This is a genomic window from Pseudoalteromonas caenipelagi, assembly GCF_013140855.1.
Taxonomy (GTDB): domain Bacteria; phylum Pseudomonadota; class Gammaproteobacteria; order Enterobacterales; family Alteromonadaceae; genus Pseudoalteromonas; species Pseudoalteromonas caenipelagi.
On sequence record NZ_JABBPG010000005.1, the window covers coordinates 1 to 230,686 of the forward strand.

Here is a 230,686-nt window from a genome sequence, read left to right on the forward strand (position 1 = left end):
ACCTGTGAACTCTCGGTGAAAACGGATCACCAGCGGGATGTTATAGGCCGCATTCGGATTCCCCTGGTGCAATAACCATAACCTGTACTGCTCGGCAGAAAGCACCAGCGGGTACTGGATTGCTTGCCGCACAGATCTTTCGTCGGAGTCTGCAGGCAGCGCGCCATATTCAATAGCCTTGGCAAGCTCGGAGAGCATGGTATGTCTTTGGAAAATCTCACTACTCAGCTGGCAATTAAGCTTTTGCTCAAGTGCATTCTGCACCTTAAGTAAGGCAAGGGAATTGCCGCCAAGCCGATAAAAATGCGCATTGGGGCCGCAATCACCGCACTGCAAAACATTTTGCCAAACCGTGGCAATTTGTTTTTCCATTGGCGATAAGGGCACACTTGTACTTTGACGCTGGTTGAGCTCATCGCGATAAAGCTGCTGCAAAGCTGTCCTGTCGACCTTGCCATTTTTAGTTAAAGGAAATTCAATCACTTCAATCAAAGTAGCCGGGATCATATAGCTGGGCAATTTAGCGTCTACACGCGCCAAAAGTTTGGCTTCATCAAAGAGACAAGCCGTATCCAGTTTGATAAAGCCCACCAGTTGCTGACTGCTTCCGCTCGCTACCGCAATAGTTTCAGCACGCACCACTTCGACTTCTTCATTAAAACAGCGACTAATGGCCTCCAGCTCGACCCGGAAACCGTTGATCTTAACTTGCTGATCCTGACGACCTATAAACCGCAGTTCGCTTTGCGCATCAAAATAACCAAAATCACCGGTGCGGTAGGCCCGGGTGGTTTCGCCATTAATATCCAGCGTGATGAAACGGTTTACATCTTGTTCCTGATTCAAATAACCTTGTGCCAAGCCAAGGCCGGTAGCAATAATTTCGCCGATACAACCCTGAGGTAACAATTGCCCATTATTATCGACAATATAAGCTTGGGTCCCCTGGATAACTTTACCTACAGGCAGGGCTTCATCTGCTGGCCAGTTTTTTGGGATCGGGAAGCAACAGGTAAAAGTGGTATTTTCTGTCGGACCATAGCCATTAATGATCTGCAAATCCGCATGGGCATCATAAACTCGGCGGATATGGCTGGGGGAAACAACGTCCCCGCCGACTAACAACTGCTTTAAACCGTCAAAGACAGTACAGTCAAGATCAACCAAAGTATGAAATAAAGCAGCAGTCAGCCAAGCCGTGTTGACATTATGCTGCTGTATGATGCTCCTTAAGTGGGCCACATCCAGCAGTTTGTCATCAATGAAGCAAACTTGTCCGCCATTGAGCAATGCCCCCCAAAACTCTAAAGTAAAAGCATCAAAAGTCGCTGGGGCAGCCGACAACATCCGGGTTTGTGCATTAAGCGACATAAAATTCGGATTCTCCACCAAGCGGATCACCCCTTGATGAAGGCACTTAATACCTTTGGGCTCTCCTGTGGTGCCAGAGGAGAAATTAATATAAATCGGGCTATCTGCAGAAATCTCCGGGAGAGGACATTCTTGCAGCGGTTGAGTCAACATCTGCTGGATATCCAGCCAAGGCACGCCGGCTATCGCTTGCTCTGCAGTGGAGATAACACAGGCGAGCTCTGCCTGGTGAGCGATCTGGGATAATCGTGTTGCCGATTCGTCTTTTGCATAAGGCACGTAAACAGCGCCAGTCAGTACTATACCAACAAGAGCTGCCGCCAGTTCAGGGCCCTGCGGCAAACATACTCCAACACAGTCCCCAGCGGCTACACCTGCACCTTGTAATGCCAGCGCCATACTTGAGGCTTGTAACCACAGCTGTCGGTATGATAATTCCCGGTCTCCCTGAGTCACGGCTACTGCCTCAGGAGACTTGTTAACTTGCGCCGCCAAACGTGAGGCAACATTGCCTTTTAGCGGTGGAAAAGCGCTTGTTGCCACTGCTGGGGGCAAATACTGCCCCTGCTGACGTATTAAGGCAAAAAATGCCTGCTGCAGTGTCAGTACCGTTTGAGATGAGATTAATTTCGGGTCAAACTCCCACTTCAGCTGGTAACCTTCGTCATTGACATACATAGACAGCATAAGAGGAAACTTAGCGCTTTTCAGGCTTGTCTCCATACGCTGCACCGTCGTCTGGCTAAAGCTGTCCAGCTCGGTCAATCCATCCTGCCAGGCAAAGACTACCTGCTGCAGGGGATGACGACCTTCATGTGTCTGCAGGCCCAGTTCGGGCAGCAAGGCATTAAAATCAGTATTGGCAACAGCCATATCCTGGTGCATGTTTTGCTGGACTTGTTTTGACGACATCCCCCTGCGGTAACGGACAGGCACCATCGAAACCATGTAACCGACAATCTCATGAAGCCACCCCTGATCCCTGCTCGCATAAGGGGTGCTGATGACAATATCATCCAGTCCGACATAACGTCCGATCATTTCAGCAAATAAGGTAAATGCCGCGCTGAAAGTCGAGACTTGGGCGTCATGGGCTAAGGTATCTAGTTGCTTGCTTTCCTGCCGAGATAATTGCCCATATATCACATGTGCTTCATCTGCCTGACAAGGCGTCAGACTATGCAACTGCATGGCTTCATAACCCTGCAAGCGGTTACGCCAATAGGCTTGTCCGTTATCAGCAGGCAATTGTGCCAAGTAATCCAGATAATCAGCACTGGACGCCAATACCTGCTTGCCACCGTCATAAAACGCTATCACGCGTCGCCAAAGCTGACTGATAGACCAGCCGTCAATAATAATATGCGGAAAATTCAACACCAAAACCGAGTGCTCACTCGTTATCCGCACCAGACGGGCAATAAACAGACAGTCTTGTTTTAAATTAAACTGACGCTGCTGCTCTTGAGCGTATATGTCCTGAGCCAACGACTCATCACCGTCTACGACCTCCAGTTGCCATGCGCCGTCGTAATTTGGCTTAAGTAAAACCTGATCGCCAACTTCAACAAACACACTATGCAAGGCGTCATACGCTCGATAGGCCTGAGAGAGGCTGTCCGCTAACCGTTCTATATCCAGCTTGCCGCGGATAACAAAACTCATTGGAATGTTATAGTTCTCGGACTGCTTCATCTTATACAGCGGCCACAGCGACATTTGCTTTGCAGAAATGGCAACACCGGCATTTTTTTCCTGCTCAGACAGCAATGCGACCGCTGCTTTTGCTTGACTGGCCTGGTTTAAAAACGCCAGTAATTCTTCTTTATACTTTCTTATCTTCGCAACGGCCTCGGCAGGGATCGGGGACACGCTAGATTTAATGTTTAATTTATCGCCATTGGCCTTAACGATAATCCCTTGCTGCTTTAACTCAGCAAGCAGTACATTCACATTCATATGGTCAATTCCTCGGAAAATTCTCCTTCTTCCTCAATTTCCGCCATTGAATCTATAAATGATGCAATAGTTTGTATCGTGCCAAGTTCGATCAAATCAGTCACTTTAATCGTGGTCAACAAACGCTGTTCGATACTTAACGCCAGTTTCATCACCATCAATGAATTACCGCCCAATTTATAAATATGCGTTTGCACATCAACCTGGGTTAACCCCAAGTGCTGGCAAAAGATATCCGCCAATACAATTTCAGTCTCTGTTTGCGCTTCCAGGCGAACGGTATTTTCCAGTTCGATCTCAGGTAAAGCTTTCTTATCGATTTTGCGGTTTGGCGTCAGCGGCAAAGAATCGAGATAGATAATTTGTTGCGGAACCATAAAGTGCGGTAATTTCTGACGGCAATGCTGGCTGATCACAGCTTCCTGACATGAGGCATTCACAAAAGCAACCAGCTGTTCAGCTCCAGCAACCTCTCGCACTACCACGGCGATTTGACTGACCGCTTCAACTTGCTTGATGACTTGTTCAATTTCCTCCAGCTCAATACGATATCCGGAGACTTTCACCTGATGGTCCGCCCGGCCGTGGAAGTTGATCTCTCCCTTATGGTTTATCGACGCTAAATCCCCAGTTTGATATATACGCTGTCCTAGGGTCGGGTGCATGATAAATCTGTCCCGAGTCAAGGCTTCATTGTGCAGGTAACCGTCAGATAAACTTGCGCCACCAATCCAAAGCTGACCAACTGCCCCGACAGGCACAGGCTTGAGGGCTTCATCCAGCAAATAAAACTCTGTATTGTTTATCGGCTGACCCAGAGAAACCTCAGGATGTAACGGTGAAATCTGCTTTAATGAAGACCACACGCTCGTTTCCGTAGGGCCGTACATGTTATAGCATAAGTTGTTGTTTTCACTTAGCATCCTAGCGAGCTGGGCATCCATTGCTTCACCGCCGCACAAGATCACTTGTGACTGGAAAGGCTGCCATCCAGTAGCGATTAACGTACGCCAGGTGCTGGGGGTAGCTTGGCAATGGGTGACCTGCTTGTGCCGTAGGTAAGCCGTCAACTTAGCGGCATCACGGCTCTCCTCCTGACTGGCAAGCAAGACCTTAGCGCCAGAGGTTAGCGGCAAGTAAAGTTCCAGTGTTGAAATATCGAAAGAAAAAGAGGTGATTGCCAACCAGGTATCGCCCGCTTGCAAGGCAAACTCCTGCGCCATGGCACAGATAAAGTTATTAAACGCAGCATAGCTGATCACAACACCTTTAGGTAACCCGGTGGAACCTGACGTGTAAATACAATACATGGGCGATGCCAGATCGACCGGCACCGGCTGCCAGGGTACGTCACTTTGCGCATCCGGCATTATCCGCGTTACCGCATAGCTATCCTGCTCGGCAATCACATAGTTAATTTGACTGTGTTCGATAATGTAGTTAATGCGATCTTCCGGATAACTTGGGTCCAGAGGTACATAACCGATACCGCAGGCCTGGCAGGCCAGCATCCAAGCGACACAGTCGCTATTTCGGGGTAAGCAGATACCGACAAATTGTCCCTGAGTCAGATTCAGAGTACTCAGGTAAGCCGCTTTTTTATCAATCAGGTTCAACAAATCAGCATACTTGTACACCTGCTCTTCATGTTCAAGCGCGATATCTTGCGGCAAAGCTAAAGCATGCCTGCGGAATCTCTGATATACGGTTTCATTGAGGCTGTCGACGACGGGGCCTGAGATCTGAGGTGCAGCAGTCGCAATATTTCCTATGGACTCCTCTGATTGCTCAAGCACCACCTGCAATAACTGCAAGTAGTCCTGAATCATATTTTCTATCAGCCACTGCGGGTATTTCGCGGTTTTGAATTCCCACAACAAATGTACAGGGTTATCTTCCCCTATTTGTCCTTCACGGGGAATCACGACAACAGAGAGATCAAATTTTGCCGCCCGGCTGTCAATGGCTTCAAACACCCGGCTATCTGTAATGCCGGGCAAGTCAATCTCAGGCATAGGTGAATCATGGAAACCAAAAAACACCTGAAACAGGGGGTTGACTCCGGGGACGCGATCTGGGTTGACGGCTTTCACCAGGTATTCGAACGGCAGTGATTGATATTGCTGCGCCTCCTGCACCACTTTGGCGCTATGGGCCAACAACTCATCAATGCTCATTGCGTCATTTAATTGCCCGCGCAACACCACAGTATTGATCATCATGCCAACAATGGAGTCAGCATTGATCCATTGCCGGTTGGCAAACGCTGACCCTACGCAAATATCTTGATCGCCGGAAAATCTGGCCAACATCAAATAGTACAGCGACAGCATAATACTGAAAGCGGTTTCGCCTCTTTGTTCCGCCAACCTTTCAACGGCCTGCCATTGCGCTCTGGGTAGAGGGATGCGCAGTGTTTGCCCTTTACGGATATCATCGGTTTCCGTTTGGTGATTGGGCAGGTTTAACACCGCTGGCGACGCTGCAAGTTGATCGCGCCAATAGCTGAGCTGCTTTTCGACTTCGCCTGTCTCAAGCCATTGCGCCTGAGTAAGACAAAAATCGGCATATTGTGCCGGCTCAGGCAACTCAGTTAAGGCCTGGTTGACATGGGCACGGTAATAATGAATAAAGTCATTGAGAAACAGGTTATAAGACCAGCCATCATGCACTAGGTGATGTTCAATATGTAACAAAGCACTTTGACTGTCGGACAGCTTGACTAACGCCCACCTGACCAGAGGCAGCTGAGACAAGATAAAGGGCTGGTTCAGCTCTTCTTGCACCAGTTCCGCTAGGCTTTTTTTACTTTCACTCGCATCAAGGTGGGAGAAATCGAACTCCTGTAAGGTAACATCATAATGCCTGTAGACTCTTTGCATCCCTTCACCGTCGCCAGGTAAAAAGGCAGTACGGAAAATACTATGACGGTCAACCACTTTTTGCACCGCATAGGCAACGGCTTTGGCATCTACCTGCCCAGTCAGCATAAGCTGCGACTTAGCATGATAAGCCCGGTCCTGATTGTCCATATTGGCAAAAAACCAGATCGAACGCTGGGACGAAGAAAGGGGGACGTCTATATAATCTTGTTCATCGTCAAGGTGCGACTTGATCTCAGTAATCGCAAAGGTTTGGCTATTGATCTCTTGCCACAAACGCTCCGGGGTGCCCTGCTTTTCAAACAATTCAAAAGGCAATCCCAATGCAAAACGTTTATGGACATTGGCAGCAATGGAAATAGCGGCGATGGAATTCCCCCCTTGCTGAAAAAAGTTATCCTGCCAGCCGATAGACACGCCCATATGGTCTCTGAAGATATTGAGGAATGCCTGCTTATCTTCAGTCAGATGACAGTCTGCTTCCTGTGAAGCAGCATCCGATAACTGGGGAAAAGGCAGGGCAGCTTCATCTAACTTATGGTTGGCAGTCAAAGGAAAGGCGCTTAATACTAAAATATGGTTGGGCACCATATATTCAGGCAGACTCGCGGCTAATGACTGCTTAACGGCATCTAGGTCAACCTCTGTCTGTGATACCACATAAGCTACCAGCATATCCTGCTGGCCAATGCGGTGCACCATGATATGAGCCTGGGTAACCTGTTCAAGCTGCAACAAGTGATGGATCACTTCTTCGCTTTCTATCCTAAAGCCGTTAACTTTAAGCTGCTTGTCTATGCGGTTGATGTATTCCAGTATGCCGTCTTGATTAAAGCGACAGATATCCCCGGTTCGATAAGCTCTATGCTGTTCACCGTTTTTCGCGGTAAAAGTGATGAACTTCTGCCTGGTCAGCTCGGCAAGATTATGATAGCCGCGACTGACACCAGCTCCCGCCACCAAAAGCTCACCATCTTCTTCGCAGGCAACTTCTTGCAACTGTTCATCAACAACAAAACAACGGACCCCTGGCAGGGCGCGACCGATTGCCGGCAGCCCATGACCTTCAGCGGCAACGACATGAGAGCTTGCTATAACTGTGGTTTCGGTGGGCCCGTATGCATTTTCAACGCGTACAGTCCAGTGACTAGGAGGACGTTTGGTTAAGCGCTGACCTGCTGTTTGCAAGACTTCTAGGCTCGCAGGTAAAACAAGCTGCTCATCCGCCATCAATATTTCAGCCAAAGGCGTAGGGAGCCAGCTGAAGGTAATTTGGTGTTGTTGATAAAAATTGACTAACTCATAAGGATTGAGCAGTACCTCGTTTTCGACGACATATAAGGATGCCCCGGTGAACAAGGCTGGCAACCATTCCATCATCGCGGCATCAAAGGCGATATTGGCGGAAAACGTCATCCGGCTGGTCCGGGAAAGGTGATAATAATCACAAAAGGACTCAACCATAGGCAGCAGGCTTTCAATGCCTACCACACAACCTTTGGGTTTACCTGTTGTCCCTGAGGTATAAATGATATAGGCGATTCCCGTTTGCTTAACTTCTGTTTGGGGGTAGTCCACCGCTTGAGGCAGGTCCCAGTCAAAACAGATTTCTTGTATATCACCAAAGGAGGCCTTGCCGCTCAGGTTGATCAGCCATTGCGCATCAAGATCCTGCAGGATATGCTGCAATCGGGTGTCAGGTGTCCCTGTTGCGACTGGCACAACGCCAATGCCAAGCTTCCAACAAGCCAGAACTGCGGTAATGTATTCAAGCGAACGTTCCGCAACAATAGGCAGTGCATCTGGCCAGCTTTCGACGTCACGCCCTAAACATTGATACAGGTGGCTGGCCCACAAATCAGAGTTATGATTTAGCTGAGCAAAAGTCCATTTTTCTTGGTTTGTGGCAACAAAGGCCTCTCCTGCATTACACTGGATTCTAGATAATAGTTGTTTCATCAATTTACCGACGCATTTGAAATTATAATTTTTTAGGAATTTTGATTTGTAAAGCTTGTCCCAGTAGCACACCGATACCAGTTACTTTAAAACTGACCTCAACAGTACTCGAACGAACATCAACTTCAGGAACAAGATAGTCAAAAGCGAGTTGTAACTGGCTGTTCTCCTCCGCCACACCGGCTTGCTGTAAGTCCAGAGTTCTATATAAATGGTGCGGAACATGTACTAGGACATAAAGAGCACGGGGATCAAAGACAGTGACCAAGGTATCGCCCGCCTGGACGACCTCAAAGGTTTTCACATCTCGCTGTAACACAACCCCGGGGTATGGGGCGTTGATTGTTTTCTTATCTAAAATATGCGTTAAGCGCACAATTTCTTGTTCAATCAGGTTCAACTCATGACGTGAGTTAAGCAAATCAATATGCTTTTGTGCCCTTTGCTCCCCAGATACGGAATTGCTTTGCAGCAAACTTTCATAACCATCAATAATCTGTTGATGTTCGGCAATTTTTGCCTTGATGTTTTGCTGCTGGATGCTTAACTGCACCAGTTGCTTCTGCTCATAGCTGTTATCAATCCGTGCGATGGCATCGCCTTTTTGAAAGGTCTCTCCGACATCGAGAATAAAGTTCAGTTGCCCGCTCTGCTCTGCAGAGAGTTGAAGCTTGGTTTTTGAGTAAACCGTACCCGGCAGCAATGCCTCCTCGGCATTCGCCCATGAAGCATATTGCAGGACAAGAAGAGAAGTGAGAATACGAAATATGTTAACCATTACGCTACCTTGCTAAGATTATGGGATGGCTCAGCCTGGACAGAGCCGTTTTTCACTGTAGATAAACCGAATAAATGAGCCGAAGCCGGAATCACAAACAAAACGGTAAGTAAATTAATCGTGATTCCGCCAACGATAATCGCCGCTATTCCCTGATAGATTTGTGAAGCGTCGGAAGGAAACAATAACAGGGGTAACATGCCAAGAATTGTCGTTAACGAGCTAATGACAACAGCACGCACCCGCTCCTGCGTACCGGCAACAATTGCAGCAAGGAGATCATGGTGCGCGGCAAAACCTTGCTGCATGGCATCAACAAGCAGAATTGAGTTATTCGCAACTATCCCCAGCATGATGGCAAAACCCAACATAGTCAGTACATTAAAATCAACCGGGGTAAACAGGCCTAATGCTTGATAAGCCAAAATGCTGCCGCATAAAGCCGGCATCAGGGAAACCAGTACATAGACACTGAGCTTCACCGATTTAAACAGCCCAGCAACGATGACAAAAAAGGCCACCACAACAAATAACAACATAACTGCCAAAAATAGTTTGGTCTTGGTTAAACTTGCCGCACTTCCTTCAACACTGATAAAGCCTTTGTCTGCAACTAAGCTCTTTAACTGAGGAACCAGATCACTTTCGAGTTTATCCATCACATCTGAAACCGTTAACTGCTTGTCGGTAATTCTCAAACTTAAGGTCACCGTCTTAGTGCCATTGAGCCGGATCAGTGACGGCAGCTCACGGGACTCCTCAATACTCATGAGCTCTCCGACAAAAGAGCGTACGCCATTGCTGGCAACATAAGGGATATTCTCAATTTTACTGTTGGTTTCTTTGAGGGTTATATAGCCGTTAAGTACTTCGTCGCTATCATTCCATTTGCCGATAAAGTCCGCTTGCCCAATAGCTTTGACCAGGTTTTTAAGCTCTTCATTACCCACATTCAGGTGACGGAGCTGTGCAAGGTTTGGAGTTAGCTCATATTCGCTCACAGCCTTATCTATACCTGGCGTGACGCGTAAAGATACACCAGGTAAGGTCTCTGTGACCATTTCACGAATTTGCTCGATATGAGTGCCAAGCCAGTGCTTATCATTGACAAAAAGGTTCACTTCGATATTGTTGCTGCTTTCTGCCCCGCCAAGTAACTCTCCCTGTAACACAATGACGCGTTGTTGGGGTAACTCTTCCTTCAAGGTGTCTTTTAAATATGTTAATAATTCGGGAAGTTGATCAGTGTTTTCCAGGCGCACTGCAGCCGTGGCAAAAAATGGCCAGCCGATGACATAATTGTTTTTTAATTCAATATGTCCAGGTATGGTTTGTAGCACTTGATTGAGGGGCTCGATTATGTCACGGTCTACAGCTTCGATGCGATTCGACCCCGAGACAGGAATATAGACATCAACCGCATCTCGCTTTACCGAAGGCAAATAGCTTATAGAAGGAAATAACCCGATCAAGCCAACAAAGCTAAACAGGATCAGGGCAGTCAGCACAGTGGCGCTTCTTTTCTTTGTTACCAGCATGGTTTTGATTACTTTGACAACCCAGATAAATGCTAGCTCCCCCGCCGCTTCCCTATGTGGGAGGTAACGCAGGGCAAAGAAAGGGGTGATCAATATTGTAAACAAGAGCGCAAAGATCAGCCCCGAGGTGATTGCCAAACTTAAGCCTCTAAACAGCTGACCTTCGGCGCCATCGCTAAAGATCACCGGCACAAACACTATCACTGTCGTTAATGACGAGGCAAAAAGTGCTGGCACCAATTTGTTCAATGCTTGGTTTATTTTTTCCAGCGTAGACTTTTGTTCTTTTTTCAAGCGGTCTAAATACTCGACAAAAATCAATACCCCATCAACAAACATACCGGTTGCAAAGGTAATGCCCGCAAGAGAAATCACATTAATAGAGGTGTTAGTGAGGCTGAGTACGATAAAAACCCCACATGTTGACAGCAAGGTGATCAAACCGCCCAATAATGTCGGCTGGATTCGCTTAAAGAAAACATAGGAAACAAGTAAAGTGAGTAAAAAACCTGTCGCGAGTGAACCAAGTATCCATACAATTGCTCTTTCAATAAATAGTCCAGTATCAAACGACAAATTGTAGCTCAGACCGCTGCTACGAATAACGTTTGCCTCTTGCACCAAAACGCTGTCGACCAAATGCTGTACTTCAATCAGGTTTGCTTCTGCATCCCGTAAAATTCGCATAGCAATGGCTTGCTGGCCATTATACCTTGCTGTCGCAGTCTGAATGATCGGTTCAACCGATACTTCAGCAATATCCTGCAATAAAATAGCAACCCCGTTCACATACGACACCGGGGTTTGCCGTATATCGTCAAGTGAGCTCGTTTGCTTAAATTTAGCGGTAATAACACTGTCACCTTCATACAAACGGGTAACAGGTTGAGTCAACATATTACTGACAATACTGCGAACTTTTTCAAAGCTTAAGTGCAACTGATACAGCTTTTCCATATCAAGGCGCACTTGCAGTTGGTTTTCTAATAGGGGATTGAGTTCAACTTCTTCGACCCCGCGAAGCAACTTAAATTTATGCGAAGCTAAATTATTGATCAAGCGAAGCTGTTCCTGTGAAAACTCTCCCAGCTCTGAAGTAATAAAATAGCTGCCGACAACCCGGTTGGAGACATTGCTACCGCCATGGCGAAAAAGTAAGGCTTTGATATTCAAAGGTAAAGGTCTAGCCCGGGACAGGAGTGACGCTAGCTCTTTTTCAGCTTCATCCAGATCAGTGCCAAAAGCAAAGGTAACTTCAAACGACGCACTTTCCGCTTTAGTGGTAACCTTTAGAGCTTCAAAATGGTCCAGTTTTCCCAGAATGGAGTCTTCGTATGGTTTAACGACATCCGAAATTAAAAACTCTTCTGTAGCTCCAGGCCAAGCCACGGAAAAAGATATTTTGGGAGGTTCAATATCAGGTAATAATTGTACTTTATTTTTTAGTATACAAAAGCCACCAAAAATAAAAATAATTGTACAAATACTTATTACAAAGTATTGGCGCATAACTACAAGAATCCTTCTTAACACCATTAAAAAAACTAATTTCCCTCCTTCAAGCCAACAATATTTGACTCAGAACAAGAAAACGTTAAATAAAATACACGCTTTATAAAGTATGTCAATAAACATATGAATAAATAGGAGAATTTAGGAGAATTTCAATTTTTTAATTTGGTAACACCACTTAGCTCCATGTTAGAACGCTCGTTGTTTTTAGTCCATAAGAACTGAGTTATTCTATCTTTAAGCTCGCCAACATCACGATAATATAATGGCTAATTCCATTATATTTTGCGGCTAAATTAAAGATAATTTTTCTAGCAAGAGTCAGCTTTATTTAGCTTTTTTATTATGATTCTGCACTTTTGTCAGACCAATAGTTTTTTGGTTATTGATGATGTTTTAGCAGTTCCTTTTATCCAAAGTATTCTTCCTTCATATTAATCGCTAAGACTAGTTAAAGCTTTGTTGAGAGTTGGTCTACTAATAATCCGTACCAACACTTTTGGACACCTTGCTAAGTGGGTGCAATCGCTTAACGAGGTGAAAAATGTCAACAAAGAAAGTCCGCAAAACACATACCGCTGAATTTAAAGCTGAAGCTCTGAAATTGGCCGATAAGATCGGCGTAGCTGCCGCAGTTAGATAATTAAAACTTTATGAATCTCAATTGTATAACTGGCGCTCTGCTGCCGAGAAAAAGTCTAATACCAGTGAATATGAATCCTAGCTTGCTGCTGAAGTGGCACGCTTAAAGCGCCAGTTAGCTGAGCAGGCAGAAGATTTATCCATCTTAAAAAAGGCGGCCACCTACTTCGCGAAGAACCAAAAATAGCGCGGTTTGAGTTTATTATGGAGCATTAGCACCTGTTCTCGTTAATCAGAGTGGTTGTGGTGCTTTCAGGTGTCGCGTAGTGGGTATTATGCCTGGCGTAAAAGTGGCCTGATGCCAAGCCCGAGAGCGGAGAAGCGTGCCGAGCGAGATGTATTGATACAGGAAGCCTTTGACAATTCCAAAGCCCGTAATGGTGCTAGTCGAATTCAGGAAGATCTTGCTGAGCATGACGTAAAAACCATACGAAACAGCATGGTGCGTCAAGGTTTGGTGGCCAAAGCAGCCCGCAAGTTTAAGGTTACAACAGATAGCAATCATACGCTCCCTGTTGCGCCTAATTTGCTTGAACAAGACTTTAACGCAACGGGCCCGAACCAGAAATGGGTCGGTGATATTACGTACTTGATAACAAGCGAAGGCTGGCTGTATTTGGCTGTGATTATCTATCTCTACTCACGAACCGTGATTGGATGGTCGATGAGTAACCGCATGACGGCAAACTAGGCGTGTGATGCGCTTAAAATGGCCTTATTCCGTCGTGGACGTCCAAAAAAAGTGATCGTTCAATGCAGCTTCTGAATTATCACACAAGGTAACTTAGCAATCTTCACTAAGCGTGTTTTCTAGCACCACTCGGTTTAGGGGATCGCTATCAACAACAAGAACATGTGCACCGCTTACCATCTAATCACCTTCGTACTGCCTCAATATATACTCACGAACTTGAGTTAAACGCATGATTAAGTGTGCAACTAAGTGACTCTTTTGTAGCTGATTCGTCTCTTTTAAGTGTTGCTCTAGTTGCATAGCAGCGTCTGAAAGTGCAATAAAGCCCACTCCCCCCGCTGCACCTTTAATATTGTGCGCCATCATTTGTAGCTTGTCTGTATCACTTTGCATACTCACCTTTTGTAAATATTCTGTACACATCTTTGAAAACTTATCAAGCATTTTGTTCAATAGTTCAGCATCTCCCATCATTTGTTGTAACGCTAACTCACCATCAAAAAAAGTCGCTTCGCTTGCTATATACTGCTGTAATGTTTGGTGTAGCATGGTCTGTGAGACAGGCTTAGTTAGATAGCCGTCCATACCTACTGCTTTAGCACGTTTTCGTTCAGTTACTTGGGCATTCGCGGTTAATGCCACTATCGGACTGGTAAATTTTGGTAGTGATTGCCTAAGTGCCTGAGTGGCTTGAAACCCATCCGTACCTGGCATATGAATATCCATTAATATAATATCGGGTTGTAAAACAGCGACAATGTCAACTAGGTTAGCCGCCGAGCTCAATACGACTACATTAACCTTCATTGTTCGCAACATATTCGCCGTGATATCTTGATTTACCTCATTGTCGTCAACCACAAGACACAAACAACCAGACACTTCTTGCCGGGTTTTAGGCAGTTCAGGGGCATGCTGCTCATGTAACAAAAAACAAAAGGCACTTTGTAAAAACATGGCCTCAGGCATTATTTTTACAATTGTTGAACTTGCTACTGGTAAAGAGCAAACAGGTTGCTTACTGATCACATACTTGAGATTTTGCATGTGTTCTGACATGTTCTTTGCAAGCGCACTCACTTCGTTTTGCTCACAAACAACCAAACTTTTATAATTTCCATGAGCCAGCTCTGCTACAGCTTCGTTAGCACTGTGTACCATACAGATATTGCTCTGCCTAAGGAACTCAGTAATTCTATCGTTTGCGCATAGCCACAGCACCGGCGCACTTTTAGCTGGTATCACACACTCAGCTTTGTCTATTTTTAATGTAAAGTAAAACTCACTCCCTTTAGCAAGCTCACTGCTCAAAGAAATCGTGCCACCAAGTAATGATACTTCGTGCTTCACAATAGCCAGCCCTAAGCCTATCCCTTCATGTTGACGTGAAAAAGATTCATCACCTTGAGTAAATGCATCAAATAATCGCTGTTGATCTTCTCTTTTGATACCAATACCTGTGTCTGCAACACAAAAGCGAATACTCTGTTGCTCTTTGCTATTTGTAACAACAGACATGCTCAAGGTAATGCCACCCGTTTGAGTATACTTAACCGCATTGTTGAGCAAGTTCAGTAGCACCTGCTTTATTTTATTTACATCGCTTTGTAAAACAGGCCAGATACGGTCATCGACTTTAATAGTGAGTGTTAATTTCTTTTGTTCACTTAAAGGTGCTATCAACTCTTGGCAATCTTGCACCAACGTAGCAATACAAAAAGGTTCGATGCAAACGGCCAGCTTTTGTCGCTCAACTTTGGCAAACGTTAAAATGCTATCAAGCATACTGAGCAGCTGTATCGAAGCATGTTCCACTTTAGCTAGCATAGCTAAATGCGGCTCATTGAGTTGTTGCTTTTTCATTATTCCCACTACGCCCTGAATAACATTCAAAGGCGTGCGGATCTCATGACTGATATTGGCGATAAAACGACTTTTAGCCAACGTCGCTCTTTCGGCATCTAACCTAGCCTGCGTTAAGCTAGTAACATCTTGTAAGTGCAACACATAATATTTAGCGACTTTACTTTTGTCCCACACTAAAGACGCGCTCAATTGCAACCAGCTGTATGGCTCACCTTGCGAAATACTCAACTCAAGCACATTCTTTGAGTTCTTCAACAACATGCTCAGTATATGAGAGATTGCCAAATAACTATCGGAAGAAAATAATGACGATAAATGTATGTTAGGACCAAACTCGGCACAGTCTAAGTATTTTCTCGCCGCTTTGTTCATCGCTAACACACCTTTATCAAGGGAAACTAAAATCACCCCATTTGGCGCATACTCCATAGCAGCTTTGAAGTTTTCTTCAGAGGTTTGTAGTGCCTTTATTGCTTGCTGCTGAGAGGTAATATCACGTGCCACTCCCAAACTACCCAATAGACCTCTTTGCGAGTCTAAAAACGGGCTCAAGGTTAACATGTAACTTTTGTCATCTAGCATGACCGTTTGGGTAATGGCCTGCTTCTCATCGCGCATCTGCTGCTCAAGCGTCAACAACTCAGGGTATAAGCCGGTGATATCACCTTGCTCACGCCCAACTAACTGCGACTTATCAATACCCAAAAATTGTTCAAAAGCACGGTTACAACCGATAAATGATCCGTCGATGTTTTTGAAATAAATCAAGTCAGGCACGCTATCTAGCACGGTATTAAGCAGTGCAGCTTGGCGCTCTTTGGCTTCAAGGGAACGTGACAACGCTTTTTTTTGTGACTGAACTTGCTCATCCAAAACATCGTTATTGCGTTGCAGCTGTTCAAGCAAACTTTGTTTTTGTGTGATGACTTGTTTGACAGCACTAAACCAAGGCTGCCAATCAACGGGGATGACATAATCAAAGGTACTTTTAGGCGTTTGTTCCTGATGCGTCAGATAGTTTAAAAAGTAACTAACCGGGCGAATAAAGATACTATTTCCCAACCAACTGAGGAGCAGGTATACCGCAACCATAAAGGTTAATAAAAAACAAAATTCAAGCATCACCTCAAATAATATCGGCTTAATAAATTGCATCTCATCTTGTTCATAAACAACATCCATAGGCTCATCAACTCTGAGCGTATACAACTGCACCCCACCTTGCCAAGGTATAGCGCGATTCATACTGTTGTTGGGTCTAAGCGTAACCTCTTCATCACTCAGCAAATTACGCTTATCTTTATTCAGTAACGAGACTTTACCATGTGCCGCTGTCACATCATTTAACCAAATAGCAACATCGTTACTATCATACACCAGCATGACATATTCACCTTTGGCATTACCACTGTGCTTAGCAATACTAAAGTAATGTTTGCCTTGGACCTTTACTCGCTGACTGCTACTGAAATTGTAGTTAGAAAAGTCTGGTGATAGTGCGCCATCTAGCATCGTACTGAGCAAGTGACTGGTATCAGTATTTCTACGGCGCACAAACGCGAACTGCCCTTCTTTGACATAAGCGATGGCGTCCAATGCAGGAATTAATGACAAAGCAGTATTAAATGCAGGCCCTAAAGCGAGTATTTGTTGCCAATTATCAGGTACAGCAAAATCATTTTCAACGGCTTTGCGAACGACTATTTCGCCACCATTGGCATCAAGTTTGTGATAATAATTGTTCGTTTTGGCAAGTGTTTGAAGTATTGATTCATCAAATTGATAACTAAGAGGTAGTTCAATACTGGTGAAGATATTATCAATGACATTACTGGCCTCTGCCACTTTTTGCATGATTTGCGTGTCGATGGCTTCATAGTAGGCTTGATGTTCAGAAAATGCGCGATTGAGTTTGATATGATACAAGTGAAGACATAAAAAACCAGCCACAAATATCGACATAAATAACCCTGTCAACGCAGCAGTTCGATATTTTTTGAGTGGGATAAAATCTTGGTTCTTGTCCATTACAGCCAAACTGTTAATTTATTATTAAGCAAGAACATTACCAGTAATGCTAGGATTGTCTATTAAAAGTGTTTAAAAGCAGGCCACGACACGGTGGCCTGTAGGTGTTGATTTACTATAGGTTTTCTTCTGCAAAAGAAGCCAAACGACTACGCACAACCCCATTTAAATTAATGGTTGCACTGCCTTCGAAGTGTTTGAAACGTTCTACAAGATAAGTGAGACCCGAAGTCACCGGCGTTAAATAGTTACTGTCAATTTGGGCCAAGTTACCTGTACAGATAAGCTTCGTACCTTCACCGCAGCGCGTAATGATAGTTTTCAGTTGCGAGGCTGTTAGGTTTTGACTTTCATCCAAAATAACAACGGCGTTTTGAATACTACGACCACGCATAAAGTTTACCGATTTAAACTGAATATTAGCTTTTTCCATAATGTAGTTACGGCTAGATATCGGACTTTCATCGTTCTTGTGTAACACTTCTAAAGTATCAGTGATAGCCGCCAGCCATGGTGCCATTTTTTCTTCTTCGGTCCCCGGTAAAAAACCTATGCTTTCTGCAATTTCAGGTGTATTACGGGTAACAATGACTTTATCGTAAACCCCCTTCTCAATGATCATCTCAAGCGCACTTGCCAATGCCAGTAAGGTTTTACCACACCCAGCTGGGCCTGTTAAAATAACTAACTCTATATCTGGGTCTAATAATGCATCTAGGGCCATACCTTGGTAGATATTTTTTGGTTTGACACCCCAAGCCATTTGGTGCATTAGTCGCTCTCGGCTTAGGTCTTTTAAGGTAATATGTCCATCATCATAGCTATCCACACGAGCGGCAAAGTGTTCACTATCATCAATCAGATATTCATTGCAAAACACATCCGGAAGGAGTGCCTTAGGCACGTGATGCAATGTATACCTGCCTTGCTGCTCTGAATTACATTCACCAACATTTTGCCAAAAGTCACCACTGATCTTTAAAAAGCCAGTACTGAGCAACTTAATATCATCAATTAACTGATCGGTTCGATAATCCTCTACAAACTTAAGCCCTGCTCCTTTGGCTTTGAGTCGCATATTTATATCTTTAGTGACAAGAACGACCTTCTTCTCACTGTATTGTTTTTGTAAGCGTACCGCACAGTTGATAATGCGATGGTCATTCTCATTACCTGGTAATCCTGAAATGCTATCAGGGAATAAGTGATCGTTCACAATAATCAACTTGCCACGAGCAAGTGGGCCATGCTCTTTATCTGATTGAATACTCGGTAATCTTACTCCTTCTAACATCTGTTCAGGGGAAGCATCTTTAAGTACATCGTCTAGGCTACGAATAGCCACTCTGGCGTCACGACTTACATCGCGCTTTCTGTCTTTAATGTGATCTAGCTCTTCAAGTACAGTCATGGGGATAACCACATCGTGTTCTTGAAAGGAAAGATAAGCGAGGGGTTCATGAAGTAGTACGTTGGTGTCAAGCACGTACACTTTTCTGTCTAGGTCTTGATCTTTTCCCATAGCGCATTCCTGTCGTTTGCAATGATATATGCTATACCCAATACATTTGTAGGTAATACCAACAATTTGCATGGCTATAAACCAAGTTTAGTCTATTTGTCATAAAAGTCCGTTTCATGACAACTGTTTGCTTATTAAATAGACAACCAGCTAAGCAAGATAGCTTTCTAGTTAATAGTTTTTAATAGGCACATTCAGTATCAATAAACAAGATTGAACAACGCCATGCGAACGGTTAACATAGCCGCCTTTTTTCTGCTAAGACGAGACAAACATGAATTTTTCCTTAGGTCAGCGCTGGATCAGTGACACTGAGTCAGATTTAGGATTAGGTACCATAGTGGCTTTAGAGGGCCGCCAAGTCACCATATTGTTCCCCGCCAGTGGAGAAAGCCGCGTATATTCAATGCAAGAAGCGCCAGTTACACGAGTTGTTTTTAATCCAGGTGACATCATTCGTCATGTAGAAGAGTGGGAATTGCAAGTTGAAACGCTTGAGCAACAAGGTGATCTACTTTGCTATCATGGTACTCGTCTCGATACGCAAGAAAAAACCTCTTTCAAAGAAACCTTTCTTGATCACTTTATAAAATTTAATAAACCGCAAGACCGATTATTTGCAGGACAAGTTGACCGTTTTGACCGCTATACTTTACGCTACCAAACTTGGCAGCACCAATTTAACCGCCAGCAATCACATTTAAAAGGCGTTGTTGGACAACGAGCGAGTCTAATCCCACACCAGCTATATATCGCCGATGAAGTGGGGAAGCGCTTTGCACCGCGCGTACTATTGTCAGACGAAGTGGGGCTAGGTAAAACCATTGAAGCGGGTATGATTTTGCATCAGCAAATTCTCACCGGCCGTGCCAATCGCGTATTAATTGTGGTACCAGAGAACTTACAGCATCAATGGCTTGTTGAGATGCTGCGTCGCTTCAACTTGCGCTTCTCTATTTTTGATGAGGAGCGTTGTGATGAAGCTTTTGCCGACTCACCAAACGTGTTTGATACCGAGCAACTGGTGCTCGTTAGTCTTGAATTTATTACCAAAAAGCGTCGTTGGTTTGAACAGGCAACATTGGCAGACTGGGATCTGTTGGTGATTGATGAAGCTCACCATCTAACGGTGACAAAAGACAAACCAAGTACTGAGTACCAGCGTATCGCTGAGCTTAGCCAAGATATTCCGGGGCTTATTTTGCTCACTGCAACGCCAGATCAGCTAGGCCACTACAGCCACTTTGCCCGCTTGCAATTACTTGACCCTGATAGGTTTTACGATTACGACAAGTTTGTAGAAGAAGAAAGCAACTACAAAGAAGTAGCAGATGCTGCCAATCAACTGTTACAAGATGGACAACTGGATGAAAAAGGCCAGGCAACCATTATTGAGTTATTAAAAGAAACGGATATATCCAGCTTACTGGCTGATGCACAAAATGGTGATGAATCAGCAAAGCAAGAAATTCTCTCGATGCTGTTAGACCGCCATGGCACAGGCCGTATTTTGTTTAGAAATAGCCGTAGTGGCATTGAGGGTTACCCAAGTCGTAAATTACATAGCTACCCCGTTGAGCTACCTAAACAGTACAAAACAGCCATGTCAGTTTTGGGCAGCATGGGGGGGATTCAAAGTGCCGAAAAGTCTGCGCTAAGAGCCCTTTTTCCAGAAAAGATTTTTCAAGAGTTTGAAGGCGCGGGTAGCGGTTGGGCGGCTTTTGACCCACGTGTTGATTGGTTAATTGAAACACTAAAACAGCTCAAACACGAAAAAGTATTACTGATCTGTGCCGAAGCACAAACAGCCATTAGCTTAGAGCAAACACTTCGTGAACGCGAAGCCATTAAAGCGGCTGTTTTCCACGAAGGCATGTCGATAGTTGAGCGAGACCGAGCTGCGGCATTTTTTGCCGACGAATACGACAGCGCACAAGTGCTGCTATGTTCTGAAATTGGTTCTGAAGGTCGTAACTTCCAGTTTTCGCACCATTTAGTTCTGTTTGATTTACCACTAAACCCAGACTTACTAGAGCAACGTATCGGCCGTCTTGACCGCATTGGGCAAAAGTTTGATGTGAACATTCATGTGCCGTATTTTGAAAACACCGCACAAGAGGTGTTACTTCGTTGGTATCAAGAGGGGTTAGATGCGTTTGAAAGCACAAGCTCCACAGGCCAATTACTTTACAAAGAGTTTTCAGAAGAGTTGTTAGAGCTCATTGCTGAGCATAACTGTGATGAAGAAAGTTTAGATCCATTACTTGAACAAGTTGCGAATCAAAACCGCGTATTGCGCAGCCAAATGGAGCAAGGTCGTGACCGCTTGCTAGAACTTCATTCCAGTGGTCAAGGTAAAGCACAGAAGCTGGTTGCTGAAATCGAACAACTCGATGATGACGTTGTGTTGCCAGCATTCATGATCAATGTTTTTGATATTTTTGGCGTTTCGCAAGAAGACAAAGGTGAAAACACCATCATCTTGAAGCCAACTGAGCACATGCTTAACCCATCATTCCCGTGTTTAAAAGACGATGGTATTACCGTGACATTTGACCGTACAACGGCTTTATCACAAGAAGATGCTCACTTTATCAGCTGGGATCACCCTATGGTCCAAGGGACCATGGATATGATCTGTGATGATGATTTTGGTAGTGCATCAGTTGCTCTTTTGAAGAACAAAAAACTGCCTGCAGGAACATTCTTCGTCGAGCTGATTTTCATTGCTGAAGCGTCAGCACCAAAAGCCTTACAACTAGGTCGCTTTTTACCGCCAACTCCTATTCGTATTTTGTTGGATAAAGCGGGTAACAACCTAGCTGCAAACGTTGCATTCGATGCTTTTAACAACCAGTTATCTGCCGTTGGACGCCAAACAGCAAGTAAATTAGCTAACGCATTGCAAAGCGCCATTCATCCATTGATCACCAAAGCCAATGAATTAGCATCAAGTGAACTTGATGATATTCAAGCACAAGCACAGCAAAAAATGTTAGCCGTGATGGACGATGAGCAAAGCCGTTTAACGGCTCTAAAAGCCATCAACCCGAACATTCGTGACGAAGAGATCAAAGTCTTTGATAAGCAACGTACCGAATTAACCAACCATATCGCCAAAGCGCAACTGAAGCTTGATGCTATCCGTTTAATTGTCGTAACACACGAATAAGCTCTCTAAGATGGCTGTAGGTGACTCATCATTTACAGCCATTTATTTATCACTACTTTGCTAATAAACAAAACGCCGTTAAAATGGCGCGCTGAACGACTTAAAGGGCTTCATTGTGCTGTTAAATTATGCGCCACCGCGCGACCCCTACCTCGACATTTTGTATCAAGATGACTTTATGCTGGTCATCAACAAACCCAGTGGCCTGTTAACCGTACCGGGTAAAGATCCAAAACATGCCGACTGTGCAATCAGCAGGGTGAATACCGTATTTCCAACTGCTCGTATCGTACATCGCTTAGATATGGCAACTTCTGGGGTGCTCTGTCTTGCCATGAGTAAAGAATCGCACCGATTTTTAAGCATTCAGTTTCAAGATCGATTAACCAACAAGCATTACATTGCCCGTGTGCACGGCAAACTTGAACAGCAACGTGGTTCGGTCGATTTACCCCTGATTTGTGATTGGCCAAATCGACCAAAGCAAATGGTTTGCCATGACACAGGCAAACCTTCTTTGACACATTTTGAAGTGCTCAGTTATGAACAGCATGCAACCCGAGTCAAGCTCATACCAATCACCGGTCGCTCGCACCAACTTCGTGTTCATATGTTGTCGCTGGGCCATGTGATATTGGGCGATCGCCTTTATGCAAAAGATGAAGCATTAGCAGCGGCAGCCCGATTACAACTTCATGCCGAGATGCTACAAATATGCCACCCTCAAACCAACCAGTTAATGACATTTGAAGCACCAGTTCCTTTTTAAAAATGTTCCCTGTTGCTTTGGCTTCGAAGTTGGCTGCAAAGGACACTCTTGGCAGCCAGTCAACGCTTGAAAAACACTTAGCTAGACTAACGCTATTGCTTAACTTGGTTAAACAAGTCTAAGGCGCTTGCGGTCATTGCTCTTACCCCTGTATGAATCGTTTTTGCGTAATCTGGGGCAAATTTACTAGAGTGCAGCGATGGTAAAGTTTCACCGTTACTTCGCGCTTTTTCAAATAACGTAGGTTCAACGCCACCAAGCCAAAAAATCGTAATCGGCACATCTTCATCCGTTAAGCCATAAAGACCAAAGTCTTCTCCTGCCATCACCGGTTCTGACTTCCATACATTGTCTTCACCCAACTCTTTTTTAATGGCTTGCGTTACACGCTCAGCAAGCGCAGGATCATTGTAAGTTGAAGGAATGGTTTCTTCTTCATGAACATACACGACTGGTGCCATATCTTCAGGTAAGCCAGCACTGAGCGCAATTCCCTTTGTTAAGCGCTTAAGCGTAGAAATTTGCTGCTCTCGCACGTGTGGGTCATATGAGCGAAGCGTTAATTGCAGCGTCACTTCATTGGAGATGATATTGTGTTTAGAGCCACCATGAATCGAGCCGACGGTGATAACAGAAGGCTGTAATGGTGATATTTCACGGCTGGTGATAGTTTGCAATGCAAGGACGATACGTGAAGCCAAAACAACAGGGTCTACCGTTGTATGAGGGTATGCACCATGCCCCCCTTTGCCTTTAACTGTGATATCTACAGAGTCCACATTTGCCAACGCGTAGCCTGGCGCGATTGCCACTTTTCCCGCTGGTACTGACGCGCTAACGTGCAGCCCTAACACATGATCTGGCTTTGCAAACTGACTGAACAGTCCTTCTTTTAACATCGCCTTTGCCCCTGCACCAACTTCTTCTGCAGGTTGCGCAACCATCATTAACGTGCCACGCCATTGCGACTTTAACGCGATAAGTTGTTTAGCAGCACCAATAAAACTGGTCATATGAATATCATGGCCACAACCATGCATCACACCCACTTCGTTGTTATTTTTATCCAGCGTCTTCACTTTAGATGCGTACGGCTTTCCCGTCTGCTCCACAATCGGCAGTCCATCAGTGTCGGCACGGATCATCACTGTAGGTCCTTCACCATTTTTAAATAACCCCACGACACCGTGTCCACCAATATGCTCTGCAACATCAAAACCCAGTTGTTTTAGCTCTTTTGCTAAATGTGCTGCGGTATTTTTTTCATGGTACGACAGCTCTGGGTTCTGATGTAGGTGTAAATAAAGAGACTCTAGCTGAGCCATATCATCGTTTACACTGCTAGCCAAAGGCGTCGCGTTTACATAGCTGGCTAAAAGTACTGGCAGACTTAATAGCAGTTTATTCATTGTTCTTCTTCTTATCTCCAATCAGTGAACTGTCAAACTATCAACTTCTAAGCAGTCGCACAACCTAAGGAGTGCTGTTGCAAATAAGCCAATATAAGCATACCTAAAAGCAGCAGACCAACCGAGCCATTTGTACCAATTTCATGAATTATCACGGTATAACCTGATGAACTTCTAGATGGTTAAATATCATAAATAAGCATAAAAATAACACTTCTTATCATTAATTGGGAATATATACCCAACATAAATAGAAAGAAAACTCATTTATGCACCCATGAGGGGAAATATAAACTTTTTCACCATTTCAACTTTGACAACTGTTAATTTAAAGCTAAGTTTGTAACAACCTTTAAATAAAGGTTAACAATCTAATAATTATAAATAGGAACAACATGATGAAAAAATCTCTTCTTACTTTGTCTATCGCCTTTGCAATCAGCAGCACTGCAACACTGGCTCAAGAGCCAAGCTTCCAAGGCGCTGCAGCGGATATAGAAATTGCGAATACCTGTATCGTGCGATTCAATGATGGTATTTCAAAGTTTGATGTTGAAGGAAAAGCGCGCGGCATGCTTGCAAAAGCCAATGCTCAAGCAAAGCATATTTACAAAAACAGTATCAAAGGAATGGCTGTAAATATGAGCTGTGATAAAGCCAAAACTGCATTTGCAGGCAATGCTAACATCATGCGTTTTACGCCAGATGGTGTGGTACATGCTAGCCCTGCGAGCATTCAAGGTAAACCAGAAGTGGGTACAAGCGCTGCACAACAAACACCTTGGAGTGTAACGCGTGTTGGTGGTCCTGTTGATGGTAGCCAGTACACAGCTTGGGTTATCGATACAGGTATTGATGTTGATCACGCTGACTTGAATGTTGATCAGAGCAAAGGCTTTTCAGCATTTACAAAAGGTAGAAATGCAGGCGTAGATGACGCTAACGGTCACGGTACTCACGTTGCTGGTACAATCGCGGCGTTAGATAATGGTATTGATGTAGTTGGTGTTGCTGCTGGCGCAACCGTTGTGCCTGTAAAAGTATTAGATGCCCGTGGTTCAGGCAGCTGGTCTGGCGTATTAGCGGGTATTGACCACGTTGCAGCAAATGCAAGCGCTGGAGATTGTGCAAACATGAGCTTAGGCGGTGGCTTTAACCAAGAACTGAACGATGCCGTTGAAAATGCTGCGCAGCAATCTGGTGCATTCTTTGTTGTTGCCGCTGGTAACGAAAGTCAACACGCTAGCAATGTGTCACCAGCAAGTGCTTCACATAACCGTGTTTACACTATTTCTGCAACTGACTCTAACGATAACTTTGCAAGTTTCTCAAACTATGGGAACCCACCTGTAGATTACGCAGCACCAGGTGTTAGCATTTTATCAACACGTAAAGGTGGCGGTACAACAACTATGTCAGGTACTTCAATGGCGTCTCCTGCGGCATGTGCTGTTATCATGTTAAGCAACGGTAACCCAAGTACAGATGGTAAAGCCAGTGGTGATCCTGATGGCAATGCAGACAGCATTGTGCACCTATAAGCTTACAGCTTTGATCCCCAGTTATGGTGTGCTTTTATAGCACACCATTTTTTACGCAAGATCTTTGCCTATCCACACAACCTTGCCAATGATTTCTAGTTGCTCTAGTTCATGTGGCTGGACGTGCTGATCGACATATTCTTTATTATCACTGATTAAACGCACTGAGCCATCCAAGTATTGCTGTAAGCGTTTGGCATACAACTCTTCACCAAGACGAACTACATAGATAAGCCCTTCGCTGAGCTTTTTATCAGATAAATCAACCAAGATTGTGTTGTTGTTATGAATGGTCGGCTCCATAGAGTCGCCTTTGGCAAACACCACAGCCAGCTGGCTTTTATCTAAGCCTTTATAGTCAACCCACTTTTTTCTAAATGCTAAATGCCGCTCAATACGGGCTGTACCATTAAATGCCCCATGCCCTGTACTTACCGAGATATGGTAGCCAGGCACTAAAATAAACTCTTCTTCAAACTCATCAACACTCACTACCCGTTGACTCAACAGTGGTGATTCATCGTTGGCTCCTGACGCTTCTCCAACGCCTTTTACCAACCACATAAAGTCAACACCCGCTTGTTCAGCAATGCGCTCTATTACACTGAGTTTTGGATCTTCACCTTTCAATATTCTACGCAGCGTCCCCTCTGAAACACCAATTTTTGACGCAAATGTACGAATACTGTCTGGTTTAATGGCTTGCTCAACACGCGTAGAGAATGACGCACTGCTCGCATCATTACTTATATTATTACCGCTATAGATTTCAGACATATCAAAGTTTCCCTTATTTTTAAGAGTAAAAAATTTCGCGTTTCGTGACACTGATCAAATAAAAAGTGATGTAAAAAACTAAAATAACATTTGAAATGCGTAATTTTTAGATCTAAAATTCAAAAAAATACGCAACACCAGCATCGAACATTTCCTTTATGTTCCGATTGATGCGTATTTAGCGTTGGATTATACATCAAGTTATAACGCTTTTCACTGAGAAATAGCATTATTGCGTAATAAATGAAGGAAAATATAAATTATGCTCTCACAGATTAATACCCAAACAACCAGAACACCTAAAGGAGCAGATATTTTAAAGTTTGCTCGAAAGTGCCGAGGCTTTACTCAAGCAGAGTCAGCGGCAAGTTATGGCATTGAAGAACGCACATTGAGGCGTTGGGAGAACAACGAATATAACCCTCGCTGGAATGACGTGATAGGATTACTCGAAGATGTATACTTAATGGATGTCGCTAAGGTGATCCTAGGAATGACACATACGCATGAACCGTGAATCATTTAGCAAATAACTCTATCATCTAAGCACACACAAGCGAAATTAGACACTATGACAGATATTCCAAAATTGATCCCGAGAAGCTCAGGGAGATTATCGCGCTTATTTGGCGCTCTGGTATTGAAACTGCTGGGATGGCGCATCGTAGGCGCCTTTCCTAATCACAGTAAGTTTGTTGCAGCAGTCGCGCCGCATACGTCCAATTGGGATTTTTTTATCGCCATTTCAGTCAAGCTTAGTTTAGGCGTAAAAATAAGGTTTCTTGGCAAGCACAGCATTTTTATCGGTCCATTTGGCTGGTTATTAAAAAAACTTGGCGGGATCCCCGTTGAGCGCAGTCATGCTAATGGCATGGTTAAACAAGTAAGTGATATATTTTACCAATCCGATTCTTTAATTTTAGGCATTGCCCCTGAAGGCACACGTAAAAAAACCCCACAATGGAAAAGCGGCTTTTTACATATCGCGAAATCGGCCAATGTCCCCATTGTGCCAATGGCACTGGATTACAGAACAAAAACATTTGTGATTATGCCAGCGTATTATATCAGCGAAGACATTCCCGAAGCGCTAAAAAACATAATCGCGCTATTTGATAAGAACATGGCTAAGTATCCAAACCAAGTTTCTGGCAGTGAGCCTTAACGGAATAAAAGTTGTTTTGGTCGCAAGCAACTCGCAGCATCCAATAGAATGACTAATAATCAACTAACCAATAATAAAAATGATCACGCCAATGACAAACCACTTATTAACATCACTGACCGCCCTATTACTGACTTCGAGCTATGCATACGGACAAACAACGGTACTCAATGCACAAGCCTACATTGATGTAGAGTCGGGCCAAAGGGTAACTAAACCGAGCCTTTTAATAAAAGACAACCGCATTATAAAAATTGCCAAGCAAGGGGAACTAAAAGTACCTAAAGATGCCACTGTTATTAACCTCAATAATAAAACATTACTGCCCGGGCTAATGGATATGCACGTGCATTTAACCAGCGACCCATCAGACAATTTTTTAGCGGCGCAAAACTTCTCAATTCCACGAAAAACGGTAAAAGCGGTAAAAAATGCCCATACAACTTTAATGGCTGGCTTTACCACTGTACGTAATTTGGGTGCCCCTGGTTATAGCGTCATTGCGACTCGTGATGCCATCAATGCAGGTGAAGTAATAGGACCAAGAATTTATAGTGCAGGCTATTCAATTTCAATAACGGGTGGTCATTGTGATGATAACTTCAGCGCACCAGAGAAAAAATCAGTCTCAGGTGGTGTAGCTGATGGCCCGTGGGCTGTGCGTGCAAAAGTACGTGAAAACATTAAATATGGCGCCAACACCATAAAAATTTGCGCAACAGGCGGAGTGTTCTCTAAAGGGACCAAGGTTGGTATCCAACAATTTAGCGAACAAGAGCTACAAGCGGCGGCCGAAGAAGCACATTTACGAGGCTTAATCATCGCAGCCCATGCCCATGGCACCAATGGTATAAAAGCTGCGATCCGAGCTGGCATTGATAGTATTGAACATTGCAGCTTTATGGATGACGAAGCTATTGAGCTGGCTAAAAAGCATGGCACTTATTTATCTTGTGATATATATAATACCGAATATACCTTGGCATTTGGTGAAGCCAATGGGGTGCCAGAAGAAAATATAAATAAAGAAAAGCAAGTTTCAAAAGCGCAGAGAGAGAGCTTTAGGCGGGCAGTAAAAGCTGGCTTAAATATGGTATTTGGCTCTGATGCAGCTATTTATCCACACGGTGATAATGGCAAACAGTTTTCTCGTATGGTGCAATTTGGCATGACTCCTTTACAGGCAATACAAGCCGCAACTATCCATAGTGCTGCACTACTTAAAAATCAAGAAATAGGCAAGATATCTGAAGGCTACTTAGCTGATATCATCGCAGTAAATGATGACCCACTAAGCAAAATTGAAACCCTAGAAAATGTCAGTTTTGTTATGAAAGACGGTAAAGTTTACAAACAAGACTAAACCATAGGCTAAGCCTAGGTACCCATAAAAAAGCCCGATTTAATCGGGCTTTTTTATATATTTTAATTAGTGACAAGCACCTAAATCAGTCCATACTTTCCAGCTGTTACCTACATTAGAGTTTTGCTCCGGATTTTTATTTATATTCCACCAGTTGTTACGGTATTTTTTACCTTGGTATGAAACTAGCGTACCTCGTGATGAATAAACTTGTGTTGCTGACCAAGGAGCTATGCCTTGGCAATCGCCACCGGTGCTATCATCAAGAACAGTGATAGTTTTCGCTGTGCTTGCGGTTGCTGATAGGTTATCAGTCACAGTTAAGGATACCTGATAGCTGCCAGCGTGCGAAAATACATGGGCAGCAACAGCGCCTAAGTATGCCTGACCATCAACTCGCCACTCATAAGCTGTTATTTGGCCATCAGGGTCAACACTTGTGCCTGCGTCAAATTGACAATTTAAAGCCTCACACGATACTGAAAAAGCCGCTTGTGGAAGCTGGTTTTTGTTGTCACCACCACAGCCATTGGCAGTTAAATAATCAGATGCAGCTTTAGCTTGTACTAAGCCATAGCCAAACTTGTGGTCGCGTCCTGCATCACCTAAATCGATTGCAGTTGCTGTTAATGCTTGGCGGATCTCAACATTACTACACTGAGTATGATTGCTCCATACCAGCGCTGCAACACCTGCAACATGTGGGCTTGCCATTGATGTGCCAGACTTTTTATCATAGTCCGAAATAGCTTCAAGCTGTAGATTAACTTGCTGACCTAGAAGTCCTTTTAATGTCGCGCCCGCCTCTCCTGACATACCTAATACAGGAATAGTCACACCATGGTTTGCATCGCCTAAAGTACCTGAAAAGCTCGTTGCAACATTATTATAAATTACCGCAGCAACCCCGCCGCCCGCTTGACAATTTTTTGCTTTGTCAGCAAATGACGCTCCGCCACGCTCAATTAAGCAAATACTTGCCGGAGCCGTACATTGTGCTAATCCCTGCTCGCAATCCACCAGCGATGCCGTTACATTTCCTTCAACTGAGTGAGTCATTCCTGAGGCCTCAAAAGCCTGACCTAACCCAGTTATACTCGCAACGATACCCGTACCTCTTGGCACAGTAGATAATACTTCAGTACCAGGGCCTGCAATTTCCACTTGCGCATTGTATTGAGACGAATCGTTTTTCTGGCGTTGCTCATTAATGTTCGCAACAGACATTACACTGTCATAACTTGCCGGATAGCTTAGAGAGCTATCTCCCCCATTACCAGCTGCCGCTATCAATAGTACACCTTTATCGTAGGCCGCGTTTAAACGCTCCTCTAAATACTGGCTTTTACCCGCACCACCCAAGCTCATGTTGATCACACTCGCACCATTTTCAACGCAGTTATCAACGGCACGGCCAATACGCGAGTTATAACCTTTTTTGCCATTGTCATCGAATACGCGCACCGCGTGGATAGCAATTTTATCGCTAGGTAACACCCCGACTACGCCTTCACTATTATTAACCGCAGCGATAGTACCGGCTACATGCGTGCCATGGCCTGACCCATCACGATACCAAACACCTACTTCAGCATCTGCAAACCCGGTTGCGTTTTGTGGTAAATCTGGATGGCCTAGATCATAGCCAGAGTCAATGATACATACTTTTAATAAATCGGCGTTTGCATCAGAGACTAAATTTGCCTGAACCTGTGCAATACCATAAGGACTAACCTGAGTATTTGAAAACATCTCATACTCGAAATCCTCTTCGATATAGTCAAACTGACCTGAGCGCTTAAGGACTTCTACTTGCTGCTGGTTAAGCATCACTGTTGAAACTTCAGCCAAAGGCGTTTTAGATAACGTACTTAGCTTATTAGCTTGCAATACCCTTTGCACATGATCTGCGCTAGCTAAGGTTAACTGTGCAGTGGCTTTGAGGTTATTGCGCTTTACAATATATGTTTTAGAATCACTCGCTGTTGCAGACAGACTGCTGCTTGCAAGTAATGACATTGCTAGTGCACTTAAGGCAAATTTCTGGTTCATTATTATTATCCTATGTTGACCTTTACTGTTGTTATTTATCGCAATGCGAAACGCAAAAAAGCGCCTGAGCAAATTTGCGGATACAAAGGGGATTACACATAACAATCCCTATTGAAGGTACAAATTAAACAAACAAAAACTGAATTGCAATATAAAATTAACTTGATTTACATAGGGAGTAACTTGATTACAGTTAGGGCAAAAACTCAAACTTGCTTGCTGTTTTGAGATCGACTAAACCTTAAGAACAGCTATTCATCTTTGAGCAATGATGAGCAACACAGCACTAGTAGAACCATTTTCATATTCCCTAGATATATTTCATCATCTGGGTTACATGATGGTTATTGCACAAGGACAAGGCTCTAAAAGTGAAATAACAAATATGTATCAAACAATTGAGAAAACAGCAAAAATTGCAAAAGTTAACAAACTCATGCTGAACGTGACCGAGCTGACCTTAAACTATAGCGGCAGCGACGTTGTAAAAGTACTTAAACTCATTTCTCGACTTTTCAATCATTTTTATATTGCTCGCATTGTCACCCCCGCCGATTTTAAAAGTGACTTAATTGAAGTATTCGCCCAAAAGCATGCGCTAAACATTAAAAGTTTTTTTTGTGAAAATGAGGCATATGACTGGCTTATAGAGCAGTACTAGCAGCCTTTTAGTTTACAATTATTTTACAAAACAAATTTTCAACTCTATGCTAGTAACAATGGATGCCATCTGTCTTGGCCTAAAGGATTTCTAGCGAGATTAACAGTATGACCTTTTCAACACGCTCAGCCCCCCTTTCAAGGGTGTCTTCCATCGATATTTTAAGAGGGCTGATTATTATTTTAATGGCACTTGATCATACCCGAGCATACTGGGGGGTCACATCATTTTCACCCACAGACATTGAATATACACATTGGACATGGTTCTTCACACGCTGGATAACTCACTTTTGTGCGCCGCTTTTCGTATTTCTAACCGGGGTCAGCGCTTTTTTATATGAACAAAAAGTGCAAGATAAAACTAAACTGAGAAACTTTCTTTTTACCCGAGGGGTTTGGCTGGTGTTACTTGAAATATTAGTGATCACACCCAGTTGGCAAGGCAACTATGATACCGTTGTATGGCAAGTGATTTGGATTCTTGGCTGGTCCATGATCATGCTATCTGTGCTTATTTATCTTAAGCCTAAGTGGATACTTTCTCTTTGCATACCTGTTCTGTTTTTACATAACGCCTTAAATGATGCCGACATTATCGAGAAGTTGTCGCAATTTAGTTGGTTGTGGCACATACTACACAGCCAAGGCGCTATTCATTTCAACAATTCAGACTACAGCATCTACGTAGCGTATCCTTTAATACCTTGGTTTGGAGTGATGGCACTGGGATATGTTGTTGGACAAGTCTACATATGGTCACCACCAAAGCGCATTACCTACCTGACAAATTTAGGCCTTGGTTTTATTGTGATGTTTGTGTTGCTACGAGCGACTGGGAGTTATGGCGATCCAAGTGCTTTTGATGCTCAGTACCATGGAATAAACGCGGTAATGTCATTTTTAAATACGCATAAGTATCCGCCTTCATTACAGTATTTGCTGATGACGTTAGGCCCAGGCTTGGTCCTTTTGGCGCAACTTGAAAAAATCACCGACACACACTCATTGTTCTCTCGGATAGCTTGGCTCAAAACTTTCGGTGCTGTTCCTTTATTTTTTTATGTGATTCACGTGCCTATCATTAATGGCTTGGCACTTGCTTATACTTGGCTAAAATATGGTCAACCCATTAACATGCTAGTTGAACCCTCTAAGCTTCCCCCCAGTTATGAGCCTAGTCTGATTTTAACGTTGTGTGTTTGGGTACTTTTACTCGCCGTTTTATATCTGCCGTGTAAGCAATACGCCGCACTCAAGCGTCGATCAAATAATATGATACTCAGTTACCTATAGCGCCCTTAAATAGGAATAGCCAAGGTAAATACACTTATGGGTACAATTGTACTTTTAAGGTGATAAAAGTAATTAAAAAGAGATTTTAGTAAAAAAATTGTAATAAAAACTATTTTATATTAGTGTCCCTCTCGAGCAAATACTCGGATTGTATTTGCAAAAAAAGAAATAACTAACACGGGAGTACACATGAAAAAACTATCTTTTTGCTTAGCAATCGCTATTACTGCATCAACAAATAGCCTTGCGTTTACTCAACTTGGTGGCAGCGGCATTATGCCGATGGGCCATGAATGGCTGACTAGAACTTCAGCGCTCGAGCTACTTGATGCAGAGCATATTATCGCCCCAGATCCCAATGATCCACGACCAACTTGGCGATATGGTCTCGCAAAAAACACCAATCTCAACGCAGCCTATAGCGAAATATCTAAATTTACCGCCAATATAAATAACAACAAAAGTTATCAACCCCGTTTTGATAATGTATATGCGGCAATTGTAGGTGAGCGCTGGGTTGATATTGCAGGGTTCAATGTCACCAATGCCAGTACCGACTTGAGCGGTCCTAATTGTTTTAGCGCGGTGTCGCAAGAACCCGCAGACTTACAACAAGATCATTTTATGCGACGTTTCGATGACATTGGCGGTCAAGGTGGTGTTGAAGCAGCACGCCGCGCACAACAAAGATTCATTCAGCACTTTGTAGATGCCGCCATGGCACAAAACAAGCGTATAAAGGTTTGGGATGGCGGCGGCTATTCAGCACTTACCGAGGTAGACCATAACTACTTTTTGTTTGGCCGAGCCGTTCATTTATTCCAAGACTCATTTTCTCCCGAGCACACAGTAAGGTTGCCAGCAGACAACTATGAAAAAGTATGGCAGGTTAAAGCTTACCTGTGCTCAGAGGGCGCAGAGCAACATAGCCATGACACCAAAGACGTACTCAACTTCTCAAGCGGCGATGTGATCTGGAAGGCAAACACACGTCTAGAATCAGGCTGGGATAGTTACAAAGTCAGTAGCATGAAGCCTGTCGCTTTGGTTGCTTTAGAAGCAAGCAAAGACTTATGGGCAGGATTTATCCGTACCATGGCAACTCACCGAGAAGAACGAGCCGCAGTAGCCAGAGCTGAAGCACAACGCTTAGTGGATAACTGGCTATCGTTTGACGAACAAGCCATGTTGAACTGGTATGACAATCAACAACATCGTGATCACACCTATGTGCTGGCGCCAAATGAAAGCGGCGTTGGCAAAACACTCATTGAATGTATGCTAGAACTTAATGTAGGCACCGACAACCAAGCCCAACGAGTTGCAGAGCTTGAAGCGCAACGCAGGCAGTGTTTATATAATATTGAAGCAGAGCCGGGCTATGAAGATTTATACGATCCGCACATGAATATGCCATATAACTGGCGCTGGAAATCTCTAACTTGGCAAACACCACCTAGCGACTGGCAAGCATCACAGCAACTCGCCGATAAAGGCCAAACGGTCACGTTCAAATCTTCTTTAAATGCTCAACCAGTCCAATCAGATGGCCCCTTACAAGATGGGGCTAAGCTAATTACTGCACCGGGCGAGGCTCTAGAGTTTATAAAGGTGCCAACCCAAGACGACGCTTTCTATCTAAGAAGTAAGCACCAGCCAGAGTTATTCTTTAGCTACAGCGCAAGCTCTTCTGGCTATGCCAAATTAGTCAACTCGCCACGCCAAGCAGCTTACCGGCTGATTTATCAAGGGGGTGTGTGGAATATTAAAAACACCCACTGGCAACAGTATTTTTTCCTTGATGAAGGCAGTATCTATTTAAATCGCCATGGCAACCCACAAAACACATCCGCTAAATGGATTGTTGAGTAACCTTATCCATAAGAGTCAGGGGCTATGCCACTGGCTCTTGCTCACGGTTCAAACCTTTTTACATATCACAACTTTCGCGCTTGCTATATTCCTTCAAGTTATCGCTAACACGCCTAAGCAATATGCCTGATTTGCACCTAGCAAACAGTCAAAATTACTCACTCAGTCCTACCTAGCTCTTCCCACAGAATCAAAAATTAACCTAAAATTAACCTAAAAAATAACCATTGCATTAACCGAAATTAAAAAACATAATAAATAAACATAAAATCCAATAAAAACAACAATATAAATAAAAGCAAAATAAAAACCAATCCCGAATTTTGCAAACAAAAAGTTAATGGTGTAACTTAATTTATGAGAGCCATCTCTTCTCAAAGGAAACTAATATGATAAAAATAACTAGACGGATTGCTTTGCTCGTAAGCCTATGTGCGTTTACACACCATGCGCTTGCTATTGAGGCTTCTGCCAAAAATACTAACAACAATGAAAATCTGGACGATAAACTCGCCCAACTAATAGCACAACATGAACTTACCGGAGACCTCACAACAGGAGCGAATATCCCTTCTGTAGATGACCCTGAAGTAAAACTGGGCAAATTACTCTTTTTTACTAAAGCGCTCAGTGGTAACAAAGATGTAGCATGTGCTAGCTGTCATCACCCGTATTTAGGCGGTGGTGATGGGCTTGCTTTGCCTGTCGGTACACTGGCAAAAGATGCCAATGTCATCGGCCCTGGTAGAGAAACCATCACGGGGCAGTTTTATGTACCACGCAACTCCCCCACAATTTTTAATGCGTGGACCGAAAAACGTAGCTTGTTTCGAGATGCCAGAGTGGAGTTTTTGGACTGGCTAGCGCCGGAGAAAGGGATCAGTACCCCTGACGTGCCCTATGGCGAAGCCGACCCAAATGCAGGCACCAGTCTATTAGCCGCTCAGTCTCGCTTTCCGGTGATCACCCAAGGCGAAATGCGGGGTTTTGACTTTATGCCAGAGCAATCAAACGAGGCCGTTCGAGCACACCTTGCAGCACGTATTGGTGATTATGGCAGCGCACAAGGTGAATTATTTAAAAATAACTGGCGCCCACTTTTTGAAGACGTATACGGCAATAATGACGCTGAAGAAGTTGTTACTTACAGCAATATTATGAAAGCTATTGCCGCTTACCAAAAGTCAATGAACTTTACCAATAACCCATGGTTTAAATATGTCAGAGGTGATAAATCAGCAATTACTGAGTCGCAAAAACGCGGTGCGTATTTGTATTTATTTTTACCCCCCCCACCTTCAGATGGTGGCACGCCACCAGACTTTATCCCCACTCAATGTGTAGGTTGCCATAACACCGATAGCTTTACGCAAACTAAGGTATCTAACTATCACCGTCTGGCCTTTCCACAAATAGGTCCAGGTACTGGGGCTGGCGACACTAAAACCAATGACCTTGGCCGCATGCACCGTAACGACAGTGAAGCGGATATTTTTAGCTTCCGTTCGGGTACGCTGTTGAACATAGAGGTAACCGCCCCTTATGGACACGCAGGTAATTACGACACCCTTGAACAAGTGATGGATCACTACAATGATTATCGTGCAACCTTGCGTGATTACTTTGATAACAAACGCTGGTGCGAACAGGCGCAATTTAAAGAAAGAGCAGATTGCCAAGCATTATTTAGTGACGCGGAAATTAACACCGAAGAATCGGCAAAAATAATAGATGATGAAATTGCCGACGGTGCCCCTGTACTGGTTCCTTTAGAACTTGATCAACAATCGCTTGCAGATTTGGTTAATTTTATGAAGGCACTTACCGACCCTTGCGTAAAAGACGCCACGTGTTTGCAAGCTTGGTTACCACAACCTGAAGAAGGTGACCCTGATGGGCTGCAATTAAGAGCAATCAACGATCTTGGCGTACCACTGTACTTACCCGCTAATTGTAAAGAGGGTGATACTGCAAGCTCTGGCGATAAACTCAAACTCGATCAAGGCGCTTGCATCAGTGGAAGAATGCAGCACTTCAAGGTGCGAGTAGAAAAAGACAATAGCATTTTGTATTTCAGTACGCGTGATGCACAAGCCACTACCCGATTACTTTATAACAGAGATCATTGGGCCGACCCCATCAATGCAACAGTACGCTCAAGAACCGTGAAAAATGAGCAAGTTCTTAGTGTTACGGTTAACAAAGGCACACACTATGTCAGCGTGGTTGACGTTAAACCCTATCAGGGGATGATGGTTGCAGCGAGTTTTGAAAGTGCGCAACGAGAAGGCACCGAGCAGCCCAAACCTATCGCTAACCAGTGTTTGTACGCCCCAAGTGTACAATATGGTCAGTTATTTGATGAACAGCCTGTATGTGTTGGCTCTGGTGAGGCTAACTTTTATATCAAAATCAGTGAGCCCAATAGCCAAATTGAGATCCGTACCCAGCACGGCATTGGCAATAGTGACGTATTCACAGGCCAGTTTTGGCCTACGCGGCACTTTCATGAATTTGCTTCACAACAAGATGGCAACAACGAATATCTTCGCTTAGATGGTCTAGCGCCGGGTTGGTACTTTATCAGTGTACTAGGTGATGGCAGTAATCAAGGCACAACCATAGAGGTGGATATTAAATAATCGCTAAAAGTGGTTATAACTTAGCACCTTAAAAACTAGGTTATCAATTCTCTGCATGGCGAGCCTAGGCTATCATGCAGAGCATATTTATAACCTAGCGTTTGCTATACGCTTTTTGAGGATAATTTTATGACTATTACGCGCCAACACACTAATCAACGGATGAGCCGCATTGTCACGCACAACAATACGGTATATCTGTGCGGGCAAGTATGCAGTGATGCTACACAAGGGATCACTGAACAAACTCAAACTATGCTTGCTAAAGTAGACGACTTGCTTGCTCAGGCAAATAGCGACAAATACCATTTACTTAGCGCCACAGTGTATATTAGCGACATGCAATATTTTGCACAAATGAACGAAGTTTGGGATGTGTGGGTACCGCAAGGCCATGCCCCAGCTCGCGCTTGTGTGCAAGCTGCTATGGCACGCCCAGAGTTACTCGTTGAAGTGTCAGTGATTGCAGCAGTAAAGAGCAGCTAATATACAAGTGCTGAAACGGTCACCTTTCAAGGTGGCCTCTCCGTGGTGGCCTCTCCGTGGTGGCCTCTCCATGGTGGCCCACCCTATTTCCTCTTTGCACAAATCACACTTATCGCAAATATTGGCCAGTCCCCTTTTGATTGGTTAAATGTAATAAGCAGATTAACCAGCTCAGAGTACCTATCACATGATCATCAGAGCCGCTTCTTTAGAAGACCTGCCAAATATATCGCAATTGCATGCAGAGAGTTGGCAAGAAAATTACCAAGATGCCCTATCAAGCGAGTATTTAGCCAACCAAGTGTTTGTAGAAAGAGCCGCTCTTTGGCAAGGTCGGCTTAATTCGCCCTTAGCCAACCAACTGGTGTTAGTGGCTGAAATAGAAGGAACGTTTTGTGGTTTTATTTGCGTATTTGGGGCGCACCATGACAACTACGGCACCCTCATCGATAACTTACATGTAAAATCTGCGGCAAAAGGACAAGGCATTGGTTCCAAACTATTAGCCGCGGCATTTAATTGGGCGCACCAACACTACCCACAACACAATATTTACTTAGAAGTGCTAGCCTGTAATCCAAAAGCAATCGCGTTTTATCAGTTCAAAGGCGGTCAAAATATTGCCTCAGGCTATTGGCATACCCCTTGTGGCAACCAAGTAGAAGAGTATGTGTATAGCTGGCCCATTGAGAGCATCACTGCTTAGTTAATTCAAGACCTGGACCCTTTACTTGCTTAAACCTTAGCCGTTTATTATGTTTAAACACGTGATATTTTTAAAAATAGAAGCTTAACAGGTCGTTTTTTTATTCCCGACACCCCATTCTAATAAAGTACGTAAGTTTATTTTAAGTTTAATAAAGTACAGTGCTAGCTAACATGGCGATTAAAAATAACTCATTTTATGTTTTAGATCATTACCACAAAGATAATTGTCCACTAGGCTGATTAAGCAGATTGATTACACATAATGTGAGCATTCATCTGAATACGTTTCTTAACAAAAGAGGCATTATGAATTTTAAAAACACATCAACTCATTACAATACGATCTCTATTGCCTTGCACTGGCTTATGTTTATTTTAATTGTCGCTGTTTTCGGCAGTATTGAGCTAAGAGAATTATTTGATAAAGGTACAGACACCCGTGAAGCCTTTAAAATGTGGCATTTTATGCTGGGTTTATCTGTTTTAGCTTTAGTAAGTGTGAGGTTAGTTGCGCGTGTTGTAGGTGGCTCGATACCTGCGATACAGCCTGAACCTGCAAAATGGCAAAATACATTAGCTAAACTTGTCCAGCTTGCACTGTATGTTTTTATGTTTGCTATGCCAATAGCTGGTTGGCTGATATTGAGTATGGCAGGTAAACCAGTGCCATTTTTTGGCTTGGAGCTTCCTCCATTGACAAGTGAAAATAAAGAGCTTGCTAAAACCATTGAGGAAATACATGAAACAGCGGGTGAAGTTGGTTATTACTTAATTGGATTACACGCTGCGGCTGCCTTATTTCACCATTACATATTGGCTGATAACACCTTTAAACGTATGTTGTTTTCTAAAAAGTAACCATATTACAAAGGTCTAAGTAGCGTATTTTGACGTCACATATGACGATGCATCAAGGTCCACTTATATACAAGATGTTGGATGGCGCTACTTAGCATCTTATTCAATCAACTCGAATACAAAAGCAGATAGGGTAGGGAAAGCTCTGCTCAAGAGACACACATACCACTATTCGGTCCACTCAATACCTCAAAATACACGCTTACAGTTCTAGTTAAAAACTTATTCATTTATAAGTAGCCACTTTACAGTCGCTACCTTCTTGCTTCTCGCTCTAGCCGCTCGGTTTCTTCTTCTATCATATGAAACATTTGCGCCTTAATGTGCGCTTCTTGTCCTTTGAGCTCTCCCAGCTGTTTTTCTAGCGCGTCTATTTGCTCTTGCTCGCTATTACTTTGATATTCACGCGCCCCGATATGCTGATTTGTCTGAGTGTTGGTATCGATTGTGTCGACTGAGCTTTGAGAATCGATCCGTAACACCCGTTGCAAAGGAGCGCTTTTCAGCTTATTGATTTGCTCTCTTAGTTGCTCAATTCGCTCTTTAAGCAACGCCAATGCTTCTTCAAAATTTTCATACTGCTCTTTAAACTGTGGGTTACCCTCTTTATAGCCCTGGGCAATATCATCGAAGTGTTCACTAAGCATTACGTTTTTTGTTTGCTCTGACTCGCTCACATCAATATTATTTTTAAGTGCTGAGGGGTCGTTTTGCTGAGCTTTATTGGCAGCTTTAGCGACAACAGCTGAGTGCGTGACTATCTTCATATTCTATCCTTAGAAGCCTATATTTGCTGATTAATTAACGGCCAAATGAACGCTAACTTTAATAATATTGCGCCGTAAATTAATCGCTCTGCGCACAAACCGCCTATACTCAAAGTTATCTTTGTTATCACTGAATTGAGCATATTGAAACGATTGTATTACTTGGCATTAGCTTGGTTATCGTTGCTGTTTATAAATATTCCGCAAGCATACAGTCAAAATGTACCGCTTACGCCCATTACGTTATCAACGACGAACGACCCAAGAACCCCCTTGTATCAACAAGCAACGCAAGTATTGAATGTTGCTTTAGCTGAACTGGGCTATGAGCTTACTGTGGTAACGCTCCCCAATAAGCGCAGTTTAAGTTGGGCAAATCTCGGCAAAGTAGACGGCGAGTTATTTCGCGTGAGCGATCTTGATTTAGCGTCTCGACCAAACTTAGAGCAAGTTGAACAGGCAATTGCTGTGGTTGACCAATCCGTAGTAGGAAAAGATCATATTGTGGTGGATGGCTGGCCTAGCATGAAAGACTATACCATTGCTTATGAACGTGGTACTGCATTTTTAGACAAAAATCAGGCACGATTTAAAGGCGTTATTTTGGTCAATGATTTTCATCAAGCTATTGAACTTATTAGTATGGGGCGTGCCGATATAACAATTACCAGTCGTGCTACCGCAGCACGATTACTCAGTGTCTCACCGATTATGTTTGCCGATGTAAAAATACACACGCCACCGCTGGTTGAAATCAAACTACATACTTATATCAACAAACAGCTCCATCCTAACCTTGCCAAGCGGCTCTCTCATTTACTATTTAAAATGAAACAAAACGGCCGCTTTGAGCAATTAAGTCAAATCGAATGAATTAGGTATTGTTTGCAACGCGATTTTTCACTTTCGTCACAATGCCGTTCACGCGTAGCAACCAATACAGCATGATCAATAAAATAATGACATCAGCATACTCAACCAGCACAAAGCTTCCTATGGCATCGGGCGCACTTTTTAAACCTTGCCCAACAAACGACCCCACAGCAATAAACAGTGCAAAACACATACGCCAAACATGGCGTGTTAAGCGCACTGTAGAAGTTAACGTTTGAACAAGCATATAACGAATATCTAACAGCGCGCTGATGATAGGCAGTACCCCAAACATAATATAAGGCTCTAGCGTAACGCCTTGGTAAAAACCACTTTGTGATTGAGCTGCCCAATAGCCGCACAACAAACTATAAAGCCCTATCATAAAAGCGCTTATACAAAGGCCTAAATTTAGGTAACTTCGCCTTCTATCAGAGAATTTAAATACCCCCACACCTGAGACCACTAAGTAGATGGTAAAAAACCCAGCAATCGCCGTGATTATCATGGGCATCTTGTAAGCAATAACAATACCCGGTATCGCCATCAACACCATGGTAATAACAAACCAATTTCCAGCTTGAATATGACGAGCTTTCCCTTTGGATGTAAATAACGCAATATACCCTGCAATAACGGCAATAGCGCCAAACAAGATATGAGAATATAAAATGGCCGACTGCACCATAGCTGCTCCTAAATAGCTAAAAGTTCAATTTAGAACCATACTAGGCTTGTAGCGAGTAAAATTCGTCCTAGCCACATAGCGAGGACAAAAAATCATAAAAAAAATAAATAAAAGCATTAATTACAAAAAGTTAAAAAATGACATTCAAAGAACCACATGTTTTAGAGATACTTTTTTCTAGCCTATCAATTGGGGTAGGCAGCTTTGCTATGCACTTAATTTTAGACAAGGTTCGACAGCAAGCATTTTACTTACCGCTATTATTGCTCATGCTGGGGCTCACCATCATCAGTGCCTCTGGGTTTGTTTTTTTTGCTTTTGAGCAGGGGGTAATTAACTATATTGCCGTTTTAGCACCTTGCTTTTTACTGTTGGCACCAAGCCTTTGGTTTTACACAAATGGACTAGTTGCTGTCGAGCCTTGGCGATTTAAAAATACAGATATCAAACATTATGTGCCTGCATTACTCAGCTTAGTGTTAAGTTTTACGCTGTTGGTGGCACCAAGCTCAACATTGCAGCAGATGTTCTTTGCTGATGAAGTCGAAAATACGGTGCTCACAATAACCATCAGTATCTCCATCATGTTCGTGCTAGCAGTTTGGTTTATACAAACCACCTATTACCTGTTCAAACTTATGAACTTAACTAAACGCTACCACCAACAGCTGAAAGACGTTTTTTGTGACTTAACCGACAAGAAATATAAGTGGTTAATTTATATTACTGTCGCTATGCTTGCTAACTGGATATGGGGCATTGCATCAATTACATTAGACGAGCAAAATATTGCTATCGTTGAACCACTCTGGGGGCAGGCTTTGTGTCTTATCACTATTTGGGGCTTTGGCTATTATGGCTTAAAGCAGCAACCAGGGTTCGCCAACACCTATCAGCAAACTGAAAAACGCATTACAAACACAACTAAAACAACAGAGTCTGCGCCCTATCAGCGCTCGGCCCTCACCCAAGAAAATGCCATTAAAATTGCTGAAAAAATTCACTATGCGCTACAGCACGAACGTATTTACCTAGACGCTAACCTCAACCTATTTAAACTGGCAAAGCACTTAAATGAACCAAGCCAATATGTTTCTCAAACACTTAGCCAAGTAATGCAGACGTCATTTTTTGAATGTATAAATAATGCCCGAGTTGAAGCGGCAAAAGCAATGCTACTGGCAGGCCAAGGCAACGTGCTAGAGATTGCCATGTCGGTGGGCTTTAACGCTCGGTCTTCTTTTTATAAAGCGTTTAAAAGGGCCACTGGACACACTCCGAGCCAGTTTCAAAAAGCCCATCACTCGTAGTTCATCACGTAACTTAGATTAGCGCTATACTTAGCGAGTAAGGCGATAAAAATAGGGATGAAGTCATGCGATTAAACAGTGCTGTAGGGCAAGTGCTAAGCTTGATAATGCTCGCGCACACGCCTTTGTTGCAGGCCAGTAACAACGTTGACTTGTTTTCTCTTGATTTGAGTGAGTTACTTAATGTGACCGTTGAAGCAAGAAAGGTCGAAGAAAACCTACAAAATACCCCTATTTCAGTCTCAGTGATGTCAGGCGAATTCTTGGCGCAAAGAGCACTAGATAACTTAGTCGACGCTGCTTACTTTGTTCCCAATATCGACATAACGACCGTTGGGGAAAACTCAGGCTGTACACACTGCGGGGGCATCACCATTCGCGGTGTTGGCCAGGTCGACCCTATCCCTACCACAGATCCGAGCGTTGGCTTGTACATTGATGGTGTTTATCACGCTCGCGCCGCAGGCTCCATCACCAACTTTTTGGACATCGACAGGATTGAAGTATTACGGGGGCCACAAGGTACTTTGTATGGCAAAAACTCGATTGGCGGTGCCATCAATATATTAACCAACAAAGTAAGTGATAACTACCATGCTAGTGCCAATATCACTGTGGGTGAATACCATAAACTCAACACCTCTTTACTGGTTAATTTGCCGTTAAACGAGCAATGGGCAACACGCATCTCAATCGCCAAATTAAATGAAGATGGGTTTGTAAAGCGCTTAAATGGGCAACGTGAAGGTGGCCAAGATGAGCTAAGCCTTTTAGCCAAATTAAGATATAAGCATTCTGATGCCCTGCGTGTTGAATTTAGTTTAGACAGACAGTTACAAAATAACGGCACGGCGCCTTCAGTACTGGCTAAAAAGAATGATCAAGCCAGTTTAATCAGCTTATTCAATGATGTTGCTAACGACTCACCAGCCATAGATAAAATTCCGCCATTACAAACATTTAGTGACCCTTTCTTAAGTGCTGCAACCGCCGAAAATGAAAACAGACTGGACCAAATTGGCTACCGCACTACCATCGATTGGGGTATCAGTGATAAAACCAACCTTAAGAGCATTATTAGCTATCGCTCTTTAGATGCGTTATACGGTCGAGACTTTGACAATAACCCAGTTAATATTGGCTTTACACATGACGAGCAGACACAACGCCAACGTTCAATCGAATTTAACTTATCAAGTCGACAAACCGAACAGTTCAAGTGGTTACTCGGGCTTTACGCTATAGACGAACATATTGATTACGACTTTCGCTTTGTATTTCTAGAAGGGCTTTATCTTGGCCTTGAAACACTACCAAACCCGCTCGACGGCTCCCCACTATCTAACCCAACGAGCGTTGGTGGAGCGGGAAATCCATTAAATATTGGGCTTGATTTAGATAATACTTTTAACAACGAAAAAGACAACCAAAGCATGGCGTTATTTGCCCATAGCAGCTATCAGTTTGCACCCAAATGGACCCTAACCGCAGGTGGGCGCTTAACGTGGGAAGATAAAAAACAACAAGTGGTAACCCGCTTAAATGTCGCCGATATCATTATCATCAACCGCACTGATCAAAGCCCCGAGGGAGCCATTGAAAAAAGCTGGCGGGTATTTTCTCCGTTAGTTGGCATTCAATACACGCACTCTGCTGATGCAATGGTGTTTTTCAATGCTTCTAGGGGATTTAAATCAGGTGGTTTTAATGGTGTCGCAAATACACCTGTTTCAGCTCGTCCGTTCGAACCTGAATATTTAACCTCTTTTGAGCTTGGTATGCGCTCGCAATGGTTTAATAACAAGTTACGCATTAACAGCACTGCATTTTTACTGCAGCACAAAGATATGCAATTACGTGGGGGTGAATCAAATGAAGACTCCGGCGTAGAAATTTTCATCGACAACGTTGGCAACACGCGGACTGAAGGCGTTGAGTTAGAAATAGAAGCCGTTGTTACTCACGCTATCAATATCAGCGCCAGTTTATCTTACACAGATGCTAAATTTACCGATGTCGGCACAGCGACTGAAGTCACCACTGACAGCGAGCTTATCAAAACTCCTCGTTGGACAGGTGCGTTAAGCATCAAAAAAGACTGGCAAGTAGGCAATGACAAAACGCTGACGACTCGCCTCAGCTGGGCATATCGCAGTGGCGTGTATAACGATGTGTTTAACAGCGAACACGCCAAACAAAAGTCGTTCTCATTGCTCAATTTATATGTTCAATACCCTATTAGCGAGCGCCTTAGCGCGAGCGCATTTGCAACCAACTTAACGGATGAATATCACGTTATCGGGGCGAACGACTTTACCAGTGCCTTTGGTGTCTCTGAGTATTATTTGGCACCACCAAGACAAGTTGGCCTATCTTTTAATTACCAATTTTAGACAGCCCATGCACAGCAATATCATAGCAATTGCTTGCGCCTCGCTATATCATCATACCCATTAAAACCTAAATTAAGGCAACTACTTATATGACTCGTCTGATACAGCTATTTCCATTATGGGCCGTTTTACTCAGTACCATAGCCTATCTATTTCCCGAGTTATTTGTTGGTTTTAAAGAGGCAATTATTCCCTTACTGATGATCATTATGCTCGCTATGGGTCTCACCTTAACAACCCAAGACTTTGCCAACGTAATGCATAGTAAATTGGCGATATCACTGGGAGTTATGTTGCAATTTACGGTAATGCCTTTACTCGCCTTTGCTATTTCACACTTGTTCAGTTTTAACACCGAATTACTCATTGGGATGGTATTAGTAGGTGCCGTTGCAGGTGGCACGGCGAGCAACGTGATGTGCTATTTGGCAAAAGGAAATGTCGCTCTGTCTATTTCGATGACAGCCATCAGTACCCTGCTAGGCGTTATCTTAACGCCTCTAATAACCAGTGTTTTAATTGGTGAAGTAGTTGATATTCCCGTTCAAGCCATGCTGTTCAGCCTGCTAAAAATTGTTCTACTACCGGTCACTATTGGCGTGCTCGTTAACACTTTTTGTAGCAAAGCACTGTCAAAAGCAACGCCCTTTTTACCGTTAGTTTCTATGGCTGCTATCATCTTCATTATCGCAATCATCGTTGCGCTTAACCAAGGCAAATTACAAAGTATTGGCTTTTTTATATTTATCGCCGTCGTGCTTCATAACAGCGCAGGACTGTTGCTAGGTTACTGGCTACCTAAAATGTTTGGACAAAATGAACAAGTATGCAGAACCATCGCCTTTGAGGTGGGTATGCAAAACTCTGGTTTAGCTGTCGCATTAGCAATGAAGTTTTTTACCCCCGCATCAGCGCTAGCAGGTACACTGTTTTCAATTTGGCACAATGTGAGTGGTTCAATGCTGGCTGGGATTTTTAGTAAAACAGCAACTAAAACTAAAGCAAACAGATAAATATAGTGCGCTCTGTGTACACAACACAGAGCGTCTTTTAATTACTGAACTCTAACGTTAACAAGCCCCCACACAGGCTTTTGGTAACGCTCTGATGAGTAAACACTTTTTTCAGGTTTATTACTTATAAACTTCCTATATGCATTTAATTCGGTTGGCGCACCTTCATAGCCATACAGATAAATTCTAAAAGACTCTAATGACACATCTCCCACTGGCTCAGGATAAACGTCACCAAATGACAAATCTGGGATTTCGTCTTTTAACGCGGTATAAATACGCCATGAGTTCAAATTACCATCGTTATCTCTGAATTCAAAACGCCATCCAGTCATCGCAAAACGCGGGTCTATACCCGTAAAGTCATAAGCCATTCTTTGCGGACTAGATTGCCCTACAAACGATTGAAACAGTGACATATCTAAATTTGGAACTGGGTTATTGGCAACATTGCCATTTTCGTCAATAACAGCGGCTGAGATTGCACTCAGCGAAACGGTGGTGTTGGCTATAGACTCAGAAGAATAATGACTACGTTGTACAATGTTTGTCTTTAACATGGTTGGGAAAATGTAAGCATCGTCTCCCCAATTGGCAAATACCATTCTTTGCGATTCATCAGCAGCGTAACTGTATTGCCAATAATGACCAGGCTCCAGCTCAGGGGACGCAACTTTCACGCCTACATGAGAAAAATCTGACGAGTTAACGGATACTTTATCAACCCCTAGCGGTACATCAATTTTTGCCGCGAGTGCTTGTTGAGTTGAGTAATTACGCGCTAAGAAATAGATCTCACTCTCGCTAGGACACACTTCAACCGTAGCTGATTTTGTTGTGTATGGAAAATCGAGTGAATTCATGTTTTCATCAAGTACATCAAAGTAGTCCACAGCCCAAGCAGCGTCAGAAAAATCAACTTCAACATCTCTACACACGCAAGCTTCTGTATTATCTGCAAGATACAGACGGCTTAAGTTTGTTCCAGGCGTAACATCAAGGTAAGTAAAAATTTGCGCTGGGTTTTGTGCAACTAAAGATACATGCTTAGCACCATCCGGTAACGGCCCATAAAATGCACCCTGTACATTGGTTTTGGTCGACTTTACAGGTTTTCCGTCAGAGCCATGAAATACAATATCTAAATCACTATATGGTCGCTCGGTACAGCTATTATATTTAATTGCTGAAAGCGAAATATAGTGCTCGTTATTAGCGTCCGTTCCACCATTAACTTTTCCATTGCCTCCTGAACTGGATGAGCCCCCGCAAGCGACAAGACTAGAAACTAAACATAATGCCAATACATTACGCGCAAAATTTACCATGATTGATCCCTAAAACTAAAAGCGCGAAGTATACAAAATAGCCTTATTGGGTACAAATAAATTAATTATTTTGTCTCGATTTATAAATCAATCGTGAGTAGTTTAGGTCGTATAACCTAATATAGGTCCAATGTGGTATAGTGGCGTTTTTATATGGATATTGCCAATGAAGTATATTCCTATTGCAGCAGCGCTACTGCTTGGTGCTTGTAACACCGTACCAAATAACTTTAATCATGATGGTTCTATTACCAATACAATGGCCCTCATTGCTCAAACTGAAGCGCATGCGCCAAACTCCGTACCTGGTGAATTTGAGTTTTTAATAAAAGCTGCGGACGAAATACGCGGGCACGTTTATTTAAATACCGAGCTAGATTATAGAGATAGACGCTCAATCAGTATCACTATGTCGCCAAGCGCTGTCAGAGATTTCGTAGCGAAATATAATCAAAGCCCCAAAACTGCGCTGGTTAATAAGCAAATCCGAGTCACTGGTGAAGCACAACGGGTGACAATCGACTTTTACTCTCAGGGTAGGCGCACAGATAAGTACTATTTCCAGACCCATATTGATGTGACTGAGCTATCACAGCTAACGGTTTTAAATTAATGGCTTGATAAACAAGTAAAACAAAAAAGCCGCCCTTTGGGCGGCTTTAACGGATCATCAACATGTAAAGGAAGCTAACGCTATTTATTTGCTTTCAAGCAACTTGCCTGAGCCAATTTCTATTTTGCGAGGCTTCAACGCTTCTGGGATTTCACGCTCTAAGTCAATTATTAACAGGCCATTTTCAAGCTCTGCACCCAAAACCTTAACATGATCACCTAATTGAAATTTGCGCTCAAAGTTTCGCTGTGCAATACCTTGGTGAATAAATTTTCGGTCTTGGTTTGGTTCTTTGTCCTGTTTCTCACCTTTAACCAGTAGTGCATTACCTTCTGATTCAAGCGACAATTCTTGTTCAGTAAAGCCTGCAACCGCCATGGTAATTTGGTATTTGTCGCTGCCCAACGCCTCAATGTTATACGGAGGGAAGCTTGGCTGTTTTTCATTTCTTGCAGCAGCATCCATTAGCGATGCTAAGTGGTCAAAACCAATGAATGAACGGTAAAGTGGAGATAGATCGACTGTTTGCATAATTTGTATCCTCATAAAGCAATAACTAACACTGTTTACTCTTTAAAATAAACCAATAAACAGCAATATAAACAAAATGTTACATAGTTTGGGACCCTGTCGGCGTCCTCACTAATCTATCTATGGTCCGCCCCAAAAGTTTTCAAGCAAATTTTTTAAAAAAATTACAAGAACTTGATTTTTAAAAATTTATTTTCTTCTTTTTTATGCTTTAAGTTGCAACGCCCTATACGGGCGCCAGTAACGTGTTTATACCGTTCAGCTTAACTAAGTGCTCTATTTTGGGGCAATAAACCTTGTCGATAGCTAGGCAAAAATTTTGCTATTAGTTGTTCTAAATAAAAATTTTAAACAAAGATAACGAAAGGCTTAATCCCTAAACATGATTAAGTGTTATTGCAGATTGCTATTATTGATGTTCCTTAAGTGTTTTTAGCGCTAATTCAATGTCATTTAAGTGCCGCTCACCTTCTGATATCTCACGAAGATGCAGTAACGCATTGCTATAAGCGATATCAAGCGCTTGCTCTGAAGCGACTTTAAGGTGAGGAATGACGCCAGTGCCTTCCCAATTACTTTTAGTAACGGGGTTAACTGCCATCGATGTTGGCATCGCAACACGAATGTCCGGTGTGAGATTGATAAAACGCCAGGGGTTTGCCCCACCTTTAGTCGGCTCACCGATGATAGTCGCACGCCCTAGGTGCTTAAAATTATATGCAAACTCTTCCGCAGCCGAAAACGTTTTGTTGCTGGTTAAGATGTAAAGAGGCACATTGGGACGCTGCTTGCCAGTAACTGGAACGGTCCAAAACTCGCTCGTTAAACCCGTATCCCGTGAGTAAAAGCTGTTCAAATGTGTTGGTTTGTCTAAAAAATAGCTGCTAATCAACTGCACCATAGTGGCATCTCCGCCACCATTATTTCGTAAATCAATAATGATGCTGTCAGCATCCTCTAGGAGCATCATGGCAGAGTGTACTTTTTGTTTACTGCGAGGTGTCACATTAGCAAACCCCCAAAATGAAAGTAATCCAACATTTGCGGGAAGGATTTCCACTTTTTCAAAGCCAAAATTCTTACGTGCTAATTTATCAAACCAAGACTCATATTGTTGCTTCGTGTTCTTAGCGTGAGTATCACCTTGAGGTACTATAGAAAGATCTAAATGTTCGTCAAACTTTTTAAGTTCTTGGTTCAGTATCAAAAGTAATGCTTGATTATCAGCTGCAGCTGTAAACTCAGTCGTTTTTGAAAGTGCTTGCAATGCGGATACGATTTGGGGAATTTTCTGCTGTTGCACATAGTTCTGCTCAATACTGTGTGTGAGCGCTTGTACTATGGTTTCTTTTTGTTGTTCTTGCGCGCCAGATACACTTGGGACAAGCATCCCAACCCCCAGCAACGCCACTGATAAATATCGTTTCATAATTGACTCTTTTTATTGTTCGCTAGTCATTTATGACTCTATATCAAACACTTGGTTCAGTAATTAATCTAAATAAGCAGCTGAAATAAACGCTTTACAAGGTCCATTTATAGATGAAGCAATAAAGAGGTTTGCAGCTTTTTTGGCATTTTCTTAACGACGAGTAAATAGGAGTTATCAATCATTCGCTCAATTTCACCTTGTGGAATTGAACCATCAAGCAACACTGTATTCCACAAACGTTTATTCATATGATAACCAGGTAAAACCGAAGGGAATATATCCCTAAGCGCCTGCGCTTCGTCTGGGTCACACTTGAGGTTTATTCGCCAAATATCGCTGCGCTCCCCCCCCATATCTTTGCCTTGAGCCAAGGTGGCAAACATTTTGTCTTTGACTTTATAAACATCCACACCTTCACCAAATGGCTGGCTTACCGTAGCCTCTGGTTTGCTTAACAAATATTGATGAACTTGATGATGATCCATAACCACTCCTTTGATGTTGCGCCATGAACACAGGCCTAGCTGTTTACTGCACTGCATGCTCGCATCGATTTTTGCCACTGATAATAATTAACTGCCGCAAGTACCGTGTAAAAGCAAAACAGCACCACTGTTGGGAAGTAACCTTTGCACACATAAAGATAAATAGACAAAGCATCAATAACAACCCAATATAGCCAATTTTCCAATATCTTTTGTGTTAATAAATAAGTAGCAACAATACCAAAACATGTTGTTAATGCATCAAGGTAGGCAAAGTCGGCATAGGTATAGTTGTCCATTATAAAACCAACACCTAATGAAACGGCCGTAGTGATACTGATCAGTGTGATATTTTGAGGCAGTGACCAAGAGGAGACTGGCAGTACATACTCTTGTGTAGAGTTAGATTCTGCACCGAGCATTTGCCCCCGCCGCCATTGCATCCAACCGTAAACCGCCATCGCTAAATAAAAGAAGTTCAACAATGACTCCATGAGCAAGGCCCCATTGAAAAATAAGATGGTGTAGATCAGGGTACTTAATCCACCAGCTACCCAGCACCAAGCACTTTGCCTCATCGCAAGCAGCATGTAGGCAACCGATAATGATACTGCCAAATATTCCCAAGCAGACATGGCTTGAAAACCACCTAAAACATGCTGCAAAACGGCCACTAACTCATTCATTTTTTACTTCTCGATTTGAATAGATAATCAAAACATCAAACACTAAATAACAAGTTCAATAACAGGTTCAACTCCTATTGCTTGACCTTGTATTAGATACAGTGAGATTGCGTCCCCAACTCCTTTTTTGGTTATTAACCACAACCTTAAAATAAAAAATCGCTCAAAATGAGCGATTTCAATAAATTCCAAATGGGATCATACCTTATAAAATAAGGTTTTGGTCTTTTTCAAAGCTAATCTTAAAATTACCTCTATAAATGACTAAGGCTGTCCCAGCGCAACTTAGGCTATCGAATTACATTTATTTTGGAAATCTCACTAGGGCCACGTGACTTTAACGAGATCACTATCTGCAAGTAAAGAATGAGAAACCAAAATCTTATCGCCACTTGGATGGAGGCTAAACTCTGTATCCCAACTATTTTCAAATAACAGCTTTTGCTCAAATTTACCGGTATCTAAGGCATATCGATTCAGATAAACATTTAGTTTTACAGCCTCAGTCCAGTACACATAGTTGCCTTGCACACGCCAGTTTAAAAAATCAAACTGCTCGAATTGAAGTAGCTCTTTTCTATTGCCATCTTTTGTTTCTAACCATAGTCGGTAGTCACTGTCTGTCACAAAGCTCATGCCATTGGCTAGTTCTTTTCGCTCAGTCAGGCCGCTCTCAATTCTCACCTTTTTACCGGTAGCCAGATCATAGCGATATAGCACATCTTCTACCCCTTCAAGCCTTGCATAATAAATACTTTGCCCCGTTTGGCTCCAATGAGGAATCCCAACTTGCTCCTCCGCAAGGCTTATTCGAGTAAATTGCTTAGACGCAATATCGAGCACAAAAATACGCTCCTCTATTTTACCGATTAACTTAGTTCCCTCGGGGTTCAATGACATACGAGTTACAATGTGGCGAGCATTAAACGTATGCAATATTTGCTCTTGGCCATTTTTGTCTAACGACTTGATATAAGCGTGCTCAGTATTCTTACTGGTAAAATAGATGCGCTCCCCTTGATGGCCGTAAATAGGGTTGAAGTCAGCATTAGGGTCTGGGAAATGCGCCAACGAGGTGATATCAGCGCTACTGAAAGGGTTTTTGATTTCCAAGTTATCTTTATAGTTCATATGGTGCTGGCGCATAAATAAACACTTTTTCCCACACGAATAAAACGCATCATTCAACCCAGGCGAACTATGTGCTTGCTCTGTCAACTGCTCTGTTTTGGTATCAAAATAGTACACATCACCTTTAAAACTTGTAATAACAAGGTGTTGAGAAGATTTTTTAAGCCATACCAAATTAGATGCAAAAAAGCTGAGGTTCACTTCAGTAATAATATTTTGCTGGTTTAGATCATGTATTAACAAGTGATAGCGACGCTCCGACATATTCCGAAGAACAGCTAAATAACGCCCATCAGGGGATAACTTTGCGGCATAATCGCCTCTGCCTTTAACAAACGGAAAGGTCACTTGCTGAAACTGGTTTTGACTGATCGAATAGCTATAAATGGCATTTTGTTTCAAGCTGTTATGGCCAGACGAAGGCGCGCTTACGTATAAGGTGTCATTATCTTCACCAAATGACAGAGGGTATGCATATGCAAGGTTAAAGTTCAATAATTTAGCGTCATGTAACCCCACCTCATCATATTTAGCAACAAAGCTTTGCATCCCACTTGGAGTGTCTTTACTGTACGCAACATATTCTCCATCATCGGAAAAAAACGCTAAGAAATAGCTGTTACTGTCAAATGATAAGCGATGCACACTCCCTGTCGTCAGATTCTTGCGATACAAGGCAAATGGACTGTCATTATTTTCTCGATAGATAAACAAAATAGTATTGTGCTTGGGATGATAACTACCATTTATCTCAGAACCAGACATCTGTGTTAGCAACTCTATGCGCGGCTTCGTGTCCTGGACCATCAACCTGTCAGCGCGTTGGCTCTGCAAGGTATACAGATAAGCGCCACAAGCGAACAGTATTAAAAGCCCCAATTGGAGCAATAAAAAGTGCTGCCATTTGAGTCTATGCGCAACGAAACTAAGCGGGTTTGAGCGCCCTTTATTTTTGCGCTCGCCAACCACTTGAACTGGCGCAATCAACACATAACCTTGCATTGGAATGGTCTTTATGTATGTAGGTTCTTTAGCATCATCTCCCAACGCAACACGTATTTTTTTAACAACCCGCCGAATTGCGTCATCGCTAACTTGCCTATTACCCCATACATTTTCCAGCAATGCCTGTCGCGATACAACTTCTCCTGCATGTTGTATTAAGAAGTACAGAAAAGCCAAAGGTAAAGGCTCCAATTTGATGGATTGTTCGCCAAACGACACCTCTCCCGATTGAAAGCACACTTTCTTATCGGCCACCATGTAGTTAGGTGCACTTGTGAAGCCTGATTTTAATTCTTCCATAATTCAATAAGTTACCAGTATGACTTTTTGTGACCAATTCAGTCTACCGCTAAGTTCATAAACGGTCCATGGTTAATCACAAAGAAAAGTAGATGATGAGTAAAACACAACAATGACCTTGGAAGATTGTATGACTCATTCGCTTTTAAATATGCTTATCGCATTATTGCTGTCATTACTTAGTACACTGATACCTACATATTGCCATGCCAGCTCCGAACCTTTGGTTAAAGTAAAGCCAGTTCAAGATTGGTCAAGTGGTTTGGAACATCGCTTAAATTGCTTGGTTTCATTACCTTATCCAATAAATATTTCCAGTGATGTAGATGCAAAAATATCCTTTGTATTGCCCTCTGGCAGTTTTGCAAAGCAAGGGGAGTTGATAGCGTCACAAGATGGCACCTACCTTGATTTTGAGCTGGCTCAGCTACAAAAAAAACAGCAAATAGAAAAGTTAAATATGACTCACGCGCAACAAGAGTTTGCGCGTTTATCAAAGCTAAGCAAACAGCATGTATCTGATTTGGAGCTTAATCAACTCGCATTACAAAGGGACACCGCGAAGCTCAATTATCTGAATCTCGATTCTCAAATTCAGGAATTGAGCAAGCGACTAAGTAACCTTGCGCATTATGCACCCAGCGACGGTTATGTGCTTCGCACATTGGTATCACCTGGGATGTTCATCACTAATGGTGCAGCAATCGTAGAATTTGCCACACAGCAAGCAAAAGAGCTTACTTGTGAGTTACCACATGCATTGCTCGAACAATACACCGCCAATACCCAGAGTGAATTTATTCTAGACTCCGGTGAGCGACTCACCTTAGAGCGCAGTGCCGCCAATGTAGATAAAACGAGCCAAATGTTAAACCTTTACTTTTCGAGCCAGCAACAGTCTTTTGCCAATTTAAAAATTGCGCAAAGACTACAAGTCACCATGCGCACTGCGGCAAATAACCTGAGCATCATTCCTTCTGAAAGCGTGATCCTTGCACATGGTCAAAACTATGTCTGGCAAATTGATAAGCAACTAAAAGCAATCAAAATTCCTATAAAAATCATCAAAAATCTAGGAGACGCTTTTGTCGTTCAAGCAGCTCTGACAAGCGCAAGTAGAGTCGTAAGTCTTGGACAAAATGGCTTAAAAGAGCAGGTAAGCGTGAGAATTCTGAACGATCAGGCTAATACACATGATGCGGGGGTGAACTAATGTTAAACCAGCGATCTATAGCGCAAAGCAAATATACATCTGTGGTCATTGCCATTGCTGTGCTTATCTGTATCTTGGGCGCCTTTGCAGGCAGTAAGCTTCCCAACGCTTTGCTACCACCTATCGACCGTCCAGAAATATTGGTGTTTACAGACTGGCCAGGTAAAAGTGCCCAAGAAATAGAGCAAACATTAATCGCTCCGTTAGAAAACACTCTGTCAGGCCTTGCTAATAACACCTTAATTGAAAGTAATATATCCAACGGTACTGCATCGACACGGTTAGAGTTTAAAACCAATACCGATATGGACGAAGCTTATATGCAGACCCTCAGTAGTATTTCCCAAGTGCCTAATTGGCCTGCCAATGTGGCATCTCCTTATGTATTAAATCAGGCCGATGGTACGGGCGCAACACTGGCCACGGCAATGCTTTACTCTGAACAGCCAACGTCTAAGCAAGCGTATATCGAGGCATTTAGACATATTGTGTACCCAGCACTGATAAAAGTTGAAGGTGTTTCAGGTATCGCAACAGCCAGCAATCCAATAGGTCAACGCATTGATATTGAAGTAGATATGGATAAACTTGCACAGCTGCAAATCCCTCTGTCAGCACTTAGAGCGCCTTTGAGCCTATTAGCAGACCGTTCCGGTAGTACACTCAAATTGGGTGAACGCGAATATGAGCTGCATTTTGCAGGACAGCTAAGCACAGATGCACTCAATAACCTCGCAGTGTATAGCACAGACTCTCATATTGTTCGCTTACAAGATATTGCGACCGTTCGTAAGCGCATGGAGCAAGAGTGGGGGTTTTCATCTATGTTTGGCAATAGAGCATTTTACTTTCGCTTAGACCCAAGTAAAGATGTAAACGCACTAGCCACAGTGTCGGCCGTAAAAAACATTATTAACGATTTAAATCAAGGCCCACTTAAAGCACAAGGTATGACCCTCGCCTTGAGCCGAGACGATTCAAAAAGCATTCACAGCGCCATTAAACAAGTTTACATTGCCCTGCTCATTGGTGTTTTGTTGTCAACGGCGGTGTTGTTTTACTTTTTGTGCAATATCAAAACCGTTAGCTTGGTATTTGTGAGCATTCCAGTGTGCTTAGCCTGCGTATTACTTGCCATGCTCGCGCTAAATTATAGTCTTAACGTTATTTCGTTGGCAGGTATGGCGCTGTCGATCGGATTATTGCTAGACGCTGCTATTGTGGTAGTAGAGAGTATTGAACACAATATAGAACAATCGCCAGATACGCCCTATCTCAATAACATCGCCGCTGCGGTCAACGAGGTAAAAGGCGCGATTTTATCCTCTACCTTTTCCAGTATTGTGATCTTTATTCCCATCTTGATGATTTCAGGCCCTGAGGCGCAATTGTTTGAAGATTTGGCATTCACTATTTCAAGTGCGTTACTTGCCTCTCTGCTAGTGGCTTTGGTACTTATTCCGATATTGGCGCGTTACTTTGTCATCAGACCTGCAAAAAAGTTGGTAAAACAGTCTGTGCGTAGCACGAAATTACTTACATTAAGTGCCACTAACGCACCGCTAAAAGCATTGACCTTGTTACTGGGAGTCCCCTTGGCATTGCTTTGTATTTATTTTACCAGCCCCCCATTAGACGTGTTACCAGCACCAAAAAGCCGAAGCGCACAAGCATTTATTATTTATTCAGATCCCTTATCTCCCAGTGCAGTTGAACAACATATCGCAACCCCAGTGCTAGATAGGATCAAAGCCCAAAAAGCTAACCCAGATGCACCAGATTATGAAGTAACCGGCATGTTTTGCTTTCAAGGTGGATGCTTGCTGTATTTTTATCCACCCGAAGAGTGGGATTACGAGGTGTTTAAAAACTGGATATCAACAACACTGACGCATGATATTGCTGGCACCAGGGTGTTTATCAGCCAAGGTAATTTGCTCAGTTTTGCATTACCTAACAGTCGCCAAACTCAACTTGATTTACAAGGCGCATCACTAGAAACGCTGCAAATTCAGGGGAAATCTTTACTCGAGAAGCTACAAACCCAGTTCCCAGATGCCAATATAGAGGCTCAAAGTGAACTAGATAACCAAAGTGCCCGCATCGCCTTTACTCCCAAGTATGAACAACTGGTGCGCTATGGTATCGACAATCGCTTTTTAACTCAGCACTTACAATTGCTTAGCCAAGGTGTGTATTTAGGACAGTTTGCAAGTGACGGGGAAAACCAACCGTTTTATTTAAAATCACAACAAAACCAAGATTTAGAACAGATGTTAGCCACACAAATCGTGATCCCTAACTTCGGTCTGGTGCCTTTGTCTGAATTAGTTGATGCAACGTTTACCCTTGCCCCATCGAGCCTACTTAGAGTGGATCAACAAACCAGCGTATCGCTTAATCTGTCTCCGAGCGAAGGCGAGACCGTGGGGGCCTTTTACGCAAAAGTAAGTGAGTATGTACATACACTACAGCAAAGTAGTGAATTCAAAGGGCTATCAATAAAAGTGAGAGGCAGCGCCGATAAACTCTCAAACTTTATCAATGAGTTTTTAAATATGTTTAGTTTGTCGATGGTGATCTTACTGTTTTTGCTATGGCTTGCGCTCAACTCATGGAAATTAACCTTTGCAGTCATTGCGAGTATGCCTTTAGCCATGGCGGGAGGCATGTTATGCCTAAATCTACTTAATCTATTTAGCGCGCAAAACCTCGATATGATCACCTTAATTGGCTTTATTATTTTAATGGGTTTGGTTATCAATAATGCCATCTTGCTTGCTAACAAGTTCCAAGAGTGTGTAGCCCAAGGCCAACAACAGCATGAGGCTATTTTTAACGCCATTCAAGCACGAAAACGCGCCATTTATATGAGCGCTGGTACGAGTATATTTGGCATGTTGCCACTGATGCTTAACCCCGGTGAAGGGTCTGAAATATATCGTGGTTTAGCAGCGGTGATTATTGGTGGTATGACTTTTAGTGCGTTGTTTAGTTTAAGCTTTATGGCAGCGGTGTTGTCACTGCCAATGTTTAAACCTAAGACAACCTCTGTACAACTGGTGGCTGCAGCATAAGTGGGTTATAACAATTAATTGTTAAAGCAAAAAGCCTTATCTTAAAGCGCGCCTATGCTGCCTTAAGGTAAGGCTCTTGGCCTTTATGTTTTGCATTACGTTTAAAACTCCCTTTACCCTTTTTCGCCTTTTCTACTTTTGCTTTAAATAATGTGCTGGTCACCAACGCTTTTAATGCGTTGTCTTTTATATCGCCACGATGATGATCGTGAGCATGTGTTTTTTTGCTCATGGTAAACTCCAAAATTGTTTAATATAACGCCAGTGGCGCGGTGCGATTATTAGGTGTTCGTTGTTAATATGCAAGTGTTTTTGACTTTAAAATTAAAATATTTTTTCTCTTTAAAAACAAGCGGTTTAATTTGGCATTCAAGAAGAAAACCAAGGTGATTAAGCGCAATGTAACTCGCTTAAGAGATCCTGACCTTCGTCAGGAGGACGGCAGCGGTATGTTTACCCAAAGCTGCCTTCTTAACTGGTCACGTCATTGTAAATTCACTTCGCCATTGTGAACTTATTTCAAAATCCACTTTGTCATTCTGAACTTGTTTCAGAAACTTATCACCTAAAGGAGCGACGCTTAGCTCATTCGCATCGCTTTTTTATGCTGTTATAAAACTTACATACCTGCTTGGCTATACTAACCTCTACCAACAGAAAATAATGACACCAAAGAGTCTGAATATGCCCAGCATTGTAACCTGCCACGGTATTACGCTGAATTATCAAGATGAAGGCCCCCTCGATGCTCCTCCAATTATTTTGATTATGGGGCTGGGCGCGCAAATGACCGTATGGCCAGATTCTTTTTATTATGGGCTGGTGGAAAACGGTTTCCGTGTTATTCGCTTTGACAATAGAGATACTGGCCTATCATCACAGCTTGAGCACTGCGGTCGCCCCAGCTTAATAAAAGCGTGGCTCAGTCGGCGGCTGAAAATATCAAGCAAAGCCCCCTATACCCTTGAAGACATGTGCCAAGACGTTTTAGAACTGATGAAAGCACTAAAAATCAAAAAGGCCCACTTGGTAGGCGCTTCAATGGGCGGCATGATAGCGCAATTACTCGCTGCCAAGCACAAAAAGAAAGTCCTCAGTTTAACCTCTATTATGTCATCTAGCTCTGCGCCTGCACTGTCACGTTCAAACTTAGGGTTGTTATTGAAGCTTGTGCGCTTAAAGCCAACAGCACAAAATCAAGAGAGTGCTGTTGAATACCTTGTAAAGCTCAATCAGTTAATAGGCAGCCCTGATTATCCGCAAGATGAGCACATTCTTAAGCAGCAAGCACGACTTAGTGTATCTCGTGCACACACCCCTGATGGTTTTAAACGTCAATTAGTTGCGCTCACTCACAGTGAATCAAAAGATCATTTACTAAAAAAAATAAAGGCGCCAACTTTGGTGATTCACGGCTTAGCCGATCCCATTATTCCGCTCTCTGCAGGACAAAAAACCGCGCAACAAATACATAAGGCAAAATTTAAAGTAGTGCCCGGAATGGGGCATAACTTCCCTCCTGAGCTAATGAAAAAACTAACAAAATGGGTGAGCAAGCACGTTAGTAAAGCAGAGCGAAAACTGCTTGAGAAAAAGTCAAGAAATAGACCGATTGGTGCTTAGCTTTTCTTAGCCTCAAAAACGGTTAGTAAATATTATCACTACTGATACAATCGGGTACAAACGATCAATATGAAAACCCATCATCATATGACTGGGGAAAATATACACCACGGAAGATTAATGGAACAAAGCATTGAACCTAAAAACGAAGAAGTGCAAGACGCAGCGAATAATATGGAGTTTTACGTTGTATCCCAAAGAAAGTTCCTTATATTGTTTATAGGTACTTTTGGTATGTATGCCTTTTACTGGTTCTTTAGGCATTGGCAACTGTATAAAAATAGCACTAACGAAGATATGTGGCCGATTATGAGAGCGCTATTTTCGATATTTTTTGCTCATTCTTTATTTGCATTATTCGAAGCAAAATACCAAATTAAAAACGGTGAAGCCCCAAAAAGTATCAATCACCTCGCAACCATTTATGTGGTATTTTCGATTGGTTGTCATATATGTGGCAGGCTGTCTGACAATGGCTATGGTGTGCCCTTTACCACTATCTTGAGCTTATTGGTATTACCCGTTTCTTGTTGGGCATTGCTCAAGGCGCAATCACTTGCAAACTATGCTGGTGAGGATGTACTTGGCGAATCAAACAATCAGCTTTCTGGTCTCAATTATTTTTGGTTAGCGCTAGGGGCACTTTTTTGGGGGTTAGTTTTATTAGGGCTATTCGCAATTATGATGGGTGTATAGCTCTTTTAAGAGGATAATGATGCGCGCTATTGTGGCCCGATAGGCCACAACATAGACAGCCCCGACTATATTGCAAGTGAGCTTTAATTATCTACCTTAAACGCTTTGTTAATATTTTTAATGATGACTGAGCCATATTGACCGAAGCTCAATCCTGTAAGAGGCGAGAGACCCCCGCTATTTCCGTAACGCTGCTCACATTACCTCTTTCTATGATTTTTAAAATAACCGTCTGAATGCTTTCATCATTGCACACCCCAAGCTTCGACGAGAAAGTTTGAGACTGAGGCTCTGCACCCTCTTCTAAGATAAACTGCACGACAACCTTTGTTGCCAGCTCTGGCTTTTCACCAAAATATTCAATAGTAACTAATGGGTAGCCTTTAAAACCTTTGCCAACTTGTTTAGCTATTCGCTTTTTTGCTTTGTCTACGTTCATTTTTAACCCTTATACGGTAACGAACTTCAAAAAATATAACGCTTTGCACAGCGGCATTTAAATAGCTGGCTAAAATTAGCGAGGAACAAGCAAAAGCCAGCTGTTTTTCCGTCTAAGCAACTAGTTAGTGATGTTATTTAACTTTGTTGTAGTATTCTCTTACGTGGCTATTGCCATCACCATCCGAGGTTCCCATATATTCCCAATAAGTATTATCTTTTTCGAAATGTAATTGCGTTAACTGAGCCTTTCCATACCTTTCATATTTCAAAACGATACTTTGATGTGTACATCCAAGAATATCGAATTTTATGTGCTCTTCTTTTGCGGGGAGTTTCATTTTCTTCTCGCCCATCTTGACTTCAATTTCAGGAGTAGAAATATGCATTTTATTTGCGTTATTGAATTCAATAACTTCATATCCTTGAGTTTGAATCATAAATGACCAAGCTTTATCGCCTACATTTGCCCATTTTTTGTTAAAAAGCTCAAATTTCTGTATAGAAGATTGCCATGTACCCTCTAACGATGGGCAACAAAATCCAATGCTTGGAATCATTAAAGAAAAACAGATCACTAATTTTTTCATACTCTAAACTCAAACTCCTTATTCAAAAGTAATGCAAAGTAGCAAGCGCGCATAAGTAGTGAGCAATGCTTATACCTTAAATACTAAGTACTTAAAAAAGACAGATTCAGCCTGAGTGACTATATACGTCCTTTATGATTTTCCAAAACTCCTCCGATATGAATAATTGACTTTGCTAAAAATTCGAGTGCCTGTCCTTCATGATTTGATTTTCCTTCATGATTTTCAGGCATTCCCATCTTCAGATTCATCTTCTGAAATAAGCCGCTCTTGATGGAGCCACGAATCAAACATGAGTTCAAATGGCTCTCTGATATATCTCAGGGGCCCGGGGCCAATTCTCATTTCACTTAATGCATCCGCAATGATTCCTCGGGTTTCTTCGGGTAGCTCCATAAATGCATCCCACTCTAGCGACATACTATGAAAGAAATCCGAAGACGCTCGCATTTCATAAAATGTCCGATCCTCTTTAATTAGAAACATTCTAGCTCTGGGACCAGGTGTCCTTCGATGATAGCGTAGCTCGTCCGGTAATTGCTCGGCATCAACAATTTCGACAATCCCTGCGTAATTCAAAAGGTCTTCCCAGCTATGCTGGCCATGCAAGACAAAATTCATGTCTCGCAAACTTAGACCTCGAATAAAGTCCATTAAACGCCTAAAACGTACTACACCGCGAGCTACTTCTTTCTCATTTGATGTACCAATGGACGTAAGTATCGCTGTTTTTAGATCTTCAAATTGATTTGTCAGGTTATCTATTCGTCGAACTTCGATAGCTCTATTTCTTTGCTCTTGAAGTAACTTTTGAAATAATGACGACCATTGCTTCCTTAGTATTTCTTCTATGTCCTGCAATTTCGCAAAGGAGAAGACACTATTCCCTCTCGCCCTATGCCTGAGAAAATTAATAAATTCAAAAATAAAACTAGCGGTTTCAGGTTTTTGGATAGATGGAAATTCAATATCACTTATTATTGCTTTATCTTTGTTCTTTTCATAGGTTGCATGATCATGCCATACGCCATTATCAATAAAGGTGAATACCGGTATCCCAGACTCAACTGCTTTTAATATCTCGAGTTGAGTAACAGATAGATTTTCTTTGGCTTTCAAAGATTCTGTACTTTTACTTTCTTTAAAAAGAGAATCAAAATCAATTTTACTTAAAGCCTGAGGTACGCTTTTCCCTCCAAATCGTGACCCAACAATTAAGACGACAATATCGCACGCGGCAACTTCATCTACACAGCTTGAATGAGTGTGAACCCTTGGATCGTATAAAATGTCGTTATAATCACTCATTATGGGCTCATGCCCTAGATTTTGAATGAAGATCCTTAGTTGAGATCTGACCACAGATAGGTCATAGCAAGTGGATGAAACAAATATTTTTAGTCCTGCCATAATTATTGTTATCCTTTGAAACGATACCGGTTTTGCCTGACAACTTATTCTCTCCCAAAATGCCGGAATAAATGCCGACAAAACGGGCTATATTATATGTCTCAATATTTGCACGTAAAAACGCCTCTGTAAACAAGCCGCTAAAAGCACTCACAAACAGTCGCCGTCAAAATTGGACAAAACGACGAGTAATCATGTTATTGGACAAACCCAAATAAACTGTATATAAAAACAGTATCAAGTTAGCAAAATCAAGACGCTATTTAGCTGTAAGCGACTAAACTATTAAAATTAGCCTTAAATGGCTAAATTTGATTTTTTAGCTATTTAAAGCTAATTTTAATAGACTCTAAAAACCGTCAAATCGACTGTACTGCTATAAAGGATTTAAAGTGACCGTAATAGATACCCCTATCGCAGTGATCAGCGGTGATGTTGTTCACTCTACCAAATTGGCTTCTGAGCAGTTTGAACAACTCCTGCTTAGAATTAAGCAAATTCAAGGGTGGATCAGTTTAGAACATAGCAGCAATACACATAGTATAGAGCGAGGCGATGAGTTTCAAAGTCTAGTATTCGACATTAAAAATGTGCTCAGATACGCCATTCTTTATCGGGTTGGTATTAAGGCCTTAGGTAAAGCCTTTGACTGCCGCGTTAGCTTTGCTATTGCCTCACATGCCTGTTTACGTGACTCAATATCAGAATCTACAGGCGCTGCATTTACACTCTCAGGTCGAGGGCTTAAACACTTAAAGCATGATCGCTTGTTGTTTAACTCAGACTGCGACGAACTCACGGCCCATTTCGATTTACTTTTTAAGTATCTTGATAAACAGCTCACAGAATTGACTGCCCGCCAGTGTGAAGTTTTGCTGCCAATGTTACAAAGTAATAGGGCACTATCTGTAAGTGATTTAGCGCTACAGCTTGATATTGCTGCAGCCACAGCAAGCAAGTCTCTTAAAGCATCAGGCTGGCCGCTAATCAATGAGCTTAATTTACGCTTTATAACACAAGTAATGAGGCGTCATCATGGATGATTTTTTAACCGTATTTATTCCTTTTTTGTTAATACACATGATGGCCGATTTCTATCTTCAGCCTAACCAATGGATTGCAGCAAAAAAGCAACATACCTATCGAAGTGCCGCGCTATATTACCACTCGCTACTGCATGGTGTTTTGCTGACCATTCCCGCATTGATCTTAGAGCTAGATTGGCGCTCAACCATTTGCTTGGTTACGATTGTTGCAATCAGCCACTTTGTTATCGACCTGTGGAAGGTAACAAGGGCAAATGGTGATGATTTTAGCTACTTTGTTATCGATCAAACTTTGCACATATGTGTGCTTATAGCGATTGCCTTTCATATGACCGATGGGCTAACCATAAGTAACATGCTAGCGCATAAAAAGTTCTCGGCCGTGATTTTAATCGGCTTTGCTTATTTATTAGTGCTTAAACCCACATCAATTATCATCAGTGCCGTATTAAAAAACTACCCAATACCAGAGAATAACCCTTGTGCCGAGGGCATTGTCTCGGGTGGCAAATTAATCGGGTATTTAGAGCGTATGTTGATACTTACTTTTACCCTAGTTGGCAGTTATGCCGCCGTAGGTTTTGTATTAGCAGCTAAATCAATTTTTAGATTTGGTGAGTTAAATAAGCAAGAAGGTCGCAGCATGACAGAATATGTACTAATTGGCTCTTTAGTTTCAGTGGTATTTACAACGCTATTAGGTACTTTGGTATCACTGGCGTTGGGTATAAAAATAAAATGACTTACATACAATCATGCTGCAACGGTTAATTACTGGGTTTATCAGCTCAAGCTTTGCTTAAACTCGTCTTTATATCGCCTTGATAGGTTGAGTTTTTTTCCTGATTTAAGGGTAATTTCACCATCGCCACTAGGTTGGTAGCTGATGCTATCAACCGCGTTGTGGTTAACCCCGTAACTGCGGTGGACTCGGCTAAACCCTTTTGCACTGAGGCGCTGACATAACTCGCCAAGCGTTGCGCGCAGTGGATAAATACGCCCTTGACTATATAAGTTTACGTAGTTACCCGCTGACTCTAAGTATTCAATATCAGCCACTTTAACTAAAAATTCTTTATCGAGCTTTTTCACCAAAAAGTGCTCTGGTACTGCGCGTTTGGAGTCTTGCGCTTCTTGCTCACTGCTGGCTACCACACTTGCCTCGCCTTTTAGTCGAGCATATACCAGCTGTGTGATGTTATACAGCATCATCCAAATAACATACCCCCACGCATCTTTACGGTATTCGTACCAAAATTCACGTGCGATTGGTCCAAAGTTGTAGTCACTTGTGTTTAACACATATACCATTTCACGCAGTGCCACCATCAATAAAATATGCAAGCTAGCAAACACAACACTACCGAAAAGATGCACGAGCAGTTGCTTTTTGGGCTGCGCAAAATGCAGAGGAAAGCGGCTAAAAAAACGAAACATCAATGGCAAAATAACCAACACACTTAAGGCACTGGTGTATTCCCAAACAAATGGCTCCCAAAGTGCAATGCTTGGCTCGCCATGGCGCGAGTGCTCACTCCACACCGACAACGCATTAATGGTGTTGTTGATAAAAAGATAAAGCGCGGCGGCAAAATAACCGAGCAGTACCCTATTGTTGTCTATTCGCTGCCAATTCAATTGTATTTATCCCTGTATTCCACCGTTTATCACTAAAAGCTTACCTGTCAATTAGTTAGTAGTTTTTTAGTCACTATTACTTTGCCAAACTTTGTTTCCCAATAACAGCAAAAGGTGAGCAAAACAATGAACCCAAGACGCCATGACATTGATGCTCTACGAGTACTTGCGTTGGCAGTGCTTATTTTATATCACATTGGTATGTATTACGTTGCCAATTGGGGGTGGCATATTAAAAGTGCCATCACCTATGAGTGGCTACAAGATGTGATGATCCTCACTAATCCGTGGCGCATGTCGCTGCTCTTTTTTATTTCGGGCGTTGCTATAGCCAATGCTTTGGCGAATGCTCTAGCCTGCAATAAATATAGCGCCGCAAAACTTGTTGCCTTGAAAAGTCAGCGGTTATTTATACCATTGCTATTTGGTATGTTTGTGATTGTTAGCCCTCAAGTTTATTTTGAAGCACTGAGTCAAAATCTCATTGAACCAGACTTTTGGCAGTTTTGGCTAGCTTATATAAACCCCACCACAACTTTACTTAGCGAACATCACTCAACTATAGGTTTATTGACTTGGAATCATCTATGGTTTTTGCCCTACTTATGGGTGTACAGCATCATAGTGATCCTATTTAGGCAACCCATCACTTCACTTGCCAATGCTCGCTGGCTAAAACAAGTACCTTTAGGGTTGATGCTCTTATTTTGTATGAGCGCATTAATAGCTATCTGGTGGGCACTGAGTGCCAGCTATCCAAGTACCCATAGCTTAATTGACGACTGGTACAATCATGGGAAGTACTTTTTTGTTTTTTTAATCGGCTTGGTGTTTGCAATGCAGCAAAACTGGTGGCAAAGCATCACTAACTATCGGCTTGTTATACTGGCTATTGCGCTGTGTTGTTACGCATTTATTATTGCCGACCGCCATGGTGTTTGGGCAACACTTGCAGATCTTTATCAAACGAACCTGTCGGTTAAATTATTTTATGCTGTGATACATAGCGCTAATCATTGGTTGTGGATTTTCGCGGTGGTTGGCTTTGCAGGCTACTATCTCAATCAAAAAAGTACATTTATCAGTTATGCCAATCGCGCTGTTTTGCCCTATTACATGCTGCATCAAACGCTCATTATCGTATTTGCTTGGTGGTTAAAAAGCTTAGCGATTCACCCCATTATAGAATCTCTTATTTTGTTAGTGCTTACAGTTACAGGGTGCTACTTAGGTTATGAACTGATAAAACGAAGTATGGTGTTAAGTATGCTGTTTGGCACAACCAAAAAAACGCCTAAACCCGCTATACAACGAGCGCCTCAGTTAGCAAGCCCCAATTAGGGGCTTGGCTGTGCACCTGCCAATTATTCACCTCTATAAGGCCATATCAAAGTTGCATCAACACCTAATGAAAGCACAGCTTTTACTGTATTACTGTGAATTCGCCGCACAAAAAGCACAGCTCAACTTACTTAATTTTTAGCAATTATTGAAAAAGTAACCTTTTATCAATTAGCTACCTTACTCTTATTTAAACTTATTTTTCTCGGTTATTACCGTTTATATGAATAATACACCTTGTTATATCGTTTCGTTATTTGTGGATATATTGTATACAATATATCTTTATCGATGAGAGGTTAAAGCCAAACATAATAATTACAAGCTCTAATGGAGATAAACCATGTCTAACAATACGTTTAACTTAAGTCGCCTTACTCTTTGTATGGGGGCTATCGCAGGCTTTGCGATCAGTGCCCCCACTTTGGCACAAACTGATTCAATTGAGGAAGAAGCTGAAGTTATTACCATCACAGGCTCTCGCATCAAACGCCAAGAGCTCACCACCAGCTCACCGGTCACGGTATTAGATAAAGTTGCTATTGAGCGCTCAGGCGTCAGCACTGTGGGTGAATTGCTGCTGCGCTTACCATCGGTTGTGGGTAGCCCAGCAAGCCCGCGCTCTGGCGGTAACAATAATGGCGCAGCCACCGTACGTTTAAGAGGTTTATCTTCTAACAACACCCTTGTGCTTATCAATGGTCGTCGTGTAAGTACCCGTGGCGTTAGCTCGTCAGTAGATTTAGAAACCATCCCTTTTGATGCCGTTGAACGTGTTGAAGTACTTAAAGATGGCGCTTCAGCTGTATATGGCTCCGATGCCATTGCTGGCGTTGTAAACTTGATCATGCGCTCTGACTACGATGGCCTGAAAATCAACCTTGAAGCGGGTGAAAGCCGCCATGGTGATGCGGGACAAAAGCGCGTGTCATTCACCTTTGGTGGTAATACCGATAAAGCCAACTGGTTAGTCAGTGCCAGTCACTTTAATGATGACGGCTGGATGCGCCGCGACCGAGACATCAGTAGCGAAGCCGATTTACGCCGTTTTGGTGAAGCTGGCACCAATTTACGCTCAAGTAAAAGCCCGCGCTCGTGGATTTTTTCAACCGATTATGAACGTTTAGGGGTGACGGCTGCAGATGGCGCAACGTGGAACCCAACCACAGGCTATGATGTTAATGACTTTAGAGCATTTAATGGTTATTGGTCAGATGCCCCAACAGATGCAGCCCACTGTGGTGCTAGCGCCCTGTGCGACAGCTTTAATTATCATGACTATGAAACAGGCTCTAACGAATATCAATCCACTACGGTGTGGGTATCTGGTGAATACGAAATAGCGCCAGACACGTCATTATTTATGGAATATAACTCGGCAGATGTAAACAGCATTAACTATTTTGCCCCTGGAGCGCTGGAATTTGGCGACAACATCATCGTGTCTAAAAATAACCAATACAACCCATTTGATGAAGATGTGATTGTGCAGCGCCGGATCACCGAAAATGGCATTTTGCGCCCAAGAGATGCCGACTCAGACGTTGACCGTTTTACCTTTGGTTTAAAAGGTAGCATTGAAGATTGGGATTATGACTTTGTATACAGTCACCAGCGCAGCAAAGTTGTCGAAACCCGTGGTAAACAAATGTCGTTGACACGCTTGCGTGCAGCAGCAGGTGACTCACAGGCGTGTCTTGATCGCGACGACGGCTGCGTACCATTAGATTTAATTGGTCCGTATGGCTCGGTAAACGAAGAAATGATGAGCTATATTTTCTCTCACAAGCCCACCAGCATCTACGACAACACATTGCGCTTTTTAAATGCCAATATCACAGGTGCCCCCTTTGAGTTACCTGCGGGTCCTGTCTATATCGCAACCGGTGCAGAAGTGCGCTGGGAGGATGCCTCAGTTACGCATGATGTGGGTTTAAACACCGGCGATGTCGCTTTTATTGAGCAGGTTTCTGACACCACCGCCCCAACTCGAAAAATCGAAGAAGCTTATATAGAAGCTGTTCTACCTCTGTTGAGCGATATGCCACTGGTCGAGTCATTAGAACTTGAACTTGCTGTAAGATATTCTCGCTATAGCGACTTTGGTAACACAACAAACCCTAAAGTTGGCTTGAAATGGCAAGTAAACCCAGATTTATTAGTGCGTTACAGTTATAGTGAAGGCTTTAGAGCACCCACCTTTGGAGAACTTTATACGCCCAGTCAAAAAGGCTTTGTAAACGATACTGACCCTTGTACAACAGATAACTGGTCAAACTTAGCCGGGTGTAGTGTCAGAGCGCCGGGTGACTTAGGGTACACCGCAGTAACAGGGGGAAACCAAGACCTAGAGGCCGAGGAAGCAGAGTCATTCACAACAGGCTTTGTTTGGACGCCCGAATCACTGGTTGATGGCCTATCTATCACCTTTGATTATTGGAGCATTGAACAAACCAATGTAGTTGCCACTTACGGTGCAACTCGTAAGGTATCTGAAAATGCAGCAAACCCAGCGCTTTGGTCAAACACGGTGATCCGTAACCCAAGCTCAGGTGCTATTGTTGAAGTCAGAGATATTTATGAAAACGTTGACCGTCGCGAGCTATCAGGTTGGGAGCTAGAGGGACGTTACGATATCAAAAATACTCAATCAGGTGACTATAGTGTTCAGTTAGGTGTTTCAAAACTCAAAGAGTGGGTTGATATTGAAATTCGTAGCGGTGAAGAAAACCGCAGTGATGCGACTGGACTGGTTACAGGTGGTGCATCTTACCCAGAGCTAAAAGTCAGTGGCGCATTAAACTGGACGCTAGATAACTGGAGTGCTAGTTGGAATATGAGCTATATCGACAGCTTAGTTGATGATGACAACGATGTGATTGAGCGCCCAAAAGTGGATGATTACATAAAACACGATTTACAAGTTAGTTATCAACTACCTGACTTTTGGGAAAGTAAGCTCACCTTTGGCATAGACAACGTATTTGACCAAGATCCGCCCATTTTGGCATCAACCGTAGATGGCGGACATGATCCTTCAACATACAGTGCTAGAGGTCGTTACTTCTACGGTCGCGTCAGCTTTAGCTTTTGATTGTTAGATGGCGACTTTAGCTTATCCAACCTACGGTTATCTTGAGTAGGTTGGATAAGTGACGAAGCCGCGCCACCTGACTCACTATTTCTCTGGCAATGAGATTCTGAAACAAGTTCAGAATGACGGCCATTAACGCTTCATGACAACAGGTATTCAGATAAACTGCTTGTTGTCATCCTGACGAAGGTCAGGATCTCTTAACAACACTACACATTAGCAACACTGTGGCTTCAGCTATTTTTATTCATTACTTTTTATTGGATTTAATCCACCGTTTCACGGGCTCCACCCATACTTTTAGTGGGCGGTAAAATGCCCCATGCGACAGCCCTGTATTGATCTCGATTTCATTAAATGAACGTGTTTGAGTGCTTTTTTTGTCAAGCGCAGCACAACTTTGGGCCTTATCTGAGCTTTCGTATACCGACAGCACATGACCATACACTTTAATGTCGGTGTGTTTTTTCCAAACCAAACGTCCACAGCCCGCCAATATCACCGTGTTAACGCCTAAGTCTGACAATTTATCCGATGCTAACCCGGTAATAAAAGCACCACGGGAAAAACCAACTAAAGTGATATACTCAGGCTTTACGCCCTTTTTAACCAAAGTACGTACTTGCTTATTTAGCTCATACGCATACTCAAACGGGTCGGTATTTTTAGCTCTATGATGGGCAACTAGCGTGTAACTATCGTCGGCTAACGCTTTTTTTATTGCAGGAAAGTCGTACTCTCCCCAGCCATTTTTTGTTTCCACAGGCTTAGGGTTGTCTCCTTCAACAATGTAGCCATGGGAATAAAAAACAAATTTGTCCTCAGGTGACACCTGCAGGAGAATGGAGTCAAAAACGCTATCAGCAAAACAATTTACAGAGGTTAAAGCGCTCAACAGAGAAAAAATTAGTGATTCAAGTTTCATATAACTACTGCTTTTAAATATCTATTAGGTGTTGTTTTTGTATATCCAATATAAGCCTTGGATAGCTGTGGTCGGAAAAGCCGTTTCATGATTGGCTTCAGGGATCACCATCAATTTTGTTTGCAGGGTAGGAATGAGTTTGGCCTCTAGCATATTAGCAAAAGATTTGGCATCTCCCACCATCTCATGTGCCATATAAACTTTAGTTTCCAACGCCCCAACCCCAACAAATAGCTTGGTCTGTGCAACAATCTGCTTTTTATCAAGCAACTCAATTTGCTTAAAAATCGCTTTGTCATGATACCAAAATGAGGGGCTCCCCAACACATAGCTGCTAAATAGTGCAGGTTTAGTAGCAAGTATATAGGCACCAAACAACCCGCCTAAAGAGTTACCAACAAAAGTACGCTGCGAAAGAATCGTTCTAAAATGTTTATCTATGTAAGTAATAACTTGCGCTTCAATAAAGCGTAAGTGCTGCTTAGCCTGCCCCGTTTCCATCTTCCAGTTACTTGCTTTAAAAGGCGTGTAATCTCGTACACGGCTTGCACTACCTTTTGAGCCTTTTGAATACGAAATGCCAACAATAATGGCTTCGGCCATTTTGCCGGTATTCATCGGAAATCGTGTGGCACCAGATACAATTTGAAAACTATACCCAGCGTCGGTTATATAAATAACCGGATAACGTTTGTCAGGATTTGCTTGGTAACTGCGAGGCAGCTTAATAAAAAGTGGGTACACATGCTGCGTTTGAGTATCTTGCAACTCAACGATATGGCTTCTTGGAATTTTAAAAGCCGAATTATCAATGCGCTTATTGTTTGCCTGTACACATGAGCAAAACAAACTTAACAGTGACAATAAAAGAAGGTAAATCCGCCTATTCATTTATTTCCCTATATGGTGTAGCTCTTTTTAATTCAGGTTAGCGTATACCAAAGCTAGCCAGAATCAAAGCACAAAGATAAAATGTAAACAGCTAAATTTATTAAGATTATTATAGAAATTGCGCTAACACTTTATCGAGCATCTTGTTAAGGTCCTTTTTACATAGCTCATACATATTGCAGTTAAATAGCATCGTAATGGCAGTTTTTGATTTTGGAAAATAGTAGTCACGCGTCGCATACCCAAGCTCATCACCGCCATGATAATAAACCGTTTGATTTGCTGTTTTTTCAACGATAACGCCCATTCCATAGCGTTTGTTTGGTTGTTGCATAGCCACAAGGTTAACTTTGCCAATAAGGTGTTCACGAACTTGCTCACTGACGCCATCGCCTTCCACAATCATGCGTAGCAATTCAGCCATATCTTTGGCACTGCCAGCGACAGGCGCATCTGCAACACCAATGTATTGGTAATATGAGCGAGTGTTAACAAGCTCCCCATCCATTAAGAAGTAGCCCGACGCAAACTCTGCGGTAGATTGTTCCCGTCCAATATAACTCATTGAAGTTAAGCCCAACGGATCGAGCACATAATCACGCGTCGCTTTTGAATGGTGCTCCCCCAAAACGGAATCTAATATTAACCCCGTTAAAATGTAACCCGTATTCGAGTATTTCCAGCCTTCACCCGGCTTAAAGTGGGCAGGCTTATCGAGCGCATACTGCAATGCAAAGCTGTCTGTTATCAATGTATTGGGGGTTTGTAGCACACCTGCGTAAAAGTCACCGTCATTATCGGACAAATAACCAGCTACACCACTGGTATGAGCCAACAACTGCCTCGTTGTCATTTGCTCACTGTGTTTAATACGTGATAACAGCTCATCTGGTAAGTAGTCTGAAATTGGTGCATCTAAGTCTAAGCGCCCTTCCTCATGTAACATCACCGCAAGCATCGCCGTAAGCTTTTTTCCTGCACTGCCATTAGGAAGCACAGCATCAATTTGCATTGGGGTGTTTGTTTCTTTATCAGCAATACCTGCCGCACCGTAAAAGTTAACCGTTGGAGAGCTGATATAAAGTACTACGCCTGGTACTTCTGAGTTAACGGTTTCATTTAATAACGCTTGATAGTCAAATTGGTTGGGCTGCGCTTTTACAGCGTCCGTAACAGGCTCTTTATTGGTAACTTTAGTATCACTGCCACCGCAGCCTGATAGGGTAGCAGAACAAGCCATAGTGGCAGCTGCCAGCATTTTAATGGTTGTTTTCATTATGTTTCCTCGTTTATGTATTGTTTTGAATGAAAACTCTATCTTCACGAGTAAAATGTTTCTGTAACACCTGCCACCAAACTGTATCAGCCTGTATCAACCTTTTGCATCACCCCCTTTTAATCCGTTTATTCCGCTGGTTTTTTTTGTGGTACGATACAATTTGATACAAGTTGCAAATTCTCGGTACAGTATCCTGAACCAGAACTTTCTAAGCTGTTAGCAAATAAACCAATAACTAGAATTGCTATGAAAAATAAATCTGTACTTTTATATATTTGCACTTCGTTAGGTGCTGTCTTTGTTCATGCTGATGACACTACAAATAATGAGTTTGATTATTTTGCCAAACGCCAAGGTGGCGGTTATCTAGCGGCTGAATTTTCGATTACCAAGGGAGCCAGCCTTTATAAAAAATATAACACCCTTTCACTATCGCTAAATGGTGCATACTATTTTGAAAATGGCTTATTCGTGGAGGCCCCTGGAAAATTAAACGAGTTTGATTCGAATTTTGCTCTTGGATACAACCTATTCAATACTCCTGATTGGGAGTTCGATTTGTTGTGGTCGACAGCCCATGGTGCACTAGGCTGGAAAAAAAGCACGCGTTATCTTGGCTTAAGAGCGTCTGGTGAAATTGCGGGTTTAAACGTACAAGCTATTATTGCGCCCAACGCAGATACTGATACATATAAAAATGGCCAGTATGCATCTTTATGGCTCTCTAAAGATTGGCAATACAAAAACTGGAACTTTTATGGCTCATTCGGTGCTCAATACCGTAACGCCAACATGCTGGATTATTATTACGGGGTACCTGAGGGCTCATCCTATTTTGCCCCCTATGAAGCAAGCGGTGGCACCAACCTGACCTATAAAATGGGCTTTAGAAAGCCGTTTGCTGAAAATTGGCTGTTCGAGGGCAGTATTTCATATACCCAATACGCCCAATCAATTTTGGATAGCTCTAAAACCAAAACCATCCTAAAAAATCACAGCAATTTAAATAACTATGCTGCCAGTTCTAGCTTATCCATTAGCTATGTATTTTAAGGAGTAAGCTATGAAATTAATTCAATCACTTACTCTACAAAGTACTTTTGTAACCGCTCTACTACTTGGTGCAAACGGTGCACAAGCCAACAACATACAAAACTCGCAGGTGTTGCTACATGTTTCTCCGAAACAATGTACCACGTTAGAAAAGGGCCAAGACTGTTATGTCAATCTCAAAGTATCTTGGCAAACCCCGACTAAAGGTGACTTTTGTCTCGCCATGGCACAACAACCGTTACACTGCTGGCATGACCAAAACCAAGGTCAATTTGAGCAAGAGTTGATAATCAACACCCCTGTATCTATTAATTTGCTAGTTGGTGACAAGATACTGCAAAGCGCCTCTATCAAATACGCTTGGTTATATAAAAATCGGATCAGTAAAACGGTTCGATGGCGAATGTTTTAAGGACTAGCAATGACAAAGTTGGCGCTCGTTGAAGATGATTTAGAGCTTGCTCAGTGGATCTGTGATTACCTTAGTGCAAAGCAATACAAGGTTGATGTTTATCATGATGGGCAACAAGCCTTGGACGCTTTGAAAACAAGCGATGTCGAGTTAGTGGTGCTTGATGGCATGTTGCCTTCATTGGATGGACTTGAGGTCTGTAAGCAGCTACGCCAGCATTCCAATGTGCCTATTTTAATGCTTACCGCACGAGACGAAGAAATTGACGAAATTTTGGGCCTTGAAATGGGCGCCGATGATTATCTAACTAAACCGGTAAGAGGTCGGTTGTTAGAAACGCGCATAAAAGCCTTACTAAGGCGCAATCAAGTAATAGATAGACAGTCCAACTCGTCATTAATTGAGTTAGGTAGTTTAGTGCTTAACAAAGCAACCCGTGAGGTTTGCTTGGCCGATGAACCTATCAACCTCTCCAGCAACGAGTTTGATGCATTGTGGTTACTGGCGTGCAAATCAGGCCAAGTGGTTGGTCGCGAAGAACTCACACAAGCATTGTGCGGTTTTGAATATGATGGCTTTGACCGCTCTATTGATTTACGTATTTCACGGCTACGTAAAAAGCTCGGCGATAATGGTTCAATGCCTTTTAAAATAAAAACCATTTGGGGTAAAGGTTACTTGCTCGTAAGTGAGGTGTGGTGATGTGGCGCTTTGTTGTTGCGTTACTTATTTTCACACTGATTGGCAGTATTGGTCTTGGCAAACTATTTGATGCCTTAAATGAGCACTCACAGCAAAACCAAGAAATTGGCCAACAGCAATCTCTTGCTTCACAGGCCCAATTAACACAAATCGCTTTGCAACAATTGAGCGCCCAACAGCAGCTTAGTTTTTTAAATCAAGCCCAACAGCAGCTACCAAACTTTGAGTTTGCGATCCACGCATTGACCGATTATCCATTACCACAAGCACTGCTGTCAGAATTAAAAGTGAAACCTACCTTGGTACTTGAAACACAACAACACTTGCAGGCTTACGCATTACTTTCAAACAATCAAGTTCTAATAATAAACACGCTAAAGGAGCAATTTGACGAGTCGACAAATTTATTAATGACAATGAGTTTTTATGCTGCACTCATGACACTGATTTTGTTATTTTTAGCTCCATTCATATTGAGGTTACGCCGCTTAAGCGTTGCAACAGCAGCGCTGGGTAAAGGCGATTTATCTCAGCGCGTACCCGTTGGCTCTGTCTGGTATCTCAAAGCCCTTGAAACCGACTTTAATGCTATGGCGACACGCATCGAAGCGTTAATGAACGATATAAAACTGCTCGCTAGTGGCTTATCTCACGAACTGCGCACACCACTGGCACGCGTTAGAATGGGCCTAGACACACTCGTTGAAAGCGATGATGAAACACTGAGCGCTGACTATGAGCAGCGCATTAATGCCAATTTAGATACCATGGAAGATTTGGTAAACCAACTGCTGTCATTCGCTCGCTTGCAATACACGCTAGAAGACACCCCTAAAGCTGCCATTGACTTAAACCTCGTGGTACAAGCCATTGAGCACAAACTTGCCAGCCCAATTCTGAGTGTACATTACAGCGCTTCACCGGCAATAATTTGGGCTGATAAACACTACCTCACCATGTGCATAAACAACCTTCTTGCCAATGCCTTAAACTATTGCCAGCAGCGTGTAACTATTCACATTGAATGCTCTGAGCAAGCTATTCGTGTATCTATCGCCGATGATGGCGCTGGAATACCACCCGCTGAGCGAGACAACATTTTTAAGCCATTTGTTAGATTAAACAAGCAAAGCCAGCAAGGCTACGGTGTAGGCTTAGCATTTGTTGAGCGCATTGTAAGTTGGCTTAATGGAAAAATTACTGTCACAGAGTGCCCTATACTCAAAGGCGCACAATTTACATTGCAGTTTAATACTTCAAAGTAAAAAACATGCGCTTGTAGTAGCATGTGTTTAACTTAATAACCTCAAAAACGAGTTCATTTTTTATGTTCGTCAAACCTTCATCTGTTTTACTTTGCGCAGTGCTTTGTTTACCAGGTTGTTTTGATACACAAACACACTATAAAGCCAAATTTACGCAAACAACCCACCCCAATGTTCAAAGCGGAAATTTGCAAAACACCAGTAAAGAGTTGCTGTTGTCATCTGCTGCTCTTAACTATGATTACACCCTGTCACTAAAAGGTGATGAGCAAGGGTTTAATGAATTGACACTCACTTATGGCCCTCACCAAGTCAACTTGCTCGGTAATGACACACAACTCACCCGTATTTGTCAGCTCAAAGGAACGCCTCAGCTCGCCTTTGAAGGTTTTACCTATGATCCAGGTGCAGGGCTGCCCACCAGCGAACTTTATGTCACATCAAATTATGGAATCGAAGCTTATCCACTCGCCATAAGTGACCTACATAAACCAAGTGGCTATACCTTACAGTGTAAAAAGAACGATATGACAAGTTGGCCCAGCGATGCTCAACATTCCATCTCATTTTGTCAATGTGATGTCAGTACACTGCAAAAAGGGTTTGCACTTGAGGAAGCGCTCACACAATACCTGCCCGACACAGATTTAAATTTAAACCAAAATATTGACGTTTCAACGGACCTAGTACATCCACTAACGCTTGAGACACTTACGATTACCAGCGCAAAAGAGCGATTAGAGTTTGAATACTTACTCGAACAACTGGCTAAACAGTTTGAAAGCATTGAAATTAACACCTCACACTATCGCTTCGTGCAAATTATCAGTATCAATCGCCCGCTATACGCCAAATTTGCCTATTCGTTTGTAAAACTTGAGCAACAGTGGCACCTTGTCTACATTGCGCAGCAATCATCGAAAGGCTTTTTCCCTTTAGCGGGTATCAGCGAAGCAAGTGAGACACAGCTAGCAATCGAAGAATATTGTTATAACAACTGCGATTGGTGGGGAAAAACAGCCGCAGCAGAATTAAACTTTGCCGAAAAAACGATATCCATAATAATGGATGAGTAAGCATCTTAAGTGCGCTCAACATATTAGTATGGGTGATAAGCCAGCAAACAGGACAAAGGAAAGCATATGCAAAATAGGCAATTGATAATAAAAACCATGAGCAAAGCCGATTTAGAGGTGGCTGTTGAATGGGCCGCGCAAGAAGGCTGGAACCCAGGGCTCAGTGACGCCGACTGTTACTATGCTGCGGACCCGAGCGGTTTTTTAATGGGCTATTTAGATGATGAGCCTATCGCCTCCATTTCAGTGGTTAAATACAATAATGAGTTTGGTTTTTTAGGATTTTATATCGTCAAGCCAGCGTATCGTGGCCAAGGCTATGGTTGGCAACTATGGCAAGCCGGTCTTGAATATCTAAAGGGCTGTAATGTTGGCCTAGATGGCGTACTTGCCCAACAAGACAACTATAAAAAATCCGGGTTTAAATTGGCTTATAGCAATATTCGTTATGAAGGCAAGGGCGGTGCAAACTCCCCCACTGACACAAACATTGTGCCACTGTCTGCTTTACCGTTTGAGCAAGTCTGTCAATATGAGGCTGACTTTTTCCCCGTCGAACGCCGATGCTTTTTACAGCAATGGATAACGCAAAGTAACAGCCACGCTTTGGGTATTTTGCACCAAGGTAAACTAGCAGGTTACGGCGTTATTCGCCCATGTAGAACGGGCTTTAAAATTGGGCCTTTGTTTGCTGACAGTAATGAACTGGCCGAGTCTTTATTTTTAGCATTAAGCGCTAAGGTGACGGCGAGCGACGCGATTTTCCTTGATGTGCCGGAAGTAAATGCAGGTGCGCTCGCTTTAGCAAAACGCTACGATATGCAACCATCCTTTGAAACCGCCAGAATGTATACGCCAGAGCACCCAGCGCTTCCATTAAACCGCATTTTTGGTGTTACCTCTTTTGAAATTGGCTGACAAAAACTTAAATTAAGCGCGCCATACAAAAAGGCCTTAAGCACGGCTTAAGGCCTTGGCAGATTTATATTACTCAGCAGGATTATTCAGAAAGAGAAGGTGATTGCACCTCACCTTTTTCGGCACCTGAGGTCAGCGTATCTAACTGCACATTGGCTAAAGTATCATAACTTGCTTTTGACACTTCGAACCAATAGGGCATATCACCACGCTTAACAAAATGCTTGTCATTTTGCTCCGCAAAGGCAAACTGGTATTGTTTGTCATTGTTGCCTAACACACTGAGCTGCTCGCTTTGTTCAAGCTGGGCTTGTGATATCGCTATAACCCTAAGCCCTGAGATGGTATTGGCAACGTTTTGAACTTTTTGCGAGTCAATTTCCTGTTCTCTATTTTGCGGTGTAATTGTCGTCGCTAACTGCCATTTTTCCTCTTGTTTTTCTAACACTAAGGTATTGTGTTCAATGCGCGTTATGTCGCTCACGGCAAGCAATGATTTATCCAGCCAAGTATTTTCATCAGCGCTCACTTGATAAGCACTAAACTCAACACTGTACACGTTATCTTGCTCACTATTACGTACATACAGCTTTTTAAAACTCGGTGATTTACCTAGTAGTAGCGTATGCTTGGTTCCATCACTTAGGGTGTAGGTTACTTGCTTGGCAAAGTTATCATCAGCCACATTAAAGCGTGTATGACTCGCCTTAGAGTCGGCGACAGGCCACACTGCTTTTAGTGCACTAAGTTGATTGATCACACTGTCCACGTTCGATGCATTTAGCGCTAATTGCGGGTAATCACTTAAATGCCACTCACCTTCTTGTTTACTTAACACAAGCTGCTTATCACCTTCGCTAATTTCAACCTCTGTAATGCGCTGCGAATCAACAGCCAGAATTGGCGTCGTGACAAATTCACCTTGCTGAGCATCTTTGAAATATAACCACCCCGCTACCGTCAGTTGCAGTGCCAGTAGCGCAAATAAACTATTTAAGTATTTACTCATAACTTACTCTCCTATTGTGCTATCCAAGCAAGGTACTGCTGTTGTTTGCGCTTGCGCTGTGCTTGTGCCCACAAAGCCATTGCCAATAGCATCAACAGTGCAAAAGCATAGTTGCCATACTCCCATACTTGCTGCTCACTTTGATCCAATGGTGCCAAAGTACGATTAAAGTTCCCGCGTGAGCGAATACTCATTAAAGCCGTATCTTCAAGTGCCCAATCCACCGCATTCACCATCAGTTGTAAGCCATTTAAATAGTCACTTTGTGATACGCCGCCGGTGAGCTGCAACACTTGATCTTGTAAAAAGTCATTGGAGCTAAACAAAATAATGCGAGCACTGTCACTGGAGTGTTTGATTACACTAGAGACATCAAGTGTTTGCGCTTCTTGCGTTTGTGACTCTGATACCGATTCAGCCTCTTGATCAGCACTTTGCTGTGTGTGTTGTTTTACCAACAGCGGGTTTTCCTTGTTTACAAAGTAAGAGCTGAACTTGCCTTGTGCTACTACGCCAAGTAGATGTTTGCTGGTATCACCTTCTGATAAATAGCTCGCTTCACCTTGTGCATTGAGCTTTGGCATGATATCGAGAGACGATGACGTCCATGCACTTTCGGAGCTTTCAATCAACGGTGTGTAGGCGATATCAGCGCGTTCTTTATCCAGAGAAATAGGTGACGCCCAAGCCATAGTAAGCTGTGGTAGCTGTGACGTGATCAGGTTATCCTTGTTAAGGCCTTCTCTGACATCCACAAAGTATGGATAATCTAGCATGCGCATTTCTTGTAATTGGAACCCGCCCACATTACGTGTTACCGGAATTGGGAATGCCGCGTTGCTTGGGTCCATGACTAAGCGGTCTTCAATTGTCAAACCATGATGTGCTAACCAGTCATTTAGGCCACTTTGATGATTTTGCATTGCCAAGCTGCCACGACTTAAATCCACACTGTACGGCGAAGTTGCAGCCACTACAGTACCGCCTTTCATTAAAAACTGATCTACTGCAAACAGTTGTTTATCATCTAATGATTCGGGCGCCATCAGCATCAAGATGTCAGCCTCACCGGAGACTTGCCCATCCGTTAGATCTTCTTTGTGTACATTAAGCTCAGCACCTAACATCTGTTCGAGGTTTCTAAACTGCGCTTGTGGCATACCATAAGCTCCCGGTTTACTGGGGGTAACCAAAGCCACATTTTTTGTAAAGCCTTTAGCAAAGCGTTTAATAGCCGCATTAAGATTACGCTCAAAACTTGATGCTTCCATATCTTCAAGAGGTATTTGTACTACTTGCTCACCACCAGAAAGCGTTAAATAAAAATAAAACGATTCATTTGCGAACAAGCTCGTACTCATTGGCTCAAAGCCATACTCTTGTGCAATTCGCTGTGCCACCAATGCGCCATTGGCTTCAGGCTCAACCATATTAATTGAAAACTTTCCATTTGCTTTCGCTTGCACCTGTTGCAGTTGTTCGTTAAGCGCCTGTTTAAAGGTAAGCAATTGCTCTGGGAGCTTTTCATCACTAGAGATATAACCCGTAAAGGTAAGCGGTTGCTGCACGGTATCAAATAGATTACCGGCGCTTTGGTAATCTTGCAGTACGGCTTTAATTGCCTGAGTGATATCATGCTCTGGATTGCGCAATAACACGTCAACGTCAGATTCGGCCCGTGCGTTCACTTCAATCAAGTCTCTAAAACCGAGCACTTGGTGTTCATCACCATACTGCACCACCACATTAAAGTATGAACTAACCACGGATGCTTGATATCTATCAGCCACTTGGAACGATACAGGTTTTATTCCAAATTGTTGATTAGCTTGCGCTTCAAGGTCAGGGTGTTGTTGCGGGTCGATGATTTCAACTCGCACTCGTCCATCTGCTACGACTTGATACTCTTCAAGTAAATCAGTTAATTGTGGTACCAAAGGAGCAAGTAATGGATGAGTTTTATCACTGAAATAACCGCGGATCAGCAAAGGCTCCTGCAATTGCGCTAAGTACATCTGTGTGGCATCTGAAATGGAATACTGCTTACCTTGTGTAGTATCTAGTCGTAACTTAGGTAACTGTCCCAACCATAAATTGGCTGCCAATACATTGATTGCCAATAATACGCTCAGTGCTTGCCAGCGTTTATGATGCACGGTGCGCTTATTTAGAACCCAACGCTCTTGTTCAAGAAAATAGGTGTTCAGCACCAAAAAGGCCACACACAGGGAGATGTAATAATAAAGGTCTCTTACGTCAATTACCCCTCGCGTTATATCTTCAAAACGTGACCCAGTACCAAGCTGACGCAAAAGCTCTGCATTACTGTGAGAGAAAAAGTCGGTAATGGCTGTTGTGCCAATAAAATAGAAACCACCGCATACAGCACAAGCAACTAACAAGCTCACAATTTGATTATCACTACGTGCAGAAACCGCAAGCCCGATAGCCATATAAGCGCTACCCAGTAAAAGTACTGCAAGGTAACCTGACAATACAGGTCCCCAATCAAGCTCCCCCAAGAGACTTACAGTGATAGGCAGTGGTAATGTGATGAGTAAAGACACTGATAAAAGTGCAAAGCACCCTAAAAACTTACCCACCACAAAGTGCCACAAAGGTACACTCAATGTATGTACGTACTCTATGGTGCCAGTGCGACGCTCTTCGCTCCATAAGCGCATAGTAATGGTGGAACATAAGAAAATAAGTAGTACCGGCATCCACTCAAACATGGGGCGAATATCGGCGATATTGCGGGCGAAAAAGGCCTCAGCCCAAAAAAAGATAAACAGGGTGACGGCGGCAAACACACCTATAAATAAATATGCGATGGGTGAGGAAAAAAACCAAGAAAGTTCTTTTTTTGCCACCGTAAAAATAGCTGATGACGTGTTATCAGGCTGCATGAGCACCTCCTTTCGTACTCGATAACCCATTGTTGTTAATATCATTAAACAAGGTTTCTAAATCGCGTTTTTCATTATGTAATGCATAAAGCGCATAGTTATTTTTTATTAGGGTTTGGCTTATGCTGCTGGCCACCGTTTTTATATCAATTGCGTGTTCAAGGTAAACTTGCCAACGATGCTTCGCGATTTGATTGGCTGTTTTAACCCCGTCAAGACGCAAAAACAACGAGGCATCATCACAATTACTTTCAACCAATAGATGCTCGGTATTATTTAAAGCCTCTAGCTTTTCATCAAGCACCAGTTTTCCTGATTTTAAGATAAGCACTCGGTCACAAATCGCATTAACTTCTTGCATGATATGGGTAGATAAAATGACTGTGGCATGCTTTGCAATGTCTTTTATAAGCTTACGCATGTGCTGCGTTTGTTCAGGATCAAGCCCATTGGTTGGCTCGTCTAAAATCAGTAACTTAGGTTTGCCTAAAATAGCTTGTGCAACCCCAACGCGCTGTTTATAACCTCGTGATAAAGTATGGATTGGTGCCAGCAACTTTGCGCTAATATCGGTTGCCTTAATTGCCCGTTTTACTTCACTGCGCTTTTCGTTACCTTCAAGACCTTTGAGCTTGGCGGCGTAATCTAAATACTCAGCAACACTCATATCAGGGTAGACTGGTAAGCTCTCAGGCAAATAGCCTAGTTGGCGCTGTAGCTGTTTGGCATCATCTTGTAATGAAACCCCATCCAAAGACACATTACCTGAATCCAACTCAAGGTAACCACTGAGCATTTTCATAATGGTGGTTTTACCCGCACCGTTGTGCCCCAAAAGGCCAATAATTTCACCTTGTTTTATTGTAAAACTCACATCATCTACCGCAGTAAAACTGCCATAGCTGCGAGTTAAGTGATTCACACTAAGCATGGTAGTAGTACTCCATTGATATTAATCAGAATGAGGTTTGTTCAGCTGTTTTTGGATTCTTTTCTTGGTCGAAAATTGGAAGGTATTCGAAATATACATTGCTCTTATCTCCATTGTTTACGGGACCATCCCCTGCAATAAAGTATGTAACGAAATCCTTTCTTTGATATGGTCTGCTGGCAAAAGTTCAAGTTAAATATTTGAATTTTTTTACCGAAAATATATAAATAAAAGCAATACCTTATGTGTAAATAAAGTTCGAAATTAAAAACTAAAAACAGCGGCGACGCTAAAAAAAGCTGATTAAACAGATAAAATTAATAGCCCATGATGGAAACAAAAACAGACATTAATATTGGTGCACTGGCAAAACTCAAGCTGATCATTTTAGATGATGGCAATATACCAAAAATGGTAGCACGCGTTGCCAAACAACTTGTATATAAATATCGCTGCGAAGTGAGCATAGGCAGCCTGCTTTCAAGCTCACATATTGCGGTTAACCTCGGTGTTGCACACAGTTAAACTCCTTTATCTGAGTTTTTCATTTTATAAAAGAGCCATTAAAGTCGGTATTTTTAGTCAATTAGTTAGCCACCTGTAAATTATCGCAGTTACGTTATTTTAAACCTTTTGCCACTGTGGCGCGTCTTAATGAATAAAACAAACAAGGAAAACTTAATGCGCCCTCTAATTAGCGGCTTACGCTTAATATTTGCAAGCATCGTCATGCTTATCTTTGCCACTAACGCTGCGGCATCTGGCGCTTCTGTAAAACCATTTCAGCATCACCTCTCTGTTGCTCAGGCTTTGGAAGATATTGACCAATGGTTTAACTGGTTACATCAAACCCATCCAGATTTGTCTCATAGTGTCAAAAATGTCGATGAATTTTATGACACTGTTGCACAAATCAAAGCGTCCATAAATGCTCCCCTAAACGCAATGCAGTTATGGCAAAAAATGGCACCACTCAATTCAATGCTCGCCGACGGCCACCTAAAAGTAGGACATGGTTCCTCCTCTCAATGGCGTCAGTGGATAAGTGAAGGCGTCGCATTTTTTCCCTTTGAAGTAAAAATATTAGACGGTCACATGATTGTTAACTGTGATTTGGCAGAGCAAAACAGTCAGTACAAGGGAGCTAAGATAGTCTCAGTGAATGGTAAAAGTGCCACCGTTATTTTAAACAAACTTCTCACCAACACCCATGGTGATACTTTAGCGTTTCGTGAAAACGTTTTACAGAGCCAGTTTAATCGACTGTTTTATATGACCTTTGGTTCTCAAGAAACATTTTCTATAGAACTAGAACACAATAATAAAATTCATAACATAACCGTTAAAGCAAAATCCGCCATTCCTAGCAGTCTTGCTCAACAATCATTTGCAGATGCTTTTAACATTAGCTACAGCAATACAACGGCTTTACTTACTGTAAATACATTCGCGTGGGATGATTTCAAACAGTTTCTTACTTATATGGATAACACCTTTAGCGCAATCAAAGATAACAAAGTGAATCATTTAATCATCGACATTCGTAATAATGGTGGTGGTAATGATGACATGTGGATGGCCGGTATTTTGCGCTACATTGCTGATAAACCTTACAGACATTTTTCAACTTATCGTTCAAAAATACTGTTGAAATATCGAGATCCAGGGCAAATAGTTGGCGATATAGAACAAGGTGAAAATACTCGTTTAATTCAACCAGAGCCCGAACTGTCTAATTTTTACCACGGTAAAACCTCATTGCTAATTGGAACGGGCACTTATTCATCAGCTATCGTATTTGCCAACACCGTCCAAGGTTATGATTTTGCGAAACTTATCGGATCACCAACAGGTGGGCGCAGCACCCAAAGTGGTGGCATTCAGTTTATGACATTGAACCATAGTCAGTTGCAAATGATTTCACCTCGCTTTTTGCTCACTCGCCCCAGTGGCATTGCGCAAATGACGCCTGTACAACCAGAATTAACCTTATCACACGCGGGTATTCCTGCGTCACTCAAAAACAACCTGTAGTTGCGTCTTCGGCAGCAGATGCACAGCGTTTATGCTTTGTATCTGCTGCTTTGTCATAAAAAACGGTAACTTAACATCAAGTTTTCCGATGAAAGCAATCGCTTTTATTCGCTAACAATAATTAAACACTCTCCTATACTCTTTCCAACTGCTTAACATGGACGAGCAAGCACGAGCTCGTCTGAACCATTGCACTGTGAATTATTACTATTCAGGGTGCCCTAATTTTATTTCTCTCCAACCATGCGCTGGAGAAGATGCCTGAAAAAGGAAACGACGATGACAAAGCGACTATTCGGTAAGCGTACTTTAGCAAGTACCATTAGCCTATTACTTATCTCTAGTTCTGCATTTGCACATAACCACGAACACGCTCAGATCAGTAAACCCAAAGGGGCTATCGGTAGTGGAAAGGCTCATTTTGGGGATGCCAAACCCAATAGCTTCTGGTGGCCGGAGCAACTAAACTTAGCCCCTCTTAGAGATCATGACTCGCGCTCCAACCCTTATGGTGCAGAATTTAATTACGCCAAGGCGTTCAATACGCTTAATTTAGATAAAGTAAAACAAGATATCGATGCATTACTGACCCAATCGCAAGATTGGTGGCCTGCTGACTACGGCAACTATGGCCCTTTTTTCATTCGTATGACTTGGCACAGTGCTGGCACCTATCGAACCCTTGATGGTCGCGGTGGTGCAGACGGTGGACAGCAACGTTTTGACCCACTCAATAGCTGGCCTGATAACGGTAATTTAGACAAAGCGCGTCGTTTACTTTGGCCTGTAAAGAAAAAATATGGCGAAGCATTGTCATGGGCAGATTTAATGGTACTAGCGGGTAATGTTGCATTAGAAAACATGGGCTTTAAGACTTATGGCTTTGCAGGTGGTCGTGCCGACGATTGGGAACCTGATATGGTCTACTGGGGACCCGAAGTTGAAATGCTAGCAAGCGATCGAGAAGATAAAAATGGTAAACTGCAACGCCCATTAGGTGCCACTCATATGGGCCTTATATATGTAAACCCAGAAGGTCCCAAAGGAAAACCTGACCCGTTAGGCTCAGCTAAAAACATTCGTGTCGCTTTTTCGCGTATGGCCATGAATGATGAAGAAACACTCGCCTTAATAGCAGGTGGCCACACCTTTGGTAAAATGCATGGCGCGCACAAACCATCCGACTGTGTTGGCAAAGAGCCAGGCGCAGCGCCGGTTGAAGAACAAGGCTTTGGCTGGAAAAATAAATGTGGTAAAGGTCACTCTGAAGATACCGTCACGAGTGGTTTAGAAGGCGCTTGGACACAAGCTCCCACCCAATGGACCTCTTTATATTTAAGTAACCTACTAAACTTTGAATGGCAACAAACAAGAAGCCCTGCAGGTGCTATTCAATGGATCCCCACCGATGAATCACTCAAAAATGCCGTACCTGATGCCCATGTTGACGGTAAGTTCCATGCTCCTGTGATGACGACAGCTGATCTGGCACTCAAATACGACCCTGAATATCGCAAAATTGCCGAACGTTTTTTAGCTAACCCTGAAGAGTATCGCTTAGCATTTGCCAAAGCATGGTACAAATTGACCCACAGAGATATGGGTCCTGCGCGCAACTTTTTAGGCAAAGAAGTCCCCGCTGAAACGCTAATATGGCAAGACCCTATCGACGAGAAAACAGCTTCTAAAGTCGATAGCGACGATATCAACACCCTCAAAAAACGAATTTTAAACTCTGATCTAACGGTGTCAGAATTAGTTCGCGTAGCTTGGGGAGCCGCAGCAAGTTATCGTGGCTCAGATATGCGTGGAGGCGTAAATGGTGCGCGTATTGCGCTCGCTCCACAAAAAGATTGGGCCATCAATAACCCTGAAGAAACCGCTAAAGTACTCAGCACTTTGAGCAAAATTCAGCAAGACTTCAATAGCGGCTTTTTTAACAACAGTCATATTTCTTTAGCCGACTTGATTGTTTTAAGTGCCAGTGCAGCAATCGAAAAAGCGGCGGCGGATGCTGGCTACTCGGTGTCGGTACCATTTGTACCGGGGCGCGGTGATGCTACGCAGCAGCAAACTGATGTCAACGCGTTTAGTCTACTTGAGCTTCATGCCGATGCATTTAGAAACTACTTTGATGTTCAAAACAGCTATAAGTCACCTGCCGAGATGTTGGTAGATAAAGCTGACTTACTTGATTTGAGTGTACCAGAAATGACAGTACTGATTGGCGGTATGCGTGTACTCGATGCCAATTATAAAGGAGTAAAGCATGGTGTGTTCACTGACAACCCTGGCACACTCAACAATGACTTTTTTGTAAACTTGCTTGATATGTCAACATTTTGGAGAAAGTCGTCAGAAGACGGTGTATACCAAGGTTTTGACCGCAAAACGGGTGAACCAAAATGGACGGCAACCTCTGTAGATTTAATTTTTGGTTCGAACTCAGAGCTGCGTGCAGTTGCACAAGTGTATGCTTTTGATACATCAAAACAAAAGTTTGTTGATGATTTTGTAAAAGCATGGACTAAAGTGATGAACTTAGACAGATAAACCTTAGTCTTTGGAGCGTATGGGACAAAGGTCCAATACGCTCCTTTTAGCTGTATTTCACTCAATTTTTTTTAATTGTTCTTTTCATACTCCACATTTCTTGCAATTTTCACCTTTATGTTAGCGCCATAAAAATTTGCGGTACCCAACAATCAAAAAATGATTTTAAGGATCAAACAATGGCGTTTAAATTAAACTCTCTATGTCTTGCCCTGTCACTTGGCGCATCTAATTATGTTATGGCATCGTGTGGCGGTATTGGCGATGGCGCATCGGCCTATATCAGTGGCACCACATTACTCATCAAAGGCTCAAGTGCCAGTGAAACGTTCACATTAACAAGTTCTGGTGATGATTTAACGGTTACCCGAAAACAAGGAAACAGTTCAAGCTGCGATTTATTTCAGCTTAGCCAACTTAGCAATATCAAAGCCACTTTAGGTAACGGCAATGATAACTATGACGGTAGCCAAGTGTCATTAACGCAACAGATCTATGGTGATGCAGGTAATGACAACATTAACTCTGGAAGCAAAAACGACCTATTGTATGGTGGGGCGGGTGATGACACCCTGTCAGGTCAAGGCGGTAATGACCAGCTACATGGCGAAAGTGGCAAAGATATACTCAGCGGTGGCAATGGGGATGACATTCTCAAAGGCGGCGATGATCACGATAAACTCTTTGGCGATGGTAACAATGACACGCTATTCGGTGAAAACGGTGGCGATCTCCTGATGGGTGGCCAAGGCACCGACATACTCTTTGGTGGTAATGACAACGATTATTTGGGCGGTGGGTGTCGTTTATCTAATGCGGGTAACAGTTACATTTACCAGCTAAGCAGTTGCAACAGCAACAATGATGGGGGCGATACTTTATATGGTGGTAATGGCCACGATGTACTCAGCGGCGGCGAAGGGAATGACAAACTATACGGCGAAGACGGCAATGATTACCTTACCGGCAACGGTGGCCGAGAGGACAGGCTTTATGGGGGTGACGGTGATGATGCGCTACTAGAAGCAGGTGACGCCAGCGTAAATAGCATCAAGTGGCACAAAGCTTGGGGCAATGGTGGTGACGATCTCATGTTTGTTTATGGCGAAGATTCTGATCAAGAAGGCGGCAGCGGTAACGATGTTATCATTACCTCCTCCACTCAATATGATGCCAAAATAGATGGTGGTAAAAACGGCGACTATATCTGGAGCGCCGACTCAGCGCCACAAGGCACCTGCGGTAAAGGGGACGACAAAGGCATGGTGTTTTTAAACAGTTGTGAAAATGTTACATGGGTTAAAGATTACCAAGGTTTGCTTTCAAAAGTAGATAAAAAAAGCAACTACGATAACCCCTATTATGATGCCGCAAATAGTGTTGTTGAGCTTTCAAGCCCACATAATGGCTATGATAAAGGCTGGCGTAGTTTTGGCTCTCGTCCATATGCGTTGTTTGACATCGTATCAAGCGTCGTTTTTAACCGCTGGTTAGACGATCAGACAACAACGCCATATTCATATCATGAGTGGAAAGTGACCATCCACATTGGCTCTGGAATTTATGGCACTTACACTAACTGTATGGAAGATAACTTTTCCTATAAATGTAAGTACCTTATTCAGCAAAACCAGATTTGCTACGATAAATCAGGTGATACTGTTGACTGTGGCTAGATTCTAAGCTGTGGATAAAAGATAGAATAACGAACAACTTTAAAAAGAAGCATTCATTTTTGCTTCATCTAGCCTACCAATTTTAAGAACAACAAGGCGGGTTTATGCACCCATAGCGAGCTATGATTGCGTAAATTCGCCTTTGTTGTGAATCAAGCAAAGTCATCGCTAAGGTCGAGGTTTAAGTTGTTGATTTAGCCACAACGCTAGCATGATGATTAAACCGCCAATACTAAGTCGAAAAATATCTGCATCGCGGTTCCAAATAACCACATTCACGACAATACCAGCAGGAATGAGCATATTATTCATCACCGCCAAAGAGCCCACATCAACGTAAGTTGCGCCTTTATTCCATGCAAAATAGCCAAATCCTGAAGCAATAATACCTAAGTACACTAATATCCCCCACTGTGTCCCCGTTGTAGGCAAACGTTCAGTGTTGCCAAACAGTACAAAGCAAATTAGCGCAACAACCAAAGCACCAATGAAAAACCAACCAAATACGCTATGTTGATTAAGTAAGTTATCTCGCATCAAGCGCTTATAGGCCACCTGCCCTGTCGCAAAACATAAGTTAGCGCCTTGTACTAGCAACATGCCGAAAATGAATTGACCATCAACGCCTTCATAACGAATTGTAATAGCACCTACTACCGCCACAAGTGCAGCGGCAAAAAATTTACCGTTAACATGCCTATTCAGCAAATCGTTTAGTAAAGTGATATACAACGGCGTCATTACTGTAAACAGCAAAACCTCTGGCACACTCAAATATAAAAATGAGTGATAATAAAAGCCATACATTGCCCCCAACTGAATGGCACCAATGAGCATAAGTTTACCTACTAATCGCGTATTATTATCAGGTATTTTAAGAAAGGGTAAAAATACACATACGGCTAAAGCAATACGTGTGAGCACACTAAACCAAGGATCAACTTGGCCTGCCAAGTAAACACCTATTAAACTAAATGAAAATGCCCACACAAGGGTAGTGATACAAAGATAAAACATACACAGCTGAATCAAGTAACAAAAGCGCTATGCTACACAATCAATACAGAGGGAGCTAGCGCAGCGTTATGGTTTATCTAATGTTAGTGTCAATCAGGGGTTTTTAAGTAAATGATATAAGGTGTCCAAACGCTTGTTTACTCGATGGCTTTCATAGTAAGTGCCAAACGCCACCAAAAATATCAAAAACAATAATAAGTAAGAAATTGGCTGAGCTAAGATCTGTGGAAAAAGAGTAATGATCCCTAACAATATGAATATGCCAAAAATCGCACGAAAAAACTGCGCTGTACCACTGGGTCTTAACTTTTCAAATTCATGCTCTAAGCGCTGAATTTTACTACTTTGCATAAGTGCAATATGCTTGTCTATATCATCCGTGTTCATTCTCTTTCCTTCTGCTATTAACATCACTGTTCCTAGAGCCCAAGCTCACAGAGACGCGAATTATACACGTTCCTATTTGTGGTTCTAGTGTAATTACATTAACTTTTTATGTTCAAAAATTTATCCTTACAATGTCACTTTACGTACTGAGCGATTCAACTAATGCGAGTTGTTGGGTGATAGGATTAATATCAAAGCTCAAACGAAACCGACTTTGTCCAATTGAGAAACACTCAGACTCACTGTGATCAGCCTCAATACGAACATGACATATCTGCGATTGTTCCCCTGTGACTGAGTAAAATATAGCTGACTATTTCTTGCCTGCCAGCGATGTGGACTAGCTTATTGTAGTTTTGCGATAACTTGCTGTTTGATCCACCCTAGCTGCTCATCATAAGCGAATAGCCAAGCTCGCATGTTAGTATTGACGGGCTTAGGTCTAACGACACATACGCCACTGCCAAGCCATTTAGACTATATACCCCTAGCTCTTATGCACCTTCTCGTTGGTAATATTACCCAAAATAAACACCTGACAATCATTTGTTTTATTTTTCGCAATTATTTGTTAGAGTTTTGTTGTCGGCTAAATTCGACGCTATGGGCAAACCATTCGAAAGGATGGGGCGCAAAGTCACCGGTCTAAGGGGCATAAAGCCCTATGATAGCGGGATTGCTAGCGCAGCCAAGCTATTGTGCTGCCTATCTTTCCGTTCCAAATGACCAAGTTGTTTATATTTGGAGCAAAATACATGAAGTTATTAACAAAAGGCAAACTAGCCATCTTGTATGGTTGTATTAGTTTTGCTTTCAGTTCTGCGGCTCACGCCGCACCTAATGTTGCAACAAAGGCAGCACTGCCAACTCAAGCAATTGAATACTTACCAGAGAGTAAACTCAAAACAAGTCTTAAGAACCTTCCTCCACATGCACAACAAAAAGTACTCGTGCAACTACAAACGTTGGGGATCCCTGCCCTTGATATGTTACTGATGGAGGCGGATAACAGTGGTGAACTGTTTTACATAGAAGAAGGCCTCACAGAGCAAGCCGTTATCAGTGATGAGCAATACACTTTACCTGTGGTTGACGTATTCAAATTACACAGTAATCCAAGCGCAGCTAATACCGTATTCTTAGATTTTGATGGTGGACAAATCAGCGGTAAAGCATGGAGCGGCGGCGCAAGCTACAGCGCGATTCCTTATGATTTAGATGGCGACCCAACTACTTTTAATGATACCGAGCGAGCACGGATCCATGAAATTTGGAATCGTATGGCAGATGACTTTGCCGCGTTTGATATCGATGTGACCACTGAAGCCCCTAGTGAATTCAACGAACACACTGGCTGGGTTTTATTTACCAAAGATGTAGACACCTCTGGTGGGGCTATGCCGCATCAAGGAGCTGGAGGTGTCGCATATGTAAACGTTTGGGGCCGCAGCAACTACACGTACTATCAACCTGCATTTGTGTACTACAACCGACTAGGCAACGGTTTTGCACCGTATATGGCAGAGGCGGGATCTCACGAACTTGGTCACAACCTTGGCTTAAGCCATGATGGCACTTCAACACAAAGTTATTACACAGGTCTAGGCAGTGATAGCGAACCAAGTAGCTGGGCACCTATTATGGGAGTTGGTTACTACAAAAATGTCACTCAGTGGAGCAAAGGCGAATATCCAGATGCTAGCCAGACTCAAGATGATATTGCCATTATCAACGATAAGCTTGGCGGTTCAGCGGATACACATGGACAAGCGACAACTCCTGTCGCGCTATACGTGGATAGCACTGGACACTTTTCAACAACCAATCGAGAAATTGACCCTGACAGTATCATTGGAGAAAACAAAGGTAGCATTCAAGTCGGTGATAGCGACTGGTTTCAATTTAGCGCAGGCGCTGGTCCCGCAGAGTTTTACGCCACACCAGCCTGGGATGCTTTCACACGCAGCACCAGACGAGGCGCCAATTTAGACATTGGCATGAGGTTATATGACAGCACAGGCGCGCTTATTGCCACCAGCAATAGTAACAATGAAACCAGTGCTAGCATTTTAATCGACCTTGCAGAGGGAGTTCACACCATTGAAGTATTTGGCGCAGCAGGGCCTTATGCCAGTGACTATGCAAGCCAAGGGCACTTTTACTTGCAAGGTAATATTGTTCCCTCAACACCCGATACAACACCACCAGATCCTAGCCCTATGGGCTTTGCTCAAGTACCAACTGCATTGAATGATACTGAAATTACAATGCAATCCGTTGTGGCAACAGATGACAGTGGCACCATGGTTAGCTACTTATTCAGTTGTACTCAAAACTCAACTCAATGTGCGAGCAGCGGATGGCAAAACGATGTTAATTACACAGCTGGCGGTCTAGCGCCTCAAACTGAATATTGCTTTAGCGTTCAAGCTAAAGACACCAGCAGTAATACTACGCTTGCTTCTCAAAGTGTCTGTGCAACAACTCTCGCTACTCAGCCAAAAGCTGAGCCACCTGCCACACCAAGTAACTTAATCGCTGTTGACGGACAAAACGGTACAGCCTTGTTAAGCTGGCAAGATAACAGCACCAATGAGCTGACATTTGAAGTACAAAGAGAGTCTCAACATAAAAATGGCCGTTGGCAGGCAAGTCAAACTGTTGCGCTATTGGGTGTTGATAGTATTGACTACATTGACAACAGTGGTACTGGTGCTTTCCGCTATCGAGTACGCACAAACAATGAAGTTGCCAGCTCCGAATGGACAAGTTGGGTCACTGTAAGTGTTACCGACACCAATAGCGGCGGCCCAGATAAACCTTGCAAAGGTAAAAAATGTAACAATTGATCTGACATATCTCCCTTAGATATAACCAAAACAAAAGCAGCCAATGGCTGCTTTTTTTAGCAATAGCAACTTAAGCAAGAACACTTAAAAGCTGTTGAGTAACTAGGTATAAGGCAATTAAAATCAAACAGCCTCCCATCATGACATTAAAGAACTTTAGTCGTTGTGGGTCATTTAAAAAGCAGCTGAGCTTATCGCCAAATACCGCCCAAGCGGCGATAGACAGGTAACAAACAACAAAATAGATAGATACAAACTGTAACAGCTGTTGATGAGACTGTGACAAATTAAATGCAGAGATCCCAGCGATACAAGCTCCCCAAGCTTTAGGGTTCAACCATTGCAATAAAAATCCCTGTGTAAAACGAGGCTGCAACCCGTTCACTATTTTTAACTGGGAACGACTCATCATTAATTGATAACCCATATAAAAAATAAATGCGCTACCAAATACCCCTAAAACGTTTAACAAAGTACTATATTGAGCTATCAGCTGGTAGAAACTCAAGCCCAGTAAATACAGCAGCAAAGTAAACCCTATGGTCGCCCCTGACACAAATGGCATCGCCTTTTTGGTGCCTTGATTGGCTCCCGCAGCGAGCGCTATTAAGTTCACTGGACCCGGCGAAATAGACATAGATAAGGCAAACAAGCCCATAGCAAATATAACTGACACACCATACTCCTATCACTAACATTAGATATAGTATGCTGCTGGACTTTAATTAAACTAGATAGCACAATTAGAAATCACTATTCTAAAAACCTTAACTATTAAGCTATGGCTATGATAGATGAATTGAGAGCACTGGCTATTTTTGCCGAAACCGTCAAGCAAGGCTCATTTCGAGCAGCGGCTCAGTCGCTGCAGCTCTCTCCTTCTGTGGTCAGCTATCAAGTAAGTGGCATAGAAAAACGCTTAGGTGTGGCACTTTTGTATCGCTCAACCAGAAGGCTGTCTCTCACTCACGAAGGCGAAAAGCTCTATCAGCATGCACAAGCTATGTTAGCTGCGGCACAAACTGGTTTGAGCGAAATTAATCAAAATCACCAACAGCTTAAAGGTAAGCTGACCATTAGCTTGCCAACTGCATTAATAAAGGCGCCCATCACACGGTATTTGGCGCAATTTAGTAAGCAGTTTCCCAAAGTGACGCTTAATGTTCAGTACAAAGATGAACGCAGTGATCTTATTTGTGAAGGGATAGACTTAGCCGTGCGCGCGGGCGATATGCCTAGTAGCAACCTAAAGTCACGACGCTTGGGCGAGATAAAACGCCTTATGGTATGTTCAAGCGCTTACTTTGAGGCAAAAGCCGCTCCAAAACATATTCACGATCTTGCAGATTGGAATTGGATAAGCCTCGCCATGCTGCCTCATAGCCGCAATGTATTTAACGAACGAGGTGAAACTCTCCAGATTAGGTACCAAAGCAATATTACCGTCAATAGCATCGAGGCCATGACAGAGCTATGTATGCTAGGGCTTGGTGTGGCAACACCACCGGATTACCTAGTAAAAGGCTATATTGAACAGCAAAAAATGGTGCAGCTATTTCCAAAGTGGCAAGTAGAAGATATTCCGTTATATGCCGTATGGCCAAATAATGTGCCACAACGGGGGTTGGTTAAGAGCCTGCTTCAGTTCCTATCTCCGCTTCCCTAAAAAGCGACACCACTTATCGATATCCGTCTGCGCAGTCTAAAATAGCTTTAACAACCCCTCTGGCCCGTTTATAGTTACTTAAAGTGTTGTAGTTTTTAATCAGTTAGAAAAATAACACTTATGTTTAGTTATTCTTAAATGAAAAGAGTACAAAGGAAAAATATGAAAAATCTCTTCTTATCTGTCGCGGTTATCAGCAGTTTACCCACATTCGCTCTCGCATTGGATAACAATTGTAAAATTAAACAACGTTATGCAGTTGCAGGCTATGATCTAGCCGAAGGTGATGTATTAGAACTAAAAGTAGGTGATAGAACACTGACTAGAACGATAAATGCCACAACCAAAGGAAAAGATGTATGGCCAAACTATATGGGCTGGCAATTTAACAATAACATTCACGCTGAAGTCGGTGGGTTTGGAACGCTGGACGATTTAGCTAAGTCTGGACGTTACATCGCAAGAGCTGGCGAAAACATTATTGATATTTTTAAGACCGACACACCTGTGTCTTTATATGTTAACGGTGTCGATCAAAGTAGCCAACTTATTCTTCAAGCACTACCAGATGGCAACTATTCGGGCGAGTTAGACATTCCTCATTTTTATGCTGGTACAGAAAGACATACTATATTCTTTGTGAGTAACCACTCTGATGTCGATGTGAATGTCACCATGGAGTTGTTTGATAGTAATGGTAATAAGTTCGCGGGCGCTCACGTACCTCGGTTAAAATTTAATGGGACAAACGATCCTGTCAAAGGCACTGCACTGTTACCTGCGAATTCTCAAGGCGATGTTTATTTACCTACAGCAGGTACTCAAATTCCTGGATTTGGCAAGATAAAGTGGACGTCTAACACATGTGTTGATAAACCACTTTCTTTAACTACGCAATATACTTGGACTACTAGTAAAGCGATGTCTCACGTAGATTTAGGTAAGTTTTAATTAACCTCTATAAAACCAAAATGGGGGAATCTCTTCCCCCATCATTAATACTTATTGTGCTACAAAATTAACGATAGAATACTTCTACAGTTCCTTTTGTTTTCAATAATAATGGCTGGCCGCGACGGTCCAAAGCTTTTGGCGACGCTACTTTTATCCAACCTTCACTAATGCAGTACTCTTCTACATCGTTGCGCTCTTTACCATTAATGCGCACGCCAATCTCGTGTTGCAACACTTCTTCGTTGTAATAGCGGCTACGAGGATTAATAGAAAGCTGATCTGGAATATCTGGTCTTGAAGTAGTATCTGTCATTGTCTTTGTTCTTCAAAAAATAAATTTGCGCTATTGTAGGCAATACTTGCAACTGGCTCAACACAAAATGTGTTCAAGGCTAGAGGTGCAATGAGAAGTATCTATTTTCACTTTGAAAACGGTACCATTAGTTAGTTTGAACTTCATTTGTCAATTACTTCTGGATTAAAAGGCAGAAGGTTGTATGCGTAACCAAAGTTGTCAGTAACAACGGATGGTAGAATTTCGTTCAAATATAACCTAGCACCTTTCTTCCTAAATAATGCTATTTAACCTCAGCTGCGGATAAGAGTTTTGATGGCTCACAATGGAGACGTTGTAACCTTTTCAATATCCAATGATGATATTTCGCTCAATATCAAGGCATTTTCGCGAAGTAATAGCGTGCTATTACAAGTGAAAATAACGAGGAGAGTGTGCGAAATAGCTTTATTGGGCAAATTCGCTTACGTGCAGCTGAGGTTATTTACTTTAGCCATTGATTAATGTGCTTTTTTAACGCCCTTTTGCACCATATCTTTACCATTATCGAACACTTCTTGAGTTACCCAGCGTCCCAATAACAGCTGATGTTTATCATCAAGCACCGCAACGAAAGGACGACCATCGCTATTATTGGTGGCCAATGCAACACCTGCTGCATTTTCCAATCCAAGTCCGCCGTTTTCAACTGCACGTAAAAAAGACTCAAGCCCCTCTAGCGTATCGATTACATCGTTATCGTTGATCATAGTTGCATTACTCTTTCAATTCTAAAAACACTAAGGATACCAGTGTTCGTATTATGGTTAAAACCCTTGTTAAGTACTTAAGCGAACGACCGGCGCAACTTTGACTGCACTGCCACATTTAAAATACACCTCCAACCTACAAGTAAACTTCACTCTTCAGCTGCAATACCACCCAAAGGCTTAATTTATAAATTTCAATTAGTTAAAAGTTATATTTATACAAATCACAATTGCGTTAATTATTTAAAATTAAAAGCCATCAACATTCATAAGCTCTTATGGGAGCTATACTCACATTAATAAGAAAACTAGCGGTTAGTATTCGCTGAGTTTTAATAGAATTTAACCTTTTTAAATTAAATAGTTGCAGAGCCTCTTCTTTAGAGATTTTCTAATACCATAGGAATATCTAACACGCCTTGTCGATTTCTAACCCCTTCAAGACGCTTAAAACCAAAACGAAGATACACATCTTCCGCATTAATTGCCGAATTAACCGTAAAACGTCCTGTATTACCATTATTGAGTGCCTGTTGTTTAACGCACTCCCACAACCTGCGTGACAAACCGAGTCCTTGATAATCATCACTCACAAACAGATGGTATAAATGACAATTGTCTTTTATACCTGCGACCCCCACTATTTCATTGTTCTCAGTTGTGGCAACCATATATAAATAATTGCTGGATAAATACGATGTAACACGTTGCACTGACATAGAGCTACGTAAGATATCACCTGCTGAATCCTCACAAGTTGGGCACACATATTTTTCAGTAAGCGTGGTGATCAACTGGCTAATTGCTGCAGCATCACTCACTGCTGCCTTTCTTATACCTATTGTCATTTCCCTTTATTAGCTCTCCTTAATCAGACTCAAAAAAGTGTAACCTAAACAACTAATATTGTAATAGCACAATGTCACTTTCGTAATTATTGATACGATTAAAAATGACTTTTGAGCCATCAAAACTTGCTACAACTTGCAGCTCAGAAACACCTGAATAAAGATGCAAACCAATGGGTTGGATGAGCTGAATGTTATCTTCTTTGCTTAAGTGGCGATACAAAAGCAATTGATGGCATTTTTGCAGTACCAAGTAAATGCCGTCTCGATAGACTGCTGGTTGATATAACGATAACGATACCCGCGAATCGTCAACCTTTGGCAACTTGCTTGCCACCGCGCAATATCAAAATAATAATGAAATAAAGTAACAGACAACACTGTTAAGATCTGAACGCCATTAGGCAATGAGCGTTTAACTATATAAACAAGCCGACTATAGAAATACCAAGCACACAAAATCTCAACTTAGAAACCATCATAGCTAAAGAAGCGCAGTGTGCTGTCAATTCAGCTAAAATTATCCTGTAAAGTGAGGCTTGCTCCTACAATATGGCCAATATTTCATAAACCACACAAATTACGCTTGTATTAACAAATAGTCACGGTATCGTATAGCAAAAATGTAAGTCACGCCTGTTAGTTGGAGTTCAGATGCGTAAATTGTTATTACTACTGTGCTTGTCGCTTCCTGCAATGGCCTATCAAGTTCAACCTATGATTGTCGACCTTGCGTCACATGGTAAAGACTCGTTAGTTACCTATCGTTTGCAAAATCCAGGAAACAGCGCATTACCTATTGAAATAGAAGTATTTAAACGCACATTTGACGACAATCAAAAAGAAGTTTTAGTGAGCGCTGAAGAAGACTTTATTGTTCTCCCCCCACAAATCGAAGTGCCAGCCAATGGTTATCAGGTTTTTCGTGCCAAATATTTAGGTGCCCCCGAGCTTGAAGAAACTCACTCATACCGCATCGTTTTTAAGCAACTGCCATTACCTGAAGATGAGCAAAAATCTGGCGTTAAAATGGTATTTAACTTTGCAACGCTAGTATTTGTTAGCCCCAATGGAGTAAAGGCGTCACAAAAAAGCGACCTAAATTGTACAAAGTTAGACGACTGCAAGTTAACCATTTCTAATCAAGGCAAACGCGTATTAGACCTGTCGCAATTTGAATACCTTTTTCACCAAGGCAACACCATCGTGAACTGGGCTCAATTCCAGTCTGTTACATCTGGCCGCTTTATTATGCCAGGCCACTCAATGAGCGTAGATTTAAAGACACTATTAGCCGACAAGCCAACCAAAACGGCAACTTTAGTTAACCTTCTTGATAAAAAGTAATTACTAATCGATGTTAACAATGGGCTTTAACACTCGCCCTGCATTATTGCAGTGTGTCTTTTTTACGCTTCTTTTTGTATGGAATAGGCCAGCATTTGCCGCTGTTTATCACATGGACTTTCCCGTGCGGCTAAATACTGCCGAAATAGGGCTAGTTTCTGCCGCTGTTGATGGCTTTGATTTAAAATCGATTTCAGCTTTAGAAGTGAAAAATAATTTACACGGTGTTTTAAGTAACAAGGTGCTCGCATGGCTGGCAACGAAAGGTGACGAAGACATCACCATCGAACAGTTCAAAGCTCACGGCATATCACTCACCTTACAGCCACAAGACTTAACCATAGAAATGTCACTGGCAGAGTCAGCAATGGCTACCGACAGCTTAGCCTATGGTAAAAATAGGCATTTTGAGCGCCCTCAAGGTGAAGCCCAGTGGGCAATACTAAATAACCTCAATCTCAACCATGAGCGAAGTGACAACAATCGCACCGAGCACACTCAGCTCGAATGGCTGATGAATGCCAACATAGGTGGCGCAAGCGGACTAAACATCCGTAGCTCCGCATTTTGGGAAAACGGTGATAATCAAAACAATCATTTTTATCGCGGCGATACCTTTGCATTTTATGATAGACCAGACTTACCCATGCGCTTTACCATAGGTGATACGCAAATCACTAGCACAGGACACTTATCTAGTACTCAACTTGCAGGACTGGGTATAGAAAAAGCCTACTCCAAGTTGCAGCCACAAAGAAGGATCACACCGAGTAATAGTCAGCAGTTTGTTTTAACTCGTGCAGCAACCTTGGAAGTGTTTATTAATGAGTTTTTAATTTCGAGACTAAAATTGCGAGCTGGTCGCTATGACTTAAGCGACTTGCCACTCACCTCGGGGGTTAACAATATTCACGTTGTGGCCAGATATGCAAACGGAGAAACACAAAACTTTCACTTTACTACACACTACAACGCAAGATTATTGGCAACAGGGTTAAGTGACTACTCGCTAAAAGTAGGTTATGTGTCATCACTAGATAACGGCCGCTATCACTATGATGACGAGATCTTAGTATCTGGAAACTATGAATATGGCATCAATGATAAGCTCACGTTGGGTTTAAACGGTGTAGTTCATCCTCAAGGACACGTGTTCGGCTCGATAGCAACTTTGGGCAGTCCACTTGGTAATATATCCTTGCGTTATTCACAAAGTGAAATGAACGAGCAAACAGGTGAGGCATTTTCAATAGAAACAGAGCACAGTATTTTTGGTCATGGTAATTATGGCTCACCAAACTTGCGCTTAGGCTACGAGTTAAAACACAACTTTACCAACACGCCTTGGCAAACCGTGAATACCATTACTGATAACACCAGAGCATTTTTTGATTACAGCTATATCATCGACGATTATAGCGACTTTAACTTCAATGCCACTCGTACAGTTAATAACGACAATTGGGCCAGTGAAAATGCTTCAGCAAGTTTTAATTTCCGCTATGAGGGCATGCGCTTAAAAGTCGGCTTTAATCATAACTCAAGCGATGATCCTCGCATGATATCTGAAAACAAGTTTGTACTGAATTTCACATGGAACGGCTATGATAGAGACGCGCATACCCGTACCAGAGCACAATATAACAGCGCAACCAAAGTGGCCAGCGCCAGCTACGCTAAAACCAACAATAATTTCCTCAATGACTATGGTTATGAACTGCGAGCTGAAAAAGGCAGTAACTACAGGCAAGAGCAGGTGAGAGCCAGCTACACAGGCGCGTTTTTCAGAGCCGACGTGAATGCAACTAACTATACCCGCGATAACGTCAGTGCCGACAGCAGTGCGGGCATAAACCTATCAACGAGTATCGGTGTGGCTGATGGCCACTTAGGTATGGGGGCCACCACAACCGCTCCTTTTGCTGTGATCACTAAACATAAAACACTAAAGAACGCTGATGTATTGGTTAACGTTGACCGACTTGGTCGAGCGCAAACTAAACCCAATAGCGCGATTGGTGCATTAATAAACCTTGGCTCAGGTTACACTAATACACAGTTTAATATTGATGTACCTGAAGCCCCACTGGGTTATGACTGGGGTCCGGGTATGTATCTTATTACTGGCGGAGCAAACACGGGCCACCATATTCAGGTGGGTTCTGATTTATCCTATACCGTGATAGGGACTTTAATTGATGCTCAAGGCACAGCTATTGCAATGCAACGTGGCTACGTAATAAAACGACGTAATAATGACGATAGTGATGCACAAACACTTCGCCGACCATTTTTCACTAACCGTGCAGGCCGCTTTGTTGTGGAAGGAATAAGTGTGGGTGAGTACATAATCGAGTTAAATGATGCAAAAGGCACGTTTAGTATTGCAGATGTTGAAAATAGATTTATTCGAATTGGAACCATTAAACTTGAGCAAATGCAGTTCAACGGAGGCTTGCAAGAATGAAATTAAGGATCTTTATACTGCTTGTTCTAAGCTATTGGATTGCCACGCCAACCGCATTTGCCAAACGCTGTACTGGCAACTTAACCGCAACTTCTAGTTCTTCTGAAGTCATAGAAGAGTATGGTAATCAGGTATCGGTGTATCTCCCTTTAAAGATACAGGTGTCTGATGCCTTACTTGACTGTGCAGATGAAATTTGGGTAGAAGATATATATTACTATTCACTCGTATTTTCAGGCCCGACTGAATATAAGTATGCAAATTTACTGGATGCCCAATTTAATCACATGTGGGCAAGCAATGGGATCTGGCGCACGCCTTTATATAATCACACTACACAAATGTGGATACGATTAAAGCACTATAGTTTGTTTCCTGCAGGCGCTTACTATGGCGGCGTCAAAGTCTCTATCGTGCGCCGTAACCGCGTGATCAAAGAGCAATATTTAAATATTACTTATAATTCTCAACCGCAAGTTGCAATCACACTCGATAGCACAAGCCAAGGAAAAGTCTCAGGCAGCAGTGGCAACTATCAAATTGATTTAGGCGAACTCAGGACGAATATGCGCTTTTATTGGGGCATAAAGATTCTTAGTAATAGTTCTTACGATATTGTTTTAGACTCAGAATACAATGGCTTACGTCACGAAACTGACACAAGCTCCTTGATCGACTATACCCTCGGTTTTGATAACGTCAAAATTTCGTCGTCCGAGCGTCTAATACGCAGTTATAACTTTTATCCCGGCGTCAGAAATAAGTGGTTTGGCTTTGAATTCATATTAGGGAATACCGAGATGATGCCAGCAGGTGTTTATAGAGATCATTTATCGCTAACCGTATACCCCAGGTAACAACCTAATATATAAGAATTATTTATTTAAAAAAGAAAAAACAAGCAAATAAAAACGTAAAAAAATAAATTTTTGGCATGCTCCGTGCTTAAGTATAGCAAACAGGTAAAAACCTAATTATTGACATATATAAATGCTGTACTTTTTCAGGGGAAACACCATGAATACATTACTTAAATCTCTTTTTGTTGCGTCTGCTATCACATCACTATCAGCAGCGGCTGCCGTTACGACTTCAAGTAGCAACCAAGCGAGCTTCTCATTTGAAGGTACCATTGCGCCACTTTGTAAAACGAGCAGTGGCTCAAACAGCGTAACAGGCTTAAAACTTGACGCATCACAAGAAACGCAAACGATTGGTACTTTAGATGTTTGGTGTAACACAGGCGAAAACGCAACAACTGAATATACTTCAGCAAACGGCGGCTTTTTAAAAGCAGATAACGCTCAGGGTAGCAAAATTGCATATACCTTAGATATCGGTGATACAACAGGCATCGATTTGCAAACAGGTTCTTATAAGCATGCATCAACATTGGCAGGCACAGGTGTTGACGGTGATACACAAGCAACAGCTTTAAAAATTACCCCTAAATCAAATGGCTTAAATGATGCAGGTACTTACTCTGATACAATTACAGTAACAGTAAGTCCTAACTAATAATAATGTGGTAACCATGAGAGGCATTACAGTCTCTCATACCCTCAAGTAAAGCAAACCAGTCGGGTTCGCATATCTGCCATCCGACTCTCCACATAACCTTACTTCACATTGACTCTACCTCGTTGTTAGTCAGCTTGAGCTCGTACTTTAACGCAGATAATAGAGCATTTAACCATTTATAGAAGCATCGCTACCCTGATTAATTTTATGTTTGTATGAGTGCTTTTAAATAGAAACTGCTTTTAAAGCGATATTGCTTACAATCCAATAATGGCATTTAGTGCTACATCAAACACCTTTACGCACCAATAGTTAGGCTATTACAAGTAAAAGCAATACTAAAGGAAGATAAATTTGCTTATCCAACCAGGGGTTGCTTAATAAAGCATTAGTGCAGTTATAAAAGTATTATCAGATATAAACCTCGCCAGCATCTTTTTACTAGATGCTTCATGCATTTAGATAGGTAATTTCCATTTAACAGACAGGGATCAAGGAATTGTTAATAACGGCAACTTGTCGCAAAAAAATAATATATTATGAAGTCTTCTTAATGTACCTTATCAAGGGATACTGTTAAACCTCATAGTAAAAAAGGAAATTATGATGCTAAAAAACACTTTATACCTATCTATAATTGCTTGCTCTAGTGCATTCGCAGCAAATGAGTACGTTGAGCTGAACGTCAATGATGCATGGACTCCACTGAACCATACTCAAGGTAATTTTGTATTTGCCAGTGCAGCAACCGACGCCGAAATTGATGCTGGTGTAGTCGCATTAAAAAATACAGCTGGTACAGTTGAAATTGCATTTAAAGAATGGCCATATCTAGATGGAGCTCATGCGGATGAAAAAGTGAGCATTCTATCATTACCATCAGGTAGACAAGTTTTAGCTGATGGTACTATTCTCGAAGTTGGCTCTTTTGAAATAGGCAATGGTGAAACACAAATTAGCTTCGCTGAAAAATTCGAGCACACCCCGCATATTTTCCTTACAGGTCAATCATACAACAACACTGAAGCATACACAGCCCGTATCCACGGCGTGTCTCAGCATGGCTTTACCGCGTTAAAACAAGGCCAAGAAAAAACGGTTAATGCCGCTTTAAAAGAAACGGTTGCTTACCTTGCCATCTATGCGCCCAATAACTCGGGTACAATCAATGGTTACAACTTCCAGTTAGATCAGATTAAACTGGACCATAGCAGCAGTGCAAATGCACCATATGGCTTGTACCTACAAGAAGATCAATCTAAAGACAGCGAAGTTGCTCATATTATTGAACACGTAAACATTCTTAACTTTGGTAAACGCGTATTTGCTCAAGATATAACCGCATTTGGACGCGATCCTATTGTTCCAAGAATGCGCAATGATTTTGCCCAAGAGCCAACTGGAAAATCATGTGCAGAAATCAAAACCTTATACCCTCTTGCACCAAGTGATTACTACTCAATTACTCCATCTGGTTCTAAGACCATAAAAGCTTTCTGTGATATGGAAAAGGAAAGCGGCGGTTGGACTTTATTTGCTTCTCACAATACGAGTGCAACCCCAACCGAAGCTGACGTGGTTAGCCCAGACACATTGTCTGTCATGACCGACGCAAATTGGCAAGCACTAAGAGATACCATGGAATACGGTATGATGGTCGTTGATAGTACGGGTAAAGTGGGTATTATTGAAAAAGACGCTTTACTCAATGGCAGTTGTATTCCACTAAACCAAACTGAGTCAATCGCATACAACACAGCTCCATATGGCAGAATTTGGCACACAGAAAGATCTGGATGCGGTGGCTCCGGTGGTGACTACAGTGAAATTATTATCAATAAAGGTTGGTCTCACGCTTATAACTTCACTGGCGCATTCAGTAAATGGCAATTCAGTGGCGGTTATACCGCTGGCATTGTGGCCTACTACATAAAATAACAAGGTTATTTAAAGGGCCAAGAAACATATTAATAAAAAATAGCACACCGCTATTTTTTATTAAGGGCCCTGCTATATAACACCACTCATTTAAGGTGATAAGCCCGTTAGGAAGCCAGCTGTGTCTACAGATACCGGCTTCCTGACAAGGGTCAGGCTCTCTTAAGCGAATAGCATTTCCCTTTTGACAGCCCTCTTTCAAAAAGCTAGATGATTGATAATAAAAGCCATAGGGTAGCAATTTTTGAGCAATGTTTATTAAAGCACAATTGACTCATCAAATTTTCTCCAAAATACACGTTAGAAAAGTTGCAAATTGAAACACAACTGCTGTACTTTATCTAAAGGGAGACGTTATGCACACTTTACTTAACTCATTATTTATCGCCTCGACGATTATATCGCTACATGCAACAGCAGCAGTTGTTGATACCACTAGTAGCGAAGCAAAGTATTCTTTTGAAGGCACTGTAGAACCTATGTGTAAAACAAGTAGTGGCTCAAACAGTGTGGCTGGCTTAACCCTAGATGCGTCACAAACAACCCAAGAAATTGGCACGTTAGATGTTTGGTGCAATACCAATGACAACGCAACCACTGAATATAGCTCTGCTAATGGCGGTTATTTAGTTGCAGATAACAGCCTTGGTAGCAAATTGGCGTACACACTTAGCGTGGGTGATAAAACAGGTATTGATTTACAAGCAGGCACCTATACCCATGAAAAAGCCACCTCTGCGGGCACTGGTGATGCGGGGGAAACTAAATCAACACTACTGAAAATTACCCCTTTGTCTAACGGACTGAATGAATCAGGCACCTACTCAGATACAATTACTGTCACAGTCAGAGCTAACTAAAAACTTAATCAACTTCAGACTATTAGATAAGAGTTTTAAGATAAGCAATGCTTTTAAACTGACGAAACGAGCAATCTAATGAGCATTTTTGTTCAATATCAAAACGCTGTTATGCAGTAATAGCTGACTATTACTGCATAAATGCAACACACAGAATGGGCTAATTCGCTTATCTGGAGCTGCGGTTAACTACCACCGCCGTATTACATCTCTTTGCAATAAAAAACTCTAAGTTTAGAGCGCTTGCATAAGCTTGTTCATCGTAAAAACAATCGGTTCGGCAGCGTTGGGGCTGTTACCAAGAACCGCCAGTATGTAGCCCTTATCACGATAAATATTAAGCTGCGCACTCATTCCCAAATGACTACCGTTGTGCCCGATAATTTGGTTGCCCTGCTCACCTCGAACAGAAAATCCATAACCATAATTTGGTGATTTTAACTGTGGCTTAGCTGAGGTTGCTTCGCCAGTTAGCGCAGGACTCAATAGTGTGTTGTTTAGCAATGCAACTGCAAAATGATGTAAATCTGCCACCGTTGAATACCCACCACCTGCCGGCCCCCCTTTTACGGATTGCATCATTAGATTTTCTGTGATGTTTTTTGTTTCAACTGAATACCAATAGTTTCGTGCGGTATTTTTTACTGGCACATCAATGTCGAAGCTACCTGAGTTATTCATACCTGCTGCTGTGTAGACGTGTTGATCGACAAAATCATAGTAACTCTGCTTAGAGACAGCCTCTATCACATGACCAAGCATACGCATGCCCGTACTGCTATATTGCCATTGGCTACCTGGGGCAAAATTGAGTTTCATATTTTTGTATAACGGCAGTGTCTCTTGCAGCTTTCTTATGGTTGTTTGACGCTCTGCAAACCCAGGGATCTCACCCAGCCCTGAGGTGTGGGTTAATAATTGCTGTAAGGTGATCTTATCAAAGTCACCTGCGCCAAAATATTGCCTATCGACGTAACGAGTAAGCTTATCACTTAAAGAAAGCTTTTTAGCTTCCACTAATTTCATAATTGCAATACTAGTGAACATTTTGTTCATTGAGCCAATTTGAAACTTGGTGTCTAAGTTGTTTTTCACATCATAACGTCTTGATGCTAAGCCATATGCCTTGGCAAACAATACCTCTTCATTTTTAGCAAATAGCACGGTGCCCGAAAATACGCCTCTTTGCGCTAGGTCATCAGTAAGTTGGCGCAGAGTAGTCAGTATCGCTGACTCCGACACAGCATCTATCGAATGCTCTCCTAAATCTGTTGGTCTCATATACCAGCCACTGATTTTATTGTGTTCATCAATATTTAAGACTAATGAATACTCTAACCCAGTATTTAGTGATAGCACTTTAGATGCTAGTCGTGTTCGTGAGTCTGATAAAACACGTTCAGTATTTTGTAGCTTAAGCGTATTGTGTAGCAATGCCATATTCATTGTGTAACCAATATAGCGCGTTCTGCCAGAGCCCTCCCAGCGCGTTAAACTTTCATTGGAGAAGTGACTATCAACATACTCTGTGATGGTATCAATATTTTTACTATTGAATGCCTTTACAAATGAACTAACGAGTGGTTCATTATTATCAACTGGTTTGTTTGGTGATTGGGCTATGGCTTTGAACGCCATAAAAATGAATGACAATGTCAGTAAATAACGCATCGTGTTATGTTCCTTCTTTATATTATTATGTAAAGCTCGGTGAACTTACTGACTTAGATAATATTTTAGCTAACCAGAAGCGATGAATTAGTGCTTAAAAAGCCATTAAGAAAAGATTAAGGTGAATAATAATTAGTAGTTACAAGCAGTTAGGTGAGTCTCAGTGCAGCCAATCATTTACCCAAACGTTTTACCTTGAGCAAATCTGTGTAAAGCCACATTCTGGTGAAGTCATCGTCGATGGTAATATTCATGTGCTTGAACCTAAAGTAATGGCAATGCTGATTGTGTTGTGCGAACACGCAAACACTATCATCAGCTCTGAGGATTTATTCAAACGAATTTGGCCACGCTCAATTTACAGTCCTAATTCCGTTAGACGAAACATAGCGTTACTTCGCAAACTGCTATGTGATGAGCAAAAAGCGCTGATAAAAACACACCCTAAACGCGGGTATAGCTTGCAAGGAGCAATCACCTTCGAAGGCCAAAACCCAACGGCTGACATAACAACCCCATTAGGGCATAAAGAAGCAAAAAATAAACCTCTTCACACATGGGTTATTGTAGGTGCAATCATAATGATGATATTCAGTGCACTGTTACTTTTTTGGCTGCCTGATAACAACGTCCGCCAAACTCAAAGCACTGCTGTTAACCTTAAACCCATTACCTCAAGCGCAGCACTTGAGCGCTATATGCGCATCAGCCCAAACCCCAATTACATGGCAATAGTACGTAATGAAGTAGGGCAAAATGCCAAAAGGCACATTTATATTCATAATTTAACTGACAATAAAACATGGCAAGTGACTGACGTAGCCCAGCACTACAGCTATCTTGCTTGGCGAAGTAAAAATGAACTCATCTACTCAACTAGAACAGCGACCGGGGTAGAGTTTGGCCTGCTTTCACTTGATGATAACTACCAGTTATCAAGGCACACCATACTGTTTAAGCGTAGCGATATTGATTGGAGCAGCACATTCTTTATCGACAATAACAATAACTTACTTTACCTTGCAAACCACAATGCCTCTGAGCATAGCCGTAATGTTACGCTGTACAAGCACAACCTTACCTCAGGTGAAGTCACCACCTTATTAGCACCCAATGATAATTTTAAGCCTTATAAAATAAGCCTATCCGAAGATAAAAACACCCTCGCGATGGTGGGCTTTAATAAACAGTCAAAGTCGGTTGTACAGCAATTAGATTTACAAAGCGCGCAACTTAAACAAATTAGAGAGCTTGATAATAATTGGTACTTTTTAACCTGGCATAAGCAAAAGGAATCGTTGTTATTGAGTAATGGTCGCCAGCTTTTTGAGCTTAAGTTGAATGGCCTTTGGCGCGCTTTAAATTATAGTAACTATTACTTTTTACTATATATTCAAAAGGTTAAAGATAAACTGTATTTTATCGAAAAACGTGCCGACGAAGACATTTACCTAGTAAATCAAAATGACTTAAATAATATCAAAACTATCAGTGACACCAATGCGCTAGATAACGACGCCTCTCTTTCGCCCGACGAAACCCATATTGCTTACATATCAACCCGCAATGGCTTTTCGCAACTGTATTTAAAAAATTTAGCGCTAAATACTGAACACCTTATTTTTGATAATCCAAACGAAGAGCTCTCGCTCGCGCCCCCTATTTGGCATAGCAATAATCAACAACTCATTAGTGCATTGAACAACCGCCCCTTTGTTATTACGCTCACCGAGAGCAAAGCTCAAGTCACTTGGCTTGAAGACATTATTGGCAGCCCTATCGCTTGGTTAGGTAACAGCAATACCTTTGTGTTTATTGATAAATCATCACAAGGTGACTTTATTTATGAATACAATTTAGATAATGCAAAAAAGCAGTCGCTTCAACAGCGGTTGGATGGGCGGCAACTGATAGTTAATAATAAAAATCAGTTAATTGTCGCAACTAAAAATGCCATTGAGAACATTAGTACCAAAATGCAAATTGTTAATACTACTGCGCAAAACATTCGTTTATTCCCAGTGAAAACAGGTTTTTACTATAGAACGATTGAAGCTGACCGCTATCAACTGGCTTTTTATGATTATAAAACAAACCAAATCATCCACGATCCCAGTCTAGAGCAACTTTGCCAACAGTTTTGTACCAATCTTGAAGCGATCTCTGAGCACTACTTTGTTACCTCACAAAAAAGTAGTCAAGCAGATATTGTATCGCTCGATATCGTACCGCCACAGAATTGATTTGTTTGTATCTAAACATACAAAGGTCTTGTTTTTACAAAAGGAGTCGTTGCCAATTTATTAGGGTTTAAGCAGCACTATGATTGGCAAACTGGCAAGATAACAACAAAGCGAGTACCTTGACCTAGCTCGCTTTCTACCTCTATTGAACCACCGTGAGCTTCAACAATGCTTTTACACAAACAAAGACCAAGCCCAATTCCTTTTGCGTCTCGATATGCTACCTTATTGACACTATAAAATGGTTCGAATAAATGACGCTGCGCGGCCTTAGAAATACCTTGACCTTGATCAGCAACCACTAAAGTTAAGTTATGATCATCGGCCGTTATTTCAAGCCGACATTCAACGTCATCACTATTATGTTTCAAAGCATTATTTAATAAATTACGGATTAAAAACTTAAAGCGCCCTACATCAACGCTCAGTACCACATCTGGCACCTCACCTATCAACTGTATACGTTGAAATAAAACAGACTCAGCCAATAAGTCATCTATCAGTGCTGGTAGATAATTATTAGTTAAATGTAACGCTTGGTGTCCCGCTCGTAACCTTTCACCTTCCACGAGTTGTTCAATCAGCTGCTCCATATGCTGAATATCTTGTGCGATTTTTTTTGTGTGCTTGTCTTTGCAACTCATTGCTAAAGACACCTGCATACGCGCCAATGGCGTCCTTAATTCATGGCTTACTGCCAGCAATAACTCGTTTTTGGCTTCAAACATTACATTTAAGTCTTCAATCATTTTATTGACGCCTTGTATGAGCTCTGCAAACTCATTGTTTGGTATGCGCTTAATACCTCGCGTGAAGTCTCCTTTTGAAACCTGTTTTACAACCATAAACATATCCATCAGTGGCGTTAACCAATAGCGCAACATCGCATAGCTTGCACATAGAATGACAATAGCCAGTAGCCAAGGCCAATACACCGTCCACTTTGAATAAACCAAAAGATTAAAAAGTGTTGATGTAATCGCTATCCAGCCATCAGGTAGCTGATAAAGTAAGTAGTATTTAGATTGATATTTGGCGTAAAAAACAGCCTTAAAGGGATGAGCATGTTCAACCAAGGCGGCAATATTAGGAAAGTCAGTATTATTACTAAAGCGCTGACCTTGCCTTTCAATGGCTATATCCCCCTTTATTTGTTCTGCATATTGATGAATTTGGTAGTGTTGTATAGGTGTCGACTCGATGTTTTTGAAAAACGCCTGCATTGCACTGTATCTCAGGTCAAGCTGCTTTAGCGCCTGCTCCTCACTCATAACAAAATACGCAGCAACAAAACAAAGCCCTAATAGAATTGTGGTTGCACTAAATAACGCAAAAAAACGACTAAACAGGCCAACTTTTGGATAGTTCACAGCCTCTTACCTACAAAACAGTAGCCCATATTGCGTATCGTTTTGATATATTTAGGGCTTTGGGCAGAGTCTTTTAGTTTGTTTCTTAATCGGCTCAACAATATATCTACGGAACGACTATAAACATCAGACCCCATGCCCTTTAGCTCGTTGAGTAACTCATCGCGGCTATAAATACGGCCGGGGTTGCCAGCGAGCAGTCTTAACAACCTAAATTCCATTCCTGTAATATCGATTTCCTGCCCATCAAGCACCAACTTATGATGTTCAGGGTAAATATCTAACCCTAAGAATGACCATTTGAGCTCCTTTTTGGTCCGAGTGTTACCGCGCCGTAATAACACATTGATCCTAGCAACTAATTCTCTTGGTTCAAAAGGCTTCGCTAAATAGTCATCAGCGCCTATCTCAAGACCTAATACTTTGTCTGTTAATTCGCCTCTGGCTGTAAGCATAATAATTGGTGTGTCGTATTGCTCTCGGATATCTTTGCACACGGTAAAGCCATCTTTTTCAGGTAGCATGACATCTAGCAGTACTAAATCTGGGTTGTGCTGTGCCAATGCAGTCAGCCCTTTTGATGGCGTACCACAGGTAAGTAACGCGATGTCATACTGCGCAACATACTCCTGCAGCCGCGTACATAATGCTGGGTCGTCATCAATCATCAATACTGTTTTCACCGAATTTCCTTAGCGCGTACACGTTTGTTCCAGTTCATAATAACAGCCTAGCAGCCAGCTCTCACTAAATGTTACGTTTCGTTACATAGCGTTGCCACACAGAAAAGTAACTTTTATTCATTGGTGTATCTTTATTAACACAAAACAGCACACCATCCAAAATAAGGCACGAAAATGAAAAAACCTCTTTTTATACTTGCAGCCATATCTTTACTGAGCTTAAGCACCTTTAGTGCGCCACCTGCAAATGCCAACGAAGATTTGATGAAACTACTGCTTAAAACGCAAAATTTGTCTGAACAACAAGCCACCCTTGCATTACATGCTGCTATGTCGGTAAAGCTTTTTGGCGAAACAATACAAGCCGACAAAGCCCGAGCACAAACCTACATGCTTGGCCTTATTCAGAGCGATAATATGGACGTTGACTACATGATAAGGTCCTATAGAGATTGGCAGACACAAGTGGACAGTAAAGTAGAAAACATGCTTAACAGCCTTGCAGCTTTACACTCTCAATTAGACCCAGAGCAACGCCAACAACTATTTGAAACACTGCAAAAATTAGCTCAGCAATAGGCTGCACCTCATTCATTACTGCCACCTCAGAGGTAACCTTATGGCTTTATTCAACTTAAAACACACACACTTGCAATGCATTATCAGCACAATAACGTTGGCGCTCGCCGCTGTTACAATGTTAATCAGCTCAAATAGCACCGCTAACGAAAAAATACAATCAAAACATGGTGTTACAATTAACTTTGACAGCAACACTACACAAGCGCTCACCCAGCAACAGAAAAAAACGCTCACCAGCACAGTGTTTAGCATCACCAAACATAGTAAAGCGTTATTACCTCAATTCCCTCAACAAGTAACTGTTAATATTGCCCTCGTTGACAAAGACTTAGATAAAGTGGGCGGGGTGTCGGGTATTGCCCAAACGCCAACGTCCATCAACCTTGATATCGCAAAAATGTACACAAAAGGGATAAACGAAGCGATTGCTAAAGGTGTAAAAAATACGCTGTATCATGAGTATCATCACCTAGCAAGAGGCTGGACAATTGAAGAAAACAGATTTGGCCCTGGAATTGCAATTGCCGCTGCAAACGAAGGACTAGCAACGGTTTTTGCTGAGCAGTACAGTGGTATACAAGATAGCTGGCTTCATTACCCAAACAGCGTCTCTGAATGGGTTAGAGAAATTATCAACTTACCTGACAATGCCCCCTATGACATTTGGATGATGGGTAAACACCCTGACGGTAGAGAAAATATAGGCTATAAAGCAGGCACTTATATCGTTCATCAAGCCATTAAAAACTCTGGCTTGTCTGTACTTGAGTTAAGCAAGCTATCGCCATTTGAGATCTTAGATTTATCAGGGGAAATTAAAAACCACAGCACTAGCTTAGAAAAACTGGCCGACTTTTACGCCAAAAACCAGCTAACCGAAGATGCCATCAATACCTACAAAAGAGCAATAAATGCGCTCGAAAGTAGCAACCCGACTGTTGAAGCGCGCTACCAAAAAAAGATTGATTTGCTAGTAAACCCAATTGTAATAAGCAAACAACAACAGCAAAGTTATACCGGTGAATATTCATCTGAGAGATTAAACTTATTCATATTGCTGAGTGAAGATGAGTACAGGTTACAAGTAAAATTACCGGGAAAACCCGCGTTTACGCTGCATCCGGACTCAAAAAGCACCTTTTTTATCTATGAAGCTGACGTAAAGTTTGAATTTGTAAAACAACCTGATCTACCAACATACAAACTAATCGCCAACATATTTGGCCAAAGGTTTGAATTAAATAAAAGCTAATTTGTTGCGTTTATTAGCGCCTTAACACCTTTTTTATAAGGCGCTATGACCTGCTTTGTATAAGCCATTGCCTTGGTGACATACCACTTTGCACTTTAAAGGCGCGCGACAATGCTGCCTCACTTTTATAGCCTGCTTCTTCAGCGATTAACTTAAGTGGCATACCATTTTTTAGCCATTTTTGTACTAAACCTATGCGCCAACTTTGTAGGTACTTTGCAGGCGTTTCGCCGATTGTTTCACGAAATAAATTGGAAAATACACTACGAGACATATGCGCCTCAGACGCTAAGCTCTCAACGGTCCAATCTACCTCAGGCTTTTCATGCATCGCTACAATGGCCCTGCGCAGATTTTGGTGAGCTAGCCCCGCCAACATACCAACTTTTATCACTTGGTTTTCCATCAACTCTCTAAGTAGTTGAACTAAAAACACCTCCACAAGCCTATCGAGCAACACTTGACGGCCGCAGTAACAAGCCTCGGCCTCTTCAAATAACAGTGATAAGACCTGTTCGCAATTGGGTAATGATGTCAGCGGCAAGCACAAACTATCGGGCAGCGCATTAGCGATGGGGTTTACATCACTCCCCTCAAACGACACATTGGCACATAAAAACTGTGCTTGCGAATCTTGCGCAATCACAAAATGCCGTTTAAGCGGACGTGGATAAAACAACAAACTCGGCTCAGTAATACGATATGCCTTAATGCGACCATGCCACACCTCCACGCTACCTTTTCGAATTAGATGCAATTGCCCATAAGATACATCGGTTACAACAGGGTTAGTACCACATAACGGACCAGACTGAAAGGTATGCGCACTTAACGAAAAGTGCTCAAACAAAGAAGCGAGGCGATCTACCATAAAATACGATCTGCAATGTTTTTAAGAGTATCTGTAATAAATAGTATCGCAAAGGGGTGCACAATAACACCCATCAACAGAGTAAAGAAACAAAGCGCACAATAAGCGAAAATACCATTAAATGCATTGGAGATAGATTATGAAAAACCTCACGACCTTAGTAAAAGCCACGATTTTAAGCAGCATATTGGCATTATCTAGCGCAGCAGCACATGCTGATACCTTTAACCGCACCGCAAGCACCATAACCACCAGCGATAACGTGCAGCTATATTATAAAGATTGGGGCCCCAAAGATGGCGAAGTGGTGACTTTCAGTCACGGCTGGCCGCTAAGTTCAGACAGCTGGGAATCGCAAATGCAATTTTTGGCTGACAAAGGCTATCGCGTCATTGCCCATGACCGCCGCGGTCACGGCCGCTCAAGCCAGCCTTGGGAAGGCAACGACATGGACCATTATGCTGACGACTTAGCAGCCGTGCTTGACGCATTAAAATTAGACAAAGTCACATTAGTTGGCTTTTCAACTGGCGGCGGTGAAGTAGCCCGCTATATTGGCCGTCATGGTACAAAGCACGTAAATAAAGTTGCTTTAGTAAGCGCAGTAACGCCCTTAATGGTAAAAACCGATACCAACCCAAATGGCATAGAAAAAGCGCTATTTGATGGCATTCGCAAAGCATCCAACGACAACCGCTCACAGTTATATCTTGATATTGCATCTGGCCCGTTTTACAGCTTTAACCGACCAGAGGCAAAGGTATCACAAGGCTTAATTCAATCATTCTGGAGACAAGGCATGATGGGCGGCGCGAAAAATACCTATGATTCAATCGCAGCGTTTTCGGCTACCGATTTTCGCCCAGATTTAGCGAAAATTGATGTACCAACCCTCGTGATACACGGTGATGATGACCAAGTGGTCCCAATTGAAGTCTCGGGTGAAGTATCAGCCAAGTTAATTAAAGGTTCAAAGTTCATCATCTACAAAGGCGCACCACACGGCCTTGCAGATACCCATAAAGAGAGACTAAATCAAGACCTACTTAACTTCTTGCAAGAGAAATAAGCCTTCTTAAAACAACAAAACCGGAACCTGCTCCGGTTTTTCCCACAGATACTTCTACCGATAATATTTTCAGGTTTTTCGCGCGTACCACTTGTATTTTTTTTATTCAAACATATTAATAAAATCAGCTCATTTTGCGGTAGGGCTATTCCTTTTAACTTTATTCTTAGGGGTAGTTATGACAGAAACTGTCAAAGTAAAAAATGCATTCACTTTATTTTCATCTAATGTAGGTCAAGAGGTTGAAGCCAACACTTTAGAGAAAAAGATAGGCTGGAAAAAAAGTACTATAAACACATATTTCAATAAAAAATGGAAAGGCCAAATACTCACCAAAGTCAGACCTGGTGTATATAAGGTAGTAATGGATGCTAATATGAACTTTGATACTTTCTCTGACTTACATACACAAGTAGATAAAGGGGTTAGATAATTCAAGCAATGCAAAGACTCTAGCTGTAACTTTTTATTTGAGCTTAATTCGTTATCGAACAAAATATTGTCGGATGATTGCGGGCTACGCAGTTGTCCGCCAACCGTTAACACCATATAACCTTGGACGGTTCTTTTGCTCTAACTCCTCGCGCTTTTTCAACTTTCCACATCTTTAAGCACTCGGGTATAATCCCCTTTGTCGCTATATTTAGCCATTAATTTGGACCATCCATGAAAAAGCTCTCGAAAGTTCAACAAAAACAACAAGCACTGGTACTCAATGTTGCCGATATGCTCGAACAGCAAGCACGCAGTGAGATCCCCGGCATGGTGCAATGTTGGTTTGATGTGGAGTATCACCTATTCCCCGGCTCCCTACTTTTGTGTTTTCAATTTGAAGATGAACAAACTTTAGAAGCAGCAAAACCCGACTTACTCAAATGGCAAAAACGTTTAAGCGCAGCCATGCTTAAAAAGGGCGTGATTTTAAAAGATATGCGTAAGCACCTCACCTTTACCCTGCAAGGGCCAGAGGATTAAGATGGTATTGTAAGTGAGGGTTTAATCCGAGTAATAATATTCAGGTGGAACGCTTATCTGCGAGCAAAAAGAGGTTAATCGCCAAAAGTGAAACAGGGAGTAGACGACTTATCTCCCCCTGTTTGTTCGAGCGATTGGTGTTTAGCGGATTGCCGTAAATTGCGCTGAAACTATCTTCCAGCTGCCTTCTATTTTAGATATAACCCATGTGCCACGCATAGAAAATTGCTTTTCCTGCCCATCGGGTAGTGCCATTGAATAAGCAAGCTTGCCTATCACAACAGCGGTATATCCATACACACGAACTTGTGGTTCTTCCAAGCTTACTTGCGGTCCAGGGCGTTTATGTTCAGGCGCGTAAAAACCAAGCATCTTATCTCGAGAGTCAACCTCGCCTGCCGGAGATACTTCCATATAACTGTCATCCGTCACCAACTTAAGCGTTTCAACATCAAACTGTGTTTGCGCTGTAAGCTGTTCACTGACTAACCCCAACAATACAGACTCAGTCTCCTTACAGTTTGTATAAGTCACCTGTACTCTCCTTAAGTTATAACGATTATTATTAAAAGCAATTACCTAGGCCATTTCTGGTTCAGCAACACGAGCCAAATCAGCTTGCGCTTCGCTTAGCTTGCCCATTACTTTATATATTTCCGCTCGATTTTCATAATGAGAAAGATTATCTGGCTCCAGCTCGATAGCGCGATCCATATCGCGTAAAGCTGCTTCATAGTTTTCTCTTTCATAGTGAATAACCGCTCTGTTGACCCTTGCGGTCGCAGAATCATCCGGCATTGCGATTGCACGAGAGTAATCCTCAAAGGCCTTGTCATTCTCATCCAAGCCAGAAAAAACATCACCTCGTACTAAATAAACATCTTGTTGATACGGTGATAATTCTAAACTGCGCGAGAAACTCACCAGCGCCTCTTGCCATTGTTCAAGAAACACATGACACATTCCTTTATTAGAATATACCTCTGAATATGGCGCACTGTATTTAATTGCCGACTCATACATACCGATTGCGTCACTATACCGACCAAGGCGCTGTAGCAAGTTACCTATTTCGTTGTAATACTCCGAATAGTAAGGGTCCATTTCTACTGCTTCTTTGTAAAACTTAAGCGCTTCCTCATTTTTGCCCAGCATGGTGTAAACCTGTGCTGAGTTATAAAGCAATACAGAACGGTGTAACTTATGAGCGTCGTCCCCTAGTTTTTCAGTCAAGAACTGAAACCCGCTGTAACATAGTTGCAATGCCTCTTCATTTTTCCCCTGTCGCACCCGAAGAAAGGCCAACCCGTTATCAATAAACACACTTAGGAAGTCATGTTCCAGATCACTAATGCTTCCCTTTGCCGCGGCGATTTCTTGTTGTGCTTGCATGATATGGTATTGCGCTTTATCCAGATCTTGATCCTTCAAATAACGCAGGTAGATCATAGACAATAGATAGTGCATTTTAGCCTTCACACCAGGCTCTGTTAGATAAGGTTGCGCATGAGCCAGAATAGTTGCTAGTGCTTCATTCTCTCTGCCAGTTGTTACCATACCTTGGAAAATATTACCTAAATATGACCACCGAGTGATCTGATCTTGTCCAACCAGCTCATCGAGGTATGGCAGTACTCTATCTACAAAACTGGCAGATTCATGATAGTAGCCATAGTGGTTGTATAAACATAAGGCCCTAATTGCCACTTTAGCAACAGATAGTGCATCGCCCGATTGCTCAAACTGCCTTAACATGCATGGAAAAGCGTCTTCCCATGCCATCATATCGTTGGTTGAGATTAAGTGTTCATACAAATCGGCATCAAAAGGGGCTAGCGCTTTAATTAATGTCTCTGGCTGCGAAGGTAAACTATCACCACGTTGAGTAGGTACCAGCCCCATACCGAGGTTAGGTAAGTCAAACGGTAACCTTGTATCTTCGCTAAGTACCAGCACATCAACGTCTGTCATTCTTCGTGCCAATTCAAGAAAAAAACGTGTCGCTAGGTAGTTTGCTTTAGAAAAATCTCTGACAACAATCGCCCACTGCTCTTTCGCAGCTATCGAAGATTTCCACGCCTTTACAACCTCAACCAAGCTGTTAACCATCCGGTAAGCTCGGTCTAACGGAAAGTTTCTGGTTTTTTCAGCCCCCGTGGCCGTGTCGGTCAAGCAGGCATATTTCAAGCCGATTTGCTCACGGTGATCAGCTAGTACCATATACAGTGCGTAATTATGAGTCTCTAAAAACGCCGCATGTTCGGGTTGATTAAGGTGCTTCCATGCCTGTTCGACTAGTTCACTTACACCGCCCCAAACACCATGGCGGGTAAAATCAGCATTCAATTCAAAAACACGATCGATGGACTGGCAATCAGTATGCGCTTTGTTTGCCATCGGAAGGATCTGAAAACAACTTTGGTTATCATCCATTTGCAACATTTTGATTCCTTTTTAGAAAGTTAAAACGCCCTCGCAGCCATAATGTCATACCGCCGCCAAAGACCAAGAATGAGAAAATAAAGAAGGCAACAAGGTCGACCTTTGTCCAAAAATCCACTTGTGCTCCACTGGTTACCGCTTGCCATGCATCGCGAGCATACTGCGCCAGAGCAGGTACGATAATAAGTATCAAGAAGGTGATTGAAACAATACGGCCAATTAACCAAACGCTGGAAAATATTCGCATCGTTTTTAATTGCGTCCCTGTCGTGTCCGTTGGTAAAGAAGCGCCTGCGCGTCCAAAGGTTAAGCGAGACAACCAAGCATTTAGATATGTTCGGGCCTGCTGATCTAAATTGGGGTTATCTGTATAGTTCGACAAAATGTAATAAACATCCGTTTTCAAAAAGAAGTGAAACTGCCAGCTGATCGTGATCAGAATTTGCAATATCAAAGCCTGAAGAATTTGTATCCCTGTACCCTCAACACCATATGAAGTTAGGAAATACAAGGCAATCACAATGCAAGAGATACTAAATAGGTCCACTAACATACCAGCCATCAACGGTAAGTAACGTTTCGATTTCGGCTGACTATAGATACCTGATAAGTCGCATTCAGCAACTATTGTCCAAAGCCGGTTGCCGATACCCAACCTAGGCTCAAGCCCAAGCCGCGAGCCTGCAACCATATGGCCAAATTCATGCAGTAAAGAAACCACTGAAAACGAAAATAGCAGTGTCAGAAAAAACACAGTGAAGTGTTCAGTGATATAAAAAGCACTCAAATTAATTCTTACTTGAGGCTCTGTAATATACAGATATACCGCGCTTGTGAGCGCTAAACAATACAGCAAGACGATGGGCCAAGAGAAAAATAAGCTAGCCACTTTGGGAGACATCCGAAAAACCCAGCGCTTATCCGTTGCCGCAGTTTGTGTTGTATGCGCTTTAATTGCTGATTCAGCATCAGCTTGACTTTTATATAAAAATCCTGCTTCTAGCAAAAACTCAACAAACGACTCAAGGTCAATGTCTTCGTTAAATTCATCTAGGCAAATCTTTTTAATTTGATCCAGTGAATGGCCTTCTTTGAGGCATTCAATAACTCGCACCCCCTCTGTAGGGAGTTGATAAAATTCATCTAAATCAGCATTGCCGACAAGATATTCCTTTCCCTGAGGCTGAATACTAAGGGGGATTAAGTGATAGTTATCAATATTAGTCATGTTTACATCCAGACAATATGAGAAGGGAATTGATGATTAAAAAACGAACTTACTGGCACCGAAGGTGCCAGTAAGTCGTTTAGCGACCGCGTATTACTTGGTCGCTCTACTAGCAATTAGAACGGCCAACACATCCAGATTGGGTACATTGCTACAGCTGTAGTTTTTAGTTTTTGTACTTTCGCAGTATTGATTTTTTTCATGTTACTTTCTCCTTAAAAGGTTTTTTAGTTATGACACACTTTCCTTGTTAGTTTGAACTGCAACTTCAGGCATGTGTCGGTAACAACACTAAAACACCAATGCAACACTGTCAACACTGACCATTTACATTTAAGATCAAAAATAAACCAATAAAAACAAAAAACACCCAAATTGGTGCAATAAAGACAATTACCAGGAGGGTTAATCATATTCTAAAAATATGAATTTATTTATTAAGGCAAGCTAGTTTGAAATAAAATAAACAATATTTATGCAACAAATATTTTCTTTAAAAAAAGACGCTTAGTCAGTCTTTGACTCTAAAATGGGTAATGCTTATTGTCAGCCTCACAACAAAGAATGAGGTAATCGATGGGGTCATAATCAATGGGGTCAGAGTCATTGATTCGCTATTTTCGAGAGTTAATAAATGACACCGACTTCCTATCGCCCCCTTTTGGTAATGGTGATGCCCGCCTACCAGCCATTGCCTCTACTTGTTTTTTAAACTTATCGTTGCCAAGCACCCACATATTGTTGGTTGCAGTTTTTATTTCATCAACCGTAATCGAGGGAATTTCATCATCGAATAGCGCTCTGTATCGAGCTTGCCTATCAAGTTTATCTTTACCTAATTGCATATAAAGCGAATGTTCGGTAATTAGCCCAATGGTTTTGCCTACTGCATTGTGTTGATAGCTAGACCAAATATATTCGGCTGGGTGCTTAACCATGCCCGCTCTAACAGGATTTAGTTCAATGTAACGACTGACCACTAAAAAGTAATTATCACTATCAACCAGTGTTGATTTAAAGCGCCCTTCCCAAAGGGTACCCGTGCGTTTATATGCTTGGTTAAAATACCTAACATAATAGCGCCCTAGCGACTGCATCAGCTTACTTACACCATTTGGTGTGGTTGGTGTAGCCAATAAATGTACATGATTCGTCATAAGCACAAATGCATGAACTTTAACGCTGTACTCTTTAGCGTAATACTTTAGCTTTTCGAGATAAATGACATAGTCATCAGGTTCAACAAAAGTAATTTGCCTATTATTACCACGTTGAACAATATGCTGCGGTATATTCGGAAGGTTTAATCGAGGTAAACGTGCCATAACTTAAACTAGTCCATTAGTTTATCGTTATATCAGTATAGCTAAACTAATCAAATATAAGCGGAATAAAAATCGACGACTCTGACCCCATTGATTAAATCGACCCCATTGTTCGTGCTAACACACTGCGAAACCAAGGTGTTTTAAAACCTGCATCAGTGACAATAATAGGCTTACAATCTCGCGGCAGTACTTGTGCTAATTTTTTCAAGAATAACGCATGCGTAGCTGGTTTTTCTTTAGTCTTTATCGAATGAACTTCTTCATAGACGCATATACTTCGACTATGTGATGGCAAAGAAGCTCTAAGTAAAAAGTGACGTTTATATTCATCTAAGTCAGACCAATCAACTAAAATAATAGGGCGCTTCTTAGTGCCAACCGTATATTTAGCTAGCTCTGTATAAATACTTAGGCTTTCTCGAGCAAGATTTGCATTAGATAATAACCTATCAGCGCGTTTTATCTTATGCTTTTCCTTAGCATTACAACTAATGCCTCTACCTATTGTCGTCACTGTGGCGGCGGCCCCTGAAGCTAAACTTGCAACAGCGGCTATAAGGCTATTCCTGCGATATATATGCATATTAGGCGTGACAAAGGTGAGTGTTCTCTTCAAAATGGTGGTTACTTTCATAGTGTCTAGTGGTGTGTGATTTTTGGCGATTGATCAGATCGCGAAATACTATGAAAGTTCCCACATACTATTTTTATCAGCCTGATTTTTATAAAATACTTCTGGGGATAGCTCAGACTCTGACCCCATTGATTCTGACCCCATTGATTCTTGCTTTTGAACTTATCGTTGCCAAGTACCCACATTTTGTCGATTGCAGTTTTTATTTCATCAACCGTCATCAAGGGTATTTCATCATCGAATAGCGCTCTGTATCAGGCTTGCCTATCAAGTTTATCTTTACCTAATGAAATCAACGACTCTGACCCCATTGGTTTTTCTGAGGATTGAGATACTGTCGGACGAGTATGATGCACAGCACCGCCATCCGACGATAGGGAAGTACCTTGTACCTTCGTTGGAAGGCGCCTTCGGCTTTTCCAACCTACGCTTCGAGAATTAGTCCTTCTCCACACCAATTATGTGAATAGACACCTCGCTTCACAGCCTTATGGAAACTCGAATACGGCCACTCAACAACGCGATTAACCAAACCATGCTTCATTGGGTTGTAGTGCACATAATTAACATGGTGCCAATAGTCATGTTCATCACCTATGGTGTGCTCCCAAAAACGTCGCTGCCAAATGCCCCGCTCCCCATGCCGTCTGCGCGTGTCGTCTAGTAATTCTGTTTTAGGCAAAGATTTAGAGAAGCGCTTTTTGATCTCACGCCAGCGGTTGGAATAATCATCATCGCCCTCAGGTAGAGTCATCACAGCATGAAGATGGTCTGGCAAAACTACCCATGCATCAATATAAAATGGTTGGTGTTGCTTTACCCAACGCACCGACTCACGTATTAAATTGATATGCTCAATCAATAAAGCACTTTGTCGATTTAACAAATTTACCGTAAAGAAATAAGTGCCACCCGCCACATAATTACGCCGATACCGCATACCACCTCCTTGTGATTGCATTTAATAATTGCGTTGTAGGTTGGATAAGCGAAGCGCCATCCAACAAAAAATCGAGAGCGTAACATCCGAGTAAAAGAGTACAGCTTAGATTGGTCAATCTGGCTCATTTAACATTACGTAAAGGGAACACCCTCATTGCGTTTTGACGTTAGCCCTTCGCCTTTTTGTTGGAAGGCGCCTTCGGCTTTTCCAACCTACACTAGAATTAATAATAAAATTAAATCAGAGAGCTGGATGAAAAAGTTTATTCATATTTCGATAGGGTCTTTTATTATTTTCGCTATTATTATCTTTGGGTCTATTTGCTTCTATGATACCCATGTACAAAATGGTCATTGGGGTAGTGTCAGTGATATGCTTGTAGCCCTAGGTACCGCATTAATTGCGTATTTTTTACATTCTTACTTGTAGCAGCGGCCTACATCACCACCAAAAGCTGGTTAGACAAAGAAGCCCACCTAAAAGCAACCGAGTTTCTAGAAACACTCGCAGCTATTTTTCATCATCAACTTATCATTTATAGTACAAATCGTCAGTTAGCCTTGTATCAAGTTCTCAGAAAAAAACAAGTAGGAGACAAGAAAAAATTCGGCGTTAAAGACAAAGATGGCGCAAAGAGCTTCCTTCAATCCATTGGAGTAAATATCAACTCTTCCAGCTATTCTGAAGCCGATTTAGCTAGTATAAATAAGTACAGTGAAGCGCTTGTTCCTATCTTTAGAGAAAGAATATTGAAAGCGAAAAGCGACGTTGACTCATTGATAGCTAAAGTAATGATACTTGCCTCAAACTTTGGTGAAAAAGTAGATGGAGTTCAATTGGATAAGGATATTCATATATTAAGAAGCACAAACCACGGCGATAATTATGCAAAAGCAAAACAGATTATCAAAAAATATGCGCATGCTATCGATATGAAAGATTTCAAACTAACCGTACCTGAAGACGAACCATATGAGAGCGGCTCTTTATGATTATGTAACTTTTAATCGTCGGAAGGCGCCTTCGGCTTTTCCAACCTACACATCAAACTCGTAGGTAGGTATAAGGCGCGCAGCGCCGCCATCCGACGGAGGAGATTCCCGTAACAGTGGTTAAACTATCTCATTGCACCTTGCGCAAAGGAAACGCTCTCACTGCGTTCGCTGTCGTTAACCCTTTGCACCATCCACAAAAAAACCGCCTTGCTGTCACAAGGCGGTTTTTAAATCTAATCAAAACCAAGCCTACACTTGGCTTTTACCCAAACTTATTCTGCGTAAGTCTCAACCGCTGGGCATGAACAAATTAGGTTACGGTCGCCGTATACGTCGTCGATACGGGTTACTGTTGGCCAGAATTTGTCTTTTGCTACGCTTGGTACTGGGAATGCAGCGTAGAAGCGGTCGTATGCGCGGTCCCACTCGTTGCCAAGTACGTCAGCTTGGGTGTGCGGTGCAAATACCAGTGGGTTGTTTTCGATTGACCACTCGCCTGAGATGATCTTGTCGATTTCGCCCTTGATTGACACCATCGCTTCGATGAAACGGTCGATTTCTACTTTAGACTCAGACTCAGTTGGCTCAATCATCAAAGTGCCCGCTACAGGGAACGACATAGTTGGTGAGTGGAAGCCGTAGTCTTGTAGACGCTTCGCTACATCCATTTCAGTGATGCCAGAGGCTTCTTTGATTGGACGTAAGTCAACAATACACTCGTGCGCTACGCGGTTGTTTTGACCACGGTACAAGATTGGGAAGTGCTCACTTAACTTTTCAGTTAGGTAGTTAGCGTTCACAATCGCCATTTCTGTTGCTTGCTTTAAGCCTTCGCTGCCCATCATAGCAATGTATGCCCAAGAGATAGGTAGAATAGCCGCAGAGCCGTAAGGTGCAGCAGAAACCGCGCCGTTACCTTCTGTAGTACCTGCTACGTTGATCACGCTGTGGTTAGGCATAAATGGCGCAAGGTGCGATTTAACACCGATTGGACCAACACCTGGGCCACCGCCACCGTGTGGAATACAGAATGTTTTGTGTAGGTTTAAGTGCGATACGTCAGAGCCGATTGAACCTGGGCTTGTTACACCCACTTGCGCGTTCATGTTTGCGCCGTCCATGTAAACCTGACCACCGTGCTGGTGTACGATATCGCATACTTCTTTAATTGTTTGCTCGTAAACACCGTGCGTAGATGGGTAAGTTACCATGATACAAGATAGGTTTTCTGATACGTCAGCGGCTTTCGCGCGTAGGTCTTCCATATCAATGTTACCATTCTTATCACAGCCAACTACCACAACTTTCATGCTTGCCATTTGCGCAGACGCTGGGTTAGTACCGTGCGCTGAGCTTGGGATCAAGCAGATGTTACGGTGACCTTCGCCGCGTGACTCGTGGTATTTACGAATAGCGATAAGACCTGCGTATTCACCTTGTGCACCTGAGTTAGGTTGTAGTGATACTGCATCGTAACCGGTAATGTCTACTAACCAATCATGTAATTCGTTGATCATGATTTGGTAGCCTTGCGCTTGATCCAGCGGGCAGAACGGGTGTAGCTCTGCAAACTCAGGCCAAGTTACTGGGATCATCTCAGCGGTCGCATTTAGCTTCATGGTACATGAGCCTAGCGAGATCATTGAGTGGTTAAGCGCTAAGTCTTTGTTCTCTAAACGCTTGATGTAACGCAGCATTTCAGTCTCGCTGTGGTACGAGTTGAAGTTAGGGTGCGTTAAAATTTCATCGTCACGTACTAGGCTTGCAGGAATACCGCTAATGCCATCTTTGCTGATTTGCGCATCGAGTGCATCAACATCTAAACCGTGGCCTTCGCCAAGAATGATGTCAAACAATTGTGCTACATCAGCACGAGTAGTTGTCTCGTTTACCGACAGTGAATACTCACCATCGTGGTTTGTAGCAAAGTTAACCTCTGCCGCAATTGCACGTGCTACTACTTCGTCTTTGTTCTGAGCAACCACAGTTAGCGTGTCAAACCAAGTATCGTGCTTAAGGGCAACGCCTTTTGACTTAAGGCCCGTTGCTACAATGCTTGTCAAACGGTTAATGCGCTGAGCGATTGTTTTAAGGCCCTCTGGACCGTGGTACACCGCGTAGAACGCCGCCATATTGGCTAGCAGTACTTGCGCTGTACAAATGTTTGAGTTGGCTTTTTCACGGCGAATGTGTTGCTCACGTGTTTGCATTGCCATACGTAGCGCATCGTTACCTAAACGGTCTTTTGATACACCAATAATACGCCCAGGTAGTGAACGCTTGTACGCATCGCGCGTTGCGAAGAATGCCGCATGAGGACCACCGTAGCCCATTGGCACACCAAAGCGTTGTGCAGAACCAAGTACTACGTCAGCACCCAGTTTACCCGGCGCTTTAAGTAGCAATAAGCTCATGATGTCTGCAGCCACACAAGCAATCGCTTTTTTGCTTTGTACTTGCGCAATTAAATCTTGTACATCGACTACTTCACCCGTTGTGCTTGGGTATTGGAATAACGCACCAAAAATGTCGTGGTTGGCAGCGTCAACAGCAGGCCCTACTACCACTTCAAAACCAAACTGCTCAGCGCGTGTTGCCACTACGTCGATAGTTTGTGTGTGTACGTCATCGGCAATGAAGAAGGTGTTAGCTTTTTTCGCTTTAGCAACACGCTTAGCAAGCGCCATTGCTTCAGCCGCAGCTGTTGCTTCATCAAGTAATGAAGCCGACGCTAGGTCTAAACCTGTTAAGTCAATCGTAAGAGTCTGGAAGTTTAATAATGATTCTAAACGGCCTTGTGCAATCTCTGGCTGATATGGAGTGTATGCCGTGTACCAACCTGGGTTTTCAAGTACGTTACGTAAAATTACGTTAGGTACATGCGTTGGGTGGTAACCCTGACCAATGTACGACTTGAATACTTTGTTTTTGCTTGCAACTGATTTTAGGTAGCTAAGTGTTTCAACTTCAGTACGACTTTCGCCGATGTTTAACCCTTGCTCTAAACGGATAGCCGCAGGTACAGTTTGACCGATCAGCTCTTCAACACTCGATACCCCAAGAGCGTTTAGCATGTCAGTTACTTGCGCCGGGCTTGGGCCAATATGGCGGCGAATAAAATCTTGCTTTTGCTCTAATTGTTCAAGAGATTTGGCGTTTGACATTAGTCCAGATTCCTATGATCCAAATTAAAAAGTGTGTTTGTCACAAATAGCCTTGGTAACGGCAGAGTAACAAAACAAAACTGGCCACGGCATCTCACCGAAGCCAAAATATGTGTGCAATAACAATAAAAGCCCCAATAAATGGGGCCTTTAAAAAGACGAAAAACGATTAGTCTTCGTCAATAGTATTTGCGTAATCTTCAGCACTTAGAAGATTTTCAAGATCTGACTCATCAGATGCTTTAATACGGAATAACCAACCGTCGCCGTAAGCGTCGTTGTTTACCGTTTCAGGTGCATCTTCTAGCTCTTCGTTGATAGCAACGATAGTGCCTGAGATTGGTGCGTAAATGTCAGAAGCTGCTTTAACAGACTCAGCAACTGCACAGTCTTCACCTGCATCAACTTCATCATCAACTTCTGGCAATTCTACGAATACCATGTCGCCTAGAAGTTCTTGAGCATGCTCAGTGATGCCTACAGTGTAAGTGCCATCGCCTTCAGCGCGAACCCACTCATGTGAAGACGCGTACTTTAACTCGCTAGGAATGTTGCTCATCTTTTTGTTCCTTTGGTTCGGTGTTTTAGACGGTTAACCCGTCTTTATTAATATTAAATAACTGCTTTGCCGTTACGTACGAAGCAAGGCTTCACTACTTTTACGTCAACAAGCTTTTTACGCATTTCAACTTGGGCTGTATCACCTGTAGAGCGAGGTACACGTGCCAATGCAACGCTAAAGCCCAAAGTTGGCGAGAATGTACCAGAAGTGATAACCCCTTCGCCACCTTCTACGATAACTTTAGAACCACCTCGAAGTACACCCTTAGTTTCTAAAACTAAACCAACTAATTTGTCGGTGCTCTTGTCTGCACGTTGTTGCTCAAGCACTGAACGACCAATAAAATCACGGTCTTCAGGTTCCCAAGCAATGGTCCACGCCATGTTTGCAGCCAGTGGTGATACCGACTCATCCATATCTAAACCATACAGATTCATGCCCGCTTCTAAACGTAGCGTATCACGCGCGCCTAAGCCAGCAGGAGCCACACCTGCGTCTAATAATTTTTGCCAAAGATCAGCGGCACCATCGTTATGCACAACAATTTCGTAGCCGTCTTCACCGGTATAGCCTGTAGTTGCAATGAAAAGATCGCCAGCTTGCACGCCAAAGAATGGCTTCATACCTTCAACTGCCGCTTTTTGTTCATCACTCAATATTGCAGCCGTTTTTGCTTTTGCATTAGGACCTTGTACTGCAATCATCGCGTACTCAGGACGCTCAGTTACTTCTACAGCATACCCTTGTGATACTTTCGCAATGTGTGCTAAATCTTTTTCGCGCGTAGCAGAGTTAACCACTAAGCGATAATTTGTTTCAGTGAAGAAGTAGATGATCAAGTCATCAATCACACCACCTTGCTCATTCAGCATGCCAGTGTAAAGCGCTTTACCAGGCTTTGTGAGCTTTGCTACATCGTTGGCTACCAACTTGCGCAAAAATGCTTTCGCATCGTCACCAACAACATCAACAATAGTCATGTGAGACACGTCAAACATACCAGCATCATTGCGCACCGCATTGTGCTCTTCAATTTGTGAACCATAGTTGATTGGCATTTCCCAACCATGAAAGTCCACCATTTTCGCGCCAGCTTCAAGGTGCTTAGCATGTAATACTGTTTTAGAAGTCATATCTGTCCTTCACTTTGTCATTCTCAACAAGTTGTCTTGCTGAACTTAGCCTCAATTGAGGTGGGGTTAATTCAATAGCAACAAGGGCGCTCTAATACAGAGTGCCCTTGTGTTTTTTGTTCTAGTTTAGGTTAAAGCCTTGCGCTTGCAATGTTGCTTGCCATTTATTAATAACTGGCGATTGTGCAATGAGTTGATAGCGCTGCTCACCTTCCTCTAATAAAGAGGTTACGAATACTTCACCGCTTTGTCTGCCGTAGCAAACAAGTTCATCTGATAACCTCAAGCCCGGTGTAAGCTCAAAGCTAGAAATTAGGGTATCAAATGCCTGTTGTCCAGATAGCGTGGTGATGGCTAAATCATCTCTTACCACCAGCTCAATATCATAATCTTCAACATGCTTAGCAACAAACTGCTCTAAAATAACCACCGCATCGGCGTCTACCACAAAGCGGTAGGCCGTTTCGCTAAAATAGTAAACACTGTACTGCTGTCCACCATCAAGCTGACCCTGGATACCAAGGCCCGGCGCCATCAACTTATTTAGATTTAAGCCCATTTGCTGATTTAAAAAAGGTGTAGCCTCAAAACCGCTGAAATCTAATACGGTTAAATTTTGAGTCGCCACCATTGTGTTTACCACAGGCGCAGTGCCTTGGCGGTGCTTAGCAAACATTGTGGGTGCAAAAGTCATGATGACACCTTAATTAAAATTTTATAAGCACAGAGTATATTGGGGGTAAAAGCCAACAACAAATTGTAATTATTTATCCATTGATAAATAATGTTAATGTAATTACCTTTGTTAAATAGTATTTATTAATATGAAGAACTTATCAATAGATGGCTTGCGTACCTTGGTCACGGTGGTTGACGTAGGCGGCTTTGCCAAAGCGGGCGAACTACTAGGCCTTTCACAACCGGCAGTATCTTTGCAAATCAAACGTTTAGAAGAGATGCTAAACTGTAAGCTATTTAAAAAGCAGGGTCAGCGCCAAGTGCTCAATCAATATGGTGAGCTGCTGCTACCTTTGGCTAAACAAATGCTACAGCAAAACGATGCCATTATTCAGCAGTTCACCTCAGAGAGTGTGACAGGAAAAGTGCGCTTAGGTATTCCCAGCGAGTTTGCTGCACGCATATTACCCTCTATCATCGGCGATTTTGTGTCTTTATATCCCGATGTATCATTGGAAGTAAAATCTCGCCTAAGTAAGCATTTGCTCTCAGACTCACGACAAGACCAATTTGATTTAGTCTTAGCCTTAAATGAGCAACTCGACTCAGCCAAATATCCAATTTTTATGCAAGACCAACTCGTATGGGTCGGTGATTTATCTAAAGCAAATGATGAAATAGTTACGCTTGTGACGGCACCTGAAGGTTGTATTTATCGCCGCCGAGCAATTGAAGCGCTGCAACAAGCGGGTTTGAGGTATCGCATTATTTACAGCAATGCCGATTTAACCGGGCTAATTGCTGCTTTAAAAGAAGGCTTGGGGATCACCGTACTGGCAAAAAGTACCGTACCAAGCGAATTAAACTACCAAAGTCACACCCAGCGTTTACCAGAACTTGGACAAATTGGGATTTGCTTAGTTAAAAACTCTGCGGAGTCTATAAATGCGGTAGATAAACTTGCTGAGTTTATTGCTTTGCGTTTGGGTTAATACTTCTGTGTGTCACGCTGGCGAAGAGCAAGACCTAGTTGCAATAAATGACAATGAATACTCAGGACGCCTGAGTATTCAAGTTCGAAAGCAACCCCCTGTCACCGTCATCCTGACGAAGGTCAGGATCTAATGGCAATTGAGTAATTATCTACCCACGGCCTCTTTAGCAAACAGATGTTTGATTGGGCCCAAGTTATCAACTGCACTTAAACCAACCCCTCTGATTAACTTTTTCAGCGGGTTCGTTCCTTCAAACAGTTCCTTCAAGCCTTGCATCATAGCAATATGTTTTTGCGCATCGAGTTTACGGGTACGTTCGTACTCCCTCAGTGCTCTATGGCTTGCAAACTCTTGACCTTGCTGATCAGATAATAAATCAATCAACAGCGCAACATCTTTCAAGCCTAAGTTCATGCCAAGCCCAGCAAGCGGGTGGATAGTATGCGCCGCATCACCAATTAACACCACTTTGTTATTTAACCACTGCTTGGCATAGCGCATTCTAAGTGGAAATACCGCTCTGTCATCTGCCACTTCACACAATCCACATTGCCCATCAATGGCAACATTAAGAGCTTTATTAAACGCTTCGTTAGATAAAGACATTAAATGTGATGCGTGCTCTGGTGAGGTAGACCACACGATAGAGTGGTGATGCTCATCAGATAGCGGTAAAAACGCCAATGGCCCTGTTGGTAAGAAAACCTGACGTGCAGTTTCCTCATGAGGTAATTGTGTTTTGACTGTCGCTACTATCGCGTGGTGATCGTAGTCCCAAAACGTCAAAGGCATTTTAAACTGCTGGCGAATAGCTGAATTCGCGCCATCTGCGGCAACCAATAATTTAGCCATCACAGGCTCGCCCGAGGCTAGAGTTATCAGTGCGTCGGTATCTGTTTGGTGAATACTCTGATAACTAGTATCAAACGCTAAAGTGACATTACTACATTGTAAAAGCTGGTTATAAAGCGCATAACGTATGGCATCATTTTCGATAATATGACCCAGTTCATTCAGGTCCAAGTCTTTACTGTTAAATGCAATTTTACCAAAACTATCTTGATCACGAACATCCATATGGGTGTAAGCAGACGCTCTGCTTGCAAGCAAGTCTTGCCATACGCCTAAACGTTCAAACAAGGTTTGGCTAGCAAGGCTTATAGCGCTAACGCGATTGCCATATTGTTCACCAAGCGGTTGAGGTACTGGTTTGCTATCAATCACTTGTACACTGATGTCGGCGTGAGCAAGACCTAGAGCGAGCGTTAAGCCCACTGCGCCACCACCAACAATACATACTTGCACTTGCTTCATTCAATATTTCCTTTGCTCACATGGCCCATTAACTGTTTTGCTAATGGGGCTTTTAAACGTGAAGACAATGCCATGGCAAACAAACCACAGCTGCGACCCAGAGCCATCAGGCGTGAAGAATTAGAAAATAACCGTACCAGTGAGTCTGTTAATGTCATAACCGTATTGATATCCTGTTGACGGGATTGTTCATATTTACGCGTAAACACATACTCCCCTAGCGCTTCTTTATCTGCACTGGCCAATAGCGCAACTAAACATTGGATATCACGTACCCCTAGATTAAAGCCTTGCCCCGCAATCGGGTGGATAGCATGCGCTGCATTGCCAATTACGATACTACGATGACTAACGATTTTATCTACGCGCCCCAGTACCAATGGGTAACTGGCACGCATTCCCACTTGGGTAAATAAACCAGCCCGATAACCAAACGCATCATGAAGTTCAGCAATAAACTGCTCAGCTGGCATATGCTTGTACTGCTCTAGCTGAGCTTGCGGCATACACCAAACGAGTGAGTAACGGTTTTCACTCATCGGTAACAACGCCATAGGACCGTGCTCAGTAAAGCGCTCAAACGCCTTACCGCTATGACCGCCTTGCACCTCGACATTGGCAATTAAAGCACCTTGTTCATAAGCGGAGCCATTGAAGCTTAAATTCAGCAAGTCTCGTGTGGGAGAGTAAGCCCCATCTGCAACCACTAATAGCTTGGCCCTAAGTTGCTGTTCATCGTTTAACGTAACATCAACGTGAGATTGGCATAACGTCAACTTTGCAACATTGGCAGGGCAAAACAAACTGACTCCCGCATCGATAAGTTGCTGATGCAAAAATGCCCCATATGGATTAACTTCAACCACGTAGCCTAGCGCGTCGCAGTGGTGATCTTGATGGTTGATTTGCGTTTTGCCAAAGTGCCCTCTATCTGAGACATTCACTTGCTTAATAGGCTGAGCAAAAGGCCATTGTGCTTTGAATAGGCCCAACCGAGCAAGATAGTCAACAGACTGATGGGCAAGTGCTATGCTTCTATCATCAAAACTAGGGTGAACATTACTTTTAGGAGTGAATGCTTCAACAACGGCAATTTTATAGTTTGCATCAAGCTTGTTAATTGCCAATGCAGCGGTGGCCCCAGCCATGCCACCACCCACAATAAGAATATCGAATTGTTGCAACCTACTCTCCTAACGTTGCATGAGCGCTTCTATATCTGCTATGGCTTTAGGTACTCCCGCTGTGAGGTTCTCAAAGCCATCTTCTGTAATGAGTAAATCATCTTCAATACGAATACCAATGCCTTTAAATTGTTCAGGCACCTGTGCATCTTCATCAAAATACAAACCAGGCTCAATGGTTAACACCATACCCGGCTCAAATGGCCTGTCGGCTTCGTCAAGTTTGTACTCGCCAACATCATGCACATCTAAGCCCAACCAATGTCCTAAGCCATGCATGTAAAACGCTTTACACGCCTGATTTTCTAGTAGTGTATCCAAATCTCCAGCCAAAATACCGAGCTGGATCAAACCTTCGGTCATTACCGACATAGCAGCCTGATTAGCCTGTACCAAAGTACCGCCTGGTTTTACTTGTTCAAAGGCTGCTTGCTGTGCTTGTAGTACCAACTCATACACTTGCTTTTGCGGTTCGCTAAATTTACCAGAAACAGGAAAGGTACGTGTGATATCTGCAGCGTAGCCTTCCAGCTCACATCCAGAGTCTATCAGTACTAAATCCCCGTCTTTAAGCTCATCGCTGTTTTGAGTGTAATGCAAAATATTAGCATTGTTGCCAGAGCCAACAATGGTGCCGTACGCGGGATGACGTGCCCCGCTCATTGCGTAGTGATGGTGAATTTCAGCCTCTAGCTGATATTCAGTTGCCCCCGCCTTGGCGAAGCACATTGCTCTTTTATGCGCTTCGCAGCTAATTTGTGCTGCTTTTCGCATAACCTCTATTTCAGCAGCTGATTTAAATAAACGCATTTCATGCACTAAAGGACGAATATCTTTGATAATTTCGGGTGCTCTGTAGCCCTTTTTAGGTGCCCCACGTAATGCATTTAATAAATTCCAAATTTTGTCGTCAAAGTCACTATAAGTGCCTTGTCCGTAATACAGCACACGCTTGTTATTTACTAATTCTTTTAGCTGTTCATCCAGCTCACTCAACGGATAAGTATTATCGAGCAAATAGTGCTTTTTAGCCTGCTCATGACCAACCCGACGACCATGCCAAATTTCTGCAATTTTGTCTTTATTTCGACAAAATAGATGACTCGCAACCTGCTCATCTCTGTCTTTGCACAGTACAAGTACAGCATCAGGTTCGACAAAGTTTGTTAAATAAAAAAAGTCACTATCTTGGCGAAAAGGGTATTCAGTATCACGGCTACGAGTAAGCTCAACAGCCGCAGGGAGCACCGCCACCGAGTTTTTATCAAGCTGTGACAGCAGACGCGTTCTGCGTTCTAAAAATTCAGTTATTTCAATCATTAGTGTATCGTCTTGGAAGTTGTCGCAGGATCTTTACCCATTTCAGCAAAACACAACATGGCTGACACGCGGATATATTCAATGATTTCATGTAAGGCTTGTTGATCTTCTTCTGATTCATCAAAGTGAGCATCTAGCTTAGTTATTTCAGTAAAATCCTCTATAACCTCTTTGACATCACCTGAAAGCTTGCCATAGTCTTTTTGTTTTAAACCAAACCCTAGCAAAAAGCCTGACACCCAGCTTACCAAGGCATTGGCCTGATCGCTTAACGACTCATCTTCACTAGGCAAAAACAGTTCAAAGTGAAACTCAGAGTCACTAAAGTGTTCAACGACATGTTTATACATGCCGGCAAAAAACTGTTTTAGCACTTCACTAAAATTTTGACCTTCATTGAACACGTCACTGAGTAATCCTAAGTATTCTTTCTCTTCAATATTTAAACCACATGCCAATAACCCACTGATGGCACCATGTACTTCAGCTGGGGCAACATAAATATCGTGTTTTTCAAGCAACAATTGTGCTTGTGTGTAGTCATTTAATTCGCTCATCAGATAAACTTTCTTCGCATATAGTTGCTTAATGCTAACACTGCAAGTATAGCAACTCCAAGCAATTGTATCCTATGGAGTAAAATTCCAGCACTGTGATTAGTTTATTAGCAGCGACGGATAAAAACTCAGCAAACGGACAACTATTTGCGTTTTATGGTTTCGACTTGCCACTATGTTTTATATACTGAGGGTGTTCCCTAGCTCGTAGGACAGCAGATTAAGTCCCTGAGCCGATAAACTTTATAAAGGAATGTAGTTTGCTTGCTACTGAGCAGGCTCGGCATGTACCGAGAAGCCTACGGCGAGCTGTTGCTTTCCGCCTTGAACCTCAGGGTTCAAGGGCTGACATCCGCATCCGCGACGCCGGGGAACACCACTCAACCTACCTGCCTTACTTTAATTTTATTAAGCATTAATCATTTTTAGCGAGCTGAATGGCTCATAAACTGCGTTAAAAACAACCATAGAAGAACGACATAGCGTAGTTTTTCCTCGTTACTAAGCCGTTTATTTGATGCAATTGGTATTAGATATCACCGCCAAAAAACAGACACAAAAAAGCCCCACCGGAGTGAGGCTTTTTGCCAGCTTGATTTTACACTTAACCAAGCTTCATTGCGTCTACATTAAAGACCTGCACGCTCTTTAATTACTGCAATTAGAGGTGAACCACCGTGGCCATTACCTTCGGCCCAAGCTATTTCAGCACCGTCTTCTAAAGAGCTTTTTGGTAAGTTTTTAACAATATACTCGCCGGTATCTGCTGCATTACTTACAATCGCGTGACGAAGCATGTTGTTGCCATTACATTTTACAGCATCAAAAATATTACGGATTTTAACACGTGAGCTTTTAAGCTTCTTACGCAAGCTGCTTTTATCATCTGCTGCAATGTATTCACAAATTGATATTGCTAATTGCTCATTTGCATTGGCTTTATAGCTAAACGACATTGACGCTGCGACAATTGAAGCTGACACAAGCACGGTAGTTAATTTCATCTAAAACACCCTCTAATACTTTATTCGTACCCCAAATCGAGAGTAATTGTATCAAGCTGCACAAAAATTAGCAATAAACTCATACTTTTTTGTTCAGTGTTACGAATTTATAGTTATATAGATTCTTTTCATCCGCCGAGCAATTCTGCTCTTCGAGTACCTGCCAATTTGCGACTTTAGTGTAGTCTGGGAAACATGTATCACCTTCAACATCTAGGTCTATAAAGGTCAAATATAGTCTTTCACACATTGGCAAAAACTGCTCATATACATGTCCACCACCAATGATCATTATCTCTTCAACATCACTAAGCAGTGCCAATGCAGCTTCTGGAGAGTTTACAACTTCAATCCCTTGCGCCTGATATGTATCATTTCGAGTGATCACAATATTACGTCGCCCCGGTAAAGGACGACCTATAGATTCAAATGTTTTCCTTCCCATAACGACAGGCTTTTTCATCGTTACTCGTTTGAAATGTTGTAGATCGGCAGGTAAATGCCATGGCATTTGGTTATCTTGACCTATGACTCTGTTGTGTGCCATCGCCGCGATCATGGAAATTATCACATTGAACCTCTCTAGTAATTTAGTATTAAAAAAAGGGCCAAATAGCCCTTAATTATTTATATAAGTTTACTTATCTTTCGTAGATAACTTCAACATCATAATCGTCGTCATCCCAATCATCGTCCCAATCGTCATCGCTGGCATCTTTAGTTGCCTTACGATGGTAAGTATCCCACTTAAACTCGACTTCTTCTTGCTCTGTTTCTGCTTCAAATTTATCTTTTGGCATACTCTCAAGCAATGTCATGATGTCATAGCATAGCGTTTGTGTATTGAGCTTATTGATAGCCGAAATACGATAAACCTGCTGCGCGTCTAACTCAGTTTCGATACGCTGACAAATTTCATCTGCTTCATCTTCTGGTAGCAAGTCTATCTTGTTTAAGATTAACCAGCGCGGCTTATCTGCTAATTTTGGACTGTACTGATGTAATTCATTAATAATTGCAAACGCATTATCAACCGGATCAGTGCCATCGACAGGCATAACGTCAATAATATGCAAAAGTACTCGGCAGCGCTCTAGATGCTTTAAGAAGCGAATACCTAAACCCGCACCATCAGATGCCCCTTCAATTAAGCCTGGGATATCTGCAATAACAAAAGATTTGCTGGCTTCGGGTCTAACTACGCCTAAATTAGGAATAAGTGTAGTAAATGGATAATCAGCCACTTTTGGTTTGGCAGCCGATACACTACGGATAAATGTTGATTTACCTGCATTTGGCAAACCTAATAAGCCAACATCAGCCAACAGTAATAGCTCTAACTTCAGGTTGCGTACTTCGCCAGGTGTGCCAAGTGTCTTTTGACGAGGTGCACGGTTAACACTTGATTTAAAACGAGCATTACCAAGACCATGGAAACCACCTTTCGCAACTAAAAGCTTTTGTCCATGTTGCGTTAAGTCCCCCAAAGACTCTTCGGTATCTACATCAGTTACACGCGTACCGACAGGCACTTTTAAAAATAGGTCTTCGCCTTTTTTACCGGTACAGTTTCTTGACTGACCGTTTGTGCCACGCTCTGCACGATGAAAACGTTCAAATTGATAGTCAATCAAGGTATTCCAGTTTTCGTCTGCAATTAGGTATACACTGCCGCCATCACCGCCATCGCCACCGTCAGGACCACCATCGGGGACATATTTTTCACGACGAAATGACACAATGCCACTACCGCCATCGCCCGCTTCTGCGCGAATTTCAACTTCATCGACAAACTTCATGGTTACTCTCTTTTGACTTTTGAATGGGGGATTCTAATACCGAAGTATAATACCTTTACCAATAAAGCTTTAGTCATTATTGCGTTGAGCAATAAAAACAGCCTTTAGTTGATAAAGCTTTGCTTTAGACAAACAAAAAACCCCGCCGTAGCGGGGTTTTTTTAATCTTTTACCGATTACTCAGCAACGATGCTAACGTATTTACGGTTTAAAGGACCTTTTTGTTCAAAAACAACTTTACCGTCTGCTTTTGCAAAAATTGTGTGGTCTTTACCGATACCTGCGTTAGTGCCAGCGTGGAACTTAGTACCACGTTGACGAACAATGATGTTACCCGCTAATACTGATTCACCACCGAAACGCTTAACACCTAAACGTTTACTTTCTGAATCGCGACCGTTACGAGTACTACCAGCTGCCTTCTTATGTGCCATCTTTCTGTACCTCTAAATTAAGCGCTAATGCCAGTGATTTTAACTTCAGTGAACCATTGACGATGGCCCATCTGCTTACGAGAATGCTTACGACGTCTAAATTTAACGATCTTAATCTTCTCACCGCGACCATGTGAAACAACCTCAGCTGTTACTTTGCCACCGTTTACGAACGGTGCACCGATCTCGATTTTCTCACCATCAGCAACTAGAAGTACTGAATCGAATTCAACTGCTGCACCAGTTTCAACGTCTAATTTCTCTAGACGAATTGTTTGACCTTCAGTCACACGGTGCTGTTTACCACCACTTTGGAAAACCGCGTACATAATTAACTCCGTCTGTGCGCCCTCAAATCGACGCAACTTAATATTCTTCAATAGGGCGCGAAGTTTACGCTAATGCAAAGCTACAAGCAAGCCTATTTTTGTATAAAATGAATAAAAAATAACTGCAATGAGGGCGAATCATTATTTTTTGCTAGTCTATCCAAAAAAACCCATAAACCAAAGCGCTTTTTTACACTTTTAAGACGTTTATAAAAACAGATAAAAACAACAACAAAGTAGTCTAAATAATCAACAATCTATGCTTGCTAAGTTATTTTTTTAACCATAACTGGACAAAATATCGAGCTAGTTAAAATTTTGTAGTACACTCGCGCTGTATCTCGTAAATTTATTTTTGGCTTGGAGCACAATGGATATCAAAACTATCCAGACGTTAATCGAACCTGACATGCTTAACGTCAATCAACTTATTCATGCGCAAATGCAATCTGATGTTGCCTTAGTTAATCAGCTGGGTCTTTACATTGTTAATAGCGGCGGCAAGCGCATACGCCCTATGTTAACTTTACTCACAGCCAAAGCGCTTGAGTGCTCTGATGACCAACACATCACCTTAGCTACGATTATAGAGTTTATTCATACGGCTACTTTATTGCATGACGATGTCGTAGATGAGTCAGCTCTGCGACGAGGTGAGCCTACAGCTAACGCTGAGTTTGGTAACGCAGCCAGTGTATTAGTGGGGGATTTTATTTACACACGTTCATTCCAACTTATGGTAGGTTTGAACAACATGCAAGTAATGCAAATCCTCGCCGATGCCACAAACGTAATCGCTGAAGGTGAAGTGCTGCAGCTAATGAACTGTAACGACCCAGACACAACAGAAAAAAGTTATATGCAGGTTATCTACAGCAAAACTGCCAAGCTATTTGAAGCAGCGACCATGTTACCCGCTGTTGTGCTTAAAAAATCTGAGGCAGTTCAAGAAGCATTAAAGTTGTACGGGATGCATTTAGGCACTGCCTTTCAATTAGTGGATGATGTGCTCGATTACAGCGCAAATGCTGAGCAAATGGGAAAAAATTTGGGTGATGATTTAGCTGAAGGTAAGCCAACTCTACCACTGATTTATGCGATGAAACACGGCACTGAGCTACAAGTAAAGCAGATCAGAGAAGCAATCAGTAACGGTAATGGAATGACCTATCTTGATGATATTCTCGCTACTTTAGAGCAAACCAATGCTTTAGAGTTTGCGATGGAAAAGGCCAGAAATGAAGCGCAAACAGCCATTGATTACTTGGATGTTTTAGCTGACACACCTTATAAGCAAGCACTTATCGCGCTTGCAAAACTATCTGTTGCGAGAGACCACTAAAACAACAGTTTGTTCTGCTAAGAAAAAAGCCGCATAAGCGGCTTTTTTTAGACTTCAATGCTTATTTTTGCTCTGGAGGGCGGTATCCCTCTATTTCAACGTCTTTATCTTCAAATAAAAACCCCACCATTTGTGCTTCTAGTAGTGCACGGTGATCCGGGTCCATCATATTTAGATGTTTTTCATTGATCAGCATGGTTTGTTTATGCTGCCACTGCTGCCAAGCTTCTTTTGAAATATTGTTGAAAATTCTTTCTCCAACTTCGCCAGGGTATAGTTGAAAATCCAAACCTGGTGCTTCTTTTTGTAGCTTTTGACAAAATACCGTACGTGCCATAACGTTTTCCAAATAAATCGAAGAATAATAACGCTAGTCTAACTCATTGCGTCGAGGACTTTAACCAACTTTTTTGTTGGCGCAGCAAGTCCAACTTGTGGATGATCTTTAACGTCATACCAAATAATTGGTTGTTCGTGGGCAAAATCAGGAATACTCGTTAGCTTAAAGACTTGAGGGTGAATGGTTAATTCAAAATGCGTAAATATATGAACAAAAGATGCCAAAGATTGCATGTGACCATTAAACCCTTGTTGAGCAATAAACAGCTCAACCTCTTCTAAAGACTGGAATTCAAAAAAGCCAAACAGTCCACCCCAAATGCCCGAACTTGGTCTTTTTTCCATGAGCACTTTATCATCTGCTTTGATTATAAGATGATAAACCTGTTTTTTTGGCTTTTCTTTTTTGGGTTTTGAATGAGGGAAAGCTTTAACTTGCTCATGCTTAAATGCTTGACACTGACTGACTAAAGGACACGCCAAACAATCAAAGTTACTGCGAGAGCAAAGGCTAGCGCCTAAGTCCATCATGGCTTGGTTAAATTCAGTAACATTGTTTTTAGGTGTGATAGCTTCAGTTAAAGACCAAAGTTGGTTTTCAACTTTCTTGACGCCGTACCACCCTTCAATCATAAAGAACCGCGCCAATACTCGCTTAACGTTACCATCTAAAATAGGGTGATGCTGACCTAGTGCTAAAGACAAAATAGCACCAGCGGTAGAACGTCCAATGCCTGGTAGCGCCATAACTTGCTCAAGTGTCTGCGGGAACTGACCTTTATATTCGCTTGCCACTATTTTAGCTGTTTTGTGTAAGTTTCTGGCTCTTGCATAGTAACCTAATCCAGTCCAGTGGTGCAGCACTTCATCTTCTGGTGCGTGTGCTAATGCTTCAACAGTAGGAAAGCGCGCCATAAAGCGTTCAAAATATGGGATCACGGTAACGACCTGTGTCTGCTGTAACATTACTTCAGAAATCCAAACCTTATAGGGAGTTTTCTCTAACTGCCAAGGCAAAGTTTTGCGACCATGTTGGTGATACCAATTTACGATCTGCTCGGCAAACCACTTAGCTTGTTGACTAGAAACCTGCATTAATCACACTTTTTTTATAACTAATTCAATAGAGCGCCAGTGTATGGTGCTTTTAAAAACAGTCAAGCTATTGTACTTATGTCCACGAACAGGGATAATGTGCGCCCGTTTTTTACACCAATGAATTGACTATGAATGAATCGAGTAAAACCTCGCTAGAGCAAGCTCAGCAAGAAGGTAAATATATCCGTAAAGTGCGTAGCTTTGTTAAACGCGAAGGCCGTTTAACAAAAGGTCAACAAGCTGCTATCGATAAATGCTGGCCCACCATGGGGTTAGAGCACAATCAGGGTATGCTCGATTTTTCTAAAGTTTTTGGTAACGACAATGGTGTAGTACTAGAGATTGGCTTTGGTATGGGTAAATCTTTGGTTGAGATGGCAAAAAATGCGCCTGAGCTCAACTTTATTGGTATTGAAGTTCACCGTCCAGGTGTTGGGGCTTGCCTTATGGATGCTGATGAGCAGCAAGTGACAAACCTGCGTGTTTTTGAGCATGATGCGGTTGAAGTGCTAGCAGACTGTATCCCTGATGGTAGTTTAACGACAATGCAACTATTCTTCCCTGATCCTTGGCATAAAAAACGCCATCATAAGCGTCGAATCGTACAACCTGAATTCGTAGAAAGCTTGCGTACCAAGTTAAAAATAGGAGGTGTTTTTCACATGGCTACTGACTGGGAAAACTACGCTGAACATATGCTTGAAGTGATGCTGGCGGCTCCAGGCTATGAAAACACATCGACTACCAATGATTATGTACCACGCCCTGATAATCGTCCTCTTACAAAGTTTGAACAGCGCGGCCACCGTCTTGGGCATGGTGTTTGGGATTTAATGTTTAAACGCGTTAAGTAAACCCAAACATATAGCTAACACTTTTGGGGCCTTTAATAGGCCCCTTTATAATGAGTAATTATGAGCAAATTATCTAACCCTAGCCTTTTGCTACTTCGTAATGAAGAAGAGTTGCATGGCAATAATATTTTAGTTATTAACACCAATCGCGACGGCTTTTTATTGGAGCTTAGTAAACTAAATCCAAACGCCACGATTAATGCATTTAGCTACAATGTTGCTGATCATAATGACTCTAGTCAGTGCGCCAATGTACACAGCTTTGTAGATCACAGCCTACCACAACTCAAAGACTTAGATTTAATTATCTACTATTACCCAAAGTCTAAGCCTGAAGCACTCATGATGCTCGACAATATTCGTTCAATCGCAAACAAGGATACTCGATTGCTCGTAGTGGGCAACAATAAAGGTGGAGTGAAATCAGTAGAGAAGCAACTTAAGCCATTTGCTGAGCAGTTTTACAAACTTGAAAGCGCCAAGCACTGCCTATTGTACGAATTTTCTGGATTAGACGCTTTTGCAGACTTTGATATCAAACGTTACCAGTCAACGTTTAATGTTACTGTTGCAGGGCAATCGTTTTCAGTTGTTAGTGTTCCTGGTGTATTTAACCATGGAAAACTTGATGTTGGCACACAGCTACTACTTGAAAACAGCACAGTGCCTTACAAGGGGAAAGTGCTCGATTTTGGCTGTGGCGCTGGCATCATTGCCACATTTTTAGCTATTCAACAAAGCGAGCTTAGGCTACATTGCTTAGACGTTAGTGCACTAGCAATTTATGCCACCGAACAAACTTTGGCACTTAACAATTTAACTGCTGAATGCATGTTAAGTGACGGTATGAGCAATGTTTCAGGACAGTATCACTTGATAATTAGTAACCCGCCTTTTCATACTGGAATTGCCACAGATTATGGTATTGCGGAGCGGTTTTTAGAGCAAGCAAAAGGCTTTTTAAAGCCTCACGGGCAAATACAAATAGTTGCAAATAACTTTTTAAAATATCCCCCTATTTTGGAGCAGCAGTTTGGTGAATTTTCAACCTTAGCCAGAAATACTAAATTTACCGTTTACCAAGCCTCCAGATAACAGGTCAATAACCTAAAAATCGCCTTTTACCGCTCGGAATAGATAAAATAACATGCAAAATCAGGTATTTTTTTGTTATTTTATCTAATCTGTTTGCTACACTAAAATGTAGTTTTTGTGTTCAACTCTTTTTCGCGCCGAACAAAGCAAATTGGGTGACTTACGCGCCTTAGGTTACTTAATGGGTTGCCATGGGAATAGCGAGTAAGTATTGGTAACAGGCTCAATAAAGGCTAATAATGACAAGACAGGCTTCTAAAACCAGTATAAGGAAAGTGTTAATCAGTGCTGTAATGCTAGTTACCGCCTTATGCCTGTCGCTATCTATTTCTATTTCAACTTATCTTGATATCAAGGAGCAACGCCAGCTCATTATCAACAAACTTGATATGATTGCCGAAATAGTGTCATTCAATGCTCAGATAACCCTTATTTTTGAAGACAGAAAAACCGAAGAGAAACGCTTAAAATCATTCAAAACTGTTGATTTAGTTAAAAATATACATATTTATGATATTGATGACGTAACCAATAAACCGGTCTTTTTCACCAGTTATAATGCCTCTAAAACTCCGCCAGTTCCTCTAAAGGTTAATAGCATTGAAGAGCTCAAGAAACCTCGCATCACAGAGGACTATGTAGAGCTTATTAAACCTGTTATTTATGAAGAAAAAATAGAAGGATACGTTTATATTCGCGGTGGCTTAGAGCGATTAAATGAATATATAAACACCAAGATACTGGTTGATATCACACTCACTCTTTTCGTCTTACTTTTAGTTCTACTCGTTGCTAGAGGGATTCAACGCCGCATCGCTCGACCCATTGAAGAACTATCCATATTACTACAAGATGTCTCGAAAAATCACAACTATAGCACTAGAGCCTCTAGCAGCCATATCGAAGAAATAAACATTCTTGCTAGTAGCTTAAACGTGATGCTGACACGTACGCAAAACCAAATTGAACGTCACCAAGCAGATAAATTAGAGATAAAAAAGTTAAATCAAAGCTTAGAAGAAAAAGTAAATCAACGAACCATTGCCCTTCGTGAAGCGAACCAAGAGCTACTTAATACGCTAGAGCGTATGCACCAATATCAAAACCAAATCGTCGAAAATGAAAAAATGGCATCTCTTGGCCAAATGGTCGCAGGTGTTGCCCATGAAGTTAATACACCGATTGGTTTAGGGGTTACAGGCTCAACCCTATTAAGAGATAAGTTAGCCGACATCAAAACAGCGTTTGAGCAAAAGAATTTAACATCAAAGCAATTAGAGCGCTTTATAACTGATGGGATTGAAAACTTAGATTTAATATATCGAAATTTAAATCGGGCGGCAGATTTAATATCCAGTTTTAAACGTGTTGCAGTTAGCCAAGATCTAGAGCTAAGTTCAGATGTCAATGTAGCAGTGCTATTAGATAATATCATCAAAGCTATGAAGCCTGAGCTGGCCAGCAAAAAGCCCATAATCAATATTGACTGTGAAGATAACCTAGTCATAAGTAGTAAAGCGGGACCACTACAACAAATATTTGAGCAACTAATCTCTAACTCTATATTACACGGCTTTGCTGATGCTCAAGATAATGAAATAAACATAAAAATCGACACCGATAACAACCAACTAAATATCACTTATAGTGACAATGGTGGTGGTGTATCAAGCGCAATCAAAAAACGTATTTTTGACCCATTCGTTACCACCCGACGGGGTGAAGGTGGAAGCGGACTGGGTATGCATTTGGTCTACAACCTAATTACTCAGGCGTTACACGGCAACATTTCTTTAGATGAAAATTATAATGAAGGTGCACGATTTATTTTAACTTTACCACTGGGTGAGGTTAATCAATGAGATACCTGTTTCCATTAATTTTGTTAATTCCAATGATATGCAGTGCCAAGTCACCAGATCAGGTGCGTTCTGCATTTTTATATCAGATGGCCAAATTTATTGAGTTCCCTAATCAGCAAACTAAAAATTCTACTAAGTTCTGTTTTTTAAATATAGATAATGGACCTGGATTAATATTAGCGGGTAATAGAAGTTTAAAAATTAGAAATTTACCAATAGAAATAATACAAATAGAAAAACCAAAAGATTTAGGGGAACTTTCAGAACAATGTGATATCACATACATTGATGAAAGTAATGAAGATGATATACTTGCGGTTTGGATTAAAGCAAACCCTTTAGACACGGTGTTTGTGGGGGAAACAATAGATTTCCTCGAAGGCGGAGGAGTAGCCTCTTTGGTCCAAGAAGGGAGTAAAATTCGACTGTATATAAATAAGCAACAAGTTTCTCAACACAACTTTAAGGTGTTATCAAGATTGCTTGCAGTTTCTAAGTTTCATCCAGATTAATTTTACTTGTTAACAATTAGATATACTCCTATAATCGTAAATATTCGGTTTTATTAGATAGTACCGAATTTCATGTAAATAATATATTCCGAAAAGGTTAATTAATAATGCAAACGCCAGTCATTCTGATTGTAGAGGATGAAGACGTAACTCGCCTGAACCTCGTTAGTTTATTTGAAGCGGAAGGTTACAAAGTTATTGAAGCCATTGATGGCGATGACATGCATGACAAACTGACAACGCATGACGACGTCAATCTAGTGGTTATGGATATCAATCTTCCGGGTAAAAACGGCCTAATTCTAGCTCGTGAATTACGCCAAAAGAAAAACATTGGTCTTATTTTCTTAACTGGTCGTGACAACGATGTCGACCGTATTCTTGGTTTAGAAATAGGCGCTGATGATTATATAACAAAGCCTTTTAACCCTCGTGAACTAACTATTCGCGCGCGTAATCTAATTTCTCGTACAGGTTCATCTGCTGAAGAGTCTGCTATCGACACGAACGGCGTTATTACTTTTAACGGTTGGGAATTAGATGAAAACAGTCGCTGCCTAACTTCTCCTGCAGGTGAAGCAAAGCGCCTACCAAAGGGTGAGTACCGCGCTTTACGTCTAATGCTTGACTCTCCAGGCCGTATTTTCAGCCGTGAGCAGTTGATCAAACACATGACTGGTCGAGAGCTTCGTGCTAATGACCGTACTGTAGACGTGACAATTCGTCGCATTCGTAAGCATTTCGAAAGTGACAGCAATACTTCTGAGCTTATTAGCACCATCCATGGTGAAGGCTATCGCTTTATTGGAAAGATTGATAGCTGATAAAGTGAAGGTTCAGGGAGTTTTGCAATTATTGAATAAGGGGCGCATAGCCCCTTATTTTATTTACCTTTATTCTTTATCCCTAGCAGCGCTAAAGTTTGCTCCAACAAAATGATGCCATCCGCTATCTTGATTTCTAGCTCATTGATCCACTGAGTCAAAATCTCACCGCTGTTTTGATGCGCTTCCAATTCCATTTTTTTCGTATGCAACTGTACTTGATGTAATCCAACTGATCCTGCCGCTCCTTTAAGCTTATGCGCTACAGAGGCATATTCATCAATATCATCGTTGTCTAAAGATTGACGAAGTTCAGAGCAATACCTCGGGTTGAGCGTTTTAAATAAAGTAACACTGCGTTCAAAAGCTTCTCCCCCCATAGAGTCAATGAAATCGGTGATGGTATCTATATCTAACTCGTGCCGCTGTTGCTCACTAAAAGTGACTCCTTCGAGAAACTCTTTTGCTCCCGCCTGTTTGGCATCTATTCCAAATAACTCTGCTAGCATTTTATCTAGTCGGGTTGTATTTATCGGCTTAGCTAAAGCCCCTTGAATACTAATACCTTCTAATTCTTGCTCAGCACTACGCACGTTTGCTGTTAGTGCGACAATAGGCAGATCATCAAAATGACTATCAGCACGAATTTCTCTGGCAACTTGATCGCCATTAATATCAGGTAGCTGCATATCTAGCAGGATCAGATCTAAATCATCCTCAGTAGCAACTAAAGACAGCGCGTCCTCACCAGTTTCAGCCCATATTACTTCATGCCCGCGCTGCTCCAATAAGTTAGTCGCAATCTCAGCATTTAATGGCACATCTTCCACCAGCAAAATATATAGGCTACGCCCAGCGTAACTCTGCTGTTTTGGCGCACTACACAAGGTCAAAGGAATTTCCACATCAAAGCGACTTCCCTGCCCTTGCATGCTACTAACTCGAATACTCCCCTTCATTGCGTGCACGAGCGCTTTGGTAACAGCCAAACCGATCCCCGAACCTATCGCATTCGCTCCGGTCAAATCAGGTGCTTTGTAATACATATCAAAAATGCGTTCTTGTTGATCGCTCGGGATACCAACACCTGTATCGATGATACTAATATTAAGCCAAGGCCCTGACTCTCGGTTTTCCCGTTTACACTTGAGCGTTACACTTCCTCGGTGAGTAAATTTAACTGCATTATTAATTAAGTTCCAAAGTACTTGCCTCAAACGTGTAGGATCTAACAATGCATAAACATCCAAAACGCCTGAACGGTTAATAGTAAACTCAAGTCCTTTTTGATCAGCTATCAAGCCAGCAAAATTCACTACGTCATTAATAAAGTCTGAAACATTAATGCTATCAGTTGCAATATCTAACTGCTCACGATCAATTTTATCTAAATCGATAATGTCGTTAAAAATATTTCCAAGCGTTTCGGCGCTAGAAAAAATCGTGTTACACCAACTTTTTTGTTGTTGAGACAACTCGGTATCCAACAGCATACGTGTTAGACCAACGATACCATTCAAGGGAGTACGTAGCTCGTGGCTTAAGGTCGCAATGAATTTACCTTTATCTTTATAAGCAGTCTCTAATGCCTGCTCTGCTTCTTTACGACTTGTAATATCTCGACCAAACGCTAATAAACCAATGTACTTACCATCATCATTAATAAAAGGAAGCTTACGCATTTCAAACCAGCGATTTTCATCATTGACAGGATATTCAACATCTAACGTGATTGGCTTGTGTGTGGCTGAAACTTCTGTATCTGTGCGTAATACTTCTGGTAAGTAGCTTTGAGGGTATATTTGCTCTACTGAGCGACCAATGAGTTCCTCACTAGGTTTACCAATGACAAGTTCAAACATTTTATTACACCCGGCAAATACCCCATTTTCATCACGGTAGTAAAATAAGTCAGGTGATGAGTCAACGATAGAACGTAATAGCATGCCTTGTTGTGCGAGTTCTTGCTGGGTTTTCTTTCTTTCTGCTATTTCTTTACGTAGCTCTTCAATGGCTCGATGTTTTGCATGCAATGCCATTTTACGTTCATCAATCTCATTATTTAGGCGATTGATATTATCTTTTAATGTTTGGTTAAGGAGCTTTTCTTGCTGTGTTGCTGACTCTAGATAGCTTTTCGAGTCTTCCAGTTGGTGTATTGAGCGGATCATAATCGATATAAGCACTGGAGAAGTCACTGCGGAAAAAAACATTACCGCCAGTACATCAACTATTTTTATTTCACCCAGCGCAACATAATAAAACATACAAGATAAGATGAGTGCGACTAACAATATGAAAAAATAGCACATAAAGCTGGCAGGCTTTGCACCGTATTTACTGACTAAATTTGCTAATACACGAGCCCAAGGGCCAAAAGAAGATTCTGTCATAGTAACCATATACCCAATTTATCCGCACATTATACGCAAGCAACACCAAGATGCGAATAATCCTTTTTGTTAATACTGACGCAATTAAGACTGTAATAACTTATGCACAAAATACTTATTTCTGTCATGTTTAAGCAATTCTTATAGGGGCAACTCGTCCGATTATAGTGTAATATGCCCGCTTTTAATTGTCGTGACTATGAGGGTTTAGATGCAAACCATAATGCCAGATATTGCTGACACAGCTGAAGCCTTGCAAACCGGAACTTTAGATTGGGTCGGTATGGGCAACATTGAGTTACCCCTGTTATTTTCTAGTAAAGGATTATCCGACACCACAGTCATAGCCAAAGCTGACGCTTTTGTAAACTTGTACAACGAGCAAGCCAAAGGCATTCATATGTCTCGCTTATTTTTAGCTTTAGATACCTTGTCGTGCGAGCAAACGCTCACCCCAACGACACTCAAGCAGGTATTAGAAAGCTTTATAGCCAGCCATCAAGATTTGAGTAATGCAGCTAAAGTTGTACTGTCTTTTGAATTACCACTACGTCGTCCTTCCTTATTAAGTGGTAAACAAGGTTGGAAAAGTTACCCCGTGACGATTACGGCTAGTTTAATAAACAACCACTACCAACTAGAAGTTTCCGTCGACATTACCTACTCGTCTACTTGTCCTTGCTCTGCCGCCTTAGCGAGACAACTTATTCAACAAGCATTTACTGAGCAGTTTGCGCAACAGCAACTGAACTTTGAACAAGTGCACGATTGGCTAGGAAGCACACAAGGTATTGTGGCAACCCCGCACTCTCAACGCAGTGTAGCCAACATCAAAGTGAAGTTACCGTCGGATAGTCAAGAGTTTGACATTTTAGCACTCATTAATAGTACTGAGAATGAACTCAAAACTCCCGTACAAGCGGCTGTGAAACGTGAAGACGAACAAGAGTTTGCTCGATTAAACGGACAAAACTTAATGTTTTGTGAAGACGCGGCAAGAAAACTTAAGGCATTATTTGAAGTGTCGCACTATCAAGATTATTACATTAAAATAAACCACTATGAGTCATTACATGCGCATGATGCTGTCGCTTACGCGGTAAAAGGCTTAGCTCAAGGTTATCAAGTATAAAATAATCCAAAGAACACTCCAAACGGGCACGACACTTGCTTACATAACTGTAAATTGTCAAATTGTCGTTGGAGTGTTTTATGGAATTTGCTTTATTATCAATATTAGCTCTGGTGGTCATAGCCTCTGTTGTTGCAGCTAAGTATACCGACGCAGGCGGAAACCCTTATCCATTTAACAAAAAAGAGTCTGTTTTTAGTAATGTAGAGGCATCGTTTCTTACTTTATTAGAAAGAGCGGTGGGTGATAGATTCAAAATAGTAAGTCGTGTAAAGCTAATAGACTTAATTGAATGTAAGCCAGGTTTGTCAGATAAAGCTCGTAGGGCGGCATTAATCAAAGCCAAAAATAAGCAGCTAGACTATGTGCTTGTTGATAAAGATACCTTAAAAATCATGGCAGCAGTTGATTTAGTAAATAACGCCAATAAAAGCGGCCACAAGGCACAGCGCGATTGGTTTGTAAGCGGAGCGCTTGAATCTGCTGGGATCCCCCACATTAGAATGAAAGTAAAAGCAGGCTACAAATCATCTGAAGTACGTAGTGCTATTCTTTTTAAACTCGGGAAAACTGCTAAAACACCTGTACGCAGCCGCAACCGCACAGAAAAACCAGCGGTACTTTCACCGTCTCAAGCCAAAGCACATTCGACAGAGCTGGCAGAAATATAACGATTATGTTTTTGATAAAAAGCAGGCTTTTGCCTGCTTTTTATATATCCAAATATAAAGAATGAAACTCGCATTTGTGGTTTGCTCAGGTATACTACTGTGCAAGTTTTTTTAGGAATTTATATCATGAAAATCGGTATTATTGGCGCAATGGAGCCTGAAGTTGCGATCCTGCGTGAGGCAATTCAAAACAAACAACAACTCACTAAAGGTGGATTTACTTTTTACACCGGTGAATTGGCTGGCCACACTGTAACACTTGTACAATCTGGCATTGGTAAAGTCGCGGCTACAATTGCCACAACCCTATTAATTGATAATTTTGAACCAGATTGTGTGATCAATACCGGTTCTGCTGGTGGTTTTGAGCCGAGCTTAAATGTCGGTGATGTGGTTATTTCAGATGAAGTAAAACATCATGATGTTGATGTAACTGCATTTGGCTACGAAATTGGACAAGTACCACAAATGCCTGCTGGGTTTAAAGCACACCCAACATTAATTGAAGCTGCAAAGCAAAGTGTTGCTAGCCTTGTTGGTACACAAACAATGACTGGCTTAATTTGTACTGGTGATTCATTTATGTGTGACCCTGTTCGTATCGAAAAAGCGCGCACAGACTTTCCAACCATGCTCGCAGTTGAAATGGAAGGAGCCGCAATCGCGCAAGCTTGTCATGTACTTGATACTCCGTTCGTTGTTATTCGTTCTTTATCGGATATCGCGGGTAAAGAATCTCCGCAATCTTTTGAAGAATACTTAGAGGTTGCTTCTGTTAACTCTTCAAAATTAGTCACTGCACTACTTGAAAAGTTAGTAGACACGAAGCTGTAATATGCTTTTAGAGTTTATGCAAGCCCAACAGGGCTTGCTCATCTTTGTTTTATCCCTCGTTGCTGCACATTCAGTTCCGCTGCTTAATAGCTATCATCCTAACACCATCTTATCTTTAGTTTTTAAAGCGATAGCTAAACGCGTCTATAAAAGCAGTGCACCTGCAGGGTATCAACATTTAAGTGGCACACTTGCGTTTTTGTTACCTTCTTTAACCGTCATCATTTTGTGTTTTGCCATTGCTCAATTTGCCTACTACCCCAACTGGTTAGGAGGAATTGTGCTGTATTTATGCTTAGATACAAGAGTAACCACTCGTGCTAAACGCATCGCCACCTTGCTCAAACAAGGACAAAAATCCACAGCGAGGCAGTTACTTAGTAATATCGTTGCCAGAGATGTAGACAAATTATCAAGCGTAGGCATTAGCAAAGCCTGTATAGATAGCACCAGCCTAACAACCGTTAGGCATTATTATATGATCATCATATTCTACATATTGCTAGGCCCACTGGCCGCTTTAAGCTATAAGCTTTTATTGCTATGTGACCACGCATGGCGTACCGAGATAAAACCAAATAGTCGATTCATGAGTGCCTTGAAAAGCACCATTTATATTATTGAGTGGCTCCCTATACGAACATTTGTTTTGTTGATTGCGATGCCGTTACAGGTAAAAAAGGTGATGCATTACCTAAAACACTATGCTCGATATTTTTATCAAAAAAATAGTGGTTGGGTTTTGTCATTGTTTGCTGCAAATCTGAAAGTACAACTTGGTGGCCCGTGTTTCTATCTTGGCGAGCGTTATGAGAAGATGAGATTAGGCATCGAACGCCATCCAGAACCCAATGATATTGATTCATTGCTTAATCTGCTGAGTCGCATCAGAGTCTTTTTCTTTTTAGTACTCGCGCTTTGCTGGCTAACTTATGCACTAAGTGCAACATTTTTAAAAGGTTAGTCTCATAAAGTAAAAAGCCAGCGACTTGCGCTGGCTAAATGATATATTGCGATTTCAGACTCGTTAGTTAACCGTTACCTTCGCAAACTTTCGCTTACCAACTTGATAAATAGCAGTACTACCTTTCTCAACGACCAGCTTACTATCAGTAACTTTTTCTTCACCATTAAGCTTCACTGCACCTTGTTTGATCATACGGATCGCTTCAGAGGTACTCGCTACTAAGCCCGCATCTTTAAGCAGGTTTGTGATGAACGTTGTCGGCTCATCAATGGTGATGCTAACTTCTGGAATATCATCAGGCAGAGCATTTTTCTGGAAACGCTTAATAAAGTCTTGATGTGCTGCTTCAGCATCCTGTGCACTATGAAAACGAGCAATCATTTCTTTTGCAAACTCAATCTTGATATCTCGAGGGTTACGACCGTCAGCAACTTGCGCTTTCAATGCAGCAATTTGTTCTAAAGAAAGCGCACTTAAAAGCTCGTAATAACGCCACATTAAATCATCCGAGATAGACATTACCTTACCAAACATATCGTTAGGTGCATCTGTAATACCGATATAATTGCCCAACGATTTCGACATTTTTTGCACACCGTCTGTACCTTCAAGCAGTGGCATCATTAATACAGTTTGTGGCTTTTGCCCTTCTTCTTTTTGTAACTCTCGGCCCATAAGAAGATTAAAGCGCTGATCTGTACCACCAAGCTCAACATCCGCCTCTAGCGCCACTGAGTCCCAACCTTGAACTAGTGGATACAAAAATTCATGAATCGCGATTGATTGTCCGCCTGCATAACGCTTTTTAAAATCATCACGTTCGAGCATACGTGCTACAGTTTGACGTGCTGCTAGCTTTATCATCCCTGCACTGCCTAGTTTTTCCATCCAAGTAGAGTTAAAGGCGACCGTTGTTTTAGCGGGGTCAAGAATTTTAAATACTTGTTCTTTATAGGTTTCAGCGTTTGCGAGAACGTCCTCTTTAGTAAGAGGCTTACGCGTCACATTTTTCCCCGTTGGGTCACCTATCATACCGGTAAAATCACCAATTAAGAAAATAACCTCATGACCTAAATCCTGAAATGTCTTTAACTTATTAATCAGAACAGTGTGACCTAAATGCAAGTCAGGCGCTGTTGGATCAAAACCCGCTTTAATCTTGAGCTTTTTACCTGATTTGAGTTTTTCTTTTAAGTCATCTTCTATAAGAATTTCTTCTGCACCGCGTTTTATCTCTGCAAATGCAGTTTCAAAGTCCACCATTCATCGCTCCAAATATTCAGTTTATCGCCCGATTCTAGCCTATATTGGAGCGAGTTTAAATGCACAAAATACTGGTATTGCAGCTTTATTGCGTATATCCTGCAATATTATCAGTAAAAATCTTGACAGCAGAAAAGGCGCCTTATGGTTCACGTGGTGTATAAGCTCCCTAAAAAACACAAACTGCTTATTATTAGTCTCATCTCATTAATGGTGATCGTTGCCCTATGGCCTTCAGAAAAAGCAACGGCATCTAAAGATCATGATAAAAATGCATTAGAAGTAGGTAAACGATACGAGTTACCTGTAAAAGTTAGTGAAAAAGCAGAACATCTAACTGAACTAAATGCCGCTGACACTCCTCATGATACTAAAAAAGTTGAATATAATTTTATTGATCATGAAGTGAAAGCTGGTGACAACCTCGCTATTATTTTTAAAAGAGCGGGATTTTCTGCGCAAACATTACATCAGTTGGTTAATACCAACGAAGAAACGCGTAAGCTTACTAAAATTCACCCAGGTGAAGTGTTGAGCTTTGCAAAAGATCAACACGGCAAACTAGTACAACTTAAATACGTACTATCTAAAACAGATACGCTGTTCGTCACACTCAACCAAGACGATACCTACGATACCGCTATCCAAAGCAAAGAAATTGAAACGGTCGCTAAATCTGCTGGCGGCGAGATCTCATCGAGCTTTTGGACTGCAGGGATCACATCAGGCCTGTCTGAGCGCCAAATCATGAACTTTGCAGACATCTTCGGCTGGGACGTCGACTTTGCTAACGACATTCGTAAAGGAGATAGCTTTTCTATCATTTATGAGTCTCACTTTGTAGATGGTGAAGAAATTGGCACTGGCAAAATTATCGCTGCAGAATTTATCAACCAAGGTGAGCGCTATAGCGCGATTCGTCATACTGATGGCAATTTTTATACGCCTGAAGGACGCAGCATGAAAAAAGCGTTTTTACGCGCACCGGTTAACTTTAAATATATTAGCTCTAGCTTTAACCCTCGTCGTAAACACCCTGTAACTGGCAGAGTTACAGCGCACAGAGGTATTGATTATTCAGCGCGCACAGGTACGCCTGTTGTTGCCTCTGGTAACGGTAAGGTTATTAAATCAAGTTACAACCGACTAAACGGTAACTACGTCTTTATTCAGCATGGCAGTAAGTACGTTACTAAGTATCTACACTTAAACAAACGTATGGTTAAAACAGGCCAAAAAGTGAAGCAAGGTCAAAAGATAGGTACTGTGGGCGCTACAGGTCGCGTAACAGGCGCTCACTTACACTATGAGTTTTTAGTAAATGGCGTACACCGTAATCCAAAAACCGTAGAGCTGCCCAAGTCTGAGTCTTTACCAAAGGATGAGTTATTGGCATTTAAACCTGTCGCCAAAGACTTACTCACGCGACTAGAGCGTAATAGAGAGTTAAGATTAGCGATGAATAACAACTAATTTAAAAGTTTATTTAAAAGGTCTCAGTTGAGGCCTTTTTTATACCCACAAAAAAGCCCGCAAGCTGCGGGCTTTTCAATTCTAAATGGCTTATTTTGCCATGAAGTCAACACCTTCTTGGATGTCTTTTTTCAAGGTTTCAAGCATATCTTCTTTGGCTTTTTGCTCGAATGCGCTTAACTCGCCGTAAGGTAGGATTTCTTCAACACCGTTAAGGCCTAGGCGCACAGGATGTGCAAAGTAAGGCGCATCGCCGTTCTCTACAGCAACGTATGCGTAATCTACTACGTTGCTCTCGCCTTGTAGACCTTTAACTAAAGAGAAGCAGAAGCGTGCAGCTGCAGCACCCATTGAAAGTGTCGCAGAACCACCACCCGCTTTAGCATTTACTACTTCAGTACCAGCGTTTTGAATGCGTGGAGTTAATGCTGCCACTTCTTCATCAGTGAAAGTTACACCAGGAACTTGAGAAAGTAGAGGTAAGATAGTTGTACCTGAGTGACCACCAATTACTGGTACTTTCACTTCAGACACGTCTACACCTTTAAGCTCTGCAATAAATGCCTCTGAACGAATCACATCAAGTGTTGTTACACCAAATACACGTGAAGCTTCATAAGTGCCTGCTTTTTTGAATACTTCAGCTACGATTGGTACAGTACCGTTAACTGGGTTGGTGATAACGCCCACTAGCGCTTTAGGACAGTTTCTAACAATACCTTCAGCCAACGTTTTGATGATACCAGCGTTTACGTTAAATAGGTCCGCACGGTCCATACCTGGCTTACGAGGCATACCTGCTGGAATAAGTACGATATCAGCGCCAACTAACGCTGCGTCTAAATCATCTGCACCAAAACCTGCAACTTTAACTGCAGTTGGAATGTGAGAAAGGTCAACCGCTACACCAGGAACAACTGGTGCAACATCGTATAGTGCTAGCTCAGAGCCTGCAGGCAAGCCATTTTTTAGTAAAAGTGATAAAGCTTGACCGATACCGCCAGCGGCACCTAATACAGCAACTTTCATGTGAATTCTCCATAATTTGAAGGTGGAATTGAATGAGCTGTAAAGATAATGAAAAGCGCCGCTAAAAACAAATTAATCCGAGTTATTTTCATGATTTTTTCGACTATAGTTGTAAAGCTTTACACACTCTGGCGTTTACGATAACCAAATCTCACCTTGTACTAAAGATAAGCAATCACATTAAATGCGAAAATTTGGGTAACTAGCTAGTTTTGTGTAAAATCCAACAAACAGCTTTAAAAAGAAATGAAACGTTATGCAACCACAAGAAAAACAAGAAGCTTTAATCAAGGCATTTAAAGCTCTGCTAAAAGAGGAAAACTTTGGTTCTCAAGGCGAAATTGTTGAAGCCCTAAAAGAGCAAGGGTTTGATAATGTCAGTCAAAGTAAAGTATCTCGAATGCTAAGCAAGTTTGGGGCAGTAAGAACCCGAAATGCCAAACAAGAAATGGTCTATTGCTTACCTGCAGAAATGGGCGTGCCAACAGCTAAAAGCCCTTTACGTCAGCTGGTTATAGATATTATGCATAACGAAATGATGATCATTATTCGTACCAGCCCAGGGGCTGCTCAGTTAATAGCACGTTTACTTGACTCGCTGGGCACAGCCGATGGTGTATTAGGCACGATAGCTGGAGATGATACGATATTCATCGCACCTGCAAAAGTATCAGAAATTGACGCAACACTAGAGCGCGTTAAAACACTATTTGATAACGTTTAAGTTTATTTGAGTGAGCAAACGAGTTTGCTCACTCCTACCCCTCACACAGTTTTGCCATATCATTTAAAAACTGCACAGAAGGCGCAAAAAAAGCGGCTCCCATATCAGCTTGACTGTAATCTAACAATGGATCGTAACACTGCGTATTACCTAGTCTAGACGTAAGCACCTGTTCAAATGCAGAGCCACTTGCTGAGCAGCTTAACCACAGACTTCCCTGCTCAAATACATCACCAAAAGGCATGCTTTGATCTAGCAGCAATGCCAGCCCATGTTCATCAGTTAACTCTGTTAATGTTGCATGGCTATCAGGTTGAGATGGTTCAAGCAAAGTATTATCTAAACGCGTACGCCCCATAATTTGCTCTTGCTCTGCCAACGGCAAGCGCTGCCAAGCATCGATATCAAACTTCACTCGCATAACATGTAAGTAACTACCTTGATCGTCTAATTTTTGAGGGTTATTTATCAGCGCTACTTGACGCTTAAAACGCCCATGAGGCGCATTTGCGCCATAAACAAAACCGTTGAAGTCACGTCCATCTAAAAACCGAAATCCTCTTACGTGTGCAACTAATTCAACACTGGGCGCCAGCATATGCAAAACACTTTGGGCAAATAAGTAGTTAACATCTTCTCTATCAGAGCGGATAACATATAAAAGATCGAACGGCTGAGAATGAATAACATGCTCAGAGCTAGTTACATTAGGAAAGCTCTTAAGTTGTTCCGGAATAAACTCAGGGTAAATATGAGGCCAATACTGCGCACCTATGGCAACGAAACTTGATACCATAGATTCAGAAAAACGGTCGCTCAATTCATTTTGCAAACGTTCACAATTGGCTAGCGCAGCACGAACGGCTTCATCTTGACCTTCTAATACATTAAAAAATAGATGCAGCCCGTGTAGGTTTGCTTCAGCACAGACCCCTGATTGTGCTTGCGCCATGCTCGTTCCTTTTATTCATCTGGTGTTAAGAAAAGAAATTTACCGCATGTGCCTTAATTTTTAAAGAGACAGGTTTAGTTGTATCTAATAATTGCTCGGCAGGTGCAGGAACTTCAAGTTGTTGATCATCCACCTTTATATGATAGACGTAATCCGTGCCAATGAACCTTTGTTGTAAAATTTCCACTTTACCAGTGGGTGAGTTAATTAGCTCTAAATGCTGCGGACGCACATAAATTTGTCCTTTATCTTCACTATCGGGCAAGGCTATCACCGACCCCACCTTGCCAAACTTAGTGCTAACACTTTGACCATTTAGTCGATTAGCATCAAGATAGATCCCGCGACCTAAAAACTCTGCAACCGCTTTGGAGCTTGGTTTTTGAAATAATGCCTGAGCGCTATCTAGTTGTGCAATTTTCCCCTTGTGCATAATGGCCAGCTTATCTGCAAACGCAAATGCTTCATCTTTTGAATGACTAACGAAAATTGCAGAGACTTGTTGATCTTTAATAATACTACGAATGTCATTTATTAACTGAAAACGCACCTGAGTATCAATGTTAGAAAATGGTTCATCCAGCAACAATAAGTTCGGTTTGTAAGCCAAAGCTCTGGCAATCGCGACGCGTTGCTGCTGTCCTCCAGATAGCTCGTGCGGGAAACGTTTTTCTAAGCCCTCAAGCCTGACAAGTTCAATCATTTGAGCCACGCGTGTGTGACGTTCGCGCTTGTTCAACCTTGATAAACCAAATGCAATATTCTGAGTCACATTTAAATGCGGGAATAAGGCGTAATCTTGAAACATCATACCAATATTGCGATGCTGTGGCTGCACAAATAGTTGCCCGTTATTCATACATTGGCCATGGATAACAATTCGCCCATGTTGCGGCTTAATTAAGCCCGCAATGGCTTTTAATGTTGTCGTTTTTCCACAGCCGCTCGCGCCTAGAAGACAGACGATCTCATTATGCGCAACCGTAAGATCAAGTTCACTGATCACTTTTTGTTGTTGATATTGATACGATACTTTTTCTAGGATGAGACTACTCATTGGCTATGCTGTTCCATTGAACGATTGACAATATATAACGGGATCAAACCGACCATAACAATAAACAGTGCAGAAATAGAAGCCAGCTCCAACTGCTCGTCACTCACGTATTGAAATACATGTGTTGCTAACGTTTCGTAATTAAATGGCCGCAATAGTAAGGCTGCTGGTAGTTCCTTCATACATTCAATAAAAACCAAAAGTGCAGCAGTTAATATGCCCCGTCGTAACATTGGAAAATGCACTAAGCTTAAGGTTTGTAAAAGGTTTTTTCCCATGCTTTGACTTGCCATATCCAATGATGGACTAATGCGCACATAGCTTGCTTCAACAGCACCGTGGGCAATTGCATAAAAACGTACAATATAAGCAAATATCATCGCAAAAATACTACCACTTAGCAGTAAACCAGGCTCAAAACTGCTCTGTGCAAACCACTCATTAAGTTTATTATCAAGTAAAGTCAGAGGTAAAAGGACCGCGATGGCAAGTACGGTTCCAGGTAACGCATATCCAGCGCTGGCAAATTTACCTGGGATATATTTACCATTATGCTCGCCAATTCGTTGGTAAAAAACAACGATTAAACTCATCACCACAGCTATTGCACTAACCCACAAAGCAATCTTTAAGCTGTGCCAAGCATATACGAAAAATTCACTGCTCCAAGCTTGCTCAAAATAATCAATGGCATAACCAAATAAAACACCAACAGGCAATGCAAAAGCAAATAACAACACCAAGATACAATAGAGTGTTGCAAACCAGGCTGATTTGCCACTAAGCGTATAAAGAACCTCGTCATTAATACTGGTTTGACGCTCATGGACAACAGTGCTTTTTCTGCTCACTCGCTCTAAAGCTAACGAGATAAACAAAAACAATAACATTATGCCTGATATTTTCGCCGCAGCCGTCAGCGAATAATAGCCTAACCAAGTATCATAAACCGCAGTGGTAAGCGTACTGACTGCAAAATAGTGAACGGTGGCAAAATCAGCCATCGTTTCCATGCTTATTAAAGCCAAGGCAGCCACCACAGCGCCACGGGCCATTGGTAAACTCACTTTGAAAAAGCTTTGTACCGGACTTTGTCCCATTAGCTGACTGGCTTGGATCAGTTTAAATGATTGCTCACGTAAAGCGGTTTTAAATATCAAATACAAATATGGGTAAAGCACCAACGCAATCATTACCGCAGCCCCAGGTAAAGTACGTATATCAAAAAACCAATAATCATTGGGAGACTGCCAATCAAACCAAGTTCTTAACTTAACTTGCACGGGCCCTGCATAATCAAGTAAATCGGTGTAAATATAAGCAATGATATAAGTTGGCATGGCCAGTGGTAACATTAACGCCCACTCAAAAAAACGCTTGCCCGGAAACTGACAATATGCGGCTAACCAACCAAGCGGAAGCGCGATGATGCAACTTAGCACCAAGACGCCTAAAATTAATAGCAAGGTATTGCTAATATAATCCCACAGAACGGTTTCCCAAAGATGTGAAAACACCTCCGAGTGACCTTGTAGTGACTCAAAAATTAAAAAGGCCAGCGGTGCCGATAGGCATACACCTATCGACCAAGCAGCCAGCTGCCATCTAGACAAACATCAGCCCCTTAAATTACAGATCGAATTTTACTTCATCAATTAATTTAAGTGCCACCGGACGATATTTAGCAATCTCGGCAAGCCCTAAGCTGTCTTCTTTGAAGTCCCCCCAAGATGCCACAAGTGGAGATAACTTCACTCCAGGCTTTACTGGGTATTCCATGTTCACTGATGCATACATGTTTTGTGCTTCACCGCTGCTCATAAACTCAATTAATTTAAGCGCGTTATCAGCATTCTTAGCGTATCGAGTCATCACGACACCAGATACGTTTAGGTGAGAACCACGATCTTTTTGATTAGGGAAGTTAATATAAACAGATTCAGCCCAAGCTTTTTGCTTGTCATCTGTTAGCATTTTGCCAAAGTAATAACTGTTACCCAGCGCTAAATCACACAGCCCTTCTTTTACCGCTTTAACTTGCGCACGGTCGTTGCCTTGTGGCTTACGAGCCAGATTTGCTTTGACGCCTAATAACCATTTTTTGGTATCTTCTTCACCATGATGTGCAACCATGGAAGCAACAAGACCTAAGTTATATGGGTGCTTGCCTGAACGCGTGCAAATTTTTCCCTGATATTTAGGATCAGCCAGTTCTTCATAAGTTAGCGCGTTGAGTTTACCTAAGCGCTCTTTTGATGAATAGACATTACGAACCCTTTTAGTTAAAGCAACCCACTCCCCCTGCGGATCTCTAAATGCAGATGGAATATTATTATTTACTTTTTCACTCTTTATAGGTTGGGTAAGCTCTAGCTCTTCTAATTGAATAAGTGAACTAAAATTGGACGTTAACACTAAATCGGCTCGACTATGTTTACCTTCTCGTTTAACTCGCTCGATTAAACCCTTTTTAGCAAAAACCACATTGGTTTTAACGCCAGTTTGGGCAGTGAACTTATCTAAAATTGGTTGAATTAGAAATGGTTGTCGGAAAGAGTAAATATTTACTTCTTCATCAGCAATAGCGGGGGTACATAGTAACGAGGCACACACAGCAGCGAGTAATCGCTTCATAATCTAGCTCCAATTTTACGTTTATTCTTATTCGGGCAATTCTAACCTTTATCATTGCATTATACACCCCAAAGCAAATACTAATCATCAGCATCTTTGCTTACAAACGCGAAAGAGTAGAATTTATATGTGAGATATCTCTCACCAAGCACAGGGATATAAAGGAACTGACTGCTGTTTATACCACCAAAAAACCCATAAGCAACTGTAATATAAAGACTTTACATCATCACCTTTCTTTTCGAGTAAATTAATAAGCATTTTAGTCGCTTTTTTAGCATCCCGATTGCTCTATACTTTAAAACAAGTTCAGGATGACATCGGTTTTAGCAAGCTGATTAAATGGAATACAGACACTTCCTACTAGAATGTAGGCGCAATGGATAGCTAAAGGAAGCACAATGGATAGTGTATTAGAATAGGCACAAATTGGACGTCTTATTCATGCATTGACGCATTATGGATTAGCTAAGGAATAGCACATCAACGTGCAGGAAGCACTGAGGAAAATTATGTTCTAGGAATGAACATAATTAGGATTAGAGCCACAGAGCTCAAATGGATTCAAAAGGAATTTGGTACGGAGATACAGCTGGAAGCTGTTTTCAATGGAAGGAGCGCACGGAGCAACATGGAGGAATAGGACATTAGCAGGATGCTAGATTTCGCACCAACAGAACGCCAAGCGAAAACCAAGGAACAGGACGTTTTAGGAGTTGATAATTCAACATAGCAGGATGCTATAAAAGATTCCGTCAGCGCGACTCATTGAGTCGCGCTTCTTTCTTTGTCTTTAGAATACTATCCTTTTTTTCGCTTCCCTTTAAGGTACGCATCTCTAAAATCGATGAAATGCTGAGTTAACCTTTGTGCAGCTTGAAGTTCCCCATTCTGTTCTAACACAACACATGCGACTTCCGCAGTCCCGAGCTGATGTGCATGAGGTGCAACACGCAGCTTGTAATCAGATAAAGACTCTGGCGATACAGAAAGCACAGGTAACTGATCCAAATAAGGGCTTTTTCGGAACATTTTTTTAGCTTCTCGCCAAGTCCCATCTAAAAAGAGATACAAAGGCACTTTACTTGGCATCTTGGTAACATGTGTAATAATTCGCTCAGGCTCAACATTTTCCGCAGGAAACACCACTATAGGTTGATAAATCGGGTTGTTCAACAGCGCTATGAGTGCTTTATCAGGTTCGGTTCTATCCCATCTAAACGCATGATTATCAGGAATAATATCTGCAATTAACCGCCCAGTATTGGATGGCTTAAAACTTTCATTATGATACATTAATAAGCACACTGCGCTTTGACAATCTTCTGCCACATTAATACCATCGCAGATACATAGGCTTTGCGCTAACAAACATGCTTCACAACGGTTTAGCTTCGACCCTCTGGCCTTGTATTCACGCTTTGCAGCGGCTATTTGCTGTTGGCGTAATGCCAATACGGAATTGTTCACTGAACACCCTCAATTAAACTGGGTGCGTATTGTAATAAAATTCACACTTAAAAACAGTAACGGAGAAAAAATGACTCTCGCTAATTCAGAACGTTTAAGCTATCGCCTGATGGATGAAAACGACGCTCACTTACTTTTTGAACTAGACCAAGACCCTGCTGTAATGAAATATATCAATGGCGGAACCCCAAATACTATGGACGATATCTGCAATACGTTTATTCCACGCCTCAAAGCTTTCACTAACGCAGAACAAGGGTGGGGTTTATGGCAGGTTAACATTACCGAAACCGAGCAATTTATTGGTTGGATACTGGTGCGTCCTATGGGCTTTTTTAATAATGAACGTGACGATAGTGACTTGGAACTAGGATGGCGTTTTAAACAATGTACTTGGGGGAAAGGCTATGCGAGTGAAGCGGCTAATCACATAGCGCACACCTTAACGTCTAACCCTACAACCCTTTCATTCAGCGCCACAGCATTACCTGATAACCTAGCATCCATAGCCATAATGAAAAAGCTCGGCATGAGTTTTATCAAAGAGTATATCCATAAAGATCCTTTGGGTGATTGCAAGGCTGTATTATATAGAAAAAACTTACGCTAATATGGGCTAACCACCTCTTGGCGTGAATAACCACGGATAATTTATGGATACACCAATTAATCCCGATAGAATTAAAGCGTTGCTACACAACGATAATGAACAACGCTATAAGTATTTAATCAAAGAAGTAACCAAAAATGAACTAATCTGGATTTTGACCGATGAGCACGGCTGCGTAATGCTTAACACAGACAGCGAAGATTGTGTGCCAATTTGGCCGAATAAAGAGTTTGCCCAGCTATGGGCTACTGGTGATTGGCAAGATTGTCAGCCCTTGTCAATTAGTCTTAAAAAATGGCACGCTAAGTGGACTGATGGTTTAGCCGATGACGAGTTGGCTATTGCTGTATTCCCAGTCCCCGAACAAGATGGTTTAATCGTTTACCCCGACGAGCTTGACTATGAGCTAGTGCAATATAGATCTCGAAAGCCTTGAAAGTTAAGGGATTGCGTTTAGCTACTCTGATATAACGGTTTTAAATCCAAAGAAGCTAGCTTAGCCAAAGTGTTTTTCACCAGCAATTTGGCTTTATTCAAGCTAGAGCTTTCAGCATAACATCTAAGTTCAGGCGCATTCCCAGATGGACGCAGATGAAGGATATTCTTATTGTCGAGTGTTATTCTCAAGCCATCGGTATCGTCAATATTGAGAATGCTGGATGTTCAACGAACAAGCTAGTCAGCAGCTTATGCGGATGCTCTCGTACGAACTGAATAATTTTATCACTTGTTTATCTATATTTTGAAGTCTATCGCTGTAAGTAAATTGCTTGGCTTTCTTCTGATCACACTCGGATACTACCTGCCTAGCACTGTACTGCATGTGCTCTGCCGCTCTCGCCAATGCCATGTTATTAATATTGTTACTGAGCTTTTGTTTTATTGCGAAGCACATATCACAGCAAAATAAAATTTAAAAACACGCTCGTTACGCTTATTTACAGAATAGCCACCAAACTTTAGGCTGTGCCATTGCATTCCACTTTGTTCCCATTAAAATACAGCGCCTCTAACTATTTGGAAAAAATAAACAATGAAACTTAAAAAGATCGCCTTTGTTGTGGCTGCACTTGCTAGTGCACAAGCCATCGCGTCAGAAGCACCAGCTAACCAGGAAAATGTTACACCACTTAACTTTTCTATGTATGTTGGTTTTACGCATGGTGGTGATAAGCTGATAGAAATTCAATATGAAGGTCGCTCTAATCAAGATATTCGTGCGGGTGGCGCAATTAATTTAGGTGCTGGTTTAAACTACCAGTTCAATAACAAGTGGTCATTACAATCAAACTTGGGCTACCATTTTGATTCTGATAATGCGAACAACGCAGACATTACCTTCTCGCGTTGGGCGTTGGATGTAATTCCATATTACAAGCTAAATGACTCGTTTAAAGCAGGTGTTGGTATTATTTACCATCTAAACAGTGAGTTAGACATGGATATGAACAACACCAATAGTAGTCTTTCTTTCAAAAATACTGCAGGTGTAGTTGCTTCTCTAGGCTACCAATTTGAAAACCATAACGGCTGGCTAGAAGCACGTGTCGTTAAAATTTCGTACGATGCAGACAGAATAAGCGTGGGCAAAGTTTGGGGTATCAATGTCAACGAGTCAGCCAGTGTGCGAGATGCACCAAGCATTGATGGTAACCATGTTGGCTTAGCTTATCACTACGTATTTTAAGCTTTCACTGTTTAACTCTGAAACAAGTTAAGAATGACGATAAGCGATCTTGTAAATACAAAAAACCCAGCAATCGCTGGGTTTTTTAGTATTGAATACAAGTAAATAATTACTTTTTCTTCACTGCTTTTTTGTTTGGTAAGTCAGTGATTGAGCCTTCAAAGATTTCCGCCGCTAGACCGATTGACTCGTTCAATGTTGGGTGAGCGTGAATAGTCAGCGCTAAATCTTCACCATCAGCGCCCATTTCAACTGCAAGGCCGATTTCACCTAGCATTTCACCCGCGTTGATACCAACCATAGCACCACCGATAACACGGCCTGAGTCTTTATCAAAAATAAGCTTAGTTTGACCTTCAGTACGTGCTGAAGCGATTGCACGACCAGATGCAGCCCATGGGAATACAGCAGTTTCAATGCTAAGGCCCTGCTCTTTCGCTTCTTTTTCAGTTACACCTACCCATGCAATTTCAGGGTCTGTGTAAGCGATTGAAGGAATGCACTTAGGATCAAAGAAGTGTTTCTTACCTGAGATAACTTCAGCAGCTACGTGACCTTCATGCACAGCCTTGTGTGCAAGCATAGGCTGACCTACGATGTCACCAATGGCGAAGATGTGGTCAACGTTGGTCTTCATTTGCTTATCAGTGTTGATGAAGCCACGCTCGTCAACATTGATACCAGCTTTGTCAGCATCAAGCAGTTTACCGTTTGGCGTACGGCCAACAGCAACCAATACTTTGTCATAACGCACCGGTTCAGCTGGTGCTTTTTTGCCTTCAAATGTTACATATAGGCCGTCGTCTTTTGCTTCAACTGCAACAACTTTAGTAGAAAGCATTACGTTGAACTTATCTTTTACGTAACGTTGGTAAATTTTAATAACGTCTTTATCAGCAGCTGGTACTAGCTGATCTGCAAATTCAACAACGTCAATTTGTGAACCTAGTGCACGGTACACAGTACCCATCTCAAGACCGATGATACCACCACCTAGTACAAGTAGTTTTTCTGGTACGTCTTTAAGCTCAAGCGCGCCAGTTGAATCAATTACACGGTCATCTTGTGGGATGAAAGGTAAGTTAACTGGCTGAGAGCCCGCTGCGATAATAGCGTTATCAAAAGTAACTGTAGTCGTACCTGACTCACCTTCAACTGCAATGGTGTTAGCGCCTGTAAATTTACCGTAGCCGTTAACTACTTTTACTTTACGCATTTTAGCCATGCCGTCTAGGCCGCCAGTAAGTTGACCAATTACAGACTCTTTCCAAAAACGAATTTTGTCTAAGTCAATTTGTGGTGCGCCAAATGTTACACCGTGAGATGACATTTCAGCTGCATCATCAATTACTTTAGCAACGTGAAGAAGTGCTTTTGAAGGGATACAACCTACGTTCAAGCACACACCACCTAGGGTATTGCGAGATTCGATAAGTGTAACTTCTAAACCTAAATCCGCAGCACGGAATGCTGCTGAGTAACCACCAGGACCACCGCCTAGTACAACAACTTGAGTTTTGATTTCGTTGCTCATGTTATTACCTTAACTATTATTCGAACGGGACTGTACTCTTTTGAGTATCCGCACCCAAAAATGCCTGCCGCATACAAAAACACCGGTACATGGCAGAGAGAGTTTTTTAAGTGTGCGAAAGTGTATCATCCGCACAAAAAGATGTCCCGCCTAAATAGTAGGCGGGACAACAAATTACATCACTAACTGACGGATATCGCTCAGGTAGCTTGCAAGCGTTACAGTAAACTTGGCTGCCAACGCACCATCGATCACTCTATGGTCGTAAGAGCAGCTTAGCGGCACCATCAAGCGCGGCTCAAACTCTTTACCATTCCACTTTGGCTTCATCTCAGACTTAGACACCCCTAAGATAGCCACCTCTGGCGCATTCACGATAGGTGTAAATGCTGTGCCACCAATGCCACCTAGGCTTGAGATAGTAAAGCAGCCACCTTGCATATCAGATGACGTTAACTTACCGTCACGCGCTTTCGCTGAAATTTCCATCAACTCGCGAGACAACTCAATAATGCCTTTTTTGTTTACATCACGAACTACTGGCACGACCAAACCGTTTGGCGTATCTACCGCAATACCGATGTGTACGTACTTCTTCAGAACTAGGCTTTCACCGTCTTCAGACAATGACGAATTAAACGTTGGGAAATCTTCAAGCGCTTTGGCCGCTGCTTTCATCACGAATACTAACGGGGTAATTTTTACTCCCATTTTTTTCTTCTCAGCTAAAACATTCTGCTCTTTTCGGAATGCTTCAAGCGCTGTGATATCAGCTTCGTCAAACTGTGTAACATGTGGGATCTGAACCCAGTTACGGTGTAAATTAGCACCTGAAAGCTTCTGAATACGAGACAGTTTTTTCTCTTCTACTTCACCAAACTTACTAAAGTCAACTTTCGGCCAAGGGATAAGACCTAGCTCGCCACCACCTGCATTAGAGCCTGCCACTTTGCCAGATTCTACTTGCTTCACAAGCTCTTTAACGTAGTTTTGTACGTCTTCTTTGATCACACGACCTTTACGACCGGTGCCTTTCACACGAGCTAGATTTACACCGAACTCACGCGCTAAACGACGAACCACAGGTGAAGCATGAGCGTAAGATGAGTTTGCTTCAAACTCTTCTTTTACACTTGATGCAGCTGGTGCTGATGATTTAGGTGCATCGTTTGACTTAGCTGCTGGTTTTGATTCAGCTGGTTTATCCGCTGATTTTTGCGGCGCACTGCCCGCCACTTCAAATACAAATACCAATGAGCCTGTGGATACTTTAGAACCCACTTCAACTTTTATTTCTTTAACGGTACCCGCAAATGGTGCCGGTACTTCCATGGCAGCTTTGTCGCCTTCCACGTTTAAGATTGATTGCTCCGCTGCAACACTGTCACCTACCGATACCATTACTTCAGTAACTTCAACTTCGTCGCCACCGATGTCAGGTACATGTACTTCTTTTAATTCAGCAGCAGGTGCTGAAGAAGCTGGCGCAGCTTCAGTTGCAGCTGGTGCATCTGTTGAACCAGTTTCAAAGACGAATACCAAAGAACCTGTTGACACTTTACCGCCAACTTCAATTTTGATTTCTTTCACCGTACCGGCAAATGGTGCCGGCACTTCCATTGCAGCCTTATCACCTTCAACGTTCAAAATTGATTGGTCAGCCTCAACGGTATCACCAACGGCAACCATGATCTCGGTCACTTCAACTTCATCACCACCGATATCTGGTACATGCACTTCTTTTAATTCAGTGGCACTCGATGTTGCTGGGGCAGGTGCGCTCTTAGTCGCTTCCGCAGCAGGCGCTGCCTCTTCGCCAGCGCTTGCTTCAAAAATCATAATCAGTGACCCAGTTGAAACGGTATCACCTTCTTTGATCTTAATTTCTTTAACCGTACCTGCTTGTGTAGCAGGTACTTCCATTGATGCTTTATCGCCTTCAACCGTAATAAGCGATTGCTCTTCACTCACTGAGTCCCCTACTTTTACAAGGATCTCAGTTACTTCAACCTCATCTGCACCAATATCTGGAACGTGAATTTCGATAGTCATTCGTTCGGTCCTTTATGCGTAAAGTGGGTTAGTTTTAGTAGTATCAATATCAAATTTCTTGATAGCTTCAACTACAACTGACTTGTCTACTTTGCCTTGCTTCACAAGCTCAGTTAATGCAGCAACAACAACATACCCTGCATTTACTTCAAAGTGACGACGCAGATTCTCACGGCTGTCTGAACGACCATAGCCATCGGTACCAAGTACCTTGTACGATGCACTTGGCATAAACGCACGTACTTGCTCTGCGTAATTTTTCATATAATCCGTTGCTGCAATCGCTGGCGATTCACTAAGCACCGATGTGATATACGGCACTTTTGCTTCGCTTGCTGGGTTAAGCATGTTGAAGCGCTCTGCATCTTGGCCATCACGTGTTAACTCGTTGAATGAGGTCACTGAGAATACGTCTGAGCCAATGCCATACTCTTCGCTTAGGATAACACCCGCTTTACGGACTTCATTTAAGATAGTACCTGAGCCCAATAACTGAACATGCGCTTTGTCACCTGCGTTGCTCTCAAGTTTATAGATACCTTTACGAATACCTTCTTCAGCGCCTTCAGGCATAGCAGGTTGATGATAGTTTTCGTTCATTAGCGTCAGGTAGTAGAACACGTTTTCTTGCCCTGGACCGTACATACGACGGATACCATCTTGCATGATAACGGCCACTTCATAGCCAAACGTAGGGTCGTAAGAAATACAGTTAGGAACTGTACCTGCTTGAATGTGTGAATGACCATCTTCGTGTTGAAGACCTTCACCGTTTAGGGTTGTACGACCGGCCGTAGCACCTAATAAGAAACCGCGCGCTTGTTGGTCACCCGCCATCCACGCCATGTCGCCAACACGTTGGAAACCAAACATAGAGTAGTAGATGTAGAACGGGATCATCGGTAAGTCATTGGTGCTGTATGACGTTGCAGCTGCAACCCATGATGACATTGCACCTAGCTCGTTGATACCTTCTTGTAACACCTGTCCTGACGTTGCCTCTTTGTAATAAGAGACGATATCGCGGTCTTGAGGTGTGTAATTTTGACCATGCGGGTTATAGATACCGATTTGACGGAATAAACCTTCCATACCAAATGTACGTGCTTCGTCAGCAATAATTGGCACAATATTTTGGCCAATGTTTTTGTCTTTTAGTAACACGTTTAGTGCACGAACAAACGCCATCGTGGTAGATATATCACGCTTTTGCTCTTGCAATAACGGCTCAAACGCACTGACTTCAGGTAACGTTAACGCTTCAGTGAAGTTAGGTAGACGCTGCGGTGTATAACCATGTAGCGCTTTACGGCGAGCGTGTAAGTATTCGTACTCTTTTGAACCTTCTTCAAGCTTCAAGTAAGGTAAGTTAACTAACTCTTCGTCTGCGACCAAGTCTTGTAAACCTAGACGTGAACGTAGGTGTGCTACGTGTGTCATGTCCATTTTCTTAACTTGGTGCGCAATGTTCTTACCTTCAGCCGCTTCACCCATGCCATAACCTTTTACGGTTTTAGCTAGGATCACCGTTGGACGGTCTTTCGTTTCTTGCGCTGCTTTAAACGCCGCGTATAACTTCGATGGCTCATGACCGCCACGCTTAAGTGCGAAGATCTCTTCATCAGTCATATCAGCAACTAATGCAGCCGTTTCTGGGTAACGACCAAAGAAGTGCTCACGTACATATGCACCGTCTTTTGCTTTATAAGTTTGGTAGTCTCCGTCGATGGTTTCGTTCATCAACTGTAGTAGCTTACCAGTAGTATCTTTTGCTAGCAGCTTATCCCAACCTGACCCCCAAACCACCTTGATCACGTTCCAACCTGCACCTCTAAATAGGCCTTCAAGCTCTTGGATAATCTTACCGTTACCCATTACTGGGCCGTCTAGGCGCTGTAAATTACAGTTGATCAAATAACATAAGTTATCTAGCTTTTCACGCGCAGCAAATGAAATTGCACCACGTGATTCTGGCTCATCCATTTCACCATCACCTAAGAATGCATATACACGCTGGTTTTTAGTGTCTTTTAAGCCGCGGCCATCTAAGTATTTTAAGAAACGCGCTTGGTAGATAGACGCGATTGGACCTAAGCCCATAGATACCGTTGGGAATTGCCAGAATTCAGGCATAAGTTTTGGATGTGGATATGAAGAGATACCTTTGCCGTCTACTTCTTGGCGGAAGTTATCTAGCTGCTCTTCACTCAAGCGACCTTCTATGAAGGCACGTGCATAGATCCCCGGAGAAATGTGGCCTTGATAGTAAACCAAATCACCACCGTCAACGTCATTAGGCGCACGGAAGAAATGGTTGAAACACATTTCATAGAACGCTGCTGACGACTGATAAGACGCCATATGTCCGCCAAGTTCTAAATCTTTCTTCGACGCACGTAATACGATCATGATGGCATTCCAACGGATAATTGAACGAATACGACGCTCAATATTTACATCACCAGGATAAGCTGGTTCTTGATCTGCTGGAATAGTATTCACATAGTTAGTAGTGGTGCCCGTTGGCATGTCTACGCCGTCTAAGCGAGCTTGCTCAAGCACTTGCTCTAACAAAAATTGCGCGCGCTCAACACCTTCTTCTTTTACTACCGACTCAAGCGCCTGTAACCACTCTTGGGTTTCTAACGCGTCTACGTCAAATTTATTGACTTCAGACATATGGAATTTTCCTTATGTTTAAAATACGAATTTATTATTCAGTTTTAATGTAACCGACAAGCTTACTGTTGCTTTGTACGTCGTAAGCTGCGTTCAATTCGTGAACGCTCTTTGCCAGCTTCAAGTAATGCCTCTTCAATAAACGCTAAGTGCGCATTACTTGCTAATCTTGCTTGCTCTGGATTGCCGTTAATCACTGCTTCCAAAAGCACTTTTCGGTGTTGAGCTAATTGCTCACTCACCTCTAACTTTTGCACCAAAACCGTTAAGTTTTGTAAGACATTTTGCTCAAGTAGTGATTGCATACCTCTTACCAAGTGCAGTAACACCACATTGTGCGAAGCTTCCGCCACCGCAAAATGAAAGGCATTAATTGCCGCTGCAGTTTGAGCTAAATCGCCCTGTGCTTGAGAAATGTTATTAAAGCTATCTTGAACCTTTTCAAAATCAGTGTCAGTACCACGCAATGCAGCATAATAAGCCGCGATCCCCTCAAGAGCGTGACGAAACTCTAGTAAATCAAATTGAGACTCTGGATGCTTACTGATCAAATCAAATAATGGATCCGTGAGACCTTCTTCCAACTGATTTTTTACATACGTGCCACCACCTTGACGACGAGTTACTAATCCCTTCGCTTCGAGCTTTTGGATAGCTTCTCGCAATGAAGGTCTTGAGACTTCAAATTGCTTCGCGAGCTCTCGTTCAGGAGGTAACTTTTCACCCGGCATTAAAGAGCCCTCAAGGATCATATTCTCGAGCTGCTCTAAAATAACATCGGATAACTTCGCTGCTTTTATCTTTAAAGACATTGATCTAACGCCGAATTTAAGTGTACAGCCAATCACTGCTTACAGTGGCTAGCGGTGCCATTAAAACCAAAAGGTAAATTGGTCATACCAAACTTTCGCAATACGTTATCAAAATCAATGAAGGCTGTCAAAAATCTGCGTATAAATACGTTTAAAGTGAAAGCTCAAAGACTAAACTTTATACAAAAATAACGAATTGCAAAGGAATATAAAAAAGGTCTGACCAGATGACTATAAACTCTTTAATTCGGTGACACTAGCAAACAGCCCTATGCCATGCCACTACAGTAAGCCCATTGATGATAGTTTTCGCGTTGTAAACTCTAACCTCTTCACGCCCAAGTACCCATAAAAAACATGCGTAACTTTTATACCCCTTACAACAAAATGAGTTAATAGAGATGGCGTTGAACTCAAACAAACTGAGCATCAAAGACGGACTAAATGACAATAAATCACTTCCCAAACTATGACTCATACAACGCCTGTTAAAGATAACGTCTATTACCCATATTCGTCTGAAAATAATTCACGATATAACTCAAAAGAAGTGATTGGCTATTTAGGTTAGCAACACAAAAAGTGGCAATAAAAGCGATAGTAGCCATTTGTCTAAAGGGGGAAATGCAAATGGCTAATTATGATGTCTCGCTATTTTGGAATAGAAAGTAAATAAAGCACTTGTAACAATGACCCTTCGCATATCGCCGCATCAGCTTGTGCAACAACCTTAGGCTTACCGTGCACTGCAATGCCTAATCCTGCCTGTGCCATCATGAGTAAATCATTGGCACCATCCCCCATCGCAACAGTTTGTGCTTTTGGTAATTCAAGCTCATTTGCCAGCATGTTTAAAATATCGGCTTTTTTCTGGGCATCAACAATGTCACCTAATACCTTGCCTGTTAAGCTGTTATCCTTGATCTCCAATTCATTGGCATAGAACGCATCCAGCTGCAATGGCGCTTGTAAAGCTTCAGCAAACCAAGTAAATCCGCCGGAGGCAATTGCAAGCTGCCAGTTGTGCTTCTTTAAGTGGGCACATAATGCCTGCACCCCTTCCATCAGTGGCAAATCATTTTTTAACGCTTGAATTAAACTAAGTTTGACTCCCTCTAACTTGCTTACCCGCTGATGTAAGCTTTCACTAAATTCAAGTTGACCCGCCATCGCTTGCGCGGTGACTTCGGCTACTTCGTCATAAACATTAGCAAGACGTGCTATCTCATCAATGCACTCAATCTTAATTGCCGTTGAGTCCATATCCATCACCAACAAGCCTCGCTTAGTTGTTGTGGGTGGGTTAAGCAAAACGGCCGTTTGCAAACAGAGTGAGTGCGCAGCTTCTCGCAATTGAGCTTTTAGTTGCTCGGTGACAGTCAATTTGTATTGGCTTTTCACAAACATGACCATAGCTTCGGGCAATGCGGGATGAGGGTGATATTGGCATATGGCACTGACAGGCAATTTAGAGTCGTGCAAAAAAGCCAAAAAGTTCTGTAGCTTTGCAGTGGTAAGCTGCTCACCAAACAAAGTGATGTATACCCCACTATATGCTTCAGACGCACGCTCGCTTAACTCATATTGTCCATTTTCAATTTGATACCATTTTGCTAAAGTGAAGATATGAGACAAATCATGATCAGGTAATTGCACAAGGCTAGAGGTTGGCATACATAGACTCCTAAATAACAGACTCGTCCTTTTTAACATCTATCATGGATACTGTCAGCATCCAACGCAGGTAATATGAAAAATACACATGCTATTGATTTATTAAAATCTTCTCGAGGAAGGCGCTTGATCCGTCTATTGATCGCTGCGGCATGCTTTATTGCAATCGCTTGGTTGGGCGTAAATACCAGCTTTCAATCTCACCAACTACTACATAAACAAGCTGACTTGAATGCTAGAAGCTTAATTAAGCAGTTTGCTTTGAACGCTGCCAAGCCTCTGAGCGAAGACAATTTCACTCAATTAACAACTCTTAGTGAACACCTTGAGCGTGATGACAATGTACTAAGCATCACCCTATATAGCCAAGATGGTGAGCTTATTCTTCCTACTAGTAAAGCGTTAGATAGCGATAATGTTTATGGCTTACCAGCAGATGTGGCGGGGATCAGTAAACTAAAAACGCCTATTGTTGAGCCCATTATTTTTCAAGGACAGCCTTTAGGTTTTGCAAGCATGGTTTACCTAACAAATTCAGCGATGAGCCAAAGTCACTACCATTTTCATGAACTAGGAAGAATGGTACTCGTCATGTTACTCATTACTTGTATTTTTACGTGGCAAATTGGCAGAGCTCTAAAAGGCTGGGAAGTAAAACGTCAAATCCGAAAAAGTGTGCAAGACGACGAATAAAGCTGTTGCGCTATTTGCTCTGGACGCTCGCTTCTCAGTGCACACAAATGCTCAAATACCTCAACGAGCCTGTGAGGCTCATTCGCCTGTCCTTGGTACCCTGATAACGGCATTGAAGGGGCATCGGTTTCTAGCAACAGGCTCTCTAATGGCACTTGGCTTAATACTTGCCGGGTTTTATTCGCACGTGTATAGCTAATAGTGCCTCCCACACCTAATTTGAAACCTCGGTTTATATAGTATTGCGCTTGCTGTAGAGAACCTGAAAAAGCATGTATCACGCCGCCATACTGTGCAGGGCAAGCTTTAAGTGCTTGTGCAATTAAATGGTGGCTTTGTCTGTGATGCACTATCAAAGGAAGCGATAAAGCATTGCAGAGTTTGATGTGTTCAACAAATAATTCGCTCTGATATCCTATATTTGCGCAAGTAGCATCGATACCACACTCACCAATGGCCACAATATCATTACGGTGAGTCCGTGCGAGTGTTTGCAACAAAGAGAATGCGTCATCATTATGCTGTTCAATAAAGTATGGATGTAACCCCAAAGCGATGCGACATTGTGCAAAGTCCTTGGCAAATTGCAGCAAAGCAGCACTTTGTGGATAAGTAACACCAGGAACAATAAAATACTGAACCCCTCGTTTATGAGCCCTTGCTATATGAGCATTTAGGTCGTTCTTGAGCTCGCTGAAATCTAAGTGGCAATGGCTATCAATAAAGTGCATGGCAACAGCTGTAATATAGGCTTATCCATGAGTATAAACATGTAAACGCAAGTAGGTCGAGCAATTGCCCAACCTTCACTAAGATGTAAGCATGAGGATTTAGGGGTTTAACCTATCTATCAGCCAAGAACCATCATCTTGTTTTACATACATGAAGCGGTCATGTAAGCGGTTCTCCCCCCCTTGCCAAAATTCAATTTTTGTAGGCTCTACGCAGTAGCCGCCCCAAAAATCAGGCAATGGAATTTGGCCTTTGGCAAATTTGGCTTTCATTGCATGAAAGGTTTCCATCAATGCCTTGCGCGAAGAAACTGGACGTGATTGCTGCGATGCCCATGCTGCCAGTTGACTCTCTTGCGGTCGAGATAAAAAGTACTTAGCAACCGCAGCCGTCGATAGGGTTTTTGCTTCACCGTATACTATCACCTGACGTTCGATTTCATGCCAAGGAAAGTGTAAACACACCTTGTTGTTACTTTTTATCTCTTGCGCTTTACGCGAACCTGTATTGGTAAAAAATACAAATCCATGTTCGTCTAAATGCTTTAACAAAACGATACGTTGTGATGGCTGACCTTGTTCATCGACGGTGGCTACAACCATCGCCGTCGGATCTGCAAACTTTGCGTCAACCGCTTGTTGTAACCAGTTTTCAAATTGCGTAATGGGGCAATCGGCCAACATTTCGCGACGTAAACCGCCTTTTGTGTATTCTCGGCGAATATCTTCAAGCTTCATGGTTTTTCCTTACAAAAAAGCCGCATAAACAAGGTTCGATACGGCTCTTAAGTTAACACATTTTGGTATTACAAATAATCAAACAAATGCTAAATTACATTTGCTCCATTACTTCGATACCAAGTAAGTCAAGGCCGGTTTGTAAAGTGTTTGCAACTAGGTTACACAGTACCAAACGGCTTTCTCGTACATCAGTTGCCACATCATCTTTTAGAATTGGACATGCTTCATAGAATGTCATGTATAAGCTCGCCAATTCATATAAGTATCCGCATAGTACGTGTGGGGTCGCTTCACTGATCATCAAATCAAGCACTTCTTCTAATTGAAGCAGTTTAAGCGCCAACGCTTTCTCTTGTGCCTCAACGATATTAATGCTGCCAGCAAGACTCGTACCCTCTACACCCGCTTTACGGAAAATACCACTGACACGCGTATACGCATATTGTAAGTAAGGCGCCGTTGCACCTTCAAAGCTCAGCATAGAATCCCAGTTGAAGATATAGTCGCTGGTGCGGTGCTTAGAGAGGTCCGCATATTTAACCGCACCAATACCTACTTTACGGGCAATTTCGCTACGCTCTTGTTCACTCAAATCGGCTGTTCGATCGGCTATTTTATCTGCCGCGCGACTTACAGCTTCTTCAAGTAAGTCCGCTAGTTTAACTGTACCACCTGTGCGGGTTTTGAATGGCTTACCATCATCGCCCATCATGGTACCAAACAAGCTTGGCTCATATGTCGTTTTGTCTTTGAGGAAACCAGCTTTACGTGCGGTGATCTCAACCTGGTTAAAGTGCAACCCTTGACGTGCATCGACAAAAATCAAGATACGATCTACATCTAGCTCATTGGAGCGATAGTCACATGCAGCTAAGTCTGTGGTTGAATACAAGAAACCGCCACCCGATTTTTGTACGATAAAGACTGAAGGTTCGCCATCTTTGTTGGCTAATTCATCCAAGAACACAACTTGTGCGCCTTGGTCTTCAACCGCAATACCTTTTGACTTGAGTAACTCAATCACGCCAGCAAGGCGGTCGTTATATGCACTCTCAGCCATGATATCGTCACGGCTAAGTGTTACATTCAGCTTCTGATATACTTCTTCTGAGTGCTTCACTGAGGTATCGATAAACATTTGCCACAGCTTTTTGCAGTGCGCATCACCACTTTGTAACTTCACAACATAATTACGGGCTTTGTCTGCAAAACCTTCTTCGTCATCAAAGCGTTTTTTAGCATCTCGGTAAAAGCTTTCAAGATCTGCTAATGCAACGTTTTCGAGGTCTACACCTTGGTTTAGTAAATCTTCAAGATGCGCAATAAGCATACCAAACTGAGTACCCCAATCACCCATGTGATTTTGACGCACAACGGTATCACCACGAAATTCTAACGCACGCACCACAGCATCACCAATGATGGTCGAACGCAAGTGGCCTACATGCATTTCTTTGGCAAGGTTTGGCGAAGAATAATCAACCACTACTTTCTTAGCCGGTTGGTGCTCAGAAACACCAAGCTTCGTGTCTTTGTTCGCAGCTTCCAAACTCGCTGATAAAAACTCTGGCTTTAAATGAATATTGATAAAACCTGGGCCTGCAATTTCGGTCTGCGTTGCAATATCACTCACATCGAGGTTATCAATGATTTTTTGCGCCAGCTCTCTTGGGTTGGTTTTGAGTGCTTTAGCCGCCCCCATTGCGCCATTTATTTGGTAATCACCAAATTGTGGGCGGGTACTTTGTGTCACCGCAGGGTTACTACCTTCAGGAATACCCGCAGCTAGCATTGCCGCGTTGGCTTTTTCAATTAGAATCTTTCTAATGTTCATGCTTTATCCTTTGTCTGCGGCTTAGTGTTCACGAGTATGGTGGAACTCAACATCTGGGTAACGCTCCATCGACAAATTAAGATTGACACGACTTGGCGCTATATATGTAAGATTATCGCCGCCATCTAATGCCAGGTTGGCTTCACATTTGCGTCTGAATTCAGCCATTTTCTTTTCATCAGAACAGCTTACCCAACGTGCGGTTTGTACATTAACACTCTCATATATCGCATCAACGTTGTACTCAGCTTTTAAACGGGCGACAACCACATCAAACTGGAGTACACCCACAGCGCCTACAATTAAATCGTTGTTGATCAGAGGTCTAAATACTTGTACAGCTCCCTCTTCAGATAATTGCACTAAGCCTTTTAACAACTGCTTTTGCTTCAATGGATCTTTTAAGCGAATACGACGAAATAGCTCTGGTGCAAAGTTAGGAATACCACTGAACTTAAGCTTTTCACCTTGCGTAAAAGTATCACCAATTTGAATCGTGCCATGGTTATGTAAACCAATTATATCGCCTGCAAAAGCATCTTGTGCGCGCTCTCGGTCACCGGCCATAAAGGTAACCGCATCAGAAATACTCACTTGCTTACCAATACGCACATGGTTCATTTTCATACCTTGGCTGTATTTGCCAGACACAATACGCATAAACGCAATGCGGTCACGGTGTTTAGGGTCCATGTTGGCTTGAATTTTAAATACAAAACCCGAGAAGTTGTCTTCTTCAGCTTTTACTTCACGCTCTTCTGTCTGACGTGGCATAGGCGCTGGAGCCCATTGCGTTAAACCATCTAACATGTGGTCAACACCAAAGTTACCAAGGGCCGTACCAAAAAATACGGGCGTTAGCTCACCTTTTAAAAAGAGTTCTTGATCGAATTCGTGCGATGCACCAATCACCAGCTCTAGCTCTTCACGCAGCTGTTCAGCAAGCTCTGCGCCCACCGCATCGTCAAGCTCTGGATTCTCTAAGCCTTTTATCACACGCTTTTCTTGAATCGTGTGACCTTGACCCGTTTGATATAACACCGTTTCGTCACGATGGATGTGATACACGCCTTTAAACTCTTTACCACACCCAATTGGCCATGATACTGGTGCACAAGCAATATTCAGCTCAGTTTCTACTTCATCTAGCAACTCCATAGGATCTCGAATATCGCGGTCTAGTTTGTTCATAAACGTCACGATCGGCGTATCACGTAAACGGGTTACTTCCATCAGTTTACGGGTACGGTCTTCTACACCTTTTGCCGCATCAATTACCATCAAACATGAGTCAACGGCTGTTAACGTACGGTATGTATCTTCCGAGAAGTCTTCGTGTCCGGGAGTATCTAACAAGTTAACCAGTGCGTCATTATAAGGAAACTGCATTACAGAGGTGGTGACCGAGATCCCACGTTCTTTTTCCATTTCCATCCAATCTGATTTTGCGTGCTGGTTTGAGCCACGACCTTTTACAGTACCCGCTTTTTGTAGTGCCTTTCCGAATAACAATACTTTTTCGGTAATGGTTGTTTTACCCGCATCAGGGTGCGAGATAATAGCGAACGTACGTCGCTTTTGAATTTCGTTGACGATATTAGACATGTAAGCAGCTTTTGCCCTGTAAGTCGCGTCTTCAATTGCGCGAACTAAATTAAAATTTTTCCGATTATACCTGTTTTACTCTGGGCAAAAAAGGCACATGATTGAGTAATTTAAATTGTTCTTATGCAGCAAGGTTAGGTCTTTGTCATTGCCTCTAAATCAGCAGAACTGATTGCTAAAATGTCATAGGGTTCAGTAGGGCCTATTGAGCTTTGCTGTTTCATAACAACCTATACTAAAAGCTAAATAAATACCGTCACTGGTATGGTGGAAGCATGGACTATTTTACAACTTAGTCTATTAATAAAATCACAACAATATTTTACCACCACAAAACCTATTCAAACTTGAGTAATCGCATATATGGACATAAGCTTACGTAGGTAATTTGGGCTTGTAATTTAACTTGACCGTGTAATAGGGAAATGACTTTAATATTATGAAAATAAGTAAGTTAAGCATAAAGCTACTTCGTTACATTACACCTCTCGTGGTTTTGCCTTCGCTTTTTCTGGGCGGCTTTACCCTAACAACAGTCACAAACTCAACGCAACAACAAGCCCAGTTAACTGTAAGCAGCTTTGTGGAACAGCAACAGCAGAAGATCCTCAGCTACATAAAAATATATCAATCTACAACAAAATTACTTTCTACCTCACCGGTATTGAGCGATTATCTGACTTACAATGGCGAAAGCCAATTTGAAAAAAGCAAACGCCAAATGGCTTTACAGGACGTGTTTGCGAGCTATAGCGAAGCCTATCCAGATATTTTAAGCATTAATTTGGTTAATCAACAAAGCGAGAGTTTAGCCTATAATGCGCGCAACCTAAGTAACCCACCTAATAGCTACCCTTTTTTCGCTCAAGTTCTAGCGAGTAATTTGAGCCAACAGTATTTTATGGTGCCTACTGACGAGGGAACCACGCATTTATTTTTTGTACAACAAATACTTAATAGTAGTTCTGTTAGTGCTGCCAGCTATGTCGTAATTAAGGTTGACCCGTCAATTATTCATTATTCTATCTTTGAGTCGCCCTATAAAAGCGCATTTAACACCCTCATAACGGGTAATGGCGAGATATTATTTAGCTCTTCAACACCTTTAAAAACAGTAAAACTCGACCATAATGAAGTTGAGCAAATAAAGTATCTATCTGAACATGAAGAATTAGACAGGATCAATCTAAATAGCATCGACAAGCCAAACATGGTTGGTTATGCGGTGCAGCTAAGCGATGATTATTATTACCTATCTACTATTCCCAATCACCTGCTCTATGAGTCAGGACAAGCGATTAAAAGCCTCACGGCATTGATCGTTATTTTATCTATTATAGCGCTGCCCATTTTGGTATTTATTGTCGTGAAAAAGCTTTTAATCAACCCTATAGAGTTACTAGGAGAAGCGAGCCATCGTGTTGGTGATGGAGATCTGAGTGTTTTTTTGCCAAATCAAAATACTGATGAAGTCGGTAAATTGTTTCAAGACTTTAACTATATGATAAAGCAAATCAGGGACTTCCAAGGAGAGTTAGAAGATTACAAGCTACACCTAGAAGAGAAGGTAGATAATCGTACCTTAGCACTTGAACGCATGAACCAACAGCTGGAAACAGCTTACACCCAAGCTGAGCAAGCAAATGAGTTAAAAAGCCACTTTTTAGCCAACATGAGTCACGAGATCCGCACTCCTTTAACCGCCATAATTGGCTTTACTGAACAGTTGCTGCATAACCCAGATACCCAATATTCCCAACGCCATCTAGAAACAATGCTCAGAAACTCAAAACACTTGCTTGAATTAATCAATAACATTTTAGATTTATCAAAGATAGAAGCCGAAAAACTCGCGGTCGATCAATCTGAAGTTGACTTGCAAGGGATTGTTGACGATGTCGTGGATATCATAGAGCCTTTATGTGAACAAAAGGAACTTACCCTATCGATTAATTACCAACTACCTATTCCTCGTACATTGAACAGTGACTCGACACGGTTAAAACAAATATTAATTGATATTTGCAGTAACGCAGTTAAGTTTACCGAGTATGGCAGCGTGGGTATGGATATCAGCTATGATCAATCCACGGAGCTTTTTGAATTTGTCATTACAGATACTGGTATTGGTATGTCTCAAGGGGAAATAGAGCGAATATTTAAGCCTTTCGAACAGGCTGATAGCACCATTACTCGTCGCTTTGGAGGCACTGGATTAGGGTTATGTATTGCTAAAAATCTTGCTCAATTACTCGGCGGTAACGTAAATGTCAAAAGCCAACAAGGTGTTGGTAGCCAGTTTATCGTTACTATCAATGCCAATTATCATGGCAAAGTACCAGACATGCTTGAGGCGCTTGACGCCCCCACCTCAAAGGATAATATTTCACAAGAATTTGCTGATACGCAATTTGATGCGCGCTTGTTACTTGCTGAGGATAACCCCGATAATCAAGAGCTCATCTGTCTCATGCTCAATGCCTGGGGGATCACACCTGATTTGGTAAACAATGGAGCACAGGCCGTAGAAAAAGCGCTGGTAAATGACTATCAAATCATTCTTATGGATATGCAAATGCCTGTTATGGGGGGAATAGAAGCCGTACAAATGCTGAGGCATGCAGCCTATGATGGACCAATTATTGCCCTTACAGCAAATGTTATGAAACATGATATAGATGCTTATTTAAAAGCCGGATGCGATGCGACCCTTGCAAAGCCTATAGATAGGCTACAGCTGGGTAAAGTGCTGCTAAAACACCTACAAATACAAGCCGCTAGTGATTCAAAATGGGATTCTTTATTAAAAAGTGAGAAATTCGCTCAGATCACACAAAACTATAAGCGAAAGTTACCCAACTATTTAGCGCAATTAGAGCAACACTATCAAGCTCAAGATTGGGATGCCTTACGAGCGCTTGCACACAGCCTTAAAGGCAGTGCTGGGTGTTTTGGGTTTATGAATATTCATAGCGCGGCACAAACTCTAGAAGAGAGCCTTAGAACAAACGATGAAAGCCATTGGCATTATGCAATGCTATCTTTAAGTGAAGCGATAAAATACACCCTAAAAAAGCAGCCATCTAATACTGAAAGCTATTCTCAGAGCCAAAGTTGAGTGTTTTAGCCATTAATACCGCATCTTCTTTGCCATTGACACAAGGATAATAGTCTTTACGTATTCCCACTTCACAAAAACCAGCCCACAGGTAAAGGCCAATCGCCGTTATGTTTGACTTTCTAACTTCTAGAAATAAATTTTCAGCGCCAGCTTGTTCGCTCGCCATCATAAAGTCGCTTAACAGTGCTTTGGCTAGGCCTTGACCTTGATAGGCCGGCGCAACACAAATATCCATTAGAGTATGATCAGGACCTGCGACCTCACCAACATAAAATCCTGCCAATGTGTCTTGCTGATAAACAGCACCGTTGAAGTACCGTCCAGACAAGCAAGATTTCATGGTATTTTCAGACCAAGGAAAGTCATGACATGCTTTTTCTATCGCCATTAACTGTGCTAATGGTAGGCTAGATAGAACGTCACGTTGAACAAGCTTATTCACTAATTAACAACCATAATTGGCGCTTTTGCGCACTACTTAATGTTTTTGCTGGAATATACAAACGTCCTTCATGACGCTGCATGTTATTTGCCACATATATACCTGACAGCGGTTGCTTAGAAGCCCTATTAATGTCCGAAAATAAAATTGAATTGACATCAAGAGATTCCTCAAGAGATTCTTCAGGAGATTCCTCAAAAGGCTGCTCAACAGTTCCATTACACGGATTTGCATCTACACACTGACGTGCAGCATCTTGCGTCCTAAAATGCGCATTTAATGACAATGGCGTAATATCTAGAATATCGGCGTACATAGGGTGCATAATAACCTGTGGTACTGCTATTTAATAAGTGTGGAATATACTGCTTTAAAGAGCATAAAGCAAAAATTTAGGAAGTGGCAGGGGCGGCAGGACTCGAACCCGCAACCATCGGTTTTGGAGACCGCTGTTCTACCAATTGGAACTACGCCCCTGCAATGTCGACGCATTATAAAGAGGTTTTTGAAAAGGTAAAGAAAAATTATGAAAATAGCGTTCAACTGCTTTTTTAATAAGCAAAAGGGCGAATATTTAACTATTCGCCCTTTGTTTGAAGACTTTTATCAGCTATGCGCTGTTATTCCCATTCAATCGTCGCAGGTGGTTTACCTGAGATATCATATACAACGCGAGAAATACCATCGATTTCATTGATAATACGATTTGATACTTGACCTAGGAATTCGTAAGGTAAGTGTGACCAACGTGCCGTCATAAAGTCGATTGTTTCAACACAACGCAGTGATACCACCCAATCGTACTTACGCGCATCACCCATTACACCAACAGAACGTACTGGTAAGAACACGGTAAATGCTTGCGATACCTTATGGTATAAGTCAGCTTTGTGCAGCTCTTCAATGAAGATAGCATCAGCGCGGCGCAGTAAGTCGCAGTATTCTTTTTTAATTTCACCCAGAACACGAACACCTAAACCAGGACCTGGGAATGGGTGACGGTATAGCATGTCATAAGGCAAGCCTAGCTCTAAACCTATCTTACGCACTTCGTCTTTGAACAACTCGCGTAGTGGCTCAACCAAGCCCATTTCCATGTCATCTGGCAAGCCACCTACGTTGTGGTGAGACTTGATCACATGTGCTTTACCTGTAGCAGATGCAGCAGACTCAATGACGTCTGGATAAATAGTACCTTGCGCTAGCCATTTAGCATTTTGCAGCTTACCTGCTTGCTCATCGAATACTTCAATGAATGTGTGGCCAATTGATTTACGTTTAGCTTCTGGCTCGTCGATACCTTCAAGCGCTTTTAAGAATCGCTCTTCAGCATCTACTTTAATAATGTTCAGGCCGAATTTATCGCCAAACATCTCCATCACTTGCTCGCCTTCGTTTAAACGCAGTAAACCGTTGTCTACGAATACACAAGTCAGCTTATCACCAATAGCACGGTTAATAAGCATGGCTACCACAGATGAGTCTACTCCACCTGATAAACCTAGAATAACTTCGTCATCCCCTACTTGCTCTTTAATACGTGCAACTGCATCTTCGATAATTTGTGCTGGCGTCCATAACTTTTCACAGCCACAAATATCAATCACAAAACGCTCAAGCAGGCGCAGACCTTGTTGTGTGTGTGTTACTTCAGGATGGAACTGTACACCGTAAAAACGCTTTTCTTCCCATGACATTGCTGCATGAGGACATGTATCAGTTTTTGCCGTAGTTACAAACGTATCAGGGATCTCTACAACTTTGTCGCCGTGGCTCATCCACACATCTAAGAAGTCAGCACCATCTTCGATATGATCTTGAATTTGATCAAACAGCTTACAGTTACCTACCTTTTCAACGCGCGCATAGCCAAACTCTTTTTTATCAGAGCTATGTACCAATCCACCTAACTGCATTGCCATAGTTTGCATTCCGTAGCAAACTCCTAATACTGGCACACCTGCATTGAACACATATTCAGGTGCTCTTGGGCTGTTATCTAACGTCGTAGACTCTGGGCCACCAGATAGAATAATGCCCTGCGGGTTGAACTCACGGATCTGCTCTTCGGTAACGTCCCAAGCCCACAGCTCACAGTACACACCAATCTCACGGATACGACGTGCGATCAACTGCGTGTATTGCGAACCAAAGTCTAAGATCAAAATGCGGGAATCGTGGATATCTTTGCTCATTGATAATCTCGTTAGTTAGTAAACGACTAATTTAGTAAAGCATATATTGCAGCTTTACTTAAAATTAAGAAGGGCTAGCAAACGCTAGCCCACTTTTGAGTGTTAGCCCAAGCGGTAGTTCGGGGCTTCTTTGGTGATCTGTACGTCATGAACGTGAGATTCACCCATACCTGCAGATGTGACACGTACAAACTGCGGTTTAGTATTTAACTCTTCAATTGTGGCACAGCCAGTTAAGCCCATTGCACTGCGAATACCACCCACCTGTTGGTGAATAATTGTCGCAATAGGACCTTTATAAGCGACACGGCCTTCAATGCCCTCAGGCACCAGCTTATCGGCCTGATTTGATTTTTGGAAATAACGGTCAGATGACCCTTCTTTTTGGTTCATCGCACCTAACGACCCCATACCACGGTATGACTTGTAGTAACGGCCTTGATACAGTTCAACCTCACCAGGCGCTTCTTCAGTACCAGCAAGCATTGACCCAACCATAACGCATGATGCACCCGCCACTAGCGCTTTTACAATATCACCAGAGAAGCGAATACCACCGTCTGCAATAACAGGAATGTCACGGCCTTTTAAGCCTTCTACTGCATCTGAAATTGCTGTGATCTGTGGTACACCACAGCCAGTTACGATACGAGTTGTACAAATTGAACCAGGGCCAATACCCACTTTAACCGCATCAACACCCGCATCAGCTAACGCAATCGCACCTTCTGCTGTTGCTACGTTACCCGCTACGATTTGTAATTTAGGATATGCTTCGCGTGTTGCTTTAACACGGTCAATAACGCCTTGCGAATGGCCGTGCGACGTATCTATCAACAATACGTCAACACCGGCTTCAACTAACGCAGCAATACGCTCATCAGTACCAGCACCAACCCCTACGGCCGCACCGACACGTAAACGACCTTGTTCGTCTTTACATGCATTCGGCTTCTCTTGCGCTTTTTGGTAATCTTTAACTGTGATCATGCCTTTTAGTTTAAAAGCATCATCGACAACTAGAATCTTTTCGATGCGGTGCTCGTGCATTAATTCTAAAATTTCTTCACGAGAAGCACCCTCTTTCACCGTCACCAAGTTTTCTTTGGTTGTCATTACGGTTGAAACCGGTTGATCTAACTTAGTTTCAAAGCGCATATCACGGCTCGTTACAATTCCTTCTAACTGATTGTCTTTATCAGTTACTGGAAAACCTGAAAACCCTTTTTCTTCTGCTAGTGCATTTGCTTGCGCAATGGTTAAATCTGCAGAGACTGTGACCGGAAAAGATACAATACCAGCTTCATATGCTTTTACTTTGCGTACATTGCGGGCTTGCTCTTCAATCGTCATATTTTTGTGAATAAAACCAATACCGCCTTCTTGCGCAAGCGCAATAGCAAGGCGAGCTTCAGTCACTGTATCCATAGATGCAGAAACTAAAGGCAGGTTTAATTCAATACCACGCGTTAATCGCGTTGATAGATTTGCTGTATGAGGTAAAACAGTAGAATGTGCAGGAACTAATAGCACATCATCAAAGGTTAGGGCTTCTTTTGCAATTCTTAGCATGGTTGCGGTTTCTCTCACGTGGAACTGAGTATAAGGAATTGCGTGCAAATTTTATCAGCGTTCCTTATGCGAGTAAATAATATTTAGTAAAAAATATGATAAAGTACGCATGAATTTTTTATGGAGTGACTTATGCCATTGACAAGCTTTGCATCTACTTCGAATACAACTTACACCGTTTCGAAACTAAACCGCGAAATACGCGCCATTTTAGAGCAAGGTTTTGCTTCTATCAGGCTAACTGGTGAGATCTCAAATTTTGTTGCTCCGGCATCAGGACATTGGTATTTTTCCTTAAAAGATGACAAAGCCCAAATCAAAGCGGCAATGTGGCGTGGTAATAATCGCTACTGCCAATATAAACCAACCAACGGCGCACAGGTCGAAGTACAAGCAAGAGTATCTGTCTATGAGCCTCGCGGCGACTATCAACTGATAGTCGAAAAAATGGAACCCGCAGGTGAAGGACTACTCAAACAACAGTTTGATGCCTTAAAAATGCACTTAGCTGCTGAGGGGTTATTTAGCAGTTCACATAAAAAACCACTGCCGAGTAAAATTAACACTGTAGGTATTATCACCTCAGCTACGGGTGCCGCTATCAAAGACATTTTAACAGTTCTAAAGCGTCGTGCGCCGCAGCTCGAAGTCGTCATTTATCCGGCACAAGTGCAAGGTAAAGAGGCTCACCTACAACTAACTGAAAAACTAACGCTGGCCAATCAACGTAATGAAGTTGATGTATTAATCATTGGCCGTGGCGGTGGTTCACTAGAAGATCTGTGGTGTTTTAACGAAGAGCTCTTAGCACGTGCGATATTTGCCAGCCAATTACCTGTTATCAGCGCCGTAGGACACGAAATCGACACTACCATCAGCGATTACGTTGCAGATCTGCGAGCCGCAACACCTTCAGCTGCGGCTGAACTTGTTAGCCCTGATAGACAGGCCTTACAGCAACAAGTGCAACAATACCGAAAAGCACTACATATTCAAATATTGCAAACAATAAAACACGCCTCACAACACTGTAAAGTACTTGAGCAAAGGCTTAAGTTACAACATCCTGAAAACCAATTGCTGCAACAGCAACAAAGAGTCGATGAGTTTATTAGTCGTCTAACCCGTGCATTTGTGCAGCTCCAAGCCAAGCGTAGCAATGCCTTAGCGCTAGCCAAACAACGCCTTAACCACCAGCACCCAAACAAACAACTTAGTTTTGCACATCAACAACTTGAGCATATGACAACAGCTTTGTATCAAGTAATGCAAAAAAACTTAAATAACCATCAAAATAGATTAGCACTGTGTGCCGCGCGACTAGATAGTGTGAGTCCCCTAAACGTGTTAGCTCGCGGGTATAGTATTACTAAGCATGAAGAGAAAGTGCTCAAGTCAGTGGCGGAAACTTCACAAAATCAAAAACTTGTAACACAGCTCCATGATGGCGAAATACATTCTCAAGTGTTAAAAGTGAGTCACTATTGATCATATACTTGTTGCTTACTTAGGTGGACCACCATTTTATCTTGGGTGCTGGTAGAGGTACTCATGGTAAAACGCTTAAACCATGTTTGCGAGAAGAGCTTTTCACTCACCTTCCGCCACAGGGCTTCATCAAAGTCTTTAGCATCGCCCTGCGGCACTAGTTCCATTTGGCAAACTGTAGATTTACATCCGTATTCTTGCAACTTAACTAGATGACTCAAATCATTTTGATACAAAAAGTCATTAATTTGCAGCTCCACCTCATCGGCCCATACAGCGTCACGACTTTCCTGTTGATATTGCTGCGCTAACATACTCTTCAAATCACCATTGGGAACGTTAACAGGAGGAAGTTGAGTGCTTTGTTTATGTTCATATAAACGTTGTTGCAACTGCTCATTTTCAGCTTCTAAACGCGATATTTCTAGCCGCGCTTGAGTCAGTTGTTCAACAACTGAACTTTGCTGGTGCTGCTGAGGAATAGCATTTAACTGCACCTGCGATTGTGCACTTTGCTCAATGGTGTTCTCTTTTACTATTTTTAAATCAGCTGAGCGCGAAAAGTTATAAGCAGCAACTAGCTGTTCTGATAACCATAATCGCTCAACTATAATCCCTAACGCAAAGGCCAGCAGCATTACAATAATGACGACTAACCCTCGCATATATCCACCTTAAATCATCGCGCTGGTATGCGATTCATTCTCAGGATCATCATCTAGGAAGTTTTGGTTCATGCTTTTTGCAGGACATGGACTACAAGGACGGCCTACTACTTTGGCTGGAACACCAACCACCGTTGTATGCGGCTCTACGGCTCTAAGAACCACTGAACCGGCGCCTATTCTAGCTCCTTCGCCCACTTCGATGTTGCCTAACACCTTAGCCCCTGCACCAATCAGTACCCCCGCCCTAATTTTAGGATGGCGATCACCTTGTTCATTACCTGTACCACCTAAAGTAACTGATTGTAATATAGATACATTGTCTTCTATCACTGCTGTTTCACCTATGACTATGCCTGTCGCATGATCAAGCATGATGCCATGACCAACTTTACATGCAGGGTGAATATCAACACCAAAGACTTCAGAGGTTCGACTTTGAATAAATCTCGCTAACTCTTTACGATGTTGCCGCCATAAGCAATGAGCTAGTCGATGCGCTTGTATCGCGTGAAAACCTTTAAGGTTCAACATTACAGTTAAATAACTATCAGCGGCTGGGTCTCTGTCTTTTACCGCTTTGATATCGTGGGCAACATGAGTGAGCATATGATCACAATCAACGAATGCTTGATCAAACAGTTCACGGATAGTGAATGCCGATACCACCGCATCTGCCAATTTATTAGCCACAATAAAGCTCAACGCTGCTCCCAAACATTCATGATTCAAAATACTTGAATAAACATGACTGGCCAGTAATGGCTCTCGGCTAACAAGGTCTTTTGCTTCTGTACGAAGTTGTTGCCATATTTCATGACGCATAGCGGTACCTTAATTCATATTAACTGTCGTGATTCTAACGATAAAACTTTAGCAAGTGTTACCGTAATAGAAAACAATATAGTAATTAGTTATAACAAAGTGCTATTTACAGTGCAATGTACAAGCAATCAAGCGCAGACTAAAAAGCCGCACATAGTGTGCGGCTCAAACTAACGGCGCAAATATTTACTCAAATACTGTTTTTACATCAAGCACTTCAATGTTCTCACTCGGTATATTGAGTTTATAATCCGCTATTTGCTTATCTTCTGCCAGCAACTGTTCGGGCTTTTCAGAGTTGTAGCTCAAGGGCGAAGATATTTCTTGCGCTAAACGCTGCTGCATGTCTGTTCCATCACCAGTCACAAATACGTACTGTATGTTTTGGGTTTGCAGGTTCTCACTAATCACGCGATTAACATCGTCAACTGTTAAACTCGCAAGCTGCTCGCGTACATAATCTACAAAGTTATCGATGTTGTAGAACTGACTATCGAGCGCATAGCCTAATTGACGGTCTTGACTGGCAACCAGCTGTGCTACATAGTTGCTTAAGAAGTTACGTGTAGCGGTAAAGTCTTGCTCACTCATCCCCTCTTTAATCAACTTATCTAACTCATACATGGCAACGCGCGTTGCGAAGTGTGCATCATTATTTGAACGCAGTGGGCGCAACCATACTTGAAAGATCTGTTCAGAACGGCCTAAGTTAGCATCCGGCTTGGTTTGAAACATACCACGAGGGAAATATTCAATATATGCATAATCACCATAGTTCATACCACGTACTTCACGAATGCGCTGATACAAAAAGCTGTTTGAGTTGCGATGCTCACCGAAGTACGAGCGAACCAACCAAAGTGCGGTCCAGTCTTTATTGCTACGAATTGTGTCGATAGGGAAACCAAAAGAGACTGCTGTTGATTTAGCACTTTTTTCAACGATGGCTGCATGGCGGCCTTTAAGCTTTGGCGCATCTGGAATAGTTAAACGCTTTTCATCACCCTTAGGTAACTTAGCTAAGTCCATGAACAACTTGTCTTTCACTTCTTGGGGCATAGCACCAGTGATCCCGACATTTAACTTAGCTTGCGTAAAATGCTCAGCATAAAACGCTTTAACATCGTCAAGAGTTAATGACTCAAGATCTGATAAGTCACCATAATTGTAGCTTGCATAAGGATGTCCTTGGTAAAGCTTATGGTATAAAACCTCTTTACCCAGCTCTTCATCATTGGAAGACTTTAAACTGGCTTTGATGTTATCTAACATTTCTTTTTTCAAGCGGTTGAAGTCATCTTCCCTAAAGCCAGGATTTAACAGTTGATCACTTACCAGTGTATACCACTGATCAAGGTTATCTTTGTGGACTCGTCCTCGCAGTGACAGCATTTCTTTATCAATTTGATAATCGAACGAACCGGCAATCGGGTAAAGCGCTTTTTGAATATCTTTATAGGCTTTACTTTGTGAACCGCCATTAGCAACCATTGCTGCCGTCATAGCAGCTAGGCCTTTTTTACCGTCAGGATCAGCTGCCGCACCGGTATAAAACAATAAGTTCATATCCACCAAAGGTGAACTATTTGTTTTATCTAACACATTAAAGTGACGCTCTTTTGGCTGACTTTCAGCGTCAACTAAAGCTTGCAAAGATACTTCTTTATCAAACCCACTAATTGAGTCTAATGCCGACATTGTCACCGTTGTGCGACTTGAGTCGACAAAATACTTATTCGCAACATCTTGAATATCTTGTGCTGTGATAGCATCAGCAGTGGCATAAAGTTGATTGATAACCTCAGGGTCTCGCTCAAAATGCATATACTGAGCAAGTGTCGAGGCAATCGCTTGAGATGAATCTAATTCATTAATAAAGCTATATTTACGATTGGACTTTAGCGCTGAGAGCTTGTCTTCATCCACTAATTGAGTACGCGCCTTGGCATATGTCTGGTTGATAGCATCTCGCACCATGGCAACATCTTTTTCATGCTCAACTTTTACAAAAACGTGTAACAAGCCAGGGTCTTTTGTTTCAGGATTATATGTAAACATCTGACTAGCTACTTGCTTCTCAACAACCAGCTGCTGATAAAGCTCAGATGTTTTAGAAAAATACAAATCAGATATTAAATCAAGTGCCGCACGGTCTTTATTTTCGGGTTGCCATGCAGCGCCCTTGTAAGACACTAACAACCAATGCCCTGGTAGCCCATCACTTTGCTTATGCACATATTTTGCTGCTTGCTGTTTTGGCTCCTGTGGAATATCTGCCACGTAGTTGCCTTTTTCCCAGCTCCCCCAGTGCTTTTTCACCATTGCCATGGTTTTTTTTGGGTCAACGTCACCGACTATGACTAAAGAAACATATTCTGGATTATAAAAACGCTCAAAAAATGTTTGGCCGTAGCTCATTTGCTCAGGCATCGCTTCAATATCTTTAAAAAAGCCCATCGTGGTGTGCTTATAAGTGTGCTGTTCAAAGGCTACATTACGCGCTGCTGAAAGCAATTGGCGAATTGGGTTAGCATTATTCTTTAAATACTCGCCCTTAACCGTTAAAGCTTCTGTGCGAAATTGCGCCTCTGTATAAGTAAGATTTTGGAAAATATCCGCTTCAATTTCCAACACCTTATCTAAATGTTGTTTTGAGAAGCTTAGATAGTAATTAGTGTAATCATTGGTGGTATAAGCTCGATTATCAACACCAGAGTTTTTCAAAATATCGGCATAAACGTCTTGCGGGTATTTTTCAGAACCTTTAAACATCATATGCTCAAAAAAATGTGCAAAACCAGTACGACCAACCTCAACCTCGTTTCTCGAACCAACAGAGACAGGGATTTGTACAGAAACCACATCGGGGTAATCGGTTTTAACGACCATCACACGTAGGCCATTGTCTAACTCTTCTAAAAGGTAGTCTTGTGAAAATACTTTATTACTTGCTTGTGTTTGTATCTCACTCGTTGTCGTCAGCTTGCCATTGCTAACACACCCCGTTAGTGCAAGGGTTACCGCAAGGCTCGTTGCCAAAAGTTTAAATTTCATAGTGATCCCTGAGTTTATTATTTATCGCACAGTTGTAACCAAAACATGGTTAAACCTGAGTCATTATGCATTACTTTTCAAGCCGAATGACATTTCCAAGCGCAAAATTATGTAAACAAATTTATCCACAAATATCTAAAGGGAGGGCTAAACTTGAAATAAATTCATACATATTGAATATCTTTCATTAAAAAAATCTATCTAGACGTCTAAATGGCTGCTATATTATCCCCTATCGACACACATTGAGCTGGGATGAGGATCATGGCGTTATCACTGCAAGAGAAAATATTAGACCCTAACCAAGGGGTGTACTTAATTGGTACAACGCCGCCTAAAGTTGGCACTGACAAAGAAAAGCTTGAAAATATTGCAGCCAAACTGCTTGCTCGTTTACATGAAATTGAATACGACGGCGTGGTTATTTATGATATTCAAGACGAAAGTAGCCGTACTCAAGCACCTCGTCCATTTCCGTTTAAGCATACAGTTGATCCTTGTGAATACAGTCAGTTAATTCATAAACTCTCAAACTTAGATGTGATCACCTATAAAAGTGTTGCACAACGCGAAGCCAGTGAATTCAATGAATGGTTAACCAATACTAAACACCAATACGGTTTAAAAAACCTAGTGCTCGTTGGCAGTCCATCTTCTCATGGTGATATTCGATTAAATTTATCCGATGCTTATCAGGCACTAAGCCAGCATCAGGAGAAATTTTTCCTTGGCGGTGTAACAATAGCGGAACGTCACGCGAGTAAGCGTAACGAACATGAACGTTTGCTAGAGAAAACCTCACAAGGGTGCGAGTTTTTTATCTCGCAGGCGGTGTACAACGCACAAGCAACCATTGATTTAATCACCAGTTATGCGCGCTCTTGTCGTCAACTAGGAGAAACACCTAAGCGTATCATCTTAACTTTTACGCCGTGTGGTGGACAAAAGACACTTGAGTTTATGGATTGGCTAGGCATTTCAGTACCGGAAGCCACGCAGTGGCGTATTTTAGACGCTGAGAACTCTTTAAGTGAATCAATTCGGATCTGCAAAGAGAGCCTAGATCAAATCTTAAAAAGCTGTGCACATTTGGACGTACCGCTTGGATTAAATATCGAAAGCTTAACGAACCGAAAAGAAGAAATTGATGCATCCATTAATCTATACCGCTTACTCAAGGCAACAATGGAACTGACTCTTGCAGAAAAACAAATTGCTTAAAACGTTAAAAAAGCACCTCAATCGGTGCTTTTTTAGTGCCTAAATAATTATTACCTGCGCCTTGATGAACGCTTGTTCAACACTTTTTTCTTATCTCTTTGCTTGCGTGATTTGTTAGTATTCTTACGATTATCTTTTGGTGCTTTGGTTAAATCAGGTTCGTAACCTGGCAACCATTGTGGTGTAAGGCGTTCATCCAATAATACTTCTATCTCTTCGAGTAACCACTGCTCATCAATACTCACCAAAGATATCGCGTGTCCTGTTTTACCAGCCCGTCCTGTACGTCCAATGCGATGCACATAATCTTCAGCCACATATGGCAGCTCAGCATTGATCACATAATCCAAGTCTAAAATATCAATTCCTCTGGCTGCGACATCCGTTGCAACCAGCACTCTAGTTTGGCCACTTTTAAACTGACTAAGTGCTTTATCTCTGGCTCCTTGCGATTTATCACCATGAATAGCCAGCGTTGCTAAGCCATCTTTATTTAATTCTTGTGCTAAATCATCAGCCATATTTTTGGTGCGAGTAAACACCAACACTTGTTGCCAATTATTCTTACCTATCAAATAAGACATCAGCTCACGTTTTCTATCTTCATCTACCGCATAGAATACTTGCTCTACCCGTTGTGCCGCACTGTTTTCTTTATCTACACTGATACGTTTTGGGTCATTTAACCATTGCTTAACGAGCGTCTGTACTTGCTCATCGATTGTGGCTGAAAACAGCAAGGTTTGCCGTTGGGTAGGTAAATGGCGCATGATGCGTTTAATCTCACCAATAAACCCCATATCCAAAATGCGGTCAGCCTCGTCAAACACCAAATGTTTCACTTGGGCAAGTGATAAGGTGCCTTTAATAAGGTGATCTAGCAGCCTGCCTGGTGTAGCAATCACAATGTCTACACCAGCCTTAAGCGCTTTTTCTTGAGGTCCAATATTAGCGCCACCATACAAGCAAGCCACTTTAAGCCCGGTATATTGACCATAACTTTGGGTGTTTTGTGCCACTTGTTGGGCAAGCTCTCGGGTAGGTGCAACCACTAGGGCCCTTGCAATGCCTAGCTGCTCTGGCACTGCGAGTAGTTGCTGTAAAATTGGCAGCATAAACGCAGCGGTTTTACCAGTACCCGTTTGTGCTGTTGCAACTAGGTCGCGGCCTTTTAACAACAATGGGATACATTGCTCTTGAACGGGAGTAGGATTGACAAAATTAAGGTGTTCTAATGCTTGATTAAGCTCATCAGCGAACAAAAAGGCTTTGAATGACATAGATGTAATTAAGACAGTCGGTATATAACTGGCAGTATAACAAAAGCGCGCTTTAGATGCGCGCTAGATAATCTATAGTAGGCTATAGCGTGTCTTTACGGTTATTGTAATAATCAATTAGGTCATCAACCATATCTTGGCAGTAATCACGGATCCCAGATACCAACATATGCTTTTCTCCACGCCCTACTCGCTGGCCTTCACTGAGTAAATTAAATCTAAGAATAATTTTCCCACGTTTACCTTCATAGCTAAATTCAGGTGTATCCGCTTCTAGTTCAAGCTCTTTCAGATCTAAAGTATCTAAATGAATGGTCATTGATTCATAAATAACCATCGGACGAGCAGGATTGATCATCACTTGCTGCTTTGCCATTAAAGGAATAATGACATGAGGAAACGCAGTACCAGAAAACTCAACATAGTTTTTTGTAAGGCTATCTACTAAGCTTTGACACTGGTTATTCGCACCATCTCGCTTAACACTTAGCATCACTTTGCCTTCAGAGGTGATATCAAACTCTTCACCACCAGCAGGAAAGTCCAGTTTAGAAGTTTCATCAACCATTCCTGCGAAAGTAAAGTGCATATTTTCACTTACACCATAGCGTGCAAGCACCAAAGAAAATAGCAAATCGCCCGGCACGCAAAACTTTTTCGCATCAACATCGTGCAAAGGATTAAAATCATCCGCCACACGCTTGGCAAATTCACTGCCCTGCTGGCGAGAGATCACAACCTGATCACCGTCTAGTTGGTAAAATTGACTTAACATAAACCTTTTCTTTCATGATTATAAAACCGCGCTATGTTAGCAGAATATTACTAACTAGAGGTCATATCTGTTTATTTTTATGCATAATAAAAAAAGCCGCATAATACGTTATACGGCTTTTTCATTAAATATCATTAAGATAAATTATGATTCAGGAAATTCTCTATATGCTTTTTCGAGCTTTTTGGCCTGCTTTTTAGATACGCCAATGTGCGATAGTGCAACACGTAAGCGTGCACGAGATAAATCAGAACCTAAAATTTCCATCGCATCAACCACTGAAGTTGATGACTGTTTTCCTGTAATAGCAACAAAAATTGGCTCTAGGAAATCCTTAATTTTTAACTCATGGAACGTCGCAACACTTTTCGCTATCGCAAAGATCTCAGACTTATTCCAGCTTCGGAGACCTTCCAATTGCCAAATAAAGAACTGTAGCGCTTGACGTACAGTGTCTTCATCAGCTTTTCCTGCCGTTAACAACGCAGGATCGTAGTCAGGCTGACCAGCAACAAAGTGCCCTGCTAAATCAACTAAGTCAGATAAAGTATTAATACGTGTTTTAGCCTCAGGTAAAATGCGGCTCAAAGTCTGCGTATTAAACTTCCAATCTACAAAGCGCTGAATTAACTGCTCATCCGTTAAGTTTTCACGGATCCACAAACCGTTTAACCAACTTAGTTTATCAACATCGAATACCGGACCACCAAGTGATACACGTTTCATATCAAAATGTTCTATCATTTCTGCTAATGTGAACTTTTCACGCTCATCAGGCATAGACCAGCCCATACGACCAAGATAGTTCAATACAGCTTCAGGCAAAAAGCCCATTTCTTTATAGTAGTTGATTGACGTTGGATTTTTACGCTTTGACAGCTTTGATTTATCTGGGTTACGTAGTAATGGCAAATGACCAAGCACAGGCGCTTGCCAACCAAAATCTTCATAAAGTTTAAGCAGTTTAGGGGCCGAGTTGATCCACTCTTCACCGCGGAAAATATGGCTGATCTGCATATGGTGATCATCCACAACATTTGCTAAAAAGTACGTTGGAAATCCATCTGCTTTTAGCAGCACTTGCATATCAACGTTTTCCCAAGGGATCTCAATTTCGCCACGTAGATAATCGTTAAACTTGAATGTGCCTTCACTTGGGATCTTCATACGGATCACATAAGGTTTGCCAGACTCAAGATTTGCTTTGATTTCATCGTCGCTAAGCAGTAAACCGCGACCATCGTATTTAGGGCGCAGGCCTTCTGCCATTTGCTGCTCACGCATTTCATCAAGCTCTTGCGCAGTTGCAAAACAGTAAAACGCTTTACCTTGCTCAACGAGTTGATGCGCATATTTTTTATATAAATCGCTACGCTCTGATTGACGGTACGGACCAAACTCACCACCTACATCCGGACCATGATCCCAATTAAGACCTAACCAGCGTAAGCTATCCATAATCGCTTGCTCTGACTCAGGTGTACTGCGTACTTGGTCAGTATCTTCGATACGTAAAACAAACTCTCCACCTTGCTGCTTAGCAAAACAGTAGTTAAAAAGGGCAATATAAGCGGTACCTAAATGCGGATCACCGGTAGGTGACGGTGCAACACGAGTACGGATAGTCATGGTGTTTCTCTTTAAATTTCTGACAATAGATGATGGGCGGTTATGCTAGCATAACCGCTTGGTAACTCAAATGCTCTCGCGTAGAGAGTGAGTGAAATTATGCGGCTTTTTCAAGCTTTTCTAAGTAGCTAACAATGTCACTCGATTCATACAACCAAGTCACTTGATTATCTTGCTCTATGCGTAAGCATGGTACTTTTACCTTGCCACCTTGTTGAGCTAGTTCTTCTCTAAATTGCGGATTGTTTTTCGCATCACGAGTCTCTATTTTGAGCCCTTCGCGCTTGATGGCACGGCGCACTTTGACACAAAACGGACATGCTCTAAATTGATACAACTTTAAGTTTTGGGTGTGCGCGTCTAATTTTTGCTGTTCATCAGACGGGCGCTTTTTGCTGCGCGGAGTAAATACAAAATCGAGCAACAAAATAATGCGCCCTAAAAACCAACGTACAAACTTCATGTTTGCTCCCATTACTAAATTCTAATGGGCGCAATCATATCACAGCCTAAAATAATTCAATATCACCTGTTTGATAACTATCCTTAGCGCTATCCATGTTTGAAAAAGCAGTCACTCTGTTGCGGCCGTCTTGTTTAGATTGATACAAAGCTTGATCCGCACGATTTACAAAATCTGCAACTTGCGCATTATCTGTCAGTTCAGCAACACCCAAGCTAATTGTGACGCTACCAACCTGTGGAAAACGCGTTGCTGCAATAATTGCGCGCACACTATCGAGCTTTTCGATTGCCTTACCTTCATCTTTACAAGGAAATACTATCGCAAACTCTTCGCCTCCATAGCGGAAAACATAATCGCCAATACGAAAATTACTTTTTAGCAACTGTGCCACCAGCAATATCACCTCATCACCAATAACATGACCATGATTATCATTAACGTATTTGAAATGATCTATGTCTGCCATCGCTATATACCATTTCACATCATTACCATGCTCCCTGACCAACCACGCTTCTTTTCCAGCGACGATATCCATTACTTTTTCATCAAATGTTTGACGATTTAATAGTTGGGTAAGGGGGTCAATTCTCGCGTACTGCAAAGTAGCAAGTTGATGCACATAGATATTTAAAACGTGATTGAGCACATTGTGCTCCGAAGTGGGTATGATAGCGCTATTATCTACTGCCAAAAAACCCAGTATCAAACCTTGATAACGCACCGGCAGTATTTGCATCTGCGCTAAACTAAGTAATTGTACATCATGGTTTAGTTTATTTAAGCGCCCAACAAGTGCCGGTACATCTAATTGTTCATCAAGCCACTGCTCACTTGAGGTAAATATTGCGCAAGGTGTTTGTTGTATTGATAGGCTTTTACTGAAATAAAACGCAAACAAACTAGCTTCAGCAAGCGCGGCGCTGAGGATACTGGCTAAGCATTTATCAAGCATATGTTCACTGTTTTGTGACACAAGTTGAATTGTCCATTCATAGCCACACGATGAGACCTTACTCATTTATTTCCTCAGATAGTACAGAGTAAGTATAATCTTAGCGTAAGGTTCTCATTTTGCACGTGTTTAAGATAACTTTACAGCAGCACCATATCATCTCTATGGATCACAACACTGGACGCTTTATAACCGAGAGCCGAAGCAATTTCAGCGCTATGACAGCCCTTTATAGTATCTAGCTCTCGTTCAGAAAAGCCACATAACCCTTTAGCAATAATTTGCCCACCACGATTAGTGACAGTCACAAGGTCACCTCTGACAAACTGCCCTGATACACCAACGACGCCTTTGGCTAATAAGCTTGCACCTTGCATTACAATTGCTTTGCACGCCCCATCATCCATTGTAACAGTGCCAGTAGATTTTGGTGCCGATAACAACCACTTTTTACGACCTTCTACAGGAGCGTCAAAACGCATAAACGTGGTACTTTGCGCCTCTTTTGCCATGATTTTTAGCACAATATTTTCTTCACTGCCTTTGGCTATCACCGTCTCAATACCGGCACGCTGCGCAATATCTGCCGCTTGCAACTTAGTTGCCATACCACCTGTGCCCAAGGTAGTACCGCTGCCTCCCGCTAATGCGCGTAAGTCATCATCTATACGGTGCACGTGCGCTATTAATTCAGCCTCAGGGTTAGTACGTGGGTCTGCAGTGAATAAACCGACTTGATCAGTTAACAGAAGCAGTTTGCCGGCGTTAGCTAAAATAGCCACCATCGCGGATAAGTTGTCGTTGTCACCTACTTTGATTTCGCTGGTTGCAACGGCGTCGTTTTCATTAATAATAGGGATCACTTGATGCTTTAGCAGCTGTGTAAGTGTGTCTCTGGCCGTTAGATACCGTTCACGGTGCTCTACGTCCGCTCGGGTAAGTAACATTTGCGCGACAGGAATATCATACAAAGCAAACAAGGTTTGCCATAAATGGATAAGTTGACCTTGCCCTATGGCTGCCAACATTTGTTTCTCTGAAATAGAATCGCCACAGGGCTGAGCTAATTGCGAACGGCCAGCAGCAACGGCACCACTCGAAACCAGTACGATTTGATGACCTTGCTTTTTTAGTTCGGCACACTGACGAACCAACTCAACCATGCGTGGCTTGTTTAAGTGGATACCACCCGCAGTAAGCACACTAGTTCCCAATTTTATTACTATTATTTGCTGCCCCATTGCCCTATTCCAGTATTTAAAAAAGCAGTTATATCAAAGCCTGTGCGTGGCACAAGTTAATTTTGTTCATATATCGATATAGTGCTAGAATCGCGTGTTATTTACTTGCCTTGTTGCGATAAAGAATAAGCAGTTTTCAAGGTAATAATTAAATGAGATTGTTCGGTGACTTTTAATGATCAGTATCAATAAGTATTTGTGAAAAAGGCATCACACTGGTAGTCGGGAGATTAGATATATGAAAGCACATTCAAAACGCAAAGAACTGATAATGCTGCCACTTTTACTTGTAACGATTGCGTTATGTATCGGTGGTCACTATATATTGCAACCTAACTATCAAGACAGTAACGTCGCCGAATATGCGCTAGCAGCATTGCCATTTTTAATGTTTGCTATCGTACTTATCGCTATCAAGATTGCGATAAAAGCAGATAAGCACGAACAATGATCACAGGATGTGATAACCAAACCAATCCGGTGACAGGTCCTGATTTTTACCACTTGGCTTTAACGCAATAAAGTACTGCTCATCTAGTAAGTCAATGGCAAAGCAGTCATCCACGTCATGTAAGTTGTCTTTATGTAGGTGGCTCATGCCATTAAGTAATTGTTGTTTCGCTTTCTCTTTCGCTTCATACTCGTTTTGCGCCACAAATAAAGCAAAATCGTGTTGTTCAGCTAAACGTTCAGGTACATAAGCCCCCATATTCACAAAATACAGTTTTTGGGTCTGCGCTGGCTGCTCTTTAACAAGGCTAACTTCATACCCATCAACATGACTGATAGCGACATAAGAGTCCATGTGCACTGCGGCGTTATCACCAACCCACTGTGCTTTTAATTTTTGATAGCAATCTTCTATTTTTTCGCCAATGACAAAACGTACATCGTGCATTTCAATGTGACAGCCACTCACTCGTCCACCCAAATAAACCATAAACAACTGCATTGAAAGTTTCCTTTTTAACTACAAACTTCAATCATATCATTATTTTGAGTCCATCTTAAAACTAAGTTATGGTGGTTAACAATAACGATAAAAAATAGGTGATCGTATGAAACTGTTGGCAGGTCTGGCCGTGCTGATTTGCAGCACCCTTAGCTATGCTCAAACAACCGTAATTCACAATATACAAGGTTACAGCCCTACACTCGAAGGTGCGTTAAGCACCTTTAATGTGCTGGTGTTTAAAGATGGTAAAGTAGTAAAAACCGGCGAAAAAGACATCATTAAAGAGTTTCCTCAAGCCACTAAAATTGATGGCAAAGGCCACACTCTTTTACCCGGCTTAATTGATGCTCACGGCCATGTTATCGGTTTGGGTAATAACCTGCTAAGGCTTGATGTCAGAGGCATAAAATCAGTATCAGCCATTGGTGAAAAGTTACGTGACTATGCCAAACAAGCACCTAAGGGATGGGTTATCGGCAGAGGGTGGGATCAAACTCTTTGGCCTGATAAACAGTTTCCAACCGCTAAACAGTTAGACCAGTATGTGAGTGACAGGCCCGTCGTTCTCACCCGGGTAGATGGACATGCCATATGGGTTAATAGTAAAGCCATGGCGCTTGCTGGCATAGATGCACGCACTAAAGCGCCAGCAGGGGGAGAGATTATTCGCTCATCAGATGGACTCCCCAGCGGTGTTTTTATTGATAAAGCCGAGCAACTGATAAAAAGTCATATTCCTCCCTCTACAACAGAGCAAAGACAGTTAGCTTTAAATAAAGCAGGCCAACATTTGCTCAGTTTGGGGATTACCTCAACCCATGATGCGGGTATTGACTATGCCACTTGGCAATTATATCAACAGCGTGCTGAGCAACATACATTGCCTGTGAGAATTTACGCCATGTTGAGTGCCAGTGATGAGCGTTTACTACCTATGCTCAAACATGGCGTTATCAAAGAAAAAGCTGATTTTTTGAGTATCCGCAGCGTAAAAATCTATGCGGATGGTGCGCTTGGCAGTCGAGGAGCTGCGTTATTAGCAGACTATCACGACAGAGAAGGTCACACAGGCCTGATGCTAGAAACACAAGCGCAGCTAGAGTCATTGCTTAAACAAAGCTTCACTCATGGCTATAGTGCGCATACGCATGCCATTGGCGATAAAGCCAACCGTATAGTGCTTGATAGCTATGAACATATATTTAAAACTGTGGGCGGCAAGTTACTACGTAATCGCATTGAACACGCACAAATAGTTCACCCCGATGATATTCCTCGTTTTAAAACGCTCAATATTATCCCTTCTATGCAGCCCATTCATGCGACATCCGACATGCATATGGCCGAGCAACGCTTAGATGAACAACAGCTTCGTGGCGCATATGCATGGCAAACGTTCTTAAAGCAAGGTAGTAAAATTGCAGCTGGTTCAGATTATCCGGTGGAGTTAGCAAACCCCTTCTATGGCTTGCATGCTGCGGTTACTCGCATGTCTCGTGATAACGAACCTGAGCAAGGCTGGCGAGCTCAAGAAAAGCTAAATAAAGAGCAAGCATTGCGTGCTTTTACCATTGATGCAGCCTATGCAGCGTTTCAAGAGCACAAGCTTGGTAGCTTGGAAAAAGGCAAATGGGCAGATTTTATATTAATCGATAAAGATTATTTTAACATTGATGCATCTGACATTGATGACATACAAGTCTTACAGACATGGTTGGCTGGCAACTTAGCTTACCAGCAATAGCATTTCCATAGCTGCATTGAGGTTATCGTGCTCGATGCAGCTTATATAAATGATAAATATTGACCAATGCTAACAACCCATTGGTGAAGGCTACCGGCCATGCATTGATCATTACCCCATAAATGGTGAAACACACACATCCCGTCAAGTTAAACCAACGTAACTTAATCACATCGCTCATCATCAGAGAGATAACTAAAAAAACTGAGGCAATGTAGCCTAAATATTCCCAAGTCATTTGTTCTCTCCAATTAGTTGGGTTAGCATAGAGGGTCGCGTAATAACGATATATGTATGGTAAAGCCTAGAATAAAAAAGCTAACTCACAAACCCCTTTGAATTAGTACCTTAGTAAGCTCTAACACGGGATGGGGGCTAAACGAGAAAAACCTCAATAGCAGGCGTGAGTTAGCATAAAAATCATTGTGGTCATGCTATCTTTATTCAATATTAATAAATAGGACAAATGTCCGAAGAGCCATCTAGATGTTTCAATATCATTTTTCAACCAATCTTGTAGAACAATTGCTGAGCTTCGCTGGCAACGCTTTTGTTCACAGTAAAAAAGACGTATTAATCCATCAAGACGAACCTTTAACTAAACTGATCTTAGTTCGAAGTGGCACGGTTTCTTTTAGTTATGATGTTGGCAACGGTCGCCGCCTGCTGCTGGGGCAGCTTGACTGTAACAATACGCTCATTGGCGAGATCGAAGCACTTAACAACCAGCCATGCATCTATACCGTAACCTGTTTAAGCGAAGTGCAATATAACTTAATTGAGCTAAAGCACTGGCGTCAATTATTACTCGATCAGCCTGAACTGAGTCTTTATACGGCTCAAACAATTGCAGCAAAATTTGCTGAAAATCAAAAGATTAACTTAGATAAACTGTTGTTACCTTTAAGCTATAACATAGCTAAAGATTGCTTACTGAGAGCAGAAAATAACAATCCTACATTGTTACGTGCCTATCCTACTGTTAATGCAGAAGCGGAGCGGTTTGCCACCACTGAGCGTGCATACAGACGGGTTGTCACTGAACTCGTAGATAAAGGTTTAATAGTAAGAAGCAGCGAGGGGTTAAAGCCTGTCGATTTAGACGCATTACAAGATTTTGTAGATAGCTTTTCGCAAGTGTGATAACTAAGCTGGTTAGCTCACCAGCTTAGTGTAAAAACAAGTTATTTAAACAAGTCTTGGATTTTGCTCAAGTCTGATTTCCCAGCAACGATTTCATCTGGTGTTAAGCCCGATAACTCATGAGGAAATACTAACCATTCATCTGACTCGTGAATAAAATAATCTGGTTTCATCGGTACTTTGGTATTTTTAGGCTTGTAGTACGGGCAAGCAACGCGAATTTCTTTTGGCAAATTAAGACGCATCAGCTCCGCTAACTTCTCTTTTAACGCATAAATACTGCGTCCAGAATCAAAAACATCATCCACAATCAATAACGAATCGCCTGCATTTGCATTTTCAATAATATAATGTAGACCATGGACTTTAATTTCTTTTGACTGCTTACCAATGCCATAATACGACGAAGTACGTACAGCAATATGGTCGGTTTCGATGCCTTTGTAGTCATAATATTCCTGAACCGCGATACCAATTGGCGCACCACCTCGCCAGATACCAATAATAAAGTCTGGACGAAAGCCGTCTTCATAAACTTGTGCAGCAAGACAAAATGAATCTTCTAGCAACTGCTGTGCGGTGATATAGCACTTATCTGACATACAAAAACCCCGTGAGAATGCGAATAATGTCGTGTGTTTGCCACTTTAACAAGCTCCTTGAAACATCAAGAAAGCTTTTAACGCAGCTTAAGTTGTAACCGCTTATTTTAGCGCAGATAAATAAAAAATGCTTGTATTGATACTAACGACTAATAAAAAGAAACGTTGCAAAGACCGCTCTTTGTGAGAATACGCCTACAACATTTTAAAATTGTGTTTAAGCGTGACAGTTGTCTAAACTAGATAGTAATGAATACGGACTATTCAACACACCAATCAAAAGAAGGAACTTACTATGAAACTACACACACAACTTATCATCCTTTGTTTTTTGGCAATGCTCCCCAAAGCAGCCTCAGCGAAATTACTAGGATGTTTTGACTGCTCTAGCGTCATCAGTAAAAGAGAAGCTATAGAAGAGTTTCGAGCGTCAAATAAACAAAATGGAAAATACGAAGTTGTAGATGTCAAAAATGGCAGTGTATTTAGTTACAATATTGAATATGACCCAGAGTTTGACAAAGTAATTGTATTTAACGCATCACCAAGTAACGCAGCGCTTAGCCACGCTGCACAATTTTCCCAAGAGTTTAGACGCTTAGAACGTTCAATTGCTAACACTAATTATACGAGTAACAACTATGAGTCTGTCTATAAAGTATACAACGATAGAAAATTTAGTGAATTAACAAATGAATACATACTCCAATCAACCGTTATAGATCAACTCGGTATTTATGTAGGCTCGGTAGTAGCAAGCGTGGGGAAACTCGCTGTAGGCGTTAACATTGTGATTGATATCGGCTTTTCCGATGGAAGCGTTATTCGCTTCAAGGTATCAGGTATTAATGTGAATGGTCAGCCTGAATTTGAGCCTATAAGTGGAAAAGACTCTGACGGCAACGCAATTCCTACCAGTAGAAGCCATTTAAACGGTACTTATCAGTTCTCAAGAGAAAGCGGTAATTGGGAGCGGTTCGTTGAGCTGAGTCGCTTTTTTGGAGTCGATGTTTTTGGATGGCATGACACTTTTTATAACAGACGTGTATTTATAACTGATTGCCCTAGTGGGGCTTGCAGTATTCAACCAAACTAACAAGGAGTAGACCGCATGCCAATTGATATAAATGTAAGATGGGTAGGATATTACGCTGTATTGTGCTTACTGTTTCCCATATTAGCGTACTTTTTACTTAGGGGAGACAGAGCAACACCAGTAAAAGATTCATTTATAATCTTGCTACTGTCGGTCGCTCCTCCTCTGCCGTTTGTGGCTTTATTAGTATTTTATTCAATACCAAACAAACAACCCGAGCATTAACACTGTATGAAATAATGAACCTAGTACTTTGCTGGGTTCATTATCTCGTTCGGATAAAAGTTAGCTTCATAAAAATACAAACCAGTCACAGTGAGAAACATGGGCCTAAGCCCCCTACAAAGCTTTTAAATAAGCTGTTCACATACAAAACTTGTAACCAAAACTAAAGATTGACTTCGTCTTTTGACTTTTTGATGCGAAGTGAGAGCACTTCCAAAATTTGATCATTAATTTTTTGTCGGACCTACATTTGAGCACCACCGCACGGCAAGCAACGCTTATAAATAAAATGCGAGTAATTATTTTCTGGGGGAGTTAAAGACATAAAAAAACCCTAACCGTAAGGCTAGGGTTATAAAAAGTGGTACCAGTGGGCGGACTTGAACCGCCACGCCCGAAGGCAACGGATTTTGAATCCGTCATGTCTACCAATTCCATCACACTGGCATAATTTTTCTTTCATCTTCTAAAACAAGAGAAAATAAAGAAAAACCACTTTGAGCTAGGGCTTTGTTTATAATGCCTTCGTCTCTATGCCATGCATTATACAAACATCGCTTCGCTGGGCAAGTAATTTTTTAACTGAGCTACACCAACTGCTTGGTATTTGTACAAAACAACTATAAAACCGCCATTTATAATGATTTTCGCCATTACCTGCTAGGTTGTGTAAAATACTGCAAATCTGATCGTTTGTTTTGAGTGAGAGTTCACACATGTCACAGTTTCCAAGCGCTGGCTTCTTTCGTCGATTCGCTTCACTAATCTATGACGGATTAGTTGTTATTGCTTTTGCAATGCTAACAACAGTGATTTATTTATTGATTATACAAGGCTTTATATCTGCAGGCATATTAACGATAGGGGCACACCCTGACGTTTCAGCTTACATTCAAGCATCCCCCACTCTTTACACAATTCGCGCAGTTTTGTTGGTGTTAGTTGCCATCTTGTTCTACGCCTACTTTTGGACTAAAAGTGGACAGACTATTGGCATGAGAGCCTGGAGATTAAAAGTACAAACTCACTCGGGGGAATTATTGCCATGGTCTACCGCTTTATCGCGAAGCATATGTGCATTATGTGGATTAGGGAACTTATTCGTGTTAGTTGATTTTAAAAAGAAGCGCGCTTTGCAGGACCTACTTTGTAAAACTGAAGTAATTGTATTAACTAAAGAAGAAAACAAAAAAGTTTATAACAGTTTAGATTAACTTGGTTAAGCCCAGCAGTCGTGCTTAATGTAATTCGTTTCACAAATAGTTAGAGAGGACAACATACGTATGTTTCAAGAAGACGACATATATATGTTTGGGCACTGCCGTCTTCGTAATTAGTCCTCGTAGTTCTGAGCCTATTTCGTCATTCTGAACTTGCTGTCGAATCTCATGATTGAAACAAGCGACATTTTGCACTTAGTAGGCTTATTGGTTACGTTTGAGCAAGTAGCTGGCAATAACAACAAACAGTATGCTTGGCATCATCGCACCAACCACCGCAGGTACGTTATATACCATCACTATTGGACCGAATATTTCATTACTCAAGTGAAACGCCAACCCGGTGATCACACCCATTATAATTCTCGCGCCCATGCTCACTGAGCGCAGCGGACCAAAAATAAAAGACAGTGCCACTAAAAGCATCACCGCAACAGTCAGTGGCTGCATGACCTTTCGCCAAAGTGCTAAGTCATAGCTACTGGTATCTTGCTCATTTTGCTCTAGATAAGACAAATACGACCAAATCCCTCTAAATGACAGAGACTCAGGATCGACAGAAACAACATCTAGCTTCTCTGCTGTGAGCTGGGAGTTATATATTTGCGACTCTCGGTAATGGGTGGTGATTTTTTCTTCACCCAGAGTAACTTCTTCGATACCGCTGAAAATCCACCCTTGTGGCACACTCCTTCCATGTTCGACGCGCATCACTTTACTAAGCTCTAAATCATCATTGAAATAGTAAATGCTTACATCTTTAAGATCACCCGACTTTTCAATGTTGCCGATATTTATAAAATTACTACCATCTTTAGCCCAGACACCTTTTTGTGCATTAAACACTTCACCACCAAAAATAGCGTTGTTTCTAAGTTGTTTGGCGGCCTTTTCAGCTTGCGGTACGCCCCACTCACCCAATGCCATCATACATAGCGCTAGTACAATCGCTGTTTTCATTACCGAGCCGATGATTTGCAAACGTGACATACCAGCCGCCTGCATCACAACCAACTCACTGCTTGATGCCAACGCCCCCAGTCCTGTCAATCCACCAATCAATGCCGCCATCGGGAAAAACACCACGACATCCGAAGGCATACTATAAAAGGTATACAGCATCGCATCTGCCATATCGTAACTACCGCGACCTACTGACTTCAACTGCTCGATATACTTAATGAGCGTATTGATCCCCACAAATACCAAAAGCGCAAACCCAGTGGTTTGCAAGATGCTTCGACCCAAATACAAATCTAATGTTTTCATCATGCAACCGACGCCTGTTTTGTTAACAGTGAGCGCATCCATACTCCAAATGGTCGTCCTTTAGCAATCAAATAAGCGCCGATAAATAATACACTTAAATGGATCCACCAAAGTCCTACCGCAGAAGGGATCTTACCCTCAGCGACCAAAAACTTTCCTGCATTTAATAAAATAAAGTAGCCAAGATACAAACTGATAGCAGGCACCAACTTGGCGAATTTGCCTTGACGAGGGTTTACTACGCTCAGAGGAACCGCAAGTAACGTTAACAGAATAATAGAAATGGGCACTGACAGGCGTAACTGAAACTGAGCCGCCGCTTGAGGCGTATCCATTTCGAGTAACTGTAACGTAGGTATTGCTTCTAATTTGCGTCGCTGGTGTTCTATGATTTGCTCACGTATTTGTACTTGGTAGCTGGCAAATTCGGTTTTGTTTAATGCTTGGCTTAAACCGTCCGTTTCGTAGCGTTTACCGTCATTTAGCACAAGTTGTTGCTCACCACTTTCTTGCTCAATCACGCGCCCTTTTTGAGCATAAACAATACGTGCTGCTTGGTTGGAATCTTTATTGGGGAGCTGTGCCACGAAGACTTTGTCCAACTCCTTCCCTTGATCCAAGATATTGTGAACAAACACCACTGCTTTTTCATTACCCGTTTGTTGAAATCGCCCGGCCCTAAGCGCTGATAGCCCAGACTCAGCTTCTGCCTGCTCTTTTAGTTGATATTCTTTTTCAGACGCCCAAGGTGCCACATACAAACTGACCCCCCCGGCTAGCATGGCAAAAAAAACACTCGACACTAACGTGACTCGAACCACATACCACTCACTGACGCCACAAGCTCTTAAGACTGTCATTTCACTGTCTGCATACACGCGGCTGTAAGCCAAAATAATGCCTAAAAACAAACTTAGCGGTAAAATATAAACAGCCAATTGTGGTAGTTTGAGCATCAACACCGATGCCACTAGCTTCGCTGGTAAGTCACCGTCTGACGCATCACTGAGGATCCGAACAAACTTTTGCGACAAGAAAATCGTCATCAACGTGAGAAACACGGCGACCTGCGATTTTAATACCTCAGCAGTTAAATAACGAAAGATTAGCAATGTTTGCCCCTATAAAACTTCGTGTTTCACTGGAATAGTGGGAAATTTTGAGTAAACTGGTTATTTTAGTCAGTTTATTATATGCCATCAAATTTAATTATCATACCAACAGTCAGAGATAATCACGCATTAATGGTATTGATAGTAGCGTCGGCATAAAGTTCAAAAAGACATAACTTTAGACTCAGGAGTCGCAATGGAATTCAGCGTAAAAAGTGGTAGCCCAGAAAAACAGCGCAGTGCCTGCATCGTAGTTGGTGTATATGAGCCTCGCCGTTTATCTCCCATCGGTGAACAGCTGGATAAAATCAGTGATGGCTACATCTCAAATTTATTGCGTCGTGGTGACTTAGAAGGTAAACCAGGGCAAGTATTATTACTGCATCATGTCCCTAACGTGCTTAGTGAGCGAGTGTTGCTAGTCGGATGTGGTAAAGAAAGGGAATTAGACGATAAACAATACAAGCAAATAATCTCTAAAACCATTAATACCCTTAATGACACAGGTTCTATGGAGGCGGTTTGCTTTTTGACCGAGCAACATGTTAAAGGTCGAGACACCTATTGGAAAGTACGCCAAGCAGTTGAAACTACACAAGACTGTTTATACACATTTAATCAATTAAAGAGTAAAAAAGTCGACCCTCGCCGTCCACTTCGTAAAATTGTTTTTAATGTACCTACTCGCCGTGAATTAACCATTGGTGAGTCGGCTATTGAGCACGGCTTGGCCATCGCTGCAGGTGCTAAATTGTGTAAAGATGTGGCTAATATGCCACCGAACATTTGCAACCCTCGTTACTTAGGTGAGCAAGCAAAAGCGTTAGAAGAGTTCAATAACGTCTCTGTTAATCTCGTTGGCGAAAAAGAGATGGAAGAGCTAGGTATGCATTCTTACCTCGCTGTTGGTCGAGGCAGTGCCAATGAATCTGTCATGTCTGTTATTCATTACAACGGCGGTGCAGAAGACCAAGCTCCTATCGTATTTGTGGGTAAAGGTCTGACTTTTGACTCGGGTGGTATTTCCTTAAAACCGGGCGAAGCCATGGACGAGATGAAATACGATATGGGAGGTGCTGCTGGCGTATTAGGGTTAATGCGTTCATTAGTTGAAATGCAGCTGCCAATCAATGTAATTGGTGTGCTTGCTGGCTGTGAAAACATGCCTAGCTCAAACGCTTATCGCCCAGGTGACATATTAACCACTATGTCAGGTCAAACCGTTGAAGTGTTAAACACTGATGCTGAAGGCCGTTTGGTATTGTGTGATGCGCTGACTTATGTAGAAGCTTTTGAACCTGAAACAGTTGTTGATGTTGCAACTTTGACAGGCGCTTGTATCGTTGCACTGGGTGCGCATGCAACTGGACTTTTGTCAACACACAACCCTTTGGCTCACGACTTACTTAAAGCCGGTGAACAAAGTGGTGATAGAGCATGGCAACTACCTTTATGGGATGACTATCAAGAGCAACTAGAAAGCCCTTTCGCCGATTTTACCAATTTAGGTGGACGAGCAGCTGGCACCATTACTGCCGCATGCTTCTTATCTAAGTTCACTAAGAAGTATAACTGGGCACACCTCGATATAGCAGGTACAGCTTGGCGCAGTGGCAAAAATAAAGGGGCAACAGGACGTCCAGTGCCAATGTTAACCCAATACTTGTTAAATCGCGTTAACGTGACAGACGCACAGCAAGATTAACCTAGCCAGATTGATTGATGGCATGGGGTTTCTGTGTCAAAATGCGCCTTTATTTTGAACGCTGAGTTTTGCCTGTAGAAATACAGAATAACCGCCCATTATGAAGTCAACGCCATGACCATCAATGCACAATTCTATGTGTTAAAGCATGACAATGAGCCGGATGCTAAACTACCGGCTCATTTTGATCTAGCGGCCCGCACTGCTGCCGAACAATATAGAGCTGGTCAGCGCGTATTTATCTATGTTGATAGCGTTGAAGATGCCCATGCCATTGACGAGCATTTATGGTGTTTTGAAGCTGATAGCTTTGTACCACATAACTTACAAGGCGAAGGCCCTAAAGGTGGAGCACCAGTAGAAATTGGTCAAACACCGCCCATTGGCAGACGTTCGGTGCTCATTAATTTAGCAACTAAGCTTCCGGATTTTATCCGTCGCTTTGCACAAGTTTATGATTTTGTTCCGAGCGAGGCTATGGCGACGCAAGCAGCACGCGAGCGGTTTAAGCATCTACGCCAACTTGGCGCCAGTATTTCAACCAAAGAAATTGAAAATTAAAGTATTTATTAAGGTTCTGTGAAATGGATAAAACCTATAATCCACAAGATATAGAACAGTCTTTATACCAAGACTGGGAAGAAAATGGCTATTTTAAGCCATCAGGCAAAGGCGATGCATATTCAATCATGATCCCACCGCCTAATGTCACAGGTAGCCTACATATGGGCCACGCGTTCCAAGATACCATCATGGATACGCTCACTCGCTACAAGCGTATGAAAGGTAACAATACTTTATGGCAAGTCGGTACAGACCACGCAGGTATCGCCACACAAATGGTCGTAGAGCGCAAACTGGCAGCTGAAGAGAACAAAACACGTCATGATTTAGGTCGTGACGCTTTCATTGATAAAATCTGGCAGTGGAAAAACCAATCTGGTGGCACCATTACCAAGCAACTTCGTCGTTTAGGTGCATCAGTAGATTGGGAGCGTGAGCGTTTTACCATGGATGAAGGTTTATCTGAAGCCGTAAAAGAAGTGTTCGTGCGCCTTCACAAAGAAAACCTTATTTACCGCGGTAAACGTCTAGTAAACTGGGACCCGAAATTACACACTGCAATTTCAGATTTAGAAGTAGAGAACAAAGACAAGCAAGGCCACATGTGGAACTTGCGCTACCCACTTGCTGATGGCATTAAAACGCTTGATGGCAAAGATTACATCGTCGTGGCAACCACTCGTCCAGAAACCATGCTTGGTGATACCGGTGTTGCTGTAAACCCAGATGACGAGCGTTATCAACATCTCATTGGTAAAGAAGTTTTATTGCCTATTGTCAATCGTCGTATCCCTATCGTTGCCGATGAGCACGCAGATATGGAAAAAGGCACTGGCTGCGTAAAAATCACCCCAGCCCACGATTTTAACGATAACGAAGTTGGTAAGCGTCATGAGCTGCCAATGATCAACGTATTCAACAAAGATGCTGCGATTATAAATGCTGGTGAATGCTATGCATTTGACGGTAAGCCATTAGAGTTAGACGCACCTATTCCTGAGCGTTTCCACGGCCTAGACCGCTTTGATGCTCGCAAACAAATTGTTGATGAATTTGAACAAGCTGGCTTGTTAGAAAAAATCGATGACCATAGCTTAACTGTACCATATGGCGACCGCTCTGGTGTTGTCATTGAGCCGCTATTAACTGATCAATGGTATGTACGAGTTGCACCACTTGCGAAGGTAGCGACTGAAGCGGTTGAAAACGGTGAAATACAATTTGTGCCAAAGCAATACGAAAACATGTACTTCTCTTGGATGCGTGATGTTCAAGACTGGTGTATCTCGCGTCAGTTATGGTGGGGTCACCGTATCCCAGCTTGGTATGATGCCGATGGCAACGTGTTTGTTGGCCGTGACGAAGCTGAAGTTCGTCGCGACAATAACATTGCCGACAATGTTGTATTAAACCAAGACGAAGATGTATTAGATACATGGTTCTCGTCCGCACTTTGGACTTTCTCAACGCAAGGTTGGCCAGAAAATACCGACGACTTAAAGGTATTCCATCCATCTGATACGCTAGTAACGGGCTTTGATATTATCTTCTTCTGGGTGGCCCGTATGATCATGATGACCATGCACTTCATCAAAGATGAAAATGGTAAGCCACAAGTGCCATTTAAAACCGTTTATGTGACGGGCCTTATTCGCGATGAAAATGGCGATAAGATGTCAAAGTCTAAAGGTAACGTCCTTGACCCACTTGATATGATTGATGGTATCGATCTTGAAAGCTTAGTTGAAAAGCGCACAGGTAACTTGATGCAGCCACAGCTAGCGAAAAAGATTGAAAAAAATACTCGCAAAACCTTCGCTGATGGCATTGAGCCACATGGTACAGACGCATTGCGCTTTACCTTGGCTGCCATGGCCTCAACAGGCCGCGATATCAACTGGGATATGAATCGTTTAGAAGGTTACCGTAACTTCTGTAACAAGCTTTGGAACGCAAGTCGTTACGTACTGATGAACACTGAAGAGCAAGATTGTGGCTTTGATGATGGTGAAAAAGTTTATTCGCTGGCTGATCGCTGGATCTTAGGTCAGTTCCAAAACACAGTTAAAGTTTTTAGTGAGCACTTAGATAACTACCGCTTTGACTTAGCGGCGAACACTATCTACGAATTCACTTGGAACCAGTTCTGCGATTGGTACTTAGAGCTTACTAAGCCAATCTTGTTCAAGGGCAACGAAGAACAACAACGTGGTACACGACATACTCTGATCACTGTGCTTGAAGGTCTGCTACGTTTAATGCACCCACTTATGCCGTATATCACAGAAACTATCTGGAAGCGTGTTGCGCCATTGGCAAACATTGATGCGAAAACCATCATGCTTGAGCGTTTCCCTGAGTTTGACCAAAGCCAAGTTGATGAGACTGCAATGGCGGATCTCGAGTGGGTGAAGCAATTTATTCTGGCAATTCGTAACATTCGTGGTGAAATGGACATTAGTCCAAACAAGCCGTTAAATGTGCTACTTGCTAAGGCTGATGCGCAAGACTTACGCCGCTTAGAAGATAATAAAGCCTTCTTAAGTGCACTCGCTAAACTTGAAAGCTTTAAGGTACTAGATAGCGCTGATGAAGCACCAGCAAGTGCAACTGCATTTATCGGTAACCTCGAGATCATGATCCCCATGGCTGGTTTGATTGATGTTGAAGCCGAACTTGCTCGTATCGCAAAACAACTTGAAAAAGCGCAAAAAGGCTTAGAACAAGTTGAGAAAAAACTCGCGAACGAAAAGTTTGTAAATAATGCGCCTGAAGCAGTATTGGCAAAAGAAAAAGAAAAGCTTGCTGAATTTTCTGATGCTAAAGCGAAGTTGCTTGAGCAAAAAGCAAAAATTGAAAGTTTATAAAGGCTGACTAATTTTGTATAAAAAGGGCAGTGTACACTGCCCTTTTTCTTGACGGCTAGAAACCTAAGTTAAATTGCACACCCAGCACAGTTGCATGGCCATTAGACTCAAAGCCCCATGCTTGTCCAAGATTATCCTTTTCAACAAAGTGTTGTGTTTTGCCGCGTAAAAAACTCACGCCAAAGTCCAGCGAGCTATTTTTAGAAACTTGATATTCGGCACCAAATGAGTACCACATACGATCCGTATCAGGAATAGAAATAGACATATGATAAGGATCCGCAGGCGATTTATCATAAGCGATTCCTAATCGCAGTTTTAAATCGTTGCCATATTGGTGATCTGCACCGATTGCGTAACGCATAGAATTAGAGAAGTTTTCATCTTTGCTAAATACCGTACCACGCCCTTTTACCTCGGCTGCTAATGTCTTAAAGCTACTCCATCCAGTCCAAAGCACACTATAGTGAAGTGAGCTACTTTCGCTAATGGTATGGCTACCAGAAAACTCTGCAATAGCGGGTAGAGTAAGTTCTAAACTACCAGGTAAAGTACTACCAGCAGTACCGTTAAAAGGCGCTCCAGCAGGTAATTGATTACTAAACTCACCGTCAAATACAATGTCGGTTTCGCTGCGATAATGCAAGCCAAAGCGGCTATCATCATCTATTTGATAGCTAAGCCCTAAATTCCAGCCATAGCCACTATCATCCCCTTCTAAATGCATTGCTTGTGTTGCCGCAGGTACAGGAAGAGGCGACGCGCCAAAAGTACGCACTATTTTCGCATCTGCGTATACATAGTTAACACCAAGAGCAACGGTGAACTCTTTTGAGACTTCATAGGCAACACTCAAATTGGTATTTACCGTAACTATCTCCGTTTCACCGGCTAGCTGCCCTGCAGCATAGTCTGTTACAAACTCAGTTGCTAAACCAAACTGAGAGTAAACCCCCATTCCTAAGAATAATGACTCATTAATAGGCGTCATAAAATAAACTGCAGGCACAACAGCACTTGGCGCTATGCTTGAATCATCCAGTTTATTTGGGGCTACACCGTTATTTGTCGAGGTACCTCGAAGGCTAACATCAGGCTCAACATACATGGCACCAACACTTAGCATAGTGCTGTCAAATTGGCTCATAAGCGCTGGGTTGCGTGCAATAACTGAAGCATCATCAGCAACCGATGCTTCACCTGCATACGCGCGCCCAAGTCCTGATACACTTTGCTCTGCTAATTGAAAGGCAGCTGCAAAAGCGTGTGAAGATACTAACATCATACTTGATGCGAGTAGCGTTTTTTTAAATACAGACATTTTCTAATCCCATGTGTAAAGTCACATTTTTAAAACCTGCACACACTACCTAAAACAAGATTAAAAAGCTGCAATTTCGAGATAATACTCTAATCAATCGAACATTTTTACATCACAGCTTAAAGTTTACGCAGCCAAACACCCATAAAAAGCACTCAAATACAAATAACTCTCATTAGCATTGACGAGGATGGACAATTTAATTAGACTTCTTAGAAAGCCCAACAATGGATCTAAAAGACATGCTGTTACTCATATTAGGTGCTCTGACCTTTTCAGGAGTGAGTGTTTACTGCTGGTGTAAGGCCACATATTGTGCTTGCAGACATGCTGGGCAATGCGATAATCCTATAAGCTATTATTGGCTGGTTGGAATTTGTGCGTCTTTATTGGCATTGCTACTTTGCTGTTTGGCACTACACACAAATAAAGGCACGGTACTGTGGTTAATTTTAACACTGTCTTGTTTAGGTGGCGCATCAATGTCAGCTAAATTCAGTGCTCTAAAACGACGTAAAAAAATTAAGCTAAAAGGTGATCTTTTAATAGGCGAGATAAGTTAATTTGATAATCTAAAGGCCGTATGCTGGCAATCACTTTGATATCATGATCAGGAGAGCTTAAATCAAGTTCCTTAGCCGTGATATGGTGCATGTGTTTTGTATTGTAAAATATTCTCACATGTGGCGCGGTCGGGGCATGTTTATTACCAGCAAGCACCAAAGCGAGTCGCTCATTCGTTAGTTTAACGATAGAACCGACAGGATGAACTCCAAGACATTTGATAAAACGCTGTACGAGCACAGGGTCAAATTTATCTTTGTTAGTCAGTAAATGGCGCAGAGCATGAACAGGCTCTTCGCCTTGTTGGTATGGTCGCTCTGAAGTCATGGCATCATATACGTCAACAATCGCCATCATTCTTGCAGCTTTACTTATCTGTAGCCCTTTTAAGCCCCGAGGATACCCCGTGCCGTCAATTCGCTCATGATGGTTGATTATCATGTCCATGATCATTGGGGTGATGCCTTGCTCTCCCTTTACTAAACCTAAAGAATGAACGACATGTTTTTTTACCGCTTTGTATTCTATATCAGTAAGCTTGTCTTGTTTATTAACCAAGCCTTGAGGTAAACGTGCGTGCCCCACATCATGCAACATAGCGCCCATTGCAAGCTGCTGAATGAGGCTTTGTGACAGGCCTAAATATTTAGCAAATACACTTATCAAAATGGCGCAATTAATCATATGCCGCCAGTTATAGCCTTCTCTATCTTGCAAACGCGTTAAAATAGCCATGGCATTACTGTTGCGCAATACTGACTCTACGATTTCTTTGCTTATTTGATTAATCAGACCAACATCTGCTTTTAACCCAGACGTCACATCTCCATACAATATTTGTATTTTTCTATTGTGTAGCTCAAATGCTTGGCTAGCAAGCTCAAATTCTCGCTCAAGTGAAGTCGGTTCTGTTGACTCCTGAGCTCTCTTTTTAGTGCGTCGTGACGGCTGCTTCTCTCCAGCCATACCAGCTCTTCGACGTCGTTCTCGAGCATCAAGCTTTGTTGCTTCAGGTTTATTACGCTCTTTTTTTGCTTCAACCTGATATTTTTCAGGAACTGCAATTTCACTCAAATCAAAGTCAATATTGAGCTCTAATACACCTTCTGCAGAGAGTTTGTCTATGATGTCGCTGTCTCTGACCATACCACGAGATTTGATTTTGACACCCGTATCTGCGCGTTGCTTGTGAACACTGTCTACAAACATACCAGGCTTGAGTTCAGAAATCGGCAGAGTCACTCGCATAGTAGGATCATATAAAAAAGGACGACAGGTACGATTAATAGCACTTTTTGACCCTAAGAGTCTATATTTCGAGTATTAAATAATAATTAACTATTAGATAAAAAATCAATAGGAGGGAGTTAATGTAGAGTTTTTAGGTGTAAACGCGCTGTATACACCTAAACAAGTCATAGCCAGCTTAAAGTTGCATTACTCTTGAAAATAAGTGCCCCAACCATCATATTCAACATCAAATTCTTGCGCTAAAGCTGCAAGTTTATCAACGTCTTCCATGATAACGTCAGTGTCTAACTCGGCCTCAACGACAACATCAAAACCCCAAATTTTACTGCCGTCTTCAAGTTCTAATTCAGCGGGGTCTTCTACATCATAACCAAGTCTAAAAGCTGCTAGTGCTGCATTTTCTAACTTTTTGAAGTCTTCACATACAAAGTGGTGTTCTACTTCATAAAGTTTGTCTGTTGCTGAACCATCTTCTAAGAGTGACTCAACAATATCTTCACTAATTTCGCGCCAGTTTTCCATTGTTCTCTATTACCTTTTCATCAAGCTGAGCAATACGTTGTGCCATTACTGAATGTATTGCTTTTGCATGCTCACGCGCACTGATCTCTTTGTCTAAATTAATCGGCGCCAAAATATCGATGTAGATTATACCATTGTCCCAGCGGTTTAGCTTAATACAATTAGTAGTGCTATTCATGCAGACGGGGACTACGGGTACTTGTGCATTCAAGGCAGTATGAAAAGCACCGGTTTTAAATGGTAATAAGCCCTTTCCATAACTTCGCGTTCCCTCTGGAAACATCCAAATAGACAAGCCTTTATTTTTAATCTTTTCGGCAGATTTGCCAATCGTACCAACTGCTTTAGTGCGATTGCTTCTATTGATAAGAATATTACCCGAAAGCCAATAAAGCTGCCCAAAGAATGGGATCCACTTCAAACTTTTTTTACCCATACTAACTGTGTTTTGAGGAACAACCGCTGTCAAGGTGAAAAGATCATAGTTATTTTGATGATTTGCTACATATACAGCAGGCCCAACATGCTCACTTTCAGGGTGGCGCGAAACAACTAATTTCACCCCAATAACTGCTGACATTCTGCCAAACCAACTTGCAATGATATGGACATTGTTAGGGTGAAATGGCCTTACGACACATAAAAGTAATCCAAACACACAGCTAAAAACAATAAACAATGCCATCGCTAAGACGCGTAATACTGCCAACAAAATCATTTCTCCTCACTTACGAAGGCGCATTATAATCAAAATAGCGAACACTTGTAAGCTCAAAAAATAACTCTGTCGGCAAAAAACAAAAAAGCCGCTAACAAGGTAGCGGCTTTTTCTTATAATTCAATTATCTGTTAGCTCATCGCTGAATGCAGCTTTTTCATTGCTGACTTTTCTAGTTGACGTACACGCTCTGCTGAAACGTTGTATTTCTCAGCCAAATCTTGCAGCGTCGCTTTTTCATCACCTAGCCAACGCGCACTAACGATATCTTGCGAACGTTCATCTAGCGTTTTAAGCGCGTTAAATAAACGCGTTTGAGACTGCTCTTGCCACTGCTCTTCTTCGACCACATCAGCCAAGTCACCACTTGAGTCGGTTAAGTATTGAACTGGAGAGTAACTGCTTGTTGGTGCATCGTCGTTATCATCAGTTGTTAGATCAAAGCCCATATCTTGGCCACTCATACGCGATTCCATTTCACGTACTTCCTTTTCACTAACACCCAACTCATTCGCAACGGTAGTCACTTCATCTTGATTGAACCAACCCAAACGTTTTTTGTTTTTTCTTAAATTGAAAAATAATTTACGTTGTGCTTTTGTCGTTGCAACCTTAACAATACGCCAATTCTTCAGCACATACTCATGGATTTCAGCTTTTATCCAATGTACTGCGAACGAAACAAGTCTAACACCGACATCAGGATTAAAACGTTTAACAGCCTTCATTAGACCTATGTTGCCTTCTTGGATTAAATCTGCCTGCGGTAAACCGTAGCCAGAGTAGCTTTTCGCAATATGGGCAACAAAGCGAAGGTGAGAAACGATGAGTTTTTTAGCAGCTTCCAAATCCCCTTCCTGTTGAAGGCGAGTGGCCAACACTTTTTCCTGCTCTGCATCAAGCATAGGAATAGCGCTTACAGTTTGTAAGTAACCATCTAAGCTCGCGCTTTGCTGTCCAGCTGTTAGTGCTAATGCATATAAATCTTTACTCATTTTTCACCTCAGTGATAAATATTTCAGTCCATTTTAGCACTCTTCAAGCAAGAGTGCTAATGCGTATATAATACTTTTTTAAAAGAAAATGCAAGCTTTTTCTCTTTGCTGCGGATCTTACACTTAAGCTATTGATTTATAGAAGGTCAAAATAAAACACTGGTCAGAAAACAGATAATAGCGTTGCCAGCCTAGCACATTTACATGACTCAACTGTGACATTTTACAGGCACTTAAGACAATAATTTGTTCATTTAAGTGCCAAAGTGCATAGAACTATACTTTGTCTGGCTCGATGTCTTTTATGTAACGATGTACAGATAAAAACGACCCACCAAACCCTAGGGTGATTGCCAAAAGGAGCAAAATCATCAATTCATTTAAATTGAGACCTTGCAATACAAATGAGCTTTGATACACCCCAGCAACCATTGACACTGCAGACTCTAACCACCACAGCATCAATGCGACGCTTATAAATGCCACCAAACCACCAACAATGCCATACCATATACCAGTCCAAATAAATGGCGTGTGAATAAACGTATTTGTTGCTCCAACTAATTTCAAAACTTGAATTTCTTCTTTTTTATCCATGATAGATAGACGTATGGTATTGCCAATAATCAAGATCACCGCACTGAGTAATAATAGTGCAATAGTCACAACGCTTTCTTTTAATAAGCTCAACAATGCATTTAGACGCTCTAACCACTCTATATCGAGTTTACCAAACTCAACTTCGCGCTCTTTTTCTAATTTATCCAAAAGCTGCTGCGCCGCCTGTGGCTTGCGATACCGGTCAGTGGGTGTAACCAGTACCACATTAGGTAGTGGGTTTTCTTCTAAATAGTCAAGAGCCTGACCAAACCCAGATATACGCTTGAATTCATCAAGTGCTTGAGATTTAGATATAAGTTTAACATCCGCAACTTCTGGATACAGAGCGAGTCGCTTAGCTAACGTTTGCGTTTGTTGTTCACTCATTGACTCTTTAACGAATAGCGATATTTCTGCTGCATCGTTAAAACCACTACTCACCTGTTGTACGTTTTTTACAACAATGTACAAGGTTGCAGGCAATGTTAAGCTCAACCCTAACACTAAGATAGTCATCATCGAAGCCATGGGTGTACGCCACATTTCACCTAAGCTATTGACCCCCTGACGAAGTACAGTGATAACAAAAAAGTAAACTTGCAAAAACACAGATTTATTTTGGCTCGTAGTTTGTGCTTCACGACTTTTAAACAATAAGCTCATAACCCCCCCTCCATTAACGGATCTTGACTCATACGGCCATGATTTAACGTCAAACTCCGATATTTCATTCTGGCAATCAGCCCAAGGTCGTGTGTCGCAATGAGTACCGCCGTGCCGTGACGATTGAAGTCTTCAAATAGCTTTAAAATTTCCATTGATAACTCTGGGTCTAAGTTACCTGTTGGTTCATCAGCCAATAACAATGGAGGCGAATTGACAATAGCTCGAGCAATACCAACTCGTTGCTGTTCCCCTCCTGATAACGTACTGGGTTGGCAACGAACTTTATCTAAAAGACCCACTTTATCCAGCGCTGCATGCACCCTTTTTGCAATGTGTTTATGATGCATACCCTCAATAACCAAAGGTAATGCAACATTATCAAATACGTTGTAACGCTCAAGTAAGCGATGGTTTTGGAATATGATCCCTATATCACGCCTAACAAAAGGGATCTGGCGATTGCTAACGCCATTTAAGTCAACGCCATTAATAAAAACGTGCCCAGCAGAAGGGCGTTCCATAACGCTGATCAACTTTAGTAAAGTACTTTTTCCAGCACCACTGTGACCGGTTAAAAAAGCAAGCTCGCCATTGCCTAGCTCAAAACTTACTTTCTCTAACGCTCTGTGACCACCTGGATAGGTTTTGCTGACTTGGTCAAATTTGATCATGTTAGGCCTGCTTATAATTGTGTTTTAGACCAAAGAAAGGGAGCATCTTGTCTCCCTATCATTATTAGTTAAGCATCGTCATTACTAAACAATGCTTCGATGAAATCATCGCTTTTAAATGTTCGCAAATCATCAATGCCTTCACCTACACCGATGTAGCGAATTGGAATTTGGAATTTATCAGCGACTGCAAATATGACACCACCCTTTGCTGTGCCATCTAGTTTAGTCAAAGTGATCCCCGTCAGCCCAACCGCTTTATTAAATAGGTTCACTTGGCTAATTGCATTTTGACCGGTGCCAGCATCAATAGTTAACATCACTTCATGAGGGGCATCAGGGTCTAGCTTTTTCATAACACGAGCTATTTTTTCAAGCTCTTGCATTAGATTATCTTTGTTCTGTAAACGTCCTGCCGTATCAGCAATTAAGATATCCACATTACGAGCTTGTGCAGCTTGAAACGCATCGAACACCACTGACGCACTATCAGCACCGGTATGCTGAGCAATAACAGGGATACTATTACGCTCACCCCAAACTTGTAATTGCTCTACTGCTGCTGCCCTAAAGGTATCGCCAGCAGCTAACATTACTGATTTACCTTGCTGCTGGAACTGCTTCGCTAACTTACCTATGGTAGTTGTTTTACCAACTCCGTTTACACCTACCATCAATATCACAAATGGTTTTTTGTTTTGAGGTAATTCAAGGGGCTTTTCGGCTTCTTTTAGCATATCAGCCATTTCTTGCTTCATTAATTCATAAAGCGCATCACCGTCTTTTAACTGCTTACGATCAGCTGCATCGGTTAAGTTATCGATCAACTTCATTGTCGTATCAACGCCCAGATCAGCTGTTAATAACTGCGTTTCAAGTTCTTCGAATAATTCGTCATCAATCTTTTTACCCTTAAAGATTGATGCAATACCAGAGCCTAGATTTACTTTGGTCTTAAGTAACCCTTTCTTCAATCTAGAAAAGAATCCTTCTTTCTTTGGTTTCTCTTCAGCTTGTGCTTTGGCCTGCGCTTCTGCAGCTAAGCGCTGGCGCTCGGCTTCTTCAGCGGCAGCTTGCTCTGCTTCTTTTTCAGCTTGTGCTTTGGCCTGCGCTTCTGCAGCTAAGCGCTGGCGCTCGGCTTCTTCAGCGGCTGCTTGCTCTGCTGCTTCTTTTTCAGCTTGTGCTTTGGCCTGCGCTTCTGCAGCTAAGCGCTGACGCTCGGCTTCTTCAGCGGCAGCTTGCTCTGCTGCTTCTTTTTCAGCTTGTGCTTTGGCCTGCGCTTCTGCAGCTAAACGCTGACGCTCGGCTTCGTCAGCGGCAGCTTGCTCTGCTGCTTCTTTTTCAGCTTGTGCTTTGGCCTGCGCTTCTGCAGCTAAACGCTGGCGCTCGGCTTCTTCAGCGGCAGCTTGCTCTGCTTCTTTTTCAGCTTGTGCTTTGGCCTGCGCTTCTGCAGCTAAACGCTGACGCTCGGCTTCTTCAGCGGCAGCTTGCTCCGCGGCTTCTTTTTCAGCTTGTGCTTTGGCCTGCGCTTCTGCAGCTAAACGCTGACGCTCGGCTTCTTCAGCGGCAGCTTGCTCTGCTGCTTCTTTTTCAGCTTGTGCTTTGGCCTGCGCTTCTGCAGCTAAGCGCTGACGCTCGGCTTCTTCTGCGGCAGCTTGCTCTGCTTCTTTTTCAGCTTGTGCTTTGGCCTGCGCTTCTGCAGCTAAACGCTGACGATCAGCTTCTTCAGCGGCAGCTTGCTCTTCTTCTTTTTCAGCTTGTGCTTTGGCCTGCGCTTCTGCAGCTAAGCGCTGACGCTCGGCTTCTTCAGCGGCAGCTTGCTCTGCTTCTTTTTCAGCTTGAGCTTTGGCCTGTGCTTCTGCGGCTAAGCGCTGACGCTCAGCTTCTTCAGCGGCAGCTTGCTCTGCTGCTTCTTTTTCAGCTTGAGCTTTGGCCTGTGCTTCTGCGGCTAAGCGCTGACGATCAGCTTCTTCAGCGGCAGCTTGCTCCGCGGCTTCTTGTGCAGCTTGTTCTGTTTGCGCTTTAGCGAGATTATCCTCTACCTCAGCTTGTTGCTGTGATTGCTCTGCTTCTTTTTTGCCAAATCCAAACCAAGACAGAAATTTGTTCTTTTTTCCCATGCTCGCTAAATACCGTATTTAATAAATCTGATAAACTGACGGAGGTTCTATTTTGATCACGCTTAGTACAATCAAGAACCACAATAAATGACTGTCGCGCCTATTCCTGTTGTTGAATGTGTGCAACCGTCAAATTAAATTCAAAATTAGCGCGCAGTGTAGCATGTTCCTGAGGGATGAAAAATGTAGCTGCCATGATTTATCCAAGTGAAAATATTAAGATTCTATGACCAATGGCACATATTAGAAAAAACAAGAACTCCCAAGCTAAGCAAAATGATGGTGTGATCCGCATCATTAGCGGTCAATTTAAAGGCCGAAAGCTACCTGTAAAAGATGTAACTGGATTACGACCAACAACAGATAGAGTCAAAGAAACCGTATTCAATTGGTTGATGCAAGACACCAGAGGTGCGACCGTATTAGATTGTTTTGCAGGCTCTGGAGGATTAGGCTTTGAGTGTTTATCGAGATTTGCTAACAGCGCCTATTTTATTGAATTAGACAAACAAGCAGCTGTGCAACTGCAAAATAATATAACCACGCTCAAATTAAATAATGCTCGAGTATTAAACAGAAATACAATCGATGTGTTATCCAACAACGCAGATAATCTTGTTTTTGACCTAGTGTTTATTGATCCGCCATTTCGAAAACAGCTTGCCCAACATGCGTGTGAACTTTTAGAGCAAAATAATTGGCTTACTGACGATGCATTAATTTATGTAGAAGTGGAAAAAGAGCTTAATTTAAGCGCCCCAAGTAACTGGCAAATAATAAAGGAAAAGCAGGCAGGACAAGTGTTGTGTCGACTTTATCAGCGCTACAAGTAATCCGTCATAGATTTAGCTATAATTTAGGCTTTACATGTGGTGTTGCTTCAGATTACAATACCGCACCATTTTTGAACCACTTGATCAATCTTTGATCAGCGTGAGCATTGCTCATTAATTAGGTAGGTGAATTTTTAATGCCAGTAATTAAAGTAAGAGAAAACGAACCGTTTGACGTTGCACTTCGTCGTTTCAAGCGTTCATGTGAAAAAGCAGGTATCCTTTCAGAAGTTCGTCGTCGCGAGCACTATGAAAAGCCAACAGCTGAGCGTAAGCGTAAAAAAGCTGCAGCGGTTAAGCGTCACATGAAGAAGCTTTCTCGCGAAAACGCACGTCGCGTTAAATTATACTAATCGGTTTCGGTCTTGTATAAATGAGCCTTTTAACTAAGCTAAAAGACGCACAAAAAGATGCCATGCGTGCTAAAGACAAATTAAGTCTCGGCGCAATTCGTATGGTACTTGCTGAAATTAAGCAGCGTGAAATTGACAATCGAACAACACTTGATGACGCGGGTATTACCTCTGTTTTAGTGAAGTTAGTTAAGCAACGCCGCGATTCTTTCACCCAGTATAAAGATGCTGGCCGTGACGATTTAGCTGAAATAGAAGCAAATGAGATCACTGTTCTAGAAACTTTCTTACCTCAGCCTTTGACTGAAGAAGAAATTATTACATTGATCGATACTGCAATTGCCGATACCGGCGCTGCAGGTATGCAAGACATGGGTAAAGTTATGGGCGTAATCAAGTCTAAAGCTGAAGGTCGTGCCGACATGGGCAAGATTTCAGGTTTAATTAAACAACGATTAAGCGCGTAACCCCACATACAGATTGTATGATAAAGTGAACCGAGCCTTGCGCTCGGTTTCTTCGTCTAGGCATAAAGGAACTTCGTTAGAATAAGTATGGCTGGAAAGATCCCAAGACAGTTTATTGATGAATTACTTGATAGAACCGACATTGTCGACTTGATCGACGCTCGTGTTGGGCTAAAAAAAGCAGGTAAAGACTATCAAGCATGCTGTCCTTTTCATAACGAAAAATCCCCTTCTTTTACAGTATCGAGAGACAAGCAGTTCTACCATTGCTTTGGCTGTGGTGCTAATGGTAACGCCATTTCATTTATGATGGAGTACGACAAGCTTGAGTTTGTCGACGCCATAGAAGAACTTGCTAGCCTTTTAAATCTAGAAGTGCCTCGCGAACAAGGTTCAGGTAAGCCTGAGCGAACTGTTGAGCAAAAGCGCTCTGATTACGATTTAATGATGCAAACGGCCAAGTTTTACCAACATCAGTTGAAGCATCATAAAAATGCCAGTCAAGTGATCGAATACGTTAAAAGTCGCGGTTTGTCTGGTAAAACTGTTCAGCAGTATATGATTGGCTATGCCCCACCAGAGTGGGAATCTCTGTGCCAACAAGTTGGTAGAAACCAGCATCAAAAGCAGCAATTAATTGAATTAAAACTCGCATCTGAAAAAACGCCTGGTCGCCAATTTGATTTTTTCCGCGATAGATTAATGTTTCCCATCAGGGATAAACGTGGCCGAGTGATTGCTTTTGGTGGCCGCGTTATGGGAGACAGCCAGGGACCTAAATATCTTAACTCCCCTGAAACACGTATTTTCCATAAAGGTTTTGAACTGTATGGCCTTTTTGAGGCCAAACAAGCTAACGACAAACTAGATAATATACTGATTGTTGAAGGCTATATGGATGTTGTAGCGCTGGCTGAACAAGGCATAACCTATGCTGTAGCAGCACTTGGCACTGCAACAACAGCTGAGCACATGCAAACATTGTTCAGAACAACAGATAAAGTTATCTGCTGTTATGATGGCGATAGAGCCGGAAAAGATGCCGCATGGCGCGCGCTTGAACATGCCCTTCCCTATTTAAAAGATGGTAAATCTCTTAAATTTGTGTTTTTACCCGATGGCGAAGACCCTGACTCATTAGTACAACAGGAAGGCAAAGAAGTATTTGAGCAACGTTTACAGCAAGCAGAAGAGTTCTCGAAAGTATTATTTGATAAGTTAGCGCAAAGTTGCGATCTAACAAATGATGCAGGCAAAGCTAAACTACTCAGCGATGCCCTACCTTTGATAAGCAAACTACCCAGTGAATTTTACCAAGAAAGTTTATTAGAAAAGCTAGCACGACTGATAGGCAGAACCACAGAGCAACTCTCTGCCAAGCTTGCAACACCAAAACAGCAAAAAAATATTGAGCGTAAGTTTAAGGTAACCCCAATGCGCAGAGCGATTGGTTTGCTAATACAGCATCCGAACCTAGCGACCAGCATTGACTATCTTCCCGAACTTGCACAAATGAGTATTCCCGGTATTGAGTTACTGTTAGAACTACAGTCTGTTTGTCTTAATCATCCAAGTTATACCACAGCACAATTACTTGAATATTTTAGAGACAAACCGCAATACCAAGCGTTACAAAAATTGGCCGTTTGGCAACATGAGATCAATGACCAAGCTTTAACACAAGAATTTCAAAATACTTTTCAGTTTATTGAAGATCAATGTTTAAATTTTAGGTTAGAGACCTTATTTATAAAAGACAAAACACAAGGTTTAACCAGCGAAGAACGACAAGAATGTGCACTATTGATGCAAGCTTTAAAGCGTTAGAAGAGCTAGTCAAAATTAAATTTTGCTGCTATAATGTTCTATTAACTGCGTCAAGCAAATTGTTGGGTGTTTTTAGCTGGCGCCTGTTGTATCAACTTATCAGAGTGGAAGCATAAATCTCTATGGATCAATCTCCTCAGTCACAACTCAAACTTCTGATTCAGAAAGGTAAAGAGCAAGGTTACTTAACTTTTGCAGAAGTTAACGATCACCTTCCACAAGACATAATAGACTCAGATCAGGTCGAAGACATCATCAGTATGATCAATGACATGGGTATTCAGGTCGCCGAAAATGCACCAGATGCCGATGAATTGATGATGCAGGAAACCACTACCGACGAAGATGCCGCAGAAGCAGCTGCAGCAGCACTTGCTACGGTAGAAAAGGAAATAGGTCGTACTACCGATCCTGTGCGCATGTATATGCGTGAAATGGGTACCGTAGAACTTCTGACTCGTGAAGGCGAAATTCAAATCGCGAAGCGAATTGAAGAAGGGATTAACCAAGTTCAAATCTCTGTGGCAGAGTACCCAGAAGCTATCACTTATTTGCTTGAGCAATGGGATAAGTTCGAAGCTGAAGAGATGCGCCTCAGTGACATCGTATCAGGCTTTTTTGATCCTAACGCTGAAGAAACACAGATCTCTGCAACGCATATTGGTTCTGAGCTCAGCGATGAAGACTTAGCTGATGAAGATGACGAAGATGATGACGATGACGAAGAAGAAGCTGATACAGGGCCTGATCCTGAAGAAGCTCGCATTCACTTTGAACAACTTCGTACTTTGTATAACCAAGCAAGAGAAGTTTTTGCTGCAAAGGGCCGTTCGCACCCAGATTCACAAGCTGCAATTTTTGAAATTGGCGAGTTATTCCGTACTTTCAAACTAGTTCCAAAACAGTTTGACCGTATGGTTAATAACATGCGCGAAATGATGGACAGAGTTCGCGTACAAGAACGTATCGTCATGAAGCAAGCTGTTCAAATAGCGAAAGTACCGAAGAAAACATTCGTTAAACATTTTGCAAATAACGAAACTGATATGGCTTGGATTGACGCAGAAATCGCAGCAGGTGAAAAATACTCTGAAAAGCTTGCAGAAGTTAAGCCTGAGATAGAGCGCTGTATTAACAAGCTTAAAGTCATAGAAGAAAGTACTGGCCTAACAGTTGAAAGAATTAAAGATATCAACCGTCGTATGAGCATCGGTGAAGCTAAAGCCCGCCGTGCGAAAAAAGAGATGGTTGAGGCTAACTTGCGTCTTGTAATTTCAATCGCTAAAAAATACACCAACCGTGGTTTACAATTCTTGGATCTAATCCAAGAAGGTAACATTGGTTTGATGAAAGCAGTTGATAAGTTTGAATATCGCCGTGGTTATAAGTTCTCTACTTATGCTACATGGTGGATCCGCCAAGCGATTACACGCTCGATTGCTGACCAAGCACGTACTATTCGTATTCCGGTACATATGATTGAAACTATCAACAAGCTCAATCGTATTTCTCGCCAGATGCTTCAAGAGATGGGCCGTGAGCCAAACCCTGAAGAGCTCGCAGAGCGCATGATGATGCCTGAAGATAAGATCCGCAAGGTACTTAAGATTGCTAAAGAGCCAATCTCAATGGAAACAC

189 protein-coding genes, 2 tRNA genes, 1 other RNA gene, 1 pseudogene and 1 riboswitch (1 of these 194 cut by a window edge) are annotated in these 230,686 nt (G+C 42.2%); of the genes and pseudogenes, 87 read left to right on the forward strand and 106 right to left on the reverse strand.

Going from position 1 to position 230,686, the window contains the following annotated elements; all coding sequences use genetic code 11:
* The 4 genes from HG263_RS12740 to HG263_RS12755 all read right to left on the reverse strand — a co-directional run.
* Positions 1–3,330: non-ribosomal peptide synthetase (locus tag HG263_RS12740; protein WP_171626468.1), on the reverse strand; the 3,330-nt coding region annotated here is incomplete at its 3' end.
* Positions 3,327–8,171, reverse strand: coding sequence for a non-ribosomal peptide synthetase (locus HG263_RS12745; protein WP_171626469.1), 4,845 nt, complete (start codon positions 8,169–8,171; stop codon positions 3,327–3,329). The genes HG263_RS12740 and HG263_RS12745, both read right to left, overlap by 4 nt.
* Positions 8,172–8,193: 22 nt before the next feature.
* A complete protein-coding gene (locus HG263_RS12750) occupies positions 8,194–8,949 on the reverse strand; it encodes an efflux RND transporter periplasmic adaptor subunit (protein ID WP_171626470.1) in 756 nt (251 codons plus the stop codon).
* Positions 8,949–11,996: an efflux RND transporter permease subunit gene (locus HG263_RS12755; protein WP_171626471.1), complete on the reverse strand. Its 3,048-nt coding sequence runs from the start codon at positions 11,994–11,996 to the stop codon at positions 8,949–8,951. The genes HG263_RS12750 and HG263_RS12755 overlap by 1 nt, the downstream gene beginning before the upstream one ends.
* Positions 11,997–12,735: 739 nt before the next feature.
* Between HG263_RS12755 and HG263_RS12760 the strand changes: the two are divergent.
* A pseudogene (locus HG263_RS12760) lies at positions 12,736–13,392 on the forward strand (IS3 family transposase); the annotation flags it as partial.
* A 120-nt stretch (positions 13,393–13,512) separates the two neighbouring features.
* Here HG263_RS12760 and HG263_RS12765 read toward each other — a convergent pair.
* Positions 13,513–17,163, reverse strand: a complete 3,651-nt coding sequence (locus HG263_RS12765; RefSeq protein ID WP_171626472.1) for a PAS domain-containing hybrid sensor histidine kinase/response regulator — start codon at positions 17,161–17,163, stop codon at positions 13,513–13,515.
* Positions 17,164–17,344: 181 nt separating this feature from the next.
* Positions 17,345–18,751, reverse strand: a complete 1,407-nt coding sequence (locus HG263_RS12770) for a PhoH family protein (protein ID WP_171626473.1) — start codon at positions 18,749–18,751, stop codon at positions 17,345–17,347.
* Positions 18,752–19,025: 274 nt separating this feature from the next.
* Here HG263_RS12770 and rapA point away from each other — a divergent pair, with 274 nt between their 5' ends.
* Together rapA and rluA are read left to right on the forward strand one after the other, a co-directional pair.
* On the forward strand, positions 19,026–21,923 hold the full coding sequence (gene rapA / locus HG263_RS12775; RefSeq protein WP_171626474.1) for an RNA polymerase-associated protein RapA: 2,898 nt from the start codon (positions 19,026–19,028) through the stop codon (positions 21,921–21,923).
* Between the two features lie 115 nt (positions 21,924–22,038).
* Entirely contained in the window at positions 22,039–22,692 is a 654-nt protein-coding gene (gene rluA / locus HG263_RS12780) for a bifunctional tRNA pseudouridine(32) synthase/23S rRNA pseudouridine(746) synthase RluA (RefSeq protein ID WP_171626475.1), read from the forward strand.
* Positions 22,693–22,784: 92 nt separating this feature from the next.
* Here the strand turns inward: rluA and HG263_RS12785 are convergent, their stop codons facing one another.
* Positions 22,785–24,101, reverse strand: a complete 1,317-nt coding sequence (locus HG263_RS12785; protein WP_171626476.1) for an amidohydrolase — start codon at positions 24,099–24,101, stop codon at positions 22,785–22,787.
* A gap of 395 nt (positions 24,102–24,496) precedes the next feature.
* Here HG263_RS12785 and HG263_RS12790 point away from each other — a divergent pair, with 395 nt between their 5' ends.
* Positions 24,497–25,642 carry a S8 family serine peptidase gene (locus tag HG263_RS12790; protein ID WP_246239961.1) on the forward strand — a complete coding sequence of 382 codons (1,146 nt, stop codon included), beginning with the start codon at positions 24,497–24,499 and terminating at the stop codon, positions 25,640–25,642.
* Positions 25,643–25,693: 51 nt separating this feature from the next.
* Here the strand turns inward: HG263_RS12790 and HG263_RS12795 are convergent, their stop codons facing one another.
* Positions 25,694–26,419, reverse strand: coding sequence for an XRE family transcriptional regulator (locus HG263_RS12795; protein ID WP_171626477.1), 726 nt, complete (start codon positions 26,417–26,419; stop codon positions 25,694–25,696).
* Positions 26,420–26,681: 262 nt separating this feature from the next.
* On the opposite strand from HG263_RS12795, the gene HG263_RS12800 reads away from it, so the two are divergent.
* From HG263_RS12800 to HG263_RS12810, 3 genes are all read left to right on the forward strand, one after another.
* Complete coding sequence (locus HG263_RS12800; RefSeq protein ID WP_171626478.1) at positions 26,682–26,936, forward strand: helix-turn-helix domain-containing protein; 255 nt, start codon at positions 26,682–26,684, stop codon at positions 26,934–26,936.
* A gap of 54 nt (positions 26,937–26,990) precedes the next feature.
* Positions 26,991–27,584 (forward strand): lysophospholipid acyltransferase family protein, encoded by a 594-nt coding sequence (locus HG263_RS12805; protein WP_171626479.1) that lies wholly within the window; start codon positions 26,991–26,993, stop codon positions 27,582–27,584.
* A gap of 91 nt (positions 27,585–27,675) precedes the next feature.
* A complete protein-coding gene (locus HG263_RS12810) occupies positions 27,676–28,947 on the forward strand; it encodes a Xaa-Pro dipeptidase (protein WP_171626480.1) in 1,272 nt (423 codons plus the stop codon).
* Between the two features lie 66 nt (positions 28,948–29,013).
* On the opposite strand, the gene HG263_RS12815 is transcribed toward HG263_RS12810, so the two are convergent.
* Positions 29,014–30,999 (reverse strand): S8 family serine peptidase, encoded by a 1,986-nt coding sequence (locus tag HG263_RS12815; RefSeq protein WP_171626481.1) that lies wholly within the window; start codon positions 30,997–30,999, stop codon positions 29,014–29,016.
* Between the two features lie 271 nt (positions 31,000–31,270).
* Between HG263_RS12815 and HG263_RS12820 the strand changes: the two genes are divergently transcribed.
* From HG263_RS12820 to HG263_RS12850, 7 genes are all read left to right on the forward strand, one after another.
* Positions 31,271–31,660 (forward strand): hypothetical protein, encoded by a 390-nt coding sequence (locus HG263_RS12820; protein WP_171626482.1) that lies wholly within the window; start codon positions 31,271–31,273, stop codon positions 31,658–31,660.
* Positions 31,661–31,767: 107 nt separating this feature from the next.
* On the forward strand, positions 31,768–32,955 hold the full coding sequence (locus HG263_RS12825) for an acetyltransferase domain-containing protein (RefSeq protein WP_171626483.1): 1,188 nt from the start codon (positions 31,768–31,770) through the stop codon (positions 32,953–32,955).
* Between the two features lie 189 nt (positions 32,956–33,144).
* A complete protein-coding gene (locus HG263_RS12830) occupies positions 33,145–34,827 on the forward strand; it encodes a hemolysin D (protein WP_171626484.1) in 1,683 nt (560 codons plus the stop codon).
* A 389-nt stretch (positions 34,828–35,216) separates the two neighbouring features.
* A complete protein-coding gene (locus HG263_RS12835; protein ID WP_171626485.1) occupies positions 35,217–37,469 on the forward strand; it encodes a cytochrome-c peroxidase in 2,253 nt (750 codons plus the stop codon).
* A gap of 129 nt (positions 37,470–37,598) precedes the next feature.
* Positions 37,599–37,955 carry a RidA family protein gene (locus tag HG263_RS12840; RefSeq protein ID WP_171626486.1) on the forward strand — a complete coding sequence of 119 codons (357 nt, stop codon included), beginning with the start codon at positions 37,599–37,601 and terminating at the stop codon, positions 37,953–37,955.
* Between the two features lie 187 nt (positions 37,956–38,142).
* Positions 38,143–38,661 (forward strand): GNAT family N-acetyltransferase, encoded by a 519-nt coding sequence (locus HG263_RS12845; RefSeq protein ID WP_171626487.1) that lies wholly within the window; start codon positions 38,143–38,145, stop codon positions 38,659–38,661.
* A 308-nt stretch (positions 38,662–38,969) separates the two neighbouring features.
* Positions 38,970–39,521: a cytochrome b gene (locus HG263_RS12850; RefSeq protein WP_171626488.1), complete on the forward strand. Its 552-nt coding sequence runs from the start codon at positions 38,970–38,972 to the stop codon at positions 39,519–39,521.
* Between the two features lie 254 nt (positions 39,522–39,775).
* On the opposite strand, the gene HG263_RS12855 is transcribed toward HG263_RS12850, so the two are convergent.
* A complete protein-coding gene (locus tag HG263_RS12855; RefSeq protein WP_171626489.1) occupies positions 39,776–40,288 on the reverse strand; it encodes a hypothetical protein in 513 nt (170 codons plus the stop codon).
* 144 nt (positions 40,289–40,432) lie between these two features.
* Between HG263_RS12855 and HG263_RS12860 the strand changes: the two genes are divergently transcribed.
* A complete protein-coding gene (locus HG263_RS12860) occupies positions 40,433–41,161 on the forward strand; it encodes a substrate-binding periplasmic protein (protein WP_171626490.1) in 729 nt (242 codons plus the stop codon).
* Position 41,162: 1 nt separating this feature from the next.
* Here the strand turns inward: HG263_RS12860 and HG263_RS12865 are convergent, their stop codons facing one another.
* Positions 41,163–41,849 (reverse strand): hypothetical protein, encoded by a 687-nt coding sequence (locus tag HG263_RS12865; protein WP_171626491.1) that lies wholly within the window; start codon positions 41,847–41,849, stop codon positions 41,163–41,165.
* Between the two features lie 137 nt (positions 41,850–41,986).
* Here HG263_RS12865 and HG263_RS12870 point away from each other — a divergent pair, with 137 nt between their 5' ends.
* From HG263_RS12870 to HG263_RS12880, 3 genes are all read left to right on the forward strand, one after another.
* The gene (locus tag HG263_RS12870; protein ID WP_171626492.1) at positions 41,987–43,159 is read left to right on the forward strand and encodes a helix-turn-helix domain-containing protein; all 1,173 of its coding nucleotides are present in this window, start codon (positions 41,987–41,989) and stop codon (positions 43,157–43,159) included.
* A gap of 65 nt (positions 43,160–43,224) precedes the next feature.
* Positions 43,225–45,552, forward strand: a complete 2,328-nt coding sequence (locus HG263_RS12875; protein WP_171626493.1) for a TonB-dependent receptor — start codon at positions 43,225–43,227, stop codon at positions 45,550–45,552.
* Positions 45,553–45,641: 89 nt separating this feature from the next.
* Complete coding sequence (locus tag HG263_RS12880; protein WP_171626494.1) at positions 45,642–46,565, forward strand: bile acid:sodium symporter family protein; 924 nt, start codon at positions 45,642–45,644, stop codon at positions 46,563–46,565.
* A 41-nt stretch (positions 46,566–46,606) separates the two neighbouring features.
* Here the strand turns inward: HG263_RS12880 and HG263_RS12885 are convergent, their stop codons facing one another.
* Positions 46,607–47,893 (reverse strand): hypothetical protein, encoded by a 1,287-nt coding sequence (locus HG263_RS12885; RefSeq protein ID WP_171626495.1) that lies wholly within the window; start codon positions 47,891–47,893, stop codon positions 46,607–46,609.
* A gap of 166 nt (positions 47,894–48,059) precedes the next feature.
* On the opposite strand from HG263_RS12885, the gene HG263_RS12890 reads away from it, so the two are divergent.
* Complete coding sequence (locus HG263_RS12890; protein ID WP_171626496.1) at positions 48,060–48,506, forward strand: hypothetical protein; 447 nt, start codon at positions 48,060–48,062, stop codon at positions 48,504–48,506.
* A gap of 84 nt (positions 48,507–48,590) precedes the next feature.
* Here the strand turns inward: HG263_RS12890 and HG263_RS12895 are convergent, their stop codons facing one another.
* From HG263_RS12895 to HG263_RS12915, 5 genes are all read right to left on the reverse strand, one after another.
* Positions 48,591–49,037 (reverse strand): Hsp20 family protein, encoded by a 447-nt coding sequence (locus tag HG263_RS12895; protein WP_171626497.1) that lies wholly within the window; start codon positions 49,035–49,037, stop codon positions 48,591–48,593.
* 409 nt (positions 49,038–49,446) lie between these two features.
* Positions 49,447–50,466, reverse strand: coding sequence for a S41 family peptidase (locus HG263_RS12900; RefSeq protein ID WP_171626498.1), 1,020 nt, complete (start codon positions 50,464–50,466; stop codon positions 49,447–49,449).
* A gap of 107 nt (positions 50,467–50,573) precedes the next feature.
* The gene (locus HG263_RS12905; RefSeq protein WP_171626499.1) at positions 50,574–50,954 is read right to left on the reverse strand and encodes an MmcQ/YjbR family DNA-binding protein; all 381 of its coding nucleotides are present in this window, start codon (positions 50,952–50,954) and stop codon (positions 50,574–50,576) included.
* A gap of 35 nt (positions 50,955–50,989) precedes the next feature.
* Complete coding sequence (pnuC, locus tag HG263_RS12910; RefSeq protein ID WP_439331992.1) at positions 50,990–51,628, reverse strand: nicotinamide riboside transporter PnuC; 639 nt, start codon at positions 51,626–51,628, stop codon at positions 50,990–50,992.
* Positions 51,629–51,961: 333 nt separating this feature from the next.
* Positions 51,962–54,076, reverse strand: a complete 2,115-nt coding sequence (locus HG263_RS12915) for a winged helix-turn-helix domain-containing protein (RefSeq protein WP_171626500.1) — start codon at positions 54,074–54,076, stop codon at positions 51,962–51,964.
* A gap of 130 nt (positions 54,077–54,206) precedes the next feature.
* On the opposite strand from HG263_RS12915, the gene HG263_RS12920 reads away from it, so the two are divergent.
* Positions 54,207–55,289 carry an efflux RND transporter periplasmic adaptor subunit gene (locus tag HG263_RS12920; protein ID WP_171626501.1) on the forward strand — a complete coding sequence of 361 codons (1,083 nt, stop codon included), beginning with the start codon at positions 54,207–54,209 and terminating at the stop codon, positions 55,287–55,289.
* Positions 55,289–58,366, forward strand: a complete 3,078-nt coding sequence (locus tag HG263_RS12925; protein WP_171626502.1) for an efflux RND transporter permease subunit — start codon at positions 55,289–55,291, stop codon at positions 58,364–58,366. Before HG263_RS12920 ends, HG263_RS12925 begins: the two co-directional genes overlap by 1 nt.
* Positions 58,367–58,418: 52 nt before the next feature.
* On the opposite strand, the gene arfA is transcribed toward HG263_RS12925, so the two are convergent.
* Positions 58,419–58,598 carry a ribosome alternative rescue factor ArfA gene (gene arfA, locus HG263_RS12930; protein WP_171626503.1) on the reverse strand — a complete coding sequence of 60 codons (180 nt, stop codon included), beginning with the start codon at positions 58,596–58,598 and terminating at the stop codon, positions 58,419–58,421.
* A 452-nt stretch (positions 58,599–59,050) separates the two neighbouring features.
* On the opposite strand from arfA, the gene HG263_RS12935 reads away from it, so the two are divergent.
* On the forward strand, positions 59,051–59,989 hold the full coding sequence (locus HG263_RS12935; RefSeq protein WP_171626504.1) for an alpha/beta fold hydrolase: 939 nt from the start codon (positions 59,051–59,053) through the stop codon (positions 59,987–59,989).
* A gap of 120 nt (positions 59,990–60,109) precedes the next feature.
* Positions 60,110–60,685 carry a hypothetical protein gene (locus tag HG263_RS12940; protein ID WP_171626505.1) on the forward strand — a complete coding sequence of 192 codons (576 nt, stop codon included), beginning with the start codon at positions 60,110–60,112 and terminating at the stop codon, positions 60,683–60,685.
* A 148-nt stretch (positions 60,686–60,833) separates the two neighbouring features.
* Here the strand turns inward: HG263_RS12940 and HG263_RS12945 are convergent, their stop codons facing one another.
* From HG263_RS12945 to HG263_RS12955, 3 genes are all read right to left on the reverse strand, one after another.
* A complete protein-coding gene (locus HG263_RS12945) occupies positions 60,834–61,124 on the reverse strand; it encodes a hypothetical protein (RefSeq protein ID WP_171626506.1) in 291 nt (96 codons plus the stop codon).
* Positions 61,125–61,257: 133 nt separating this feature from the next.
* Positions 61,258–61,713 carry a hypothetical protein gene (locus HG263_RS12950; RefSeq protein WP_171626507.1) on the reverse strand — a complete coding sequence of 152 codons (456 nt, stop codon included), beginning with the start codon at positions 61,711–61,713 and terminating at the stop codon, positions 61,258–61,260.
* A gap of 225 nt (positions 61,714–61,938) precedes the next feature.
* A complete protein-coding gene (locus HG263_RS12955) occupies positions 61,939–63,123 on the reverse strand; it encodes a DUF4062 domain-containing protein (RefSeq protein WP_171626508.1) in 1,185 nt (394 codons plus the stop codon).
* Between the two features lie 392 nt (positions 63,124–63,515).
* Here HG263_RS12955 and HG263_RS12960 point away from each other — a divergent pair, with 392 nt between their 5' ends.
* On the forward strand, positions 63,516–64,166 hold the full coding sequence (locus HG263_RS12960; protein ID WP_171626509.1) for a hypothetical protein: 651 nt from the start codon (positions 63,516–63,518) through the stop codon (positions 64,164–64,166).
* On the forward strand, positions 64,159–64,911 hold the full coding sequence (locus tag HG263_RS12965; RefSeq protein WP_171626510.1) for a DUF3307 domain-containing protein: 753 nt from the start codon (positions 64,159–64,161) through the stop codon (positions 64,909–64,911). The genes HG263_RS12960 and HG263_RS12965 overlap by 8 nt, the downstream gene beginning before the upstream one ends.
* Before the next feature lie 41 nt (positions 64,912–64,952).
* On the opposite strand, the gene HG263_RS12970 is transcribed toward HG263_RS12965, so the two are convergent.
* Positions 64,953–65,807 carry a LytR/AlgR family response regulator transcription factor gene (locus HG263_RS12970; protein ID WP_216628449.1) on the reverse strand — a complete coding sequence of 285 codons (855 nt, stop codon included), beginning with the start codon at positions 65,805–65,807 and terminating at the stop codon, positions 64,953–64,955.
* Positions 65,808–65,933: 126 nt separating this feature from the next.
* Here HG263_RS12970 and HG263_RS12975 point away from each other — a divergent pair, with 126 nt between their 5' ends.
* Together HG263_RS12975 and HG263_RS12980 are read left to right on the forward strand one after the other, a co-directional pair.
* A complete protein-coding gene (locus HG263_RS12975; protein WP_216628450.1) occupies positions 65,934–67,148 on the forward strand; it encodes an acyltransferase family protein in 1,215 nt (404 codons plus the stop codon).
* Positions 67,149–67,491: 343 nt separating this feature from the next.
* Entirely contained in the window at positions 67,492–70,242 is a 2,751-nt protein-coding gene (locus tag HG263_RS12980) for a TonB-dependent receptor (RefSeq protein ID WP_171626512.1), read from the forward strand.
* Between the two features lie 250 nt (positions 70,243–70,492).
* Here HG263_RS12980 and HG263_RS12985 read toward each other — a convergent pair whose 3' ends face one another.
* The 3 genes from HG263_RS12985 to HG263_RS12995 form a co-directional block, all read right to left on the reverse strand.
* Entirely contained in the window at positions 70,493–71,167 is a 675-nt protein-coding gene (locus tag HG263_RS12985; RefSeq protein WP_171626513.1) for an alpha/beta hydrolase, read from the reverse strand.
* 24 nt (positions 71,168–71,191) lie between these two features.
* Complete coding sequence (locus HG263_RS12990) at positions 71,192–72,058, reverse strand: alpha/beta hydrolase (RefSeq protein ID WP_171626514.1); 867 nt, start codon at positions 72,056–72,058, stop codon at positions 71,192–71,194.
* 109 nt (positions 72,059–72,167) lie between these two features.
* Positions 72,168–73,334, reverse strand: a complete 1,167-nt coding sequence (locus tag HG263_RS12995) for a serine hydrolase domain-containing protein (protein WP_171626515.1) — start codon at positions 73,332–73,334, stop codon at positions 72,168–72,170.
* Positions 73,335–73,583: 249 nt separating this feature from the next.
* Here HG263_RS12995 and HG263_RS13000 point away from each other — a divergent pair, with 249 nt between their 5' ends.
* From HG263_RS13000 to HG263_RS13025, 6 genes are all read left to right on the forward strand, one after another.
* Complete coding sequence (locus tag HG263_RS13000; protein WP_171626516.1) at positions 73,584–74,390, forward strand: MipA/OmpV family protein; 807 nt, start codon at positions 73,584–73,586, stop codon at positions 74,388–74,390.
* A 10-nt stretch (positions 74,391–74,400) separates the two neighbouring features.
* Positions 74,401–74,802, forward strand: coding sequence for a DUF3019 domain-containing protein (locus HG263_RS13005; RefSeq protein ID WP_171626517.1), 402 nt, complete (start codon positions 74,401–74,403; stop codon positions 74,800–74,802).
* 9 nt (positions 74,803–74,811) lie between these two features.
* Positions 74,812–75,504: a response regulator transcription factor gene (locus tag HG263_RS13010; protein WP_171626518.1), complete on the forward strand. Its 693-nt coding sequence runs from the start codon at positions 74,812–74,814 to the stop codon at positions 75,502–75,504.
* A complete protein-coding gene (locus tag HG263_RS13015; RefSeq protein WP_171626519.1) occupies positions 75,504–76,769 on the forward strand; it encodes an ATP-binding protein in 1,266 nt (421 codons plus the stop codon). The genes HG263_RS13010 and HG263_RS13015 overlap by 1 nt, the downstream gene beginning before the upstream one ends.
* 62 nt (positions 76,770–76,831) lie before the next feature.
* Positions 76,832–77,845 carry a hypothetical protein gene (locus HG263_RS13020; RefSeq protein ID WP_171626520.1) on the forward strand — a complete coding sequence of 338 codons (1,014 nt, stop codon included), beginning with the start codon at positions 76,832–76,834 and terminating at the stop codon, positions 77,843–77,845.
* A 66-nt stretch (positions 77,846–77,911) separates the two neighbouring features.
* A complete protein-coding gene (locus HG263_RS13025) occupies positions 77,912–78,763 on the forward strand; it encodes a GNAT family N-acetyltransferase (protein WP_171626521.1) in 852 nt (283 codons plus the stop codon).
* Positions 78,764–78,845: 82 nt separating this feature from the next.
* On the opposite strand, the gene HG263_RS13030 is transcribed toward HG263_RS13025, so the two are convergent.
* Genes HG263_RS13030 through HG263_RS13040 form a run of 3 tightly spaced genes read right to left on the reverse strand, consistent with a single transcriptional unit; the run spans position 78,846 to position 83,612 of the window.
* Positions 78,846–79,772, reverse strand: coding sequence for a DUF4340 domain-containing protein (locus HG263_RS13030; RefSeq protein WP_171626522.1), 927 nt, complete (start codon positions 79,770–79,772; stop codon positions 78,846–78,848).
* An 11-nt stretch (positions 79,773–79,783) separates the two neighbouring features.
* Positions 79,784–82,681, reverse strand: a complete 2,898-nt coding sequence (locus tag HG263_RS13035; RefSeq protein ID WP_171626523.1) for a Gldg family protein — start codon at positions 82,679–82,681, stop codon at positions 79,784–79,786.
* Positions 82,671–83,612, reverse strand: a complete 942-nt coding sequence (locus HG263_RS13040; RefSeq protein ID WP_171626524.1) for an ABC transporter ATP-binding protein — start codon at positions 83,610–83,612, stop codon at positions 82,671–82,673. Before HG263_RS13040 ends, HG263_RS13035 begins: the two co-directional genes overlap by 11 nt.
* A 327-nt stretch (positions 83,613–83,939) precedes the next feature.
* On the opposite strand from HG263_RS13040, the gene HG263_RS13045 reads away from it, so the two are divergent.
* The 4 genes from HG263_RS13045 to HG263_RS13060 all read left to right on the forward strand — a co-directional run bounded on the left by HG263_RS13045 (position 83,940) and on the right by HG263_RS13060 (position 89,875).
* Positions 83,940–84,137, forward strand: coding sequence for a hypothetical protein (locus HG263_RS13045; RefSeq protein WP_171626525.1), 198 nt, complete (start codon positions 83,940–83,942; stop codon positions 84,135–84,137).
* 156 nt (positions 84,138–84,293) lie between these two features.
* Positions 84,294–85,646: a S41 family peptidase gene (locus HG263_RS13050; RefSeq protein WP_171626526.1), complete on the forward strand. Its 1,353-nt coding sequence runs from the start codon at positions 84,294–84,296 to the stop codon at positions 85,644–85,646.
* A gap of 279 nt (positions 85,647–85,925) precedes the next feature.
* Positions 85,926–88,199: a catalase/peroxidase HPI gene (gene katG / locus HG263_RS13055; protein ID WP_171626527.1), complete on the forward strand. Its 2,274-nt coding sequence runs from the start codon at positions 85,926–85,928 to the stop codon at positions 88,197–88,199.
* Between the two features lie 179 nt (positions 88,200–88,378).
* Positions 88,379–89,875, forward strand: coding sequence for a calcium-binding protein (locus HG263_RS13060; protein ID WP_171626528.1), 1,497 nt, complete (start codon positions 88,379–88,381; stop codon positions 89,873–89,875).
* Positions 89,876–90,043: 168 nt separating this feature from the next.
* On the opposite strand, the gene HG263_RS13065 is transcribed toward HG263_RS13060, so the two are convergent.
* Positions 90,044–90,892, reverse strand: a complete 849-nt coding sequence (locus HG263_RS13065; protein WP_171626529.1) for a carboxylate/amino acid/amine transporter — start codon at positions 90,890–90,892, stop codon at positions 90,044–90,046.
* A 93-nt stretch (positions 90,893–90,985) separates the two neighbouring features.
* Positions 90,986–91,303, reverse strand: coding sequence for a hypothetical protein (locus tag HG263_RS13070; RefSeq protein ID WP_171626530.1), 318 nt, complete (start codon positions 91,301–91,303; stop codon positions 90,986–90,988).
* A gap of 572 nt (positions 91,304–91,875) precedes the next feature.
* A riboswitch (cyclic di-GMP riboswitch) is annotated at positions 91,876–91,963 on the forward strand.
* Between the two features lie 71 nt (positions 91,964–92,034).
* On the opposite strand from HG263_RS13070, the gene HG263_RS13075 reads away from it, so the two are divergent.
* On the forward strand, positions 92,035–94,128 hold the full coding sequence (locus HG263_RS13075; protein WP_171626531.1) for a zinc-dependent metalloprotease family protein: 2,094 nt from the start codon (positions 92,035–92,037) through the stop codon (positions 94,126–94,128).
* A 70-nt stretch (positions 94,129–94,198) separates the two neighbouring features.
* On the opposite strand, the gene HG263_RS13080 is transcribed toward HG263_RS13075, so the two are convergent.
* Positions 94,199–94,804 carry a LysE family transporter gene (locus tag HG263_RS13080; protein WP_171626532.1) on the reverse strand — a complete coding sequence of 202 codons (606 nt, stop codon included), beginning with the start codon at positions 94,802–94,804 and terminating at the stop codon, positions 94,199–94,201.
* A 111-nt stretch (positions 94,805–94,915) separates the two neighbouring features.
* On the opposite strand from HG263_RS13080, the gene HG263_RS13085 reads away from it, so the two are divergent.
* Together HG263_RS13085 and HG263_RS13090 are read left to right on the forward strand one after the other, a co-directional pair.
* On the forward strand, positions 94,916–95,794 hold the full coding sequence (locus HG263_RS13085; protein ID WP_171626533.1) for a LysR family transcriptional regulator: 879 nt from the start codon (positions 94,916–94,918) through the stop codon (positions 95,792–95,794).
* A 162-nt stretch (positions 95,795–95,956) separates the two neighbouring features.
* Positions 95,957–96,745 carry a hypothetical protein gene (locus HG263_RS13090; RefSeq protein ID WP_171626534.1) on the forward strand — a complete coding sequence of 263 codons (789 nt, stop codon included), beginning with the start codon at positions 95,957–95,959 and terminating at the stop codon, positions 96,743–96,745.
* 67 nt (positions 96,746–96,812) lie between these two features.
* Here the strand turns inward: HG263_RS13090 and HG263_RS13095 are convergent, their stop codons facing one another.
* From HG263_RS13095 to HG263_RS13110, 4 genes are all read right to left on the reverse strand, one after another.
* Positions 96,813–97,061 carry a DUF3297 family protein gene (locus tag HG263_RS13095; RefSeq protein ID WP_171626535.1) on the reverse strand — a complete coding sequence of 83 codons (249 nt, stop codon included), beginning with the start codon at positions 97,059–97,061 and terminating at the stop codon, positions 96,813–96,815.
* A 482-nt stretch (positions 97,062–97,543) separates the two neighbouring features.
* Entirely contained in the window at positions 97,544–97,792 is a 249-nt protein-coding gene (locus HG263_RS13100; protein WP_171626536.1) for a hypothetical protein, read from the reverse strand.
* Positions 97,793–98,172: 380 nt separating this feature from the next.
* Positions 98,173–98,640, reverse strand: coding sequence for a GNAT family N-acetyltransferase (locus HG263_RS13105; protein WP_171626537.1), 468 nt, complete (start codon positions 98,638–98,640; stop codon positions 98,173–98,175).
* 52 nt (positions 98,641–98,692) lie between these two features.
* Complete coding sequence (locus tag HG263_RS13110) at positions 98,693–98,965, reverse strand: hypothetical protein (protein ID WP_246239963.1); 273 nt, start codon at positions 98,963–98,965, stop codon at positions 98,693–98,695.
* Between the two features lie 329 nt (positions 98,966–99,294).
* Here HG263_RS13110 and HG263_RS13115 point away from each other — a divergent pair, with 329 nt between their 5' ends.
* The 6 genes from HG263_RS13115 to HG263_RS13140 all read left to right on the forward strand — a co-directional run bounded on the left by HG263_RS13115 (position 99,295) and on the right by HG263_RS13140 (position 106,773).
* Complete coding sequence (locus HG263_RS13115; RefSeq protein ID WP_171626538.1) at positions 99,295–99,987, forward strand: fimbrial biogenesis chaperone; 693 nt, start codon at positions 99,295–99,297, stop codon at positions 99,985–99,987.
* A gap of 124 nt (positions 99,988–100,111) precedes the next feature.
* Positions 100,112–102,454 carry a fimbria/pilus outer membrane usher protein gene (locus tag HG263_RS13120; RefSeq protein WP_343043990.1) on the forward strand — a complete coding sequence of 781 codons (2,343 nt, stop codon included), beginning with the start codon at positions 100,112–100,114 and terminating at the stop codon, positions 102,452–102,454.
* Entirely contained in the window at positions 102,451–103,311 is an 861-nt protein-coding gene (locus HG263_RS13125) for a hypothetical protein (protein ID WP_171626540.1), read from the forward strand. Before HG263_RS13120 ends, HG263_RS13125 begins: the two co-directional genes overlap by 4 nt.
* Positions 103,312–103,471: 160 nt before the next feature.
* Entirely contained in the window at positions 103,472–103,972 is a 501-nt protein-coding gene (locus HG263_RS13130; RefSeq protein WP_171626541.1) for a hypothetical protein, read from the forward strand.
* A gap of 606 nt (positions 103,973–104,578) precedes the next feature.
* Entirely contained in the window at positions 104,579–105,913 is a 1,335-nt protein-coding gene (locus HG263_RS13135) for a fibrinogen-like YCDxxxxGGGW domain-containing protein (RefSeq protein ID WP_171626542.1), read from the forward strand.
* Between the two features lie 356 nt (positions 105,914–106,269).
* Positions 106,270–106,773 (forward strand): hypothetical protein, encoded by a 504-nt coding sequence (locus HG263_RS13140; RefSeq protein WP_171626543.1) that lies wholly within the window; start codon positions 106,270–106,272, stop codon positions 106,771–106,773.
* A 234-nt stretch (positions 106,774–107,007) separates the two neighbouring features.
* Here HG263_RS13140 and HG263_RS13145 read toward each other — a convergent pair whose 3' ends face one another.
* On the reverse strand, positions 107,008–108,444 hold the full coding sequence (locus HG263_RS13145; RefSeq protein WP_171626544.1) for a serine hydrolase domain-containing protein: 1,437 nt from the start codon (positions 108,442–108,444) through the stop codon (positions 107,008–107,010).
* Positions 108,445–108,698: 254 nt separating this feature from the next.
* Here HG263_RS13145 and HG263_RS13150 point away from each other — a divergent pair, with 254 nt between their 5' ends.
* Positions 108,699–110,687 carry a winged helix-turn-helix domain-containing protein gene (locus tag HG263_RS13150; protein ID WP_171626545.1) on the forward strand — a complete coding sequence of 663 codons (1,989 nt, stop codon included), beginning with the start codon at positions 108,699–108,701 and terminating at the stop codon, positions 110,685–110,687.
* A 77-nt stretch (positions 110,688–110,764) separates the two neighbouring features.
* On the opposite strand, the gene HG263_RS22700 is transcribed toward HG263_RS13150, so the two are convergent.
* Both HG263_RS22700 and HG263_RS13160 read right to left on the reverse strand, forming a co-directional pair.
* Positions 110,765–112,057: an ATP-binding protein gene (locus HG263_RS22700; protein WP_171626546.1), complete on the reverse strand. Its 1,293-nt coding sequence runs from the start codon at positions 112,055–112,057 to the stop codon at positions 110,765–110,767.
* Entirely contained in the window at positions 112,054–112,740 is a 687-nt protein-coding gene (locus HG263_RS13160; protein ID WP_216628451.1) for a response regulator transcription factor, read from the reverse strand. The genes HG263_RS22700 and HG263_RS13160 overlap by 4 nt, the downstream gene beginning before the upstream one ends.
* Before the next feature lie 174 nt (positions 112,741–112,914).
* On the opposite strand from HG263_RS13160, the gene HG263_RS13165 reads away from it, so the two are divergent.
* Together HG263_RS13165 and HG263_RS13170 are read left to right on the forward strand one after the other, a co-directional pair.
* Positions 112,915–113,319: a hypothetical protein gene (locus tag HG263_RS13165; RefSeq protein WP_171626547.1), complete on the forward strand. Its 405-nt coding sequence runs from the start codon at positions 112,915–112,917 to the stop codon at positions 113,317–113,319.
* Positions 113,320–113,359: 40 nt separating this feature from the next.
* Complete coding sequence (locus tag HG263_RS13170; RefSeq protein WP_171626548.1) at positions 113,360–114,574, forward strand: DUF2268 domain-containing putative Zn-dependent protease; 1,215 nt, start codon at positions 113,360–113,362, stop codon at positions 114,572–114,574.
* 43 nt (positions 114,575–114,617) lie between these two features.
* Here HG263_RS13170 and HG263_RS13175 read toward each other — a convergent pair whose 3' ends face one another.
* The gene (locus HG263_RS13175) at positions 114,618–115,445 is read right to left on the reverse strand and encodes an AraC family transcriptional regulator (protein ID WP_171626549.1); all 828 of its coding nucleotides are present in this window, start codon (positions 115,443–115,445) and stop codon (positions 114,618–114,620) included.
* Between the two features lie 139 nt (positions 115,446–115,584).
* Between HG263_RS13175 and HG263_RS13180 the strand changes: the two genes are divergently transcribed.
* The 3 genes from HG263_RS13180 to HG263_RS13190 all read left to right on the forward strand — a co-directional run bounded on the left by HG263_RS13180 (position 115,585) and on the right by HG263_RS13190 (position 117,489).
* Positions 115,585–116,514 carry an alpha/beta fold hydrolase gene (locus HG263_RS13180; RefSeq protein WP_171626550.1) on the forward strand — a complete coding sequence of 310 codons (930 nt, stop codon included), beginning with the start codon at positions 115,585–115,587 and terminating at the stop codon, positions 116,512–116,514.
* A gap of 178 nt (positions 116,515–116,692) precedes the next feature.
* Positions 116,693–116,947: a hypothetical protein gene (locus HG263_RS13185; RefSeq protein WP_171626551.1), complete on the forward strand. Its 255-nt coding sequence runs from the start codon at positions 116,693–116,695 to the stop codon at positions 116,945–116,947.
* Positions 116,948–117,180: 233 nt separating this feature from the next.
* Positions 117,181–117,489, forward strand: a complete 309-nt coding sequence (locus tag HG263_RS13190) for a hypothetical protein (protein ID WP_171626552.1) — start codon at positions 117,181–117,183, stop codon at positions 117,487–117,489.
* 141 nt (positions 117,490–117,630) lie between these two features.
* On the opposite strand, the gene HG263_RS13195 is transcribed toward HG263_RS13190, so the two are convergent.
* From HG263_RS13195 to HG263_RS13220, 6 genes are all read right to left on the reverse strand, one after another.
* Positions 117,631–118,023 (reverse strand): DUF4440 domain-containing protein, encoded by a 393-nt coding sequence (locus tag HG263_RS13195; RefSeq protein WP_171626553.1) that lies wholly within the window; start codon positions 118,021–118,023, stop codon positions 117,631–117,633.
* A gap of 45 nt (positions 118,024–118,068) precedes the next feature.
* A complete protein-coding gene (locus tag HG263_RS13200; RefSeq protein WP_171626554.1) occupies positions 118,069–119,931 on the reverse strand; it encodes a tetratricopeptide repeat protein in 1,863 nt (620 codons plus the stop codon).
* Complete coding sequence (locus tag HG263_RS13205; RefSeq protein ID WP_171626555.1) at positions 119,915–121,159, reverse strand: hypothetical protein; 1,245 nt, start codon at positions 121,157–121,159, stop codon at positions 119,915–119,917. Before HG263_RS13205 ends, HG263_RS13200 begins: the two co-directional genes overlap by 17 nt.
* Positions 121,160–121,773: 614 nt before the next feature.
* Positions 121,774–122,484: a transposase gene (locus HG263_RS13210; RefSeq protein ID WP_171626556.1), complete on the reverse strand. Its 711-nt coding sequence runs from the start codon at positions 122,482–122,484 to the stop codon at positions 121,774–121,776.
* A gap of 94 nt (positions 122,485–122,578) precedes the next feature.
* On the reverse strand, positions 122,579–123,103 hold the full coding sequence (locus HG263_RS13215) for a hypothetical protein (RefSeq protein WP_171626557.1): 525 nt from the start codon (positions 123,101–123,103) through the stop codon (positions 122,579–122,581).
* A 442-nt stretch (positions 123,104–123,545) separates the two neighbouring features.
* Positions 123,546–124,061: an REP-associated tyrosine transposase gene (locus tag HG263_RS13220; protein WP_171626558.1), complete on the reverse strand. Its 516-nt coding sequence runs from the start codon at positions 124,059–124,061 to the stop codon at positions 123,546–123,548.
* Between the two features lie 563 nt (positions 124,062–124,624).
* Between HG263_RS13220 and HG263_RS13225 the strand changes: the two genes are divergently transcribed.
* The gene (locus HG263_RS13225; protein WP_171626559.1) at positions 124,625–125,056 is read left to right on the forward strand and encodes a hypothetical protein; all 432 of its coding nucleotides are present in this window, start codon (positions 124,625–124,627) and stop codon (positions 125,054–125,056) included.
* A gap of 275 nt (positions 125,057–125,331) precedes the next feature.
* Here HG263_RS13225 and gcvP read toward each other — a convergent pair whose 3' ends face one another.
* The 4 genes from gcvP to HG263_RS13245 all read right to left on the reverse strand — a co-directional run bounded on the left by gcvP (position 125,332) and on the right by HG263_RS13245 (position 130,612).
* Positions 125,332–128,223 carry an aminomethyl-transferring glycine dehydrogenase gene (gcvP, locus tag HG263_RS13230; protein ID WP_171626560.1) on the reverse strand — a complete coding sequence of 964 codons (2,892 nt, stop codon included), beginning with the start codon at positions 128,221–128,223 and terminating at the stop codon, positions 125,332–125,334.
* A gap of 169 nt (positions 128,224–128,392) precedes the next feature.
* Entirely contained in the window at positions 128,393–128,782 is a 390-nt protein-coding gene (gene gcvH, locus HG263_RS13235; protein WP_171626561.1) for a glycine cleavage system protein GcvH, read from the reverse strand.
* Between the two features lie 53 nt (positions 128,783–128,835).
* Positions 128,836–129,918 (reverse strand): glycine cleavage system aminomethyltransferase GcvT, encoded by a 1,083-nt coding sequence (gene gcvT, locus HG263_RS13240; protein ID WP_171626562.1) that lies wholly within the window; start codon positions 129,916–129,918, stop codon positions 128,836–128,838.
* 121 nt (positions 129,919–130,039) lie between these two features.
* Positions 130,040–130,612: a hypothetical protein gene (locus HG263_RS13245; RefSeq protein WP_171626563.1), complete on the reverse strand. Its 573-nt coding sequence runs from the start codon at positions 130,610–130,612 to the stop codon at positions 130,040–130,042.
* A 130-nt stretch (positions 130,613–130,742) separates the two neighbouring features.
* On the opposite strand from HG263_RS13245, the gene HG263_RS13250 reads away from it, so the two are divergent.
* Positions 130,743–131,588, forward strand: a complete 846-nt coding sequence (locus tag HG263_RS13250; protein WP_171626564.1) for a LysR family transcriptional regulator — start codon at positions 130,743–130,745, stop codon at positions 131,586–131,588.
* A gap of 147 nt (positions 131,589–131,735) precedes the next feature.
* Here HG263_RS13250 and HG263_RS13255 read toward each other — a convergent pair whose 3' ends face one another.
* The 4 genes from HG263_RS13255 to HG263_RS13270 are packed head-to-tail and all read right to left on the reverse strand — an operon-like array spanning position 131,736 to position 135,966.
* Positions 131,736–132,905, reverse strand: a complete 1,170-nt coding sequence (locus tag HG263_RS13255) for an FAD-dependent monooxygenase (RefSeq protein WP_171626565.1) — start codon at positions 132,903–132,905, stop codon at positions 131,736–131,738.
* The gene (gene ubiH, locus HG263_RS13260) at positions 132,902–134,089 is read right to left on the reverse strand and encodes a 2-octaprenyl-6-methoxyphenyl hydroxylase (protein ID WP_171626566.1); all 1,188 of its coding nucleotides are present in this window, start codon (positions 134,087–134,089) and stop codon (positions 132,902–132,904) included. Before ubiH ends, HG263_RS13255 begins: the two co-directional genes overlap by 4 nt.
* A 9-nt stretch (positions 134,090–134,098) precedes the next feature.
* Complete coding sequence (pepP, locus tag HG263_RS13265; protein WP_171626567.1) at positions 134,099–135,409, reverse strand: Xaa-Pro aminopeptidase; 1,311 nt, start codon at positions 135,407–135,409, stop codon at positions 134,099–134,101.
* The gene (locus tag HG263_RS13270; RefSeq protein ID WP_171626568.1) at positions 135,409–135,966 is read right to left on the reverse strand and encodes a UPF0149 family protein; all 558 of its coding nucleotides are present in this window, start codon (positions 135,964–135,966) and stop codon (positions 135,409–135,411) included. The genes pepP and HG263_RS13270 overlap by 1 nt, the downstream gene beginning before the upstream one ends.
* A gap of 194 nt (positions 135,967–136,160) precedes the next feature.
* Here HG263_RS13270 and ssrS point away from each other — a divergent pair.
* Positions 136,161–136,343: non-coding RNA, 6S RNA (gene ssrS / locus HG263_RS13275), on the forward strand.
* A 252-nt stretch (positions 136,344–136,595) separates the two neighbouring features.
* Here the strand turns inward: ssrS and HG263_RS13280 are convergent.
* From HG263_RS13280 to rplU, 5 genes are all read right to left on the reverse strand, one after another.
* Positions 136,596–136,970 carry a DUF3718 domain-containing protein gene (locus HG263_RS13280; protein ID WP_171626569.1) on the reverse strand — a complete coding sequence of 125 codons (375 nt, stop codon included), beginning with the start codon at positions 136,968–136,970 and terminating at the stop codon, positions 136,596–136,598.
* Between the two features lie 79 nt (positions 136,971–137,049).
* Positions 137,050–137,541 (reverse strand): type 3 dihydrofolate reductase, encoded by a 492-nt coding sequence (gene folA / locus HG263_RS13285; protein ID WP_171626570.1) that lies wholly within the window; start codon positions 137,539–137,541, stop codon positions 137,050–137,052.
* A gap of 70 nt (positions 137,542–137,611) precedes the next feature.
* The gene (gene cgtA / locus HG263_RS13290; protein ID WP_171626571.1) at positions 137,612–138,769 is read right to left on the reverse strand and encodes an Obg family GTPase CgtA; all 1,158 of its coding nucleotides are present in this window, start codon (positions 138,767–138,769) and stop codon (positions 137,612–137,614) included.
* Positions 138,770–138,945: 176 nt separating this feature from the next.
* Positions 138,946–139,203, reverse strand: coding sequence for a 50S ribosomal protein L27 (rpmA, locus tag HG263_RS13295; RefSeq protein WP_105169123.1), 258 nt, complete (start codon positions 139,201–139,203; stop codon positions 138,946–138,948).
* Positions 139,204–139,220: 17 nt separating this feature from the next.
* Entirely contained in the window at positions 139,221–139,532 is a 312-nt protein-coding gene (gene rplU, locus HG263_RS13300; RefSeq protein ID WP_070985693.1) for a 50S ribosomal protein L21, read from the reverse strand.
* 370 nt (positions 139,533–139,902) lie between these two features.
* On the opposite strand from rplU, the gene ispB reads away from it, so the two are divergent.
* Positions 139,903–140,874 carry an octaprenyl diphosphate synthase gene (ispB, locus tag HG263_RS13305; protein ID WP_171626572.1) on the forward strand — a complete coding sequence of 324 codons (972 nt, stop codon included), beginning with the start codon at positions 139,903–139,905 and terminating at the stop codon, positions 140,872–140,874.
* Between the two features lie 61 nt (positions 140,875–140,935).
* Here ispB and HG263_RS13310 read toward each other — a convergent pair whose 3' ends face one another.
* Both HG263_RS13310 and mutY read right to left on the reverse strand, forming a co-directional pair.
* Entirely contained in the window at positions 140,936–141,211 is a 276-nt protein-coding gene (locus HG263_RS13310) for an oxidative damage protection protein (RefSeq protein ID WP_171626573.1), read from the reverse strand.
* Between the two features lie 38 nt (positions 141,212–141,249).
* Positions 141,250–142,308, reverse strand: coding sequence for an A/G-specific adenine glycosylase (mutY, locus tag HG263_RS13315; protein ID WP_171626574.1), 1,059 nt, complete (start codon positions 142,306–142,308; stop codon positions 141,250–141,252).
* A 131-nt stretch (positions 142,309–142,439) separates the two neighbouring features.
* Here mutY and trmB point away from each other — a divergent pair, with 131 nt between their 5' ends.
* From trmB to arcA, 5 genes are all read left to right on the forward strand, one after another.
* Positions 142,440–143,165 carry a tRNA (guanosine(46)-N7)-methyltransferase TrmB gene (gene trmB / locus HG263_RS13320; protein WP_171626575.1) on the forward strand — a complete coding sequence of 242 codons (726 nt, stop codon included), beginning with the start codon at positions 142,440–142,442 and terminating at the stop codon, positions 143,163–143,165.
* Positions 143,166–143,225: 60 nt separating this feature from the next.
* Positions 143,226–144,260, forward strand: a complete 1,035-nt coding sequence (locus tag HG263_RS13325) for a methyltransferase (RefSeq protein WP_171626576.1) — start codon at positions 143,226–143,228, stop codon at positions 144,258–144,260.
* A gap of 239 nt (positions 144,261–144,499) precedes the next feature.
* Positions 144,500–146,122, forward strand: coding sequence for an ATP-binding protein (locus tag HG263_RS13330; protein ID WP_171626577.1), 1,623 nt, complete (start codon positions 144,500–144,502; stop codon positions 146,120–146,122).
* The gene (locus tag HG263_RS13335; protein ID WP_171626578.1) at positions 146,119–146,634 is read left to right on the forward strand and encodes a YfiR family protein; all 516 of its coding nucleotides are present in this window, start codon (positions 146,119–146,121) and stop codon (positions 146,632–146,634) included. Before HG263_RS13330 ends, HG263_RS13335 begins: the two co-directional genes overlap by 4 nt.
* A 107-nt stretch (positions 146,635–146,741) precedes the next feature.
* Positions 146,742–147,458, forward strand: a complete 717-nt coding sequence (arcA, locus tag HG263_RS13340) for a two-component system response regulator ArcA (protein ID WP_171626579.1) — start codon at positions 146,742–146,744, stop codon at positions 147,456–147,458.
* Positions 147,459–147,517: 59 nt separating this feature from the next.
* Here arcA and arcB read toward each other — a convergent pair whose 3' ends face one another.
* On the reverse strand, positions 147,518–149,851 hold the full coding sequence (gene arcB, locus HG263_RS13345) for an aerobic respiration two-component sensor histidine kinase ArcB (RefSeq protein WP_171626580.1): 2,334 nt from the start codon (positions 149,849–149,851) through the stop codon (positions 147,518–147,520).
* Between the two features lie 211 nt (positions 149,852–150,062).
* On the opposite strand from arcB, the gene folE2 reads away from it, so the two are divergent.
* The 4 genes from folE2 (at position 150,063) to HG263_RS13365 (ending at position 153,452) form a co-directional block, all read left to right on the forward strand.
* On the forward strand, positions 150,063–150,983 hold the full coding sequence (gene folE2, locus HG263_RS13350) for a GTP cyclohydrolase FolE2 (protein WP_171626581.1): 921 nt from the start codon (positions 150,063–150,065) through the stop codon (positions 150,981–150,983).
* Positions 150,984–151,063: 80 nt separating this feature from the next.
* A complete protein-coding gene (locus HG263_RS13355) occupies positions 151,064–151,654 on the forward strand; it encodes a DUF2726 domain-containing protein (protein WP_171626582.1) in 591 nt (196 codons plus the stop codon).
* A 126-nt stretch (positions 151,655–151,780) separates the two neighbouring features.
* On the forward strand, positions 151,781–152,488 hold the full coding sequence (mtnN, locus tag HG263_RS13360) for a 5'-methylthioadenosine/S-adenosylhomocysteine nucleosidase (protein ID WP_171626583.1): 708 nt from the start codon (positions 151,781–151,783) through the stop codon (positions 152,486–152,488).
* A gap of 1 nt (position 152,489) precedes the next feature.
* Positions 152,490–153,452 carry a cobalamin biosynthesis protein CobD/CbiB gene (locus tag HG263_RS13365; RefSeq protein WP_246239964.1) on the forward strand — a complete coding sequence of 321 codons (963 nt, stop codon included), beginning with the start codon at positions 152,490–152,492 and terminating at the stop codon, positions 153,450–153,452.
* 63 nt (positions 153,453–153,515) lie between these two features.
* On the opposite strand, the gene tyrS is transcribed toward HG263_RS13365, so the two are convergent.
* Complete coding sequence (gene tyrS / locus HG263_RS13370) at positions 153,516–154,715, reverse strand: tyrosine--tRNA ligase (RefSeq protein WP_171626720.1); 1,200 nt, start codon at positions 154,713–154,715, stop codon at positions 153,516–153,518.
* 147 nt (positions 154,716–154,862) lie between these two features.
* Here tyrS and HG263_RS13375 point away from each other — a divergent pair, with 147 nt between their 5' ends.
* Entirely contained in the window at positions 154,863–156,191 is a 1,329-nt protein-coding gene (locus tag HG263_RS13375; RefSeq protein ID WP_171626584.1) for a peptidoglycan DD-metalloendopeptidase family protein, read from the forward strand.
* Positions 156,192–156,281: 90 nt separating this feature from the next.
* Here HG263_RS13375 and mdh read toward each other — a convergent pair whose 3' ends face one another.
* The gene (gene mdh / locus HG263_RS13380; RefSeq protein ID WP_171626585.1) at positions 156,282–157,220 is read right to left on the reverse strand and encodes a malate dehydrogenase; all 939 of its coding nucleotides are present in this window, start codon (positions 157,218–157,220) and stop codon (positions 156,282–156,284) included.
* 256 nt (positions 157,221–157,476) lie between these two features.
* Here mdh and argR point away from each other — a divergent pair, with 256 nt between their 5' ends.
* Complete coding sequence (gene argR, locus HG263_RS13385) at positions 157,477–157,944, forward strand: transcriptional regulator ArgR (protein ID WP_171626586.1); 468 nt, start codon at positions 157,477–157,479, stop codon at positions 157,942–157,944.
* 34 nt (positions 157,945–157,978) lie between these two features.
* Here argR and HG263_RS13390 read toward each other — a convergent pair whose 3' ends face one another.
* The 5 genes from HG263_RS13390 to HG263_RS13410 form a co-directional block, all read right to left on the reverse strand.
* Complete coding sequence (locus tag HG263_RS13390; RefSeq protein WP_171626587.1) at positions 157,979–158,896, reverse strand: Dyp-type peroxidase; 918 nt, start codon at positions 158,894–158,896, stop codon at positions 157,979–157,981.
* Positions 158,897–158,921: 25 nt separating this feature from the next.
* Positions 158,922–159,953 (reverse strand): ABC transporter ATP-binding protein, encoded by a 1,032-nt coding sequence (locus HG263_RS13395; RefSeq protein ID WP_171626588.1) that lies wholly within the window; start codon positions 159,951–159,953, stop codon positions 158,922–158,924.
* Positions 159,950–161,566, reverse strand: a complete 1,617-nt coding sequence (locus HG263_RS13400; protein WP_171626589.1) for an ABC transporter permease — start codon at positions 161,564–161,566, stop codon at positions 159,950–159,952. Before HG263_RS13400 ends, HG263_RS13395 begins: the two co-directional genes overlap by 4 nt.
* Before the next feature lie 16 nt (positions 161,567–161,582).
* Positions 161,583–162,587, reverse strand: coding sequence for a Fe(3+) ABC transporter substrate-binding protein (locus HG263_RS13405; protein WP_171626590.1), 1,005 nt, complete (start codon positions 162,585–162,587; stop codon positions 161,583–161,585).
* 801 nt (positions 162,588–163,388) lie between these two features.
* Entirely contained in the window at positions 163,389–164,057 is a 669-nt protein-coding gene (locus HG263_RS13410) for a DTW domain-containing protein (RefSeq protein WP_171626591.1), read from the reverse strand.
* A gap of 70 nt (positions 164,058–164,127) precedes the next feature.
* On the opposite strand from HG263_RS13410, the gene HG263_RS13415 reads away from it, so the two are divergent.
* Both HG263_RS13415 and HG263_RS13420 read left to right on the forward strand, forming a co-directional pair.
* Positions 164,128–164,667 (forward strand): GNAT family N-acetyltransferase, encoded by a 540-nt coding sequence (locus HG263_RS13415; protein WP_171626592.1) that lies wholly within the window; start codon positions 164,128–164,130, stop codon positions 164,665–164,667.
* Positions 164,668–164,710: 43 nt separating this feature from the next.
* The gene (locus HG263_RS13420; protein ID WP_171626593.1) at positions 164,711–165,103 is read left to right on the forward strand and encodes a DUF2750 domain-containing protein; all 393 of its coding nucleotides are present in this window, start codon (positions 164,711–164,713) and stop codon (positions 165,101–165,103) included.
* Positions 165,104–165,120: 17 nt separating this feature from the next.
* Here the strand turns inward: HG263_RS13420 and HG263_RS13425 are convergent, their stop codons facing one another.
* Positions 165,121–165,321 carry a hypothetical protein gene (locus HG263_RS13425; RefSeq protein WP_171626721.1) on the reverse strand — a complete coding sequence of 67 codons (201 nt, stop codon included), beginning with the start codon at positions 165,319–165,321 and terminating at the stop codon, positions 165,121–165,123.
* A gap of 379 nt (positions 165,322–165,700) precedes the next feature.
* On the opposite strand from HG263_RS13425, the gene HG263_RS13430 reads away from it, so the two are divergent.
* On the forward strand, positions 165,701–166,354 hold the full coding sequence (locus HG263_RS13430) for a transporter (RefSeq protein ID WP_171626594.1): 654 nt from the start codon (positions 165,701–165,703) through the stop codon (positions 166,352–166,354).
* Positions 166,355–166,463: 109 nt separating this feature from the next.
* Here HG263_RS13430 and lpdA read toward each other — a convergent pair whose 3' ends face one another.
* The 5 genes from lpdA to serB all read right to left on the reverse strand — a co-directional run bounded on the left by lpdA (position 166,464) and on the right by serB (position 175,105).
* Entirely contained in the window at positions 166,464–167,888 is a 1,425-nt protein-coding gene (gene lpdA / locus HG263_RS13435) for a dihydrolipoyl dehydrogenase (protein ID WP_171626595.1), read from the reverse strand.
* 174 nt (positions 167,889–168,062) lie between these two features.
* Positions 168,063–169,940 carry a pyruvate dehydrogenase complex dihydrolipoyllysine-residue acetyltransferase gene (gene aceF / locus HG263_RS13440; protein WP_171626596.1) on the reverse strand — a complete coding sequence of 626 codons (1,878 nt, stop codon included), beginning with the start codon at positions 169,938–169,940 and terminating at the stop codon, positions 168,063–168,065.
* A gap of 12 nt (positions 169,941–169,952) precedes the next feature.
* The gene (gene aceE, locus HG263_RS13445) at positions 169,953–172,619 is read right to left on the reverse strand and encodes a pyruvate dehydrogenase (acetyl-transferring), homodimeric type (protein WP_171626597.1); all 2,667 of its coding nucleotides are present in this window, start codon (positions 172,617–172,619) and stop codon (positions 169,953–169,955) included.
* Positions 172,620–172,681: 62 nt separating this feature from the next.
* Complete coding sequence (gene pdhR / locus HG263_RS13450; RefSeq protein WP_171626598.1) at positions 172,682–173,431, reverse strand: pyruvate dehydrogenase complex transcriptional repressor PdhR; 750 nt, start codon at positions 173,429–173,431, stop codon at positions 172,682–172,684.
* 651 nt (positions 173,432–174,082) lie between these two features.
* Complete coding sequence (serB, locus tag HG263_RS13455) at positions 174,083–175,105, reverse strand: phosphoserine phosphatase SerB (protein ID WP_171626599.1); 1,023 nt, start codon at positions 175,103–175,105, stop codon at positions 174,083–174,085.
* Positions 175,106–175,180: 75 nt separating this feature from the next.
* On the opposite strand from serB, the gene HG263_RS13460 reads away from it, so the two are divergent.
* The gene (locus HG263_RS13460) at positions 175,181–175,798 is read left to right on the forward strand and encodes an AhpA/YtjB family protein (protein ID WP_171626600.1); all 618 of its coding nucleotides are present in this window, start codon (positions 175,181–175,183) and stop codon (positions 175,796–175,798) included.
* Here HG263_RS13460 and HG263_RS13465 read toward each other — a convergent pair.
* The 4 genes from HG263_RS13465 to prfC form a co-directional block, all read right to left on the reverse strand.
* Positions 175,765–176,529: a TatD family hydrolase gene (locus HG263_RS13465; RefSeq protein ID WP_171626601.1), complete on the reverse strand. Its 765-nt coding sequence runs from the start codon at positions 176,527–176,529 to the stop codon at positions 175,765–175,767. The two genes, HG263_RS13460 and HG263_RS13465, sit on opposite strands and share 34 nt — an antisense overlap.
* Before the next feature lie 99 nt (positions 176,530–176,628).
* On the reverse strand, positions 176,629–177,267 hold the full coding sequence (pdxH, locus tag HG263_RS13470; protein WP_171626602.1) for a pyridoxamine 5'-phosphate oxidase: 639 nt from the start codon (positions 177,265–177,267) through the stop codon (positions 176,629–176,631).
* A gap of 94 nt (positions 177,268–177,361) precedes the next feature.
* Positions 177,362–179,104: an arginine--tRNA ligase gene (gene argS / locus HG263_RS13475; protein ID WP_171626603.1), complete on the reverse strand. Its 1,743-nt coding sequence runs from the start codon at positions 179,102–179,104 to the stop codon at positions 177,362–177,364.
* A gap of 21 nt (positions 179,105–179,125) precedes the next feature.
* Entirely contained in the window at positions 179,126–180,709 is a 1,584-nt protein-coding gene (gene prfC, locus HG263_RS13480; protein WP_171626604.1) for a peptide chain release factor 3, read from the reverse strand.
* Positions 180,710–181,148: 439 nt separating this feature from the next.
* Between prfC and HG263_RS13485 the strand changes: the two genes are divergently transcribed.
* Entirely contained in the window at positions 181,149–183,827 is a 2,679-nt protein-coding gene (locus HG263_RS13485) for an ATP-binding protein (protein ID WP_171626605.1), read from the forward strand.
* On the opposite strand, the gene rimI is transcribed toward HG263_RS13485, so the two are convergent.
* From rimI to guaB, 5 genes are all read right to left on the reverse strand, one after another.
* A complete protein-coding gene (gene rimI / locus HG263_RS13490; protein WP_171626722.1) occupies positions 183,793–184,218 on the reverse strand; it encodes a ribosomal protein S18-alanine N-acetyltransferase in 426 nt (141 codons plus the stop codon). The genes HG263_RS13485 and rimI overlap by 35 nt on opposite strands.
* Positions 184,219–184,264: 46 nt before the next feature.
* Positions 184,265–184,597: a hypothetical protein gene (locus HG263_RS13495; protein ID WP_171626606.1), complete on the reverse strand. Its 333-nt coding sequence runs from the start codon at positions 184,595–184,597 to the stop codon at positions 184,265–184,267.
* A 75-nt stretch (positions 184,598–184,672) separates the two neighbouring features.
* Positions 184,673–184,749: transfer RNA gene (locus tag HG263_RS13500), tRNA-Trp, on the reverse strand.
* Between the two features lie 143 nt (positions 184,750–184,892).
* Complete coding sequence (guaA, locus tag HG263_RS13505) at positions 184,893–186,467, reverse strand: glutamine-hydrolyzing GMP synthase (RefSeq protein WP_171626607.1); 1,575 nt, start codon at positions 186,465–186,467, stop codon at positions 184,893–184,895.
* Positions 186,468–186,569: 102 nt separating this feature from the next.
* The gene (guaB, locus tag HG263_RS13510; RefSeq protein WP_171626608.1) at positions 186,570–188,039 is read right to left on the reverse strand and encodes an IMP dehydrogenase; all 1,470 of its coding nucleotides are present in this window, start codon (positions 188,037–188,039) and stop codon (positions 186,570–186,572) included.
* Between the two features lie 132 nt (positions 188,040–188,171).
* On the opposite strand from guaB, the gene xseA reads away from it, so the two are divergent.
* On the forward strand, positions 188,172–189,527 hold the full coding sequence (xseA, locus tag HG263_RS13515; RefSeq protein WP_171626609.1) for an exodeoxyribonuclease VII large subunit: 1,356 nt from the start codon (positions 188,172–188,174) through the stop codon (positions 189,525–189,527).
* Here xseA and HG263_RS13520 read toward each other — a convergent pair.
* The 3 genes from HG263_RS13520 to HG263_RS13530 form a co-directional block, all read right to left on the reverse strand.
* Positions 189,521–190,192, reverse strand: coding sequence for a hypothetical protein (locus HG263_RS13520; RefSeq protein WP_171626610.1), 672 nt, complete (start codon positions 190,190–190,192; stop codon positions 189,521–189,523). The genes xseA and HG263_RS13520 overlap by 7 nt on opposite strands.
* Before the next feature lie 9 nt (positions 190,193–190,201).
* Positions 190,202–191,017 carry a serine O-acetyltransferase gene (cysE, locus tag HG263_RS13525; RefSeq protein ID WP_171626611.1) on the reverse strand — a complete coding sequence of 272 codons (816 nt, stop codon included), beginning with the start codon at positions 191,015–191,017 and terminating at the stop codon, positions 190,202–190,204.
* A 186-nt stretch (positions 191,018–191,203) separates the two neighbouring features.
* On the reverse strand, positions 191,204–194,071 hold the full coding sequence (locus HG263_RS13530; protein WP_171626612.1) for a M16 family metallopeptidase: 2,868 nt from the start codon (positions 194,069–194,071) through the stop codon (positions 191,204–191,206).
* Positions 194,072–194,335: 264 nt separating this feature from the next.
* Here HG263_RS13530 and HG263_RS13535 point away from each other — a divergent pair, with 264 nt between their 5' ends.
* On the forward strand, positions 194,336–195,292 hold the full coding sequence (locus tag HG263_RS13535; protein ID WP_171626613.1) for a methylenetetrahydrofolate reductase: 957 nt from the start codon (positions 194,336–194,338) through the stop codon (positions 195,290–195,292).
* A gap of 50 nt (positions 195,293–195,342) precedes the next feature.
* Here HG263_RS13535 and HG263_RS13540 read toward each other — a convergent pair whose 3' ends face one another.
* From HG263_RS13540 to proB, 6 genes are all read right to left on the reverse strand, one after another.
* On the reverse strand, positions 195,343–196,572 hold the full coding sequence (locus HG263_RS13540; protein WP_171626614.1) for a DEAD/DEAH box helicase: 1,230 nt from the start codon (positions 196,570–196,572) through the stop codon (positions 195,343–195,345).
* 82 nt (positions 196,573–196,654) lie between these two features.
* A complete protein-coding gene (locus HG263_RS13545) occupies positions 196,655–197,347 on the reverse strand; it encodes a DUF3581 family protein (protein ID WP_171626615.1) in 693 nt (230 codons plus the stop codon).
* Between the two features lie 144 nt (positions 197,348–197,491).
* On the reverse strand, positions 197,492–198,976 hold the full coding sequence (gene gltX / locus HG263_RS13550; protein WP_171626616.1) for a glutamate--tRNA ligase: 1,485 nt from the start codon (positions 198,974–198,976) through the stop codon (positions 197,492–197,494).
* A gap of 97 nt (positions 198,977–199,073) precedes the next feature.
* Entirely contained in the window at positions 199,074–199,439 is a 366-nt protein-coding gene (locus tag HG263_RS13555; protein ID WP_171626617.1) for a glutaredoxin family protein, read from the reverse strand.
* A gap of 46 nt (positions 199,440–199,485) precedes the next feature.
* Entirely contained in the window at positions 199,486–200,463 is a 978-nt protein-coding gene (locus HG263_RS13560) for a GGDEF domain-containing protein (RefSeq protein WP_171626618.1), read from the reverse strand.
* A 74-nt stretch (positions 200,464–200,537) separates the two neighbouring features.
* A complete protein-coding gene (gene proB / locus HG263_RS13565; protein WP_171626619.1) occupies positions 200,538–201,638 on the reverse strand; it encodes a glutamate 5-kinase in 1,101 nt (366 codons plus the stop codon).
* 238 nt (positions 201,639–201,876) lie between these two features.
* On the opposite strand from proB, the gene HG263_RS13570 reads away from it, so the two are divergent.
* Positions 201,877–202,089 (forward strand): hypothetical protein, encoded by a 213-nt coding sequence (locus HG263_RS13570; protein ID WP_171626620.1) that lies wholly within the window; start codon positions 201,877–201,879, stop codon positions 202,087–202,089.
* On the opposite strand, the gene HG263_RS13575 is transcribed toward HG263_RS13570, so the two are convergent.
* On the reverse strand, positions 202,090–202,590 hold the full coding sequence (locus HG263_RS13575) for a DUF1543 domain-containing protein (RefSeq protein WP_171626621.1): 501 nt from the start codon (positions 202,588–202,590) through the stop codon (positions 202,090–202,092).
* Between the two features lie 106 nt (positions 202,591–202,696).
* Here HG263_RS13575 and HG263_RS13580 point away from each other — a divergent pair, with 106 nt between their 5' ends.
* Positions 202,697–204,337: an amidohydrolase gene (locus tag HG263_RS13580; RefSeq protein WP_171626622.1), complete on the forward strand. Its 1,641-nt coding sequence runs from the start codon at positions 202,697–202,699 to the stop codon at positions 204,335–204,337.
* Positions 204,338–204,359: 22 nt separating this feature from the next.
* Here the strand turns inward: HG263_RS13580 and HG263_RS13585 are convergent, their stop codons facing one another.
* Positions 204,360–204,575, reverse strand: coding sequence for a YgjV family protein (locus HG263_RS13585; protein ID WP_171626623.1), 216 nt, complete (start codon positions 204,573–204,575; stop codon positions 204,360–204,362).
* Positions 204,576–204,823: 248 nt separating this feature from the next.
* Here HG263_RS13585 and HG263_RS13590 point away from each other — a divergent pair, with 248 nt between their 5' ends.
* The gene (locus HG263_RS13590; RefSeq protein ID WP_171626624.1) at positions 204,824–205,480 is read left to right on the forward strand and encodes a Crp/Fnr family transcriptional regulator; all 657 of its coding nucleotides are present in this window, start codon (positions 204,824–204,826) and stop codon (positions 205,478–205,480) included.
* Between the two features lie 41 nt (positions 205,481–205,521).
* On the opposite strand, the gene HG263_RS13595 is transcribed toward HG263_RS13590, so the two are convergent.
* Positions 205,522–206,082, reverse strand: a complete 561-nt coding sequence (locus HG263_RS13595) for a phosphoribosyltransferase (protein ID WP_171626625.1) — start codon at positions 206,080–206,082, stop codon at positions 205,522–205,524.
* 295 nt (positions 206,083–206,377) lie between these two features.
* Between HG263_RS13595 and HG263_RS13600 the strand changes: the two genes are divergently transcribed.
* Complete coding sequence (locus HG263_RS13600) at positions 206,378–207,178, forward strand: hypothetical protein (RefSeq protein WP_171626626.1); 801 nt, start codon at positions 206,378–206,380, stop codon at positions 207,176–207,178.
* A 587-nt stretch (positions 207,179–207,765) separates the two neighbouring features.
* Here the strand turns inward: HG263_RS13600 and HG263_RS13605 are convergent.
* A tRNA-Leu gene (locus tag HG263_RS13605) sits at positions 207,766–207,850 on the reverse strand.
* A gap of 269 nt (positions 207,851–208,119) precedes the next feature.
* On the opposite strand from HG263_RS13605, the gene HG263_RS13610 reads away from it, so the two are divergent.
* Positions 208,120–208,617: an RDD family protein gene (locus tag HG263_RS13610; RefSeq protein ID WP_171626627.1), complete on the forward strand. Its 498-nt coding sequence runs from the start codon at positions 208,120–208,122 to the stop codon at positions 208,615–208,617.
* Positions 208,618–208,827: 210 nt separating this feature from the next.
* Here HG263_RS13610 and lptG read toward each other — a convergent pair whose 3' ends face one another.
* The gene (gene lptG / locus HG263_RS13615) at positions 208,828–209,895 is read right to left on the reverse strand and encodes an LPS export ABC transporter permease LptG (RefSeq protein WP_171626628.1); all 1,068 of its coding nucleotides are present in this window, start codon (positions 209,893–209,895) and stop codon (positions 208,828–208,830) included.
* On the reverse strand, positions 209,892–211,004 hold the full coding sequence (gene lptF, locus HG263_RS13620) for an LPS export ABC transporter permease LptF (protein WP_171626629.1): 1,113 nt from the start codon (positions 211,002–211,004) through the stop codon (positions 209,892–209,894). The genes lptG and lptF overlap by 4 nt, the downstream gene beginning before the upstream one ends.
* A 196-nt stretch (positions 211,005–211,200) precedes the next feature.
* On the opposite strand from lptF, the gene pepA reads away from it, so the two are divergent.
* From pepA to HG263_RS13635, 3 genes are all read left to right on the forward strand, one after another.
* Positions 211,201–212,709, forward strand: coding sequence for a leucyl aminopeptidase (gene pepA / locus HG263_RS13625; protein WP_171626630.1), 1,509 nt, complete (start codon positions 211,201–211,203; stop codon positions 212,707–212,709).
* A 114-nt stretch (positions 212,710–212,823) separates the two neighbouring features.
* Entirely contained in the window at positions 212,824–213,270 is a 447-nt protein-coding gene (locus HG263_RS13630; protein WP_171626631.1) for a DNA polymerase III subunit chi, read from the forward strand.
* A gap of 23 nt (positions 213,271–213,293) precedes the next feature.
* Complete coding sequence (locus HG263_RS13635; protein ID WP_171626632.1) at positions 213,294–216,140, forward strand: valine--tRNA ligase; 2,847 nt, start codon at positions 213,294–213,296, stop codon at positions 216,138–216,140.
* Between the two features lie 55 nt (positions 216,141–216,195).
* On the opposite strand, the gene HG263_RS13640 is transcribed toward HG263_RS13635, so the two are convergent.
* The 8 genes from HG263_RS13640 to ftsY form a co-directional block, all read right to left on the reverse strand.
* Complete coding sequence (locus HG263_RS13640) at positions 216,196–217,461, reverse strand: outer membrane protein transport protein (RefSeq protein ID WP_171626633.1); 1,266 nt, start codon at positions 217,459–217,461, stop codon at positions 216,196–216,198.
* A gap of 522 nt (positions 217,462–217,983) precedes the next feature.
* Positions 217,984–219,273, reverse strand: a complete 1,290-nt coding sequence (locus tag HG263_RS13645) for an HD-GYP domain-containing protein (RefSeq protein WP_171626634.1) — start codon at positions 219,271–219,273, stop codon at positions 217,984–217,986.
* Positions 219,274–219,462: 189 nt separating this feature from the next.
* A complete protein-coding gene (gene rraB, locus HG263_RS13650; protein ID WP_171626635.1) occupies positions 219,463–219,798 on the reverse strand; it encodes a ribonuclease E inhibitor RraB in 336 nt (111 codons plus the stop codon).
* A complete protein-coding gene (locus HG263_RS13655; protein ID WP_171626636.1) occupies positions 219,776–220,510 on the reverse strand; it encodes a 1-acylglycerol-3-phosphate O-acyltransferase in 735 nt (244 codons plus the stop codon). The genes rraB and HG263_RS13655 overlap by 23 nt, the downstream gene beginning before the upstream one ends.
* 137 nt (positions 220,511–220,647) lie before the next feature.
* Entirely contained in the window at positions 220,648–221,511 is an 864-nt protein-coding gene (gene rpoH / locus HG263_RS13660; RefSeq protein ID WP_171626637.1) for an RNA polymerase sigma factor RpoH, read from the reverse strand.
* 276 nt (positions 221,512–221,787) lie between these two features.
* Positions 221,788–222,774 carry a permease-like cell division protein FtsX gene (gene ftsX, locus HG263_RS13665; RefSeq protein ID WP_171626638.1) on the reverse strand — a complete coding sequence of 329 codons (987 nt, stop codon included), beginning with the start codon at positions 222,772–222,774 and terminating at the stop codon, positions 221,788–221,790.
* Positions 222,771–223,448: a cell division ATP-binding protein FtsE gene (ftsE, locus tag HG263_RS13670; RefSeq protein WP_171626639.1), complete on the reverse strand. Its 678-nt coding sequence runs from the start codon at positions 223,446–223,448 to the stop codon at positions 222,771–222,773. Before ftsE ends, ftsX begins: the two co-directional genes overlap by 4 nt.
* A gap of 68 nt (positions 223,449–223,516) precedes the next feature.
* Positions 223,517–225,568 carry a signal recognition particle-docking protein FtsY gene (gene ftsY, locus HG263_RS13675; protein WP_171626640.1) on the reverse strand — a complete coding sequence of 684 codons (2,052 nt, stop codon included), beginning with the start codon at positions 225,566–225,568 and terminating at the stop codon, positions 223,517–223,519.
* Positions 225,569–225,801: 233 nt separating this feature from the next.
* Here ftsY and rsmD point away from each other — a divergent pair, with 233 nt between their 5' ends.
* The 5 genes from rsmD to rpoD form a co-directional block, all read left to right on the forward strand.
* On the forward strand, positions 225,802–226,401 hold the full coding sequence (gene rsmD / locus HG263_RS13680) for a 16S rRNA (guanine(966)-N(2))-methyltransferase RsmD (protein WP_171626641.1): 600 nt from the start codon (positions 225,802–225,804) through the stop codon (positions 226,399–226,401).
* Between the two features lie 137 nt (positions 226,402–226,538).
* Positions 226,539–226,754: a 30S ribosomal protein S21 gene (rpsU, locus tag HG263_RS13685; protein ID WP_010362466.1), complete on the forward strand. Its 216-nt coding sequence runs from the start codon at positions 226,539–226,541 to the stop codon at positions 226,752–226,754.
* A gap of 20 nt (positions 226,755–226,774) precedes the next feature.
* On the forward strand, positions 226,775–227,221 hold the full coding sequence (locus HG263_RS13690) for a GatB/YqeY domain-containing protein (protein WP_171626642.1): 447 nt from the start codon (positions 226,775–226,777) through the stop codon (positions 227,219–227,221).
* 87 nt (positions 227,222–227,308) lie between these two features.
* Positions 227,309–229,048, forward strand: a complete 1,740-nt coding sequence (gene dnaG, locus HG263_RS13695; RefSeq protein ID WP_171626643.1) for a DNA primase — start codon at positions 227,309–227,311, stop codon at positions 229,046–229,048.
* A gap of 122 nt (positions 229,049–229,170) precedes the next feature.
* Positions 229,171–230,686, forward strand: the 5' portion of a protein-coding gene (gene rpoD, locus HG263_RS13700; RefSeq protein WP_171626644.1) for an RNA polymerase sigma factor RpoD. Its footprint extends 320 nt past the window's final position; the window shows 1,516 of its 1,836 coding nt (coding positions 1–1,516); it begins with the start codon at positions 229,171–229,173; its stop codon lies off the right edge, out of view.

Excerpts from the sequence above, each read along its gene's own strand:
- HG263_RS12745 (WP_171626469.1), bottom strand. The coding sequence starts at position 8,171 with ATGAAACAACTATTATCTAGAATCCAGTGTAATGCAGGAGAGGCCTTT.
- HG263_RS12750 (WP_171626470.1), bottom strand. The coding sequence starts at position 8,949 with ATGGTTAACATATTTCGTATTCTCACTTCTCTTCTTGTCCTGCAATAT.
- HG263_RS12755 (WP_171626471.1), bottom strand. The coding sequence starts at position 11,996 with ATGCGCCAATACTTTGTAATAAGTATTTGTACAATTATTTTTATTTTT.
- HG263_RS12765 (WP_171626472.1), bottom strand. The coding sequence starts at position 17,163 with ATGTCGATATTTGTGGCTGGTTTTTTATGTCTTCACTTGTATCATATC.
- HG263_RS12770 (WP_171626473.1), bottom strand. The coding sequence starts at position 18,751 with ATGGGAAAAGATCAAGACCTAGACAGAAAAGTGTACGTGCTTGACACC.
- rapA (WP_171626474.1), top strand. The coding sequence starts at position 19,026 with ATGAATTTTTCCTTAGGTCAGCGCTGGATCAGTGACACTGAGTCAGAT.
- HG263_RS12785 (WP_171626476.1), bottom strand. The coding sequence starts at position 24,101 with ATGAATAAACTGCTATTAAGTCTGCCAGTACTTTTAGCCAGCTATGTA.
- HG263_RS12790 (WP_246239961.1), top strand. The coding sequence starts at position 24,497 with ATGATGAAAAAATCTCTTCTTACTTTGTCTATCGCCTTTGCAATCAGC.
- HG263_RS12795 (WP_171626477.1), bottom strand. The coding sequence starts at position 26,419 with ATGTCTGAAATCTATAGCGGTAATAATATAAGTAATGATGCGAGCAGT.
- HG263_RS12800 (WP_171626478.1), top strand. The coding sequence starts at position 26,682 with ATGCTCTCACAGATTAATACCCAAACAACCAGAACACCTAAAGGAGCA.
- HG263_RS12805 (WP_171626479.1), top strand. The coding sequence starts at position 26,991 with ATGACAGATATTCCAAAATTGATCCCGAGAAGCTCAGGGAGATTATCG.
- HG263_RS12810 (WP_171626480.1), top strand. The coding sequence starts at position 27,676 with ATGACAAACCACTTATTAACATCACTGACCGCCCTATTACTGACTTCG.
- HG263_RS12815 (WP_171626481.1), bottom strand. The coding sequence starts at position 30,999 with ATGAACCAGAAATTTGCCTTAAGTGCACTAGCAATGTCATTACTTGCA.
- HG263_RS12820 (WP_171626482.1), top strand. The coding sequence starts at position 31,271 with ATGAGCAACACAGCACTAGTAGAACCATTTTCATATTCCCTAGATATA.
- HG263_RS12825 (WP_171626483.1), top strand. The coding sequence starts at position 31,768 with ATGACCTTTTCAACACGCTCAGCCCCCCTTTCAAGGGTGTCTTCCATC.
- HG263_RS12830 (WP_171626484.1), top strand. The coding sequence starts at position 33,145 with ATGAAAAAACTATCTTTTTGCTTAGCAATCGCTATTACTGCATCAACA.
- HG263_RS12835 (WP_171626485.1), top strand. The coding sequence starts at position 35,217 with ATGATAAAAATAACTAGACGGATTGCTTTGCTCGTAAGCCTATGTGCG.
- HG263_RS12840 (WP_171626486.1), top strand. The coding sequence starts at position 37,599 with ATGACTATTACGCGCCAACACACTAATCAACGGATGAGCCGCATTGTC.
- HG263_RS12845 (WP_171626487.1), top strand. The coding sequence starts at position 38,143 with ATGATCATCAGAGCCGCTTCTTTAGAAGACCTGCCAAATATATCGCAA.
- HG263_RS12850 (WP_171626488.1), top strand. The coding sequence starts at position 38,970 with ATGAATTTTAAAAACACATCAACTCATTACAATACGATCTCTATTGCC.
- HG263_RS12855 (WP_171626489.1), bottom strand. The coding sequence starts at position 40,288 with ATGAAGATAGTCACGCACTCAGCTGTTGTCGCTAAAGCTGCCAATAAA.
- HG263_RS12865 (WP_171626491.1), bottom strand. The coding sequence starts at position 41,849 with ATGGTGCAGTCGGCCATTTTATATTCTCATATCTTGTTTGGCGCTATT.
- HG263_RS12870 (WP_171626492.1), top strand. The coding sequence starts at position 41,987 with ATGACATTCAAAGAACCACATGTTTTAGAGATACTTTTTTCTAGCCTA.
- HG263_RS12875 (WP_171626493.1), top strand. The coding sequence starts at position 43,225 with ATGCGATTAAACAGTGCTGTAGGGCAAGTGCTAAGCTTGATAATGCTC.
- HG263_RS12880 (WP_171626494.1), top strand. The coding sequence starts at position 45,642 with ATGACTCGTCTGATACAGCTATTTCCATTATGGGCCGTTTTACTCAGT.
- HG263_RS12885 (WP_171626495.1), bottom strand. The coding sequence starts at position 47,893 with ATGGTAAATTTTGCGCGTAATGTATTGGCATTATGTTTAGTTTCTAGT.
- HG263_RS12890 (WP_171626496.1), top strand. The coding sequence starts at position 48,060 with ATGAAGTATATTCCTATTGCAGCAGCGCTACTGCTTGGTGCTTGTAAC.
- HG263_RS12895 (WP_171626497.1), bottom strand. The coding sequence starts at position 49,037 with ATGCAAACAGTCGATCTATCTCCACTTTACCGTTCATTCATTGGTTTT.
- HG263_RS12900 (WP_171626498.1), bottom strand. The coding sequence starts at position 50,466 with ATGAAACGATATTTATCAGTGGCGTTGCTGGGGGTTGGGATGCTTGTC.
- HG263_RS12905 (WP_171626499.1), bottom strand. The coding sequence starts at position 50,954 with ATGGATCATCATCAAGTTCATCAATATTTGTTAAGCAAACCAGAGGCT.
- HG263_RS12915 (WP_171626500.1), bottom strand. The coding sequence starts at position 54,076 with ATGGAAGAATTAAAATCAGGCTTCACAAGTGCACCTAACTACATGGTG.
- HG263_RS12920 (WP_171626501.1), top strand. The coding sequence starts at position 54,207 with ATGACTCATTCGCTTTTAAATATGCTTATCGCATTATTGCTGTCATTA.
- HG263_RS12925 (WP_171626502.1), top strand. The coding sequence starts at position 55,289 with ATGTTAAACCAGCGATCTATAGCGCAAAGCAAATATACATCTGTGGTC.
- arfA (WP_171626503.1), bottom strand. The coding sequence starts at position 58,598 with ATGAGCAAAAAAACACATGCTCACGATCATCATCGTGGCGATATAAAA.
- HG263_RS12935 (WP_171626504.1), top strand. The coding sequence starts at position 59,051 with ATGCCCAGCATTGTAACCTGCCACGGTATTACGCTGAATTATCAAGAT.
- HG263_RS12940 (WP_171626505.1), top strand. The coding sequence starts at position 60,110 with ATGGAACAAAGCATTGAACCTAAAAACGAAGAAGTGCAAGACGCAGCG.
- HG263_RS12945 (WP_171626506.1), bottom strand. The coding sequence starts at position 61,124 with ATGAACGTAGACAAAGCAAAAAAGCGAATAGCTAAACAAGTTGGCAAA.
- HG263_RS12950 (WP_171626507.1), bottom strand. The coding sequence starts at position 61,713 with ATGAAAAAATTAGTGATCTGTTTTTCTTTAATGATTCCAAGCATTGGA.
- HG263_RS12955 (WP_171626508.1), bottom strand. The coding sequence starts at position 63,123 with ATGGCAGGACTAAAAATATTTGTTTCATCCACTTGCTATGACCTATCT.
- HG263_RS12965 (WP_171626510.1), top strand. The coding sequence starts at position 64,159 with ATGGATGATTTTTTAACCGTATTTATTCCTTTTTTGTTAATACACATG.
- HG263_RS12975 (WP_216628450.1), top strand. The coding sequence starts at position 65,934 with ATGAACCCAAGACGCCATGACATTGATGCTCTACGAGTACTTGCGTTG.
- HG263_RS12980 (WP_171626512.1), top strand. The coding sequence starts at position 67,492 with ATGTCTAACAATACGTTTAACTTAAGTCGCCTTACTCTTTGTATGGGG.
- HG263_RS12985 (WP_171626513.1), bottom strand. The coding sequence starts at position 71,167 with ATGAAACTTGAATCACTAATTTTTTCTCTGTTGAGCGCTTTAACCTCT.
- HG263_RS12990 (WP_171626514.1), bottom strand. The coding sequence starts at position 72,058 with ATGAATAGGCGGATTTACCTTCTTTTATTGTCACTGTTAAGTTTGTTT.
- HG263_RS12995 (WP_171626515.1), bottom strand. The coding sequence starts at position 73,334 with ATGAAAACAACCATTAAAATGCTGGCAGCTGCCACTATGGCTTGTTCT.
- HG263_RS13000 (WP_171626516.1), top strand. The coding sequence starts at position 73,584 with ATGAAAAATAAATCTGTACTTTTATATATTTGCACTTCGTTAGGTGCT.
- HG263_RS13005 (WP_171626517.1), top strand. The coding sequence starts at position 74,401 with ATGAAATTAATTCAATCACTTACTCTACAAAGTACTTTTGTAACCGCT.
- HG263_RS13010 (WP_171626518.1), top strand. The coding sequence starts at position 74,812 with ATGACAAAGTTGGCGCTCGTTGAAGATGATTTAGAGCTTGCTCAGTGG.
- HG263_RS13015 (WP_171626519.1), top strand. The coding sequence starts at position 75,504 with ATGTGGCGCTTTGTTGTTGCGTTACTTATTTTCACACTGATTGGCAGT.
- HG263_RS13020 (WP_171626520.1), top strand. The coding sequence starts at position 76,832 with ATGTTCGTCAAACCTTCATCTGTTTTACTTTGCGCAGTGCTTTGTTTA.
- HG263_RS13025 (WP_171626521.1), top strand. The coding sequence starts at position 77,912 with ATGCAAAATAGGCAATTGATAATAAAAACCATGAGCAAAGCCGATTTA.
- HG263_RS13030 (WP_171626522.1), bottom strand. The coding sequence starts at position 79,772 with ATGAGTAAATACTTAAATAGTTTATTTGCGCTACTGGCACTGCAACTG.
- HG263_RS13035 (WP_171626523.1), bottom strand. The coding sequence starts at position 82,681 with ATGCAGCCTGATAACACGTCATCAGCTATTTTTACGGTGGCAAAAAAA.
- HG263_RS13040 (WP_171626524.1), bottom strand. The coding sequence starts at position 83,612 with ATGCTTAGTGTGAATCACTTAACTCGCAGCTATGGCAGTTTTACTGCG.
- HG263_RS13045 (WP_171626525.1), top strand. The coding sequence starts at position 83,940 with ATGATGGAAACAAAAACAGACATTAATATTGGTGCACTGGCAAAACTC.
- HG263_RS13050 (WP_171626526.1), top strand. The coding sequence starts at position 84,294 with ATGCGCCCTCTAATTAGCGGCTTACGCTTAATATTTGCAAGCATCGTC.
- katG (WP_171626527.1), top strand. The coding sequence starts at position 85,926 with ATGACAAAGCGACTATTCGGTAAGCGTACTTTAGCAAGTACCATTAGC.
- HG263_RS13060 (WP_171626528.1), top strand. The coding sequence starts at position 88,379 with ATGGCGTTTAAATTAAACTCTCTATGTCTTGCCCTGTCACTTGGCGCA.
- HG263_RS13065 (WP_171626529.1), bottom strand. The coding sequence starts at position 90,892 with ATGTTTTATCTTTGTATCACTACCCTTGTGTGGGCATTTTCATTTAGT.
- HG263_RS13070 (WP_171626530.1), bottom strand. The coding sequence starts at position 91,303 with ATGTTAATAGCAGAAGGAAAGAGAATGAACACGGATGATATAGACAAG.
- HG263_RS13075 (WP_171626531.1), top strand. The coding sequence starts at position 92,035 with ATGAAGTTATTAACAAAAGGCAAACTAGCCATCTTGTATGGTTGTATT.
- HG263_RS13085 (WP_171626533.1), top strand. The coding sequence starts at position 94,916 with ATGATAGATGAATTGAGAGCACTGGCTATTTTTGCCGAAACCGTCAAG.
- HG263_RS13090 (WP_171626534.1), top strand. The coding sequence starts at position 95,957 with ATGAAAAATCTCTTCTTATCTGTCGCGGTTATCAGCAGTTTACCCACA.
- HG263_RS13095 (WP_171626535.1), bottom strand. The coding sequence starts at position 97,061 with ATGACAGATACTACTTCAAGACCAGATATTCCAGATCAGCTTTCTATT.
- HG263_RS13100 (WP_171626536.1), bottom strand. The coding sequence starts at position 97,792 with ATGATCAACGATAACGATGTAATCGATACGCTAGAGGGGCTTGAGTCT.
- HG263_RS13105 (WP_171626537.1), bottom strand. The coding sequence starts at position 98,640 with ATGACAATAGGTATAAGAAAGGCAGCAGTGAGTGATGCTGCAGCAATT.
- HG263_RS13115 (WP_171626538.1), top strand. The coding sequence starts at position 99,295 with ATGCGTAAATTGTTATTACTACTGTGCTTGTCGCTTCCTGCAATGGCC.
- HG263_RS13125 (WP_171626540.1), top strand. The coding sequence starts at position 102,451 with ATGAAATTAAGGATCTTTATACTGCTTGTTCTAAGCTATTGGATTGCC.
- HG263_RS13130 (WP_171626541.1), top strand. The coding sequence starts at position 103,472 with ATGAATACATTACTTAAATCTCTTTTTGTTGCGTCTGCTATCACATCA.
- HG263_RS13135 (WP_171626542.1), top strand. The coding sequence starts at position 104,579 with ATGATGCTAAAAAACACTTTATACCTATCTATAATTGCTTGCTCTAGT.
- HG263_RS13140 (WP_171626543.1), top strand. The coding sequence starts at position 106,270 with ATGCACACTTTACTTAACTCATTATTTATCGCCTCGACGATTATATCG.
- HG263_RS13145 (WP_171626544.1), bottom strand. The coding sequence starts at position 108,444 with ATGCGTTATTTACTGACATTGTCATTCATTTTTATGGCGTTCAAAGCC.
- HG263_RS13165 (WP_171626547.1), top strand. The coding sequence starts at position 112,915 with ATGAAAAAACCTCTTTTTATACTTGCAGCCATATCTTTACTGAGCTTA.
- HG263_RS13170 (WP_171626548.1), top strand. The coding sequence starts at position 113,360 with ATGGCTTTATTCAACTTAAAACACACACACTTGCAATGCATTATCAGC.
- HG263_RS13175 (WP_171626549.1), bottom strand. The coding sequence starts at position 115,445 with ATGGTAGATCGCCTCGCTTCTTTGTTTGAGCACTTTTCGTTAAGTGCG.
- HG263_RS13180 (WP_171626550.1), top strand. The coding sequence starts at position 115,585 with ATGAAAAACCTCACGACCTTAGTAAAAGCCACGATTTTAAGCAGCATA.
- HG263_RS13185 (WP_171626551.1), top strand. The coding sequence starts at position 116,693 with ATGACAGAAACTGTCAAAGTAAAAAATGCATTCACTTTATTTTCATCT.
- HG263_RS13190 (WP_171626552.1), top strand. The coding sequence starts at position 117,181 with ATGAAAAAGCTCTCGAAAGTTCAACAAAAACAACAAGCACTGGTACTC.
- HG263_RS13200 (WP_171626554.1), bottom strand. The coding sequence starts at position 119,931 with ATGTTGCAAATGGATGATAACCAAAGTTGTTTTCAGATCCTTCCGATG.
- HG263_RS13205 (WP_171626555.1), bottom strand. The coding sequence starts at position 121,159 with ATGACTAATATTGATAACTATCACTTAATCCCCCTTAGTATTCAGCCT.
- HG263_RS13210 (WP_171626556.1), bottom strand. The coding sequence starts at position 122,484 with ATGGCACGTTTACCTCGATTAAACCTTCCGAATATACCGCAGCATATT.
- HG263_RS13220 (WP_171626558.1), bottom strand. The coding sequence starts at position 124,061 with ATGCGGTATCGGCGTAATTATGTGGCGGGTGGCACTTATTTCTTTACG.
- gcvP (WP_171626560.1), bottom strand. The coding sequence starts at position 128,223 with ATGTCAAACGCCAAATCTCTTGAACAATTAGAGCAAAAGCAAGATTTT.
- gcvH (WP_171626561.1), bottom strand. The coding sequence starts at position 128,782 with ATGAGCAACATTCCTAGCGAGTTAAAGTACGCGTCTTCACATGAGTGG.
- gcvT (WP_171626562.1), bottom strand. The coding sequence starts at position 129,918 with ATGACTTCTAAAACAGTATTACATGCTAAGCACCTTGAAGCTGGCGCG.
- HG263_RS13245 (WP_171626563.1), bottom strand. The coding sequence starts at position 130,612 with ATGACTTTTGCACCCACAATGTTTGCTAAGCACCGCCAAGGCACTGCG.
- HG263_RS13250 (WP_171626564.1), top strand. The coding sequence starts at position 130,743 with ATGAAGAACTTATCAATAGATGGCTTGCGTACCTTGGTCACGGTGGTT.
- HG263_RS13255 (WP_171626565.1), bottom strand. The coding sequence starts at position 132,905 with ATGAAGCAAGTGCAAGTATGTATTGTTGGTGGTGGCGCAGTGGGCTTA.
- pepP (WP_171626567.1), bottom strand. The coding sequence starts at position 135,409 with ATGATTGAAATAACTGAATTTTTAGAACGCAGAACGCGTCTGCTGTCA.
- HG263_RS13270 (WP_171626568.1), bottom strand. The coding sequence starts at position 135,966 with ATGAGCGAATTAAATGACTACACACAAGCACAATTGTTGCTTGAAAAA.
- HG263_RS13280 (WP_171626569.1), bottom strand. The coding sequence starts at position 136,970 with ATGAAATTAACTACCGTGCTTGTGTCAGCTTCAATTGTCGCAGCGTCA.
- cgtA (WP_171626571.1), bottom strand. The coding sequence starts at position 138,769 with ATGAAGTTTGTCGATGAAGTTGAAATTCGCGCAGAAGCGGGCGATGGC.
- rpmA (WP_105169123.1), bottom strand. The coding sequence starts at position 139,203 with ATGGCACATAAGAAGGCAGCTGGTAGTACTCGTAACGGTCGCGATTCA.
- rplU (WP_070985693.1), bottom strand. The coding sequence starts at position 139,532 with ATGTACGCGGTTTTCCAAAGTGGTGGTAAACAGCACCGTGTGACTGAA.
- ispB (WP_171626572.1), top strand. The coding sequence starts at position 139,903 with ATGGATATCAAAACTATCCAGACGTTAATCGAACCTGACATGCTTAAC.
- HG263_RS13310 (WP_171626573.1), bottom strand. The coding sequence starts at position 141,211 with ATGGCACGTACGGTATTTTGTCAAAAGCTACAAAAAGAAGCACCAGGT.
- mutY (WP_171626574.1), bottom strand. The coding sequence starts at position 142,308 with ATGCAGGTTTCTAGTCAACAAGCTAAGTGGTTTGCCGAGCAGATCGTA.
- trmB (WP_171626575.1), top strand. The coding sequence starts at position 142,440 with ATGAATGAATCGAGTAAAACCTCGCTAGAGCAAGCTCAGCAAGAAGGT.
- HG263_RS13325 (WP_171626576.1), top strand. The coding sequence starts at position 143,226 with ATGAGCAAATTATCTAACCCTAGCCTTTTGCTACTTCGTAATGAAGAA.
- HG263_RS13330 (WP_171626577.1), top strand. The coding sequence starts at position 144,500 with ATGACAAGACAGGCTTCTAAAACCAGTATAAGGAAAGTGTTAATCAGT.
- HG263_RS13335 (WP_171626578.1), top strand. The coding sequence starts at position 146,119 with ATGAGATACCTGTTTCCATTAATTTTGTTAATTCCAATGATATGCAGT.
- arcA (WP_171626579.1), top strand. The coding sequence starts at position 146,742 with ATGCAAACGCCAGTCATTCTGATTGTAGAGGATGAAGACGTAACTCGC.
- arcB (WP_171626580.1), bottom strand. The coding sequence starts at position 149,851 with ATGACAGAATCTTCTTTTGGCCCTTGGGCTCGTGTATTAGCAAATTTA.
- folE2 (WP_171626581.1), top strand. The coding sequence starts at position 150,063 with ATGCAAACCATAATGCCAGATATTGCTGACACAGCTGAAGCCTTGCAA.
- HG263_RS13355 (WP_171626582.1), top strand. The coding sequence starts at position 151,064 with ATGGAATTTGCTTTATTATCAATATTAGCTCTGGTGGTCATAGCCTCT.
- mtnN (WP_171626583.1), top strand. The coding sequence starts at position 151,781 with ATGAAAATCGGTATTATTGGCGCAATGGAGCCTGAAGTTGCGATCCTG.
- HG263_RS13365 (WP_246239964.1), top strand. The coding sequence starts at position 152,490 with ATGCTTTTAGAGTTTATGCAAGCCCAACAGGGCTTGCTCATCTTTGTT.
- HG263_RS13375 (WP_171626584.1), top strand. The coding sequence starts at position 154,863 with ATGGTTCACGTGGTGTATAAGCTCCCTAAAAAACACAAACTGCTTATT.
- mdh (WP_171626585.1), bottom strand. The coding sequence starts at position 157,220 with ATGAAAGTTGCTGTATTAGGTGCCGCTGGCGGTATCGGTCAAGCTTTA.
- argR (WP_171626586.1), top strand. The coding sequence starts at position 157,477 with ATGCAACCACAAGAAAAACAAGAAGCTTTAATCAAGGCATTTAAAGCT.
- HG263_RS13390 (WP_171626587.1), bottom strand. The coding sequence starts at position 158,896 with ATGGCGCAAGCACAATCAGGGGTCTGTGCTGAAGCAAACCTACACGGG.
- HG263_RS13395 (WP_171626588.1), bottom strand. The coding sequence starts at position 159,953 with ATGAGTAGTCTCATCCTAGAAAAAGTATCGTATCAATATCAACAACAA.
- HG263_RS13405 (WP_171626590.1), bottom strand. The coding sequence starts at position 162,587 with ATGAAGCGATTACTCGCTGCTGTGTGTGCCTCGTTACTATGTACCCCC.
- HG263_RS13415 (WP_171626592.1), top strand. The coding sequence starts at position 164,128 with ATGACTCTCGCTAATTCAGAACGTTTAAGCTATCGCCTGATGGATGAA.
- HG263_RS13420 (WP_171626593.1), top strand. The coding sequence starts at position 164,711 with ATGGATACACCAATTAATCCCGATAGAATTAAAGCGTTGCTACACAAC.
- HG263_RS13430 (WP_171626594.1), top strand. The coding sequence starts at position 165,701 with ATGAAACTTAAAAAGATCGCCTTTGTTGTGGCTGCACTTGCTAGTGCA.
- lpdA (WP_171626595.1), bottom strand. The coding sequence starts at position 167,888 with ATGAGCAACGAAATCAAAACTCAAGTTGTTGTACTAGGCGGTGGTCCT.
- aceF (WP_171626596.1), bottom strand. The coding sequence starts at position 169,940 with ATGACTATCGAAATTCACGTTCCAGATATTGGTGCAGATGAGGTTGAA.
- aceE (WP_171626597.1), bottom strand. The coding sequence starts at position 172,619 with ATGTCTGAAGTCAATAAATTTGACGTAGACGCGTTAGAAACCCAAGAG.
- pdhR (WP_171626598.1), bottom strand. The coding sequence starts at position 173,431 with ATGTCTTTAAAGATAAAAGCAGCGAAGTTATCCGATGTTATTTTAGAG.
- serB (WP_171626599.1), bottom strand. The coding sequence starts at position 175,105 with ATGCCAACCTCTAGCCTTGTGCAATTACCTGATCATGATTTGTCTCAT.
- HG263_RS13460 (WP_171626600.1), top strand. The coding sequence starts at position 175,181 with ATGAAAAATACACATGCTATTGATTTATTAAAATCTTCTCGAGGAAGG.
- HG263_RS13465 (WP_171626601.1), bottom strand. The coding sequence starts at position 176,529 with ATGCACTTTATTGATAGCCATTGCCACTTAGATTTCAGCGAGCTCAAG.
- pdxH (WP_171626602.1), bottom strand. The coding sequence starts at position 177,267 with ATGAAGCTTGAAGATATTCGCCGAGAATACACAAAAGGCGGTTTACGT.
- argS (WP_171626603.1), bottom strand. The coding sequence starts at position 179,104 with ATGAACATTAGAAAGATTCTAATTGAAAAAGCCAACGCGGCAATGCTA.
- prfC (WP_171626604.1), bottom strand. The coding sequence starts at position 180,709 with ATGTCTAATATCGTCAACGAAATTCAAAAGCGACGTACGTTCGCTATT.
- HG263_RS13485 (WP_171626605.1), top strand. The coding sequence starts at position 181,149 with ATGAAAATAAGTAAGTTAAGCATAAAGCTACTTCGTTACATTACACCT.
- rimI (WP_171626722.1), bottom strand. The coding sequence starts at position 184,218 with ATGGCGATAGAAAAAGCATGTCATGACTTTCCTTGGTCTGAAAATACC.
- HG263_RS13495 (WP_171626606.1), bottom strand. The coding sequence starts at position 184,597 with ATGCACCCTATGTACGCCGATATTCTAGATATTACGCCATTGTCATTA.
- guaA (WP_171626607.1), bottom strand. The coding sequence starts at position 186,467 with ATGAGCAAAGATATCCACGATTCCCGCATTTTGATCTTAGACTTTGGT.
- guaB (WP_171626608.1), bottom strand. The coding sequence starts at position 188,039 with ATGCTAAGAATTGCAAAAGAAGCCCTAACCTTTGATGATGTGCTATTA.
- xseA (WP_171626609.1), top strand. The coding sequence starts at position 188,172 with ATGCCATTGACAAGCTTTGCATCTACTTCGAATACAACTTACACCGTT.
- HG263_RS13520 (WP_171626610.1), bottom strand. The coding sequence starts at position 190,192 with ATGCGAGGGTTAGTCGTCATTATTGTAATGCTGCTGGCCTTTGCGTTA.
- cysE (WP_171626611.1), bottom strand. The coding sequence starts at position 191,017 with ATGCGTCATGAAATATGGCAACAACTTCGTACAGAAGCAAAAGACCTT.
- HG263_RS13530 (WP_171626612.1), bottom strand. The coding sequence starts at position 194,071 with ATGAAATTTAAACTTTTGGCAACGAGCCTTGCGGTAACCCTTGCACTA.
- HG263_RS13535 (WP_171626613.1), top strand. The coding sequence starts at position 194,336 with ATGGCGTTATCACTGCAAGAGAAAATATTAGACCCTAACCAAGGGGTG.
- HG263_RS13540 (WP_171626614.1), bottom strand. The coding sequence starts at position 196,572 with ATGTCATTCAAAGCCTTTTTGTTCGCTGATGAGCTTAATCAAGCATTA.
- HG263_RS13545 (WP_171626615.1), bottom strand. The coding sequence starts at position 197,347 with ATGTTAAGTCAATTTTACCAACTAGACGGTGATCAGGTTGTGATCTCT.
- gltX (WP_171626616.1), bottom strand. The coding sequence starts at position 198,976 with ATGACTATCCGTACTCGTGTTGCACCGTCACCTACCGGTGATCCGCAT.
- HG263_RS13555 (WP_171626617.1), bottom strand. The coding sequence starts at position 199,439 with ATGAAGTTTGTACGTTGGTTTTTAGGGCGCATTATTTTGTTGCTCGAT.
- HG263_RS13560 (WP_171626618.1), bottom strand. The coding sequence starts at position 200,463 with ATGAGTAAGGTCTCATCGTGTGGCTATGAATGGACAATTCAACTTGTG.
- proB (WP_171626619.1), bottom strand. The coding sequence starts at position 201,638 with ATGGGGCAGCAAATAATAGTAATAAAATTGGGAACTAGTGTGCTTACT.
- HG263_RS13570 (WP_171626620.1), top strand. The coding sequence starts at position 201,877 with ATGAAAGCACATTCAAAACGCAAAGAACTGATAATGCTGCCACTTTTA.
- HG263_RS13575 (WP_171626621.1), bottom strand. The coding sequence starts at position 202,590 with ATGCAGTTGTTTATGGTTTATTTGGGTGGACGAGTGAGTGGCTGTCAC.
- HG263_RS13580 (WP_171626622.1), top strand. The coding sequence starts at position 202,697 with ATGAAACTGTTGGCAGGTCTGGCCGTGCTGATTTGCAGCACCCTTAGC.
- HG263_RS13585 (WP_171626623.1), bottom strand. The coding sequence starts at position 204,575 with ATGACTTGGGAATATTTAGGCTACATTGCCTCAGTTTTTTTAGTTATC.
- HG263_RS13590 (WP_171626624.1), top strand. The coding sequence starts at position 204,824 with ATGTTTCAATATCATTTTTCAACCAATCTTGTAGAACAATTGCTGAGC.
- HG263_RS13595 (WP_171626625.1), bottom strand. The coding sequence starts at position 206,082 with ATGTCAGATAAGTGCTATATCACCGCACAGCAGTTGCTAGAAGATTCA.
- HG263_RS13600 (WP_171626626.1), top strand. The coding sequence starts at position 206,378 with ATGAAACTACACACACAACTTATCATCCTTTGTTTTTTGGCAATGCTC.
- HG263_RS13610 (WP_171626627.1), top strand. The coding sequence starts at position 208,120 with ATGTCACAGTTTCCAAGCGCTGGCTTCTTTCGTCGATTCGCTTCACTA.
- lptG (WP_171626628.1), bottom strand. The coding sequence starts at position 209,895 with ATGATGAAAACATTAGATTTGTATTTGGGTCGAAGCATCTTGCAAACC.
- pepA (WP_171626630.1), top strand. The coding sequence starts at position 211,201 with ATGGAATTCAGCGTAAAAAGTGGTAGCCCAGAAAAACAGCGCAGTGCC.
- HG263_RS13630 (WP_171626631.1), top strand. The coding sequence starts at position 212,824 with ATGACCATCAATGCACAATTCTATGTGTTAAAGCATGACAATGAGCCG.
- HG263_RS13635 (WP_171626632.1), top strand. The coding sequence starts at position 213,294 with ATGGATAAAACCTATAATCCACAAGATATAGAACAGTCTTTATACCAA.
- HG263_RS13640 (WP_171626633.1), bottom strand. The coding sequence starts at position 217,461 with ATGTCTGTATTTAAAAAAACGCTACTCGCATCAAGTATGATGTTAGTA.
- HG263_RS13645 (WP_171626634.1), bottom strand. The coding sequence starts at position 219,273 with ATGCGAGTGACTCTGCCGATTTCTGAACTCAAGCCTGGTATGTTTGTA.
- rraB (WP_171626635.1), bottom strand. The coding sequence starts at position 219,798 with ATGGAAAACTGGCGCGAAATTAGTGAAGATATTGTTGAGTCACTCTTA.
- rpoH (WP_171626637.1), bottom strand. The coding sequence starts at position 221,511 with ATGAGTAAAGATTTATATGCATTAGCACTAACAGCTGGACAGCAAAGC.
- ftsX (WP_171626638.1), bottom strand. The coding sequence starts at position 222,774 with ATGAGCTTATTGTTTAAAAGTCGTGAAGCACAAACTACGAGCCAAAAT.
- ftsE (WP_171626639.1), bottom strand. The coding sequence starts at position 223,448 with ATGATCAAATTTGACCAAGTCAGCAAAACCTATCCAGGTGGTCACAGA.
- ftsY (WP_171626640.1), bottom strand. The coding sequence starts at position 225,568 with ATGGGAAAAAAGAACAAATTTCTGTCTTGGTTTGGATTTGGCAAAAAA.
- rsmD (WP_171626641.1), top strand. The coding sequence starts at position 225,802 with ATGGCACATATTAGAAAAAACAAGAACTCCCAAGCTAAGCAAAATGAT.
- rpsU (WP_010362466.1), top strand. The coding sequence starts at position 226,539 with ATGCCAGTAATTAAAGTAAGAGAAAACGAACCGTTTGACGTTGCACTT.
- HG263_RS13690 (WP_171626642.1), top strand. The coding sequence starts at position 226,775 with ATGAGCCTTTTAACTAAGCTAAAAGACGCACAAAAAGATGCCATGCGT.
- dnaG (WP_171626643.1), top strand. The coding sequence starts at position 227,309 with ATGGCTGGAAAGATCCCAAGACAGTTTATTGATGAATTACTTGATAGA.